The organism is Haloechinothrix salitolerans (genome assembly GCF_042662605.1).
GTDB classification, from domain to species: Bacteria; Actinomycetota; Actinomycetes; order Mycobacteriales; family Pseudonocardiaceae; genus Haloechinothrix_A; species Haloechinothrix_A salitolerans.
Genome location: NZ_JBHSXX010000001.1, coordinates 5,756,409 through 5,986,084, shown reverse-complemented (window position 1 = coordinate 5,986,084; position 229,676 = coordinate 5,756,409). Strand labels below are relative to the sequence as shown.

Annotated in this window: 212 protein-coding genes, 1 tRNA gene, 3 rRNA genes, 1 other RNA gene and 7 pseudogenes (2 of these 224 cut by a window edge); 122 read left to right on the top strand and 102 right to left on the bottom strand. The window is 66.5% G+C overall.

Translation table 11 applies throughout. The features are described from left to right. The 9 genes from ACFQGD_RS28535 to ACFQGD_RS28495 all read left to right on the top strand — a co-directional run. On the top strand, positions 1–472 hold the 3' portion of the coding sequence (locus ACFQGD_RS28535; RefSeq protein WP_345406610.1) for a slipin family protein. It extends 422 nt beyond the left edge of the window; only the last 472 of its 894 coding nucleotides appear in the window; the start codon falls outside the window, past its left edge; it ends in the stop codon at positions 470–472. A gap of 63 nt (positions 473–535) precedes the next feature. Continuing rightward, positions 536–718 carry a hypothetical protein gene (locus ACFQGD_RS28530; RefSeq protein ID WP_345406360.1) on the top strand — a complete coding sequence of 61 codons (183 nt, stop codon included), beginning with the start codon at positions 536–538 and terminating at the stop codon, positions 716–718. Positions 719–877: 159 nt separating this feature from the next. After that, on the top strand, positions 878–2,074 hold the full coding sequence (locus ACFQGD_RS28525; RefSeq protein WP_345406363.1) for an acyl-CoA dehydrogenase family protein: 1,197 nt from the start codon (positions 878–880) through the stop codon (positions 2,072–2,074). Positions 2,075–2,167: 93 nt separating this feature from the next. Further along, positions 2,168–2,692, top strand: coding sequence for a YflT domain-containing protein (locus ACFQGD_RS28520; protein ID WP_390221118.1), 525 nt, complete (start codon positions 2,168–2,170; stop codon positions 2,690–2,692). A gap of 118 nt (positions 2,693–2,810) precedes the next feature. Then, positions 2,811–3,920, top strand: a complete 1,110-nt coding sequence (locus ACFQGD_RS28515) for an ABC transporter ATP-binding protein (RefSeq protein ID WP_345406366.1) — start codon at positions 2,811–2,813, stop codon at positions 3,918–3,920. Between the two features lie 80 nt (positions 3,921–4,000). Then, complete coding sequence (locus ACFQGD_RS28510; RefSeq protein WP_345406369.1) at positions 4,001–5,299, top strand: ABC transporter substrate-binding protein; 1,299 nt, start codon at positions 4,001–4,003, stop codon at positions 5,297–5,299. A gap of 75 nt (positions 5,300–5,374) precedes the next feature. Further along, complete coding sequence (locus ACFQGD_RS28505) at positions 5,375–6,355, top strand: carbohydrate ABC transporter permease (RefSeq protein ID WP_345406372.1); 981 nt, start codon at positions 5,375–5,377, stop codon at positions 6,353–6,355. Next, positions 6,352–7,269 (top strand): carbohydrate ABC transporter permease, encoded by a 918-nt coding sequence (locus ACFQGD_RS28500; RefSeq protein ID WP_345406375.1) that lies wholly within the window; start codon positions 6,352–6,354, stop codon positions 7,267–7,269. Before ACFQGD_RS28505 ends, ACFQGD_RS28500 begins: the two co-directional genes overlap by 4 nt. A 285-nt stretch (positions 7,270–7,554) precedes the next feature. Beyond that, the gene (locus tag ACFQGD_RS28495; RefSeq protein ID WP_345406378.1) at positions 7,555–8,937 is read left to right on the top strand and encodes an ATP-binding protein; all 1,383 of its coding nucleotides are present in this window, start codon (positions 7,555–7,557) and stop codon (positions 8,935–8,937) included. 1 nt (position 8,938) lies between these two features. Here ACFQGD_RS28495 and corA read toward each other — a convergent pair whose 3' ends face one another. After that, the gene (gene corA, locus ACFQGD_RS28490) at positions 8,939–10,027 is read right to left on the bottom strand and encodes a magnesium/cobalt transporter CorA (RefSeq protein ID WP_345406381.1); all 1,089 of its coding nucleotides are present in this window, start codon (positions 10,025–10,027) and stop codon (positions 8,939–8,941) included. 248 nt (positions 10,028–10,275) lie between these two features. Here corA and ACFQGD_RS28485 point away from each other — a divergent pair, with 248 nt between their 5' ends. Continuing rightward, positions 10,276–10,779 (top strand): MaoC family dehydratase, encoded by a 504-nt coding sequence (locus ACFQGD_RS28485; protein ID WP_345406384.1) that lies wholly within the window; start codon positions 10,276–10,278, stop codon positions 10,777–10,779. Continuing rightward, positions 10,772–11,872, top strand: a complete 1,101-nt coding sequence (locus tag ACFQGD_RS28480) for a DUF2332 domain-containing protein (protein WP_345406387.1) — start codon at positions 10,772–10,774, stop codon at positions 11,870–11,872. Before ACFQGD_RS28485 ends, ACFQGD_RS28480 begins: the two co-directional genes overlap by 8 nt. A gap of 146 nt (positions 11,873–12,018) precedes the next feature. Here the strand turns inward: ACFQGD_RS28480 and ACFQGD_RS28475 are convergent, their stop codons facing one another. Further along, entirely contained in the window at positions 12,019–12,441 is a 423-nt protein-coding gene (locus ACFQGD_RS28475; RefSeq protein WP_345406390.1) for an NUDIX hydrolase, read from the bottom strand. A gap of 147 nt (positions 12,442–12,588) precedes the next feature. Here ACFQGD_RS28475 and ACFQGD_RS28470 point away from each other — a divergent pair, with 147 nt between their 5' ends. The 5 genes from ACFQGD_RS28470 (at position 12,589) to ACFQGD_RS28450 (ending at position 15,295) form a co-directional block, all read left to right on the top strand. Next, the gene (locus tag ACFQGD_RS28470) at positions 12,589–12,747 is read left to right on the top strand and encodes a hypothetical protein (RefSeq protein WP_345406622.1); all 159 of its coding nucleotides are present in this window, start codon (positions 12,589–12,591) and stop codon (positions 12,745–12,747) included. 10 nt (positions 12,748–12,757) lie between these two features. Further along, positions 12,758–13,324, top strand: coding sequence for a PH domain-containing protein (locus ACFQGD_RS28465; RefSeq protein ID WP_345406393.1), 567 nt, complete (start codon positions 12,758–12,760; stop codon positions 13,322–13,324). Positions 13,325–13,346: 22 nt separating this feature from the next. Then, on the top strand, positions 13,347–14,228 hold the full coding sequence (locus tag ACFQGD_RS28460) for a PHP domain-containing protein (RefSeq protein ID WP_390221156.1): 882 nt from the start codon (positions 13,347–13,349) through the stop codon (positions 14,226–14,228). Further along, positions 14,225–14,845 (top strand): MarC family protein, encoded by a 621-nt coding sequence (locus ACFQGD_RS28455; protein WP_345406399.1) that lies wholly within the window; start codon positions 14,225–14,227, stop codon positions 14,843–14,845. The genes ACFQGD_RS28460 and ACFQGD_RS28455 overlap by 4 nt, the downstream gene beginning before the upstream one ends. A 117-nt stretch (positions 14,846–14,962) precedes the next feature. Beyond that, the gene (locus tag ACFQGD_RS28450; RefSeq protein WP_345406402.1) at positions 14,963–15,295 is read left to right on the top strand and encodes a hypothetical protein; all 333 of its coding nucleotides are present in this window, start codon (positions 14,963–14,965) and stop codon (positions 15,293–15,295) included. A 14-nt stretch (positions 15,296–15,309) separates the two neighbouring features. Here the strand turns inward: ACFQGD_RS28450 and ACFQGD_RS28445 are convergent, their stop codons facing one another. The 3 genes from ACFQGD_RS28445 to ACFQGD_RS28435 form a co-directional block, all read right to left on the bottom strand. Next, positions 15,310–17,364 (bottom strand): M14 family metallopeptidase, encoded by a 2,055-nt coding sequence (locus tag ACFQGD_RS28445; protein WP_345406405.1) that lies wholly within the window; start codon positions 17,362–17,364, stop codon positions 15,310–15,312. A 279-nt stretch (positions 17,365–17,643) separates the two neighbouring features. After that, on the bottom strand, positions 17,644–18,954 hold the full coding sequence (locus ACFQGD_RS28440; RefSeq protein ID WP_345406408.1) for an Rv3212 family protein: 1,311 nt from the start codon (positions 18,952–18,954) through the stop codon (positions 17,644–17,646). A gap of 40 nt (positions 18,955–18,994) precedes the next feature. After that, positions 18,995–20,656 (bottom strand): DEAD/DEAH box helicase, encoded by a 1,662-nt coding sequence (locus tag ACFQGD_RS28435; protein WP_345406411.1) that lies wholly within the window; start codon positions 20,654–20,656, stop codon positions 18,995–18,997. Between the two features lie 353 nt (positions 20,657–21,009). Here ACFQGD_RS28435 and ACFQGD_RS28430 point away from each other — a divergent pair, with 353 nt between their 5' ends. Both ACFQGD_RS28430 and ACFQGD_RS28425 read left to right on the top strand, forming a co-directional pair. Continuing rightward, positions 21,010–21,672, top strand: coding sequence for a ferritin-like fold-containing protein (locus tag ACFQGD_RS28430; protein ID WP_345406414.1), 663 nt, complete (start codon positions 21,010–21,012; stop codon positions 21,670–21,672). Positions 21,673–21,766: 94 nt separating this feature from the next. After that, entirely contained in the window at positions 21,767–21,991 is a 225-nt protein-coding gene (locus ACFQGD_RS28425) for a DUF3107 domain-containing protein (RefSeq protein ID WP_345406417.1), read from the top strand. A 46-nt stretch (positions 21,992–22,037) separates the two neighbouring features. Here the strand turns inward: ACFQGD_RS28425 and ACFQGD_RS28420 are convergent, their stop codons facing one another. Continuing rightward, positions 22,038–22,805 (bottom strand): TetR/AcrR family transcriptional regulator, encoded by a 768-nt coding sequence (locus tag ACFQGD_RS28420; protein ID WP_345406420.1) that lies wholly within the window; start codon positions 22,803–22,805, stop codon positions 22,038–22,040. 120 nt (positions 22,806–22,925) lie between these two features. Between ACFQGD_RS28420 and ACFQGD_RS28415 the strand changes: the two genes are divergently transcribed. From ACFQGD_RS28415 to ACFQGD_RS28400, 4 genes are all read left to right on the top strand, one after another. Continuing rightward, positions 22,926–23,828: an alpha/beta fold hydrolase gene (locus tag ACFQGD_RS28415; protein ID WP_345406616.1), complete on the top strand. Its 903-nt coding sequence runs from the start codon at positions 22,926–22,928 to the stop codon at positions 23,826–23,828. A 95-nt stretch (positions 23,829–23,923) separates the two neighbouring features. Then, the gene (locus ACFQGD_RS28410; protein WP_345406423.1) at positions 23,924–24,343 is read left to right on the top strand and encodes a cupredoxin domain-containing protein; all 420 of its coding nucleotides are present in this window, start codon (positions 23,924–23,926) and stop codon (positions 24,341–24,343) included. Next, positions 24,340–25,686 (top strand): hypothetical protein, encoded by a 1,347-nt coding sequence (locus ACFQGD_RS28405; protein WP_345406426.1) that lies wholly within the window; start codon positions 24,340–24,342, stop codon positions 25,684–25,686. The genes ACFQGD_RS28410 and ACFQGD_RS28405 overlap by 4 nt, the downstream gene beginning before the upstream one ends. A gap of 5 nt (positions 25,687–25,691) precedes the next feature. After that, complete coding sequence (locus ACFQGD_RS28400; protein WP_345406429.1) at positions 25,692–25,868, top strand: hypothetical protein; 177 nt, start codon at positions 25,692–25,694, stop codon at positions 25,866–25,868. A gap of 20 nt (positions 25,869–25,888) precedes the next feature. Here ACFQGD_RS28400 and ACFQGD_RS28395 read toward each other — a convergent pair whose 3' ends face one another. Next, positions 25,889–26,536, bottom strand: coding sequence for a TetR/AcrR family transcriptional regulator (locus ACFQGD_RS28395; RefSeq protein WP_345406432.1), 648 nt, complete (start codon positions 26,534–26,536; stop codon positions 25,889–25,891). Between the two features lie 198 nt (positions 26,537–26,734). On the opposite strand from ACFQGD_RS28395, the gene ACFQGD_RS28390 reads away from it, so the two are divergent. The 15 genes from ACFQGD_RS28390 (at position 26,735) to ACFQGD_RS28320 (ending at position 44,770) form a co-directional block, all read left to right on the top strand. Beyond that, positions 26,735–27,733, top strand: coding sequence for an alpha/beta fold hydrolase (locus tag ACFQGD_RS28390; protein WP_345406435.1), 999 nt, complete (start codon positions 26,735–26,737; stop codon positions 27,731–27,733). A gap of 257 nt (positions 27,734–27,990) precedes the next feature. Further along, positions 27,991–28,938 carry a DUF3152 domain-containing protein gene (locus tag ACFQGD_RS28385; protein WP_345406438.1) on the top strand — a complete coding sequence of 316 codons (948 nt, stop codon included), beginning with the start codon at positions 27,991–27,993 and terminating at the stop codon, positions 28,936–28,938. 145 nt (positions 28,939–29,083) lie between these two features. Then, entirely contained in the window at positions 29,084–30,274 is a 1,191-nt protein-coding gene (moeZ, locus tag ACFQGD_RS28380) for an adenylyltransferase/sulfurtransferase MoeZ (protein WP_345406441.1), read from the top strand. A 108-nt stretch (positions 30,275–30,382) separates the two neighbouring features. Continuing rightward, positions 30,383–31,189 (top strand): TIGR02569 family protein, encoded by an 807-nt coding sequence (locus ACFQGD_RS28375; protein ID WP_345406443.1) that lies wholly within the window; start codon positions 30,383–30,385, stop codon positions 31,187–31,189. 141 nt (positions 31,190–31,330) lie between these two features. Beyond that, positions 31,331–33,460 (top strand): molybdopterin oxidoreductase family protein, encoded by a 2,130-nt coding sequence (locus ACFQGD_RS28370; RefSeq protein WP_345406446.1) that lies wholly within the window; start codon positions 31,331–31,333, stop codon positions 33,458–33,460. Beyond that, the gene (locus tag ACFQGD_RS28365) at positions 33,447–34,910 is read left to right on the top strand and encodes an FAD-dependent oxidoreductase (protein WP_345406449.1); all 1,464 of its coding nucleotides are present in this window, start codon (positions 33,447–33,449) and stop codon (positions 34,908–34,910) included. The genes ACFQGD_RS28370 and ACFQGD_RS28365 overlap by 14 nt, the downstream gene beginning before the upstream one ends. A 157-nt stretch (positions 34,911–35,067) precedes the next feature. Beyond that, on the top strand, positions 35,068–35,526 hold the full coding sequence (locus tag ACFQGD_RS28360) for a hypothetical protein (protein WP_345406452.1): 459 nt from the start codon (positions 35,068–35,070) through the stop codon (positions 35,524–35,526). A 32-nt stretch (positions 35,527–35,558) separates the two neighbouring features. Then, on the top strand, positions 35,559–36,161 hold the full coding sequence (locus tag ACFQGD_RS28355) for a DUF3558 domain-containing protein (RefSeq protein WP_345406455.1): 603 nt from the start codon (positions 35,559–35,561) through the stop codon (positions 36,159–36,161). Between the two features lie 3 nt (positions 36,162–36,164). Continuing rightward, positions 36,165–37,460: a hypothetical protein gene (locus tag ACFQGD_RS28350; RefSeq protein ID WP_345406458.1), complete on the top strand. Its 1,296-nt coding sequence runs from the start codon at positions 36,165–36,167 to the stop codon at positions 37,458–37,460. A gap of 6 nt (positions 37,461–37,466) precedes the next feature. Further along, positions 37,467–38,234 carry an ESX secretion-associated protein EspG gene (locus tag ACFQGD_RS28345; protein ID WP_345406461.1) on the top strand — a complete coding sequence of 256 codons (768 nt, stop codon included), beginning with the start codon at positions 37,467–37,469 and terminating at the stop codon, positions 38,232–38,234. A 119-nt stretch (positions 38,235–38,353) separates the two neighbouring features. After that, positions 38,354–39,760: a nitrate/nitrite transporter gene (locus ACFQGD_RS28340; protein ID WP_345406464.1), complete on the top strand. Its 1,407-nt coding sequence runs from the start codon at positions 38,354–38,356 to the stop codon at positions 39,758–39,760. A gap of 297 nt (positions 39,761–40,057) precedes the next feature. Beyond that, positions 40,058–42,610 (top strand): nitrite reductase large subunit NirB, encoded by a 2,553-nt coding sequence (nirB, locus tag ACFQGD_RS28335; RefSeq protein ID WP_345406467.1) that lies wholly within the window; start codon positions 40,058–40,060, stop codon positions 42,608–42,610. Further along, complete coding sequence (gene nirD, locus ACFQGD_RS28330; protein ID WP_345406470.1) at positions 42,610–42,951, top strand: nitrite reductase small subunit NirD; 342 nt, start codon at positions 42,610–42,612, stop codon at positions 42,949–42,951. Before nirB ends, nirD begins: the two co-directional genes overlap by 1 nt. After that, positions 42,948–44,084, top strand: coding sequence for a uroporphyrinogen-III synthase (locus ACFQGD_RS28325; protein ID WP_345406473.1), 1,137 nt, complete (start codon positions 42,948–42,950; stop codon positions 44,082–44,084). Before nirD ends, ACFQGD_RS28325 begins: the two co-directional genes overlap by 4 nt. Continuing rightward, positions 44,081–44,770: a sirohydrochlorin chelatase gene (locus ACFQGD_RS28320; RefSeq protein ID WP_345406476.1), complete on the top strand. Its 690-nt coding sequence runs from the start codon at positions 44,081–44,083 to the stop codon at positions 44,768–44,770. The genes ACFQGD_RS28325 and ACFQGD_RS28320 overlap by 4 nt, the downstream gene beginning before the upstream one ends. A 57-nt stretch (positions 44,771–44,827) precedes the next feature. On the opposite strand, the gene ACFQGD_RS28315 is transcribed toward ACFQGD_RS28320, so the two are convergent. Together ACFQGD_RS28315 and ACFQGD_RS28310 are read right to left on the bottom strand one after the other, a co-directional pair. Continuing rightward, positions 44,828–45,964 carry a winged helix DNA-binding domain-containing protein gene (locus ACFQGD_RS28315; protein WP_345406479.1) on the bottom strand — a complete coding sequence of 379 codons (1,137 nt, stop codon included), beginning with the start codon at positions 45,962–45,964 and terminating at the stop codon, positions 44,828–44,830. Positions 45,965–45,971: 7 nt separating this feature from the next. Then, on the bottom strand, positions 45,972–46,376 hold the full coding sequence (locus ACFQGD_RS28310) for a DUF3224 domain-containing protein (protein ID WP_345406482.1): 405 nt from the start codon (positions 46,374–46,376) through the stop codon (positions 45,972–45,974). A 60-nt stretch (positions 46,377–46,436) separates the two neighbouring features. On the opposite strand from ACFQGD_RS28310, the gene ACFQGD_RS28305 reads away from it, so the two are divergent. From ACFQGD_RS28305 to ACFQGD_RS28295, 3 genes are all read left to right on the top strand, one after another. Beyond that, on the top strand, positions 46,437–47,408 hold the full coding sequence (locus ACFQGD_RS28305) for a helix-turn-helix transcriptional regulator (RefSeq protein WP_345406485.1): 972 nt from the start codon (positions 46,437–46,439) through the stop codon (positions 47,406–47,408). Beyond that, on the top strand, positions 47,401–48,234 hold the full coding sequence (locus ACFQGD_RS28300) for a uroporphyrinogen-III synthase (protein WP_345406488.1): 834 nt from the start codon (positions 47,401–47,403) through the stop codon (positions 48,232–48,234). The genes ACFQGD_RS28305 and ACFQGD_RS28300 overlap by 8 nt, the downstream gene beginning before the upstream one ends. Positions 48,235–48,389: 155 nt before the next feature. Continuing rightward, a complete protein-coding gene (locus ACFQGD_RS28295) occupies positions 48,390–49,667 on the top strand; it encodes an alkaline phosphatase family protein (RefSeq protein ID WP_345406491.1) in 1,278 nt (425 codons plus the stop codon). Here ACFQGD_RS28295 and ACFQGD_RS28290 read toward each other — a convergent pair. Next, complete coding sequence (locus ACFQGD_RS28290; RefSeq protein WP_345406494.1) at positions 49,633–49,929, bottom strand: MGMT family protein; 297 nt, start codon at positions 49,927–49,929, stop codon at positions 49,633–49,635. The two genes, ACFQGD_RS28295 and ACFQGD_RS28290, sit on opposite strands and share 35 nt — an antisense overlap. Positions 49,930–50,010: 81 nt before the next feature. Here ACFQGD_RS28290 and ACFQGD_RS28285 point away from each other — a divergent pair, with 81 nt between their 5' ends. From ACFQGD_RS28285 to ACFQGD_RS28275, 3 genes are all read left to right on the top strand, one after another. Then, a complete protein-coding gene (locus ACFQGD_RS28285) occupies positions 50,011–53,205 on the top strand; it encodes an ATP-dependent helicase (RefSeq protein WP_345406497.1) in 3,195 nt (1,064 codons plus the stop codon). Next, a complete protein-coding gene (locus ACFQGD_RS28280; protein WP_345406500.1) occupies positions 53,202–56,459 on the top strand; it encodes an ATP-dependent helicase in 3,258 nt (1,085 codons plus the stop codon). The genes ACFQGD_RS28285 and ACFQGD_RS28280 overlap by 4 nt, the downstream gene beginning before the upstream one ends. A 63-nt stretch (positions 56,460–56,522) precedes the next feature. Further along, positions 56,523–56,984, top strand: coding sequence for a hypothetical protein (locus ACFQGD_RS28275; RefSeq protein ID WP_345406503.1), 462 nt, complete (start codon positions 56,523–56,525; stop codon positions 56,982–56,984). A 26-nt stretch (positions 56,985–57,010) separates the two neighbouring features. Here the strand turns inward: ACFQGD_RS28275 and ACFQGD_RS28270 are convergent. Continuing rightward, positions 57,011–57,172 (bottom strand): annotated as a pseudogene (locus tag ACFQGD_RS28270) (DUF433 domain-containing protein); the annotation flags it as partial. A 141-nt stretch (positions 57,173–57,313) separates the two neighbouring features. Beyond that, positions 57,314–58,318, bottom strand: coding sequence for a neutral zinc metallopeptidase (locus tag ACFQGD_RS28265; RefSeq protein ID WP_345406506.1), 1,005 nt, complete (start codon positions 58,316–58,318; stop codon positions 57,314–57,316). 212 nt (positions 58,319–58,530) lie between these two features. Between ACFQGD_RS28265 and ACFQGD_RS28260 the strand changes: the two genes are divergently transcribed. From ACFQGD_RS28260 to nudC, 3 genes are read left to right on the top strand one after another with little or no spacing between them, the layout of a single operon-like run. Next, positions 58,531–59,823 (top strand): M16 family metallopeptidase, encoded by a 1,293-nt coding sequence (locus ACFQGD_RS28260; protein ID WP_345406509.1) that lies wholly within the window; start codon positions 58,531–58,533, stop codon positions 59,821–59,823. Next, positions 59,820–61,193, top strand: a complete 1,374-nt coding sequence (locus ACFQGD_RS28255) for a M16 family metallopeptidase (RefSeq protein WP_345406512.1) — start codon at positions 59,820–59,822, stop codon at positions 61,191–61,193. The genes ACFQGD_RS28260 and ACFQGD_RS28255 overlap by 4 nt, the downstream gene beginning before the upstream one ends. Beyond that, positions 61,190–62,197: an NAD(+) diphosphatase gene (gene nudC, locus ACFQGD_RS28250; RefSeq protein WP_345406515.1), complete on the top strand. Its 1,008-nt coding sequence runs from the start codon at positions 61,190–61,192 to the stop codon at positions 62,195–62,197. The genes ACFQGD_RS28255 and nudC overlap by 4 nt, the downstream gene beginning before the upstream one ends. 52 nt (positions 62,198–62,249) lie before the next feature. On the opposite strand, the gene ACFQGD_RS28245 is transcribed toward nudC, so the two are convergent. From ACFQGD_RS28245 to ACFQGD_RS28235, 3 genes are read right to left on the bottom strand one after another with little or no spacing between them, the layout of a single operon-like run. Further along, on the bottom strand, positions 62,250–63,146 hold the full coding sequence (locus ACFQGD_RS28245) for an SURF1 family cytochrome oxidase biogenesis protein (RefSeq protein WP_345406518.1): 897 nt from the start codon (positions 63,144–63,146) through the stop codon (positions 62,250–62,252). A gap of 46 nt (positions 63,147–63,192) precedes the next feature. Then, on the bottom strand, positions 63,193–64,044 hold the full coding sequence (locus ACFQGD_RS28240) for a fructosamine kinase family protein (protein WP_345406521.1): 852 nt from the start codon (positions 64,042–64,044) through the stop codon (positions 63,193–63,195). Beyond that, a complete protein-coding gene (locus tag ACFQGD_RS28235) occupies positions 64,041–64,499 on the bottom strand; it encodes a low molecular weight protein-tyrosine-phosphatase (protein WP_345406524.1) in 459 nt (152 codons plus the stop codon). Before ACFQGD_RS28235 ends, ACFQGD_RS28240 begins: the two co-directional genes overlap by 4 nt. 71 nt (positions 64,500–64,570) lie before the next feature. Here ACFQGD_RS28235 and ACFQGD_RS28230 point away from each other — a divergent pair, with 71 nt between their 5' ends. The 14 genes from ACFQGD_RS28230 (at position 64,571) to ACFQGD_RS28165 (ending at position 79,032) form a co-directional block, all read left to right on the top strand. Beyond that, on the top strand, positions 64,571–65,419 hold the full coding sequence (locus ACFQGD_RS28230; protein WP_345406527.1) for a Nif3-like dinuclear metal center hexameric protein: 849 nt from the start codon (positions 64,571–64,573) through the stop codon (positions 65,417–65,419). Beyond that, positions 65,416–66,153 (top strand): zinc ribbon domain-containing protein, encoded by a 738-nt coding sequence (locus ACFQGD_RS28225; RefSeq protein ID WP_345406530.1) that lies wholly within the window; start codon positions 65,416–65,418, stop codon positions 66,151–66,153. The genes ACFQGD_RS28230 and ACFQGD_RS28225 overlap by 4 nt, the downstream gene beginning before the upstream one ends. A 76-nt stretch (positions 66,154–66,229) precedes the next feature. Further along, positions 66,230–67,453 carry a bifunctional RNase H/acid phosphatase gene (locus ACFQGD_RS28220; RefSeq protein WP_345406533.1) on the top strand — a complete coding sequence of 408 codons (1,224 nt, stop codon included), beginning with the start codon at positions 66,230–66,232 and terminating at the stop codon, positions 67,451–67,453. Positions 67,454–67,545: 92 nt separating this feature from the next. After that, an RNA gene (rnpB, locus tag ACFQGD_RS28215) (RNase P RNA component class A) lies at positions 67,546–67,932 on the top strand. A 398-nt stretch (positions 67,933–68,330) separates the two neighbouring features. Then, positions 68,331–68,603 (top strand): hypothetical protein, encoded by a 273-nt coding sequence (locus tag ACFQGD_RS28210; protein WP_345406536.1) that lies wholly within the window; start codon positions 68,331–68,333, stop codon positions 68,601–68,603. A gap of 15 nt (positions 68,604–68,618) precedes the next feature. After that, positions 68,619–69,098, top strand: a complete 480-nt coding sequence (locus ACFQGD_RS28205) for a hypothetical protein (protein WP_345406539.1) — start codon at positions 68,619–68,621, stop codon at positions 69,096–69,098. Between the two features lie 3 nt (positions 69,099–69,101). Further along, on the top strand, positions 69,102–72,032 hold the full coding sequence (locus ACFQGD_RS28200; protein WP_390221117.1) for an ATP-binding protein: 2,931 nt from the start codon (positions 69,102–69,104) through the stop codon (positions 72,030–72,032). Then, positions 72,029–74,098, top strand: a complete 2,070-nt coding sequence (locus tag ACFQGD_RS28195) for a magnesium transporter (protein ID WP_345406542.1) — start codon at positions 72,029–72,031, stop codon at positions 74,096–74,098. The genes ACFQGD_RS28200 and ACFQGD_RS28195 overlap by 4 nt, the downstream gene beginning before the upstream one ends. 7 nt (positions 74,099–74,105) lie before the next feature. Continuing rightward, positions 74,106–74,705: a hypothetical protein gene (locus ACFQGD_RS28190; protein WP_345406545.1), complete on the top strand. Its 600-nt coding sequence runs from the start codon at positions 74,106–74,108 to the stop codon at positions 74,703–74,705. A 3-nt stretch (positions 74,706–74,708) separates the two neighbouring features. Then, positions 74,709–75,707, top strand: a complete 999-nt coding sequence (locus ACFQGD_RS28185) for a C40 family peptidase (RefSeq protein WP_345406548.1) — start codon at positions 74,709–74,711, stop codon at positions 75,705–75,707. A 15-nt stretch (positions 75,708–75,722) separates the two neighbouring features. Continuing rightward, complete coding sequence (locus ACFQGD_RS28180) at positions 75,723–76,541, top strand: hypothetical protein (protein WP_345406551.1); 819 nt, start codon at positions 75,723–75,725, stop codon at positions 76,539–76,541. A 58-nt stretch (positions 76,542–76,599) separates the two neighbouring features. Then, complete coding sequence (locus tag ACFQGD_RS28175; RefSeq protein ID WP_345406554.1) at positions 76,600–76,821, top strand: hypothetical protein; 222 nt, start codon at positions 76,600–76,602, stop codon at positions 76,819–76,821. After that, positions 76,814–78,241 (top strand): RNB domain-containing ribonuclease, encoded by a 1,428-nt coding sequence (locus ACFQGD_RS28170; RefSeq protein WP_345406557.1) that lies wholly within the window; start codon positions 76,814–76,816, stop codon positions 78,239–78,241. Before ACFQGD_RS28175 ends, ACFQGD_RS28170 begins: the two co-directional genes overlap by 8 nt. A gap of 5 nt (positions 78,242–78,246) precedes the next feature. Then, a complete protein-coding gene (locus tag ACFQGD_RS28165; protein WP_345406560.1) occupies positions 78,247–79,032 on the top strand; it encodes a helical backbone metal receptor in 786 nt (261 codons plus the stop codon). A gap of 94 nt (positions 79,033–79,126) precedes the next feature. Here ACFQGD_RS28165 and panB read toward each other — a convergent pair whose 3' ends face one another. The 3 genes from panB to secA2 form a co-directional block, all read right to left on the bottom strand. Beyond that, positions 79,127–79,996: a 3-methyl-2-oxobutanoate hydroxymethyltransferase gene (gene panB / locus ACFQGD_RS28160; protein ID WP_345406563.1), complete on the bottom strand. Its 870-nt coding sequence runs from the start codon at positions 79,994–79,996 to the stop codon at positions 79,127–79,129. A gap of 216 nt (positions 79,997–80,212) precedes the next feature. Further along, the gene (locus tag ACFQGD_RS28155) at positions 80,213–81,931 is read right to left on the bottom strand and encodes an NAD+ synthase (protein WP_345406566.1); all 1,719 of its coding nucleotides are present in this window, start codon (positions 81,929–81,931) and stop codon (positions 80,213–80,215) included. A gap of 159 nt (positions 81,932–82,090) precedes the next feature. Beyond that, positions 82,091–84,412: an accessory Sec system translocase SecA2 gene (secA2, locus tag ACFQGD_RS28150; RefSeq protein ID WP_390221116.1), complete on the bottom strand. Its 2,322-nt coding sequence runs from the start codon at positions 84,410–84,412 to the stop codon at positions 82,091–82,093. A gap of 236 nt (positions 84,413–84,648) precedes the next feature. On the opposite strand from secA2, the gene ACFQGD_RS28145 reads away from it, so the two are divergent. Continuing rightward, on the top strand, positions 84,649–86,220 hold the full coding sequence (locus ACFQGD_RS28145) for an alpha/beta hydrolase (RefSeq protein ID WP_345406572.1): 1,572 nt from the start codon (positions 84,649–84,651) through the stop codon (positions 86,218–86,220). A 3-nt stretch (positions 86,221–86,223) separates the two neighbouring features. Here the strand turns inward: ACFQGD_RS28145 and ACFQGD_RS28140 are convergent, their stop codons facing one another. Next, on the bottom strand, positions 86,224–87,183 hold the full coding sequence (locus ACFQGD_RS28140; protein WP_345406576.1) for a GlxA family transcriptional regulator: 960 nt from the start codon (positions 87,181–87,183) through the stop codon (positions 86,224–86,226). Here ACFQGD_RS28140 and ACFQGD_RS28135 point away from each other — a divergent pair. The 9 genes from ACFQGD_RS28135 to ACFQGD_RS28095 all read left to right on the top strand — a co-directional run bounded on the left by ACFQGD_RS28135 (position 87,182) and on the right by ACFQGD_RS28095 (position 100,776). Then, entirely contained in the window at positions 87,182–88,576 is a 1,395-nt protein-coding gene (locus ACFQGD_RS28135) for an MFS transporter (RefSeq protein WP_390221115.1), read from the top strand. The two genes, ACFQGD_RS28140 and ACFQGD_RS28135, sit on opposite strands and share 2 nt — an antisense overlap. A gap of 46 nt (positions 88,577–88,622) precedes the next feature. Further along, positions 88,623–89,966, top strand: a complete 1,344-nt coding sequence (glnA, locus tag ACFQGD_RS28130; protein WP_345406582.1) for a type I glutamate--ammonia ligase — start codon at positions 88,623–88,625, stop codon at positions 89,964–89,966. A gap of 235 nt (positions 89,967–90,201) precedes the next feature. Further along, complete coding sequence (locus ACFQGD_RS28125; protein ID WP_345406584.1) at positions 90,202–91,071, top strand: HalD/BesD family halogenase; 870 nt, start codon at positions 90,202–90,204, stop codon at positions 91,069–91,071. Positions 91,072–91,086: 15 nt separating this feature from the next. After that, positions 91,087–91,926 carry a class I SAM-dependent methyltransferase gene (locus tag ACFQGD_RS28120; RefSeq protein WP_345406587.1) on the top strand — a complete coding sequence of 280 codons (840 nt, stop codon included), beginning with the start codon at positions 91,087–91,089 and terminating at the stop codon, positions 91,924–91,926. Positions 91,927–91,940: 14 nt separating this feature from the next. After that, complete coding sequence (locus ACFQGD_RS28115; RefSeq protein WP_390221114.1) at positions 91,941–93,758, top strand: choline/carnitine O-acyltransferase; 1,818 nt, start codon at positions 91,941–91,943, stop codon at positions 93,756–93,758. A 475-nt stretch (positions 93,759–94,233) separates the two neighbouring features. Next, a 16S ribosomal RNA gene (locus ACFQGD_RS28110) occupies positions 94,234–95,764 on the top strand. 399 nt (positions 95,765–96,163) lie between these two features. After that, positions 96,164–99,281: ribosomal RNA gene (locus ACFQGD_RS28105) — 23S ribosomal RNA — on the top strand. Between the two features lie 212 nt (positions 99,282–99,493). After that, a 5S ribosomal RNA gene (gene rrf, locus ACFQGD_RS28100) occupies positions 99,494–99,610 on the top strand. The 16S, 23S and 5S rRNA genes sit together here, the layout of an rRNA operon. A 323-nt stretch (positions 99,611–99,933) precedes the next feature. Further along, complete coding sequence (locus ACFQGD_RS28095; protein ID WP_345399691.1) at positions 99,934–100,776, top strand: GNAT family N-acetyltransferase; 843 nt, start codon at positions 99,934–99,936, stop codon at positions 100,774–100,776. Between the two features lie 5 nt (positions 100,777–100,781). Here ACFQGD_RS28095 and ACFQGD_RS28090 read toward each other — a convergent pair whose 3' ends face one another. After that, a complete protein-coding gene (locus ACFQGD_RS28090) occupies positions 100,782–101,051 on the bottom strand; it encodes a hypothetical protein (protein WP_345399694.1) in 270 nt (89 codons plus the stop codon). A 174-nt stretch (positions 101,052–101,225) separates the two neighbouring features. Here ACFQGD_RS28090 and ACFQGD_RS28085 point away from each other — a divergent pair, with 174 nt between their 5' ends. Both ACFQGD_RS28085 and ACFQGD_RS28080 read left to right on the top strand, forming a co-directional pair. Beyond that, entirely contained in the window at positions 101,226–104,189 is a 2,964-nt protein-coding gene (locus ACFQGD_RS28085) for a bifunctional [glutamine synthetase] adenylyltransferase/[glutamine synthetase]-adenylyl-L-tyrosine phosphorylase (RefSeq protein WP_345399697.1), read from the top strand. Positions 104,190–104,256: 67 nt separating this feature from the next. Then, on the top strand, positions 104,257–104,670 hold the full coding sequence (locus tag ACFQGD_RS28080; RefSeq protein ID WP_345399700.1) for an acyl-CoA thioesterase: 414 nt from the start codon (positions 104,257–104,259) through the stop codon (positions 104,668–104,670). Positions 104,671–104,755: 85 nt separating this feature from the next. Here the strand turns inward: ACFQGD_RS28080 and glnA (ACFQGD_RS28075) are convergent, their stop codons facing one another. Continuing rightward, complete coding sequence (glnA, locus tag ACFQGD_RS28075; RefSeq protein WP_345399703.1) at positions 104,756–106,180, bottom strand: type I glutamate--ammonia ligase; 1,425 nt, start codon at positions 106,178–106,180, stop codon at positions 104,756–104,758. A 261-nt stretch (positions 106,181–106,441) separates the two neighbouring features. Between glnA (ACFQGD_RS28075) and ACFQGD_RS28070 the strand changes: the two genes are divergently transcribed. After that, positions 106,442–106,945 (top strand): RDD family protein, encoded by a 504-nt coding sequence (locus ACFQGD_RS28070; protein WP_345399706.1) that lies wholly within the window; start codon positions 106,442–106,444, stop codon positions 106,943–106,945. 59 nt (positions 106,946–107,004) lie between these two features. On the opposite strand, the gene ACFQGD_RS28065 is transcribed toward ACFQGD_RS28070, so the two are convergent. Next, positions 107,005–107,733 (bottom strand): DUF4191 domain-containing protein, encoded by a 729-nt coding sequence (locus tag ACFQGD_RS28065; RefSeq protein ID WP_345399709.1) that lies wholly within the window; start codon positions 107,731–107,733, stop codon positions 107,005–107,007. Positions 107,734–107,784: 51 nt separating this feature from the next. Between ACFQGD_RS28065 and ACFQGD_RS28060 the strand changes: the two genes are divergently transcribed. Together ACFQGD_RS28060 and ACFQGD_RS28055 are read left to right on the top strand one after the other, a co-directional pair. Further along, positions 107,785–109,863, top strand: a complete 2,079-nt coding sequence (locus tag ACFQGD_RS28060; RefSeq protein ID WP_345399711.1) for an ATP-dependent DNA helicase UvrD2 — start codon at positions 107,785–107,787, stop codon at positions 109,861–109,863. Between the two features lie 471 nt (positions 109,864–110,334). After that, the gene (locus ACFQGD_RS28055; protein WP_345399714.1) at positions 110,335–110,670 is read left to right on the top strand and encodes a WhiB family transcriptional regulator; all 336 of its coding nucleotides are present in this window, start codon (positions 110,335–110,337) and stop codon (positions 110,668–110,670) included. Positions 110,671–110,974: 304 nt separating this feature from the next. On the opposite strand, the gene ACFQGD_RS28050 is transcribed toward ACFQGD_RS28055, so the two are convergent. The 3 genes from ACFQGD_RS28050 to ACFQGD_RS28040 form a co-directional block, all read right to left on the bottom strand. Further along, entirely contained in the window at positions 110,975–111,946 is a 972-nt protein-coding gene (locus ACFQGD_RS28050; RefSeq protein WP_345399717.1) for a hypothetical protein, read from the bottom strand. A 119-nt stretch (positions 111,947–112,065) separates the two neighbouring features. After that, positions 112,066–113,397, bottom strand: a complete 1,332-nt coding sequence (locus ACFQGD_RS28045; protein WP_345399720.1) for an ABC1 kinase family protein — start codon at positions 113,395–113,397, stop codon at positions 112,066–112,068. Positions 113,398–113,466: 69 nt separating this feature from the next. Then, complete coding sequence (locus ACFQGD_RS28040) at positions 113,467–114,510, bottom strand: TOMM precursor leader peptide-binding protein (protein ID WP_345399723.1); 1,044 nt, start codon at positions 114,508–114,510, stop codon at positions 113,467–113,469. A 179-nt stretch (positions 114,511–114,689) separates the two neighbouring features. On the opposite strand from ACFQGD_RS28040, the gene ACFQGD_RS28035 reads away from it, so the two are divergent. Continuing rightward, positions 114,690–115,265 carry a M48 metallopeptidase family protein gene (locus ACFQGD_RS28035; protein WP_345399759.1) on the top strand — a complete coding sequence of 192 codons (576 nt, stop codon included), beginning with the start codon at positions 114,690–114,692 and terminating at the stop codon, positions 115,263–115,265. A 23-nt stretch (positions 115,266–115,288) separates the two neighbouring features. Here ACFQGD_RS28035 and ACFQGD_RS28030 read toward each other — a convergent pair whose 3' ends face one another. Then, the gene (locus ACFQGD_RS28030) at positions 115,289–116,683 is read right to left on the bottom strand and encodes a zinc-dependent metalloprotease (protein WP_345399726.1); all 1,395 of its coding nucleotides are present in this window, start codon (positions 116,681–116,683) and stop codon (positions 115,289–115,291) included. A 129-nt stretch (positions 116,684–116,812) separates the two neighbouring features. Between ACFQGD_RS28030 and ACFQGD_RS28025 the strand changes: the two genes are divergently transcribed. Continuing rightward, a complete protein-coding gene (locus ACFQGD_RS28025) occupies positions 116,813–117,946 on the top strand; it encodes a YlbL family protein (protein ID WP_345399729.1) in 1,134 nt (377 codons plus the stop codon). Positions 117,947–117,953: 7 nt separating this feature from the next. Here the strand turns inward: ACFQGD_RS28025 and ACFQGD_RS28020 are convergent, their stop codons facing one another. After that, on the bottom strand, positions 117,954–118,547 hold the full coding sequence (locus ACFQGD_RS28020) for a PPA1309 family protein (RefSeq protein ID WP_345399732.1): 594 nt from the start codon (positions 118,545–118,547) through the stop codon (positions 117,954–117,956). A gap of 208 nt (positions 118,548–118,755) precedes the next feature. On the opposite strand from ACFQGD_RS28020, the gene ACFQGD_RS28015 reads away from it, so the two are divergent. Together ACFQGD_RS28015 and ACFQGD_RS28010 are read left to right on the top strand one after the other, a co-directional pair. Continuing rightward, the gene (locus tag ACFQGD_RS28015; protein WP_345399735.1) at positions 118,756–121,692 is read left to right on the top strand and encodes a UPF0182 family protein; all 2,937 of its coding nucleotides are present in this window, start codon (positions 118,756–118,758) and stop codon (positions 121,690–121,692) included. Positions 121,693–121,780: 88 nt separating this feature from the next. Beyond that, positions 121,781–121,857: transfer RNA gene (locus ACFQGD_RS28010), tRNA-Met, on the top strand. Between the two features lie 248 nt (positions 121,858–122,105). On the opposite strand, the gene ACFQGD_RS28005 is transcribed toward ACFQGD_RS28010, so the two are convergent. The 4 genes from ACFQGD_RS28005 to ACFQGD_RS27990 all read right to left on the bottom strand — a co-directional run bounded on the left by ACFQGD_RS28005 (position 122,106) and on the right by ACFQGD_RS27990 (position 126,146). Continuing rightward, complete coding sequence (locus ACFQGD_RS28005; protein WP_345399738.1) at positions 122,106–122,249, bottom strand: hypothetical protein; 144 nt, start codon at positions 122,247–122,249, stop codon at positions 122,106–122,108. Between the two features lie 303 nt (positions 122,250–122,552). Further along, positions 122,553–124,637, bottom strand: coding sequence for an ATP-binding protein (locus tag ACFQGD_RS28000; protein ID WP_345399741.1), 2,085 nt, complete (start codon positions 124,635–124,637; stop codon positions 122,553–122,555). Beyond that, entirely contained in the window at positions 124,600–125,079 is a 480-nt protein-coding gene (locus ACFQGD_RS27995; RefSeq protein WP_390221155.1) for an ABC-three component system middle component 2, read from the bottom strand. The genes ACFQGD_RS28000 and ACFQGD_RS27995 overlap by 38 nt, the downstream gene beginning before the upstream one ends. Positions 125,080–125,231: 152 nt before the next feature. After that, positions 125,232–126,146, bottom strand: coding sequence for a hypothetical protein (locus tag ACFQGD_RS27990; protein ID WP_345399747.1), 915 nt, complete (start codon positions 126,144–126,146; stop codon positions 125,232–125,234). A gap of 410 nt (positions 126,147–126,556) precedes the next feature. Here ACFQGD_RS27990 and ACFQGD_RS27985 point away from each other — a divergent pair, with 410 nt between their 5' ends. The 7 genes from ACFQGD_RS27985 (at position 126,557) to ACFQGD_RS27955 (ending at position 132,027) form a co-directional block, all read left to right on the top strand. Further along, on the top strand, positions 126,557–127,354 hold the full coding sequence (locus ACFQGD_RS27985) for a DUF7662 domain-containing protein (RefSeq protein WP_345399750.1): 798 nt from the start codon (positions 126,557–126,559) through the stop codon (positions 127,352–127,354). 51 nt (positions 127,355–127,405) lie between these two features. Further along, positions 127,406–128,272: a hypothetical protein gene (locus ACFQGD_RS27980; RefSeq protein ID WP_345399753.1), complete on the top strand. Its 867-nt coding sequence runs from the start codon at positions 127,406–127,408 to the stop codon at positions 128,270–128,272. After that, entirely contained in the window at positions 128,272–128,985 is a 714-nt protein-coding gene (locus tag ACFQGD_RS27975) for a hypothetical protein (RefSeq protein ID WP_345399756.1), read from the top strand. Before ACFQGD_RS27980 ends, ACFQGD_RS27975 begins: the two co-directional genes overlap by 1 nt. An 84-nt stretch (positions 128,986–129,069) precedes the next feature. Next, a complete protein-coding gene (locus tag ACFQGD_RS27970; protein WP_390221086.1) occupies positions 129,070–129,420 on the top strand; it encodes a hypothetical protein in 351 nt (116 codons plus the stop codon). Next, complete coding sequence (locus tag ACFQGD_RS27965) at positions 129,386–130,480, top strand: integrase core domain-containing protein (protein ID WP_345398882.1); 1,095 nt, start codon at positions 129,386–129,388, stop codon at positions 130,478–130,480. The genes ACFQGD_RS27970 and ACFQGD_RS27965 overlap by 35 nt, the downstream gene beginning before the upstream one ends. A gap of 353 nt (positions 130,481–130,833) precedes the next feature. Next, positions 130,834–131,595, top strand: coding sequence for an HAD family hydrolase (locus ACFQGD_RS27960; RefSeq protein WP_345399016.1), 762 nt, complete (start codon positions 130,834–130,836; stop codon positions 131,593–131,595). Between the two features lie 222 nt (positions 131,596–131,817). Continuing rightward, positions 131,818–132,027, top strand: a complete 210-nt coding sequence (locus tag ACFQGD_RS27955) for a response regulator transcription factor (RefSeq protein WP_345399013.1) — start codon at positions 131,818–131,820, stop codon at positions 132,025–132,027. A 107-nt stretch (positions 132,028–132,134) separates the two neighbouring features. Here ACFQGD_RS27955 and ACFQGD_RS27950 read toward each other — a convergent pair whose 3' ends face one another. From ACFQGD_RS27950 to ACFQGD_RS27940, 3 genes are all read right to left on the bottom strand, one after another. Next, positions 132,135–135,488 (bottom strand): Swt1 family HEPN domain-containing protein, encoded by a 3,354-nt coding sequence (locus ACFQGD_RS27950; protein WP_345399010.1) that lies wholly within the window; start codon positions 135,486–135,488, stop codon positions 132,135–132,137. Between the two features lie 82 nt (positions 135,489–135,570). Continuing rightward, a complete protein-coding gene (locus ACFQGD_RS27945; RefSeq protein WP_345399007.1) occupies positions 135,571–136,854 on the bottom strand; it encodes a hypothetical protein in 1,284 nt (427 codons plus the stop codon). Continuing rightward, positions 136,851–138,143 (bottom strand): hypothetical protein, encoded by a 1,293-nt coding sequence (locus ACFQGD_RS27940; protein ID WP_390221113.1) that lies wholly within the window; start codon positions 138,141–138,143, stop codon positions 136,851–136,853. Before ACFQGD_RS27940 ends, ACFQGD_RS27945 begins: the two co-directional genes overlap by 4 nt. Here ACFQGD_RS27940 and ACFQGD_RS27935 point away from each other — a divergent pair. After that, positions 138,121–138,979, top strand: a pseudogene (locus ACFQGD_RS27935) (IS5 family transposase). The gene ACFQGD_RS27940 and the pseudogene ACFQGD_RS27935 overlap by 23 nt on opposite strands. Here the strand turns inward: ACFQGD_RS27935 and ACFQGD_RS27930 are convergent. The 9 genes from ACFQGD_RS27930 to ACFQGD_RS27890 all read right to left on the bottom strand — a co-directional run bounded on the left by ACFQGD_RS27930 (position 138,963) and on the right by ACFQGD_RS27890 (position 148,192). Then, the gene (locus ACFQGD_RS27930; protein WP_345401477.1) at positions 138,963–139,259 is read right to left on the bottom strand and encodes a DUF1156 domain-containing protein; all 297 of its coding nucleotides are present in this window, start codon (positions 139,257–139,259) and stop codon (positions 138,963–138,965) included. The pseudogene ACFQGD_RS27935 and the gene ACFQGD_RS27930 sit on opposite strands and share 17 nt — an antisense overlap. A gap of 202 nt (positions 139,260–139,461) precedes the next feature. Next, positions 139,462–142,890: a helicase-related protein gene (locus ACFQGD_RS27925; protein WP_345401480.1), complete on the bottom strand. Its 3,429-nt coding sequence runs from the start codon at positions 142,888–142,890 to the stop codon at positions 139,462–139,464. A gap of 181 nt (positions 142,891–143,071) precedes the next feature. After that, positions 143,072–143,422 (bottom strand): bacterial transcriptional activator domain-containing protein, encoded by a 351-nt coding sequence (locus ACFQGD_RS27920; RefSeq protein WP_390183687.1) that lies wholly within the window; start codon positions 143,420–143,422, stop codon positions 143,072–143,074. After that, entirely contained in the window at positions 143,370–143,870 is a 501-nt protein-coding gene (locus ACFQGD_RS27915; protein ID WP_345401483.1) for an AfsR/SARP family transcriptional regulator, read from the bottom strand. The genes ACFQGD_RS27920 and ACFQGD_RS27915 overlap by 53 nt, the downstream gene beginning before the upstream one ends. Before the next feature lie 592 nt (positions 143,871–144,462). Next, on the bottom strand, positions 144,463–145,413 hold the full coding sequence (locus ACFQGD_RS27910) for an S-4TM family putative pore-forming effector (protein ID WP_345401485.1): 951 nt from the start codon (positions 145,411–145,413) through the stop codon (positions 144,463–144,465). After that, on the bottom strand, positions 145,410–146,276 hold the full coding sequence (locus tag ACFQGD_RS27905; RefSeq protein ID WP_345401488.1) for a CBASS oligonucleotide cyclase: 867 nt from the start codon (positions 146,274–146,276) through the stop codon (positions 145,410–145,412). The genes ACFQGD_RS27910 and ACFQGD_RS27905 overlap by 4 nt, the downstream gene beginning before the upstream one ends. 20 nt (positions 146,277–146,296) lie before the next feature. After that, complete coding sequence (locus ACFQGD_RS27900) at positions 146,297–146,800, bottom strand: hypothetical protein (RefSeq protein ID WP_345401491.1); 504 nt, start codon at positions 146,798–146,800, stop codon at positions 146,297–146,299. Next, complete coding sequence (locus tag ACFQGD_RS27895; protein ID WP_345401494.1) at positions 146,797–147,276, bottom strand: hypothetical protein; 480 nt, start codon at positions 147,274–147,276, stop codon at positions 146,797–146,799. The genes ACFQGD_RS27900 and ACFQGD_RS27895 overlap by 4 nt, the downstream gene beginning before the upstream one ends. Further along, positions 147,263–148,192 (bottom strand): AAA family ATPase, encoded by a 930-nt coding sequence (locus ACFQGD_RS27890; RefSeq protein ID WP_345401497.1) that lies wholly within the window; start codon positions 148,190–148,192, stop codon positions 147,263–147,265. The genes ACFQGD_RS27895 and ACFQGD_RS27890 overlap by 14 nt, the downstream gene beginning before the upstream one ends. A gap of 228 nt (positions 148,193–148,420) precedes the next feature. Between ACFQGD_RS27890 and ACFQGD_RS27885 the strand changes: the two genes are divergently transcribed. Beyond that, entirely contained in the window at positions 148,421–149,530 is a 1,110-nt protein-coding gene (locus tag ACFQGD_RS27885; protein ID WP_345401500.1) for a helix-turn-helix domain-containing protein, read from the top strand. Between the two features lie 116 nt (positions 149,531–149,646). On the opposite strand, the pseudogene ACFQGD_RS27880 reads toward ACFQGD_RS27885, so the two are convergent. From ACFQGD_RS27880 to ACFQGD_RS27845, 8 genes and pseudogenes are all read right to left on the bottom strand, one after another. Then, positions 149,647–149,967 (bottom strand): annotated as a pseudogene (locus tag ACFQGD_RS27880) (transposase); the annotation flags it as partial. 664 nt (positions 149,968–150,631) lie between these two features. Next, entirely contained in the window at positions 150,632–152,056 is a 1,425-nt protein-coding gene (locus ACFQGD_RS27875; protein WP_345401503.1) for a tyrosine-type recombinase/integrase, read from the bottom strand. Next, positions 152,053–152,268, bottom strand: a complete 216-nt coding sequence (locus ACFQGD_RS27870) for a helix-turn-helix domain-containing protein (RefSeq protein ID WP_345401506.1) — start codon at positions 152,266–152,268, stop codon at positions 152,053–152,055. Before ACFQGD_RS27870 ends, ACFQGD_RS27875 begins: the two co-directional genes overlap by 4 nt. A gap of 116 nt (positions 152,269–152,384) precedes the next feature. Then, positions 152,385–153,353: a DNA-methyltransferase gene (locus ACFQGD_RS27865; RefSeq protein WP_345401509.1), complete on the bottom strand. Its 969-nt coding sequence runs from the start codon at positions 153,351–153,353 to the stop codon at positions 152,385–152,387. Then, positions 153,350–153,670, bottom strand: a complete 321-nt coding sequence (locus ACFQGD_RS27860; RefSeq protein ID WP_345401512.1) for a hypothetical protein — start codon at positions 153,668–153,670, stop codon at positions 153,350–153,352. Before ACFQGD_RS27860 ends, ACFQGD_RS27865 begins: the two co-directional genes overlap by 4 nt. Beyond that, a complete protein-coding gene (locus ACFQGD_RS27855) occupies positions 153,670–154,863 on the bottom strand; it encodes a DNA-methyltransferase (protein ID WP_390183684.1) in 1,194 nt (397 codons plus the stop codon). The genes ACFQGD_RS27860 and ACFQGD_RS27855 overlap by 1 nt, the downstream gene beginning before the upstream one ends. 38 nt (positions 154,864–154,901) lie before the next feature. Then, positions 154,902–155,768, bottom strand: a complete 867-nt coding sequence (locus tag ACFQGD_RS27850) for a DNA methyltransferase (RefSeq protein WP_345401518.1) — start codon at positions 155,766–155,768, stop codon at positions 154,902–154,904. A 22-nt stretch (positions 155,769–155,790) separates the two neighbouring features. Then, complete coding sequence (locus tag ACFQGD_RS27845) at positions 155,791–156,705, bottom strand: hypothetical protein (RefSeq protein WP_345401521.1); 915 nt, start codon at positions 156,703–156,705, stop codon at positions 155,791–155,793. A 442-nt stretch (positions 156,706–157,147) separates the two neighbouring features. Between ACFQGD_RS27845 and ACFQGD_RS27840 the strand changes: the two genes are divergently transcribed. The 8 genes from ACFQGD_RS27840 to ACFQGD_RS27805 are packed head-to-tail and all read left to right on the top strand — an operon-like array spanning position 157,148 to position 167,603. After that, positions 157,148–158,191: a hypothetical protein gene (locus tag ACFQGD_RS27840; RefSeq protein WP_345401524.1), complete on the top strand. Its 1,044-nt coding sequence runs from the start codon at positions 157,148–157,150 to the stop codon at positions 158,189–158,191. After that, positions 158,191–158,577, top strand: coding sequence for a pilin (locus ACFQGD_RS27835; RefSeq protein ID WP_345401527.1), 387 nt, complete (start codon positions 158,191–158,193; stop codon positions 158,575–158,577). Before ACFQGD_RS27840 ends, ACFQGD_RS27835 begins: the two co-directional genes overlap by 1 nt. Positions 158,578–158,581: 4 nt before the next feature. Continuing rightward, positions 158,582–160,180 carry a hypothetical protein gene (locus ACFQGD_RS27830; RefSeq protein ID WP_345401530.1) on the top strand — a complete coding sequence of 533 codons (1,599 nt, stop codon included), beginning with the start codon at positions 158,582–158,584 and terminating at the stop codon, positions 160,178–160,180. Further along, on the top strand, positions 160,177–161,256 hold the full coding sequence (locus ACFQGD_RS27825) for a PrgI family protein (protein WP_345401533.1): 1,080 nt from the start codon (positions 160,177–160,179) through the stop codon (positions 161,254–161,256). Before ACFQGD_RS27830 ends, ACFQGD_RS27825 begins: the two co-directional genes overlap by 4 nt. Next, the gene (locus tag ACFQGD_RS27820; protein WP_446685152.1) at positions 161,253–163,100 is read left to right on the top strand and encodes a VirB4 family type IV secretion system protein; all 1,848 of its coding nucleotides are present in this window, start codon (positions 161,253–161,255) and stop codon (positions 163,098–163,100) included. Before ACFQGD_RS27825 ends, ACFQGD_RS27820 begins: the two co-directional genes overlap by 4 nt. After that, positions 163,097–165,559: a type IV secretory system conjugative DNA transfer family protein gene (locus ACFQGD_RS27815; protein WP_345401536.1), complete on the top strand. Its 2,463-nt coding sequence runs from the start codon at positions 163,097–163,099 to the stop codon at positions 165,557–165,559. The genes ACFQGD_RS27820 and ACFQGD_RS27815 overlap by 4 nt, the downstream gene beginning before the upstream one ends. A gap of 17 nt (positions 165,560–165,576) precedes the next feature. After that, a complete protein-coding gene (locus ACFQGD_RS27810) occupies positions 165,577–166,620 on the top strand; it encodes a replication-relaxation family protein (RefSeq protein ID WP_345401539.1) in 1,044 nt (347 codons plus the stop codon). Continuing rightward, on the top strand, positions 166,620–167,603 hold the full coding sequence (locus ACFQGD_RS27805; RefSeq protein ID WP_345401542.1) for a C40 family peptidase: 984 nt from the start codon (positions 166,620–166,622) through the stop codon (positions 167,601–167,603). Before ACFQGD_RS27810 ends, ACFQGD_RS27805 begins: the two co-directional genes overlap by 1 nt. A gap of 312 nt (positions 167,604–167,915) precedes the next feature. Here the strand turns inward: ACFQGD_RS27805 and ACFQGD_RS27800 are convergent, their stop codons facing one another. The 15 genes from ACFQGD_RS27800 to ACFQGD_RS27730 all read right to left on the bottom strand — a co-directional run bounded on the left by ACFQGD_RS27800 (position 167,916) and on the right by ACFQGD_RS27730 (position 177,628). Continuing rightward, positions 167,916–168,182: a hypothetical protein gene (locus ACFQGD_RS27800; RefSeq protein ID WP_345401545.1), complete on the bottom strand. Its 267-nt coding sequence runs from the start codon at positions 168,180–168,182 to the stop codon at positions 167,916–167,918. A 374-nt stretch (positions 168,183–168,556) separates the two neighbouring features. Next, complete coding sequence (locus tag ACFQGD_RS27795; RefSeq protein WP_345401548.1) at positions 168,557–169,444, bottom strand: N-6 DNA methylase; 888 nt, start codon at positions 169,442–169,444, stop codon at positions 168,557–168,559. 621 nt (positions 169,445–170,065) lie between these two features. Further along, positions 170,066–170,278, bottom strand: a complete 213-nt coding sequence (locus ACFQGD_RS27790) for a hypothetical protein (RefSeq protein ID WP_345401551.1) — start codon at positions 170,276–170,278, stop codon at positions 170,066–170,068. A gap of 186 nt (positions 170,279–170,464) precedes the next feature. Continuing rightward, a complete protein-coding gene (locus tag ACFQGD_RS27785; RefSeq protein ID WP_345401554.1) occupies positions 170,465–171,487 on the bottom strand; it encodes a DUF932 domain-containing protein in 1,023 nt (340 codons plus the stop codon). 149 nt (positions 171,488–171,636) lie between these two features. Further along, positions 171,637–172,851: a DNA polymerase III subunit beta gene (locus ACFQGD_RS27780; protein ID WP_345401557.1), complete on the bottom strand. Its 1,215-nt coding sequence runs from the start codon at positions 172,849–172,851 to the stop codon at positions 171,637–171,639. Positions 172,852–172,854: 3 nt separating this feature from the next. Continuing rightward, the gene (locus ACFQGD_RS27775) at positions 172,855–173,406 is read right to left on the bottom strand and encodes a DUF4192 domain-containing protein (protein ID WP_345401559.1); all 552 of its coding nucleotides are present in this window, start codon (positions 173,404–173,406) and stop codon (positions 172,855–172,857) included. A gap of 89 nt (positions 173,407–173,495) precedes the next feature. After that, positions 173,496–173,726 carry a hypothetical protein gene (locus ACFQGD_RS27770; protein ID WP_345401562.1) on the bottom strand — a complete coding sequence of 77 codons (231 nt, stop codon included), beginning with the start codon at positions 173,724–173,726 and terminating at the stop codon, positions 173,496–173,498. Continuing rightward, positions 173,723–173,914 (bottom strand): hypothetical protein, encoded by a 192-nt coding sequence (locus ACFQGD_RS27765; RefSeq protein ID WP_345401565.1) that lies wholly within the window; start codon positions 173,912–173,914, stop codon positions 173,723–173,725. Before ACFQGD_RS27765 ends, ACFQGD_RS27770 begins: the two co-directional genes overlap by 4 nt. A gap of 198 nt (positions 173,915–174,112) precedes the next feature. Next, positions 174,113–174,649, bottom strand: coding sequence for a hypothetical protein (locus ACFQGD_RS27760; RefSeq protein ID WP_345401568.1), 537 nt, complete (start codon positions 174,647–174,649; stop codon positions 174,113–174,115). Positions 174,650–174,670: 21 nt separating this feature from the next. Further along, positions 174,671–175,378: a hypothetical protein gene (locus ACFQGD_RS27755; RefSeq protein WP_345401571.1), complete on the bottom strand. Its 708-nt coding sequence runs from the start codon at positions 175,376–175,378 to the stop codon at positions 174,671–174,673. After that, a complete protein-coding gene (locus ACFQGD_RS27750; RefSeq protein WP_345401573.1) occupies positions 175,365–175,667 on the bottom strand; it encodes a hypothetical protein in 303 nt (100 codons plus the stop codon). The genes ACFQGD_RS27755 and ACFQGD_RS27750 overlap by 14 nt, the downstream gene beginning before the upstream one ends. A 75-nt stretch (positions 175,668–175,742) precedes the next feature. Further along, positions 175,743–176,393 (bottom strand): hypothetical protein, encoded by a 651-nt coding sequence (locus ACFQGD_RS27745; protein WP_345401576.1) that lies wholly within the window; start codon positions 176,391–176,393, stop codon positions 175,743–175,745. A gap of 98 nt (positions 176,394–176,491) precedes the next feature. Beyond that, a complete protein-coding gene (locus ACFQGD_RS27740) occupies positions 176,492–176,872 on the bottom strand; it encodes a DUF8033 domain-containing protein (protein WP_345401579.1) in 381 nt (126 codons plus the stop codon). Positions 176,873–176,907: 35 nt separating this feature from the next. Beyond that, positions 176,908–177,309 (bottom strand): hypothetical protein, encoded by a 402-nt coding sequence (locus ACFQGD_RS27735; RefSeq protein ID WP_345401582.1) that lies wholly within the window; start codon positions 177,307–177,309, stop codon positions 176,908–176,910. Between the two features lie 97 nt (positions 177,310–177,406). Next, complete coding sequence (locus ACFQGD_RS27730; protein ID WP_390221112.1) at positions 177,407–177,628, bottom strand: hypothetical protein; 222 nt, start codon at positions 177,626–177,628, stop codon at positions 177,407–177,409. 1,457 nt (positions 177,629–179,085) lie between these two features. On the opposite strand from ACFQGD_RS27730, the gene ACFQGD_RS27725 reads away from it, so the two are divergent. The 8 genes from ACFQGD_RS27725 to ACFQGD_RS27690 all read left to right on the top strand — a co-directional run bounded on the left by ACFQGD_RS27725 (position 179,086) and on the right by ACFQGD_RS27690 (position 183,340). Beyond that, positions 179,086–179,427 (top strand): hypothetical protein, encoded by a 342-nt coding sequence (locus tag ACFQGD_RS27725; RefSeq protein WP_345401587.1) that lies wholly within the window; start codon positions 179,086–179,088, stop codon positions 179,425–179,427. Next, positions 179,427–179,984 carry a DUF6879 family protein gene (locus tag ACFQGD_RS27720; protein WP_345401590.1) on the top strand — a complete coding sequence of 186 codons (558 nt, stop codon included), beginning with the start codon at positions 179,427–179,429 and terminating at the stop codon, positions 179,982–179,984. Before ACFQGD_RS27725 ends, ACFQGD_RS27720 begins: the two co-directional genes overlap by 1 nt. Before the next feature lie 11 nt (positions 179,985–179,995). Further along, the gene (locus ACFQGD_RS27715; protein WP_345401592.1) at positions 179,996–180,808 is read left to right on the top strand and encodes a helix-turn-helix domain-containing protein; all 813 of its coding nucleotides are present in this window, start codon (positions 179,996–179,998) and stop codon (positions 180,806–180,808) included. Between the two features lie 106 nt (positions 180,809–180,914). Beyond that, positions 180,915–181,238 (top strand): hypothetical protein, encoded by a 324-nt coding sequence (locus ACFQGD_RS27710; protein ID WP_345401595.1) that lies wholly within the window; start codon positions 180,915–180,917, stop codon positions 181,236–181,238. Continuing rightward, positions 181,235–181,465 (top strand): hypothetical protein, encoded by a 231-nt coding sequence (locus ACFQGD_RS27705; RefSeq protein WP_390183682.1) that lies wholly within the window; start codon positions 181,235–181,237, stop codon positions 181,463–181,465. The genes ACFQGD_RS27710 and ACFQGD_RS27705 overlap by 4 nt, the downstream gene beginning before the upstream one ends. A 101-nt stretch (positions 181,466–181,566) precedes the next feature. Then, complete coding sequence (locus ACFQGD_RS27700) at positions 181,567–181,701, top strand: hypothetical protein (protein ID WP_345401601.1); 135 nt, start codon at positions 181,567–181,569, stop codon at positions 181,699–181,701. Beyond that, positions 181,698–182,828: a methyltransferase domain-containing protein gene (locus ACFQGD_RS27695; protein WP_345401604.1), complete on the top strand. Its 1,131-nt coding sequence runs from the start codon at positions 181,698–181,700 to the stop codon at positions 182,826–182,828. The genes ACFQGD_RS27700 and ACFQGD_RS27695 overlap by 4 nt, the downstream gene beginning before the upstream one ends. A gap of 164 nt (positions 182,829–182,992) precedes the next feature. Continuing rightward, positions 182,993–183,340 (top strand): hypothetical protein, encoded by a 348-nt coding sequence (locus ACFQGD_RS27690; protein WP_345401607.1) that lies wholly within the window; start codon positions 182,993–182,995, stop codon positions 183,338–183,340. Between the two features lie 833 nt (positions 183,341–184,173). Here the strand turns inward: ACFQGD_RS27690 and ACFQGD_RS27685 are convergent. From ACFQGD_RS27685 to ACFQGD_RS27625, 13 genes are all read right to left on the bottom strand, one after another. Continuing rightward, positions 184,174–187,125, bottom strand: a complete 2,952-nt coding sequence (locus tag ACFQGD_RS27685) for a LysM peptidoglycan-binding domain-containing protein (RefSeq protein WP_345401610.1) — start codon at positions 187,123–187,125, stop codon at positions 184,174–184,176. Next, a complete protein-coding gene (locus tag ACFQGD_RS27680) occupies positions 187,122–187,529 on the bottom strand; it encodes a pilus assembly protein TadG-related protein (RefSeq protein ID WP_345401613.1) in 408 nt (135 codons plus the stop codon). The genes ACFQGD_RS27685 and ACFQGD_RS27680 overlap by 4 nt, the downstream gene beginning before the upstream one ends. Next, on the bottom strand, positions 187,529–187,960 hold the full coding sequence (locus ACFQGD_RS27675) for a TadE/TadG family type IV pilus assembly protein (protein ID WP_345401668.1): 432 nt from the start codon (positions 187,958–187,960) through the stop codon (positions 187,529–187,531). Before ACFQGD_RS27675 ends, ACFQGD_RS27680 begins: the two co-directional genes overlap by 1 nt. Further along, a complete protein-coding gene (locus ACFQGD_RS27670) occupies positions 187,960–188,376 on the bottom strand; it encodes a TadE family protein (protein WP_345401616.1) in 417 nt (138 codons plus the stop codon). The genes ACFQGD_RS27675 and ACFQGD_RS27670 overlap by 1 nt, the downstream gene beginning before the upstream one ends. After that, positions 188,357–188,602 carry a hypothetical protein gene (locus ACFQGD_RS27665; protein WP_345401619.1) on the bottom strand — a complete coding sequence of 82 codons (246 nt, stop codon included), beginning with the start codon at positions 188,600–188,602 and terminating at the stop codon, positions 188,357–188,359. The genes ACFQGD_RS27670 and ACFQGD_RS27665 overlap by 20 nt, the downstream gene beginning before the upstream one ends. A 25-nt stretch (positions 188,603–188,627) precedes the next feature. Next, complete coding sequence (locus tag ACFQGD_RS27660) at positions 188,628–189,527, bottom strand: pilus assembly protein TadB (RefSeq protein WP_345401622.1); 900 nt, start codon at positions 189,525–189,527, stop codon at positions 188,628–188,630. After that, a complete protein-coding gene (locus tag ACFQGD_RS27655) occupies positions 189,527–190,399 on the bottom strand; it encodes a type II secretion system F family protein (protein WP_345401625.1) in 873 nt (290 codons plus the stop codon). Before ACFQGD_RS27655 ends, ACFQGD_RS27660 begins: the two co-directional genes overlap by 1 nt. 2 nt (positions 190,400–190,401) lie before the next feature. After that, positions 190,402–191,832, bottom strand: a complete 1,431-nt coding sequence (locus tag ACFQGD_RS27650; RefSeq protein ID WP_345401628.1) for a CpaF family protein — start codon at positions 191,830–191,832, stop codon at positions 190,402–190,404. After that, entirely contained in the window at positions 191,829–192,671 is an 843-nt protein-coding gene (locus ACFQGD_RS27645; protein WP_345401631.1) for a hypothetical protein, read from the bottom strand. Before ACFQGD_RS27645 ends, ACFQGD_RS27650 begins: the two co-directional genes overlap by 4 nt. 10 nt (positions 192,672–192,681) lie before the next feature. After that, the gene (locus ACFQGD_RS27640; RefSeq protein WP_345401634.1) at positions 192,682–193,359 is read right to left on the bottom strand and encodes an SAF domain-containing protein; all 678 of its coding nucleotides are present in this window, start codon (positions 193,357–193,359) and stop codon (positions 192,682–192,684) included. Positions 193,360–193,443: 84 nt separating this feature from the next. Further along, a complete protein-coding gene (locus tag ACFQGD_RS27635) occupies positions 193,444–194,418 on the bottom strand; it encodes a hypothetical protein (protein ID WP_345401637.1) in 975 nt (324 codons plus the stop codon). Then, positions 194,418–194,792, bottom strand: a complete 375-nt coding sequence (locus tag ACFQGD_RS27630) for a hypothetical protein (protein WP_345401639.1) — start codon at positions 194,790–194,792, stop codon at positions 194,418–194,420. Before ACFQGD_RS27630 ends, ACFQGD_RS27635 begins: the two co-directional genes overlap by 1 nt. Before the next feature lie 333 nt (positions 194,793–195,125). Next, complete coding sequence (locus ACFQGD_RS27625; protein WP_345401641.1) at positions 195,126–195,632, bottom strand: prepilin peptidase; 507 nt, start codon at positions 195,630–195,632, stop codon at positions 195,126–195,128. A gap of 422 nt (positions 195,633–196,054) precedes the next feature. On the opposite strand from ACFQGD_RS27625, the gene ACFQGD_RS27620 reads away from it, so the two are divergent. From ACFQGD_RS27620 to ACFQGD_RS27610, 3 genes and pseudogenes are all read left to right on the top strand, one after another. Then, a complete protein-coding gene (locus tag ACFQGD_RS27620) occupies positions 196,055–196,417 on the top strand; it encodes a winged helix-turn-helix transcriptional regulator (protein WP_345401644.1) in 363 nt (120 codons plus the stop codon). Between the two features lie 1,098 nt (positions 196,418–197,515). After that, positions 197,516–197,743: pseudogene (locus ACFQGD_RS27615) on the top strand (winged helix-turn-helix transcriptional regulator); the annotation flags it as partial. Next, on the top strand, positions 197,737–198,138 hold the full coding sequence (locus ACFQGD_RS27610; RefSeq protein ID WP_390183686.1) for an SCP2 sterol-binding domain-containing protein: 402 nt from the start codon (positions 197,737–197,739) through the stop codon (positions 198,136–198,138). The pseudogene ACFQGD_RS27615 and the gene ACFQGD_RS27610, both read left to right, overlap by 7 nt. Before the next feature lie 611 nt (positions 198,139–198,749). On the opposite strand, the pseudogene ACFQGD_RS27605 reads toward ACFQGD_RS27610, so the two are convergent. Further along, a pseudogene (locus tag ACFQGD_RS27605) lies at positions 198,750–198,986 on the bottom strand (helix-turn-helix domain-containing protein); the annotation flags it as partial. 159 nt (positions 198,987–199,145) lie between these two features. On the opposite strand from ACFQGD_RS27605, the gene ACFQGD_RS27600 reads away from it, so the two are divergent. From ACFQGD_RS27600 to ACFQGD_RS27590, 3 genes are all read left to right on the top strand, one after another. After that, positions 199,146–199,466 (top strand): hypothetical protein, encoded by a 321-nt coding sequence (locus ACFQGD_RS27600; RefSeq protein ID WP_345401647.1) that lies wholly within the window; start codon positions 199,146–199,148, stop codon positions 199,464–199,466. Positions 199,467–199,946: 480 nt separating this feature from the next. Further along, positions 199,947–200,447 (top strand): helix-turn-helix domain-containing protein, encoded by a 501-nt coding sequence (locus tag ACFQGD_RS27595; protein WP_345401650.1) that lies wholly within the window; start codon positions 199,947–199,949, stop codon positions 200,445–200,447. Then, the gene (locus ACFQGD_RS27590; RefSeq protein WP_345401653.1) at positions 200,444–201,178 is read left to right on the top strand and encodes a hypothetical protein; all 735 of its coding nucleotides are present in this window, start codon (positions 200,444–200,446) and stop codon (positions 201,176–201,178) included. Before ACFQGD_RS27595 ends, ACFQGD_RS27590 begins: the two co-directional genes overlap by 4 nt. A gap of 226 nt (positions 201,179–201,404) precedes the next feature. On the opposite strand, the gene ACFQGD_RS27585 is transcribed toward ACFQGD_RS27590, so the two are convergent. The 21 genes and pseudogenes from ACFQGD_RS27585 to ACFQGD_RS27485 all read right to left on the bottom strand — a co-directional run bounded on the left by ACFQGD_RS27585 (position 201,405) and on the right by ACFQGD_RS27485 (position 219,542). Then, a complete protein-coding gene (locus ACFQGD_RS27585; protein WP_345401656.1) occupies positions 201,405–201,575 on the bottom strand; it encodes a hypothetical protein in 171 nt (56 codons plus the stop codon). A gap of 424 nt (positions 201,576–201,999) precedes the next feature. Beyond that, positions 202,000–202,620, bottom strand: a complete 621-nt coding sequence (locus ACFQGD_RS27580; RefSeq protein ID WP_345401659.1) for a GNAT family N-acetyltransferase — start codon at positions 202,618–202,620, stop codon at positions 202,000–202,002. Between the two features lie 31 nt (positions 202,621–202,651). Continuing rightward, positions 202,652–203,506: pseudogene (locus ACFQGD_RS27575) on the bottom strand (DDE-type integrase/transposase/recombinase); the annotation flags it as partial. A gap of 405 nt (positions 203,507–203,911) precedes the next feature. Beyond that, positions 203,912–204,709 carry an aldo/keto reductase gene (locus ACFQGD_RS27570; RefSeq protein WP_345401662.1) on the bottom strand — a complete coding sequence of 266 codons (798 nt, stop codon included), beginning with the start codon at positions 204,707–204,709 and terminating at the stop codon, positions 203,912–203,914. Next, entirely contained in the window at positions 204,706–205,800 is a 1,095-nt protein-coding gene (locus ACFQGD_RS27565) for an integrase core domain-containing protein (RefSeq protein WP_345398882.1), read from the bottom strand. The genes ACFQGD_RS27570 and ACFQGD_RS27565 overlap by 4 nt, the downstream gene beginning before the upstream one ends. Beyond that, on the bottom strand, positions 205,766–206,116 hold the full coding sequence (locus ACFQGD_RS27560) for a hypothetical protein (protein WP_390221086.1): 351 nt from the start codon (positions 206,114–206,116) through the stop codon (positions 205,766–205,768). The genes ACFQGD_RS27565 and ACFQGD_RS27560 overlap by 35 nt, the downstream gene beginning before the upstream one ends. Before the next feature lie 89 nt (positions 206,117–206,205). Next, positions 206,206–206,625, bottom strand: a complete 420-nt coding sequence (locus tag ACFQGD_RS27555; RefSeq protein ID WP_390183574.1) for a hypothetical protein — start codon at positions 206,623–206,625, stop codon at positions 206,206–206,208. 223 nt (positions 206,626–206,848) lie between these two features. After that, positions 206,849–207,316 (bottom strand): 3'-5' exonuclease, encoded by a 468-nt coding sequence (locus tag ACFQGD_RS27550; RefSeq protein WP_390183575.1) that lies wholly within the window; start codon positions 207,314–207,316, stop codon positions 206,849–206,851. A 139-nt stretch (positions 207,317–207,455) separates the two neighbouring features. Then, entirely contained in the window at positions 207,456–208,424 is a 969-nt protein-coding gene (locus ACFQGD_RS27545) for a radical SAM protein (RefSeq protein WP_390221111.1), read from the bottom strand. A gap of 199 nt (positions 208,425–208,623) precedes the next feature. Continuing rightward, positions 208,624–209,085, bottom strand: a complete 462-nt coding sequence (locus ACFQGD_RS27540) for a hypothetical protein (RefSeq protein WP_345390893.1) — start codon at positions 209,083–209,085, stop codon at positions 208,624–208,626. Between the two features lie 3 nt (positions 209,086–209,088). After that, a complete protein-coding gene (locus tag ACFQGD_RS27535; protein ID WP_345390890.1) occupies positions 209,089–209,514 on the bottom strand; it encodes a hypothetical protein in 426 nt (141 codons plus the stop codon). A 104-nt stretch (positions 209,515–209,618) separates the two neighbouring features. Then, positions 209,619–210,956, bottom strand: a complete 1,338-nt coding sequence (locus tag ACFQGD_RS27530) for a site-specific integrase (RefSeq protein WP_345390887.1) — start codon at positions 210,954–210,956, stop codon at positions 209,619–209,621. Between the two features lie 148 nt (positions 210,957–211,104). Then, the gene (locus ACFQGD_RS27525; RefSeq protein WP_345390884.1) at positions 211,105–211,785 is read right to left on the bottom strand and encodes a hypothetical protein; all 681 of its coding nucleotides are present in this window, start codon (positions 211,783–211,785) and stop codon (positions 211,105–211,107) included. 230 nt (positions 211,786–212,015) lie between these two features. Beyond that, positions 212,016–213,476: a tyrosine-type recombinase/integrase gene (locus ACFQGD_RS27520; protein WP_345390881.1), complete on the bottom strand. Its 1,461-nt coding sequence runs from the start codon at positions 213,474–213,476 to the stop codon at positions 212,016–212,018. A 102-nt stretch (positions 213,477–213,578) separates the two neighbouring features. After that, entirely contained in the window at positions 213,579–213,710 is a 132-nt protein-coding gene (locus ACFQGD_RS27515) for a hypothetical protein (RefSeq protein WP_345390878.1), read from the bottom strand. Positions 213,711–214,073: 363 nt separating this feature from the next. Further along, positions 214,074–214,982 carry a hypothetical protein gene (locus ACFQGD_RS27510; protein WP_390221041.1) on the bottom strand — a complete coding sequence of 303 codons (909 nt, stop codon included), beginning with the start codon at positions 214,980–214,982 and terminating at the stop codon, positions 214,074–214,076. 517 nt (positions 214,983–215,499) lie between these two features. Beyond that, the gene (locus ACFQGD_RS27505) at positions 215,500–216,474 is read right to left on the bottom strand and encodes a hypothetical protein (protein WP_390221072.1); all 975 of its coding nucleotides are present in this window, start codon (positions 216,472–216,474) and stop codon (positions 215,500–215,502) included. A 3-nt stretch (positions 216,475–216,477) separates the two neighbouring features. After that, entirely contained in the window at positions 216,478–216,810 is a 333-nt protein-coding gene (locus ACFQGD_RS27500) for a helix-turn-helix domain-containing protein (RefSeq protein WP_345390872.1), read from the bottom strand. After that, on the bottom strand, positions 216,811–217,926 hold the full coding sequence (locus ACFQGD_RS27495) for a tyrosine-type recombinase/integrase (protein ID WP_390183717.1): 1,116 nt from the start codon (positions 217,924–217,926) through the stop codon (positions 216,811–216,813). It abuts the gene before it with no gap. Positions 217,927–218,055: 129 nt separating this feature from the next. Beyond that, positions 218,056–219,048, bottom strand: a complete 993-nt coding sequence (locus ACFQGD_RS27490; RefSeq protein ID WP_345399019.1) for a tyrosine-type recombinase/integrase — start codon at positions 219,046–219,048, stop codon at positions 218,056–218,058. Between the two features lie 35 nt (positions 219,049–219,083). Further along, positions 219,084–219,542, bottom strand: coding sequence for a site-specific integrase (locus tag ACFQGD_RS27485; RefSeq protein WP_345399022.1), 459 nt, complete (start codon positions 219,540–219,542; stop codon positions 219,084–219,086). Here ACFQGD_RS27485 and ACFQGD_RS27480 point away from each other — a divergent pair. From ACFQGD_RS27480 to ACFQGD_RS27425, 12 genes and pseudogenes are all read left to right on the top strand, one after another. Further along, positions 219,531–220,280 (top strand): IS3 family transposase, encoded by a 750-nt coding sequence (locus ACFQGD_RS27480; RefSeq protein WP_345399025.1) that lies wholly within the window; start codon positions 219,531–219,533, stop codon positions 220,278–220,280. The two genes, ACFQGD_RS27485 and ACFQGD_RS27480, sit on opposite strands and share 12 nt — an antisense overlap. Before the next feature lie 114 nt (positions 220,281–220,394). Further along, a pseudogene (locus tag ACFQGD_RS27475) lies at positions 220,395–220,610 on the top strand (IS3 family transposase); the annotation flags it as partial. A 134-nt stretch (positions 220,611–220,744) separates the two neighbouring features. After that, positions 220,745–221,773, top strand: a complete 1,029-nt coding sequence (locus ACFQGD_RS27470; protein ID WP_345399028.1) for a hypothetical protein — start codon at positions 220,745–220,747, stop codon at positions 221,771–221,773. 51 nt (positions 221,774–221,824) lie between these two features. Further along, a complete protein-coding gene (locus ACFQGD_RS27465; RefSeq protein ID WP_345399031.1) occupies positions 221,825–222,412 on the top strand; it encodes a group II intron maturase-specific domain-containing protein in 588 nt (195 codons plus the stop codon). Positions 222,413–222,636: 224 nt separating this feature from the next. After that, positions 222,637–223,848 (top strand): IS256 family transposase, encoded by a 1,212-nt coding sequence (locus ACFQGD_RS27460; protein ID WP_417368041.1) that lies wholly within the window; start codon positions 222,637–222,639, stop codon positions 223,846–223,848. A gap of 1,182 nt (positions 223,849–225,030) precedes the next feature. Beyond that, positions 225,031–225,444, top strand: coding sequence for a hypothetical protein (locus tag ACFQGD_RS27455; protein WP_345399036.1), 414 nt, complete (start codon positions 225,031–225,033; stop codon positions 225,442–225,444). Between the two features lie 298 nt (positions 225,445–225,742). Beyond that, positions 225,743–226,204 carry a hypothetical protein gene (locus ACFQGD_RS27450; protein ID WP_345399039.1) on the top strand — a complete coding sequence of 154 codons (462 nt, stop codon included), beginning with the start codon at positions 225,743–225,745 and terminating at the stop codon, positions 226,202–226,204. 486 nt (positions 226,205–226,690) lie between these two features. After that, complete coding sequence (locus ACFQGD_RS27445; protein ID WP_345399042.1) at positions 226,691–226,975, top strand: hypothetical protein; 285 nt, start codon at positions 226,691–226,693, stop codon at positions 226,973–226,975. Between the two features lie 40 nt (positions 226,976–227,015). Next, positions 227,016–227,540 carry a hypothetical protein gene (locus ACFQGD_RS27440; protein WP_345399045.1) on the top strand — a complete coding sequence of 175 codons (525 nt, stop codon included), beginning with the start codon at positions 227,016–227,018 and terminating at the stop codon, positions 227,538–227,540. Positions 227,541–227,604: 64 nt separating this feature from the next. Continuing rightward, positions 227,605–228,192: a hypothetical protein gene (locus ACFQGD_RS27435; RefSeq protein ID WP_345399048.1), complete on the top strand. Its 588-nt coding sequence runs from the start codon at positions 227,605–227,607 to the stop codon at positions 228,190–228,192. Continuing rightward, positions 228,192–228,827 carry a hypothetical protein gene (locus ACFQGD_RS27430; protein ID WP_345399051.1) on the top strand — a complete coding sequence of 212 codons (636 nt, stop codon included), beginning with the start codon at positions 228,192–228,194 and terminating at the stop codon, positions 228,825–228,827. Before ACFQGD_RS27435 ends, ACFQGD_RS27430 begins: the two co-directional genes overlap by 1 nt. A gap of 75 nt (positions 228,828–228,902) precedes the next feature. After that, on the top strand, positions 228,903–229,391 hold the full coding sequence (locus ACFQGD_RS27425; RefSeq protein WP_345399054.1) for a hypothetical protein: 489 nt from the start codon (positions 228,903–228,905) through the stop codon (positions 229,389–229,391). Between the two features lie 258 nt (positions 229,392–229,649). Here the strand turns inward: ACFQGD_RS27425 and ACFQGD_RS27420 are convergent. Beyond that, positions 229,650–229,676 (bottom strand): IS3 family transposase gene (locus ACFQGD_RS27420; protein ID WP_345398863.1); it runs 1,172 nt beyond the window's last position. Within the gene, positions 229,650–229,676 belong to an annotated coding region that runs on past the window's edge; the region does not span the whole gene.

The following is a 229,676-nucleotide window of genomic DNA, read 5'->3' as shown; positions in this document are numbered from 1 at the left end:
CCTGGAGATCATGATCGACAGCCCTGCCGTCGGCTGGGGTATCCACATCGATCGGGTGGAGATCAAGGACGTCGCGCTGCCGGAGGCGATGAAGCGCGCGATGTCCCGCCAAGCCGAGGCCGAGCGGGAACGCAGGGGGAGGGTGATTTCCGCGGAGGGGGAACTACAGGCGTCGGAGAAGCTGGCGCAAGCGGCCGAGCGAATGGCGAATACCCCCGCGGCACTGCAATTGCGGTTGCTTGAAACCGTGGTAGAAGTCGCCGCGGAGAAGAACTCGACCCTCGTGTTGCCGTTCCCGGTCGAGCTGTTGCGTTTCCTCGAAGCCAGCACGGTGACGCATAAAGGGATGCAGTCGAAATCTCAGAGTGAGGGCGAGCACAAAACTGAAACGCCCGAAATAGAATCGCAAGATGGGCAACCACCTGCGCGAACGACGGCGAAAGATGATCAAGCCTCGGAAACACCACGGTGAAGTAACACACAGATAACGAACAGAACTTGCGCTGGGCCTACCCGGTCGAGTGATGCTGGGGCCATGCGAAAGCGTTTTGCCAACCTGCAAGATCGAGTTCGGGAGATCTGGTTCGGCGATGACAGCGGTCCCGACTCGTTGCTCGCACGCAGTTTCCGGGCGTGTGATGACTGTGGTGAGAACGTCTACGTTCTCGCGACGAGTTGCCGGGAGTGTGGCGCGGAACTCGAGTTGCTCGCCAGCTGACGACGTCCGAACCGACCAAAAGATCATGCCGACGGTGTAGCGGCAACGCGAAGGAGCGAGTCGAGTAGAAGGCGTTGCCGCCGTCACACTGGCAAGGCGGGTGGCATCCGTTGGATACTGCGGGGTAACCACCCGCCCGCGAGCTCAAGAGGAGCGCCGATGGCCCGCCTTGCCCAGACCGCCGGATTGACCGATGTGCAGTCGGAGATCCTGGCGACCGTTCGTGACTTCGTGGACAAGGAGATCATTCCGCACGCGCAGGAGCTTGAGCACGCGGACACCTACCCGGCGGAGATCGTCGAGGGCATGAAGGAGATGGGGCTGTTCGGCCTCACCATCGGTGAGGAGTACGGCGGTCTCGGCGAGTCACTGCTGACGTACGCGCTTGTCGTGGAACAGATCGCGCGCGGCTGGATGAGCGTCTCCGGTGTGATCAACACCCACTTCATCGTGGCGCACATGATCCGCCAGCACGGCACCGAGGCGCAGAAGCGGTACTACCTGCCGAAGATGGCCACCGGTGAGATCCGGGGCTCCTTTTCCATGTCCGAACCCGACCTCGGCAGTGACGTCGCCGCCATCAAGACACGGGCCAAGGCCGATGGGGACGACTACATCATCGATGGCAGCAAGATGTGGCTGACCAACGGTGGGACGTCAAATCTCATCGCGCTGCTGGTCAAGACGGACGAGGGCGCCGAGAAGGCGCACAAGAACCTGACCACCTTCCTCGTCGAGAAGCCGGAGGGCTACGGCGAGGTGGCGCCGGGCCTGACCATCCCCGGCAAGCTGGACAAGATGGGCTACAAAGGTGTGGACACCACTGAGGCGGTGTTCGACGGCTACCGCATCAGCGGCGACGCGGTGCTCGGCGGGGAGACCGGTAAGGGCTTCGCGCAGATGATGGACGGCGTCGAGGTCGGCAGGGTCAATGTCGCCGCGCGGGCGTGTGGCATCGCGATCAGAGCGTTCGAGCTGGCCGCCGAGTACGCGCAGCAGCGCAAGACGTTCGGCAAACCGATCGCCGAGCACCAGGCCATCGCGTTCAAGCTGGCCGAGATGGGCACCAAGGTGGAGGCCGCGCACCTGATGATGGTCAACGCCGCCCGGCTGAAGGACTCCGGCGCGCGCAACGACGTCGAGGCGGGCATGGCGAAGCTGATCGCGTCCGAGTACTGCGCGGAGGTCACCCAGGAGTCGTTCCGCATCCACGGCGGCTACGGCTACTCCAAGGAGTACGAGATCGAGCGGCTGATGCGCGAGGCGCCGTTCCTGCTCATTGGTGAGGGCACCAGCGAGATCCAGAAGACGATCATCAGCAGAGGACTGCTGCGCGACTACCGTTCGAAGGGCTGATCACCCGCTGGAACGCGGCGTGGCAAGCTACAGCGCCATTGATGCCCGAATTTGGCAGGATGGTGCTGTGGCCTGTTCACGAGAGGTGATCACGTGACGAGTCCGTTTTCGATGTCCGCGCGCCAAGGGGGACAGCCGAAGCTGCCGACCCCGCCGAGCGGCTGGCCGATCGGCTGTTACCCCACCTACGAAGAGGCACAACGCGCCGTCGACTACCTAGCTGGTGACGATTTCCCGGTTTCCGACGTCACGATCGTTGGTGTCGACCTGATGCTGGTCGAGCGCGTGATGGGCAAGCTCAGCTGGGGCAAGGTGCTGGTCGCGGGCGCCGTTCCTGGTGCGTGGTTTGGCCTGCTCATCGGCCTGTTGCTTGGCTTGTTCAGCCAGGGGGAGGGCCTGGTGTACGGGCCGGTCGTTGTCGGCATCGCCGCTGGGACGGCCTTCGGCGTCGTGCTCGCCGCGGCGAACTTCGGGATGAACAAGGGCAAGCGGTCCTTCACGTCGACGAGCCAGCTCGTGGCTGGTCGCTACGACGTTTTGTGTCTGCCGCGCAACGCCGAGCGCGGCAGGGACCTGCTCGCGAAACTCGCTCTGGGGCAGCCGCCTTCTACTCCGTAAGGAGCACGAAGGTTACGAGTCTTAATCGTTCAGGCTTGGGTCCGTCCTCAAGTCTTGCGGGCAGGAGTATGTTCCGCCTCACTATTTGTTGGCAACCTCAACGAAGAGGAGGCGGGCGATGGCGCCGGTGACCTATGACAAGGCGTCGTGCGTGTACGCGGGAGGCGTACGCGCGGTGGACGCGCTCGACCTGTCGATCGACGACGGTGAGTTCCTAGTCCTCGTTGGCCCGTCCGGTTGCGGCAAATCGACGTCGCTGCGCATGCTCGCGGGGCTGGAGGAGGTTAGCGAGGGCGCCATCCGCATCGGTGATCGCGACGTGAGTGGACTCTCCCCAAAGGACCGCGATATCGCGATGGTGTTCCAGAGCTACGCCCTCTACCCCCACATGACCGTCGCGGACAACATGGGGTTCGCGCTCAAGATCGCGGGGGAGAAGAAGCCAGAGATCCGGCGGCGGGTCGCCGAGGCGGCGAAGTTGCTCGACCTTGAGCAGTACCTGGACCGCAAACCCAAGGCGCTCTCCGGTGGGCAGCGGCAACGTGTCGCCATGGGGCGGGCGATCGTGCGGGAGCCACGGGTGTTCCTCATGGACGAGCCGTTGTCCAACCTGGATGCCAAGCTGCGGGTGTCGACGCGCACGCAGATCGCGGCGTTGCAGCGGCGACTTGGCGTGACGACGGTGTATGTCACTCACGACCAGGTCGAGGCCATGACCATGGGTGACCGGGTGTGCGTGCTCGACAAGGGCAAGCTCATGCAGGTTGATACCCCGCGTGAGCTGTACGAACACCCCGAGAACGTCTTTGTCGCCGGGTTCATCGGCTCGCCAGCGATGAACATCGGGGACCTGCCGATCGTGGATGGCGGCGCCCGGATCGGTCAGGCGACGGTCCCACTGCCGCGGGTCACGCTCGATGCCGTCGCCAGCGAAGGCAGCGCCGACCGGGTCACCGTCGGCTTCCGGCCGGAGTCACTCGATGTGGTGCCCGCTGGCACCGACCAGTCATTCGAGGTGGTCGTTAACGTTATCGAGGAGCTGGGCGCTGAGGCTTTCGTCTACGGCGCGCTGACCGATCCGAACGGCGCGGAGATGTCATCGCCGGACATCATCGCGCGGGTGGAGCCACGTGAGGTGCCAGCGAAAGGCGACACGATCAACCTCAGAATCCGACCCGACCAGCGGCATGTCTTCTCCGTGGCGACCGGTAACCGGTTGCCGGCGTAACACGACGGCTAGGTCACCAGCCCAGTCACGACGCACCCGCATTTCGGAGACCGCGGGTTCAAGCAAGAGAAGGAGCGCGTATGCGATCACGAAACACACTGAGGATCGGCGCACTGGTGTTCGCCGGCTCCCTCGTGCTGAGCGGGTGCCTCGGCGCGGAACAAGGGGGAGACGGCGAGAACCAGCCGGTTGAGATCTTCGGTGGCATCACCGGCACCGAAGAAGCCAGGCTCGTCGAGGAGGCGGTCGCGGAGATCGAGGAAGCCACTGGGGTCGACGTCCAGTACCAGCCCTCCCGTGACTTCACCACGATCATTCGCAGCAGGGTCCGTGGTGGCGATGCCCCGGACATCGCGCTGTACCCGCAGCCGGGGCTGCTGTTGGACATGTCCAGCGACATCACGCCGCTCGACGACGTCGACGTCGGTCTCGACCAGGTCAGGGAGACGCTGATTCCCGGCTTCCTCGACTCGGCCACCAAGGACGGCAAGGTCTACGGCGCGCCGATCGATCAGGCGCCGAAGAGCCTCGTCTGGTACCCGAAGAAACCGTTCGAGCAGGCCGGCTACCAGGTGCCGACCACGCATCAGGAATTGCTCGACCTCACCGAGCGGATCAAGGACGACGGCGAGACGCCATGGTGCATCGGCATCGAGTCCGGGCCGGACACCGGCTGGCCAGCCACCGACTGGCTGGAGGACTACGTGCTGCGCACCGCGGGCCCTGAGGCCTACGACCAGTGGGTCAACGGTGAGCTGAAGTTCAATAGCCCGGAGATCACCGAGGCCGCCGAGACCGTTGGTGAGATCATGCTGACCGAGGGCAACGTTCAGGGCGGTGGCAAGGCCATCGTCAACACCCCGTTCGGTGAGTCGTCGGAGCGGCTGTTCGAGGACCCGCCCGGCTGTTACCTCCACCGGCAGGCGAGCTTCATCACCAGCTTCTTCCCGGACAAGGTGCAGGAAAACCTGGACGAGGAGGCTGGGGTGTTCGTGCTGCCGCCGGTTGAGGACGGCTACGACGGCACGCCGATTCTCGGCAGCGGCAACTTCGCCGCGCTGCTGAACTCGGAGAACGAGAACGCGATCAAGGTCATGGAGTACTTGATCTCGGACAAGTTCGGCACGCCGCGCTACGAGGCAGGCGGCATCCTCTCGCCGCACACCACGTTCGACACGTCGAAGTACCCGGACGAGGTCACTCAGCAGATCGCGGATCAGGTCAACGAGGCGGACGTGTTCCGGTTCGATGGCTCTGACCTGATGCCCGCTGAGGTGGGCACCGGCAGCTTCTGGACCGGCATGGTCGACTGGATCGGCGGTCGGAAGGACCTCGACGCCGTGTTGTCCGACATCGACGAGAGCTGGCCGAGCAGCTGACCAGAGCGGCTGCGAGTGCGGGGCGCCTGGTGACCCGGCCGGCCCCCCGTCACTCGCGGAAAGGGTGGCGAGAAGATGCTCAAGGCGATCAACGCGCTGCTGGCGGTCCTCGCTGGTGTCGGCGGCGGGTTCGCGCTGTATCTGATTCTGAACTGGCTAGTTGAGCGGTTACCCGGCCGGTGGGAAGACCGGATCAAGCCGTACATCTTCATCGGGCCCGCGATCGTGTTCGTCACGATCTTTCTCGTCTACCCGGCGTTGCGGACGGCGTATCTGAGCTTCTTCGACGACGACGGCGAGGAGTTCGTCGGCTTGGCGAACTACGTCGACCTGCTCGGCGAGTCGTCGTTCCTCAACGCGCTGTTCAACAACGTGCTGTGGCTGATCGTGGTGCCAGCGGGCGTAGTGATCGCCGGGCTGATCGTCGCGGTGTTGGCCGACCAGTTGTCCACACGCGGCGAGAACACGGTCAAGTCGTTCATCTTCTTGCCGATGGCGATCAGTTTCGTCGGCGCGAGCACGATCTGGCGGTTCGTCTATGCGTTCGAGCCGGAGGGCAGGCCGCAGATCGGGCTGCTCAACGCGGTGTGGACGTTCTTCGGCGGCGATCCGGTCGCCTGGATCCAGAACGACTCATTCCGGTTGAACTCGTTCCTGCTCATGGTCATCATGATCTGGTTGCAGACCGGGTTCGCCATGGTGCTGCTTTCAGCGGCGATCAAGAACGTGCCGACGGAGACGGTCGAGGCGGCGAGGATCGACGGCGCCTCCGAGATCCAGATCTTCTTCCAGGTCGTTGTGCCGCAGATCTGGTCGACCGTGGTCACGGTCTTCGTCACGGTGCTGATCCTGACGTTGAAGATCTTCGACATCATCTACGTCATGACCGGTGGTCGGTTCAACACCGATGTCATCGGTAACCGCTTCATCACCGAGCTGATCAACTTCGGCAGGGACGGCAGGGCATCGGCCATCGTGGTGATGCTGCTGGTGGCCGTGATCCCCGTGATGATCTACCAGGTGCGCCAGTTCCGGCAGATGGAGGCGACGCGATGACAACGACGACACCACCGCTCGCACCGGAGGCCGAGGTTTCGGAACCGGCCAAGCCCAGCGGGGGCAAGCCCCGTCGCGGCATCGGCACGATCATTGTCCGGGTCGCGTTGCTCGCGATGGTGCTGGCGTGGACGATCCCCACCATCGGGCTGCTCGTGACATCGGGGCGGGAGCCGGACGTCGTCTCGAACTCGGGTTGGTGGACCGTGTTGTCCTCGCCGCTCGACTTCACCCAGTGGACGGCGCAGAACTACGACGAGGTGCTGACGGCGCAGGGCATGGGCAATGCCTTCCTGAACAGCCTCGTCGTGACCATCCCAGCCACGGTCATCCCCATCCTGGTCGCGGCGTTCGCGGCTTACGCCTTCACGTTCATGAAGTTCCCCGGTCGGGACTTCTTCTTCATCATGCTTGTTGGGTTGCTCGTGGTCCCGTTGCAGGTCGCGTTCATCCCGTTGCTGCAGATTTTCGGGGAGATCGGCATCGTCGGGACGTTTCCCGCGGTGTGGCTTGCGCACGCCGCGTTCGGGATGCCGCTCGCGGTGTATCTACTGCGGAACTACATGGAAGGGCTGCCTGGCGAGGTCATCGAATCCGCGAAGGTCGATGGCGCCAGTCATTTCGTCACGTTCTGGCGGCTGATCATACCGATGTCCACACCCGCGCTCGCGGCGTACGCGATCTTTCAGTTCCTGTGGGTGTGGAACGACCTCCTAGTGGCGCTGATCTTTCTCGGACCGGGCGAGAACGAGGTCGTGACGGTCAATCTGAGCACGTTGGTCGGCACCCTCGGCTCGGACTGGCACCTGCTCACGGCGGCGGCGTTCATCACGATGATCGTGCCGATGGTCGTGTTCCTGACGCTGCAACGCTACTTCGTCCGAGGCCTTACGGCGGGCTCGGTGAAGGGATAGACGTCTCCTCGACGGCGCGCCTGTCGGCGGCTGGTCGGGCGATCCCCGCCAGCCGCCGACAGGTGTGGTTCGGCGCGCCGCGCAGCCAGCCCGCGCCTGCGCATCCACCCGCGCCGCTTCGCCAGGTTTGTTGCGTCGCGAATCGGACATTCGACGTCTAACCGGGTGCGGATCGCGCAACACCCCTGGCGAAGCAGTGTCACAGCTTGGTATGACGTGGGACACTGCAAACTGTTTGTGGTACAAAGAGATTGTACTACAAACAGTTTGTGCTATCGTCGGCATGTGGAACTGATCGGGCGCCACCGCGAACGACGGGCGCTGGCTGCCGCCTGGGAGCGGTCGCAAGCGGGAGATCCCCAGCTTGCCGTTGTGTGGGGGCGACGGCGGGTCGGCAAGACCTATCTCTTGACGGATCTTGCTGAGGGAACGCGGTCGGTGTACTTCACCGCCACGCGCCAGGACAGCGAAGAACGCCAGCTCCAGCGGTTCACTGACCGGCTGCGTGAACAGCTCGGTGAGACGGTGACGGACCTGATGACAGGTCCGTTTCCAGATTGGGAAGCTGCGCTGCGGTTTGTCGCACGTCTCGCCGAGCACGAGCCGCTGCTTGTCGTCATCGATGAAGCCCCGCGTCTGAACTCCGCCGCTGGTGACTTCGGCGATCTGGTGTCAGCGGTGTGGGAGAACCACATCCGTGATCAGTCGCTGATGCTGGTGCTGTCCGGCTCGGCGGTTGCCGTGATGGAGGAAATGCTTGGCCCGCACGGCGGACTTCACCGGCGGCCCAGTGTTGAGCTGCGAATGGATCCATTCTCATTCGCGGATGCGGCGGCGTTCTTGCCTGAGTTGAACGGCGAGGAGTTCGTGCAGGCTTACGCCGCGTGCGGTGGCTATCCGCTGCACCTCCGTCGATGGTCTACTGGCTTGACGGTCGAGGAGAATCTGGCGGAGATGGCGTTCAGCCCTGGCGGCTTGTTGCTCCGGGACGCGCCGGACATTCTCAGTGAGGATCTTGACTGGCGCGGCGGTTATGAGCGGGTGCTCGTTGCGATGTCCGGTGGCGCGCGGCGGCGTTCGCGGATCGCGGGACGGGCGCAGCAACGTATTGACTACACGTTGGATCGGCTGCGCAAGGCAGGGTACGTGCGGCAGGTGCGCCCGATTGGCGCCCACGCAAGTGCTGATCCGATGTACGAGATCGGTGACGACTATCTGGCCTTCTGGTTCGCGGTACTGCGCGATGACGCCGACTTGATCGAGGGCGACCAAGGTCAGGCCGTACGGCATCGGACGACAGGAACCTGGCACAAACACATCGGACGGGTGCTGGAATCGGCTGCCCGCGACCATGTGCGGCGCATGGTCGCGGATGGCGACCTGTCGCCGGATGCCGTCGTCGGACGCTGGTGGCAAGACGAGGTCGCGGAGGTCGACGTCTGCGCCATCGGTGCCGACGAGAACCCGGTGTTGATCGGTGAGTGCAAGTGGCAGACGAGTGCGTTCTCGCGCAGGGACCTCGTTGACCTGCGGCGTAAAGCTGCGCTGATCGGTGGTCCTGACGCTGCTCCGCTGTTCGCGTTCTGGAGCCGTGGTGGTGCGGACGACCTCGCTGCGGCCAACGACGACGTCCGCAGCTACACCTGCGACGACCTCGTCGCTCGCTGATCTACAACCAGTGGTTGCGCCGGAAGATGCGGAACAGCATCACGCAGATCAGCAGGATGCCGATCAGCACCGCCGGGTAACCGTATCGCCACTGCAACTCGGGCATGTACTGGAAGTTCATTCCGTAGATCCCCGCGATCGCGGTGGGCACGGCGAACATCGCGGCCCATGCGGTGATCTTGCGCATGTCGACGTTCTGCTGCAGCGAAATCTTCGCGACCGTGGCGTCGACCAGGGTCGTCAGCAGCTCGTTGGCGCTGCCGATGCGTTCGGACACCGTGGTGAGGTGGTCGTCGACGTCGCGGAAGTACGACCGCACGTCGTCCGGTACCAGCCTGCTGTAGCCCTCCGCGAGCCGTCGCAGCGGCGTCGCCAGTGGCAGCACCGCCCGCCGCAGCTCAAGCACCTCGCGCTTCATCAGGTAGATCTGCTCCGCCGACACCAGTGACCTCGGCGCGAATACCTCGTCTTCCAGTTCGTCGACGTCGTGCTCGATACGTTCGGAGACGTCGAGGTAGTGGTCGACGACCGTGTCGGCGATGGCGTGTAGCACCGAGGACGGCCCCTGCCGCAGGCGTTCGGGGTCGTTGTCCAGCTCGCGGCGGAGTCGCGCGAGTCCGGAGTGCTGACCGTGACGCACCGTGACGATGAAGTCCTTGCCGAGGAAGGCCATCAGCTCGCCGGTCTCGACGATCTCGTTGGCGGTCGTCGGGGACTCGTGCGCGATGTAGCGCACGGTCTTGAGCACCATGAACAGGCTGTCTTCATAGCGATCCAGCTTGGGCCGCTGGTGCGCGTGCACCGCGTCCTCGACGGCGAGCTCGTGCAGGCCGAAGGTGTCCGCTACGCCCTGGATCTGTTCGGAGTTCGGTTCATGCAGTCCGATCCATACGAACGCGTTGTCGCGGGCGCGGGCCTCCGCGATGGCGTCGCCATGTGCCCACTTGCCGGGCAGGCGCTCGCCGTCGACGTAGACCCCGCAGTCGACGACGGACGCCGAGAGCGGAACGGGATCCGGCTGCCGCGCGGGTGTTCGTGACCGGCCGTAACCGCGACCGCGCAGGCCGCTGAACGGACGAATCGCCGCCATGATCCCTCCAACCGTGCTCCTCGTTTAGTGTGTCGGCAACGCCGCTTAGGTCGAGAGACCGACGGGGAGGTCAACGACGATATCCCGGCAGCCCCTTTCGATCCGCGTGACAACTGATAGACACCGATCATCGAGCCTACTCCAGCGACAGGGCATGATGTCTGGCAGAGACAGGCGGGTGCCGATTGCGGGTTACCCCGTGTGATCTTCGCACGGGCCTGCTCGCGCGACACAAGGAGGAACAAAGAGTGCAGTTCGGCCGCTATTTCGAGGAGTTCGAGGTCGGCGCGGTGTATAAGCACTGGCCGGGCAAGACGGTGACCGAGTACGACGACCACCTGTTTTGCCTGCTCACCATGAACCACCATCCGCTGCACATGGACAGCCACTACGCGGCCGAGACCACCGACTTCGGCAAGAACGTCGTCGTCGGCAACTACATCTACTCGCTGCTGCTCGGCATGTCCGTCGCCGACGTCTCCGGCAAGGCGATCGCCAACCTCGAGGTGGAGTCGCTCAAACACGTCAAGCCGACGTTCCACGGCGACACCATCTACGGCGAGACCGAGGTCCTGGACAAAACGCCGTCGAAGTCCAAGGACGACCGAGGCGTCGTCTACGTCGAGACCCGCGGCTATAACCAGGACGGCACGATCGTCTGCGTGTTCCGCCGCAAGGTCATGGTCCCCAAGCAGTCCTACGGCGAAGCGCGCGGCGGCGAGCAACCTGGGCGCCCGGTGCCGCATGAGTAGCGCGAACGACGTTGGGGCGGCCCGGCGCGGTCTGACGGCATTCGCCGACCGCGCCGAGGCGTCCTCACCGCTGTATGCCCACCTCGCCAGCAAAGCCGCCGAGGACGACGATGTCGCCGGTCTGCTCGCCGCCGCCCCCGACCCGGACGGCGAGCTGCTGCTCGCGGTGGCGCACCGGCTGCTGCAAGCCGACCCGATTCACCCGTTGACCAGGTACTACCCGACACCGGGCGGGTTCGATGGCGTGGACGCCGAGACGTGGCCGATGTTTCGCACCTTCCTGCTGGAACGCGCCGAGAAGGCACGCGAGCTGCTGGTGTCGCGCACCGTCCGCAACAACGACGTCCAGCGCGCGACGCTGCTGTATCCGGCGTTGAGCGCGGTGTCCAAGCAGGCCAAGGGCACGCTCGTGCTCATCGAGGTCGGCGCGTGCGCCGGGCTGCTGCTCGGGCTGGACAAGTTCGGCTACCGCTACCACGGCGACGGCGGCGAGCAGTTCACGGCGGGGCCGACCAAGACCCCCGTCGGCCTGCACTGTGCGGTCGAGGGCCCGGGCTTCAGCGGACCCAAGAAGAAGCTGCCGCTCGGCGAGCGGGTCGGGATCGACCCCGCGCCGGTCGACGTCTCCGACGAGGACGAGCTGGCTTGGTTGGATGCCTGCATCTGGGCTGACCAGCCGGAACGCGTCCGGCTGCTGCGTACCGCCGCCGCTGCCCAGGCCAAGAACCCGCCGGACGTCGTCGCTGGGGACGGTGCGGCTGACCTCGCCTCGGTGACGGAGCGGCTGCCGTCCGACGCGCCGCTGGTGGTCATGAACAGCAACACCATGGCGCACATGGGCGAGCAGGGGCGCACGGAGTACGTCGCGGCGCTGGCGGCGTTGGCCGAGCAGCGACCACTCTGGTGGGTGAGTCACGAGCCGTATGAGCAGGGGATCGCCGAGGTGCTGCCCGGCAGGGACGACCTGTCGCCGGGCGGGGGCGAGCCGCTGTTCGGGGTGCTGAGCATCGCGCGTTGGTCCGACGGTGAACCTGACGTCACGGTGCTGGCCACCACCGATCTCCATGGCGGCCGGATGACGTGGCTCGGCTGAGCGACGTCTAGCTTCAGGCGAGTGGCTGACCGCGCGTGTCCTGATAGTCATGCCGCGCCGAACTCGCCTTCTCGTACGAATCGGTGTCCCCCATCCGCGTGAGAGACACCACAGTGTCGCGATCGCGGCATGATCCACGGCGTCTTCTAGGTCCGTCGTGGCCCAGTTGGCAGCGCGTGCCAGCTACGTAGAGTCGCGGTAAGCCCGTCGACGAGGTCGCCGTTTCGGTCGAGAGCGTCGTACTCATCCCGGTCAAACCACCGGGCGTCCTCGGCGTCATCACCGGCTCGCAGCGCACCCGCGACGACCGTGCAGAAGTAGTCATGTATCTCGTACCTGCCCCGCGTGACGATTCCGGCGAGCGAGGCGGGGTTGACCGTCAATCCGGTTTCTTCTCGCAGCTCACGGGCCACGGCGTCGGTCATGAGCTCGCCACTGAGTAGCCTGCCTCCTGGCAATGACCACTTTCCCGCCGAGGGTTCCCGCCCCCGCCGTACGAGTAGCAGCCTCCCACTGGCATCGTGAACGACGCCACCGGCACAGCGGATAATGGATTGCCCGCGAGGCATAGCCACAGAGAGTAGTTGTTCGGTAGCATAATCGTCGAGCGCTGCCCCGAGCGCGCGACTTTGCTCGGATATCAGCGCTCAGTGCGGTACAACGAGAAGTGGTTAGCCACAGGTACTACTGAAAGACGGGGTCTGATCGTCGTGGACGTGAAGAAGTTGGCCATCGTGGCCGGAACCCTACTCGTGCTGTTCTTCGTCATCACACAGCCAGGAAGCTCGGCTGCCCTCGTGCACAACATTCTCGGCATGCTCAGAGATGCCGCCGAGTCATTGATCACCTTCGTCAGCAACGTGTTCCAAGCCTAACGGTGTCGCATTGAGTCTCTTCGCGCCTCGCGATCCGGACGAGTACCTACTCGACACCGAGCGCCGCGTGATCAGGATCAGGCGGCACTGGGCCACGCTGCTGTGGGACAGCTTCGAGTCGGCTGCCCTGCTGGCCATCGCGGTGATGGTGTCGTACCTGCTCCCGCCGTCGCTGTGGGTGCTGCAGAACGTGCTGTGGTACGCGGCGTTGCTTGTCATCCTGCGGTTCATCTGGATCGTGATGGAGTGGTGGGTCGAGACCCTCGTCGTCACCGACAAACGATTCATCATGACCAAGGGCATCTTCACGACGAAGGTCTTGATGATGCCCATCAGCAAGGTCACCGACCTCACCTACAAGCGGACAGCGGCCGGCAGGATGCTGGGCTACGGCACCGTCATCGTCGAGTCGGCCGGTCAGATCCAAGCCCTCAACCACATCGACTACCTGCCCAAACCGGAAGAGTTCTACGACACCATCTCGGAACTGGTCTTCGGCGACAAGAAGGCGCAGGCCGAGCGGTTTTCCATGATCAAGGCGCAGCGGGCGGCACGGGGTAAGCGTGCCGTGAAGTGACGCGGAATCGGGATCAGCGACACTGGTCGTCGTGAGTCCTCGCATCGACCTGCATACGCACTCCACCGCGTCCGACGGCACCGACACCCCTGCCGGCCTCGCCGCCGCCGCGGCCGCCGGCCTTGATGTCATCGCGATCACCGATCACGACACGACGGCTGGCTGGCGAGAGGCCAGTGCCGCACTGCCACCTGGGCTGACACTTGTCCCTGGTGCCGAGCTGTCGTGTGTGTCGGACGACGGCAGGGGCAGGCCGATCAGCGTGCACGTCCTCGCCTACCTGTTCAACCCTGACGCGCCGAGCATTGTGGGCGAGCAGCGCAGACTCCGCGCGGAGCGGCGGAGCAGACTGCGCGCCATGGCGGAGCGGATGGCCGCCGACGGCGTTCCCATCGACCCCGACGAACTTCTCGGCGCGCTCCCGGCCGACGCGCCAGCGGGACGCCCCCACTTGGCGCGGGCACTTGTCGACGCGGGGCTGGTGAACAGCGTCGACGAGGCGTTCGCGAGCTACCTCGGCAGCGGCAGGGGCTACTACGTCCCACGCAGCGACACGCCGGTGTTGCGGGCGATCGACATGATCAACGACGCGGGCGGCGTCACCGTCCTCGCTCATCCGCTCGCGCACTCGCGTGGGCCGACGGTGAGCCTGGAGACCATCGCGGAGATGGCCGCGCACGGGCTCACCGGCATCGAGGTCGACCACCCCAACCACGACCAGCCAACCCGCGAGAAGCTGCGGGCGCTCGCCGCCGAACTGGACTTACTGCCCACTGGGTCGAGCGACTACCACGGCACGAACAAGGACATTCCCATTGGCGCGGAGACAACCGACCCGCATGCGTTCGTCGACCTCGTCTCCCGGGCGACCGGCTGCGAGATCGTGGCGGGGGTGGCCGAATGAGCGAGTACTTCGACGTCGGCGTCTTCGTGACGGCGACGGTCACGCTGCTGGTCATCACGGACCCAACCGGCACCGTGCCGGTCTTCCTCAGCCTCACTGGACGTCGGTCCCCATCGGCACGCGCGAAGGCCGCAAGGCAGGCCGTGTTGGTGTCGCTGCTTGTCATCACGGTCTTCGCGGTGGCGGGCCAAGCGATCCTGACTTACCTCGGCATCGGCATCCCCGCGCTGCAGGGCGCTGGCGGGCTGTTGCTGCTCCTGGTCGCGCTTGACTTGCTCACCGGTCGCGGGAGCGCGACACCGGAGGCGGCGGAGGACGTCAATGTCGCGCTGGTCCCGCTTGGGACACCGCTGCTCGCCGGGCCGGGCGCGATCGCGGCGACCATCGTGTTCGTCCGGGAGGCCAGTGGCGACATCGGCGCGTATCTCGCCATCGCCGCGGCGATTCTGCTGGTGCACGTGGCGCTGTTCCTGTCGCTGCGCTATGCGGGCGTGGTGATCCGGTTGATCAAGGAAAGCGGCATCACGTTGGTGGCGAAGGTCGCGGGGCTGCTGCTCGCCGCGATCGCGGTGCAACTCGTCGCCGATTCGGTGCGCGGATTCATCGCGGGCGGCTAACGTCGGTGGCACGGCCGTGTCGGGGGACGTCCCGGCGTCGTCGGCGTGCCCGTTCCCGCGCCGTCAAGGGGGCCGTTACCCTTGCGTGCCGACACCAGACGGGGGACGGAGCGGGGAATGCGTGCGATGACGGTCAAGCGGGAGTGGCCGATGTATGAGCAGCCGCAGGGCGATAGCCGCGCGGGCGGGTTCTGGCGCGGCATGGCGGGCGCGGCTGCCGCGGGACTCCTGCTGCTCGCTCTGGCGCTGTTCGGGGTGACGATGTTCGCGCCGGAGCTTGGCGTGCGCGGCCCGGGCGCGGAGGTCCTGGCTGGCCACACCGTCGCCGCCGTGTTCGCCGTCGCCGGGGCGGTCCTTGCCGACCGGACGCGGGGGCTGCTGGCGTTCATCGGGATGGTCGGTGCGCTCGCCATCCCCACGATCACGCTCTGGTGGTTCTGGCTGAGCTGAGGACGCCGCGGTCGTCACCAGTTGGAGAAGCAGCGACGCAGCTTCGCCTTCACCTGCTCGCCCCGGTCGACGACGACCGGGATCCGCTCCAAGACCTCGCCGTCCTTCTCGCAGCTCAGTGTGTAGTTCTCGATCAACTGCCTCGGCACGGTCTTCGACTCCGTCGCGTAGAGCGAGCCGGTCACCGTGTAGCTCGGTGCCACCGAGGCGTAGTTGATCACGCGGAACACGTAGGTGCCCTGCTCCGGATGCTGCACCAGCGCCCGCTCTTTCTCACCGATGAACTGCCCGGACGAGGCGACCTGCCGCGAGCTCCCATCGGCTTCGCGGTAGTAGACCTCGAGGTCCATGTCGTCCGGCGTCGGCCAGTCCAGCGTGACCTCGAGCAGGTCCACGTCGGACTCCGTCACGGTGAACTCGTGGTCGACATGCTCGGTCGGCGCCGGGGTGGTGCCCTCGAAACTCTCCGAGTGCAGCGGCTCATCGGCGAGCACGTCGTACTGGCGGTCCATCACGATCGGCCGCGTCGATGGGTTGACGTGCCAGGAGAACTTGCCCTTCTCACCGACCCGCATCGTCGTCTCGATGGTGTCCGCGATGGACGACTCCCAGGTCGGCGTCGCGAACGACTTCGTAAGCCGCAGGGTCGCACCAGCGGGCGCCCTACCGGCTATCACTGAGTGGTTCTCGGTGTTGACGGCGTTCTCCAGCGCGATCAGGAACGCTTCCCGGTTGCCCTTGCCCTCGTACTCGCCAGCGCCAAGGTACTCATCGATGACCTCGGGATAGGGCGGGTGGAACTCGCTCTCCCCGATCTCGAAGGTGTAACCGAAGCCGCCGGTGGTGTTGTACGACCAGTCCTCCGTGGTGCCGGTGGTGTCGTAGAGCTCCCAGCCGTGGATGTTGCGGTAGCCATTCTGCGCGGCCATCTCCGCGCCGAGCGCCTTCAGCTCCTCCTCATCGTGCGGCTGACCGACCGGGTGTCCGTCGGGGCCGATGGTGTCCGGCTTGACGCCGTTGGGACGCAGCACCAGGTTCGAGAACGTGTGGTTGGTGATCAGCGTGGTCACCTGCCTGCTGCTCACCAGCTCGCGGATGTTCTGGGTCTCCGGCTCGGAGAACGGGCCAGCGCCCCGGTAGGTCGGGTCGAAGAACTCGGGCGACGCGCCTGGCCCGCCCCACAGCCCGCCGTAGTTGCGGTTGGTGTCGATACCGACGCCGAAGCCACCGTTGCTCGACGCGAGCGCGCACTCGCCCGCGAGCGGCTCCTGTCCGTCGACCATGCGGCAGTTCTTGCGCTTGTAGGCGTTGCCCGGCGTGCCGAGGATGGAGACCAGCCCGCCGTCGTCCAGCTCCCGCAGGTCGAGCAGCAGGCCGTCGTTGATCGACTTCTCGAAGCCGTCCGGGTTGGTTACCGGGATTACCAGTATGCGGGCTTTGTCCAGCAGATTCGTGATTCGCTCGTCGCTGCCGTCGTTGGTGACGAGGTCGTAGGCGAACTCCATCGTCAGCTCGCCGGACGGCCACTCGCGCGCGTGGTGCAGGCCCATGATGGCGAACACCGGCCTGCCGTCCTCGGCCTCGTGGACGTCGTGGCCGATTTCGATGCCGTGAACCGTCTTGCCCTCAAGAGACTTGTGCGGCAGCTCGAACGGCTTGACGATGTCCGGCCGCATGTCCGCCAGGTCGGCCATGTCGGCGTTGTAGTCGGCCAGCGTGCGGTACGTCGTCCGGCCGCTTGGCAGCGGTGACTCCGCCGTCGACGCCGCGTACTCATCGTTGATCTGGTTGACCTGCGCGGTGCGTAGGGCCATGTCCGGGACGCGGACGTCCCACGTGAAGCCAGCGGCGCTCAGCGCGTCGACGTCTTCGACGCTGTGCAGCACGACCTCGACGTAGTCGTGCCCGGCGTGTTCGGTGAGATCGAGTCCGAGGCGCTGGAGTCGTTCCTTGTCGGCTCGGGTCGGTGTGTCGACGGTGACGAGCTGCACCGCGAAGTCCGACGTCGAGGCGTGCGCTGGTGGCTGTCCGGTGTCGATCGCGCCCACGACGACGGCGGCCGCTGCCATCGTTGTGAGGGCAACACGAACTGGTCGGGATCGTCGGCCCATGGGGTCCCCTTTTTTCTTCGCAGGTCATGCGGAGGCGTTGTGGACCCAACGACGCGAACGTGAATTCGGTTACGGAATTCGGCGATCGTCGTTGTGGGCGCCCGGCTCGCCTGACCCTCGGCTGCAGGGAATGGTGCGAGGTGGCGAGCCGGACGCAGCGTGAACACTGTCAGCTCCGCCGCTCGCGCGAAGTCGGGAAACTACGCAAGCCGGTACGTATTTCTGGGGTGGGGACTTCTACCGCAGCGCCACCAGCGTGCCGCCGCGCTGTTCAAACAGCACCGGGCCCGCGGCGGCGAGGCGGATGGGGCCGGCGAGGCTGCCCTCGTCGCCGTTCTCGGCGCCGCCGTCGTTCCCCCGATCGACCGAGATGGTGCGCTCCACCTCGCCGGAGGGCTCGTCGATCACGGCGAGCCCGCCCCTGATCGGCAGCACCAACTCGCCGGCGAACAGCGTGCCGGTGCCGGTGGTGCCGTGCAGTGTCCAGCGCGGCCGCAGGTTCTTCGTGTCGAGCGCGATGGTGCTGGCACCGGCGGACCAGTACACGCCGCTACCGGTGCGCGCGACCGGTTCGACACGGCCCTCCGGGTCGCTGGTCAGCGCGGCGGCTGGCAGGTCGAGTGAGTACTGCGCGGTTTTGTTGCCGTTGCCGTCGTAGATGGCGAGCTTCTTGGCATCGCCGAACGCGACCGCGACCAGGTAGTCGTTCTCGTCGGACTCGTGCCGGTCAACGAGCGCGACGACCCTCGCGTTCTCGCTGTCCAGCAGCGTCGTGAAGAACACGTTGGGCTCGTCGCTCTTGGTTTCGCCGTCGACGGTGTTTGTGGTGCCGAACACGGTGAGCCGGTCGGTGGCGTCGTCGTCGCAGCGCTCGATCACACCGATCTTGCCTGACGCGACCGCCACCGAGCCGTAGTCGCACCCGGGGCGCGGCTGTCGACCTGGTTCGACCGGGGCGGGCACCTGGCCGTACTCCATGGTGCGGACCAGGTTCTGCGACCAGACGTTGAGCAGATTCTCGCCGGTTGTGACGGCATGCGAGCCGTCGTCGATCAGTCGCGTGCCCAGCTCGGCGTTGCCGTTGCGCTGTGCGGTGCGCTCGCCGGTGGCCATATCGAGCTGGGTGACCTCGCTGCACCAGTCCCCGGCAGGGCTGTGCCGCTCGTAGAGCGCCATCGCCGTCGACCAGGCGTCGGACACCGTGCACAGCTCACGGTCGCGCTCGTAGCGCCAGCGCTCCTGCCCGCTCAGCGGGTCGCGCCCAGTGACCGTGCCGCCGTCGCCGGTGACGACGGACGCTCCGTCGGTGACCGGTCTCGGCGTCGCCGCGCTCGGCGCCCGCCACGCTTCGGCGAAGCGTTCCGGCACATCGTCCGGCATGGCCAGCGGGCGCGGCTCGCCATCGGTCGTCTCCGCGTGGGTGGCTCTGCTGTCGCTGGTCAGCCACACCAGCACACCGGCGGTGACCACGGCGAGTGTGAGCAGGACGGCGACGACCCTGTTACGGATGCTCGTCCATGGTGAGCGGCGAGCCGGGTCGCTGCTCACCGTGGATGTTTTGTCCCTGCCAGCCGAACCCACAGGGTGCTCACTGGCTGCTGTCGCCGGCCTTGGCGTTGCCCGCGCCGTTGGTACTGCGACCGCGTCCTCGGCCGCCGCGCGTCCTGCGCCGCTTGGGACGCTGACCGTCGGCCGAGCCCTGAGCGGGGCCCTCCTGCTTCGGGCCCGCGTTGTTCTGCGCGCTCGTCGACGTCGAATCGCCGGACGACGCCGAGCGTGCCCCGCCGCGCGTGCGCTTGCGCGGCGTGCGCTGCCGAGTGGTCCGAGCCTGCTGCGAGGATCGGGACCGCGACGCGCTCGGTTTGCGCTTCCCGCCGAAGTCTTCCTCCTCCTCGGCGGCCAGCCCGGCCCGCGTGCGTTGCGACGCGGGCAGCCTGCCCGTCGCGTTCTCGGGGATGCCGAGATCCGCGAACAGGTGTGCCGACGTCGAGTATGTCTCGACCGGCACGTCAACGCCGAGGTTGAGCGCGTCCGAGATCAGCTTCCAGCGAGGCGTTTCATCCCAGTCGACCAGCGTGATCGCGACGCCCGTCTTGCCAGCGCGCCCCGTGCGGCCGATCCGATGCACGTAGGTCTTCTCGTCGTCCGGCGTCTGGTAGTTGATGACGTGCGTGACGTCGGTGACGTCGATGCCGCGCGCGGCGACGTCCGTCGCGACGAGAACGTCGATCTTGGCGGACCGGAATGCCCGCAGCGCCTGCTCGCGCGCGCCTTGGCCGAGGTCGCCGTGCACCGCGCCCGCGGCGAAACCGCGCTCGGTCAGGTCGTCGGCGACTTTCTGCGCGGTGCGCTTGGTGCGGGTGAAGATCATCGTCCTGCCCCTGCCCTCGGCCTGCAATGTCCGCGCGAGGAGTTCGGGCTTGTCCATGGCGTGGGCGCGGTAGACGAACTGTTCGGTGCGCTCGTGGATCGCGGTGTCGTCGACCTGCTCGGCACGGATGTGCGTCGGCTGGTGCAGGAACGTCCTCGCCAGCGTGAGGATCGGGCCCGGCATGGTCGCTGAGAACAGCATGGTTTGCCGCTTTTCGGGCACCATCCGCAGGATCCGCTCGATATCCGGCAAGAAGCCGAGGTCCAGCATCTCGTCGGCCTCGTCGAGCACCAGCGTGCCGACCTTGCCGAGCACGAGATGGCGCTGCTCGGCGAGATCGAGCAGCCTGCCGGGCGTGCCTATCACCAGGTCGACGCCCTGACGCAGCGCTTCGATCTGCGGCTCGTATGGCCGACCGCCGTAAATGGACAGGGTGCGCACGCCCAGGTACTTGCCCGCGTCGTGCAGGTCGTGGGTGACCTGGAGGCACAGCTCGCGGGTCGGCACGACGACCAGCGCCTGCGGCGTTCCGTCGCCCGGAAGAGTGAGACGCTGCAGCATCGGGACGCCGAAGCCCAGCGTCTTGCCGGTGCCGGTCCGCGCCTGGCCGATGATGTCCTCGCCCTTGAGCGCGAGCGGCAGTGTCATCTCCTGGATCGCGAAGGTGCGTTCGATGCCCGCCTCGGTGAGCGAGCGCACGATCTCGGGCCGGACGTCGAAGTCCGCGAACAGCGGCGCCTCCGGCTTGACGGGCGCGCCTGCCTGCAGTGGGTGGGACGGGTCGGTGTCGGGTACTCCTGCTTCGCTGTGTTCAAGTGTGACCGGGTCTAGCTCACGGTCATGGTTGGTCTCGGTTGTCAGCGTGATCGCCTCTCTCATCCAGCGCGCACAGTCGATGTCGTGGGGAACCGCACTGGGATCCAGAGTGTGCGCGCACACTTCCTCGCACCCGCCTCCACGCGGAGCGCGCCCGTGCATACACGGTCAGCCGGGCGAAAAGTCCTCAGGTGCGTGATTCGGTTCCCGGCCGGGTGCGATCGCTGCCGCCGTTCGCGGTCGACACGCACCCTGCGACCATCTCGCGGAGGCGATGCGATGGTCATCACTACGTAGTCTACCTGGTGCGGTGCGGCTGTCAGCGATTTGGTGAGATAACGCATCATCTTCTGAACTCTCGTGCGGGCCACGCACACGATGACGGGCGACACCCTAAAGTGGGAGGAGTGGGTGACGTGCGCGAAGTCAGCAGCCAGGAATCGGTGAGCGCGGGGGTCGTTGATCTGCTCGGGGTGCTCGCCTACGGCGAGTTGTCGGCGTTCGACCGGATGGCGGAGGATGCGCGCACCGCGCCGACGTTGGCGGGCAGAGCCGCGCTCGCGTCGATGGCCGCCGCCGAGATCGGCCACTACACGATGCTGGAGCGTCACCTCGCCGAACGCGGCGTCGACGTCGAGGAGGCGATGGCGCCGTTCATCGGCCACATCGACGACTTCCACATGTCCACCGCGCCGAAGTCGTGGCTGGAGTCGCTGGTCAAGGCGTACGTGGGGGATGGGCTCGCCGCCGACCTCTACCGGGAGGTCGCCACGTGGCTGGACGAGCCGACCAAGGAACTGGTGCTCGCGGTGCTGTCGGACACCGGACACTCGGCGTTCGCGGAGCGCGAAGTGGCGCAAGCTATCGCGGCGGACTCGACGGTGCGAGACCGGCTCGCGTTGTGGGGCCGCAGGTTGCTGGGCGAGGCACTCACCCAGGCGCAGTACGTCGTCGCCGAGCGGGATGGCCTCGCGGAGCTGATCGTGACCGGGACTGGCGATCTCTCGGGAATCGCGGGCCTGCTGCGACGGTTGCAGCAGAAACACCACAAGCGGATGCAGTCGCTCGGGCTGGGGTAGCCATCGGGCTGACCCGCCCGCCAGCACACCGTGAGGGCTGGAGTGGGATAGCCTTGCGGCGAGACGCAACCAAACGTGAACCAGGAGGACGCGCGTGGAGATCAAGATCGGCATTCAGGAGACTCCCCGCGAGCTCGTCGTGTCGAGCAGCCAGACGCCGGACGAGGTGGATGCGTTGATCTCCGAAGCGCTTGATTCGGACGACGGCCTGCTCCGGCTCACCGACGACAAGGGTCGCAAGTACATCGTGCCGAGCGGTCGGATCGCCTACGTCGAGATCGCGCCGTCCGATGTGCGCAAAGTCGGCTTCGCCAGCTAATTCTCGTGGCTCGGGCGCACGTGGCTGAGCCGGTGCGCCCGTCGCCCTAGGCGCCGCCGGTCGCCTTGCGCTCCGCCTCGCTCCAGACGTTGCGCATCCGCACTACCTTGTTGATCTCGAGCGGCTTGTTCGGCTCGATGACGACGCCCTTCTGCTGCATAATGCCATCGATCGCGCCCCAGATGATCTCGGTGGTGTACTCGACGATGCTGTCGCGGCCCATGGAGCGGCGATCCAACCACCACGTGCCGATGTTTTGCACTAGGCCGACTACGCCGTGCGCCCACGGCTCCGCCGCGCCTGAGTCAAGGCCGAACGCCCGCATGTAGTCGCCGAGGACGGCGGTGACCGACGTCGCGATCATCTCCTTGTCCTCGTGCACGATGTCCGAGTCGGGCAGCCGGTCGCCGGAGTGGCTCGGATGCACCAGCAGCCGGTAGAGGTTCGGGTACTCGTCGATCGTGGTGAAGAAGGCGTTGATGACGCTACGGATCCTCGGCACCGGGGCCAGTTCGTCGTTCAGCGCGGGCATGAGTCGGTTGAACAGGATCTTGGTGCCGTGCTGGCCGAGCGCGAGGTGCAGGTCAGCCTTATCGGTGAAGTGGCGGTAGAGCACCGGCTTGGTGACGCCCGCCTCGGCAGCGACGTCCTCCATGCCGAAGTCCGTCCCGTGTTTGTCCAGCGCACGCAGCGCGGCCTCGACGAACTCGGCGCGGCGCGCGATGCGGTGCTGCTTCCACCTGTCACGACGTGCGTCGCCGGTGCTTGCAGGCTGCTTGCTGCTGCTCTTGACACGATCGGGCATGGGGGTCATGCTACCAATTGGTAACCGTTACTATCGGTTACAGGTTGAGGTTCGACGAAGACGGTGGTGCACGTGAGCATCATTGAGCAGCGCGGCTCGATGGGATCGACGGTATCGGAACGACTGGACATGGCTGCTAGCGATACTGGCAGTGGCGACCGGTTCGTGACAAGTGACGGCACTGTCCTGCACGTCAGGGACACCGGCCCGGCCGACGCCCCCGCCACCGTGTTGTTCGTGCACGGCTGGACGCAGGACAACACGTGCTGGGACATCGCGGCCGCTGAGATGCCGGACGACGTTCGCGTGGTTCGTTACGACCACCGAGGTCACGGCGGCTCGGCACCGGCGCGACCCGGCACCCGGACGCTGGAGCAGCTCGCGGACGACCTCGCTGAGGTCATCGATGGCGTCGTGCCGACGGGTCCGATCGTGCTCGTCGGGCACTCCATGGGCGGCATGACGATTATGGCACTCGCCGAGCGGCACCCGACGCTGGTCGAGTCGCGCGTCGCGGGCCTCGCGTTCGTCGCGACGTCCTCCGGGAACATGCACCGCATCAGCCTCGGTCTCAAGGGCGCGCTCGGCCGCTCTGTGCCACGCGTCGAGCCAGTGTTGCGGTCGCTGCTGGAACGCCGCAAGAAGGGCACCCTCCCCGGCAGCCCCCGGCTGCTCAGCCCCGCCGCGCGCTGGCTGGTCTTCGGCAAGAAAGCAAAGCAGGAGTATGTGATCGAAACCGTGCGGCAGTCGCTCGGCGCGCACCCGGCCAGCATCGGCGGGTTCATGGACGCGATCTTCGCCCACGACCGGCGCGTCGCCCTCGGCGCGCTGCGGGACAAGCCGAGCGTGGTGCTCACCGGCGATCGGGACCGGCTCTGCCCGGTTGACCACGCCAAGGTGATCGCGGACGAGCTGCCCGACACCGACTTCGTGCTCTTCCCCGGCGCGGGCCACATGTTGATGTACGAACGCCCTGTCGAGGTCAACGCGAGGATACTTTCGTTGCTACGTAGGGCGGTTCCCACGCGCTGACGCGTTGGCCACGGCTACCCTCGGTGCTCATCCGGTACCGGGGGTCCGCCTCGTGGTGCCGCGGCCCTGACGAACAGCCCAACTGAGGGGACACCATGCTCAAACACACCCTTGCCATTGTCGCTGCCCTGACGCTGGCCCTTGCCGGTTGCGGCACCGACGCCGACACCGCGGGCACCAATGGCCCCGCCGGCACCGACTCCGGGACAACGACGTCGAGCGCACCGACCGGCACGACCGACTCCGCCAGCGCCGTCGCTGTGAGCTTCACCGTCGAGGGCGGCGAGCGGGTGAGTGGCCCCGAGCAGCTTGAGGTCGCCGTCGGCGAGCGGGTCGCTATCGAGGTCACCTCGGACACGGCCGATGAACTGCACGTTCACGGCTACAACAAGACCGTCGCACTGACGCCGGGAGAGCCGGCCACGCTGGAGTTCGAGGCCACGATCGCCGGCGTGTGGGAGATCGAGCTGCACGACAGCGGCAACCTGCTCACCGAGCTGCGGGTGACGCCGTGACCGGCGAGCAGATCCTCGCGCACGGTCTTGGCTCGAGGGCTGACCTGCCCGTGCCGACGTGGCTGGCGCTGTTCGCCGGTGTCCTCGCGGTGCTGGTGTCGTTCTTCGCGCTGGCCGCGCTCTGGACCGAGCCGAGGCTCCGCGGCGCGCGGGCTGGCACGCCACTACCAGCCGGGCTCGCCCGTATCGTTGACGCGCTGGCCACGCGGGTTGCGCTGCGGGTCGTTGGCGTGCTGCTGCTCGCGTTGTTGCTAGCTACCGCGTGGTTCGGCACCGACAGCTCGGCCACCAACCCGGCCGCGACCTGGTTCTACGTGTGGTTCTGGGTCGCGCTGGTGCCGCTGTCCATCGCGCTCGGCCCGATCTGGCGGCGGCTCAACCCGCTGCGCACCCTCGCGGTGGCACTGCGGATGCTGCCCCCGCTGCGGTACGGCGGACGCTGGCGCCGCACGTTGCCCGAGCGAGTCGGCTACTGGCCAGCCACGGTTGGGTTGCTGGCGTTCCTGTGGCTGGAGCTGGTCTACGGCGAGTCGGACTCGCCGCGCGCCATCGCCGTGTTCGTCACCGCCTATGTACTGGTGCACGTCGTGGCTGGTGCGGTGTTCGGGCGCGGGTGGTTCGACCATGGCGAGTCGTTCGAGGTCTATTTCGGGTTGATCGCGGCGCTGTCGCCGTTCGGGCGACGCGATGATGGCGTGCTTGTCGTGCGCAACCCGCTCGATGGACTGCTCACCATCCAGCGTTCGGAAGGCCTGACGCCGGTGGTGCTGGTCATCCTCGGCTCGACGGCGTTCGACGGGCTTACCCGGCTACCGCTGTGGGGCGATGTCACAGAAGGTTCGCGAGGTGTCATGCTCGCGCTGCTCGCCACGGCGGGGCTGGCCGCGGCGATCATCGCGATCGCGGGCATCTACACCGGCGGGATCTGGCTGACGAGGCCGTACTTGCGGAAGAACACCGACGGGCAGCCGTTCGAGCCGTACAGCGCGTTCGCGCACTCGCTTGTGCCGATCATGATCGGCTACACCGTCGCGCACTACTTCTCGTTCGCGGTGTTCCAGGGGCAGGCGGGGCTGCTGCTCGCGTCCGATCCGTTCGGGCTCGGCTGGAACCTGTTCGGCACGGCGGACGCCACGATCGACTACACCGTCATCGGCACGACCACGATCGCGTTCGTGCAGGTCGCGGGCATTGTCGTCGGGCATATCCTCGGGGTCACGTCGGCGCACGACAAGGCGATCGGCGTCCTCAGACCGAAGTATGTGAAGGTGGGGCAGTACCCGATGCTCGCGGTGATGGTCGCCTACACCGCGACGGGCATCGCCCTCGTCGCGGGAGTGTGAGCGGAGTGGCACCGGCAGAGACGACGCGGACGCTGGCAGAGCGCGTCATCCTGATGCATCAGGGCGGCTGGGACGAGATCCTGCTGGTCGTCGGCCCGCTGGTCGTCATCGCCGTGCTGATCATCGTCGCGCGGAAGCAGGCGCCAGCCGAGGACGACGAGGGCGACGGCGGTGATGACTAGCCGTCACCGCCGCGCGGTCGTCACTGCTGCAGCGGGAACCCCGCGCCGATGCCGCGCCACGCCAGCGTCGCGATGAGCGAGACGGCGTCGTCGCGGCTGATCGAGTTGTGATTGTCCAGCCAGAAGCGTGCGCTGACCTGACTCAGCCCGACCAGGCCGGACGCGAGAAGCCGCGCCTTGTCCTCGCTCAGGCCCGCGTCCGAGGTGATGGTCTTCGTGATGGCGTCGACAGGAGCCTCGGTCGCACGGTCGACAGCGGCCTGCACGGCGGGCTCGCCACGCAAGTCGGACTCGAACACCATCCGGTACGCGCCGGTCTCGCTGTTGACGAAGTCGTAGAACGCGCCGACGGCGTTCTTCACCCGCTGCTTGTTGTCCGTTGTCGATGAGAGGGCTTCCTTGACCGCGGCGATCAGCTCGTCGACGTGGACGTCGAGCAGCGCACTGTAGAGGTCGAGCTTGCCGGGGAAGTGCTGGTAGAGCACGGGTTTGGAGACACCGGCGCGCTCGGCGATCTCGTCCATCGCCGTGGCGTGGTAGCCGTTGGCGGCGAAGACGTCCTGCGCGACGGCGAGCAGTTGCTCGCGGCGCTTGCGCTTGGGCAACCGGACGCCCCGCCCCAGTTGCCGGAGCCTGCTCGTCGTTGGCAGCCTCGCCGCTTCGGTCATGCTTCCTCCCGTGTGACTGTTGCGGGCCCTGTAGGAACCCACCGCTCGCGCGGGCGCGTAATGTGCGCGATCGCGTGTGGTTGAGACTACCCGCCGGTAATACCGGGTTGGCAAGCCTTGGGTGTCGCCAGCCCGTTCGCGAGCGTGCGGCCGAGCCCGGCATGGGCATCGCGGGGCGCGGTGGGTCATGCTGGATAGGTGACTTCAGCACGTTCCCACTCAACCGAGCCAGGCGGCGACGACGTCGGCACGTCCAGCGTCGAGTTGCCGCCGTTGGACCGCACACTACCGCCGTGGCCGGGCGGCCATGAAGAGGCCAGCGGGGTGCGGCTGCATGTCCGCCGTACCGAGCCCGCGCTGTCGCCCGACGACGCGGACACCGCCGTCTACGTCCATGGTCTCGGTGGGTCGTCGACGAACTGGACCGACCTCGGTGTGCTGCTCGCGCCCTGGGGAAGAGGTGTCGCCATCGACTTGCCGGGGTTCGGCTTCTCCGAGCCAGACCCCGCCTTCGATTTCACGCTCGCGGGGCACACCGAGCAACTCGCCCGGTTCATTGCGGGGCTGGGTAAGGGTCCGGTGCACCTGCTCGGCAACTCCATGGGTGGCGCGATCGCGGCGCTACTGGCTGGCGGCAGGCCGGACCTGGTCAAGACGCTCACGCTGATCTCGCCCGCGGTGCCCGACCTGCGCCCGTTGCCGTCGCGGCTGTCCGATCCCAGGATGGCGCTGGCGTATCTGCCGGTTGTCGGGCGTTCGGCGCGCAGACAACTCGCCGCGATGACGCCGAGGGAACGGGCGCGGCGGGTGATCGAGCTGTGCTTCGCCGACCCGTCGTCGTTCCCGGAGTCGCGGCTGGCCGAGCTTGCCGAGGAGCACGGTGAGCGGCTGGAGCTGCCATGGGCGATGACCGCGCTCAGCCGCAGCACGTCGGACATCTTCCGGGTCTGGCTGGCGCGCGGACCCAGCTCGATCTGGTCGGTGTTGCGTGCGGTGGCCGCGCCGTCGCTCGTGGTGTGGGGCGACAAGGACAAGGTCATCTCGGCCCGCAAGGCCCACCGCACCGCGCGGCTGTTGCGCGACAGTAGGTTGCTGATGCTGCCCAATGTGGGACACGTAGCTCAGATGGAGCACCCCACGGCGGTCGCGCGGGCGGTCCTGGAGTTGTGGCAGGCCGAGGGTACCGGCGATTCGTAGTGGTATTAGGCCACCTGAGTGGTGCGCCCTTCCTGTTCGGCGCAGCCTGTCGGTGACCAGTGTGAGAGCGGATATGGCACGCTGGACGCGTGGAACGGCGGACAGGACAAGCACGACGCGAGCGAGTGCGCCGACCTGCCCGTGCTGTCGCCGCTGGCTCGGGCCGGGACCGCGGATCTGGGCCGGCCCCGCCGAGGGAGTACCCACGGCCGCCGCGGCCTCATGCGCCGCCCCCTCCCAGGCGAAGCGCCGAGCCGTTGCGAGCGTCCTGGCGGCCGGAGACCGGCGAACATCCCGCCGCACCGCCCCCGCCGAAAGCGAAGTCATTGCCGCGCCGGATCATCGGCACCTACGGCTGGCGGATCTACGCCTTACCCGTGTTGCTCGCGCTGACCGTGCTCACCGTTTTCGATCTCAGCGGTGGCGATCCCGCCGACGAAGGGGTCAGGGCGTCCGCCACCGTGCCGAGGGACCCGGATGTCCACGGCAAGGCGATGGAGACCCCCATCGTTACCGAGAACCCGGCCGAGCCGATCAAGCTGGACATCCCGACCGCGAAGCTGCCCAAGGGCGGTGACTTCACACGGGGTGGTAAGGGCACCTGGCACGTCGTCCCAGGGAAGAGCAAGCGTGTCGGCTCCGGTGGCAGGCTGTATAAGTACGTCGTAGAGGTTGAGGACGGCATCGACCCCGGCAGCTACGGCGGCGACCAGGCGTACGCGAAGACCGTGGAGGCGACGCTGGCGGACCCGCGTAGCTGGACCTACGACGGCACGGTGTCGTTCCAGCGGATCAACGATCCCGCCGCCGCCGACTTCGCCGTGAGCCTCACCACCCCGGAGACCAACCACCGGCCAGACGTCTGCGGCTACACCATCAAGTTCGAGGCGTCGTGTTGGCGCAGCGACATCGGCAAGGTCGTCATCAACCTGGCGCGCTGGGTACGTGGGGCTAAGGCGTTCAGCGGCGACCTGGGGTTGTATCGGCAGTACGCGATCAATCACGAGGTCGGGCACGCGCTCGGCATCGGCCACGTCGGCTGCGCCAAGGATGGCGCACTCGCTCCGGTGATGATGCAGCAGACGTTCGGGGTGGCGAATAACTATGTCGCCAAGCTGAACCGGGTGAACCCGAGCGAGCATCACACGGTGCCGAAGGACGGCAAAGTCTGCAAGCCGAACGCCTGGCCGAACCCCCGGCCATAGTTGTCCAACATGTGGACATGGCCACCATGATGTGGACGACGCGGGGTCGACGTAGAACGATGGAAGAGACCGAGCCGCACCTGCGTTGACACCAGTCGTGACGGGTTCGAACGTCGCCCACGGTGCGTAGATGGAGGAACGCCACATGTCAGACACACGAGGCGGGGCACTACCGCCCCTCGTTGAGCCCGCCGACGAACTCACCAAGGATGAGGTCGCTCGGTACAGCAGGCACTTGATCATCCCGGACGTCGGGGTCGAGGGGCAGAAGCGGCTGAAGAACGCCAAGGTCCTCGTGATCGGTGCGGGCGGCCTCGGTAGCCCCGCGCTGCTCTACCTCGCCGCGGCGGGCGTCGGCACGCTCGGCACCATCGACTTCGACGTCGTCGACGAGTCCAACCTCCAGCGGCAGATCATTCACGGCCAGTCCGACATCGGCAAGCCGAAGTCGCAGTCCGCCAAGGAGTCCATCGCCGAGGTCAACCCGTTCGTCAACGTCGTCGTGCACTCCGAACACCTCAGTAACGACAACGCGTTGGACATCTTCCGCGACTACGACCTGATCCTGGACGGCACGGACAACTTCGCCACCCGCTACTTGGTCAACGACGCGGCGGTCATCCTCGGCAAGCCCTACGTGTGGGGCTCGATCTTCCGGTTCGAGGGCCAGGTCAGCGTGTTCTGGGAGGACGCGCCAGACGGTCGCGGCCTGAACTACCGTGACCTCTACCCGGAGCCGCCGCCACCCGGCATGGTGCCGTCGTGCGCCGAGGGTGGCGTGCTCGGCGTGCTGTGCGCGTCGATCGGCTCGATCATGGTCAATGAGGCGATCAAGCTCATCACCGGCATCGGCGAGCCGCTGCTCGGACGTCTGATCAGCTACGACGCGCTGGAGATGCGCTACCGCGAGGTCAAGATCCGCAAGGATCCGGAAACGCCGAAGATCACCGAGCTGATCGACTACGACTCGTTCTGCGGCGTGGTCAGCGACGAGGCTTCCGCGGCCGCGGCCGACGCGACGATCACCCCGGACGAGCTGAAGGCGATGTTCGACGCTGGTAAGGACTTCCAGCTCATCGACGTCCGCGAGCCGCACGAGTACGAGATCGTCAAGATCGAGGGCGCGAAGCTGATCCCGAAGGACCGGATTCTCTCCGGTGAGGCGCTGTCGGAGCTGCCGCAGGACAAGCCGATCGTGCTGCACTGCAAGTCCGGTGCGCGCTCCGCTGAGGCTCTCGCCGCGCTGCACCAGGCCGGGTTCTCCGATGCCACCCACCTCGGCGGCGGCGTTCTCGCCTGGGCCAACCAAGTGGACCCGAGCCTGCCTACGTATTGATGGTGGTGTTGTGCCGTGAAGGGCATCTTACAGGCGTGTGGTGCCAGTAAGATGCCCTTCACGGCGCACCCCATTCCGACGTCACCGTTTCGGCGGTAATCTCCCCGTGTGTCCACTATCGTGGAGTGTCCGCCCGGCAGGGTGTGTGCGGCGTTCGGAGTTGACGAGGGCGAACTGGAGCCGTTCGGCGAACTGGGGTGGCGTACGGGCAGGCTCACCCTGCTGCCCGTCGCGGACTCCGAGCAAGCGTTGTGGCTCGCCAGGTCGCTGAACGACGTCCACCTGCCTGACTTGCGAATCGCGCGACCGGCGCGTGCCACCGACGGGCGCCAGGTCGTCGGTGGCTGGATGGCGTTGCGCGCGATTGACGGCGAGCCCGCCGACCCCGAGAAGTCCACAGTCGACGACCTTGTCCTGGTGTCCGTCAAGCTGCATCAGGCGCTGGCACACATGTCCCGGCCGGACTTCATCGACAAGCGGGACGATGCCCTCGCCCGCGCGGACCGGATGGCATGGGGCGAGGACGAAGCTGATCTCGACGACTCCAGCTGTGCCCGCTGGTTCGATCTACTACTCGGCGCGACCAAGCCGGTTCCGCTGAAGGACCAGGTGGTGCACGCCAACCTGTACCGCGGTGTGCTGTTCTTCACCGACGCCGCACCCGCCATCGTGGACTTTCGCCCGTTCTTCCGGCCACCGGAGTGGTCCGCCGCGCTGGTCGTCGTGGACGCCATCGCTGACGGCAAGGCAGACGTCGACGTCATGGCGCGGTGGGAGCACATTCCCGCCTGGCGGCAGATGCTGCTGCGCGCGGTGCTGTTCCGGCTCGCGGCAGGGGTGCTGGATTCGGACACCGGCGAGGACGCCCGGGAGCGGTTGCGGCACGCGGCGAGCACGGTGAGCCGTTACGTCTGACGGTGGCGCTCCTCACTCGGCGGGCCGCTCACCTCGGCGGACGTCCGTCGTGTGCGCACAATGTCAAACGCCTGAAACATCGCTGCACCTGCCGGTAACAACGGCTTCCTACCGTCGATGGACGGCGAACGGAGGTGACCGGTGACAGTGACAGCCGCAGCGACCACGGCGACGAGCACTGGCGCGGCGACGCACTGCCCGTACTGCGCGTTGCAGTGCGGCATGCGGGTCACGCCCGCCGGCGGCAGCGCAACCGTCGAGCCGCGGCAGTTCCCGACCAACGGGGGCGGCATGTGCCAGAAGGGCTGGACGTCAGCCGCACTACTGACGTCGCCCGCGCGGCTGACGACCCCGCTCGTCCGCGTTGATGGCGAGCTGACCCCCGCGACGTGGGACGACGCGCTCGATGTCGTCGCCACTCGACTGCATGACATCCGTGAGCGGCGCGGTGCGGACGCAGTCGGTCTGTTCGGTGGCGGTGGGCTCACCAACGAGAAGTGCTACGCGCTCGGCAAGTTCGCACGGGTGGCGCTTGGCACGTCGCAAATCGACTACAACGGCCGATTCTGCATGTCGTCGGCCGCCGCGGCGGGCAGCAAGGCGTTCGGCATGGATCGGGGGATGCCGTTTCCGGTTACCGACCTCGCGGAAGCCGACGCGGTGCTGCTGGTCGGATCCAACCCGGCGGAGACGATGCCGCCGTTCGTGCAGCACTTGCCGTCCGATGGGTTGGTCGTTGTTGACCCACGCCGCACGCCCACGGCCGAACGTGCCGAGCTGCACCTGCAACCCGCGCCTGGCACCGATATGGCGCTGGCGTTGGGCATCCTGCACGCCGTCGTCGCCGATGGTCACCTCGATCAGGCATACGTCGACAGCCGCACCGTTGGGTTCGTCGAGATGTGGCGTGTGGTCGCGAGCTGGTGGCCCGAACGGGCGGAGCGCATCACCGGTGTCGCCGCCGCCGATCAGCGCAAGGTCGCCGCGACCCTAGCCGCCGCGAACAACGCGTATGTGCTCACGGCGCGCGGCACCGAGCAACACGCCAACGGTGTCGACACCGTCAGTGCCTGGATCAACCTGGCGCTCGCGCTGGGCCTGCCTGGTCGTCCCGGCTCCGGGTACGGCTGTCTTACCGGCCAGGGCAACGGCCAAGGTGGACGCGAGCACGGCCAGAAGGCCGATCAACTGCCCGGCTACCGCAAGCTCGATGACCCTGCCGCGCGCGAGTACGTCGCTGGGGTGTGGGGTGTTGATCCAGACTCGTTGCCGAGGCCAGGACGATCAGCGTACGAACTGCTCGATGTCCTCGGTACTGAAACCGGCCCCCAAGCGTTGTTGGTATTCGGCAGTAACCCTGTGGTGTCCGCCCCTCGAGCGGGTCATGTCGCCGAACGACTGGAGTCACTGGATTTCCTTGTTGTCGCCGACATCGTGTTGTCGGAGACCGCGGCCATGGCGGACGTCGTGCTGCCGGTGACGCAGTGGGCGGAGGAAACCGGCACGATGACGAACCTCGAGGGTCGAATCCTGTTGCGTACGAAGGCCATCGACCCGCCGGATGGCGTGCGGAGTGACCTCGACGTCCTGCACGGCCTCGCCGTCCGGCTCGGTCAGCCGTCCGAACGATTCCCGACTGACCCGGAAGAAGTATTCACCGAGCTGCGGGAGGCTTCGCGTGGCGGTGTCGCGGACTATTCCGGTGTCACCTACCAGCGGCTCCGTGACGGCGAGGCCCTGCATTGGCCCGTGCCGAGCGGGCCAGGCCCGCACTCAGACGAAGCTCACCCCGGCACGCCCCGGCCGTTTCTAGAGCGCTTCCATCACCCGGACGGCCGGGCGCGGTTCACCTCAGTGACGTACAACGGACCCGCGGAGCCAGTCGACGTCGATTACCCGCTGATCGCCACGACAGGGCGGCTGCTCGCGCAGTACCAGTCCGGCGCACAGACCCGCGCCATCGACGAACTGCGCGCGGCAGCGCCGGAGGCGTTCGTCGAGATGCACCCGGACACCGCCGAACGGTACGGCCTTACGGTAGGCGACATCGTCCGGGTCGTTTCCCGCCGAGGTGAGGTGGAAGCACCTGTCCGGCTGACGTCGGCGTCGCGACAGGACACAGTGTTCCTCCCCTTCCACTTCCCCGGCGCGCAGCGCGCCAACCTGCTGACCAATCCCGCTCTTGACCCCGTGAGCCGCATGCCCGAGTTCAAGGTGTGCGCCGTGCGGCTCGAACTCGCCGAGAGGAGCGGTGTACATGTCGACAGGTGATCAGGCAGGTCCACGGCGAATCGTCATCGTGGGCTACGGCATGGCAGGTGCCCGGCTGGCCGAGGACCTGCGCGCTCGTGACCCGCGGGGTGAGCGAGTGAGCGTGACCGTTGTCGGTGGTGAGCCACATCAGGCTTACAACCGGATCCTGCTGTCGAATGTCGTCGCGGGCACGATGTCGGAGCGCAGCGTCCACTTGCACGATGAGTCGTGGGCCGAGGCCAACGACATCGACCTACGGGTCGGTACCGCTGTGACGGCCATCGACCGGGACGCCCGCATGATCTCGTTCGATGATGGTGGTCAGGTGGCGTACGACGCGCTGGTGCTTGCTACCGGTAGCCGCGCGTGGATTCCCCCGACAGAGGGTCTGCTGGACGACGACGGCGAGCTGGCCGACGGTGTCGTTCCGTTTCGGACCCTGGATGACTGCGAGCGAATCCTCGCGCACGCGCGGGCGGGCGCGCCAGTGGTGGTGATCGGTGGCGGTGTGCTCGGACTAGAGGCCGCACGTGGCCTCGCGGGTCGAGGGAGCAACGTGACGGTGGTGCATCCGGTCGGTCACCTCATGGAGCGGCAGCTCGACGCCGGTGCGGGTGGAGTACTCGCCGCGACGCTCGCGGAGCACGGCATCGAGTTCGCGCTCGGCAAGCTGGCCACGCGGTATGTTCCTGGCGACGGGCTCAAACTGGACGATGGCAGTCACTTGCCCGCTGATCTGGTCGTCGTCTCGGCAGGTGTGCGGCCGGAGACCGGGCTGGCCGAGGCCGCCGGGCTAACGGTGGACCGTGGCATCGTCGTCGACGATTCGCTGCGTACCAATGACCAGCGCATTTTCGCGATCGGTGATGTCGCACAGCACCCTGGCGCGCCGTCCGGGCTGGTCCAGCCCGCGTGGGAGCAGGCGAGCGTGGTCGCCGACCTGCTCACCGGAACCGACACGTCGTCACGCTACCGGGGGACGTCGGTTGTCACCCGCCTGAAGGCACGCGGCGTCGATCTCTCCGCGCTCGGCGACGTCCACGCTGAGGCGGATTCGGCCGACGACGAGGTCGTGTGCCTGACCGATCCAAGACGGGGACGCTACGCCAAGCTAGTGCTACGTGACGACCGAGTGCGTGGGGCGATCTTGCTCGGATTCCCGGACGCGGCGGCTTCGGTGGCGCACCACTTTGACAACGGCACGCCCGCGCCGAGTGACCGACTAGCGTTTCTGCTGGGCAGAGCATTACCGGGGGAGGCGGCGCCCGCCGAGAATCCGGCGACCATGCCCGGCTCGGTGACGGTCTGCAAGTGCAACAACGTCACGAAATCTTCGCTGGTCGACGCGTGGCGCTCGGGCGCACGCAGTACGGCCGATCTCGCCAGCGCCACGCGGGCGACAACAGGGTGCGGCGGATGCCGTGACGTCGTCGAGGGCATCGCGACCTGGCTTGCCAGCACGGATTAGCCCGCCAGTCGAACCACTCGTATGACACTGATGACTGACTGAGCGGTCAGCGTGGTGGCGCGTGAACGAAGTTCGTTGGATCACGCCCGTGACACACGGGTGTCGGTTACCGTAGTCAGTTGGAGGCAGCCGGTAGCGAACTGGAGGGCTAAGGGCGATGGCGAGCTCCTTCTCGGGCGGCTGGGGCGACAGCGACGATGACACCGTTGACTTCATCGAGGGCCTCACCGACTGGGGCGAACGGACTGTCTACGGGGGCTCGAACTGGTTCGAGGAGCTGACCAGCTCTGGCAAGGGGTTCCGTTTCCCCAGCGTCGAGGACGCGGACAAGCTCATCAACAACTTCAAGGACCGTCGGGACAGCATCAAGGGTTGCCAGGGCCGTATCGATCGGGCCAGAGACGCACTGCGTCTGCCATTCGCATCAGACCACGCGAGTCAAGGTTATGTGAGCCAAGCACTTGATTCGCTTGAGCGGCTTGCTGAACTCAATGAGTCGGCTTTGGCGTATGCCAATCATTACATCGAAAAACTTGAAAAAGCGAAGAAAGCAAAACATGATCAAGACGATGAATTGGCGTCTAGTTTCGTGAGTTCGGAACGGAACGTCGGCTGATGTGTATTCGGCAAGTGAATATATTTCTGGCCATGCTGGTAGTTGCTTTGGTCGCCGGTTCATGTTCGGAGGCTACTGAGGGGGCGCCATCAGGAGCCGGTGCGATTCCTTCACCATCGAGCGAATCGTCAGAGAGTGTTCCGAAGGTGGATGATCCGCTTGATGTCGAGCCGTTCCTTGATAGGCCGTGTGAGCTTGTTGATCCGGCGGCGCTGTCGAAAGTCGGAAATTTCAAGCCAGGTTCGGCGGATGTGGATAGCAAAGCTGCCAAGAAGCTCACTGGCCCGAGTTGTAGTTGGCATGCGAAGGGCTCGGGTCCTGATGCTGGTCTGGCGATAGGTACGGTTCACCGGGATAATGGGACTGGTGGAATAAAAGGTGTATATGCTGGAAAGGAACAAGGGTTCATAGAACGACTTGAGCCCGTTGAGATTCCTGGCCACCCAGGTTACCCGGCGGCCTACGCGGGAGGCGAGGATGAATTTTCTCGCGGCCGGTGCCCATTGGCGGTGGGAATAACAAATGATCTTTCCATTATGGTAAGCATCACGGATAGAGCTCATCCTGAGCGAGCGTGCTCCGCCGTTTTAAAGGTGGCCGCTTCTGCGTTGGAAGCCCTTAAGAAGGGAAGCTGAGTCGTGTCTTCCGGTGCCGAGATCTACCGAATGTTCCAGGCTGGGAAAGTCGATCTTCTTGAGGTTGCCTTCGATATCGTCGAACAGCTCTACAAAGAGTTTGGGAACGAGGCTGAGGAGCTCAAGGGTGCTCACGACCAGATGATGCGGTACTGGGAGGGCGACTCGGCTGACGCGGCGGGCAAGGGCATTGAGCCGCTCATCGAGGCGTATAACCAGAGTGCGCCGTTGATCAGGAATGCCAGCCACTCGATGACGACGCAGGCGGCTGTGTTCTCGGCGTCGAAAAGCGCCGTCGTCCCGGTCCCGGACGAGCCCGCCGAACCGAGTACGTTCGCGAAGTTCGCGGGCACAATCGCACCCGGTACGGACTACGGCGAGGAGTATCGCTCCTATCGCGATGGCATGGCCGCTCATGAGCAGGCCAACGCGAACAACGTGCGGGTCATGCAGCAGTACGCCGCCAGTACGGACGGCACGCGCGGTGAGCTGCCATCGGACTTCGGCATCATCGAGGACGATGGTGCCGTGATCAACGTCGAGACCCGTGCGGCTAACGCCATCGGTAGTCCGAGCGCGGCCGGACCGAGCCTTGGGGGTGCGCCCGGCATCTCCGCGGGTGGAGTGCCCATCGCCGGGGGCGGATACACCGGCGCACCCAACGTCGGCGCGCCGGGCGGCGGACTTTCCGGCGGTACGACGTCTGGGGTGCAGCAGCCCAGTGCCGCCCCGCCGGGGACTCCGGGAAGCACCACGCCGCCGCGCCCGGTGCCCGGCACGCCCGTCGCGGGTGGCCCGATCGGAACGCCGGTCAGCGGCGGCAATGACACCACCCGGAGTACGCGCGGCCGTGGCACTACCGCCGCGCGGCCCCCTGCCGGAACATCCCGTGCGGGCTCGCGCATGACCGCGGGTGGTCCCCCGAAGTCGGACAGTGCCGCGGGGCGGATCCAGCGTGGCGCCGGCGCGGCGGCCAAGTACAGCGGCGGGACCCCTCAGCCCGGCAAGAGCGCGGGAGTCGCGAGCCCTGCCGGTGGTGGATCGGCGGTGACCGCGGCGAAGAGCCCCACTAGCGTCGGCCGCGGCGCGCCGGGCGCCATGGCGGGCACCGGCTCCGGACGTGGCCAGAACAGCGACGACGACAAAGAACACACGGACAAGTACGCCATCAAGGAGCAGCTGGACGCGGGGCTGGTCACCGAGGTCGACGAGCTCGGTGAGAAGGTCGTCGACGAGCAGACCGGCACGACGGTGGTGCCGCCCGTCATCGGCGACACCGACGACGGCGCGAAGGGCTAACCGCTGGTGTACGGGCCGATCCTGGCGGCGTCGCCGCGTGCCCTCGAACTGGCGGCGGAGTGGGAGAAGGCAGGACCGCTCAACCCGGTGCTGCGCGCCATCGACGTCTACTACGGCCCAGACGACGAGGCGCCCGACCCCGCCGCCGAGCTGATCGACGCGGAGCTCGCCGAACGGGAGAGGCGGGTCAGCGATACCTTGCTCGATCTGTTGCCGCCGCTGTGCGCGGCGTCGCTGGAGTACGTGGCCGATTTCCGCGTCGAGAACCGGAAGTACACGGCGCTGTCCGCATCGACCGGCACCGCGGCGGCCTTCGCCGTGCGCGAGCGGGATCTCGACGCCGACACCGACATTGTCCGGTTCCGGGAAATCGGCGTCGACGAACTCCTTGATGCCCTTCTCGACCTGCTGAACCTCCGACCTGGCGCGGGTAAGCTGATCAGCGTCGCCGTCACCGAGGCCCGCCTGCAGCGTGACGGCTCAACCGACCAGCCGCCGAGCGAGGAGCTCACCCAGCTTCGCGCCCTGCTCGCTAGACCGGTCGTCGGCCCGGCCGTCGAGATCGCGGTCGGCGCCCGCGACGGCATGGGCAAACACCACTACACCCACCAGCCGTTGCATATCGCTGCTCTGGACTGGGGCCACTTCATCACCTATACCACCGGTGACGGCCGCGACGAACGCTTCTATGGCGGCCCAGCGACGCGCGAGTACGTCCGGGACGCACTCGCCACTCTGCGAGAGGGGCTGGCAGTGGGTAACCCTCACAGGTGAGGATGCGGGTTGTGCGCGGACGTTAGCACTACCGCGATCGAGTGACAGCTCCACCGAAACGGTGGCTTCCTACGGTTCCTCCAGCACGCCGACACCGTGCCGGAAAGCAGGAGGTAGGAATGACTGCCGTAGCCGAGAAAACGACCGGAGAACCGCCAGCGCGGAAAGGCCGTTGGATCGACCACTGGGAGCCTGAGGACCCGGCGTTCTGGGAACGCACGGGCAAGCGCATCGCCTGGAAGAACCTGGCGTTCTCCGTGTTCGCCGAACACCTCGGGTTCAACGTCTGGATCCTGAACAGCATGATCGTCGCCTTCCTCGGTGACGTTGGCTTCAATTTCAGTATTGGGCAGACGTTCTGGCTGCTGATCCTGCCGAACCTGGTTGGGTCGACGCTGCGGATCCCGTACACGTTCGCGATCCCGAGGTTCGGCGGTAGGGCCTGGACGACTATCAGCGCATCCCTCCTGGCGATTCCGTGCGTGATGCTTATCTTCGCGGTGAGCAACGCGCCGACTGCGACCAGCGCGGGGACGCCGTACTGGTTCTTCCTGCTCACCGCCGCCGCGCTCGGCTTCGGCGGCGGGAACTTCTCGTCGTCGATGACCAACATCTCGTTTTTCTTTCCCGAAGGGAAGAAGGGCCTCGCGCTCGGACTGAACGCGGCGGGCGGCAACATCGGTGTCGCGGTGACCCAACTGCTCGTGCCGATCGTTATTTCCCTCGGCACCGGAATCAACCTCGCCTATGCGGGCATCATGTGGCTGCCCGTCATCGTGATTTCCGGGCTTTGTTCGTGGTTTTTCATGGACAGTCTGACGTCAGCCAAACCGGACGGCGAGTCGTACGGAGTCGCGCTGCGTAACAACCAGACCTGGGTGATGGCTTTCCTCTACATCGGCACGTTTGGGTCGTTCATCGGGTTTTCGTTCGCTTTCCCGACGCTAATCAAGGAAACGTTCGTCGACTTCAAGGGCTTCGTCGCGCTGGCATTCCTCGGCGCGCTGATCGGCTCGATCTCGCGGCCGTTCGGCGGCTGGCTGGCGGACAAGATCGGCGGTGCGAAGATCACGATGTGGAACTTCATCGCGCAGGCGGTGTTCACCGTCAGCGTGCTCGTCGCGGTGGACATCGACAGCTTCGCGTTGTTTTTCATGTCGTTCATCGCGCTGTTCGTGCTCACCGGCATCGGCAACGGTTCGACGTACCGGATGATCCCGATGATCTTCGCCGCGCAGACCAGGGCGAAGGTGTTCAAGGACGGCGGTGACCTCGAGCTCGCGTTGAAGGCGGCTAAGCGACAGGCGGGCGCGGTGCTCGGCATCGTGGGTGCTTGTGGCGCGTTCGGTGGCGTGCTGATCAACCTGTCGTTCAAGTTCTCGCTGGAAAGCACCGGCACGCTGACGGCTGGTCTCGCGGTCATCGCGGCCTACTTCGTAGCCTGCACGGCGGTCACCTGGTGGTGCTACCTACGCAAGAGCTTCGCGATCCAGCGTGCGCCGAGCCTGGCCTACGCCGACGTGTAACCCCTCACCCGCGTCGCGCGTGCGGAACCGGCGACCCCATGGCGAACAACGCCGTGGGGTCGTCGGCATGGTCAGCGCACTGTCATCAGGTTCACACCGAGGCGTTACGGCGGGCGTAATCCGCGTCCGCCGTCGCGAAACCGCCCGTCAGCGCGGTGTCCGCACGCCGCGGGCAGTCCATATCGGGTGCGGCTGACCTGCGCGGAGAGCGTTTGGTAACGCCCGCGAAACACGAGGGAAGCGGCCGTGACATTGCGGGTGCCCAGCATGGACTCGTCCGCGTCACGGAGGTAGTTGATGAGTCGCACGCTGGTAGTCGTCGGAAACGGGATGGTGAGCCACCGCCTCGTTGAGGCCGTCCGCGCCGAAGACGTCGACGGCGCGTGGCGGGTCGTCGTGCTCGCCGAGGAACCCCGCCCTGCCTACGACAGGGTCGGGCTGTCGTCCTACGTCGGCAGTTGGGACGCCGCGGCGCTGGAACTCGCCGGATCGCGGTATGACGGCGATGACCTGGTCGAGCTACGCCTCGGTGACCCGGTCGCGCGTATCGATCGCGAGGCCAAGGTCGTCACCACCGAGGCAGGGTTCGAACAGGCCTACGACGCGCTGGTGCTGGCCACCGGCTCGTACCCGTTCGTGCCGCCAGTACCGGGCCGCGACCTGCCCGGCTGTTTCGTCTACCGCACCGTCGAGGATCTCGACGCCATCCGGACGGCAGCCGACGACGCGCGATCGCATCGGGGCCGCGCCGCTGGCGCCGTGATCGGTGGGGGACTGCTTGGGTTGGAAGCCGCCAAGGCGCTACGGGACATGGGGATGTCGCCGCACGTCATCGAGATGGCGCCCCGGCTGATGCCGATCCAGGTCGATGAGGGTGGCGGCGCGCTGCTCAAGCGGCTTGTTGAGGGCCTCGACGTCACCGTCCACACCGGGACGTCCACCAGCGAGATCGTGGCGGATCGCGGCAGGCTGCTCGCCAAGCTCGGCAACGGCACTGAGCTGGACCTCGACCTGATCGTGTTCTCCGCGGGCATCCGTCCGCGTGATCAGCTCGCGCGCGAGGCGGGACTGGACATCGGGGAGCGCGGTGGTGTGATCGTGGACGACCGCTGCCGCACCAGCGATCCCGCCATCTATGCCGTTGGCGAGGTCGCCGCCGTCGAGGGCACCTGCTACGGGCTTGTCGCTCCCGGCTACACCATGGCCGAGATCGTCGCCGCACAGCTCGCGGCGGGCAACGACGAAGCGACCTTCCCCGGTGCGGACCTTTCCACCAAGCTCAAGCTGCTCGGCGTCGACGTCGCCAGCTTCGGTGATGCCCACGCGACAACCGAAGGCTCGCTTGAGGTCGTCGTCAACGACGCCGTGGCGGGCACCTACAAGAAGCTCGTCGTCTCGGACGACACGAAGACGCTGCTCGGCGGCATCCTGGTCGGCGACGCCAGCGAGTACAACACGTTGCGGCCGATGGTCGGCAGCGAACTGCCCGGCGACCCGGCATCGATCATCGCGCCCGCCGGGGGCGACGGCGGTGGGATCGGCGTTGACGCGCTACCGGACGAGGCGCAGATCTGCTCCTGCAACAACGTCACCAAGGGCCAGATCAAGGGCGCCATCACCGAGCAGGGTTGCGACACGGTGCCGAAGGTCAAGGCATGCACCAACGCGGGTACCGGTTGTGGCTCGTGCGTGACGATGCTGCCGAAACTGCTGGCGTCGTGTGGCGTCGAGGTGTCGAAGTCGCTGTGCGAGCACTTCACCCAATCGCGTGCCGAACTGTTCGAGATCGTCGCGGCCACGCGCATCACGACGTTCAGCGAGCTGATCGCCAAGCACGGCACCGGTTCCGGCTGCGCGATCTGCAAGCCGGCGGTCGCCTCGATCCTGGCGTCGATGGCCCCCGTGATCGGCGCGGACGGGCACATCTTGTCCGGTGACCAAGCCGGGTTGCAGGACACCAACGACCGGTTCCTCGCGAACATGCAGCGTAATGGCACCTACTCGGTGGTGCCGCGCGTGCCGGGCGGGGAGATCACGCCGGACAAGCTGATCGTGCTCGGCGAGGTCGCAAAGGACTTCGGGCTCTACACCAAGATCACCGGCGGGCAGCGAGTCGACCTCTTCGGCGCGACCGTCGACCAGCTACCGCACATCTGGAAACGCCTCGTCGAAGCGGGATTCGAGTCCGGACACGCCTACGGCAAGGCGTTGCGCACCGTGAAGTCGTGCGTCGGGTCGACATGGTGCCGCTACGGCGTGCAGGACTCCGTCGGTATGGCGGTAGCGCTCGAACTGCGCTACCGGGGGCTGCGTTCGCCGCACAAGCTCAAGTCGGCCGTGTCCGGCTGCGCGCGTGAGTGCGCCGAGGCACGCAGCAAGGACTTCGGCATCATCGCCACCGACAAGGGCTGGAACCTCTACGTCTGCGGCAACGGTGGCATGACACCGCGCCATGCCGATCTGATCGCGTCCGATGTGGACGATGAGACGCTCATCAAGCTCATCGACCGGTTTCTGATGTTCTACATCCGAACCGCGGACCGGTTGCAGCGCACCGCGTCCTGGTTGGAGGAGCTGGAGGGCGGGCTTGATCACCTACGCGAGGTGATCGTCGATGACAAGCTCGGCATCTGCGCCGAGCTTGAGGACGCCATGGCCGCGCACGTCGCGAACTATGCCGACGAGTGGAAGGGCGTGCTGGACGACCCGGACAAGCTGGCACGGTTCACGTCGTTCGTCAATGCGCCCGGCACGCCGGACCCGACGATCACCTTCCGCGAGGAACGCGAGCAGAAGGTGCCGGTGTCGCTGGGGATCCCCGCTGTCGCTGGCACTGAAGGGAGGGCCTGATGACGGTGACCGACGCGCGGACCTGGACCGCCGTGTGTGAGCTGGCACGGATTCCGGTAGCGGCTGGGGTCGCCGCACTCCTGCCAGGCGGTGAGCAGGTGGCGGTGTTCCGTACCGAGGCCGATGACGTGTACGCCATCGGCAACATCGACCCGATCGGCGGCGCGGCCGTGCTCTCGCGTGGCATCGTCGGGGACGCCGACGGCGTGCCGGTCGTCGCGTCGCCGCTGTACAAGGAGCGGTTCGACCTGCGAACCGGTGAGTGCCTCGACGGGGACGCGAGCGTGCCCACGTATCCGGTGCGGATCACCGAGGGCGTCGTTCACGTCGGGTCGGTGTGAACGTGCTGCCGCTGGCGGGATACGCCATCGGTGTGACGGCGGCGCGGCGCGCCGACGAGCTGGGCGCGCTGTTCGTTCGCAAGGGCGCGACCGTCCGGTATGGACCATCGATCCGCATCGTGCCGCTCGCTGACGACACCGAACTGCACGCGGCCACGCGACGGCTGCTCGACGCGCCACTTGACGTCGCCGTGCTCACCACCGGCATCGGATTCCGGGGCTGGCTCGAGGCAGCCGAAGGGTGGGGGCTCGGTGCGGACTTGCTGGCGACGTTGGCCTCGGCGCGGCTGCTCGCGCGAGGCCCGAAAGCCAAGGGAGCGGTGCGGGCGGCCGGGCTGGCGGAAGCGTTCTCACCGCGATCTGAGTCGAATGCGGAGGTGCTGGACCATCTGCTCAGCGCTGGTGTCGACGGCCTGCGGATCGCGGTGCAACTGCACGGTGAGCCGCTGCCGTACTTCGTGGAGTCGCTGCGGCACGGGGGTGCCGAGGTTATCGAGGTGCCGGTGTATCGGTGGGTCGGTCCCGCCGATCCGGGACCACTCGATCGACTGATCGACGCGGTACTCGATGGCGGTATCGACGCGCTGCCGTTCACCAGCGCGCCCGCCGCCGCGAGCATGCTGACGATGGCAAAGCGCACCGGGCGTCACGACGCGCTGGTCCAGGCGATGCGGGAACGGGTGATCGTCGCGGCGGTCGGGCCGATCACGGCGGGCCCGCTGGCCGCGGTGGGGGTGCCGACCGTGCGGCCGGAGCGGGCGCGGATCGGTGCACTCGCGCGGGTGGTCGCGGAGGCGCTGGAGCAGCGCACACCCCGGCTGCGCGCGGTCGGGCACCGCGTGGAGCTGCGTGGGCAGGCGGTGCTCGTCGACGGCGAGTTGCGCGAGCTGGCGCCCGCTCCGATGGCGGTGCTGCGCGCGTTGGCACACCGGCCCGGCGTAGTCGTCTCCCGCAAGGAGCTGACCGGGTGCCTGCCCAGCGGCGGGGAGGAACACGCGGTGGAGACGGCGGTAGGGCGGCTGCGGTCCGCGCTTGGCGACAGCAAGTTGGTCCAGACCGTCGTCAAGCGTGGGTACCGTTTGCCGGTCGAGGACGCTGAGGTCGTGCCGTTCCCCCGGGCAGGTGCGTCGTGATCGTTCTCGCGGCGCATGGCACACGTGATCCCGCCGGTCCCGTGGTGATCGAGGCTCTGGCGGACGGAGTTCGGAGCGCGTTGCCGGGCGAGACCGTGTGCGTCGCGTACGCCGACGTCCGCTCGCCCAGCGTGGCCGACGTCCTCTCGCGACACCCCGGTGAGCGTGTCGTCGTTGTGCCCGCGTTCCTCTCCGCCGGCTACCACGTCAGGACGGACATTCCGCGGCAAATCGTCGCGAGCGGGCATCCCCGCACGGTGCTCGCCGATGCGTTCGGTCCCGCGCCGGAGCTGATCGCGGTGCTCATCGAACGTCTTGTCGCGAACGGATACCGGCATGGGGACGGTGTGATCCTCGCGGCGGCGGGTTCCAGCGACCACCGTGCGCTCATCGACGTCCATGACGTGGCCTATGCCCTCGGCGTCCGGCTTGGCGCACCGGTGCGGGTCGGCTACGCCGCGACGGCGCGACCGTCCGTGCCTGACGCGGTGGCCGCGCTGCGCGCGACGCGGCCGGACGCGCGGGTCGCGGTGGCGTCCTGGCTGCTGGCGCCCGGACTGTTCCAACGCAGACTCGACGACGCGGGGGCCGATGTCGCCGCCAACCCGCTCGGCGCGCATCCCCGCGTCGTCGACCTCATCGTCCGCAGATACCAGGCGGCGGTCGGTGCACTAGCAGCCGCGTGACCCGCGGCTCCGCGCCTTGTCCTGCGTTCTCGACACTGTGTCTTGCACTCCCGACACTCAGGACACCGATACCCGCACGTTCGGGAACCCACGTGCGGCGGCCACTCGCGCTGCCTCATCCTCGACGGCGGCGTGGTCGGCGGGGTGCAGCGGCAGCAACGGCTCGATCGTCACGTCGAGACGGGTGCGACCAGCGGTTTTCGCCCGCCAGGTCGCCACGATCTCCCCGTTAGCGAGCAGCACGCCCGGATTGCCGAGCACCCGCCACACCTGCTTGTGGTGCCCGTCGTCCGGCACCAGCGTGCGGCGGTCGCGCGCCTGTAACAGCGGATCAGACGGTGGCAGCAGTCGCACGACATCCGGCTCCGGTGGATTCTCCAGCGCGCCGACGTCCTCTGGTGTGAGCCATGCCTGTCTGCCCGCGAAATCCACCTCGACCAATTCCTCCGGCCACATCGCGCCCGCGACCCGCTTCGTGGTGCCGAGGAACCCCGCCGTTTCCGCCGCCGTCGCCGGCCCGTGCAGGCGCAAGTACCGCCTTGCGACCTCGGTGCACGCGGCGGTATCAGGCTCCTGTGCCAGCAGCCCGCCACTCAGCGGTGTGAGCGTCGCCGGGAAGACGTCTGGTTCCAAACGCACGCCCGCGCGCAACGTCGTCAGCCGCATGACCTGTTCGTGGATGTGCGTCGCCTGGCACGGGCGACACCAGCGCACCAGCCCCTCGGGGAGCCGTGGGGTCACTCGCTCGCTCGCCGCGCCCTTGGTCATCGTCGCGTCGACGACGTCGTGCAGCGCCACCGCGGCCGTGCGCAGTGCCTCCGTTGGGGGCATGCCCGCCTTGGCGACGTCGCCGCGTTGCCATGCGAGCCGAGCCTGCGCGTCGACGTCATTTACAGGCACCAGCGAAGCGGCCATGGCGGGCAACTCGGCAGCGCGATGCAGATGCGGCGCGCCCCGGTGCGTCCACGCCAACGTCACGTCCGCCCCGTGGAGCGTGTCTCGGAACCGCTCGCCGCTCAGCACCGCAGGGTCGACGTCCAACCGTGCCGTAAGCGCCAGCCGTGCCGACCCGCGCTGGGCGTCCTGTACGCCGAGGTCGAGTACGGCCAGCGACGCGACGTCGCCGTGCGGCCGGTGCAGTTCTTGTGCGGCGATCCGGTACGCCATCACCTGCGCGCGGTCGACGCTCAGCATGCCCGCATCACTGCCCCGCCAGCTTGTAGTCGAACGTGTACGCCATGGTTTCCGACGCGCCATAAATCGTGCCGTTCCCGGACAAACCGGCCAATTCGCTGGTGCCGGACCCGGGCAACACCTGCCAGATTCCGGTGACGCCGTGCTCACCGAACCCGACGTCATGCTTGATCATGAACGTCCCGCTGCGGCCGTCGACGCTGCCCTCGATCCGCTCCAGCCCCGGCGACGTCGCCCCGGCACCGTCCGTTTGCCCGCCGGGGTAGTACAGCAGGTAGTCACACGTCGAGCTGCCCTCGATCACACCGGAATAGGTGAACGTCGCGTGCGCATGGGTGTAGTGGGGCTCGTCCTCGCCGCCGCTGACGACGTCTTCCTGCCACGACCGCATAGTGAAGGTGTTCTCGCTCATGCCGCCATCTTTGGCGCATTACCTGACAGCTTCTGGCATATTTTCTGCGAGAATCACGCTATGCGCGCAAGCAGGCTCCTGTCGGTGTTGCTGCTGTTGCAGAACCGGGGCCGGATGACGGCCGGGCAGTTGGCGGCCGAGTTAGAGGTGTCGGCGCGCACCGTCTACCGGGACATCGACGCGCTGTCGGCGGCGGGCATTCCTGTGTACGCCGATCGCGGGCGTGCGGGCGGCTACCAGCTTGTCGACGGCTTCCGAACCCGACTCACCGGACTGACCGAACCTGAGGCGCAGGCACTCGCGCTGGCCGGGCTACCCGAGGCCGCCGCCGAACTCGGATTCGGGGCAGTGCTCGCCGCCGCGCGGCAGAAGGTGACCGCAGCGCTGCCCGCTGAGCTGCGCGAACGCGCGGACGCGGTGGCGCAGCGGTTCCACCTCGACGTGCCCGGTTGGTTTCGCGACATCGAACGCCCCGATCACCTCCCGGCGTTGGCCGACGCGGTGTGGCGGGACAGAACGATCGTCGTCCGCTACCGGAAATGGGGCGACGAGGACGTCGATCGCACGCTCGAGCCGCTTGGCCTGATCTTCAAGGCGGGTCGGTGGTACCTCGCGGGTAGGCGTCCTTCCGGCCGTGTGGCGACCTACCGCATCGCCCGGATCAGTGACCTCACCGATACGGGGGAGCACTTCGCACGACCGAACGACTTCGACATCGCGACGTACTGGCGCGACTGGTCACGGGACTTCGAGCGCCGGATGTACCCGCGAGTCGCGAGGGTGCGGATGTCACCATTCGCGCGCACCGTCGCGCCGTTCTACCTCGGCGCGGTCGGTGCGGCCGCCGTGCGGGACGCGGCCGCACCGGTGGACACCGATGGCTGGCAGATCGTGGAGCTGCCGGTGGAGGCGGGCGCGCCAGCGCTGGGGGAGTTGTTGCGGTTCGGGCCGAACGTGGAAGTCTTGGAGCCCGCCGACTTGCGGCACGAGGTCGCCGACGCGATCAACACGATGGGTGCGATCTATGACTGACCAGCCTGGCCCGCTCGCGGGTTTCACCGTTGGGGTGACGGCGGAACGGCGCGCGGACGACTTCATCACTGCCCTGGAACGTCGGGGCGCGACCGTACGGCACGCACCGACGATCCGTATCGTGCCGCTCGTCGACGACGATCAGCTCCGTGCCGCCACCGACGCCGTACTCGCCGATCCGATCGACCTCGCCGTGATGACCACCGGTCAGGGCTTTCGGGGGTGGATCACCGCGGCCCGCGAGTGGGGTGTCGGCGACGCGCTGCTGCGCCGATTCGGTGCGGCACGACTCGTTGTGCGCGGCCCGAAGGCGAAGGGTGCGGTGCGAGGCGAGGAGCTGACCGAGGAATGGTCAGCGCCCGAGGAAACCAACGCTGAGGTGCTGGACTACCTGCTGGAACGCGGCGTCGCCGGGCTACGGGTCGCGGTACAGCTGCACGGCGCGCCGCTGCCGGAGTTCGTCGGCGCGCTGACCGAGGCCGGGGCGTCGGTGGTCGAGGCGCAGCCGTACCGGTGGCTGCCGCCGGTCGATGTCGACGCCGTCATCCGGCTGGTCGACGGTGCTATCGCAGGGGACGTCGACGCGCTGGCTTTCACCAGCGCACCCGCCGCGGCGAACTTGCTCACCCTTGCGCGTGAACACGACCGGCAGGGCCCGCTGCTGGCCGCGATGCGGGCGCACGTGGTGTGCGCGTGCGTCGGTCCGGTGACCGCCGCGCCGCTGGTCGAGCAGAACGTGCCGGTGATCCAGCCAGAGCGGCAGCGACTCGGTGCGCTGGTCAAGTTGATCGCGACCGAGCTGCCTACGCGCAAACGAGTTGGCTGACCGCGCCAAGTCGCCGCGGGCAGCGGTTGACGCCGAACCGCCGATACCGGGCATACCGCTGACTCCTACCCGTAAGTAACGCCTCGCTCGAACGTCTCCCGACCGTCACCGGTACGGGGTAAGGTCACCACGACCGGTGAAAGTGAGGATGTTTCATGAGTGTGGATCGGCGGACGTTCCTGCGCGCCACGGTCACGGGCGGCACAGTGCTGCTGTCCGCCGCGATGGGCACCGGCTTCGCTCAAGGAGGGGAGCGACGACGGCGGGTGTACGTCGTCGTGCTCGACGGCCTGCGCCCCGACGAGGTGTCGCCGACCCTCACACCAAATCTCACCGCGCTCAAGGCAGCGGGCACCTGGTTCGGCAACGCGCGGTCGCTGCCGATCATGGAGACCATCCCGAACCACGTCATGATGATGAGCGGGGTGCGGCCCGACCGCTCCGGGGTGCCGGCCAATGCCGTCTATGACCGCGACAAGCGAGTCATCCGTGACTTGGATCGGGCGTCCGACCTGCGCGGATCTACCATGCTCGACCGGGTCCGCGAGCGCGGTCTGCGTTCAGGAACCGTGCTGTCGAAGGAGTACTTGTACGGCATTTTCGGTGAGCGCGCGACCTACCGGTGGGAGCCGGGGCCGATCGTGCCGATCAGTGGGCACGCCCCTGACGCCTTCACCGCCGACGCCGCTATCGCGATGATTGATGAGGCCGATCCTGACCTGCTGTTCTGCAATCTCGGCGACTGCGACCGCGTCGGCCACGCCGACCTCACCGGCACCACGCTCGCGCTCGCCCGCACCGCTGCCGTGCGCACGTCTGATGACCGGCTCGGCGCGATCGTCTCCCACCTCAAGGACACCGGACGCTGGCAGCACTCGGTGCTGTTCGTGCTCGCCGATCACTCGATGGACTGGTCAGTGGCGTGGCAGCTCGTTTCACTCCAGCCGGTGGTCGACGCCGACCCGATGCTGGCGGGCAACGTCGTCATCGCGCAGAACGGCGGCGCCGACCTGCTCTATTGGACCGGCCCCATCCGCGACCGCGAGGCGGCCACTCGACGCATGCTGGACGTCGTCACCGACGTTCCCGGCGTGTTGTCGGCTCACCGACCGGGACAACTCGGGCTCGGCAGGGAGGCGGGCGACGTCGTCGTCTACTGCGAGGCAGGCTGGCGGTTCAGCGACCCGAAGCCGTGGTCCAACCCGATCCCCGGCAATCACGGCCACCCCGCGACAGAGCCGATCCCGTTCCTCATCTCGGGTGGGGATCCGGTCATTCGCGGCGGGCACGCCAGTTCGGCGCAGGCATACACCATCGACGTCGCTCCGACGGTCGGCGCGCTGTTCGGGCTGAGCGAACCGTCAGGCGGGTACGACGGGGAGGTCCGCGCCGAGGCGTTCACCCGCGCTCCGGTCGCCACCGATATCGCGTGAGATCCACGCGGCCGTTCCGCGACATCACCCCCTCTTCCAGCAGGCGCGCGCACTGCTCCTCCCGCAGGTGCTTGGCCGGGGTGCCGTCCGCGCGTAGCACCCGGTGCCATGGCAGGTCGTGGCCGTCCTCGCCAAGCACCCTGCCCACCAGCCTCGGTGTCGACGCCCCCGCTAGTGCCGCGATATCGCCGTAGGTCGCCACCGTGCCCTCGGGAATCGCCGCTACCGTGTCCCGCACCCGCTCGTGCAGCTCCTCGTCCACGCCGACACCGTAGCGGGGAGCACCGACATACGGGTGAGGCTGCGACGCGCCGTGTCGGGGTGGCGTGATTGCATAAAAGTCATGAGCCGGAGCGCGGAACGCAGCGGGCCGAAGCTGGTCCGCGACCCCATCACGTCCGGCGAACCACGACGGTGGCCGCGGGTGGTGCGGCCGGTGCTCGACGGCGACGCGGGGTTCGTGCGAGTGCTTGGTGGGCCCGGCACCGGTAAGACGACGTTGCTCGCCGAAGCGGCGGCCCGGCGCATCCTTAGCGGCGCCGACCCCGAGCAGGTGCTGGTGCTGACGGCGTCCAGGCACGCCGCCGATGCGTTGCGCACCGAGATTACGCGGCTGCTCACTGGCGGTCCCGTGACCGACGTGCCGCGCACCGTCCGCGAACCGCTCGTGCGCACGGTCCACTCATATGCGTTCGGGGTGCTGCGGGTGCAGGCCACCGACCAGGGCTTACCGCCGCCTCGGCTGCTGTCCGGGCCGGAACAGGACGCCGTAGTTCGTGAACTCCTCGTGGGCGACGTCGAAGAGATCGACGCCGCGTACTGGCCAGAAGCACTGCGGCCAGCGCTGATGGTGCCCGGGTTCGCGGAGGAACTGCGGGACCTGCTACTGCGGGCGGCCGAACGCGGGCTCGGCCCTGAGGACCTGACCCGGCTCGGCAGGCAGCGCGGGCGGCCGGAATGGGTGGCGGCCGGGACGTTCTGGAAGCAGTACGAGCAGGTCACGCTGTTGCAGGGCGCGGGAGGCGGCGCACTGGCCACGCCCGCTGCCGAGGCACTGGACGCCGCCGAGTTGGTGTCTTCGGCGTTGCTCTCCCTGCATGGCGACGAGGACCTGTTGAAACGGGAACGCGGCCGCATCCGGCATCTGCTCGTTGACGACGGCCAGCACCTCGACCCGCTGCAGTGGCGGTTGTTGCGCCTCATCGGCGATGGCGCTGAGCAGTTCGTGCTGGCGGGTGACCCCGAGCAGGCGGTGTTCTCCTTCCGGGGCGCCGACCCGCGCGTGTTGAACGAAGCCGACGCCGATGGCGAGCACACCGTCGTGCTGGACATCGGGCACCGCATGGGCGCGGACGTCGCACTAGCCGCGTCGCGGGTGGCGGCGGGGATGCCTGGCCCGAGGCAGGCCGACGTCAGCCCGGCGGGTGACGGGACCGTCGTGGTGCGCAAGTTCGCCACGGCGGCGGTCGAGGCGGGCTGGATCGCCGACCGACTGCGGCGTGCCCACCTCATTGACGGCGTGCCGTGGTCGGAGATGGCGATTGTGGTGCGGTCGGCGGGGCGCACGTTCCCGGTGCTGCAGCGAGCCATGCGCGCGGCGGGTGTGCCCATCGCTTCGGCGGCCGACGAGTTGCCGCTCGCGCGCAACCCCGCGGTGCGGCCGCTGCTCACGGCGTTGCGCGTCGCCGCCAACTCGGACTTGCTGGACGCGCGACTCGCTGAGGAGCTGCTGTCCTCGCCGCTTGGCGGCGCCGATCCGCTCGCGTTGCGGCGGCTGCGGCGTGGATTGCGCAGGCTGGAGCAGGCGAGTGGTGGTCAGCGGCAAAGTGATGAACTGCTGGTTGAGGCGCTGCGCACCGGTGATCCGCTCACCGGGCTCGCGGATTCCGAAGCCGCCTCGCTGCGCCGCGTCACTGACGTGCTCGCCGCGGGCAGAAAGGCCATCGCGCGTGGCGCCGGGGTGGAGCAGGTGCTGTGGGAGCTGTGGCGTGCCAGCGGGCTGCAACGCCGCTGGCTTACGTTATCCGAACGCGGCGGTTCGCTCGGCAGACAGGCGGACGCCGACCTGGACGCCGTTGTCGGCCTCTTCCATGCCGCAGGGTCCTATGTCGACAGACTGCCGCAAGCCGGGGTCGGTGGGTTCGCGGAATATCTGCTGTCGCAACGGATCGTGGGAGACAGCCTCGCTCCGACCGCCGCGCGCTCGGACGGTGTCGAACTGGTGACAGCGCACGGTGCCGCTGGTCGTGAGTGGACGGTCGTGGCGATCGCCAGCGTGCAGGAGGGCAGTTGGCCCGACCTGCGGCCCCGCGGCTCGCTGCTTGGCGTGGAACGGCTGGTCGACATCGTGTCCGGGGTCGAGGCAAACGAGGTCTCCGCGATCGCGCCGCTGCTTGCTGAAGAACGGCGACTGTTCTATCTCGCGGTCAGTCGTGCGCGCGGCACGCTACTGGTCAGCTCCATCGAGGGGGAGGACGAGCAGCCGTCCCGGTTCATTGAAGAGCTTGCCGAGGTCGCGGGCGAGGACACCGACGAGGCCCGGCGTATTCCCACGCGACAGGAGCCGGAACGCCCGCTGGTGTTGTCGCGGCTGGTCGGTGACCTGCGCGCCGCCGTATGCGATGCCACCACCGACCCGGAACGCCGCCGCCGTGCCGCACGGCAGCTCGCACGGCTGGCCGAGGCGGGTGTGCCCGGTGCGCATCCCGATACGTGGTACGGGCTGGTCGACGTTTCGAGCGACGCGCCGCTGCTCGGCGACGACGACCCGATCTCGGTGTCACCATCCACAGTGGATCTGCTGCGTCGGTGCCCGCTGCGGTGGCTGTTGGAACGCAACGGTGGTACCGATCCGCCGCAGCTCGCCGCCATCGCGGGGACGGTCATCCACGCGCTCGCGCAGTCGGCTGCGGAGGGGGCGACCAAGGACGAGCTGGTCGAGGCGCTCGACGTCGCGTTGAAGCAGATCGACGTCGGCGCGCCCTGGTACACCCGCAGCGAACGTCGTCGGATGAGCGCGATGGCGGAGTCCTTCCTGACGTGGCTGACCACCAGCAGGGACGAGCTGACCGAGGTGGGCGTCGAGCGCGACATCGACGTCGAACTCCCGCTCGGCGAGCGGCGAGTCCGGTTGCGCGGCCGGATCGACCGGCTGGAAGCCGATCGCGACGGCAGGCTGGTGATCGTCGACGTCAAGACCAGCAAGAAGGCCGTGACCAAGGCGGAGGCCGCTGAACATCCGCAGCTCGCTACGTATCAGCTCGCCGTGTGGCTCGGAGCGGCGGGCACAGGCGCGCAGCCAGGAGGCGGCAGGCTGGTCTATGTCGCCGATGCGGTGAAGAAGACCGGCGCCGCCAAGGAGCTGCGGCAGGACCCGCTCGACGACGACGCCAAGCAGGAGTGGCTGGCCGAGGTGCGAACCGCCGCGCTGGACAGCCTCGGTCCCGGCTACCTCGCGCGGGAGTCCGCCGACTGCGGCCGGTGTCCCGCGCGGACGTGCTGCCCGCTGCAACTGGAGGGTAGGCAGGTGACGTCGTGACCACCATCGCAACGCCAGCCCGTATCGCCGAAGCGCTTGGGCTGCATCCACCGACGCCGGAGCAGGCCGCCGTCATCGCGGCGCCGGTAGAACCGGCGCTGGTCGTCGCCGGCGCTGGAGCGGGCAAGACCGAGACGATGGCCGCGCGCGTCGTCTGGCTGGTCGCCAACGGCATCGTCGCCCCGGAACGCGTGTTGGGCCTGACCTTTACCCGCAAGGCGGCGCGCCAGCTCGCGGAGCGAGTACGTGCCCGGCTGCGAGTGCTGGCCGGGTCGCGGCTGCTCGACGAGCTGGATCCCAGTGGGCAGCGCAGAGCCAGCATCGCGGCGGGTGAGCCGACGGTGCTGACCTATCACGCCTACGCGGGCAGGCTACTGTCCGAGCACGGCCTCCGGCTGCCAGTGCAACCGGGTGCGCGGTTACTGTCCGAGACCGCGTCCTGGCAGCTTGCCCACCGAGTGGTGTCCACATGGGACGAAGACATCGAGACGGACTACGTTCCCATGACGATCACCGAGTCGGTACTGAAACTGGCGGGCGAACTCGGTGAGCATCTGCTCTCGCCGGAGCGGCTCGAGTCCTATACCGAAGAACTGACCAGCCTCATCGAGAACGCGCCCCGCGCGAAAGGCGGTAGGCAGGAGCTCCAGCAGGACCTGGTCAAGGTCATCGAAGCCCAGCGGTTCCGAGTACGGCTGTTGCCGCTGGTGGCCGAGTACCAACGCCGGAAACGCGCCGAGGGTGCGCTGGACTTCGCCGACCAGATGGCGCTCGCCGCCCGGCTTGGCGCGGAGCACCCCGAGGTCGTGGACATCGAGCGTGAGCGCTATGGCGCGGTGTTGTTGGACGAGTACCAGGACACGGGGCACGCGCAGCGAGTACTGCTGCGCTCGCTCTTCGGCACCGGAGAACGTCCACCGATGCCGGTGACGTCGGTGGGGGACCCGGTGCAGGCCATCTACGGCTGGCGGGGCGCGAGCGCGGCCAACTTGCCCCGGTTCACCACCGACTTCCCACGTGCCAGGGACGGAAAGGCCGCGCCTGCCCGTGACTACGGGTTGCTGACCAGCTTCCGCAACCCATCCGAGGTGCTGACGCTCGCCAACGCTGTGTCGGAACCGCTCCGGGGCAATACTCCCGAGCTGCGGCCCCGCGACGGCGCGCCGGCCGGGGACGTGCGGTGCGCGTTGCACACCGATGTCGGCGCGGAGCGGGAGTGGGTCGCGGACGAGATCGCCGCGCGATGGTTCGCGGACGACGATAACGGCCCGCCGACGACCGCGGTGCTGGTACGTCGCCGCGCCGACATGGCCCCCATCGCGAGCGCGCTGCGGGAGCGCGGAGTGCCGGTTGAGGTCGTCGGACTCGGCGGGCTGCTCGCGGAGCCGGAGGTCGCTGACCTGGTCGCCACGCTGCGGGTGCTGGCCGATCCGATGTCCGGTTCGGCCGCGGCACGTCTGCTGACCGGCGCGCGCTGGCGTATCGGCGCCGCCGATATCGCCGCGTTGTGGCGACGGGCGAGGGAGCTCTCCGCCGAGGATAAGGGCGGCAGCCACGACGATCCCACCGCGATCGTCGTGCCCGAACGCGCCGAGCTGGCCGGTCTGGTCGACGCGCTCGACGATCCCGGTGACGCTGAGAACTACTCCGCGGAAGGCTACCGGCGGATCCGTGCCTTCGGTGCGGAACTGGCGGCGCTGCGCCGCCGCATCGACCAGTCGTTGCCTGAGCTCATAGCCGACATCGAGCGCACTATGCTGCTCGATGTCGAGGCCACCGCTCGTCAAGGGGCGACGGGGAGGGTGCAGCTCGACGCCTTCGCCGACGTCGTCACCGAGTTCGCGGAAAGCTCCGCCAACCCGACGTTGCTGTCGTTCGTGGACTACCTCGCCACCGCTGAGCACGCTGAGGACGGCCTGGAACCCGGTGAGGTCGAGGTCGCCGCCGACCGGGTGCAGGTGCTGACCGTGCACGCCGCGAAAGGGCTCGAATGGCAGGTCGTCGCGGTGCCGCATCTGGTTCGCTCGGTCTTCCCCGGGGAGCGGCGTGGTGGCTGCTGGCTCACCGCGTTGACCGAGCTGCCCGCCGCGCTGCGCGGTGACGCTGAGGACTTGCCTGAGCTGCGGGTGAGCGCGGGGATGGATCGCAAGGAAATCCTCGACACGGTCAAGGAGCACAAGGAGGCGTTCACCGAGCGGCACGCCGCCGAGGAACGCAGGCTCTGCTACGTCGCGCTGACACGCGCCGAGGAGACGCTGCTGGTGTCCGGGCACTGGTGGCGCGAGACCGGCGCTAAGCCCGCGGGGCCATCGGAATTCTTGGCCGAGTTGGCCGAGTTACTCGAATCCGACGCCGGACTGGGCAGGGTGGTGCACTGGGCGGAGGAGCCGGACGGCGACAACCCGTACCTCGCTACCGCCCGGGAGGCACACTGGCCCGCCGATCCGCTTGGTGGGCGGCGGCAGGACGTCGCCGAAGGTGCGGAGCTGGTGCGTGCTGCCCTCGCAGCGGGTACGAGCGCGGCCGACCCGGCGTTCGAGGAAGATCTGTCCGTCGAGGAAGACCCGGACGGGTGGGTCGAGGACACCGACGTCCTGCTCGCGGAGCGGGCGCGAGCGCGCTCCGCGCCGGAGCAGGTCGCGCTGCCCCCACAACTGTCGGTGAGCCAGTTGGTCGAGCTGGCCGCCGATCCGAGCGCGCTGGCGCGCAAGCTGCGCAGGCCGTTGCCACAACCGCCGAACACGGTCGCTCGCAGGGGTACGGCGTTCCACGCTTGGTTGGAGCGCCGATTCGGGAGCGCCCGGCTGCTGGAGTTCGATGACCTGCCCGGCGCGGCCGACACCAACGCCGAGCACGACTCCGACGCCGAGGAGCTGCGCCGGAAGTTCGAGGCGAGCGAGTGGGCCGAGCGCACTCCGTTCGACGTTGAGGTTCCGTTCGTCTGCGAACTGGACGGCATGACGCTGCGGGGGCGGATGGACGCGGTCTTCGCTGACAAAGACGGCGGCTGGACCGTCGTCGACTGGAAGACCGGGGCCGTGCCGAGCGAGGACGCCATGACGTCGGTGTCGGTGCAGCTCGCCGCGTACCGGGTGGCCTGGGCCGCGCTCCGCGACGTTCCGCTGGAGCGGGTGCGGGCGGCGTTCCATTACGTCCGCCACGACTACACCGCGCGCCCCGCCGACCTCCTCGATGCTGATGGCTTGCGGAAGCTGCTCCGTTCGGTGGAACCGCGCGAGGCATCCGGTGGTTGACGCCACCAGGCTTACGCCGCGGCGGGACGTGTATTCGTCGGCTGGATCTGCGACGATCACAACGTGGACCGGCTCCTCGCACAGCTGACTCCGCGCGTGCGCGCGATCCTCGTCGCATGCGTGGTCGGGTTTATCGTGCTGCTGTTCGCCTGGTGGGTCGGCCCCGGCCTGTTCTCCGGTACCGACGAACCGGCGCGCGTCGTGACCGCCTCGGTCGTCGAGCCCGCCGACTGTACCGCGGCCACGCCGGTCGAAACGGTTACTTTCATCGACGGGGAAGGCAAGCGCGAAGCGCGACTGCGCGCCTGCGGTCACGACAAGGGTGAGCAACTCCAGGTCGTACTTCCTCAGGAACCGGGCGCTGGTGAACTGACCGTGCGTAGCGCGGACACCGAGACAGGGCATAGCAACTTGCGGCAGTCCATAGGGCTGCTGCTGGTCGCATTGTCCTGCGCGGGTGGCGCGACATACGCATTGCTCGTTACGCGCGGCGACTCCGGCCGACGAGGCTTGTTGCCGGTGTAAGAGTCGCCGCGCGTACCGTATGCGTCTCACGTCGTGAGCAAGCCGTCGCGTTGGGCGACATCGGTGACCTGATCCACCGGGAGATTGAACTCGTCGGCTACATCATCGATGGTTTCGCCTGCTCTCAACCAGCCCTTGACGACCTCGAGCGGCGTGCCGGTGCGCGCGAAGTACGGGCGGCCGAGGTTGGTGTCCGTATCCGTCGCAGGCGCAGAAGAAGTGGCTCATTGCCACAACCAGCGTGATAGAACAAGTGTACGATAAGCGGCGCTGACTAGCAAGACGGGTCACCGTATCGGTGCGCAAGAAGGCCATGCCGGAAGCTGCCGTTAGCGCACGGATTCGGCGCTCGCCTTGAAGGTGTTGCAATCGGAGATGCGGTTGTCCAGCGCACCGACCCGCCACCACATCGCGTAGTTCTGGTTGGTGCCGTGCTTGTGGCCGCCCGACGTGTCGTCTCCCCTTGTTTCCTGGTCGTGCCACGCCTGGTCGTACATCTCGCGAGTGATGGAGCCGCCCCTGTCGACGTGTGAGCCCAGGAACATCCCGGAGAAGCACTGCGCTTGCAGCTCCTTGCGGCGCGACATCTCCTGGCCGGTAGGGGAGTCCTCGCCAGCTTCGTAGATCTCGCGCCATGCCGCGTCCATGATCCCGGACAGCTCCTGCACGTGGTGGCCGTATTCGTGCGCGATCAGGGCGAGATATACGCCGGGACTGTCTTCGTACTGCTCCACCTGCAAGCCGTTGAACGGCAGGAAGAGCTCACCCTCGCAGTAGTACGCCGCCGTGGCGAGGCCAACCTCGATGCGGCCACAGTCACTGTCGAAGCTCTCGCCGGTTGGGAAGTAGAGCCGTGGTGGGGTGAACGGCAGGTTGTGCGACCGAAGCAGGGGCGCCCACGCCTCGTTGAGGCACTTTGTCGCGGAGCGGAAGAATTTCCGCGCCGCCTTCTCGGTGTTGTCCCACGGCGGCAGCTGGCAGGCGCGGTTGGGCAGACCGACGTCGCTGGACTGGAACAACGGGTGGTTGGCGAGTTCAAGCACCTTGCCCGGAAAGACGTTCGGTGTCGTCTCCGAGGAGGGCGGCCGCGCGCCAGCCGCCGATCCTTCGCCATTGGGTCGCGTCTGCGCGGTCTGTTCCCGTGCCGCCGTATCAGTGTCGTCGTCATTGGCGAGCGCGGCGATGAGCACGGCTACACCGGTCGCTAGCAGGGTGATCACCGCGGCGCAGGTAATGACCACGGCGATGAGATGTGTGCGGTGCGACTTGCCCGCAGGGACTGACTCGGGGTGCGCCGGAGAATCCGGCCGCTGCTCGTGCGGCGATGGTGTCATCGAAGTCGTCGTCCCTGGAAACAAAACGGCTGGGTCTTTAGCATAGCGATCTTCGCGGTCGGCTCTGTTGTCACCTGCTGAAGTGGGACGTGTGGGGTCTGTGAGGGTGACGGCGGCTCTCCTCCACCCGGCCCCGTCGCGGGGAGTCCGCACGGTGGTGTTGGGGGCTTGCGGGGGCGAAGCCGCCCGCGAGTACGGATACAGTGGCTGACATGGCCGCACCGGAAATCCATCGCTACGTCACAGACAATGGTCTGCGCGTGGTGCTCGCCCCGGACACGACGTCTCCCGTCGTCGGCGTGAGCGTGCACTACGACGTGGGCTTTCGCTCCGAGCCGGAAGGGCGCACCGGGTTCGCTCACCTTTTCGAGCATCTGATGTTCCAGGGCAGCGAGAGCTTGGAGAAGCTCGCGCACTTCCGGCACATCCAGGGCAGCGGCGGCACGTTCAACGGTTCGACCCACCCCGACTACACCGACTACTTCGAGGTGCTGCCGTCGGCGGCGCTTGAGCGCGCGTTGTTCCTGGAAGCCGACCGGATGCGGGCTCCCAAGCTCACCGAGGAGAACCTCGCGAACCAGATCGACGTCGTCAAGGAAGAGATCCGGCTCAACGTGTTGAACCGGCCGTACGGCGGGTTCCCGTGGATCTTGCTGCCGCCGGTTCTTTACGACACGTTCCCGAACGCCCACAACGGTTACGGCGACTTCGTCGACCTTGAGCAGGCCAGTATCGAAGACTGTGCCGAGTTCTTCGACACCTACTACGCCCCGGCCAACGCGGTGCTCACCGTCGCGGGGGATCTCGATATCGACTACACCAAGAAGCTCATCGACAAGCACTTCGGTGACGTGCCCGCGCGCCCCGCCCCGCGGCGGCGGTCGTTCGCGGAGCCGCTGCCGACCGAGGACCGCCACGGCACCCATCAGGATCCGCACGCCCCGCTGCCCGCGCTCGCGGTCGGCTACCGGATGCCGGATCCGATCAACGAGATTGACGGCTACCTCGCGAACTTGGTGCTGGCCAGCGTGCTCGCCGACGGCGATGGCTCCCGGTTGCAGCAGCGGCTGGTCCACTCGGACGCGCTGGTGAGCGACATTAGCGCGGGCGCTGGCCTGTTCGGTCCGTTCGAGGCGCGTGATCCGGACACCTTCGCCGTCACCGCCATCCACCCAGCCGAGGTCAACACGCAGCAGGTACTCGACGCACTCGACGACGAACTGGACATTCTCACCACCACCCCGCCGGACGATGAGGAGTTGGCGAAGGTCACCGCACGCTGGACCGCGAACCTGCACGCCGAGCACGACCGGCTGGTGTCCCGCACGTTGGGCTACGGATCGCTCGAGCTGCTTTACGGCCAGCCGGAACTGCTCTTCAAGCTTCCCGAGCGCATCGGCACCGTCACCGCCGACGACGTCTCCGCCGCGGCCAAGGCGTTGCGGGAAGGAGCGCGGGCGGTACTGACCGTCGAGCCGAGCACGCAGGAGGGAGCGCCGCAGTGACCGTCAACGCAGGACACCGCAGTGCCGAGGAGATCGGCAGGACACCGAGGGGCCCACGGCCGCTGCCTGAGCTTGGCGAGCAGCGCAAGGTCGCCGACCTCGCCGTGGCGGACACCGAGCTGAGCAACGGGCTGCGAGTGCTCGCGGTGCGCAAGGCGTCCGTGCCGACGGTCGAGCTGCGGCTACGCGTCCCGTTCGGCGGCACCGACCCGATGCACAGTGCACGCGCCGAAGTACTGGCCGAGACACTGCTGACCGGTACGGCCAGCCGCGACCGTGTCGCCATCGACACCGAACTCGCGCTGATCGGCGGCGAACTGGCCACTGTCGTCGACCCGGAACGGCTGTCGATATCGGGTAGCGCGCTGTCGAGCGGGTTGCCGACACTGCTTGACGTCCTCACGGACGCCCTGACCGGCGCGACCTACGCTGACGCCGAGGTCGCCCGCGAGCGGGAGCGCCTCGTGGAGCGGCTGGCCGTCGCCAGGACTCAGCCGGGCGTGATCGCGCGGGAGGCGTTGCAGCGCAGGCGCTACGGCGACCACCCCACCACCCGCGAGGTGCCGCAGGCGGAAGACGTCGCCCAAGTGACGCCGGAGGACGTCCGCGCGCTGCATCAGGCGTCGGTGTTGCCGCGTGGCTCCGTGCTGGTACTTGTCGGCGACATTGACCCTGATGCCGTGGTCGGCGATGTCGAGCGCGCGTTGCGTGGCTGGTCCGCCGAGGCGTCGGCGACGCCGCTGGCCGAGGTGCCCGACGTCGAGGGCGGCGACCTGCACCTGATCGCGCGGCCTGGTTCGGTGCAGTCGCAGTTGCGCCTGTCCGCGCAGGCCATTGGTCGTACCGACCCGCGCTACGCCGCGTTGCAGCTGGCCAACCTCGCATACGGGGGCTACTTCTCGTCCCGGCTGGTGGAGAACATCCGCGAGGACAAGGGCTACACCTACGGTGCCCAGTCCAGCTTCGACTTCACCGGTGAGTCGGCGACGCTGGTCGTCCAGGCCGACACCGCGAGCGAGGTCACCGCGGCAGCGCTGTTGGAGACCCGCTATGAGCTCGCCCGGCTCGGTCTCGTGCCGCCGACCGACGCCGAGCTGGAGTCGGTGCGGCAGTACGCCATCGGGTCGCTGCTGATCTCGACGTCCTCGCAGGGTGGGCTCGCGAGTCAGCTCGCCGCGCTCGCCAGCACCGGGCTCGACGCCGACTGGCTTGCCAAACACCCCGCCCGGCTCGCCGACGTCACCGCGACACAGGTCGCGGATGCCGCGCTGGAGTTCTTCGCGCCGCCGAAGTTCACCGGCGTCGTCGTGGGCGATCCCGACGTCGTCGGCAAGGGGCTCGCGGCGCTCGGCGGTGTCGTGACACCGTGACGGAACCGTTCCAGCTCGGCAGCGTGCCCGCGCTGTCCCGGTCGGACGTCGACCGCGCGGAAGAACTGCGTGTCGACACCGAACGGCTGCGTACCCGTTGGCCCAAGGCGCGCGTCGTCGTAGTGGATGTCCAGGGTCGCACGCCCGTCCCGTATGACGGTGAGCGGACGTCGCCGTCCCTCGCGGTGCGGGACGCGGCGACGTTCGGCGAGGAACCGCCCGACGGCGCGGTGTTCCTCGGCAGCACCGACGACGGCGACTACTGGGCGATCCTGGACGTCGATGTCGCCGAGGGCGAGACGCTGCGCCTGCCCGGGCGGTTCGGTGCCGTCGTGGAGGCGATCGTCTCCGGTGGCGAGATGTGGGTCGGGCTGCGCGAGCATGGTGACCGGATCGACGACGCGGGCGCCGGGCTGTTCACCACGGCGCTCGCGCTGCGCAATTGGCATCGCCGCGCGCGGTTCTGCGCCAAGTGCGGTGGCGAGAGCCGTATCGCGCAGTACGGCTGGGTGTCGCGCTGCTCGTCCTGCCAGCGTGAGGAGTATCCACGCACCGATCCGGCCGTGATCTGCCTCGTGCACGACGATGTCGGCGTCAACGGCGAGCACGTGCTGCTGGCGCGGGGAGCGACCTGGCCGGAGGGCGCGCGGTCGGTGCTCGCCGGGTTCGTCGAGGCGGGCGAGTCGCTGGAGGCGTGCGCGCGGCGGGAGATTCTCGAGGAGGTCGGCGTCGACGTCGATAACGTGCGGTATCTCGGCAGCCAGCCGTGGCCGTTCCCGCGTTCGATCATGCTGGGGTTCGCGGCGCGCGCCAGCAGAGATCAGCCGTTGCGACTCGCCGACGGCGAGATCGCGGAGGCGCATTGGTACTCCCGGGAGGAGATCAGGGCCGCGTTCGCGCGCGGGGAGCGGCGGGGTGAGCCGGAGCCAGGGGCGCTGCGGTTGCCGGGCAACTCGTCCATCGCGCGGGTGATGTTGCGGGCCTGGGCGCAGGCCTCTCCATGAGGTCGGCGGCGGCTTGTCGCGTGCGGGTCTCTGATGGTGCGTCTCAGCGGCATTAGCCGTCGTCGCGCCGCTGCTCTGCCACACGTCCCGGCACGGGCAGCGGCTGCTCAGCGGCTTCGTCCTCGGCGAGTTGCTCCGCGACCGACTTGCGGCGTGGTTTCTTCGCGCGCCGCCCGCCGTCGCCGCTCGCGCGCTGCGCGCTGCCGCGCAACGCCCCGCCTGGTTTCGACTCTCGCACCGTGAAATACAGCCAGCCGGCGAGTGCCATGATGCCGAACGCGATCCACTGCATGCTGTATGACAGGAACGGTCCCGCGTTGACACGCGGCAGGGGAAGGGGGTTCAGCACGCCCGGCTGGTGAGGGGTGAGCTGGAAGTAGCCAGGCCGCAGGTCCAGACCGGTCTCGTCGGCCACGACAGTGGAGTCGATCGCGTAGACGTGCGGGGTATCGGCGTCACTCGGTGTGAACGCCGCGCGGCCTTTCGGGTCGGCCTCGTCGGTCCGAACGCGCGCGATCACCGTGACCTCGCCGTCCGGCGGCGGTGCGTAGTCCGGCACACCGACCTGGTCGTTCGGCGCGATGTAGCCGCGGTCGATCAGCACGGTGTCGCCGGACGGCGTACGCAGCGGCGTCAAGACCTCATACGCCGGTTCGCCGTGGACGCTGCGCAGTCGGGCGATGACCTCGGCGTCCGGTAGGTAAGTCCCGGTCACTTCCACCCGTGACCACACGGTGTCGGCTGAGGGCGCCGTGCCGTCCGGCAGCACCTGCTCGATGGGGCGTGGCGGCGACGACAGTGACCGTTCAATGGCCTCGTTGCGGGCGTCGCGTTCGTTATGGCGGCCCCACTGCCACGGTGAGAGCAGCAAGAAGCACGCGGTGGCGAACAGGAACACCACCAGCGTCAACACGACCCAGTTTGGCCGCAGCAGAAACCTCAACCGCACGCCTTCAACGGTAGCCGTTGCGCTCGCCGACTATCGCTAGTGGCCACTAAGCGAGTGTGAGCGCGGACCGGGCGGCCGCGACCGCCTGCCGCGCGTACCCGCCGCCGAACAACACCGTGTGGACCAGCAGCGGAAACAGTTGATGCAGACCGGTTCGCTCCCGCCAGCCATCGGCGAGTGGTGCTCCGGCATCGGCGGCGGCCTCGGTGTAGGCGTCGAGAATCACATCGAGCAGTGGCGCGCCGAACAGTCGCATCATGGCGAGATCGGTCTCCCGATGCCCGCCGTGCGAGGCCGGGTCGATCAGCCATAGCCCGTCGGACGACCAGTGTAGGTTGCCGCTCCAGGCGTCGCCGTGCAGCCGCGCTGGCGGCTCGGGCGGTCCGGCGATGGCGTCGATGCGTTCACACACCTGGCTGATGACCGCGGATTCCCGTGCGTCGAGTAGGCCCTGGTCGACGGCGTCCCGCAGGTACGGCTCGACTCGGTGGGCGGCATAGAACGTCGCCCAGTCGGGTTCCTCGATGTTGTGCATGGGCGCGAGGCCGATCCATGCGTCGCGCGGACCGTCCGGTGGGGGAGCGCCGAACGCGGGCGCGCCGCGCAGGTGCAGTGCCGCGAGGCCATGCCCGAACGCCCGCGCGGCTTCCGGCGTCGGCTGCGCGGACGGCACGTACTGCATCAGCAGCCAGGTTTCGTCGTGCGCGTAGACGTCGGGGACACCGACGTCGCCGGTCGTCAGCCAGCGCAGCCCAGCGGCCTCCGCCGCGTTCGCGCGCGGACCAGCGCCACGCTTGGCGATCACCCGCCTGCCGTCGTCGAGGGTGACGACGTTGCTGCCGACCGACGTCGGTTCGGCACCGAGCAGGTGCCGTACGGCATCTCGCGCGTCTGTCACAGCCGCTCGCGCACCCACTCGACGAGCCGGGGCATCGCGGCTTCGATCATCGCGAGGACCTCGTCGAAACCGTTGTCCGCGCCGTAGTACGGATCGGGAACCTCGGCGTCGAGGGGAGCGTCCGGGTCGAACGACCGCAGCAGCCGTGCCCGCTCTGGTGGCACGCCGAGTCCCACGAGGACCTCGAGGTGGCCCGCGTCGGCCGCGAGCAGCAGGTCGGCGTTCAGATGCTCGTCGTTGATCCGGTTCGCAACGTGGTCGACGTCGTAATCGTTGGCGCGTAGCACCTCGGCCGCGCGCGGGTCACAGGGCTCACCGATGTGCCAACTGCCCGTTCCCGCGCTGGTGACCTTGACCTTGTCGGCGATACCCGCGTCCTCGACATGGCTGCGGAACACCGCTGCCGCGATCGGCGAGCGACAGATATTGCCGGTACAGATGAACGAGACATGCACGGGCACTAGCCTAAATGGGCGACGACCACGTCTCGACGTCCGGGCGGTGACGTTGTGCGAGGATCACCGCCATGTCCCCCGCTACAGTTGGCGATGTCATCGCGGCACTTGACGCGGCCTATCCGCGCGAGCTCGCCGAGTCTTGGGATGCCGTTGGGCTGGTGTGCGGCGACCCGGCCGACCCGGTCGAGCGCGCGCTCGTGTGTGTTGACGTCGTGGACGAGACGGTCACCGAGGCGCTGGAACTGGGCGCGCAGCTGATCGTGGCGCACCATCCGTTGCTGCTGCGCGGGGTGCATGGCGTGCCTGCCGACTCCACCAAGGGCAGCGTGGTGCATCGGCTCATCCGATCCGGCGTCGCGCTGTTCTGCGCGCACACCAACGCGGACTCCGCGAACCCTGGCGTGTCCGACGCGCTCGCCGCCATCGGGGTAACGGTTGAGCGGCCGCTCGCGCCGCACGCCGACAACCCGGACACGGGACTCGGGCGTATCGGCGTGCTACCCGAGCCGGAGACGTTCACCGCGTTCGTCGACCGAGTAGGTAAAGCACTGCTGGCGACGGTGCCCGGGGTGTCCGGTGCTGGCGATCCTGAGCGGCTGATCTCACGGGTCGCGGTCTCCGGTGGGGCGGGCGACAGCTTCCTGTCAGCAGCGGTCGCCGCTGGGGTGGACGCCTACGTCACCGCGGATCTGCGGCACCATCCCGCCAGCGAGCATCTGGAAACGGGCACCGTCGCCGCGAACCCGCCACCCGCACTTGTGAGTGTCACCCATTGGGCTAGTGAATGGCCGTGGTGTGAGCAGGCGGCGGGCGTCATGGGCGCGGTGGACGCGGGTACGGTCGAAGTTCACGTATCCCATCGGTGCACCGACCCGTGGAACGTCCCCAGCCGCACATACGAAGGAAGTCCCCAGTGAACGTCGACCCCGAGGTACAACGGCAACTTCTCGAACTGGCCGACGTCGACGCGGAGCTTGCCCGCATCGAGTATCGGCGCAAGAAGCTGCCCGAGCTGGATGAGATCGCGACCATCGAGAAGGACCTGCGCGCGAGCCGGGACGCGCTCGTCAAGGTGCAGACCACGGCGTCCGACCTGGACCGCGAGGTTACCCGGCAAGAGAAGGAGATCGAGTCGGTTCGGGCGCGGGAGGACAAAGACCGTTCGCTCATGTCGTCCGGATCGGTGTCGGCCAAGCAGCTGACCGACCTCGAGCACGAGTTGGAGACGCTGAAGCGGCGGCAGAGCGCTCTCGAGGACGACCTGCTTGAGCTGATGGAACGCAGAGAGGCCGTCGCGACCGACGAGCAGCGGACGACGGCTGAGGTGGAGGAAGCCGAGCGTAAGCTCGCCGACGCGGAGCGACGCCGCGACGAAGCGCTGGCGGATCTCGAGGCCCAGCAGGCGCGCAAGCAGGACGAGCGGACGACGCTGGTTGCTCCGCTGCCCGCCGACCTGCTGGCCCAGTACGAGAGGGTGCGCGCGGCACGGGGGCGCGGCGCGGGACTGTTACGGGCGCGCCGCTGCGGCACCTGTCAGTTGGAACTGGACAGCACCGCGATGTCGGATATCAAGAACGCCGCCCCGGAAGCCGTCATGACCTGCGAGAACTGCGGCGCGATCCTGGTGCGGACGGCGGAGTCGGGCCTATGAGTCATAGTGCGCTGAATGACGCTTTCGCCGCGTTGGATACGGAGGAAGCGTCATTCACCGGGACGGAAGGAGCGGCGTGGGGCCGCGGGTGATCATCGAAGCGGACGGCGGTTCGCGGGGCAATCCGGGGCCCGCCGGGTATGGCGCGCTCGTGCGGGACGCTGGCACGGGCGAGCTGCTGGCCGAGCGCAAGCGCGGCCTCGGAATCGCGACCAACAACGTCGCTGAGTACACCGGTCTGATCGAGGGCCTTCGCGCCGCTGTCGAGCTGGGCGCGAGCACCGCCGAGGTGCGGATGGACTCGAAACTCGTCGTCGAGCAGATGAGCGGGCGGTGGAAGATCAAGAACGCCGCGCTACAGCCATTGGCGCGACAGGCGCGTGACCTGGCGATGCAACTCGACCGGGTGAGCTATACCTGGATTCCCCGCGCGCGGAACACCCACGCCGACCGGCTCGCCAATGAGGCGATGGACGCCGATGGGGAGGAGTCCGAGGACCCCGAACCGGCGCGTCAGGATGACGCGACGGCTTCCGCGGACACCTTGGACGGCTCGCGGCCGGAAACCGCCGCGACCCGCGCTGGCGCCCCTACCGGTGCCCCGGGTGGCGAACAGCGGGCCGACCGGGGCGTTCCCGCGTCATGGACCGGCGCTCAGGGGGCCCCAACCCGTCTGCTCCTGGTGCGGCACGGCCAGACATCCATGTCGATCGACCGGCGGTACTCCGGTCGGGGTGACGTCGAACTCACCGACCACGGCAGGTGGCAAGCGGCGGCCGTCGCCAAACGGGTGGCGGCGTTCGCGGGCGCGCGCCAGGACGCGTCGAGTCCGTTGCCGGTGGTGTCCTCGCCGCTGCGCCGCGCCGTCGACACCGCACGGGAGGTCGCGACGCTACTCGGGAGTGAGGTGCGTACCCACACCGGGCTGACCGAGACCGACTTCGGCGAGTGGGAGGGTCTGACCTTCGTCGAAGCGTCTCGCCGCCACCCGGATGTGCACCGCGCCTGGCTTGGCGACACATCAGTCGTACCGCCCGGTGGGGAGAGCTTCGACGCGGTGCACCAGCGGGTTCGGCGAGCGCGGGACAACATCCTTAGCGAATACGGCGGCCAGGATGTCGTCGTGGTTTCGCACGTAACGCCGATCAAGACGTTGCTGCGCATGGGACTCGCGGCCGGTCCCGAACTGCTGTTCCGGCTGCACCTGGACCTGGCGTCGCTGTCTATCGTCGAGTTCTATCCCGACGGCAACGCATCGGTTCGCCTGGTCAACGACACCGCGCACCTCGACGTGCCATGAGGGGCATCTCGCTGGCATGAGGCGCCAGCGAGATGCCCCTCATGGCACCCGCCACGGCCGTTACGCCGCCCGGTACCCTGTATAGACGCGGACGAGTTGGCGGGGCGGCCGCGAGCGGTGCCTGGCATCGTTCGAGGAAAGTCCGGACTCCACAGGGCAGGGTGGTTGCTAACGGCAACCCGGGGCGACCCGCGGGAAAGTGCCACAGAAAACAGACCGCCGCGGCGACGCGGTAAGGGTGAAACGGTGGTGTAAGAGACCACCAGCACCTCGGGTGACCGGGGTGGCTCGGTAAACCCCACCCGGAGCAAGGCCAAGAGGGCGCCAAACGCGCCTGCGCGAGCGAGAGGGCGGCCCGTCCTGCTCGCGGGTAGGCCGCATGAGCCCGTCGGCAACGGCGGGCCTAGATGGATGGTCGCCGCCCGGCAGGCCGCAAGGCGTGTCGGGCACAGAATCCGGCTTACACGCCAACTCGTCCGTGTCCGTCGGTCGCCATGCCTGGCAACGGTAACTTTGGGTGAATTCTTCGTGACGTATCGTCGTCAGGCTGGCCGACGCCGTCACGCTGCTCGTGTTCGCCACGCGCGAGTAGCGCGTGGCTTCTTACCGCAAGTAAACAGTGTGAGTGGTCCACTCGTAGGGAATGATGCTGCTCCGTTTCGGTGGTTTCCCAGGGCGGTGCTGGGCGACGGCGCCCTTACCCGCATGATGGGTTCTGGCCCCTGTCGGCTTGCGACATGGTCGGCACGGGCCGTGACCATACTTAACAGAACGGGTTGAGAACGCTACCTTTAGTGACGGTGCAGATGACCTGGACCAACGACGGAGTACGTGCGATGCTCCGATCGGCCACGCTCCTCGCACTCGGGAGTACACGATGAGCACGATGATGACCCTCGCCTCCCTGGCGCAGCAGGAAGGGGAGATCACAACAGGAGGGTTGCAGACCTGGCTGCAGAACAACGTCATTCCGCTGTTGTTGCTGACAGTCGCGGTGCTGCTGTTGTGGCTCGGCGGCGGCAGAGGTGACAACGCGGGTGTGATGCGCCGCCTCGGTGGCGTCGTCATCGCGCTCGCCGTCATCGGGCTCGCGGTCAGTGGTGCCGGGGTCGATGTCGGCACCTGGATTTCCAGCTTGTTCACGGGCTGAGGTTCGGGGACCGTCTTGCGCATCCGCACTGACGACGACGTCTACCGCGTCGACGCCGTGTGGCTCGGCCCGCCCAAGGCTACGTTCCCTTGGCGTGCCCGCTACGTGGCGTGGGGCGTCGGTTTCGTCGTTTTTCTCCTCGTGCTCACGATCGAGCGGCAGCTCGGCATCTCGTTCGGCTTTTTCAGTACGGCGTGGGCGTTCGTCATCACCATCGCCGTGACCCGGTTGATCACCGCACGGATCAACCATGAACGTCCGCTCGGCTCAGTGCTCGCCATGTGGTTCCGCGAGCTGACCGCGCCGAGGGAACAGATGACCGGTGACGGCGGGGCGGTGAGCGCGGCCAAGATACGGGTGCGTACGGAACGGCCACGACCGAAACAGACACATCACGCGAGAACGCGCACTGCCGGACAGCGGCGACCCGCTGGCGACGGGCCGCCGCAGGCAACAGCACCAGCACGTCAGCGCGTCATGCAGGCCAGGAGGTAGTCGTTGTTCGGTCGCGGCGCAAGCCACAGCAAGCCGGAGCGGGTGAGCTCCGGTGCGCGAGCGGAGCGCTCCGGGGGTGTGACGAGGAGGGGACGACGCCTGCCCGGTGAACAGTCGGTGCCCTCCTACACTCCGTCGATCGCCGCCCGCAGCATCGACGGCCACCTCCTGCGCACCGGACAGGAAATCTACGCCTGGTACCGGCTCTCGCCGCAGCGCTGGTCGTTCCGCTCCGACTCGCAGCGCAGGGACCTGATCGCCGCGATCGCGGGCCAGTACGCCGAACTGCAGGGCCGCTGGTTGCACCTGCGGGTCACGAGCCGCCCGTACCCGATCCGGATGTGGGCCGAGGCGCACGTCCACAACGCGCACAATCGGCTGCCAGACGCACAGGGCGCGTTGTCCTTCGACGACTACCTGATCGGCGAACAGCAGCAGCTCATGGGGCGCTCGATGGCGGAGAAGGAGGTCTACCTCGGCGTCCAGGTGCAGACCCGCAACGCGATGGACCGCGCCGTCGAGCGCGCCGCCCCGTTGTTACGCAAGGTGCTGCCAGAGGCCGTCGATGCCGAGCTGATCGCGCTCGACTCCGAGGTCGAGCACTTGGATCAGATCATGTCCGCCGCCGGTCTCGATGGCAGGCCCGCCGAGGCGTCCGAGATGTCATGGCTGATGCACCGTTCGTGCGCGCTCGGCCTGCCAGCGCCGCGCACCATGCCCGCCGTGCCCGGCGCCACCTGGGAACCGGAGGACCTGGCCAGCTTCACCGACGCCGCCGACTTTCACGCCGAGCCATATGCCCCGACCGTGACCGTGCGGGGCCGAACCGGTTCGAACGCGGGCATCACCAGCCACGTCGCGGTGCTGACGATGGGGCAGATGCACGGCCTGCAGATCCCCGAGGTGGACGACCCGTGGATGCAGCACGCCGACCGGCTGCCAGGCGCCGTCGAATGGTCCGCCCGGATCTACGTCCGCCGCCCTGAAGAGGTGGCTGGCGAGCTGAGTAGGCAGATGAACAAGGTCCGCTCGCAGGTCAAGCACTATACCGACGAGCACGATCTTGAGCCGCCGCAGTCATTGGCGCGGCAGGCGTCGCGGGTGTTGGAGATCGACGACGAGATGACCACCGGCTTCACCGCGCTGGCCACTCGCGTCTACTCCTGGTGGCGCATGGCGGTGTCCGGCCCGACCGAGCGGGAGGCCTTGCGGTCGGCGCAGCAACTACTCGAGCTGTACAAACCCAAGATCGCGATTGAACACCCCGAGGCCCAGTACGCGCTGGCCAGGGAGTTCATCCCCGGCGAGCCGGTCGCGTCCGGCGCATACAAACGTCGTGGCTCCGTTGTGTGGGCGGCGTCCGCCGTGCCGACCGCGACCGCCGACGTGGGTGACCGCAGAGGCATCCTGCTCGGCGAGACGTGTACCGCCACTCGGCGTCCTGTCGCGTGGGACCCGTGGATGGCGCAGGAGATCCGCGACGGGTCCGGCCTCACCGCGATGGTCGCCGGGCTCGGCGGCGGGAAGTCGTTCCTCGGTGGCGGCATCGTCTACAAGACACTTCGATCGGGCGCGAGCTGGACCATCCTTGACCCGTCCGGTCCCTTGTCGCGGCTGTGTGACCTACCGGAACTGCGGCCTTATGCCCGGCCGATCAATCTGCTCAACGCCCAGCCCGGCATCCTCAACCCGTACCGCGTTGTCGCCGAGCCGCAACTGGAGCACTTCCTCGACGAGGACGACCCGGAACGCGCGTGGCGCAGGGAGTCCGCGCTGGCTGGGGCGACCCGCCGACGGCTGGTGCTCGACGTGCTGTCCGGCATCCTGCCGTACGAGGTGTCCCGGCTGCCGCAGACGAGGATCGTGCTGCTGCGTGCGGTCCGTGCCGTCGGTGGCCGGTACGACGCCGATCCCGGCCAGGTCATCGACGCGCTGCGTCGTGACGCCAGCGAGCACCACGAGCACGCCGTCGTCGTCGCCGACTTCCTCGACGAGATGCGCGAACGGATGTCACTGCTGATTCCGGAGGCCGACGCCGATCCGTACCGCGACACCCGCGACGACCGGCTCACCGTGCTGACCATGGCCGGGCTGACGCTGCCGAAGGACGGCGTCAGCCGGGAGCACTGGACCGATGCCGAAGCGCTCGGCGTTGAGATGCTGAACCTCGCCGCGTGGCTGACGCAGCGTTCGGTGTACGAGCGGCCCAAGGAGGAACGCAAGGGCGTCTGGATCGACGAGGCGTTCTTCCTCTCCGAGGTGCCGACCGGTCGAGTGCTGATGAACCGGTTCGCCCGTGACTCCCGTAAGTGGAACGTCCGGGTGTTGCTTTCTTCGCAGATCCCCGCCGACTTCCTGCGCATCCAGGGTTTCGTCTCGCTGCTCGACTCGGTCTTCGTCGGCCGCCTCGACGACGAGGACGCGCAGGCGGACGCGCTGCGGCTGCTGAAAGTGCCGGTCGGGGTCGGTTATGAACAGGTGGTCGCCGCACTCGGCAGGCGGCCTGGTGCCGAGCGAGACGCCGAACGCGACCGCGACCCGAGGCAGTTCATCTTCGCCGACGGCGCGGGCGGCGTGGAACGTATTCGCGTCGACTTTTCCGGCGATCACCTCGCCCATCTGCGCGACGTGCTGGACACGACGCCTGGCGCGGCTGGCGCCAGTGGAGCGGAGAAGCAGGGCGCGGACGAGCGGGAACCGGACGAGACCGGTCTCGATCAGCGGGCCAGAACACCGCAGCGTGCGCCAAGTCCGCCACCGGCCGCCGACACGTCAGCGGAGCACACGCCGCTTGACGAGCCGATGTTGCCGGACGATGACATCGATTTCGAGCTCGCCGCGGATCAGGAACTTGGGCTCAGTGAGGAGGCTCAACCAGAGCCGGAGCGTGCGGGATCCGGCCGTAAGCGCGGCACGGGGCGGGACGCGGCATGAACGCGCTGCTTATCGTCGCGATGATCATCGCAGCGATTGGTCTCGGCAAGGCCGTGCGCCACCGACTGCGACGCCCCGGCACGACCAGATCTCGTGTTGTACTGGCCGTCGCCGCCATCCTCGGGGCCCAACTGCTTATTGGTGCTCCCTTGGCGTCGGCGGCCGACTGCGGTGAGGCGCCGAATCCGGAACGGCCCGGCACCGGCATGGTCGGCGCACTCGACGCGGCGGATGACCGAGGAGAGCCCGGTACGCCTTACAGCGACTACGGCTACGCGGGCATGGTGTGGCACACCTACACCCCTGAGTCCGAGTGCAACGGGTTGTCCGGCGTCACGGATGCCAACACCACACTGGACACCTGGGCAGGCAACCAGCTGTTCAACATCGGCAAGGCCATCACCGGCGCGACGAACGCGCTGCACTACACGGTCCTGGAAGGCGGGCTGTTCGCCCCACTCCACTCCGCCATCGAGACCGGCACCGAGAAGGTCTACAACAACATCTACGCCCAGCTATTCGGGCTGGTGGCATTGCTGCTCGCGATCCTGATGTTCCGCCACATCTGGCGCGGCGATCTGCCTGCGGTCAGCAAACGCGCGCTGTTCGCGCTCGCCGCGGTGTGGCTGGCGGCGTCGTCGTTCGCGCTGCTGCGCTACTTCGACACCATCGATCGCGCCATCGTTGACACCACGACCAACATCCAGGCTGGCTTCGTCGACGTCGCGGAGAGTAGGAACGTCGAAGACATCCTGCCGACGAACCTCCACGACGAGATCATCTACAAGAACTGGCTCCGCGGTGAGTTCGGCTCCGCCGACGCCACCGAGGCCGAGGAGCACGGCAGGGATCTGCTAGACGCGCAGGCGTTCACGTGGGAAGAGATGGCCAATGGCGATGATGGCGACGAGAAGGTGATTCAGGAGAAGAAGGCCGAGTACAAACGCATCGCGGCCGAACTCGGCCCATCGTCCGGCTACTTCACTGGCGAGGACGGCAGCCGCACCGGCGCCGGGTTCATCGCCACGTTGCAATCGCTCGTGTACTCCCTGTTCCAACTGCTTGCCAAGACCGCGGTATTGCTCGCGCAGGTGCTCGTCCGGCTGCTCGCGCTCACCGCACCGCTGATTGGCCTGGTCGCATTGCTGCATCACGACGTGTTGCGCAGGGTCGCCAAGGTGGCGGGCACCGTCGGGTTCAACCTCATCGTGCTGTCCGTGCTGGCTGGCGTGCACGCGCTGCTGCTCAACGCCATCTTCGCCGCGTCCGGTGCGTTGTCCATGCTGACCCAGATGGCGATGGCCGCGTTGGTGACGATCCTGATGTTCGTGGTCGGCAGGCCAGTACGCAGGCTGTGGCAGATGGTCGACATGTCGACCCGAACGGTGGGTGCCGCCCTGCCGTCCGCGCCGGGGCTGTTCTCCCGTTTCCGCCGCAAGCCGCGGGAGGACACCCAGCAGGATCAGTTCTGGCGCAACGTCGCGAACAGCGACAGCGGCGCCGACGCCGAACCTGGCCAGTTGGGCACCGCCACCATGTCCGACCGCAGGGTCCGTCCTGAAGCTCGGACGATCGCGGCGTCGGCGCAGCGGCTCGATCGGCAGTCGCCACAGGTTATCGGCGCGGCCGGCGGGCAACGGCGGGCGCTGCCAGCGTCCGGAACGCCGAACCCGGCCCACCTCGGCTTCAACCCGGCGGGCGGCATCGGCGGGACGTCGGCACCGGACCGGGCCTACCAGCGGCGGGACGAGCGCCGGTCCGCCACCACAACGCACCGGAGCTACGCCATGCCTCCCACATCGCGCGGTGGCGGTGCGGGATACGGCGACGGCGCGGAGTCCCCCTATGTCGTGCCGTCTCGCATGTCAGGGCCCACGCCGGACCAGAGCTCCGCGCGCTCGACCGTCGACCCCTCGCCGTACTGGCGTTCCGAGTCCCAGGGGCCACGGCGCGCGGAAACGGAAGTGATCAACGGCAAGCCGGTGTTCGTGCTGTATCGGCCGTCGCGCGGCCTTGAAGTGCGTCAGGACACCGCCATCCGCGACACCGACTCCATGGTGAGGTGACGCGGGTATGCCGATTCGAACCCATCGTGGCCGCGCGGCCGTTTACCGGCGTATCTGGGGGGCACCGCTGCGCTCCCCGAAGCACCTGATCGTCGCTGTGATGATCCTCGTGGCGATCGTGACTGGCATCGGTTTCCTGGTACCGAAGATCCTGCCCGGCGCCGACCAAGGCAGCATCTCCACCGCCGCGTCCCGTGCCACCCAGACGGACGCCGAGGGCTCCGCCGCAGCCACCGATCCAACCGAACTCACCGAGACCCGGCTGACCGAGCCGCCGATGACCCGTACCTCGGCGCCTCCTGACCCCGCCGCCGTGGCCATCGCCCGTAAATGGGCTCGGGCCTGGGCTACCCACCCAGACGGTATCTCGAACAAGAAGTGGCTGCGTGGCCTCGCCCCCTTCACCACGGAGGAGTACCTACCCGTGATGAAGACTGTCGAACCGGACAACATCCCGGCTACTAAAGTTACCGGGGCGCCGAAGGTCGTTGAGTCATATACCGCGTCGGTTGTCGCCGAGGTGCCCACCAACGGCCCAACGCTGCGCATCACCGTGGTGAAGACCGACGCTGGCTGGCGCGTCTCCAATTACGGCAAGGCGGCCTGAGCCATGCGGCTTGGCATCGTGGTGAGCTTCGCGCTGGCCAGCGTCTTTGGGCTGGTGGTGGCAGCGACGACGGTGGTCAACGTGATTAACGCCGGCGAGCGCGCGCAGCTGATGGACGTTGAGCGTGTCAGCTGCGAGGCGATGATCGGGCCAAGCCAGCCGGGAGCTCCTCGGGTCGGCGCCACCGACACCGCCAACTTGACCAAGGAACAGCTCGACACCGTTCGGTTGATCATCTCCATCGGCAAGAAACGCAAGATGCCGCCGCGCGCGTGGCAGGTCGCGATCCAGGCGGGCATGACAGAGTCGGGCCTGCGCAACCTCTACTACGGCGACAGGGACTCGCTCGGCATCTTCCAGATGCGACCGTCGATGGGCTGGGGCACGGTTTCGCAGGTGACCGACCCGCCGTACCAGGTCAACAAGTTCTATGACGTCCTCGACGCGATCCCGAACTGGCGGAGTATGCGGCCAGGTGACGCGGCACAGGCCGTCGAGCGCTCTGCCTTTCCCGACCGTTACCACCGGTGGGAGGCGATGGCCGTCCACCTGGTGGAGAACATCGGCGACATCAGTGACGCGGCAGGCTGCGGTGAGGGCGTCGGGCTAGCGCTGCCGCCGAGTAAGGCCGCCGCCAAGGCCATTGAGTTCGCCATGGGTGAGCGCGGCAAGCCGTACGTATGGGGCGCGGAGGGGCCGGACGCCTACGACTGTTCCGGCTTGATGCTGCGGGCGTTCGAGTCCGCTGGGATCATATTGCCGCGGGTGTCTCGCGACCAGTACCACGCGGGAGCGATGCTGCCCGTGGAGAAGGCGAAACCGGGAGACCTGCTGTTCTGGGCCTACGACGAGTCGGACCCGAGCACGATCCACCACGTGGCGATGTACATCGGCAACGGGAAGATCGTCGAGGCGCAGCAGTCCGGTGTACCGGTGCACACCAGGGACGTCACTTTCGGCGAGCCAGAGATGTTGCCGGTCGCCGTCCGGCCAGGGGTGTGAGGAAGGAGCGGTGTCGTGAAACGCCTTGGCAAACGGGGCAAGCAAACGCCCGAGGAACCGCAGTCTGACCCGCGCAGCTCGTTCGCGGCGGCCCCGTTACCCCGGCACGCCGGCCCGCCAGCGTCGAGTACACCGTTGGCCGATCAGCTCGCCAGGGGCGGCCCTGGTGTCACCGACGCCTACGTCGTGTTGCCCCGCTCTATCGCCGAGGACATGCCGCTGCCGTGGCAGCGGCAGATGGCGAGCGTGCTCGGGCAGTTCCACCACATGCACCGGGAGCTGTCGTGGCCGAAATATCGGGTGCTGCCTTCCCGCGAGGAAAAGCTCACCGACCTGGATGAGGAACAGCTCGCGGAAGCGGGCTACACCGTCGAGATGGACGACAATGGCGACCTGGTCTATCGGGAACGCAGCGGCCGTAGGGTCGAGGACCCCGAGGCGACCACGGTGTTGGTGACCTGTCTCGACCCGGTGTTGTCCGAGTCGAGCCTCCGGCGGCAGCAGACGTCCGACGAACCAGATCCCGACAGGCAGGAGCAGCCGCAGGAACCAGCAGCGCAACGCGCGGCTCCGATGAACATCGGCCCGCAACCGGTGTGGCAACCGGTGCCCGGTGCGGAGCATCCCGGCGGTCAGGCTGTGCCACCGCAGCAGCGCCCGCAGGCGCAGCCCACGCCAGCGGCCGACCCGGAAACTCCGGCACGTGGCACGCCGGTGGTCGACCCTGTGGATGGCGCCGCGATGGACTGGCCCGAGCCAACCGGAGGCGCGTCTACCGGTGACTTCGGCCCGACCGGCGATCCGATCGAGCGCCCCTACCGGTACGGCGGCTAACCGGCGGTGCGCCCGCTGAAAGATGACCTCGCGGCCGTTCCTGCGTCAGACTGGGGGCATGGCACTGTGGCGTAAGAAGGACCCGAACCCGGACAAGGGCTGGTACTACAACACCAAGACCGGTGAGGTCGAGCATCTCGAGGTGTCCCGGGCGATAGACCGCCTCGGGCCGTATCCCGACGAGGCCACCGCACGGCGCGCCCTCGAAATCGCCCGGCAACGCACCGAGGAGGCTGACAGGGCCGACCGGGAATGGGGCAATCGGGATTCGGATGGTTAGCGACCCGCTGCTACCACCGGCGCGGACGCCGGGGCAACGATGGGACTTCGCTGCCGTCCGCGCCGAGTTCGACTTGCCGATCGGTTTCGCGCCCGACGCCCTCGCCGAAGCGGAGGACGCCGTGGCCCGCGAGTTGGACGGTGATCGTGTCGACGCGACCGACATCCCCGTCGTCACCATCGACCCGCCCGGCGCGCGCGATCTCGACCAGGCGATGTGTGTCGAGCGGCTGTCGCGCGGGTATCGGGTGCGCTACGCCATCGCCGATCTCGGCGCGTTCGTCACACCGTCCGGTGCGCTCGACCGGGAAGCCACCGCGCGCGGTCAGACGCTGTATCTCCCGGACGGCACCGTGCCGCTTCATCCACCTGTGCTCTCCGAACAAGCCGCGAGCTTGCTGCCCGGCGAAATCCGTCCCGCGGTGCTGTGGACCATCGACACCGACGACGACGGCCATCCGGTCGACGTCGACGTTCGCAGAGCGGTTGTCCGCTCCGCTTGCCGGTTTGACTACCAGGGCGTCGTCGATGACCTGGCGCGTGGCGAGATGCACCCCTCGCTGGCCGCGTTACCCGAGTTCGGGACGCTTCGACGCCGCCTCGCTGCCCAGCGTGGCGCCATCGAACTGCAACTGCCGGAACAGGAGGTAACCTCCGACGGCAACGGTGGTTGGCGGCTCGCGCTGCGACTGCGCACCGACATCGATGCCTTCAACGCCGAGATCTCGCTGCTTACCGGTATGTGTGCGGCGGAGCTCATGCTCGAAGCCGGTGTCGGCATCCTCCGGACTGTTGTCGAGGCGGGTGAGGACGCGCTCGGGTGGCTGCGGCAATCCGCGTGTGCGCTCGGCATCGATTGGCCGGGTGGTACCGGCATCGCCGACGTGCTCAGCGGCCTCGACCCGGATCAGCCCGAATCGCTGGCGTTCTATGCCGACAGCACCCGGTTGCTGCGCGGTGCCGGCTACACCACGTTCGACGGCGAATTGCCCGGCGCGTCGTCGCACGCAGGGATCGGCGGCCCGTACACGCACGTCACCGCGCCAATCCGGCGACTCGTCGACCGCTACGCCACCGAAGTGTGCCTCGCCGTCTGCGCTGGCAGGGAGGTCCCGGAGTGGATCCGCGCCAGACTGGCCGAACTGCCATCGGTAATGGGCACGTCCGACGCACTCGCCGCCAAGGTGGAGCGCGCCTGCCTCGACCAGGTGGAGTCGTGGGTGCTGGCGGATCGAGTCGGTGAGACGTTCGACGCGGTGGTGCTGCGTGGCGGTGGTGAGCAGGCCGAGGTGCTGATCTCCGATCCGCCAGTCTTGGCGCGCTGTGACGGCACCGACCTCGCCGAAGGGCAGCGCGTCACCGTCCGGCTCACGGCGGTCGACACGACGGCGCGGACGGTGACGTTGGAGCCGGTACCGTGAACCGGATGCACTTGATCGACGATCTCGGTGAAGAGGTACCGCTTCGGGGGACACCGGAGCGGGTGGTTTCGCTGGTGCCCTGTTTGACTGAAGCCGTCGAGGTCAGCCTCGACGGCGCTATCGTCGGGGCCACCGACTACTGCACCCATCCGGTGGAGCTCGACGTCACCCGGGTCGGTGGATCGAAGTACCCAAAGGTCGACGAGGTTCTCGCGTTGCGGCCCGACCTGGTGCTGGCCAACTCCGAGGAGAACCGCAAGGAAGACGTCGAGCGGATGCGCGCCGATGGCATCCCGGTGTGGGTGATGGCCGCGCCCGCGACCGTGCCCGACGCGCTTGGCTCGCTACGTAGGCTGCTTACCCAGGCGTTCGACCTAGACGAGCCACGATGGCTGGTCGAGGCCGAACACGCCTGGTCTGACACGTTGCCGGAGCGGACACGCGCGGTGGTGCCCGTGTGGCGGAAGCCTTGGGTGGTGATCGGCCGGGACACCTTCGGCGGGGACGTGCTGCACCGGCTCGGCGTGGCCAACATCTACGCTGACCACGCCGAGCGGTACCCGAGGCCGAAGCGGGACGAGATCGCCGCGCGCTTTGGCCGGAGTGAGGCCGACCTGCTGGTGCTGCCAGACGAGCCGTGGGAGTTCACCGAGAACGACGGGCCGGACGCCTTCCCTGGGGTGCCGTACGTGCTGGTCTCCGGCCGCTACCTGACCTGGTACGGCCCATCCCTGGTCGATGCACGCCGCGAACTGACCGCGGCGCTCAGCGAGCCGCGAGTCGCACCTTGATCGCCGCGAGGCCCAGGTTGTGGTGCCGCGAGTTCCACCTTGTCGGCCCTGAGTTGCACGCTCTGGTGCCGCGAGTTCCGCGTTCCGGCCTGTCTCAGTGGAACGCGTGCTCCGGAGCCGGGAACTCCCCTCCCCGTACCTCGGCCGCGAAGGTCGATGCTGCCTCGGACAACACCCCGGCCATGTCCGCGTAGCGCTTGACGAACCGTGGTGCCTTGCCGCGCCGCAGTCCGGCCATGTCCTGCCAGACCAGTACCTGCGCGTCGCAGTCCGGTCCAGCGCCGATGCCCACGGTTGGGATCGTCAGCTCGTGCGTGATCTGCTTCGCGACCTCGGCGGGAACCATCTCCATCACCACGGAGAACGCCCCGGCCTCCTGAAGTGCCAGCGCGTCCGCGAGAAGTTCGTGCCCTGCCTCGCCACGGCCCTGCACTCGGTAGCCACCGAGGTTGTGCTCACTCTGAGGTGTGAAGCCGATGTGTCCCATCACCGGAATCCCGGCCGATGTCAGCGCCTCGACGTGCGGCGCGAACTTCCGTCCGCCCTCCAGCTTGACGGCGTGTGCGAGGCCTTCCTTCATGAACCGTACGGACGTCTCCAGCGCCTGCTCTGGCGAGAGCTGATACGACCCGAACGGTAGATCGGCGACCACAAGCGACCGGCTGACCGACCGGGTGACCGCGCGGACAAGCGGCAACAGATCCTCGACCGTCACCGGGATGGACGTCTCGTAGCCGTAGACGCTGTTCGCCGCGGAGTCACCAACAAGCAGCACCGGGATGCCCGCCTCGTCGAAGATCTGCGCGGTGTACATGTCGTACGCGGTGAGCATGGGCCACGCCTCGCCGCGTTCCTTCATTTCACGGAGGTGGTGGACCCGGACCTTCTTGGGCGGCTTCACCTGCGGTGCGCTGCCGGAGCCGTACGGAGCGGTTTCTTCCGCGCCGGGAGTGTCTGCTGACATGGTCGACCGTCCTTCCTCGGGGCCCGATCCGGGTCCCCGGGCAGTGGGTATTGCCCGTGCTCGGACCGTGCACCTCGCGTGCGCTCGTCGCCGCTGTGCGGTCGACGGCGCGAGTGGACGGCCAAAGTCGCGGGTTGTCCATGTCAAGCGTGGCACCAGACCCCGTGCGGTGCAGCAATCGTGCGACGAGGGTCACACTGGGAGCCTGTGGCGGGGTTAATGCGTCTCGCGCCAGCGGTTCGTCAGTGGCAGCCTGCGGTCCCGGCCGAACGCCTTGAATGTGATCTTCGTCCCCGGTGGGTACTGCCGCCGCTTGTACTCCGCGACGTCGACCATCCGCACGACCCGGTCGATCAACGCCGGGTCGAAGCCCTGCGCCAGCAGGTCCGCGAAGCCGCGGTCGCCTTCGACGTAGTCGTCCAGGATGTCGTCCAACAGGGCGTAGTCCGGCAGCGAGTCGGTGTCGAGTTGGTCCGGCCGCAGCTCCGCCGACGGCGGTTTCGTGATCGAGTTCTCCGGTATAGGTGGGGTTTCGCCGCGCTGCTGGGCGGCGTCGTTGCGCCACCGCGCCAGCTCCCACACGTGCGTCTTGAAGACGTCCTTGATCGGGGCGAACGCGCCGACCGCGTCGCCGTACATGGTCGAGTAGCCGACAGCGATCTCGGTCTTGTTCCCGGTGGCCAGTACCAGGTGGCCTTCCTTATTGGACAGCGCCATGAGCAGCACGCCACGCACCCTGGCCTGCACGTTCTCCTCGGCTAGCCCGGACAACTCCAGTTGGCCGACGTAGGACTGCACCATGTCCGCGACCGGCTCCACCCGGAAGTGGCACCCCAGTCGACGCGCCAGCTCGGCGGCATCCGACTGCGAGTGCTCCGAGGAGTACTTCGACGGCATGGACACCCCGTACACCGCGTCCGGGCCGAGCGCGTCGACGGCGATCGCGGCCGACACCGCGGAGTCGATGCCACCGGAGAACCCGAAGATCACCGATCGGAAGCCGTTTTTTCGTACGTAGTCGCGCAGGCCCATGACCAGCGCCGACCACACCTCGGCCGGGTCGGACAGCGGTTCGGCCAGCGGCGGCGACGGTCGCGGCTGGTACGCGGGCAGCGGCTCGTCCGAGATCACCGTGCGGCGGACGTCGAGCCCCGCGAAGACACCCGCGGCATGCGACGTGCCGGTTGGCAGGTCCAGGTCAACGACGAGCAGGTGCTCGGTGAACTGCGGCGCGCGGGCCAGCACGGTCCCGTCGGCGTCGACCACGAACGAGTCACCGTCGAAGACGAGGTCATCTTGTCCGCCGACTTGGTTGCAGTACGCCAGCGGCGCCCCGGCCTCGCGGGCGCGGCGCGCGGCCAGGGGCAGGCGTTGCTCGTCCTTAGATCGTTCGTACGGTGATGCGTTCGGCGCGACCACGAGATCGACGCCCGCCTCGCCCAACGCGCTGATCGGTCCGCCGTCCTGCCAGATGTCCTCGCAGATCACCATGCCGATGTCGATGCCGTGCAAGCGCACGACGTCAAGCGTCTGGCCCGGCTTGAAGTACCGGTACTCGTCGAACACACCGTAGTTCGGCAGGTGGTGCTTGTACTGCCGCGCGACGACCTCGCCCCGGTACAGCGCGGCGGCGGCATCGCGCGGGCCGACGTCGTCGGCGTCGAGGTAGCTGACGTAGGTGAGGACGTCGCCGCAGCCCGCCTCGTGCAGCCGCGCCGCCAGCGAGTCCAGCGCTGCCGCCGATGCCCGCACGAAGGTGTCGCGCAGTACGAGGTCCTCGACGGGATAGCCGGTAAGCGCCATCTCGCTGGTGACGACGACGTGCGCGCCCGCGTCGGCGGCCTTCCTGGTCGCCTCGATGATCAGTTCGGCGTTTCCGGTCAGGTCACCGACGATCGGGTTGAGCTGAGCCAGCGCCATGCGCAGTTGAACCATGCGCCCATTCTGCACGGTGCCGTACTTGACGGTCGGGCTATTCACCTCAGCGCTTGCGGTCGATCACGATCCTCACCCGTAGTGAGCTGGCGCGACCCACCCTTCGGGCGGGCCTCGCCAGCTCACTTGTGAATAGCCCTCCCGGGCCGCGCGCAGTCCCTACCGCCGCTTCTTCCGCAACGTCCCTCGGATCTTCTTTAACGCCTGCTCCGCGTCGGAGTCGAACGGGTTGTCGTGCACCAGGTACGTCCAGGTTGACGTCGGCCGTTTCACACCGGCCCCGGCCAGGTCGACGCCGTCGTCGGTGATTTCGGTGTCGGCGAAGGTCTTCACCGTGCGCTTCTTCGCCTCGTCGATGATCTTGTGGAACTCGGGGATCGCGGCGCGGTGGAACTCGTCGATCGGGGTCTCCTTGCCCAGCGCACGCAGATGGATGCTCTCTCGCACGTCCGCGAGGAACGCTAGGTGGTCCGCCCACATCTGGTCGAGGTGGAACAACTGGATCTCCCGGCAGATCTGCGCCAGTGTCTCCTCGGGCAGCCGCTCGGCGAGCTGGTCGTAGCGCTCCCGCGCTTCAGCCTGCAGCAGTTCGGAGGCGGAATCGGTGAGTAGTACCTCGTCGCGGAATGCCAGCAGATCGTTGCGTTGCCGCTCGATCAGTCGGGTGTAGCGCCAGGTGTTGCGGTGGATCTCCTGGTTGGCGCCCTCCACGACCCGCTGTGCGTGGTTGAGGTGACGCGACGCGGCGGGGTCGGTGATCTCGCCGTCGTCGTCCGCGACGAGACCTTCCGGGACGTCGGGCGAACCGGCCTGCACGAGATCGTCTTCCAGACTCGCGAAGAACACCGAACCACCAGGGTCGCCCTGCCGTCCGGCGCGACCGCGCAGCTGATCGTCGAGCCTGCTGCTTGGATAGCGCGCCGTGCCGATGACGTACAGCCCGCCAAGCGAGATGGCTTTCTCCCGCTCGGCGGCGTCCGACGCGCTGCCGCCGAGCTTGATATCGGTGCCGCGTCCCGCCATCTGCGTGGACACCGTGATCGTGCCCGGTTTTCCCGCCTCAGCGATGATCTCGGCCTCTTCGGCGTCGTTGCGTGCGTTGAGGACCGTGCAGGTCAGTCCCGCCTTGGTCAGCTTCTCCGCGAGCTCCTCCGACTCGGCGACGTCCTGGGTGCCGACCAGGATCGGCCTGCCCTCCTCGTGTACCCGAGTGATCTTGGCGACGATCGCGCGCAGTTTCTGCGATGGCGACGCGAAGATCCGGTCCGGCTCGTCGACGCGGATGTTTGGGGTGTTCGGCGGGATGACCGCTACCTCAAGCTTGTAGAACTCCCGCAGCGTCTCCGCGACGGCTACCGCGGTGCCGGTCATACCAGCCACGACGGGGTACCGCGCGATGAGCGCCTGCACCGTGATCGAGTCTAGTACCTCGCCGCGGTCGGACGGCGGCAGTTGCTCCTTCGCTTCGACGGCTGCCTGTAATCCGTCGGGCCAGCGCTGCAGTTCGGCGACTCGGCCTCGCGACGTGTTGATGAGCTGCACCTTGCCGTCGCGAACCAGGTAGTCGACGTCGCGGGTGAGCAGCGCGTGGGCGTGTAGCGCCACATTGACCGCGGCCAACCGCTCCGACCCGGACTCGTCGTAGAGATCGATGCCGCCGAGCGCCTTCTCCACCACGGAGGCGCCCGCCGGGGTCAGCCAGGCGTTCTTACCGTCGGCATCGGTCTCGTAGTGCAGGCCAAGTCGGAGTCGGGGGACGATCTTGGCGACTTCCTCGTCGACGACTCCCGTGTCCACCGAGCCCGCCATCACGAGCGGCACCCGTGCCTCGTCGACGAGCACTGAGTCGGCCTCGTCGACGATCGCCACCTCGGGTTGGGCGAGCACTCGCTCGTTGGCCTTCGTCACGAGCCGGTCACGCAACACGTCGAAGCCGATCTCGCTCACCGCGCCGTAGGTGACGTCGCAGGCGTAGGCGTCCTTGCGTTCGGCGTGCGTCGTCGCGGGCTCCACCCATCCGACCGATACCCCGAGCAGGTCGAACACCGGCCGCATCCATTCGGCGTCGCGCCGCGCGAGGTAGTCGTTGACCGAGATGACGTGCACCCGCTTGCCCTGCAACGCGTGCCCGCACGCGGCGAGCGCGCCGACCAGCGTCTTGCCCTCACCGGTCGCCATCTGCACGACGTGCTGCGAGAGCAGCCCCATGACGCCGAGCAGTTGGACGTCGAAGGCACGTTCCCCGAGCGTGCGCCTGCTCACCTCGCGGCCGAGCGCGCAGAACTCGACCAGTTGCTCGATGCTGAACTCACCGTCGGTGCGTAGCTCGCGTGCCGCGCGGCTGAGGTCGTCGTCGGACCGATCCCGCAGGTCGTCTTCGCGCTCTCCGATGGCCGGCAGCAGCTTCTCGTACTTGGTCAGCTCCACGCTGGCAGGTCGTTCGATGATTCTGCGCAGCCGTTTGCCGACACGCGTCCGCATGGGGACTCGTCCGAGCGTCATTCAACCGTCTCCTCGTCGTCTGCGCCTGATGCCTGCCATCATCCTCGAACCGACGTATGCTCAGCGTGACCGACGGGACCGGATCGTGCCCGGTGCCCCCACTTGGCCACAAGCGGGCACCGGCCAATCGCTAGCACTGCCCGGTCCAACGGCATGTAGTTCGTTCGGGTTCCGGCGTTTCATGGCACGATCGCAGCGTGTCACCTTCTTCTCGCATGTTTATCGCCCTGGTCGGCATCGCTCTGATGGTCACGACCGCGTGCACCGCTGCCAACGACGCCGGCCCGACGAGCGATGAGCGTGCTCCAACTGGGCCGGTTGGTCCTGTGCCTGACGGTCTCGACGACTTCTACGGGCAGCGGCTCGACTGGGGCGACTGCGCGCCCTATGCGACGACGGGCATCGCCGAACAGACCTTCGCCGCGCCCGAGGTGGAGTGCGCGCTGCTCGAGGTGCCGTTGTCGTACGAAGACCCGGACGACGAGACCATCGAGATCGGCGTACTGCGCACTCGCGCGCAGGGTGATCGCATCGGCTCGCTACTGGTCAATCCCGGCGGTCCTGGTGTGTCCGGCATGGAGGCCGCCGCCAGCCTGCGGTTCTCGCCGACCATCAACAAGCTGGGGAGGCGGTTCGACATCGTTGGCTTCGATCCGCGTGGCGTCGGCGCGAGCAAGCCCACCGTCGAGTGCCTCACCGACGAGGAGCGCGACGCCGACCGCGCGGACGACGGCGAGGTCGACGGCACACCGCGGGGGGTCAAGGAACAGGAGGCCGAGGAGCGGGCGTTCGCGCGTAAGTGCGAGAAGAGGACCAAATACGGCGAGGAGATGCTTGCGAATATCGGCACTCGGGATGTCGTCAAGGACATGGACGTCTTACGTTCGGTGCTTGGTGACCGCAAGCTCACCTACCTGGGCTATTCCTACGGCACCCGGATCGGGTACACCTACGCCGAGCAGTTTCCGGGGAACGTGCGCGCGATGGTGCTCGACGGTGCGCTCGATCCGGAGCAGAACATCGTCGACTCGTTGGTCGCGCAAGGTCAAGGCTTCGGCGATGCCTTCGCGGAGTTCGCCAAGTGGTGCGCCCAGCGGCAAGATTGTGCTCTTGGCAAGGATCCCGCCAAGGCTACCGAGCGCTACCAGGACCTCGTCCAACCACTGGTCGACGACCCGGTCACCGTCGCCGACGGCAGGAAGCTGTCGTTCGAGGATGCCACCACCGCCACCGTGCAGGCGCTGTATTCGGAGCAGTTGTGGGAGAAGCTCAATACTGGGCTCAACGAGCTGCAACGGCGTCGCGGCGAGACGCTCATCGGGCTGGCCGATCAGTACAACGAGCGCGGTCCCGACGGCGAGTATTCCGGTACGCAGGATGCTTTCGCCGCCATTCGCTGCGTCGATGATCCTAGGGTCACCGATCGCGACAAGATCCTCGCGGCGCAACGCCGCTATGCGGAGGTCGCGCCGTTCCTGGACAGCGGGAACCCGATCAGCGACGCGCGTGACGCTTGCGCGTTCTGGCCGGTTCCGAACACCTCGAAGCCACATCTGCCTGACGTCGATGGTGTGCCGCCGGTGCTGGTCATCTCCACGACGAACGATCCGGCGACGCCTTACAAGGCGGGTGTGCAGCTCGCGAAGGCGATGGGCGGCAGGCTGCTGACGTACGAAGGCACGCAGCACACAGTGTTCGCGCAGGGCAATCAGTGCGTCGACCAGCCAGTCATCGAGTACCTCATCGACCGCACGCTGCCGAAGAAAGGGTTGCGCTGCGGTGAGTGATGCTCACACGCTAGTCGCGAAAGTTCGCCGATACGCCAGCGGCGGTACGCCGAGAACGGCGCTGAAATGCTTGCGTAGCGAGGCAGCGCTACCCAGTCCGGACTCCGCGGCTACCTGATCCACCGGTAGGTCGGTCGTCTCAAGCAACCTGCGGGCGTGGTCCACCCGCTGCCTGGTCAGCCAGGCATGTGGTGGCAGTCCAGTCTCCGCGCGGAATCGCCTGCTGAACGTGCGTTCGCTCATCATGGCGTGCGCCGCGAGCATCCCCAGGGTGAGCGGTTCGCCGAGTCGTCCCAGCGCCCAGGCCCGTGTCGCCGCCGTGCTGCCGACGCCCTGCTGCGGCAGCGGGGCCTCGATGAACTGTGACTGGCCACCGTCCCGCCACGGTGGGACGACGCAGTAGCGGGCGGCGTGGTTGGCCACCTCACTGCCGTGGTCGGACCGCAACACGTGTAGGCACAGATCCACGCCCGCGGCGAGCCCTGCCGAGGTGAGCACATCCCCCTCGTCAACGAACAAGACGTCCTCGTGCAGATCGACCAGCGGATACAGTCGTCGGAAGTCATCGGCGTATGCCCAGTGGGTCGTAGCCTCGCGGCCGTCGAGTAGTCCCGCGGCGCCGAGCACGAACGCCCCGGTACAGATCGACATCACGCGTGCGCCCGGCCGGATCAGCGCGAGCGCCGCCGCGATGTCGTCGGTCAGCACACCGTGGTGTCTCGGTCCCGGCGTGCGGGTACCGGGGATGATCACCGTGTCGGCATCGGCCAGAATTTCCGGCCCGTGATCGAGCCGCGCCTCGTACCCCGCGCTCACTCGCACTGGACGGTCGTCGACGCCGCAAAGCTTGACGTCATACAGCGGGACGCCGTCCTGGTGTGCCTCAGCCAGGATTTGCGGCGGGATGTGCATGTCGTAGCCGACGACCTCTCCGATCGCTAGCACCGCGACGCTATGAACCATGGCAAGATTTTCGCACATAGTGGCACTCTTGCCACTGGTGTGCGCGGGACCGCCTGGCGAAGCTGGACGAGTGACTCTCGTTGATCTCTCGCGGCAGCCGCGCGCCCCACGACGTCGACGCCCGCACTGGGCCTGGTTCGTAGCCTTCGCCGGCTTCATCGCGCTGGTCGGGGCGGCCGGGTTCCGGGCGGCTCCCAGCGTTCTCATCGACCCGCTGCATGCCGAGTACGGCTGGTCGCGCGGCACGATCTCGGCCGCTGTCTCGATCAACCTCGTGCTCTACGGCCTGATCTCGCCGTTCGCCGCCGCGTTGATGGAGCGCTTCGGTATGCGTCGCGTCGTCGCCTGCGCACTGATGCTCGTCGGGGTCGGCAGTGGCCTCACGGTGTTCATGACGTCGAGCTGGCAGTTGCTGCTGTTGTGGGGCGTGCTGGTCGGAACGGGGACGGGCGCGATGGCGCTGACCTTGGTCGCCACGCTGACCAGCCGCTGGTTCGTCGCGCGCAGAGGCCTGATCAGCGGCCTGCTCACGGCGGGCAGCGCGGCTGGGCAACTGGTCTTCCTGCCTCTGGTGGCGATGCTGGCGACCCGCTTCGGCTGGCGCGAAGCCTCGCTCGCGGTGGCGCTGGCCGCGCTTGGTGTCGTCCCGCTCGTGCTCGCCTTCCTGCGCGACCACCCTCGCGACGTCGGCACGACGGCTTACGGCGCCAGGCCGGACGACGAGCCCGAAGCCGTGCCACAACCCGGCGGCAGCGCGGCGCGAGCGGTGCGGGTGCTTGCCGACGTGATCCGTAACCGCACGTTCCTGCTGCTCGCCGGCGGCTTCGCGATCTGCGGCGCGTCCACCAACGGGCTGATCGGCACCCACTTCGTCCCTGCCGCCCACGATCACGGCATGCCGTACACCACGGCGGCGAGCCTGCTGGCGCTGGTCGGCATCTTTGACGTCATTGGCACGGTCGCCTCTGGCTGGCTCACTGATCGGGTGGATCCGCGGGTGCTGCTCGGTGTCTACTACACGCTGCGTGGTGTGGCGTTGGTGCTGTTGCCGCAATTGTTCGGCCCGACGACGGAGCCACCCATGTGGGCGTTCGTGATCTTTTACGGTCTGGACTGGGTTGCGACGGTGCCGCCGACCGTCGCGCTGTGTCGGCAGTGGTTCGGCCGTGCGGCCGGTCCGATCGTGTTCGGCTGGGTGTTCGCATCGCACCAGGTAGGTGCGGCTATCGCCGCCTTCGCCGCTGGTGCGGCACGTGACCAGCTCGGCAGTTACGACATCGCTTGGTACGGCGCGGGCGGGCTGTGCGTCGCTGCCACGGCGATGTCGCTGCGCATCCGCCGCGCACCACGGGAGGAACCGTCGGATGTCGGGCGGGAGACGGCGTCACGGTAGGGCATGTCACATGCGGCCATGGCCGCCTTGCCGTTAGTCTCCCTGCATGGATCGCCAGCAGGAGTTCGTGCTGCGCACGCTTGAAGAACGCGATATTCGCTTTGTCCGCCTGTGGTTCACCGACGTCCTCGGGTTCCTGAAATCGGTGGCCGTCGCGCCCGCCGAGCTGGAGGGGGCGTTCACCGAGGGCATCGGGTTCGATGGGTCCGCCATCGAGGGTTTCGCCCGGGTCTACGAGTCGGACATGGTCGCCAAACCGGACCCCGCGACGTTCCAGGTGCTGCCGTGGGAGACGCCGGAAGGCGGGCACTACTCGGCCCGGATGTTTTGCGACATCGCCATGCCGGACGGCTCGCCGTCCTGGGCAGATCCGCGCCACGTGCTGCGCAGGCAGCTCTCCAAGGCGGGCGAGGCGGGTTTTACCTGCTACGTGCACCCGGAAATTGAGTTCTTCCTGCTCGCCGACGCTCCCGAGGACGGCGCGCCCCCCATCCCCGCCGACAACGGTGGCTACTTCGACCAGGCCAGCCACGCGACGGCGGCCCATTTCCGCAGACATGCCATCGAAACGCTGGAAGCGATGGGCATCTCGGTGGAGTTCAGTCACCACGAGGGCGCGCCAGGCCAGCAGGAGATCGACCTGCGCTACGCCGACGCGCTGACCATGGCCGACAACGTGATGACGTTCCGCTACGTCGTCAAGGAGGTCGCGCTGACCCAGGGTGTACGGGCCACCTTCATGCCCAAGCCGTTCTCCGACCAGCCCGGCTCCGGTATGCACACACACTTGAGCTTGTTCGAGGGCGACCAGAACGCCTTCTACGATCCCGAGGACCCTGACGAGCTGTCGAAGACCGGCAAGGCGTTCGTCGCCGGGCTGCTCGCGCACGCGCGCGAGATCTCGGCGGTCACTAACCAATGGGTGAATTCTTACAAGCGTCTGATCGTTGGTGGGGAGGCGCCGACGACGGTGTCGTGGGGCAGGGCCAACCGCTCCGCGCTGGTGCGGGTACCGATGTACTCGCCTGGCAAGGCGTCGTCTCGACGGGTCGAGCTGCGGTCCCTCGACTCAGCGTGCAACCCCTACCTGGCGTACTCGGTAATCCTGGCCGCCGGGCTGAAGGGCATCAGCGAGGGCTACGAGCTACCGCCCGCCGCTGAGGACAACATCTGGTCGCTGAGCGAGACGGAGCGCAGGGCGGCTGGTTACAAGCAGCTGCCGCAGAACCTTGGGGAGGCGCTGACGGAGATGGAGCGCTCCGAGCTCCTGCCGGACGCGCTTGGCGAGCACGTCTACGACTTCTTCCTGCGCAACAAGCGGGTCGAATGGGACAACTACCGCAGCGAGGTCACCCCGTACGAGCTCCGAACGCTGCTGCCCGTCGTCTGATGGTTAGCCGCCGGTACGCGAACAACGCGGACTTTCGCGGTTCACGTTGTTCGCGTGCCATGAATTCGCGTATTCCTCTAGTGTCGTCCGGGCTTGGTAGGTACGCTATTCGCCCGCCTTTTCGAACGAATGTGTCCGTCCTCACAGCTCAAATCGAAGCGCTGATTTCGCCACGCTTATTCTGCTAATGTAGTGCGAGCTTCCTGGTGAATTCGCTCCACGGAAAGGGCTGTGAATGGACGCCTCGGGAACTCAGGTGGTTGAACAATTGGTCGACACCGAGAGCTACCCGTTATCGGAACCAGGAAGCGATCGGTGGCGCGAGGTCGTCGCCACCATCCGTGGCGAGCTACTCGACGACGGCTGCAGCGTACTGTCCGAGTTCGTTCGCCCGGAACTGCGGGACGTGTTGCGACGCGAGGGCGCCGGGATGGCGCCGGATGCGTACTACGACGCCGAGACCGTCAACGCCTACAATGTCGACACCGGCGCCGACCTGCCGGACGACCACCCCGGCAGGACGCCGATGCGGCGCGGCAACGCCTTCGTGCCCCGGGACGCGATTCCGCCCGACGCGATCATCCATCGGCTCTACACCAACGCGCTGTTCCAGCGGTTCCTCGCCGACTGCTTTGAGTTGACCGAGATCCACCCGCTCGCCGACCCGCTCGCCGGGCTGGTGCTCAACGTCGTGTCGCCGGGCAAGGAGCACCCGTGGCACTTCGACACCAACGAGTTCACCGTCACGATGCTCACCCAGGAGGCAGAAGCCGGCGGGGTCTTCGAGTACTGCCCCAACATCCGCTCGGCGGAGTCCGAGAACTTCGACGACGTCAACGCGGTCCTCGCTGGCGACGGCGAACACCTCATCCGCAGGCTCGAGCTGCGGCCGGGTGACCTCCAGTTGTTCAAGGGGCGCTACGCCCTGCACCGGGTAAGCGCTGTACGGGGCGAACGCGCGCGACACACGGCGATCTTCGCCTACAGCGAGCGCGACGGCGTCATCGGAACTCCGGCTCGCACCAAGCAGCTTTTTGGCAGGGTGCTGCCGGAACATCATGCCGCCGCCGCGCAGGCGGTGCGCGTCGATCAACTTCTCGACTAAAAGGAGGCCCGGTCCGTGGGTTTCGACGCCACTGGAAAAGTGTCGCTCGATCACATTTACTCACAGCCCGACCCGCGCGCGTACTTTCGCGAACTGCGGGAACTCGACTACCGCATTCCACAACTGGCGAAACCGTATTTCGCGAAACTCGTCGACGACTATCGGCAGGCGCGTCAGGTGACGACGTGTCAGATTGTTGATATCGGTTGTTCGTACGGCATAAACGCCGCGCTGTTGAATTGCGATCTGACGATGGACGAGCTGTACGACCGGTACCGCGACAACGCGGTGACGCCGCTGTCGCGCGCCGAGCTGTTGCGGCAGGACCGGGAACTGGTGCGAGCACGAGGCGGGCTGGACCGGCATCGCTTTATCGGGCTGGACGCCTCGCGACCCGCGCTCGCGTACGCGCGGGAGGCAGGGTTCCTCGACGCCGATGTCCACGCCGACCTGGAGTCGCACCCGCCCACCGAGCGGCAGCGGACGGTGTTCGACGGCACAGACCTTGTGATCTCCACCGGCTGTCTGGGCTATGTCACCGGTACGACGCTGGAGCGGGTCATCACGGCATCGGGGGAGCGCCTGCCGTGGCTGGCGCACTTCGTACTGCGGATGTTCCCGTTCGATCCGGTCGCCGACATGCTCATGCGGCTGGGTTACGACACCATTCCGGTCGATGGCGTGTTCAAGCAGCGGCGGTTCGCCGACGAGCAGGAGCAGGCGCGAATGCTCAACACCCTCGCCGCGCGCGGCGTCGACCCCGATGGCTTGGAAACCGACGGCTGGCTGTATGCCCAGCTCTACATCTCCCTGCCTCGCGGGGAGCGCAGCACCATCGATGTAGCAGAGCAGTGACGTGAGGATTGAGCGTGAGCGGTAGCGAGAACCTGTCCACCCGCACCTTCGGCAACGACGACAGCCTGCCCCGGGTGCCGTTGCCCACCGTCGAGGAAAGCTGCGACCGGTTCCTCGAATGGTGCGGCCCGCTGTTGACCGAGGACGAACTGGCCGAGACGAAGGCGGCGGTCGAGGAGTTCCGGCGCGAGGGCAGCCCCGCGCACACGCTGCACGCCGCGTTGGCCGAGTACGACGCCACCGAGGGCGTGCACAGCTGGCTCGACACCTTTTGGCCGTACCGCTACCTTGGCCGCCGCGACCGCATCGCCCTCAACGCGAACTTCTTCTTCCTGTTCAACGACGTCGACGCCAGCCAGGCCGAGCGGGCGGCGGGCCTGATCGCGTCCGCGCTGCACTACAAGTCGTTGCTCGATGAGGAGCGCGTCCCGCCGATCGTCCAACGCGGTGTGCCGCAGTCCATGGACCAGAACAAATTCCTGTTCTCCACTACGCGCATTCCCGGCGCGGTGCGGGACACGGTCCGCGCGCCGTACAGCGGCGAATGGCCAGGACCGTCGACCGAGCGGCACATCCTGGTGTTCTACCGGGGCAACCTCTTCCGGATGGACGTCTATGGCGAGCAGGGCAAGCCGCACACACTGGACGAACTCGCCGACGGCATCCGCGCGGTGATGGATGTGGGTGCTACCCCGGCCGCACCGGGGGCGTCGGTGGGACACCTCACCACCAAGGCGCGCGCCGAGTGGGCGGCCAGCAGGCAGGAGCTCATCGACGCAGGTCCGGACAACCCCGCGCTGCTCGACGAGGTGGAGCGGGCGCTGTTCTGCGTTTGCCTCGACGACCTGGTGCCGGAGGACGCCCACACGGCCTGCGACCAGTTGCTGCACGGCGACAGTGCGAACCGCTGGTTCGACAAGGCGGTGTCGTTCATCGTGTTCGGCGACGGTACGGCCGGCATTAACGTCGAGCACTGCGAGCTGGACGGCACCACTGTCTTGCGGTTCGTGGACGCACTGTTCGAAGACACCGCCGATGCCCACTCGACCGAGTCGGGCGCGGTGTCGCAGGGCAAACCCGCCGTCGCGCCGATCGAGTTCAGCCTCACCGACGCCCTGCGCGCCGACATCACCTCAGCGGCGGAGTCGTTCGCCGCGCAGGCCGCCGACACCGCGACGTCATTGCTGTCCTTCGATGACTTCGGCGCGAACACCGCGAAGAAGCTGGGGATCTCGCCGGACGCGTTCATGCAATGCGCGTACCAGCTGGCGCACTTTCGGGCGAAGGGCTTGCAAGGCGCGACGTATGAGTCGATCGCGACCCGGCAGTACCGCAGGGGCAGGACCGAGGCGATGCGGGTGGTCACGCCCGAGCTGCAACGGTTCGTCGCCGCGATGACCGACGATGACGTAGACGAGACCGCGCGTCGCGACGCGTTTCGGGCCGCGGCGGACAAGCATGTCGCGCGCGCGAAGGAATGCCAGACCGGGCAGGCGCCTGAGCAACACCTGTGGGAGCTGCAACTGATCCAGCAGCGACGCGGGGAGGAACTGGGCGCGACCGAGCCGCTCGCGCTGTACGAGTCGCCGGGGTGGCTGCGGATGCGTGACGACTACCTCAGCACGAGTTCCGCACCGTCGGTCAACATCCGGTACTTCGGGTTCGGGTCGACGAGTGGCAAGTGCATCGGTGTCGGTTACGTGTTGCTGCCGGAGCGGCTGGCGATCTATCTCAGTACGCCGCGCCCCGTCGCGGAGCCGATGTACACGTTCGCGAGCGAGCTTCGTCGGGCCGTCGGCGAACTCTCCGCGTTGCTCGCATCGGGGGCCTGAACGAGCCGCTCTTGTGGCGCACGGCTCTGACCTGCGGTTTCATAGAAGGGGACCCCCCTGTTTTTGGCGATCATGGGGACGTGTAATGTTCTCCATGTCGCCAGGAACGCCGGGCCGACGGGGAGAAAACACCCCTGAAGGACCGGTAGGGAGACGGCTGGTAAGGTAGAACTTGTCAGCAAGAACCCACCCGGGCCGAGCGGTTGACACCGCGAGACGGACCGGGTAACGTACTGCGACGGCCCGAAGTTGGGCCGAGACCCCAGACCGAGTCGATTCGACTAACTGTCCGGGGTTGAGGCTTCGCTGAGGGAAGCAACTACCAAGAATTCTCTAAACTTAGAGTGATTCGCGGTGCGTGTTGTTTGAGAACTCAACAGTGTGCTTTGTTTACTAAGCCAGTAGATTTTTTTGGAACCTTTGTTGGTTCTGTTTGAGTTTTTTGAGAGTCGATTTTTCTCTCTGATTTTGTTCATTGTTGGAGAGTTTGATCCTGGCTCAGGACGAACGCTGGCGGCGTGCTTAACACATGCAAGTCGAACGCTGAAGCCATCTTCGGGTGGTGGATGAGTGGCGAACGGGTGAGTAACACGTGGGTAACCTGTCCTGTACTTTGGGATAAGCCCTGGAAACGGGGTCTAATACCGGATACGCATCATTGCCTGCATGGGTGGTGGTGGAAAGCTCCGGCGGTATGGGGTGGGCCCGCGGCCTATCAGCTTGTTGGTGGGGTGATGGCCTACCAAGGCGACGACGGGTAGCCGGCCTGAGAGGGCGACCGGCCACACTGGGACTGAGACACGGCCCAGACTCCTACGGGAGGCAGCAGTGGGGAATATTGCACAATGGGCGCAAGCCTGATGCAGCGACGCCGCGTGAGGGATGACGGCCTTCGGGTTGTAAACCTCTTTCGCCAGGGACGAAGCCTTTTGGGGTGACGGTACCTGGAGAAGAAGCACCGGCTAACTACGTGCCAGCAGCCGCGGTAATACGTAGGGTGCGAGCGTTGTCCGGAATTATTGGGCGTAAAGAGCTCGTAGGCGGTTTGTCGCGTCGGCCGTGGAAACTGGAGGCTTAACCTTCAGCGTGCGGTCGATACGGGCAGACTTGAGTTCGGTAGGGGAGTCTGGAATTCCTGGTGTAGCGGTGAAATGCGCAGATATCAGGAGGAACACCGGTGGCGAAGGCGGGACTCTGGGCCGATACTGACGCTGAGGAGCGAAAGCGTGGGGAGCGAACAGGATTAGATACCCTGGTAGTCCACGCTGTAAACGTTGGGCGCTAGGTGTGGGTGACATTCCACGTTGTCCGTGCCGTAGCTAACGCATTAAGCGCCCCGCCTGGGGAGTACGGCCGCAAGGCTAAAACTCAAAGGAATTGACGGGGGCCCGCACAAGCGGCGGAGCATGTGGATTAATTCGATGCAACGCGAAGAACCTTACCTGGGCTTGACATGCACAGGATTCCGGCAGAGATGTCGGTTCCCTTGTGGCCTGTGTGCAGGTGGTGCATGGCTGTCGTCAGCTCGTGTCGTGAGATGTTGGGTTAAGTCCCGCAACGAGCGCAACCCTTGTCCTATGTTGCCAGCACGTAATGGTGGGGACTCGTGGGAGACTGCCGGGGTCAACTCGGAGGAAGGTGGGGATGACGTCAAGTCATCATGCCCCTTATGTCCAGGGCTTCACACATGCTACAATGGCCGGTACAGTGGGTTGCGATACCGTGAGGTGGAGCGAATCCCTGAAAGCTGGTCTCAGTTCGGATCGCAGTCTGCAACTCGACTGCGTGAAGTCGGAGTCGCTAGTAATCGCAGATCAGCAACGCTGCGGTGAATACGTTCCCGGGCCTTGTACACACCGCCCGTCACGTCACGAAAGTCGGTAACACCCGAAGCCCATGGCCTAACCCCTTTTGTGGGGAGGGAGTGGTCGAAGGTGGGACTGGCGATTGGGACGAAGTCGTAACAAGGTAGCCGTACCGGAAGGTGCGGCTGGATCACCTCCTTTCTAAGGAGCACATCACTTCCATCAAACATGCTGTGTGTGGTTGGTGGGGTGGCCACTGGATGCCAACGGGTGTTTGGCTGGTGGTTGCTCGAGGATTTGTGGAACTACTGGTGATGGCCACCGCGGGTGGATGGTCAGTGTTTAGTACTGCCGGTCTTTTCGGAGGCGGGTGTGGAACGGGCTGGGCTGTCGGTCGGTGGTGGTTGTGGGCAAGGCATGCTGTTGGGTCCTGAGACAACACGCGAGTGTTGCTCTGGATCGAAACCCGGCCCCGGGTTCTGCTGGGAAGCGTTGACATTCGTTGTCACCGTGCCCAGCGGGATTGGGGGGTGTGCGGGGGGTTTGCCCCCCGCAAGGTGTGGTGTTTGAGAATTGTAGAGTGGATGCGAGCATCTTTGTGGTCAAGTTGTTAAGAGCACATGGTGGATGCCTGGGCATCAGGAGCCGATGAAGGACGTGGGAGGCTGCGATAAGCCTCGGGGAGCTGTCAACCGAGCTGAGATCCGAGGATGTCCGAATGGGGTAACCCAGCACTCGTGATGGAGTGTTACCCGCACCTGAATGTATAGGGTGTGTGGAGGGAACGCGGGGAAGTGAAACATCTCAGTACCCGTAGGAAGAGAAAACAAGTGTGATTCCGTGAGTAGTGGCGAGCGAAAGCGGAGGAGGCTAAACCGCATGCATGTGATACCTGGCAGGGGTTGTGTGTGTGGTGTTGTGGGACCCAGCGTCGAAGGACTGCCATTCTTCGGGATGCCGCGTGTGGTTAGTGGAAACGTCTGGGATGGCGTGCCGTAGTGGGTGAGAGTCCCGTACGCGAAAATCATGCGTTGGTGTTTTGTTGGTGTTCCCGAGTAGCAGCGAGCTCGTGGAATTTGCTGTGAATCTGCCGGGACCACCCGGTAAGCCTAAATACTTCCTGGTGACCGATAGCGGACGAGTACCGTGAGGGAAAGGTGAAAAGTACCCCGGGAGGGGAGTGAAAGAGTACCTGAAACCGTGTGCTTACAAGCCGTCAGAGCTGAATCTTTGGTTTGGTGATGGCGTGCCTTTTGAAGAATGAGCCTGCGAGTTAGTGCTGCGTGGCGAGGTTAACCCGTGTGGGGTAGCCGTAGCGAAAGCGAGTCTGAAGAGGGCGTTGGAGTCGCGTGGTCTAGACCCGAAGCGGAGTGATCTACCCATGGCCAGGGTGAAGCGCCGGTAAGACGGTGTGGAGGCCCGAACCCACTTAGGTTGAAAACTGAGGGGATGAGCTGTGGGTAGGGGTGAAAGGCCAATCAAACTCCGTGATAGCTGGTTCTCCCCGAAATGCATTTAGGTGCAGCGTCGTATGTTTCACACCTGGGGTAGAGCTACTGGATGGCCTAGGGGCCTTACCGGGTTACCGAAGTCAACCAAACTCCGAATACGGGTGTGTGAGAGTGCGGCAGTGAGACGGCGGGGGAAAAGCTTCGTCGTCGAGAGGGAAACAGCCCAGAGCGCCAGCTAAGGCCCCTAAGTGTGTGCTCAGTGGAAAAGGATGTGGGATTGCCCAGACAACCAGGAGGTTGGCTTAGAAGCAGCCATCCTTGAAAGAGTGCGTAATAGCTCACTGGTCAAGTGGTCCTGCGCCGATAATGTAGCGGGGCTTAAGCACACCGCCGAAGCTGTGTCATTGACACATGTGATCCGCCATCATCTTCGGGTGGTGGTGCAGTCGTGTTGATGGGTAGGGGAGCGTCGATCATCCGGTGAAGCCGTGGCGGAAGCTAGCGGTGGAGGGTGGTCGAGTGAGAATGCAGGCATGAGTAGCGAAAGCAGAGTGAGAACCTCTGCCGCCGGATGACCAAGGGTTCCTGGGCCAGGCTAATCCGCCCAGGGTAAGTCGGGACCTAAGGCGAGGCCGACAGGCGTAGTCGATGGATAACGGGTTGATATTCCCGTACCCGCGTGTGTGCGTCCCTGATGAGGCAGGTGAGACTAACCACCCGAAGCCGACCATATGCCCTTCGGGGTGGTGGTTGGTGGAGCGTGGGACCTGATCCTGTAGTAGTCAAGCGATGGGGTGACGCAGGAAGGTAGCTCCGCCAGTAAGTGGTATGACTGGTGTAAGCGTGTAGGGCGATCGGTAGGCAAATCCGCCGGTCATGGGCCTGAGACGTGATGCGTACCCGTATGAGGGGAAGTGAGTGATCCTATGCTGCCGAGAAAAGCCTCTAGCGAGTGCATGTGCGGCCCGTACCCCAAACCGACACAGGTGGTCAGGTAGAGAATACCAAGGCGATCGGGTGAACTGTGGTTAAGGAACTCGGCAAAATGCCCCCGTAACTTCGGGAGAAGGGGGGCCAGTGCACGTGAACACCCGTGCGGTGGGAGCGTGTGGTGGCCGCAGAGACCAGCGGAAAGCGACTGTTTACTAAAAACACAGGTCCGTGCGAAGAAGCAATTCGAGGTATACGGACTGACGCCTGCCCGGTGCTGGAACGTTAAGAGGACCGGTTAGCCTTTCGGGGCGAAGCTGAGAATTTAAGCGCCAGTAAACGGCGGTGGTAACTATAACCATCCTAAGGTAGCGAAATTCCTTGTCGGGTAAGTTCCGACCTGCACGAATGGCGTAACGACTTTCCGGCTGTCTCAACCACAGGCCCGGCGAAATTGCAGTACGAGTAAAGATGCTCGTTACGCGCGGCAGGACGGAAAGACCCCGGGACCTTTACTATAGCTTGGTATTGGTTTTCGGTTCGGCTTGTGTAGGATAGGTGGGAGACTGGGAAGTCCACACGCTAGTGTGGGTGGAGTCATCGTTGAAATACCACTCTGGTCGAATGGGAAATCTAACCTCGGACCGTGATCCGGTTCAGGGACAGTGCCTGGTGGGTAGTTTAACTGGGGCGGTTGCCTCCCAAAGAGTAACGGAGGCGCCCAAAGGTTCCCTCAGCCTGGTTGGCAATCAGGTGTTGAGTGTAAGTGCACAAGGGAGCTTGACTGTGAGACTGACGGGTCGAGCAGGGACGAAAGTCGGGACTAGTGATCCGGCACCACCTGGTGGAAGGGGTGTCGCTCAACGGATAAAAGGTACCCCGGGGATAACAGGCTGATCTTGCCCAAGAGTCCATATCGACGGCATGGTTTGGCACCTCGATGTCGGCTCGTCGCATCCTGGGGCTGGAGTCGGTCCCAAGGGTTGGGCTGTTCGCCCATTAAAGCGGCACGCGAGCTGGGTTTAGAACGTCGTGAGACAGTTCGGTCCCTATCCGCCGCGCGCGTAGGAGACTTGCGGAAGGCTGTCCCTAGTACGAGAGGACCGGGACGGACGAACCTCTGGTATGCCAGTTGTCCCACCAGGGGCACGGCTGGTTAGCTACGTTCGGAAGGGATAACCGCTGAAAGCATCTAAGCGGGAAGCCTGTTCCTAGATGAGGTCTCCCACCCCGTTGTGGGTTAAGGCCCCCACCAGACCAGTGGGTTGATAGGCCAGAAATGGAAGCGCAGTAATGTGTGAAGTTGACTGGTACTAATAGGCCGAGGACTTGCCCACAAACATGCTACGCATCCACTCTACAACTCTGAAACACCATCCTGCGGGGGGGCACACCCCCACAGGGGGCTGGGTGAACAACACAACGGAACCGTTGTGACACGAACACATAACTGAATACACAGAAATTGTCGTCAGGCTTACACCCTCCACCGGCCAGCATGGCTCTGGAGGGTGCCCAAAAACCCCAGGAGGGTTTTTGTGGATAAGGTTACGGCGGTTATAGCGGCAGGGAAACGCCCGGTCCCATTCCGAACCCGGAAGCTAAGCCTGCCAGCGCCGATGGTACTGCACTCGCGAGGGTGTGGGAGAGTAGGACACCGCCGGACACCACCTAACTGAGGCCCCGGTCGAGAACGAACACCCGTTCTCCCGGGGCCTCAGCCATCTCCAAGAGAAGTCAGGCGGGTCATACTGCCGTTGCGCTAGTCAAGTCGGCACATCGTGCCCATTGCGCTAGCTCGCCTAATGTTTTGATCTTCTTCGCTCCCTGAGGGGCCAAAATTCATTCTGATCGTTCGGTTCAGTAGGTAACTCAGGGAGGAAAGAAGATCAACTCCTCCATGCGCGAGGGTCCGAAGTCGAGGGTCGTCAGGATCACGCCTCCGAAATTCGGTGGACTAGTGCGTTCCCACAGGCGGATTATGCCGAGATGGAGTTCGCGACGTACGACGGTGTCGCCGACTTCCTGGACGTCGCCGGGAACCTGTACGAGTCGGATCCGGTGCGGCACACGATCGCGCTGACCGTGCTGCGACAGCTCGAGACGGCGGCGCCGTCAGACAGTCGGAAACCGCTGCTCATCACAATTCACAACGGTGACACGACGATCGGTGCGGCATTCCGAACGTCGCGGTGGCCGATCGGCGTGAGCGGCGTGCCAGAGCACGCCATAGCCGACCTGGTCGAGTTCTTGGTCGATGGCGGACACGGGATCGTTGGCGTCAACGGTCCACAGCCGGAAGCGGACCGCTTCGCGGAACTGTGGATGTCGGCCACGGGGCAGACGTCGACGCTGGGGATGGCGCAGCGGCTCTACCGACTCGACTCCCTTAAGCCGCCATCGGTGGCGGGCGAGTGGCGGAGCGCCACCGAGGACGACGTCCCGCTGCTGGTGCGGTGGCGGCACGGCTTCATAGAGGACGCCCACATGCCGACGGCGGACCCGGACTGGGCGGAGGGACAGCTGCGCCGGGATCTCGCGGCGGGTGGTATGCACGGCATCTGGAGCGTGTCGGGCGAACCGGTGTCCTACGCGTCGGCGTCCCTGCCCAGCAGCGGAATGTCGCGGGTCAGTTCGGTCTACACCCCGAGAGAACGCCGGGGCCACGGCTACGGGTCGGCGGTGACCGCGACGGTCAGTCAGTGGGCGTTGGACAATGGCGCGAGTGACGTCGTGTTATTCACCGATCTGTCGAATCCGACGTCGAACGCGATTTATCAGAAGATCGGGTACGTGCCGGTGCTCGACGCGGTCGACTACCGCTTCCAGTAGCACGCTCAGGCGGCGTCCGCGACGTCCAGCACGCTGAGCCCACGCGAGGTGATGGTGACGGTGCGGTCGAACGGTCCGCGTCGGGCCTCGATAGCGATGAGGCCCAGATCGTAGAGTCGGTCGAGCTCTTCCTCTTGCCACGGTGGAACGGTGCCCGCCTCGGCACCGTCGGGGCCACGCCAGCGATATCCGGCGGGTCCGCCCCAGCGGCCGGTGTGGAACAGCAGGTTTCCCTCGGCGACGTCATGCAGTCGTTGTAGCTCTCGGTCGGTCATGGCTGCACCTCTTCTTGCTTGTGCGATACCCAGCATGCGCCGCGACAAACGCCATCTCATCGGGGAAGTTACCCACACCGCTACGCATCACTAGGGGATACGTAGGCGCGTATCGGGGGGTGATACCGCCTGGTGAGCCGGGTGCGACCGCGCTGACCAACTAGGCTGGCGCAGGTGACATCGCGGGATCGTGCAGCACCGAAGCCCGGCCGCTTCGGGCTCACCGGAGACAGGGCACACGAACAGCTCATCGCGGCGGGCTGGTGGAACGCGACCGGGCCGGTCGAGGAGAGTGTGCCGGTACTGCTCGCCCTGTCACGCGTGCCTGACCCGGACGCCGCCTTGCTCGGCGTCGAACGCATGCGGGAAGCGGACGAGGCGAGTTGGGGTGAACTGAACGCCACGCTGCACACCGACGCGGGCTTGCGTGCGCGCCTGCTCGCCACGCTCGGTGGCTCCACCACACTCACGGACTACCTGGTCAGCAACCCCGGCGCGTGGCGCCGGCTATCGGAACCCGCGCGTGCCGACGTCGACGGCTACACCGCGCGGCTGCGTGAGGCGCTGCGTGACGACGGGTCGTTGCTGCAGGGCAAAGACGCGGTGCGGGCCTTGCGGCAGGGCTACCGCGGACTGCTACTCGAGATCGCGGCGGCCGACCTGGCGTTCCTCGTTGAGCCTGACCTCGGCCAGCCCAGCTACACGGAGGTCACCACCTGGCTGACCGAACTCGCCGAGGCCGTGCTGCGGGTCGCTCTCGACGTCGCCTGGTTGGAATGCGGCGGTGGCGACGAGGCCACCAGGCTGGCGGTCATCGCGATGGGCAAGACCGGCGGACGGGAGCTCAACTACGTCAGCGATGTCGACGTCATCTTCGTCGGCGAGGGCGACAACGCGCTCGCGACGCGGGTCGCTAGCGGGATGATGCGGTTGGTCGGTGCGTCGTGCTTCGAGGTGGACGCCGCGCTGCGGCCCGAGGGCAAGGCGGGCGCGCTGGTGCGCACCATCGACGGCCACGCCGCCTACTACAAGAAGTGGGCGCGGACATGGGAGTTCCAGGCGCTGCTCAAGGCTCGGCCCGTGGCGGGCGACGCGGAGCTTGGCGCCCAGTATGCCGAGATCGTCACGCCGCTGGTGTGGTCGGCGGCCGAGCGGGAGAACTTCGTCGCCGACGTGCAGAGCATGCGGCGCAAGGTCGAGAGCCACGTGCCTGCCGACATCGCGGATCGGGAACTCAAACTTGGCCGCGGTGGCCTGCGGGACGTCGAGTTCGCCGTCCAGTTGCTGCAGCTCGTGCATGGCAGGGCTGACCCTGAGCTGCGGTCGGCGTCGACCATGGAGGCGCTGGAGGCGCTGGGCGACGGAGGCTATGTCGGCAGGTCCGACGTCGCGGAACTGGAGTCGGCGTACCGGTTCTTGCGCACCATCGAGCACCGGCTGCAGCTGCACCGGCTGCGTCGCACCCACTTGTTCCCCGATGCCGAGGACGTCGACGAGCTGCGCTGGCTCGCACGCTCGATCGGGTTGAAACCGCAGCGCGGTCGGTCGGCGGGCGAGGTGCTGCTCGGCGAGTTCCGCAAGAAGATTAAAGCCGTGCGGCGGCTGCATGAGAAGCTGTTCTACCGCCCGCTGCTGGAATCCGTCGCGCGGGTTCCGACCGAGGCATTGCGCCTGACCACCGACGAGGCGAAACGCAGGCTCGCCGCGCTCGGCTACGCGGCACCGGACGGCGCGCTGAACCACATCAAGGCGTTGACCTCGGGAATGTCGCGGCGAGCCTCGATCCAGCAGACGCTGCTCCCGGTGCTGCTCGACCGCTTCGCCGACACTCCCGATCCTGACGGTGGTCTGCTGGCCTACCGCAAGGTGTCCGAAGCGCTGGCCGAAACCCCTTGGTACCTGCGGGTACTGCGGGACGAGGGCGCCGTCGTCGACAACCTGGCCACGGTGCTCGGGACGTCGAAGCTGATCCCTGAGTTGCTCATGCGCGCGCCTGAAGTGCTGCGGTTGCTCGGCAAGCCGGACGAGCTGACCGGCAAAGACCCGGATGAGGTCGCGGTGTCGTTGCGGAAGGCAGTCGCGCGGCACACATTCGTGCACAGCGCTGTCCCCACGGCACGCTCGCTGCGCAGGCACGAGATGCTGCGGGTGGCGTGTGCGGATCTGCTCGGCTTGATGCCGGTGCCCAAGGTGTGTGCGGCGCTGTCGAGCGTGTGGGCCGCCGTGCTGCAGGCCACCCTCGACGTCGCGCAGCGTCGTAAGGGGGACGACATCGCCACGCTGGCGGTGATCGGCATGGGCAGGCTCGGCGGCGGCGAACTGGGCTACGGTTCCGATGCTGACGTGCTGTTCGTGTGTGAGCCGTGCGAGGGAGTGAGCGAGGCAGAGGCTGTCCGCTATGCCACCGAGGTGGCGAGCATGGTCAGCAGGCTACTCGGCTCGCCAAGCCAGGACCCGCCGCTCACGGTGGATGCCGACCTGCGCCCCGAAGGCCGTCAAGGGCCGTTGGTGCGGACGCTGGAGTCGTATCGGGCGTACTACCAGCGGTGGGGTGAGGTATGGGAGGCGCAGGCGCTGCTGCGGGCACGGCCGATCGCGGGAGATCTCGACCTGTGTGAGCGGTTCGTCGAGATGATCGATCCGGTGCGCTATCCCGAGGGCGGGATTTCGGCGACGCAAGCGCGCGAAGTACGGCGCATCAAGGCGCGGGTGGACACCGAGCGGCTGCCGAAAGGCACCGACCCGCGCACCAACACCAAGCTCGGCACCGGTGGGCTCGGCGACGTCGAGTGGACGGCGCAGCTCATGCAGTTGCTGCACGCGCACGAGGTATCCGCGCTACGGACGACGTCCACCCTCGACGCGCTCGCCGCGCTGGCGGAGTCGGGCCTTGCCGCGCAGGCCGACGTCGACGCGCTCACCGAGGCATGGCTGCTGGCGACCAAGGTGCGCAACGCGGCGACGCTGGTGCGTGGCAAGCCGGTGGACCAGGTTCCGACGTCGGGCAAGGAACTGGTGGCGGTGGCTCGCATCCTCGGATACGAGGCCGACGAGGACCCCGGCGAGTTCCTGGACGCTTATCGGCGCACCACGCGTAGGGCGCGCGCCGTCGTCGACCGGCTGTTCTACGACGGCTGAACGGTGCCTTGTGTGGCGCGTCACGGGTGCACTCCGGGCGGCGGGAGTGCGGGGTTAAGGTGACCGAGTGAGCGAACCTGAGCAGTTTTCGGTCCGGATCAAGGTGCGGCACTACGAGCTGGACACCCTGGGACATCTCAACCACGCCGTCTATCACCAGTACGGCGAGGTCGCCAGGCTGGAATGGTTCCATGCGGCGAAGGGCGAGGGCAACGGGTTCGCGGACCGCGACATCGCGCCCGTGCTGCTGGAGACGCGGGTGAGGTTCCGTCGCGAGCTGCGCGAGGGCGACACCGTCGACGTCACCTGCGACGTGCGTTTCGGCGAGGGCAAGACGTTCGAGATGTACTCGGAGATCCGCAAGCTCGACGGCACCGTCGCCGCCGAGATCGAATGCGTCCTCGGCCTGATGGACTTGGAGCTGCGCAAGCTGGTCGGGGAGCCGAAGGAGCAGTTCGTCAGCGCCGGGTTCGCGATCTGAGCGGCCCGAGAGAGCGCACTGAGGCCATACGACAACTGGGCGGGAGCCACATCGTGACTCCCGCCCAGCTCAGCGTCTTTACGACTCAGCAGTCGTAGTAGAGCGCGAACTCGTACGGGTGCGGACGCAGCCGCATCGGGTCGATCTCGTGCTCGCGCTTGAAGTCGATCCAGGTCTCGATGACGTCGGAGGTGAACACGCCGCCCTCAAGGAGGAAGTCGTGGTCGCGCTCCAGGTTGTCGAGCACCGCGCCGAGGTCGGCCGGGACCTGATCCACGTTCGCCAACTCCTCCGGCGGCAGCTCGTAGAGGTCCTTGTCGATCGGGTCGGCGGGTTCGATCTTGTTCTTGATGCCGTCGAGGCCTGCCATGACCATCGCGGCGAACGCGAGGTACGGGTTACCCGAGGAGTCAGGGCACCGGAACTCGATGCGCTTGGCCTTGGCGTTGTTGCCGGTGATCGGGATACGGACACAGGCCGACCGGTTCCGCTGCGAGTACACCAGGCTGACCGGCGCCTCGAATCCCGGCACGAGCCGGTGGTACGAGTTGATGGTCGGGTTGGTGAACGCCAGCAAGCTCGGCGCGTGCGCCAGGATGCCGCCGATGTAGTGGCGGGCGGTGTCGGACAGACCCGCGTAGCCGGACTCGTCGAAGAACAGCGGCTGGCCGTCCTTCCACAGCGACTGGTGGCAGTGCATGCCAGAGCCGTTGTCGCCGAAGAGCGGCTTCGGCATGAACGTCGCGGTCTTGCCTGCCTGCCAGGCCGTGTTCTTCACGATGTACTTGAACAGCTGCAGGTCGTCACCAGCGTGCAGCAGCGTGTTGAACTTGTAGTTGATCTCGGCCTGGCCCGCGGTGCCGACCTCGTGGTGGGCACGCTCGACGGAGAACCCGGCGTCGGCCAGGTTCAGCGAGATCGCATCGCGCAGGTCGGCGTAGTGGTCGACCGGCGGGACGGGGAAGTAACCGCCCTTGTACCGGGTCTTGTAGCCCCGGTTGCCGCCCTCCTCGTCGCGGCCGGTGTTCCACCAGCCCTCGACCGAGTCGATCTCGTGGAAGCTGCCGCGCTCCGAGCTGTCGAAGCGCACCGAGTCGAAGATATAGAACTCGGCCTCGGGGCCGAAGAACGCGGTGTCTGCGATGCCGGACTCGGTCAGGTACTCCTCAGCCTTGCGCGCGATGTTGCGCGGGTCGCGGCTGTAGGGCTCGCGCGTGAACGGGTCGTGCACGAAGAAGTTCATGATCAGCGTCTTTTCGATCCGGAACGGGTCGAGACGCGCTGTGTAGGGGTCAGGCAGCAACAGCATGTCCGACTCGTGGATCTCCTGGAACCCACGCACCGACGATCCGTCGAACGCGAGCCCGTCGGTGAACGAGTCCTCGTCGAAGGACGACGCGGGCACGTTGAAGTGCTGCATGATGCCGGGCAGGTCACAGAAACGCACGTCCACGAACTTCACTCCCTCATCGGAAATGAAGCGCAGGACCTCTTGTGGGGAGTTGAACACGCTTGTTTGCTCCTTATGTTGCGGTCGCTTGCGAGGCACTGAAGCCCTGCGGTCAGGCAGGATCGCCGCCGCCCCGTTGTCGCGGTTCTGCGTCACGCTAAGAGCGAGGTGTTGCCCCACCGTCACCCGTATGTTTCGCCGATGTTAACGGACTCGCGCGTGCTGGACCCGTTGTTACGCCTCAACGGGTGAAAACGGGCGTGACCTGCTAATTGTGGGGCATCTGGCGGTGTTATTTCGAGGGCCACATACCCTGAGAGTGTGGCGAGATGGACAGAGACGTGGCTCACGGGTACCGGCGCGGACAGTTCCGAGACACCGCCCCGGTGGCCGGGTGAGAAGCTCGGGCTGCCGGAAACGGGGCCGGGCAGCGTCGCGGGCGGTGGCAGGCGGCTGATCGCGCTGCTGGTGGACTGGCTGTTCGCTGCTTTGGTCGCGTCGTTGTTCATTCCCATGCCCGCGGCGGTGGTCGCCGCGGGCGGCGATCCGGTCAGCTCGGGGGAGGCGCTGCAGTATCAGGTCGCCGCATTGGTGGCATGGTTCGTGCTAACGGTGCCCGCTGCGGCGTTCTTCGGGTTCACCCCGGGTATGGGGCTGATCGGCATCCGAGTAGCCAGACTTGATGGCGCCACCATGGTCGGCGTGTGGCGTGCGGTTGTCCGCTGGGTTTTAACGGTGCTGCTCATCCCCGCGGCCGTCCGCAACATCGATGGCAGGGGCTGGCACGACCGTGTGACCGGCACCGTCGTCGTCCGGATGCGCTGAAACGGCGCGTTCCCGATGTTGGCTGCGCTGAACGCGGCGTTCGCCGCGGCCGCAGCGGCCTATTTCCGGCGGATGGTCCGCTGGACGTTGCGCATCTTGGCGCCCTGCGGCATCGGTCCCTTCGGCATGGCGGCGCCCTTGTTGCCCAGCGCCGACAGTTTCGCCTCCAGCGCGTCGACCTGCTTGGCCTTGAGGTTGCGCGGCAGCTTCATCAGGTGACGCTGCAGTTTGCGAAGCGGCACCTGACCCTCGTCGTTGCCGATGACGATGTCGTAGATCGGCACGTCACCGATGAGCCGTGCGATCCGCTTCTTCTCCTGCGCGAGCAGGCCCTTGATGCGGTGCGGTGCACCCTCCGCGACGAGGATGACGCCTGGGCCGCCGAGTACCCGGTGCACCGCGTCGAGCTGCGTCGTCGCGGCGACCGTTTGCGTGACCCGCCACTTGCCACGCAGGTTGTCCAGCGCCCACGCGGCGGCCCCGGGCTGGCCTTCGGCCTTGGCGTAGACGGTGCGCTGCACCCTGCGGCCGAACGTGATCATGGCGCCGAGCGCGCCCGCGAGAAGGCCGAGTGGCAGCAGGAGCCAAGGCAGGCCGATGACGAAGCCGAGGCCGAAAATCACGCCAGCCGTGACCAGGAAGACGGCGAGCATCCACGGGATGAGCGCCTTGTCCTCCTTGCGCTGCATGGAGAATGCTTGGAAGAGCTGCGTGCGCTTGGCTTTGCGCTCGGATTTCTTCGCCAGCTTCGCGGCCTTCTTGGCCTCTTTGTCTTGGGGTGCCGCCATACCGTCCAGGATACGTGCGGCGGTGTCGGCGCTGTCTGCGAGGATGCCATCGTGGGTAGCGACACGTCGACAGCCGATCTCCTTGCCGGGCTCGACCCAGAGCAACGCGCCGCCGCGACGGCGCCGAGAGGTCCGGTGTGCGTGCTCGCCGGGGCGGGCACGGGAAAGACGCGCACCATCACGCACCGCATCGCGTACCTGGTCAGGGCCGGTCACGTCGCGCCTACTCAGGTCCTCGCGGTCACGTTCACCAACCGTGCCGCCGGTGAGATGCGCTCCCGGTTGCGGTCGCTCGGCGTCGAGGGGGCGCAGGCCCGCACCTTCCACGCCGCCGCGTTGCGGCAGTTGCAGTACTTCTGGCCGCGCGTCGTCGGCGGTAGGCCATGGCCGCTTGCCGAGAGCGCGTTCCGGCTCGCGGGCAGGGCGGCGCAACGCGCCGGTGCGAGCACCGAGATCGAAGTAGTCCGCGATCTGCTCAGCGAGATCGAGTGGGCGAAGTCGTCGCTGATCGGTATAGACGACTACCCGGCCGCCGCGGCCCGGCTGCACCGGGACACCAGCGAGCCCGCCGAGAAGGTCCGTGACGTCTACCGCGCCTACGAGGCACTCAAGAACGACCAGGAGGTGCTCGACTTCGCTGACCTCCTGCTGCACACCGCGGCCGCGATTGAGGGGGACCGCTCGGTCGCCGAGGAGTTTCGCGACCGGTATCGCTGCTTCGTCGTCGACGAGTACCAAGACGTCACCCCGCTGCAGCACCGGCTGCTCGACGCCTGGCTGGGTGAGCGCGACGATCTCACCGTCGTCGGCGATGCCAACCAGACCATCTACTCGTTCGGCGGAGCGTCGCCCGCGCCGCTGCTCGACTTCACGCGGCGGTTCCCTGAGGCAACCGTGGTGCGGTTGGAACGGGACTATCGCTCGACGCCGCAGGTGGTCTCGCTGGCCAACCGGGTGATCGGGGCCGCTCGCTCGCGGCCGGCTGGGTCGCGGCTGCGACTCGTCGGGCAACGTCCGGATGGCCCGGAGCCTCGTTTCGGCGAGTACGACGACGAGCACGAGGAGGCCGCCGCCGTCGCGAGGCGGACGCGGGAACTGCTGGATGCGGGCACGCCCGCGAGTGAGGTCGCCGTGCTGTATCGCGTCAACGCGCAGTCAGAGGCATACGAGCAGGCGCTCACGGATGCGGGCATTCCGTACCTGGTTCGTGGCGGGGAACGGTTCTTCGCCCGGCGCGAGGTACGCGAGGCGATGGCAGCGTTGCGCACGGCCGCCGCCGATCCGCCTCCAGGCGAGTTGCCCGCCGTGGTGCGTGGGCTGCTTGGTCGGGTCGGGTTGAGTGACAAGCCGCCGTCCGGCGGTGCGGCCAAGGAGCGCTGGGACGCGCTGAACTCACTGGTTGACCTGGCAGGGGAGTTCGCGGCCGAGGCCAGCGAGGTATCGCTGCCCCGTTTCGTGGGTGAGTTGGAACAGCGGGCAGCGGCGCAGCATCCGCCTACGGTCGAGGGCGTCACGCTGGCCTCGCTGCACTCAGCCAAGGGACTTGAGTGGGATGCGGTGTTCCTGGTGGGACTCGCCGAGGGCACCATGCCGATCCAGCACGCCGACGGGGACGACGCCGCGATCGAGGAGGAACGCAGGCTGTTCTACGTCGGCGTCACGCGCGCACGGGAGCACCTGTGGCTGTCGTGGGCGCTGGCGCGTAACCCGGGAGGCAGGCGCGGCAGGCGTCGCAGCCGGTTCCTCTACGGTCTCGTGCCGGAAGACCACCCCGCCGCGCGCGTGGTCAAGTCCGCGCAGCAGAAGAACCGATCGGTGTCGAAATGTCGGACCTGCGGTGCCCGACTGACCGGCGCGCTCGAAGTCAAACTCGCCCGGTGCGCGAACTGCCCGTCTGACATCGACGAGGATCTGCTCGCTCGGCTCAAGGAGTGGCGAGTACGGCGTTCGCGGGAGCTGGGTGTCCCCGCGTTCGTCGTCTTCACCGACGCCACGCTCATCGCGATCGCCGAGCAACGTCCGATTGACGACACCGCGCTGGTGTCGATCTCCGGGATCGGCGCGACGAAGCTGGAGCGCTTCGGTGCTGACGTCCTCGCCGTTGTGCGCGAAAGCGCAGGTCAGCGGTAATTTGACGAGATCAGCGAAAAATACGTTGCGCCCATGTGGTGAAGGCGAATAACCTGCAGGTAACAGGTTGAACGCCCGTACCAGAACCCGAGCAGTGAGGAGGTGGCCAGCGATGAGGTTGATGACGACCTATGCGGCCCCCGGTTCCCCACTTCGCGGGGGTTTTGGCATGTCCAACCTCGGTGAGCGTGGCGTCCCGGCCACGCCGTCGGCGCGTCGTCATGACGTTTTCTGGGGAATCGACCAGGACATCCGCCGTGCGCGTGTCGTCAAGCCGACCAATGCCAAGCAGGCGTGCCTTCCGCAGTCTTTCGTTAGAGCTCGATATCTGACTTAGTCAGATGATCAGCCCCTTCGAGGCCGCGGAACCGCACTTGGGTCCGCGGCCTCGCTGTTGTGAGTGGCAGGTTTCGCGGACCAACGGTCCGAGCGGAAACACCAACAACATCGCAACGAGATAGGGGAGATCGAATGTCAACGGCAACCGCCTCAACGCCAGAGGCGGCGTTGGTGTCGTCAATGGAATCGGCCGACGCGCAGGACAGCGCGTGCGTCCTGCCATGCCACCGGGGGAACCCTGACTTGTGGTTCGCGGAGTCGCCCGCTGACCTGGAACGCGCCAAGCAGTTGTGCGCACCTTGCCCGATCCGGGAAGCCTGCCTTGCCGGAGCGCTGGAGCGGGGTGAGCCGTGGGGTGTCTGGGGCGGCGAGATCTTCGACCGGGGCGCTGTCATCGCGCGCAAGCGGCCTCGGGGTCGGCCGCGCAAGAACGCGACGGTGCCACAGCAGCGGAGCAGTGCCGCCTGAGTTCGGCCCGTCGTCCATTCCACTCGTCACCACTTCGACGTGAACGACGTGCACTTCAAGGAGTATTCGCAATGCAAGGTTTATCGGAGCAGCTCGCCAGGTCCCGAATACGGGACTTTGAGCTGCGATCGGCGGCCCATCGGCCGGAGATCGCAGCCGCTCGCAGAAGCTATCGACGTCGCAAAAGAGCACTCGCCTGGGAGCGGTTGTCCCGATGGGCGGCCACCCGGGCGGAGCACGCGCGGCGCTGAGTATGGCCGGGGCAGGTCCCAGCACGGGGCCTGCCCCGGTTTTTGGTCCGCGGTCATGCCGCGTTCGGCACGGCCTCACTCGTCGCGTGCACGGTGGGGCGGCCGCCGCACCGAGCGGCGGTGAGAAACGCGGAAGCGAGCGCACGAATGATCCGTCCCTTGACCTCGGTGTCGTTCTCGGCGGCGAGCACCTGCTCGGAGCTCGTACACACGACGGTCACACCCGCTGCCGTCAACGCCAGGTGTCGATGTGCCGCGCGGCACTCCGCCGCTCCGCCCCGTTCGATTTGCCAGGCCAGGCCGACTTCGTCCCACCATGCGTCCGCGTAGCCGAGTACGTGTTCCTTGGTGTCCGTGATCGTGACCTGCCAGCGCGGCCGTGGCAGTGGAGCCGAACGCAGCACCTGGTTGGCCTGCGCGTGCAGGAACATGGTCGCCAGGAGATCGGAGTCGCGAAGCGCTGCACGGACGGCGGCAGAGCCACGCTGGTTGCCCGCGTCCAGCTCATCGGACAGCTCTGTGGGCGAGCACAAACCGTTGTGCAGCACCATGGCTAGCACGGAGCGCAACGCCATCACGTCAGAGGCGACGCGGGCTACGTCGATCGCCGCCCGAGCTGGCGGTGCGAAGGGAAGCTCGTCGACGAACACCGGTCGTGGCAGCCGAGTGCTGCGTTCGGGCACGACGAAATCCCGCGGTGACAGCCGTTTACTCGTGGGGACAAGCAACCGTACGGGATCTCGCGGCTCTACGCTGACCCCGTGGGCCGCCAGTGCGTCCTCGCCGGTGATCACCGAGTTCTGCCCCGCGTACTCGACGGCCGCCCGCAGCTTCTGCCGTCGTGTCGGAGTTCCCGTCGCGAGCATCACCACACCCGGCAGTAGCCGTTGCCACGGCCCACCGGGGCGACATCGTGTACTGATCATCCCTCTGCTCAGCCCGGCGTCGCGGAGCGCGGCCGTGGTCGCGATGCCGTCCCGCACGGTGCCGGGGGTGATCCGGAGAGTGCGATGTGGGTTCGTCATGGTTCTCAGCATCGTGACGGGTGCCGACGCATGGTGCGGATCACGGAATCTGTGGATAACTCCGTGCGTGGCTGGCGCTACGCGCACGGTCTCCGTCCGAGGTTGTGGATAACTTGCCGCTAGTCGGCGAAGCCGGGAATCCACTTCTCCGCGATATCACGCACCGCGACCGTGGCACCGAGTTGGCAGAGAATACCGGTGTTGCCCGCCGTGGTGCGGTGTATCAAGAGGTATTCGGCGGGCAGGTTCAGCAGTCGTCCGGTGCGGAAGTCCTTGCTGCCGATGTCACCGACCCTGGCGGCCTGGCCTTGCAGCCAGTCACGGCTGAACGTGAAGGTTCTGTCGGCGAGCGGTTCGGTGAACGGTGCGAGATAGGCCAATACGTCCTCGGCCTTGACACTCGTGGTCGCCGTGATGAACCGATGCTCGCGCAGCACCGTCATCAGTTCCTCTTGCTTGCCGTCCAGCGCGAGCCTCGTGATCTCACCGAGCCCGCGTGGTATGCCCCGTGGTAGCCGGGCGACGGCACCGAAGTCGATCACACACAGCCTGCCGTCGTCGCGCAGCAGGAAATTGCCGGGGTGTGGGTCGGAGTGCAACAACCGAACCCGCTCCGGTGACGAGTAGTGGAACTCCAGCAACAATTGACCGGCCTTGTCGCGTGTCGCGGTGTCGCCGTCGGCGATGATCGACGCGAGTGGTGTCCCAGTCACCCACTCCGTCACGACGACCTTGGGTGCACTCGCCACAACCTTCGGCACGACGAACTGGGGGTCGCCGTCGAACTCAGCGGCGAACGCGCGTTGGTAGTCGGCCTCACCCCGGTAGTCGAGTTCCTCGTTCATGCGGTCGGAGAGCTCGGCGAGCAGGGGTTTGACCTCGGTACCTGGCGCCAGTGTCTGGAAGAGCCTGCTGAACCGCATCAACTGGCGGAGATCGCTGCGCAGTGCTTCGTCGGCACCGGGGTATTGCACCTTGACGGCGACCTCGCGGCCGTCATGCCAGATCGCGCGGTGCACCTGCCCGATGCTGGCGGATGCGGCTGGTTCGTCGTCGAACGCGCTGAACCGCGTGCGCCACGCCGAGCCAAGCTGTTCATCGAGGACCCGATGGGTCTGCTTGGCGGGCATGGGCGGAGCGGCCGACTGCAGTTTCGTCAGCGCCTCGCGGTACGGAGCGGCGTACTCGTCCGGCACGGCTGCCTCGAAAACGCTCAACGCCTGCCCGAACTTCATCGCGCCGCCCTTGAGCGTGCCGAGCACCTGAAATAGCTGTTCAGCGGCCTTGGCGGACATCTCGGCGTTGACCTCGTCCGCGCCCTGCCCGGTGAGTCGCCTGCCCCAACCCGACATGGCGCGGCCCGCGAAGCCGAGTGGGAGGCTCGCCAGCTTGGCGGTTCGGGCCGCCGTGCCGCTCGGTAGGCCGCGATCGTCGGCAGCGGTGTCGGTCATGGCCTCGATTCTGCCTGACACCAGCCGGTAAGTGGAGATCACGCGGCGACCATGCCACCTCCGGTGTGGCTACGCTGGCGGCGCGCCGCAGGTGCAGCGGGGGTGCGGCAGCCATGTGCGTCGTGTCACGTCGCCGGTCACCAGGTCCAGCTCAAGTGTCGCGTTCCATAGCGGCGGGTGTGTGCCGCCGTCTTGCACAGCGCGCATGATCTGCCCCACCGCCAGAGCCGCAGTGGCGTGCGTACTCGCGGGATCAGCCCGACCGGTGCGTCCGATCAACTGATGTGCTAACCGTGGCCATGCCGAGTCAAGGTCGGTTCGATGCAGATCAGCACAGCGCATGCAGCTCGTTCTACCCGGGAAAACCAGCGGCCCGACCACACCGACCCCGTCCCGGAACCGCACCGGCAGGTGTGGCTGTCGCTCGCCCATCAGCTGATCGACCCGGTGCGGTGGCTGCACCATGGTGTCAGCGAGAACGAGCAGGTCAGGGCCACGATCGATCGGCACGGGAGTGGTGGCCGCCGTGGGGTTGGCGGTGCTGACGGCCGTGGCGATGGCATCGCGCTTTCGTCTTCCGACGTCGTCCCACCGGTAGCTTATGCCGATCTCGGACGGGGTGACCTTGCCCGCTGACTCAGCTGCGACGTGTCCCACCCCGCACGCCGCGAGGAGTTGTGCCATCGCCACCGTTATCGGGCCCGCGCCACTGACCACGATCGATGCCTGGGCGAGGCGCTGGGCGAAGGCGTCGTGTGCCACTCCGCTGCGCAGCGCCCACAGCGCGGCCTCGTGCCTGGCGGCGTTCGGCCGATCCGGGATGGTTCTGGCGTCAGTGAGCAGACCGCGCCTGGTCAGCGCGTCGAGCACGCTACGTAGCACGGGTGCGTGCCTTCCCGCGCGTTTGGTCAGGGCGGCCACGGTGGCCGTGCCGTCCAGGGATCGCAGGAGCCGCGCGACGACTGGCGGTAGGTTGCCAATCACGACCGCGTGCCGCGGGTCGAGGCCGATCTGTACTTCCGTGTTGCCGCGTCGCAGTGCGCTGACGCCCGCGATCAAACGGGGAGACCTGGGTTGCGCCGTTGTCGTGGTAGCGGTGGTGTCGACGGTCATGCGGGCAGCATCGCTCGTGCCAGAGCAGCTGGGTGCATCTCGGACGAGATGTGGACAACCGTGTGCGCGGGTGGTGCCATTGGTGGTTACGTTCCCTTAGCGGGGTCCCTTCTGTCGGCCACTGCCTCTACGGTGGGTCCGTGCCGCAACGGAAGAACCGCGCAACCGATCAACTGGCCATGCTCGAATTCGGCGAGCGGGCCCCAGCCAGGCGTGTCGAGGTACGGCGTAGCAAGCGCCGCACCCGTACCGTCTCGGCGTATCTCGATGGGGACACTATGGTCGTGCTGCTTCCCGCGCGAATGAGTGCCGCGGAGGAGCGCAAGTGGGTGGCGGAAATGGAGCGCAGGCTCCATCGCAGCGAGGTGAGGAAGAAGTCGCCCGCGCGCCGCTCTGACGAGGCGTTGCTCGCACGCTGCGCCGACCTGTCCGCGCGGTACCTGGATGGGAAGGCCAACCCGGTGAGTGTGCGCTGGGTTCCGCCGATGCGCACCCGGTGGGCCTCGGCGACCCCCACACAGCGGACCATCCGGGTCAGTGACCGGCTCCGGGACGTCCCGTCCTGGGTGCTCGACTATGTCCTGGTGCACGAACTCACTCACTTACTCGTGCCCAGCCACAACGCGGACTTCTGGGCCCTGTGCCGCCGCTATGAGAAGACCGAGCGCGCCATCGGTTACCTCGAAGGGCTCTCGGCCGCCGCTGGCCTTGGCATCACGGGAGTCGATGACGAATCGGGCGAACCCGAAGGCTGATCAGGAGAGCTCCGGGGAGCTACCTATTTGCGCTCATCGTTGCCGCGATTGTCTTGATCGTCGCCGTCATCTGACTCGGCCTTGTCGGGGTCCGTCGCCTCGCTGGCGCCGTCCGTACGTTCACGCTCCTCGGCGCGCTTGATCTCGGCGATCGGGTCCATGTCGTCCATCTCGCCCGCATGACCGAGGCGCTCGGCGAACTCGAGTGGATCGTCCAGGTCCGCCGCGGTCGGCACGAAGTCCGGATGCGACCACAGTTCATCGCGCTTCTCGACACCGTGGCGATCGCCGACGAGTTTCCACAGCGAGGAAGCGGCCCGAAGCCTGCGAGGACGCAGTTCGAGGCCCACCAGCGTGGCGAACGTCTGCTCGGCGGGCCCACCGGTCGCGCGCCGCCTGCGCAGTGTCTCGCGGAGCGCGTCGGCGCCGGGAAGCCGCTCGCCGACGGCATCGGCGACGACGACGTCGACCCAGCCCTCGACCAGCGCGAGCAGTGTCTCCAGCCGGGTGAGCGCGGCTTGCTGCTCTTCGGTCTGCCTCGGTTCAAGCAGGCCCGACGACATGGCTTCTTCGATGCTGGCTGGGTTGGACGGATCGATCTTGGTGGCGATGTCCTCGATCGCACTGGTGTCGACGGAGATGCCGTGAGCGAACTCCTCCACGGTGTCCAGCAGCCGCTGCCGCAGCCACGGCACGTGGGCGAACAGGCGCTGGTGTGCTGCCTCGCGCGCCGCGATGAAAACCAGGACCTCGCTGCTTGGCCGCTCAAGCCCCTCGGTGAACTTCTCGATATTGGCCGGCAGCAATGCTGACGTGGCGGCTGGGCCGAGGGGCAACCCGATGTCGGTCGAGGTGAGCACTTCGGAGCCGAGCTGGGCCAGAGCGTTGCCCAACTGCGAGCCGAACATCATGCCGCCCATCTGTCCGACCATCGACAGCAACGGGCCGGCCGCCTGCTTCGCCTCATCGGGCAGCGCGTCGGTCCATGCCGACGACACTCGGGTGGCGACAGGGTCACAGAGGCGTTGCCAGGTCGGCAGTGTCTTCTCTACCCAGTCACGGGCGGTCCACGCCACGGACGTCGTCGCGCCCGCGGGGAGGATGGTCGCGGTGTCCAGCCACAGCTCGGCGAGGTGTGCGGCATCCCGCACGGCGGTGTCGCCGGACTCGTCCTGCGAGCCGAAGCCGATCCGCTTGCCGCCTTCGTTACCGAGTTGCTGCAGTGCGATCTGCTTGGCGAGGTCGTAGTTCACCGGGCCGGCCGAACTTCCCGCCTGGCTGAGCATTTGGCCGAGCTGGGTCAGCATCTGGCCGAGCTGATTGAACGCGTCCGCCCCGCCCTGTTGCTTGTCGTTCGGCTCGCCCTCGCCGCGGCGGTCAGGATCAGGCGGGCCGAATCCGAACGGAAAGTCGCTCATGCCTCTACGGTACGCGGGTGAACCGACTGGGTGACGGGGTGAGGCGGCACCAGCGCCATGACACGGTGCCCGTAACCTAGGTCTAGCCGTCTGAACAGCGATCCATCCGACGTAGTAGGGCATTTAGCTGTGAGTGAACCGGACAATTCCCGCGCGGGGGCAGTTCCCGAGCGAGCGCAGACCGACGCCGACGTATGGCAGTCTGGCCAGCGCGACACCACCATGGGCCTGACTCGACGAGGCTGGACGATCACGCTCAGCGTCATCATGGCGGCGGTGTTCGTCGCCGTCGGCATGCTTGTCCGGGTGCCGTACGTGGCGCTGGGGCCCGGCCCTACCTACGACACGCTTGGCGTTACGGCCGATGGGCCCGTCATCAAGATCGACGGCACCAAGTCGTACGAAACCAGTGGCGAACTGCGGTTGACGACGGTGTCGTTGTCAGATGACGTCCAGCTGATCAAGGGCCTTGGTATGTGGATCAGCGGTCGCTACGCGCTTGCCCCTCGGGAGCTGTACTTCCCGCCGGGCGAGACGGAGCAGGAAGTCGAAGAGCAGAACGCGCGACAGTTCCAGAACTCGCAGAGCAGCGCGGAGGTCGCGGCGTTGAGCTACCTCGACTACCCCACGAAGGTCATCGCCCAAGAAGTCGTCTCGGATGGTCCGTCGTCGGACGTGCTGCGGTCAGGCGACGTGCTGGTCGCCGTGGACGGCACCAAGGTCAGCAGTACCGAGGACGTGCATAAGGTTCTCAATGACACTCGCCCGGGTGATGTCATCACGGTGAGCTACCGGCGAGATGGCACGTTGACGCGTGACAAGAAGGTCACCCTCGGTGACGCGGGAGACGGTCGCGAGCAGGGCTACATGGGCTTGCTGCTCACCGATAGGGCGAAGGTCGACTTCGAGATCGATATCGAGCTTGCCGATATCGGCGGCCCTTCGGCGGGTTTGATGTTCGCGGTCGCGATCGTAGACCGGCTCACTCCGGGAAAGCTCACCGGTGGCGAGCGCGTCGCGGGCACCGGGGAGATCGCCGACAACGGCAAGGTCGGCCCGATCGGTGGCATCCAGTTCAAGCTGGTCGCGGCCAAGGAAGACGGCGCGACCACCTTCCTCGTACCCAAGGACAACTGCGCGGAGGCGGTGCGCACCGCGCCGGACGGAATGCGCTTGGTGCGAGTGGACACCCTCGACGACGCTGTTAGCGCGCTTGAGACGATCGCGGACGGTGGTAAGGCACGCACCTGCGCCGCGAGCTGACGGCGGATTAGGGCTCCAGCGTCGTGGCGAGCGCGTCGAGCAAGTTCGGCGCTAGATCCGGGTGTTCGATGACCTCATCCACCGGTTCGCTCGCGGCGTTCTCGGCCTTGCCGCGAAGCCGCATCACGCAGGCCCGCGCCCCGTCTCGAGAGACAGCGGCGACGAGTCGCGCCTCGGTGCGCTCCGGGTGGTTGGCCGCCGCGCGCTGGAGGCGTTCCACATCGCCCGACTCGCCAGCGGCTTCCTCCAGTTCTGGCTCCGCTCCAGGGGGAAGCACGACGATCTCGTGTGCGAGCGCGCAGCCCGCGACGGTGTCGGGCCACGCGATCTTGGCCAGTGCGTCGCCGAGGTCCGATTCCGGTAGCGATTCCTGGGCGACTGGCGTCAACGGCGACTCGACGTCGAGCCGGTCGGCGAGTTCTGGTTGCTTCGCGAGCAGATCCGCTGTCGGTACCAGCGCGAACAGTTGCGGTGGCTGGTCCCAGCCCGCGGTGGCGACGAACTCGTCCACCTCGCGGGCGACGGCGGCGATGTTCGTCGTGGCGGTGTTCGTGCCGTCGTGTGCGGCGGGCTCGGTCGCACCGGAATCGGGTTCATCCATGTCCTCATGGTGCCAGGCAAGGGACCTCACACCGCCATGGCTCCATGTGTGGTTCCGGCAGGCACGGACTACGCCGCGGCGAACTCGCGGCCCAGATCGGGAACTTCGGACCCTATCCGTAGAGTTGTGTTGAACAGGGGCGGTGTTTGCGGTATGCAGGCCGTCACACCGCTAGGCCAACGAAACTGCGAACTCAGGAGCGTGTGTAGTGGCCACTCGGCCTCCAGTCGGCATGCCAAAGCTGACACGGCGTAGTCGAATCCTGCTGATCGTCGGCGGTCTCGCGCTGCTCGCGTTACTACTAGGCAGTAGGTTGGTCGGTACTTACGTCAACTGGTTGTGGTATCGCGAGGTCGATGCCAGCAACGTCTACAGCACGATGGTGCTGACCCGGATCGCCCTCTTCTTCATCGTCGGCATCGTCGTCGCTGGTGCTGTCGCCGGCAGCCTGGCGGTCGCCTACCGCAACCGCCCGGTGTTCGTGCCGGTCGCCAGCGAGGACGACCCGCTCGCGCGATACCGTTCCACGGTCGTCGCGCGCGTCAGGCTTTTCGGCATCGGCATCCCGGCGCTCATCGGCTTGATCGCTGGTGCTACCGCGCAGGCTGACTGGCGTATCGTGCAGTTGTTCCTCAACGGTGGGGATTTCGGCCGCGCTGATCCCGAGTTCGGTAACGACGCCGGGTTCTACGTGTTCGACCTGCCGTTCTACAACTGGCTTATCGGCTGGGGCTTCGTCATTCTCGGCCTGTCGTTCGTGGCAGCGGCGGTAACGCACTACCTGTTCGGTGGGATCCGGGTAGCTGGCCGAGGAGGTCAGTTCACCACCGCCGCGCGGGTGCAGCTCGCGGCGACCGCGGGCGTTTTCATCCTGGTCAAGGCGGTCGACTACTTCTTCGATCGCTACAACGTGTTGCTCGACGGCCGCAATGACCTGTTCACCGGCGCGAGCTACACCGATCTGAACGCCGTCATGCCCGCGAAGCTCATCTTGATGAGCATCGCGGTGTTCTGCGCGATCGCGTTCTTCGCCGCTATCGTGCTGCGCAACCTGCTGCTCCCCGCGATCGCGCTCGTGCTGCTGATCGTTTCCGGCATCTTGGTCGGCTCGGCGTGGCCCGCGCTCCTTGAGCGGTTCTCAGTCGCTCCGAACGCCATTCAGAAGGAAGCACTGTCCATCGAGCGCAATATGGCCGAGACCAAGTACGCGTACGGCTTGACCGAGAAAGACGTCACGTACATCGACTACGAGGGCTCCGCCGAGGTTACCGCCGAGGAAGCCGCTAACGACAAAGCCACCATGCCGAACGTGCGACTGCTCGATCCCACCGTGCTGAACCGCACCTTCACCCAACAGCAGCAACGTAGGAACTTCTACGGCTTCCCCGAGCAGCTCGACATCGACCGGTACACCGTTGACGGTAAGAAGCAGGACTACATCGTCGCGCTGCGTGAGATCAATACCGCCGCGCTCGCCGAGAACCAGCAGAACTGGATCTCGAAGCATCTCGTCTTCACCCACGGCAACGGTTTCGTCGCGGCGCCGGCGAACACCGTGCAGGCAGCCGCGGAGCAAGCGGGTGGTCAGGGTGGTTACCCGCGCTACACCGTTAGCGACACGACTACGCAGGGCGAGATCGAGGTCGACCAGCCCAGGGTGTACTACGGCGAGTTGGTGACCGAGTACGCGATCGTAGGCAGCCCCTCGAGTGGAAACAGCGAATATAACGGCGAGTACGACACGGCCACCGAAACCCACCGCTACCAGGGCGAAGGTGGTGTGCCGGTCGACAACCTCTTCAATCGAGTCGCCTTCGGCCTGCACCATGGCGAGGAGAACTTCGTCTTCTCGGATGTCATCGGTGAGGGTTCCAAGATCATGTACAACCGGAACCCGACGGAGCGTGTCGAGAAGAAGGCGCCGTGGCTGACGGTCGACGGTGACCCGTATCCCGCCGTGATCGACGGTCGGATCAAGTGGATCGTGGACGGCTACACCACGACGAAGAATTTCCCGTACGCGCAGAAGACGCAACTCGGTGAGGCGATCGAGACCACCCGGTCGGGTCTGCCTCGCATCGCGGACACGCAGATCAGCTACATCAGGAACTCGGTGAAGGCGACCGTCGATGCCTATGACGGCACGGTCGACCTGTACACGTTCGACGAGCAGGATCCGATGCTCAAGGCGTGGAAGAGCATCTTCCCCGGCACGGTGAAGCCGAAGTCGGAGATCAGCGATGAGTTGGCGGAGCACTTCCGCTACCCAGAGGACATGTTCAAGGTGCAGCGTGAGCTGCTGGCGAAGTACCACGTCACCGACCCGGGCACGTTCTTCTCCAATGAGGACCGCTGGAGCGTGCCGTCCGACCCGACGGTGCAGGGCGCTGGTGGTGACGCGAACCAGCCGCCGTACTACATCCTCGCCGCGGATCCGCGGAACCCGGACTCCGCTGAGCCGCAGTTCCAGCTGACCAGTGTGCTGACGCCGTTCCGCAGGCAGTTCATGTCGGCGTTCGTCTCGGCGAGCTCCGACCCAGAGAACTACGGCACGATCACGGTGCGGCGACTGCCAGGTGAGACGCAGACGCGGGGCCCGCAGTTGGTGCAGAACGACTTCCTGTCGTCGTCCGAGGTCAGTAGGGAAATCAACATCCTGACCCAGCAGAACACCCGGGTGATCTACGGCAACCTGCTGACCCTGCCGGTCGCGGAAGGCTTGATCTACGTCGAGCCGGTCTACATCGAGCGAACCGGACAGGAGTCGTCGTTCCCGCAGCTCAACCGAGTGCTCGTGTACCACGGCGGTAAGGTCGGTTACGACTCGACGCTCAAGGGCGCGCTGGAGCAGGTGCTTGGTGAGGGCGCTGGCGAGTCCGCGGCGGAGCAGGTCGAGGGTGACCCGAGCATCGACGAGAGTGATGGTCAGCCCGACCAGCAGGAACCCGAGCAGCAGCCCGAGGAACCCGCTGAGCCGAGTGGCGACGCCAACGCGCAGATGCGGGAGGCCGCGGACGAGATGCAGGCGGCCGCTGAAAAGCTGTTCCAGGCCCGTCGTGAGGGTGACTATCAGGCCGAGGCGGAGGCCTTGCAGGAGCTTGAGGCGGCGCGCGACAAGTACAACAACGCCAAGGACTCCGGCTGAGACGATCGCACCCGGGGGCGGTGAGAAGATCCGACCCCCGGGTGCGACCCGGTTCAGGCCGGGGTGTAGAGTTGTAGATACAACACAACGCGGGGTGGAGCAGCTCGGTAGCTCGCTGGGCTCATAACCCAGAGGTCGCAGGTTCGAATCCTGTCCCCGCTACCACGTTTAACCAGGCAAAACGGCCCCGGAGAGATCCTTTCCGGGGCCGTTTCCTTGGCTTCTGTAGCAAAATCTGTAGCATAAATGCGCCGAGCAGAAGCATTGGGCTCCTTGAACCGGTCGAATCTACCCGGCGACGCGATCGTCCGGTCCACTGTTGAACGTCGTCGCTGACCATCGCGCGGCCGAGCGTGACCGCTCGCGGGTTCGATTCCCGATTGGTCGACCTAACGTGGCACAACCCGAACACCCTAATGGCCCAAGGTCCAGAGATCAGGATCAAGCCGGTCGGCACTCGGCAACTGGCTGCCGATGTTGCCGAGTGAGCCCTTGACCTGCGACTTCTCGGCATCGATGTGATGCCGGAGCGCCGGAGTGGCGGCCAGCACGAACATGACCAGGTGTCGTGGGCCAGCGATGTGATCGACCGCCGATCTGCACTGCCTCCGTGCCGGGCAAGTCCCAACACCCCGCATATGGTTGACCACCGCTATTGGGGTCGTGGGGATACCGCGAAGCGCGTCCTCAATGACCTGGAAGTTCAGGCTGCAACTGCAGTTTCCGTGGGTCGATCGGATTGACACCGCCCGCTCCGCGGTGGCCGTCGGGCAACGAACCTGCCGGGTCAGGGCGCTTGCCGACCGAGCCAAGCAAAGTGCCTGATCGAGCGCTTGGCACAGCTGCGCACGGTTCTTTTGTCAGTCGATTGCGTCCTCAATAAGGCCGTATGGTGGCGTGGCAGGGTCGCGGGTGTAACGCACCACAACGTCGGCCGCGACCGAGTCAGGAGGACTGTTGTCTACGACTACCAACTGCGCACCTTGCCCTGGACCCGCAAGCCAGTTCTTGGCGTGTCGGTAGAAGTTCTCAACCAGGCGTACATCAGCAAAGTCGGGGTCGTCAGCCTGCGCAGCGTGTCCGAGGTTCTTTTGCGGGCTGTCGATCATGAGTAGCCCTGGAGCGCGAGCACCTTGCTCATGCGCAATCTCCCACAGGGCTAGGTACCAGGCCAAACTGATCAAAACCAGGCCGCCGCTGCTAGCCGCCGTGTACGTCAGCCCACGAACAGACGGCACAAGCCGCTCGTTCAGGGAAGGAGCGCTGAGTTTTGGGTAGCCAATGTCGGACAGGACGTCCCCGAAGCGATCCGACAGTAGCCGTACGACCGCAGCGCGGTCCGGTCGCGTGGCAGCTTCCCGACGCTCGGCACGCAACCGTGCGGCTTGTCCGGCCAGGCGTTCGGCGACTTCTTCTGCTTCGCGAACTCGATCCCACAGTCGTAATCCAGCTTCCGCCTGTTGCTCACGAAGACGGGCATCCGCTCGTCTTCTCGCGATTTCATCTCGGGCGGCAAGGTAGGGCGCCGGTACCGTTACAACGCGGTTGAGTGCGGCAGCCGTGTTCTCCACAGCAAGATTTGCTTCCGCTTGAGCCGCGCGAAGGACGCCAAGGTCATCATCTAGGCGGACCCAATAGTCATTGAGCTCGTCTAGTCGTCGCGCAGTAGCCCTCAGTTCCGCTTCGAGGATCCCGGTACCTGCAGCAGAGTTGGATCCCTTGTCCTTGCGGGGGTCCTTGCTGCTAGCCGATCCGTCCGGGTCCGCCAGCAGCCCTGTGACGGCAACGCCAGATTCCTCTAATAAGCGATGGCCGCACAGAGTGCACTCGCCATTCAGCACGGCCGGGCTGGTATCCAACGTAGACAGACATGCGGGGCAAACCGTGACATGGAGGGGATCAAAGAGGCGCTCTGCCTCCTTGAGGAACGTGAGCTTTTTCTTGTCGTCCGCGTATTGGCCGCGCAACGCAGCCAATCTCTCAACCAAACTTTCGCGGTTTCGGACCCGCACCGCTGCCGCGCGGGCTTCCTCCTGAGCAGCAACCAACGCCTGCCGTAGACCGCCGACGCCAACGTCTCTGGATGCCCGGTCGGCGTCGAGACGAGCAAGTTCATCGCGCAAAGCCACAGCTTCAGACCTGGCTCGGTCTCGATCGGTCTCCAGTACAAGCGGGCCGAGTGCGTGCTCGGCCTCGACGACTGCGCGCAGCGCTTTCGCAGTTCGGGCCGCTTCGCGCGCGGCGTCGCTGGCGCGCTTCAGCCGCGCCGCGATATCACTGCCGTCGGCATCGTGGACATCGAACATCACATCGATGGTCTGCCGGAGCTTCTGGCCGACCATGAAGCTCGAATGCTCGAAAACGAGGTTCTTGTTGTCCAGGCGCTCGTTCGGCAACCACATCACGCGAAAGAGGTCGCGGATGCTGAGCATCTGCGTGGAGGACTCTGTTTGTGTCGGCGCCTCGGGCAGCTCAATGTTGTCCAAACCGCAGGCGGCGAGAAGGCGTTGAGACAGCCCACTCGGCTCGGATGTTGGCTCGACGGGCAGACGCAGCTCGGTCGCTCCTTGAAGCTCGTCCAGCGCTGCCTCCCAGAGGGATGCGAATTTCGATGCGGGACCGGTGGCCGCGCGTTCGATTGTCGCTGATTCTCCGGAGAGCACGGCTTCCAGCAGAGCTGCACGGACTGAGGCGAGCACCTCGGGGTGTTGGGGATGCTCGCTTCCACCCATGCAGTAGCGGATGAAGTCGATGACGGACGTCTTTCCTGTCTGGCTCGGACCTGCGATCACCGACAACGGCCGCCATGGCCCTCGGTCGGGCATCCGGAAGTCAACGCGGTACGACCGGGATCTCGCGGCAAGCCCGCCGAGCCTGAGCTCAACCAGTCGAATGCCGCGTGTTGTGTCAGTGCCTGCCACGTTGTCTTCCTCGTCCTCTACCACTGGCAAGCTCTGGTGTCGTTTCAGCCACATCGTCCAGCACATCGATGAGCAGCCACGACCGTCCCAGCCACTCCTGTGCACACTCGGTCAGCTTGCTGTCCGATAACCGTTTCAATCGCCGCAGGACCACGCGCGCAGCATCGCGATACGCGTCCGCGTAGACAGAAGTCAATGCGGCGGCTAACTCGCGACCTGAGGGAGTGAGTCGATATCCGCGGTTGTCGACCGCGACCAACCCATATGCGACCAGAAGGGCCAGGTCGTGCTGCAGTCGCCGTCGCCTGCTCGCAAACCTCTGCCCTGTGGAAACGTAAGACAACTGGCGATCGCTGAAGCCCGCTAGGCGCAGGCTAAGTCTGTCCGCAGCGTCACGCTCCCCCTCGCCGGATGTAACAACGAAGGGATTCGCCGAGAAGAAATCGTAGAAGCCAAGGCGATCCACTGTGCGCACTGGCACGCCCTCTCCAACAGCGATATCGAGTAGCAACGTCAGCTGGGCTAATCGAAACACCTGTCGATCCTCAGGACTGTCGGGTATGGCAGATGACAGCCTGGGCGTGCCTCCGTACAGAGTTCCGGTGCCCTCTGATGTCGTCACGACGCTGCCTCGCCCTCACCGGTCGGAAGGTGCTCCGCGACGACCTCTCGTGCCGACCTTCCCTTGTGCGTAACGACGATGTCACGCCAATGGCGAACCCATCCAGCGCGTGCATCTTCCACCAAACGATGAGCAATCCCCGTGCGATGCGCAGGCCGCAACCGGAGGCCGTCGGGACCAGGACAGCGCGCCGCGCCGCGCAGTACATCTTCGATGAACCCGGTCATCCTTCCGTCTGCAGATGCTCCAGACACGCGAGCGTTGAACTGCGTCTCCCATAGGGACTGCACATCCAAGTGCAGCTCCGCAAATGCTGCGGTTCCTGCTCGATTACCGCCCGTGGCCAGGTCCCGCGCCAGCGCCTCCGCCGCGAAAAACAGCCCGCGAGCAGCGTCCGTCTCAACTTGACCAGCTTCCTCAAGTTGACGGACGAACAGGGCGTCACCCAAACAGCTGACATCGTCGATCATCCGAACTGGCTGCGCCGCGAGCTGTGCACCGTCAGTAAGAAAGAAGACTCGATAGACGTCCTGAGCGTCCGGCTGCATGAGCTGCCGCCGCAGCTCAACGCCGTTCCACAACGTCAGAGCCGCGCCGCTTTCTCGGCGCTGCCGTGCGGCCCAGCCATCGAACCATCGCTGCTCTTCAGGGCTTAGCACGCACGGCACGCACAACGTCCAAGCGTCAACGCGAAAGCCTTCCGCGTATGCCTTCTCTCGCACCTGCCTGAATGAGTCCCGAACCTGTTTCCGCTGGTCCTCGCCAGTCCAACGCAGGAAGAACTTCGACTGCCACACAGCAACAGACTCATCCAGCCGGCCGACGAAAGTGTCGATGCCCCAGTCCCCACCTCCAGGCCCGGCAACCTCGTTCGCCGTCGGATATCGAATGGCAACCAGTTCGGTGACCAACGACTGGAACACCTCCCGTGCGCCCGCCTCCGTGCCAGCTGCGAACTCCAACTGCCTGAACAAGACCGGAACCGTTGGCAACATGGCCAAGAGAACCACCCCTGCGTGCAGTCGGTCAGGTGATCACCCGGGTCGGGTACATGTGCGCCGAAGCCGACCTCTGTCACTCAGCGTGCCAGCACCTTGTGCACATATCGGACGTGTTTGCCAGAATGTTTCATAGGTTCACCTAGTCGGACGCTCGGTTCAGGACGTCGCCGGCAACGAGTCGGCGAAGCAACGTAAGGGTGGCGGCTCACACCATCGCGCAGCGCGCCGTTTCCGCTATGTGGACTCTTTGTCGGTGATCGGGACGACAATAGGCTGCACAGGTAAACCGTGCGATCAGAACACAAGGTGGCGGATACGTGATGGCTGGCAAGTACCAGCCCCTGACGGAGCACCTCGCGTCCTTGGCAAGCAACGGACGCCAGCGCGTCGTGATGGAGTTCGCTGAGGTCTCAGCTCTTGTCGGTGGGCTGCCGCCGTCGGCGTATCACGCTCGTCAGTGGTGGGCGAACAGCAGCCTGACGCAGGCGGTCGCGTGGCGTGAGGCCGACTGGCACGTCGACCAGGTGGACTTCGCGCGCGAGCGGGTGCGCTACGCACGCGGCAAGGTCGGCGGCAGCCGCACGAGCCGCACCCGTGAACACGTATCCAGCTCCCCGCCGAACGACCGTGAACACGTATCCAGCTCCCCGCCGAACGAATCGACTGCCGAACCGAATGATCCGGATGTCGATGTGCGGGTGCGCCTGACGTGGCACAGGGCCGGCCCGGTGACCAACGATCAAGGCAAGCTGGTGTTCCCGCCGCTGACCCGGTCTCCCGGGATCTACCGGCTGACGTTCTCCCGGCTGACCGGTCAGCCACGGGTGTACATCGGCGAGTCCGATGACCTGCGCAGACGCACGGGCAACTACCGCAACCCGGGGCCCACGCAACAGACCAGCCAGCGCATCCACCAGGAGTTGATCAGCCACCTCGCGGCTGGCGGCACGGTCACCATGTCGGTGGCGACCAGCGCCGTGATCGAGGCCGGCGGAGAGACCACGCAACTGCCGCTCACTCGTAAGACCGCAAGGGTGCTCGCCGAGCATGCGGCGCTCGGCCTTGCCTACCTCGGCAGTGAAGCCGCCATCGTCAACCGGGACCGAGGCGCAGAATGAGCACCGCCCGCCACCCGGCTCGATCAGCTCACCGACGGGCAGGTCGCCGACGTGGTCGCAGATTGTGCCGCCTACTTCCAGCGCAACCCATATCGGCGGTGGTTCGATCCGCTCGACGCCCTGCTCCGCGCGAGCACCAGGTGCAGCTACTACGACGGGTCCGCATGCCACCTCGATCTGGTGCAATGGGCCACCGACCCGGCCTGGAACGGAATCACGGACCCGAACATGCGGCAGATGTTGCTCGACGACGGCGTTCATCACCTGCGCGCTCAGCTCACCAGCGACAACGTCCGCATCGTCCTGCTCAACGGCAGACAGGTGATCAACCAGGTACTCGCCACCGACCTGACGACGCTGGACGAGGTCGGTTCGATCCCGCGACGCCGTGACACCTGCCGCCTTTACACCGGGAATGGGGGCGGGGTGCGCTGGATCGGCTGGTCTACCAACCTGCAAAGCAGCTTCGGCGTCAACGCCGCCTTCAAAGACGAGCTTGCCGAGCGCATCGCGGAGCTCAGCCAGCAGGCGTCGGCCGCCGGTGACGCCGACAAGCACGTCGCAGCCGGGTACCTGCCATTAGGGACCCGGGTCAGTAGCAAGCGCGAGCTCGTCGAACTCCTCGCGGTGTGGCTGCGCCGATCTCAGATGCCCACGATCGGTGACGTGGGATCGTTCGGCGGCCGGCCATGGCTGCACATCGATCTCGGAGCGCACGAGATCGTGCTCAACGCCGACACCAAACGCGCCGCGGTCGAGGAGTTCGTCCACACCAGCAAAACCAGCCCCGACCAGCCGTGGCGGGCAGTGGCCAACCGCCGCCGCGTCAACAAGGTGCTCCCGCACTCCGATCCGCGGACACTGCCCGGCTGGTACGCCTACCTGTCCCTCTCGCTCGCGGAAGAAGAATCAATCTGATGGACGAGCAGGCCGCCACCGTCGTGCAGTTCCCGCACCCAGGCGCGGAACACAACCCGCGGGCCGACGACGTGCCATGGAACGTCGACGCGCACCGCCGTAAGTTCCTTCGCTGCCCCGGGCGATATGTCGACGCCGACAACGAACTGCACGACGCCGAAGTGGTGTTCTGGGGCGAATGGGAGGCACCCTCTCGTGTCGAGCGTCGCTGGCCCGCCTGCGGCCAACTGCCCCGCGCGCTGCACTGGCCCCACTGGATCCGGCCCACCGCGGACGGCTTCCGGCAGAACACCGACCCATGGGTGTTCGGCGACCACATGTTCTACAGCAACTGCAAGCAGATCGTCGGCCCCGACCGCCTGCGCACCTCGATGCAAGACCTGCCCATCGGCTCGTTCCTGTGCTTCGGATCCACCATCGATCACGAGTTCTGCCTCGACACCGTGTTCGTCGTCGCCTCCTCGCAGCCGTGGACGCCCGCCGAGATCGACGACCTCGACGTCGACGACGCGTTCGCCGTCTGCACCGCCGCCTCGATCATCGCAGGCGGCACCGACGCGCACGCAAGATTTGCGCTCTACCGGGGCGCCAGCATCGGCAACCCTGTACACGGGACGTACAGTTTCGTTCCCGCACTACCCGCAGGCGAGAACGGCCCGCGGTTTGCGCGTCCAGCGATCCGGCTGCCCAGGCTCGTCTTGCGTCTGAGTTAGATGACCATTTGATCTTTGAAATACCCAGCCACGAAGCGGTGTGTCTGACCGTTCCGGAGGCTGATGATGACGTCCAATACGCCCATGAAGGCACGCAAGCAGCGACGGCTGCTCTCGCCGAGCCAGAAGTACGAGATGTATGTGTCGGTGCTGACTGGGCAGTGCACGCAGCGGGAGGCCGCGCAGAAGTGGAAGGTCGACCGCACCACGGTGACCACGATCTGCCGTACCGCCAAGCAGGGCGCGCTGACCGCGCTGTCGGCTCGGCCGGGCCGGCCGGGCAAGACAGTCGAGCAGCTGGAGTTGGAGGAGGCGCGGGCGGAGGCCGAGCGGCTGCGCGCCACGGTGACCGAGCAGGCGGTGGCGCTGCATCTGCACGAGGAAAACCCGCCTGGGGCTGATGGCCGGCCCGGTCCCGGCGCGGGTGCACGCTGACGTGAAGGCCGGCCTACTCGAGTTGATCGAGCACGCCGTCGAGCGTGGCTGGTCGGCGCGGCGGGCATGTGACCGGCTGGGCCTGGAACACGGTCGCTACCAGGCGTGGCTGGCCCGCCAGGCCGCCGGGCGGCTGGACGACCTACCGCCGGGCGGGCATCCCCTGCACGGGATCCTGCCGGGCGAGCGGGCCGCGGTCGTGGAGCTGTTCGAGACCTGGGGCGAGACCGACCGTAGTCATCGCAAGCTCGCCCACCGCGGCTCGCGGATCGGACTGGTGCATGTCTCCGAGTCCACGGTGCGGCGGATCCTGGCCGCCGAACGGCTCGTTCTTCCTGGTCAGCCGCCCCGCGAGCCGATCGGTCGGGCGGAGTGGCCGCCCTGGCTGGAGTGGAAGCCCAACCGGGTGTGGGGTTACGACTTCACGCACTTCACCCGCGCCCGGGTCGCCGCGATCGCGATCCTCGACATCGTCTCCCGCAAGTGGATCACCACCCTGGTGTCGGCCGAGGAGTCTTCCACCCAGGTCGAGGTCGCCTTCACCGACGCGCTGGAGGCCGAGAACCTGTGGGCGGCCGCCGACGCCCGCGCGACCGACGCGCTGGTGGCCGCGCTGGCCTCCGGCGACCGCGACGCCGTCGGCACCGCGATCGGTGACGGGCAGCTGCCGTTGCTGCTGGCCATCAGCGACAACGGGCCGCAGATGCGCAGCCACACCACCCGCGAGTTCCTCGCCGGTGTGGCCATCGCCCGCCAGTTCGGACGGCCCGGCACACCGACCGATCAGGCGTGGATCGAGACGCTGTTCGGGCACGTGAAGGGCGAGTGGCCGCACCTGGAAAAGATCCGCGACCCCGGCGAGCTCGAAGCCGAACTCGAGCTCGTACGGGCCCAATACAACGGGGTCAGGCTGCACGCCGCCATCGGGTATGTCACGCCCGACGACGAACACGAAGGACGAGGTGACGCCATCCGCAAGAACCGACGCGACGGACTCGCCCAAGCACGCGAGAACCGCCTGGCATACCGTCGAAGCAGAGCACCTGAGGAGAACCAATGACCACGCACCGGCCGTGGCTGGGTATTTCAACCCGCGATTGGTCAATTAACTCAGACACACCTCAAGGCTGATCAACCCGGCCAGCAAACAGAGCACGTGGGGATCTAAACGGCCACTACCGATCTCGGCCGTCCGTGACGCGTGGGAAGCCATCTGCCACCAGGTACTCGCCGCAGATCTCGTGCTCGCCATCCACCTCGACACCCCACCCGAACTGACCGACGAGCGCGCCGTTCCTGTGGCCAGGAGGGCGCGATGCTGATGAGGACGCCGCACACGATGGGCCTGATGGCCAGGCAGCAAGCAAGCACATCCTCGACTTGTCTGGTCGCTGACGTGGAACGCATGCTGAAATGACGAATGATCAATTGGCGGAAATCGCTCGCTTACTTCGCGATCGGAACAGGATCGACGGACAGATCGCCGAGATCATCCATCGACCGATGACATCCGGCCACCTCGGCGAATGGATCGCATCGCAGGCCTTCGGGATCGAACTGGAACAGTCCGCGAGCGCCAAGGCCTTCGACGGGCGGTTCCGAACCGGACCACTTAGCGGCAAGACCGTGAACGTGAAGTGGTACCTCAAGCGCGAAGGCATCCTGGACATGACCGACGCCGAAACCCTCGACTACTACCTCGTCATGACGGGATCAACAACCGGGGCCGCATCCTCGGCAGGCAGCACACGGCCATGGTGTATCGAGCACGTCTACCTGTTCGACGCGCGACGGCTGCTGGCAGAGCAGCGCGCCCGTGGGGTCAGGATCGGAGTCGCCTCCAGCGTGCCCAACCGATACTGGGCAGAAGCCGAGATCTACTGTCGTCGACATCTACCCGGCCGCCAACCCGCTCCTGCCCCTCTCGTCCGAGCAAGCAGAGCTACTGAGGCTGTTCCAGACCGACATGCCGAGGTCGTAGCAGAAATCTCGAGGGTTGACCGGCATTATTGCCCGAGCAACGCCACCATGGGCACTGCCGTTCGACGGGTGCAACATCGTCCATTCACCCGAGCCGGCCGGGTGGGGCGAGCAGTCCAAAATCAGCGAACCCCCAGCCAGGGCCGGGGTTCACGCGACGTCACTGACGCACCTTCGGGCTGGCGGGCTCTTTGAGGTTCTTGGCTGGCGAAGGTCGGAGTGGCTTCGCCTCATACTGGAACTCGCTTCTCATGCGAGACGACGCCAGACGTGTTCGATCCCGCTTCTGCTGGGATCCAAGCAAGTCATGAGTATGTTCGTCTCCGCCTCTACTTCTGGACCTCGGGGTGCAGCCAGCTCGTGGTCCACACCCCGGGCAGGATGGTCAACTGCAGGTAGGCGCGATCGGCGTCGTAGTTGACCCTGTCTGCCTCGCTCACCGATCGAGAACGCGAAGTCGCCACCGCGATCGCCGAGGGCAAGCAGAACTCCGCCATCGCCAAAGAGCTTTACATGAGCGAGGCAACCGTCAAGACCCACATCACCCGAACCTTCGCCAAACTCGGCGTAAGCAACCGGGTCCAACTCGCCATCTTCGCCTACCAAGCCGGACTTCTAGCGTCGTGAAGGCGCGGGCCATGGCTCATACGTCGATCTGACTGATCTCGTGCTGGAAGGTAGCGCTCATTCTGGAGTATCCGCTTCGCAATGGTGGCCACGTCAGTGACTCCCCATCAGATCTCCTCGAAGCCTGATTGATCGAACTTGAGGGTCTTGGCGTTCTCCGACACCGTGCGAACCTTGGCCTCGTCGAAGCCTTGTGCGCTGGTGGCTTCGATATCGACGCGGACGGTGAGGTTGACTCCTGGTGCAGCGGACAGGTGCGCGAGCACCTCATCGGCAACCTTCTTGAAGTCGAGGGCGTACCGCTCGGGGTTCAGCTCCTTACTCCCGAAGAACCTGGTCGTTTTCGGCTTCTCTGGGGTGGCTGGAGCCAGGCCGCCGAGCCCTTCCTTCGTCGCTCCTTCGTGCTCCGAAGGTTCATCCTCGGGCTTGTGTGGCGAGTTCTCATCCAGCTCCGCAGCGCGCTGTGCCGTGGCGACGGACGGCTGCACGATCAACAGTGCGTCCGTGACGGCAACGTTCACATTGTCCGTCGGCTGAACCAGACCCTGGTATCGCCCGGAGGCATCGTCATACCTCTCGGCGAGCGCGAAGCCATCCTGCTCCCAGAGCAGCGGCTGGTCTACCAGCCCGTTCTTCAAGACCGACTGGTCCTTGAGCCGGGGCATGTAGGCATATGCGGCGTATACCTTCCACAGCTCGCCGACGCTGATGTGACCAGACGACCACACTGTTGGGATTCGATTCAGCGCCAGGCGAATGGTCGCACCGGCCTGCTGCACATTGAGCGAACCATCGTTGCCGAGCCGTTTGGAGACTCGCTCAGCCAGATACGGCGCCTGCCCGTCAGCCTTGGTTGTGGTGATGATGAACGGTTCACCGGGATTGGGCGCTGACGGCACAAGCGCCCATTGGTAGGCCCCGACGAGACGCGCATTCACCGTGTCGTTCGCCTGCGAGCACTTGTCCTTGGCCTGGTTGGTCTGATTCTCCGTGAGGTCGAGGTCGGCCGAGTGGTCAAGGACGTGAGACCAACCGAGAAAGTCCCGCACGGCCCGGTCAAGCTCGTCCATGCGATCTTCATCTGCGGCCAAGTAGACCAGCATGTTTCGGTTGACTCGGTTCGCTGTGCCACGGTTCTCGGTCGCGTGATGAGCGAACTTCATTGCGGATGAATCAGCGACGTTGCGCTTGTGGGTCAGCCGCGGATGCAGGATTACCAGACGGGCTTCGTCGGTGTCGGGGATGTCGCCGGTGTCTTCTGGGCATACATGCACGCCGGCGAAGTCACCGCGGTGGCTGCCCTGGCTATTCAGCCGCTTGGCGATCTCGGCCCAGACGTCTTCCTTGTGCAGCCGATCGGCCTGGTCCTTGGCTCTACGGGAGATGTTGGCTTGCAGGTCGTACCAGTACTTCCCTGACCCGGAGTAGAAGTAGGTCGCCCGGTCTCCTAACTGGGTCAGGGCCGAATGGAAGTTGCCCGGGACGTCCCCGGGCACGGCGGTCCCGAGGAACACTCGCTGCGTCTCCAAACCCTTGTGCGCGGACCCGACTGTGGGTGCCGCACCGAAGAATACGGTGCGCGCCAGCCGCTTGGTCAGCGAGCGTTGGCCGAAGAGCGGCTTGGCAGCATCGATCTTCGCCGGCTCGGAGTTCGGCCCGTCGACGTCAGCATCGATGATCGCCTTCCACGAGTCCTGTAGGTACTGCGTGAGCTCGGAGTTCACGGCCGCCGTAGCGAGCGGAATCGACCCCGGCATGATCAGCGGGGATGCGTCCTCGCCGACCCACAGCGCGTGGATCACGGTGTTCATCAGCCGCAGGACACCGCGAGTCCGCTGGAAGCGTTCCAGAGTCGACCAGTCTTCGTACAGCCGATCGAACAGTTCGGGATGGATGGGGTAGGTCTGCTTGATGCGCTCTTCGAAAGCGGTATCGCGAGCCTCTCTCGGGAAGTCGTCGGAGTGCTTGCGGTACATGTCCACAAAGCCTTTGGCGGTAGCCCCGATGGCGGCGAGCGCCTTGGCATCTGCCGAAGTGAATAGCCGCTGCCGCACGATGTGGTACGCCTCGTTCGCAGAGGCCGGACGCCACTGGTCAGCTACGCGCCGAACAACGTTCTGCAGGCGTTTCAGTGCTTCCAGGCCGTGCGCGCCGCCGACTTCCTCGGCACTTCCGGCCGCTATCTGCTTGTCGTCCCCGCTCTCCGACGCTGGGATCGAGATCGCCAACAAGACCCCAGAGGTTCCTTTCACAGCCTCGGTGAGGGACTGGGCGAAGGTGAACTGGTCGTCGAAGGTGCCGCCGGCGAGATCGTCGCGGGTGAAGAGGCTGCGCGCGTAGGCCACCCATTCGTCAATGAGGATTACCGCGGGCGCGTACGTTTCGAGCAGCGTGTGCAGAGCCTTACCGGGCGGGGTGCGATCCTGATCGGCCTTCGCGACGAGTGCGTAGCCCTCAGCGCCACCGAGTTGTTGAGCCAACTCGCCCCACAGCGTATTCACTACAGTTCCGTCGGTTTTCGTCGAACCCGACGGCGAGGTGTGGTTACCAACGATGGCGACCCGGCGTACGTCAGAGGGAATCTGGTCGTAGCCACAGGACACGAGCAGTTCCTGGGTCTCCTGCGGGAACTCTCCGCGGGGCGTACCTGCCGCAAGGTGCCACAGCGACAGCATGGAGTGTGTCTTTCCGCCGCCGAAGTTGGTCTGCAAGTTGATGACGGGAGACGCGTTGTCGTCACCTGCCATCCGCCGTACCGCTCGCCCGATCAGATCGCGCAACCCCTCAGTCAAGTACGTCCTTGCGAAGAATTCCCTCGGATCGGAGTAGTCTCTGCCCGTCTCGGGTGAGCGAGTGGCCACCTTGAAGAGATCGGCGGCGAACTCGGACGCCTGGAAGTTGCCAGTGGCGACGTCGTCGTGTGGTGGTAGAACTTCACGCCACGGCCGGAGGCCAGCAGATTCGGTCGTGACAACCGCAGACTTCAGCACACGCTTGTCGTCCTTCTCGGCGGTCACGCGTCGAAGGTTCAGCCGGATCTGACCCACCTTGTCGGCGGCGTCCCCGGCGCCGATGGACACGAGCAAGCGCTCCGCGGTGTCGAGCGCGCGATAGGCGTCGTCGTCGGTGAAGGAACCGCCGTGCGCCCAGGTGTTCCGGGTGTCTCGCAGCTCACTCGCGAACGACTTTTGCAACGGGTTGAGCAGGCCGTCGAAGGGATACCAACCCGGCTTCACCTGGTGCGGGATGTTCTCCGTCAGCATGCGCAGCTGTACGTGGGGATCGTTCGACGAGTAGTTCTTGCTCGGCCCGCCCTTCTTGGCGTCTTTCAATGCCACCAACTGCGCCCAGTCAGTGTCCTGGGGGAGGTGTGGCGTCAGCACCCCGTCGATGAACTCCCGCAAGGCGGGAGCCATCACGTCGAACATCTGCCCGATCCGGTCGCGGTTGGACAGCGCCATGTCATTCCTCCCTAGAGGGACCATTCATCGATCAGGGCTTTGGTTAGCGCGCGCTGTGGCAGTTCCCCTGCGCCGAGTTGCTTCACGACACGTCGACCTCCTCGAAGTCGAAGGAGCCCTGGCGGCTGGTGGTCGGAGCAGGGACCGCCCGGGCAGCATCAAGGATCTCTTGCCAGCTCGTCACAAGGGTGTTGAACGACAGGGCATCCTTGGTCCACCGGTTGCCCTCGGCCACACGGAATAGCAAGTGGGCGAGCTCCTTGACCAAGTCGACGTCGACTGCGTTGTCATCGCGGCTCAGGGCCGCGCGCAGGAACTCCCCGGCGGGAGCGATACCGGCACCTTCCAAGATCTTGATCAAGTGGTGCAGCGCTTCCCAAGAGCTGATGTGCAGGTCAGTGAGCACGTCGTAGTCCGCCGACAACTCCGCTGGCTTAATTAGCTGCACCTTGCCAGCCCGGCTGGTGAGGACACCGTCGCGATCAAGAGCTTGCACCACCACGTTGCGGCCCTGGGCGAGCTGTTCAGCCTCTCCATAAGGACCGACGCCATAGCCTCGCTGGCGATACCACGCGATCGCGAACCGCGTCGTCGCGTCGAAGTCGCCCTCCTGCTCGTTGAGCACCTGGTCTACGACCTCCCCAATACGCGCAATTGCACTCCCGACGGTCATTGGTGACCCGTCCGCCTCAAGAACCGTTGAGAACCTGGAGAACACTGCGATGCCAGGACCGAGCGCGGCCTGGTCTAGGTCGACTGCCGCGATCTGGCCGTGCACCAGCGCCTTCAGCGCAGCGGGGAGGTCGTTCTGTAGGGCTGCGATGAATCCCCTTCGGTCGACAGTTGCCGCCGACCTTGGTCGCGCACGGAGCGCGAGCACGACAGACGAGGCCAGAGCGTTGGTCCCGATGCTGATGCGTCTGGATCCGCGTTCAGAACGAACTGGCCACGTGGCTGTGATCTGCCAACCTGCACGAATCATAGCGTCGAGCAGAGTCTGCCAACCGGTCGACTTGAGTCCATCTTCGTTGGTTTCGGCCTGCTTGTAGGCATACCAAACTGTAACTGGGTAATCGAGCGCCGAAGATTCCCGGGCTTTGGTGAACACCGATCGAAACCCATCCTCGAAGAACCGCTTGGCGCCGTCCTTTCCATCGTGTCGGTATGGGTTTGCGACCATTTCATCCGCCTTCGGCACGAGCATCGTCGCAAGAAGATCGGGATGAACATCCCGGAGTGAGCGTCTGAGCCAGACGTAGAAGAAGTCTGACAGATCTGAGTAGCCAACGTTGTCGTAGTAGGGCGGATCTGTAGAGATAAGGCTGCCAGCAGAGAACTCGACCTGGGTGGCCGACGCTTGCATCACCTGTCCGACGGATCCGTGTCCCAGACCTTCAAATGCCTCAGAAACAATTCTGACACTTGTTTCGAACGTCCCCCTATGCTGGCGAACGGATTCGTCTCCGGAAAGTCCCATACCATCGGGATGGCTTGAGCTGCGAAGAGATTCTTCGGACGATCCTCATTTGGATACCAAACGGCGAGACTGCAGCAATAATCGGCAGTTTTTGAGACCGCCATTCCGAGGTACGTCACAATGGCGTTGGCGTAGTCGATCGTGCCGCCGTCATCGAGGATCCGTCTCCGCGCATCGGTGACGACGTCGCTGAATGTGGTCAGCGCGACAAGTTGGCGGTTGGTGAAGAGATCCGTGAACTCCGTCAGGCCATAGGCAGGGGGCGAGAACCACCTGGGGTTCGATGCGATCTCGCCCGATATCGAGTCCACGGGTGCCACGACCTGAGCCGCCGCCTCTTGCACATCATCAGGGGCAAGATAGGTCCGCCGCCGGGACCCCTCGGTGACAACGGCGAGCATTCGCTCACCGCCGCGGCCTGCCGTCCATTCACTGCGGATATGGGTCATCGGCACGCTGGCCTGACACGCCACACAAACGCCACCTGTGCGACCCGACATCGTTCCATCGCGATCCTTGGTGGGCGCCTTAGTGGCGTCATGCCCGATGTCGAACTTCACCCGCTGGCCACTCGTGTGCGTCGGGTCGGGCACGACCGACGGGATGACGTAGGCCTCGTTGCCCTTCTTCTTGCCCAGCCACCACGAGCGGACCAGTGGCATCTCGATGCCACAGGCGGGGTTGGGGCAGGTGACGGTACGGGCCCAGATCCAGGCGATGATGGTCTTGCCGTCGGACTTCGGGTACAGGTGGCCGACGCGCTTTTCCGCTTCATCGCGCATCCAGGCGCCGTAGGCGCGGACGTCTGCGGCAAGACCCTCGGCACGCTTCCATTGCCGAATTTGGGAGTCGGCCAGGCCCGGGAAGACCGGCGGTTGGTCGCGAAACTTCGGCGGGATCTCGATCAGCGCCTTGTTGATGAGCACGGCGACCGGGTTGAGGTCAGAGGCGTGTGCTTCCAAGCCAAGCCGCTGCGCCTCGAGGGGGATGGTGCCTCCGCCGGCGAAGGGGTCGTGGATCGGCGGCGGCTTGCCATCGGTGGAGGCGAGGATTTCAGCGTGGGCCTCAGCGAGCAGCTTCTCGTCGCGGATGTTCTCCCAGACGACTAGGGCGTGTCTCCCGAATATCGGCCGGTGGTTCGCTGATGATCGGTGAATGATCAGAACTGGTGTGATCACGGACGAGTTGTGGGAGTCGATCGAGCCGGTGTTGCCGTCTGATGTTGGGCGGCGTGGTGCGCGCTGGCGTGATCACCGTCAGGTGCTGGAAGCGATCGCGTGGCGCTTTCGCACCGGATCGCCGTGGCGTGATGTGCCCGCTGAGTTCGGCCCCTGGCAGACCTTGTGGAAGCGGCATCGCCGCTGGTCAAGCGACGGCACGTACGAGCGGATCTTCGAGCATGTGCTGTCCGACCACGCCGATACGGGCAAGCTGGACTGGTTGCTGTCGGTGGACTCCACCGTCGTGCGGGCGCACCAGCATGCCGCCGGCGCGCCCTCCGCGGACCACACAGGGGGCCAGGTCGAATGACAAGATTTCCGAGCCGGACGACCACGCGATCGGTCGTTCGCGCGGCGGATTGACCACCAAGGTCCACGCCCTGGTCACCTCCGGTGTCCGCCCGGTGGCCATGCTGCTGTCCGCCGGGCAAGCCGGGGACAATCCGCGCCTGGCGCCGTTGCTCGAGGCCCTGGCCGCGACCGGGCACCGGCCGGATCGCCTGCTGGCGGACAAGGCCTACTCACACCCGTCGACTCGCCGCGAACTGCGGCGGCGACGCCTCCGGCACACCATCCCCGAGCGCTCCGACCAGGCCAAACGCCGTAAGGACAAGGGGTCCGCCGGTGGTCGGCCACCGGGTTTCGACCCCGAGCTCTACAAGCAGCGCAACACCGTCGAGCGCGGTTTCGGCCGGTTCAAGCAGTGGCGCGGAATCGCGACCCGCTACGACAAGTACGCGCGGACCTACTTCGGCGGCGTACTCCTCGCCGCCACCGTCATGCTCGCCCGATGAATCGGGAGACACGCTCTAGTCGCTCGATGATGCCGTGCAGCCGATCACGCTCCTTGCGCTGCAGCTCCTCGGTCGGGAACCTGTCCGGGTGCGACGACGGGTCATCGACCAACTGCGCGAACAGCACCGCACGGGCCGCGGCCAGTGGCCGCTGAGCCCACCACTTGTGAATGGACGACGGATTACGCTTGTAGATGTAGTTCTCGCGCGCGGACTCTCGGTTGATTGCCTCTAGGGGCAACGCCACCTCGATCAACTTCCGCTTCTGCACCGCGGACATTGCTCTCCTACCTCATGCACCGAGCCTGGCCGCCTATGGCGGACTCACTCGGCCCTTCTTGTGACGTGACCGTCACAGCTCGCCACTTTAGTGGGACTGACCGACACCATGGGGGCACAACTCGGTCAGATGGATCGAATCGGACTATCGATGCCTGACCGTTACGTCCCCACATGATCGCTTGGCCTACCGCGAACTCGACTCAGAACGGCGACCTGCCCTTCGCCCAGTTCTTGTTCCAGTCGCTGCGGACCCCGGTGACGTTGAAGTCGCCCAGCTCGACCGTCCTGAACGGGTCCTCCAGGTAGCGGACCTCGTCGTGCTCAGCACCGTGCGGATCTACTTGGACGAGAGCCAGGCGATAGCGAGGTACCGAGTTCTTGCCGATGATGACCTCGTTGTGGGTGACGAAGAAGTCCTTGGCACCGGCAAGTCGGGCCTTCACCTCGATGCGGATGCGGTCGCCGTCAGCCGTCTCGGACAGCACATCGAAACCGGGGTTGTTGAACGCCTGCTCCTGCGGCATTCGCCCTAGTTGACGTTCACAGGCGAGCACCAGGTCAACGCCGCGACGCTCGACCTCCTTGGTCTCGACGGCGTGGATGGGTGCTTCAGCGGGGATCTGCTCCTCCACAATGTTCAAGGGCAAGACGAGCGCTGAAGTCATCACGCGCGGCGGTTTGGTCGACATCTGGGCCTGCCGGTCGAGTTCCTGTAGCCGCCGCTCCAGCCGGGCTTCCAGATCGGCGGCCTTGCGGCTCAGGCTGTCGGCGGTCTCCTTCGGCTGCTGTCCTGCCGCTTGCTTCTCGGCGGCGGCCATCGCCTCACCGGCGAGCCGGTTGATCTCCTGGTTGAGTCGCTGGGTGACCTGCTCGCGAATGCGCTGGATCTCCCGGCTGCGGCGCGACTGTACCTCGGCGAGGTACTCCGGAAGCTGGTGCGCGATGATCCAGCTGGTCGCCTTGGCCTCCGCGTCCCCCATCCACGGCAACTGGCGGGCCTGCTGCGTAACCGGCCCCTCGGGGGCAGGGACACAGTCGAGGTACGGCGCGGGCCCAGCAGGCGACACCTCCCCAGTGTCGTCGACGAAGGCGTAACCAAAGCGTCGTGCCACCGATCTACCCGCCGCGTCCACGACTTCTTCGACCACCCCGACGAGCAGCACCGGCTTCTCCACGGTGGCCGATACCAGGACCGTTCCGCGGTCCAACGTCTGTGTGAGCCGTTCGATCGTCTGATCGGCGACCGCGTCGTGCAGCGGGTGCCCAGGTGCGAGGAGGTCGGCGCGCGGTCCGCCGTCGATCTCTGCGTGGGCGAGATCAAAGGTGACCCGCTCGTAGCGAGTTGCGACCGGTCCTCGCTTGGCTGCGTTCCTGATCGCCGCGGGGACGTTGCTGATCTCGTAGCGGCCCTTCTCCCGACGCGCCAACCGCCCACCAAGCCGCTTGAACGCGTTGCGGAACGTCCACTCGATGTAGTGCGGCTGTAACCGGCGCGCCCGAGCCTCGTCCATCTGTCGCCGTAGTTCGGCCATGTCGGCCTCGGCGAGCGAGTCTTGCGCGAGCGCGCGTTCGGCCAGCAGTTCCTTGAGTCCCTCGGCGACCCGGTCGTCGATGATCTGGTGCATCCGCGCCCGAACCTCGGGCTGCTCGCCGTATCGGATGGCTTCGATCAAGAGGTCACGAAGTGGCGTCTCGTCGAAGGCCGCGCCGAGAACGTCGAAGACCTTGCCGCCGTACGCCTTGCGCTGTTCTTCGACCTTGTCTAGCAGCCGGGTGAACACCGCGCCTTCGCGTGTGTTGCTCGCTACCAGGTTCCAGAGCCGGCAGACCTCGGTCTGCCCGATGCGGTGGACGCGGCCGAACCGCTGCTCGATCCGGTTCGGGTTCCACGGCAGATCATAGTTGACCATCAGGTGCGCGATCTGCAGGTTGAGACCCTCACCCGCGGCATCGGTGGCCAGCAGAATCTGGCAGTCGGGGTTCTTGGTGAACTCCTCGGTGATCTGCCTGCGGTCACCGCGCCGAACGCCGCCATGGATCGACTGCACGGCGTGCGGCTTGCCCAGCAACGTTCGGATCCGGTTCATCAGGTAGCTCAGGGTGTCACGGTGCTCGGTGAAGACGATCAGCTTGCGTGGCTTTCCCTCGGCGTCGTGCACGAGGGCGTTGTCCTCGAGGATCGTGCGCAGCTCCACCCACTTCCTGTCCATGCCGCTGTCACGAACCCGTTTGGCAACGCCGATCAGCTCCTGCAGCTCCAGGAGTTCGAGTCGCAGTTCGCCGACAGTGCGAGCGGCCGTCGCGGCATCGAGTAGTTCCTCCTCGAGCTGCTCGATCTCTTCAGCGTTGTACTCATCGGGGTCGTCGGGAACGTCGAGCTCGGCGGCAGGGTCACGGTCTTCGACGTATGTCCCGGCGAGGATTTCCTTTCTGCGGCGCTCCAGCCGCTCGGCACGTCGCAACAGTGATCGGTAGATCGCTTCCGGGCTGGACGCCAGCCGTCGTTGCAGCACGGTCAAAGCGAACCCGACGGTGTTGCGGCGCTTTCCATCCAGCTTGGCGGCCCGATTCATCCCGTGGCGCACGTAGTTCGTGACCCGTTCGTAGAGGTCCTTCTCCAAGTCGGTCAGGTCATACGGGACGGTCTGCGCGACACGCTCCGGGAACAGGCGCCTTCCCTCGAACGTGAGCAGGTCTTCCTTCACCATGCGGCGCATCACTCCGGAGGTGTCCGCTCCGTGTACGCCTTGCTTGAATTTGCCCGCGAACCGATCCCGGTCCAGCAGGGTCAAGAACAGCTGGAAGTCCTCCTCCTTGCCGGAGTGCGGTGTCGCCGTCATCAGGAGCAGGTGACGAGTCCGTTGGCCGAGCAGCTCGCCCAGCTGGAACCGCTTGGTCTTTTCCAGCTTCCCGCCGAAGTAATGAGCACCCATTCGGTGAGCCTCGTCGACGACCACCAGGTCCCACTCCGATTCGCGGACCTGCGCCTGCAGGTCGTCACTGCGGGCCAGCTGGTCCATCCGTGCGATCAGCAGCGGGTGATGATCGAACACGGACTGACCGATGTTGGCGTCAACCGTTTGACTGGTGAGGATGTCGAAGCGAAGACCGAACTTGAAGAACAGCTCGTCCTGCCACTGCTCCACCAGGCCACCAGGAGCCACGATCAGGCACCGCTTAACGTCGTCGCGAAGCAGCAGCTCCTTGGTATAGAGGCCGGCCATGATCGTCTTGCCGGCTCCGGGGTCGTCGGCCAGTAGGAACCTGAGCGGGGTTCGGGGCAGAAGCTCCCCGTACACGGCGCGGATTTGGTGCGGCAATGGCTGCACATCGCTGGTCGCTACCGCGAGCATCGGGTCGAACAGGCCGGCGAGCTTGATGCGCTGGGCTTCGGCGACCAGCTTGAAGTCGCTCGCGTCGGCATCGAACGGGCGCGCACCACTCTCGGCCAGGGCAAGGCCGGGTTCGTCATCGCGATACAGCACCTGCTGAGACAGCGCGCCATCGAGCCGCTTGTAGGTCAGCTCCAGGGCGCTCGTGCCGTGCCAGGCGACAGCAACGATCGCCACCGGCTCGCCTGGCACGATGCCGCTGATGCGTACTCCAGCCTTGATCTCCTCAAGCTGCACGGCTCCTCCTGGGTCGACCTGCTGCGTAACCTTGCGACTCTAGCCTGCACCCCCGACAGGAGTCGGCCCGGATTTGGGTCGGGTACGCGATACACGAATGTAGGTAGCCAGGTCGATGTTGCGCGTCGGTAACCAGTTGTCGAGCGTCAGGTCGATGGTGTGTTAGTGCCGACCAGCCTTGTCATCGTTCGTATTGCTGACTGCGAAGCGAGCGTGCCAGTTGGAGGATCTCGCTGGATGGCCGTTCGTCGAGCTTGTCGAGTTCGCGTTTGAGCAGGTCGAGGGTGTCGTCGATGGCGTCGTGGCGTCCGAGCCGTGCTTGGGTGCGGATGATCTCCCGGTACAGGGCTTCGTTGGTCGGATCGAGCGCGCGGATGGCATCCAGGGTGGCGAGCTTGCGCTCTTCGTACTCGTCGTGACACGACATGAGCGCGCGCATGGCGCCGATGACCTGCTGGTGCAGGTGCTCGCGTTCGGCTTCAAGCCAGGCTTCGTCGAGGTCGGGCGCGAGCTTCGCGTGGTAGTCCCGCAGGAGTGCGTCCAGCGCTTGGGCAGCTTCGATGTCGCCCGCTGGCGTGTCGGCGGATGGTCTCGTTGATCGCCCACAGGTCGACAGTGATCAGGTCGGGGTTGAGGCTATAGTGCTTGTCGTCGCGGACGACAAGGTCGCGGCAGGACTCACCGATGGCTGGCCGGAGACGGTCGCGGAGCCGGGACAGGTGGCCGTGGAAGCGTCGGTGGCCAGCGTGGACGGTTGAGTCGGGCCACAGGGTCGTGACGAGCGTGTCGCGGCGGATGCCGTCGGGGTGCAGTGCCAGCAGCGTCATGATCTCGCGCTTCTTCGGCTCAATGCCGCTGATGAGGTCGTGGCCGCCCCGGTCGCGCAGGCGCATCCTGCCGAGCACCGTGAGCGACAGGGGCGGGTCGGACGGTTTCCGTCTCGCTGGAAGCCTGGCCGGGCACTTCGAACGGCTCCGCATTCGAGGGATAGTTGGGTGCCGCCTGTGGTGGGATGTCGACGCGGGGTCGCGGTGGCGGGGTTCGTCCACCGCCCTGAGGTCGCTGGGGGCATGGTCGGCGGCTCATCCGAGGCGGCGATCTCGGCTGCGGTGGCTGCCGGGTCGGTCGTCGCGTCGGCTTGCCCGAGAACGTTGAGCAGCTGGTTGGCGTCGTCGGCAGGCAGTGAGAACAGCCGGGCGGACGTCAGATCCGGTGCGGCTCCTCCGGTGGTTTCCTCGACGCTGCCGTCCGGGCCGACGCGGATCGTGATGCCGCCGTCCCATTCTCCGAGCAGGATGGCGGCGAGTCCGGCGGTGGCGCCGGCGTGGAGGGTCCCCTGCAGCCGGCGATGCTGATCCGGCGCGCTGGTGCAGACCAGGACAAGGGGTGAGGCTCTCCGGTCGCGGACTGGGTGCGTGTCCGGGTGAGCAGTTCGGCTTCGAGCCAGTCCAGCGCGGCCTGCGCGCTGATGGTCGACCGAGCTTCGCACCCAAATTTGCCTAATTGCCGGTTGCTCCGGCAGGCCGTGCCCGCAAATTAGGAAGCTCGCGTAGTCCGCACACGGCGTCGGACTCACTCTGCGAGACGTTGGCGGTGGCCCTCTGCCGTGTCCGCGAAATCGCGTTCGTCTGCTGTTCTGAATTTACGGTAGAACCATTCAGGGACTCGGGTCGGGTCGAGGCGGGTGCGTAGGATTCCGCCCTGGATATCCCGTGCGACGGATTGCAGTCGCTGGTATTCGGTGTCAGTGATCGGTCCTGGCCGGGCGCGGCGGAGTTCTGTGGTGACGGTTTTGATGAGTTGTTCACGTTCAGTGGCGACGCGTTGTTGGCCGATCCAGACGTCATGGGCCATCTGGTAGGCAGCCAGGGAGGGGACGAAGAATCCGAGCAGGACCTCGGCGATGGAGGCGTTTGCGACGGTCATGCCGATGGTCAGTCCGAGCACACTCCATACGACGGCTGCGCTGACGACTGCGCCGCTGTATCGGCGTCGTAGGCGGGTGTCCCAGGCGAGGTTTTGTTCCTGGGCGATGAGCACGTCGTAGGGGTGGTGGACACCACCGGTGGGGTCGTACCAGCCGTTGACGATGCGTTGGTCCTTGGCGCTACCCGGCTGGAGTTTGCGCACGAGTCGGTGGATGTCTGGGGCGGGAACTGGGTCGCCCGCGATCGTGGGGTGCCAGGGGAGGTGGAACAGGGCTGTGTCGAACATTTCTTGGAGGAGCGCACCTTGGCGCGCTGTGGATGCCGCCCAGTTCCGGAGGAGGAAGACGGCGACGAGGAACCAGGCCAGGCCGACGATGGCCAGGACGGGGCGCCCGAAGCCGGTGAGGGTGGCGGCGACGCCGGCGAGGGCGAGCAGGACCGCCATCGAGGTCCGGACCGCCTCGATGAGTTGTCCACGCTGGTGGCTCGCGGCAGCGGCTCGCTGGAGACGGAGCATGTCCTCGCCCAGTTGCCGCTCGTGGATCGGACGGGCGGGCACTCCACGTGGCGGATTCGGGGTGGTGGGGCAGGTCATGGCCGCGTCATCCGGTCGCCGAAGAGCTTCTTCCACCCGTCGTAGGCGGCCCGTTCCTGGCCGTTGTCTTCGAGGTCCACGGCGTGCTCGGCGATAGCCTGGGCGGACCGCAGCGCGTCGGCCGCGACCTGCTTCTGGGTAGTGGTCATGACCGTGTTGACGTCCCCGCCGAGGCCGGCCGGGTCGTCCCAGGCGTTGTCGAGTCGCTCCGCAGCGGTGGCGAGGAAGAGCACGATCTCGTCCTGGTACCGACCGAACGGTGTCTTGATTAGGTCCATGGCCATGACCTCGAGCAGGAAGGAGGGCGAGACGGGCTCGCCGAGTTCCCGGTTAATCCCCTTGATCATCTTGACGAAGGGGACGTACTTGCCGCCGCAGTCGGTGTTCTTGGCGGTGCTGAGCTCGTGGTGGCGCTTGGGGTTGGTGGCGAGCCAGTCTCCGGCGTCAGGGTTGGGAATGAAGTAGCCGCCGCTGGCGCGTTTGAACGCAGGGACGACGTCGAGCGACATCACCTCGTCGTCGGAGCCGTAGGGGATGACGATGGCCATGCCATCGCGGTAGGCGTCGCTCCACCGTTGCTGCAGCAGGTCGAGGAGCGCGTTGAGGACCTGGATGGGGGCCTGCTGGCGGTAGGCGGCTTGGGGACCGTCGGCGGCGATGACGACGAAGATGTCGACGTCCTTGAGCTTCTTGGTCTTGGTTTCCCGGCGATAGCTGCCGGTAAGGAAGTCGTCCTCGAGTTCCCAATGCTTCCGGACGTAGTCGCGGATGGCGTGGTGGCGGTTGGCGGCGAGGTTTTGCTCGGTCTGGGTGATCTCAAGGTTGGACTTGAGATTGGCGAAGGCGTCGTCGATGTAGCCCATGGTGTTGTCCTTGCTAGAGGTTAGCCGTGGAGGTAACGCATGCCTGCGGAGGCGTGCGGGCCGCCGGCGAGGGTGCCGAACGTGATGCCGCGCAGCCCCGTGGTGCTGGCCCGGGTACCCGGTTTCCAGCCTGGTTGTGGACTGTGCGAGCCGTTGAAGGTGCAGAACAGGCGGTAGGTGGTGCCGACCGGCACGCGGTCGAGCTTGGCAAGAAAGCGGGCGAGTCGTGCGCGGGAGGCGGTGAACTCGACGTTCCCGGCGCCTGTGGTGGTGTAGTTGACCGGCAACTCGATGACGGGGTCAACGGCACCCGAAGGGCGGTGGCATTCCAGCACCACCGTCGCGAGCGAGCCCTCTTCGATCCAAGCCTTGATCGCGTTCTCGTTCGTCTCCCAGTTCTGGTGGAACCGATTCATGGTGATGCCGAGGTCGGCGAGGATGTCGCCGATTGACCCGAGAATCACCTCGGTGAGGTGCGTGGCGGTGTGCGTGCGGGTGTAGGCGTAGGTGGACGTCGAGGTCATCGCCTGGTCACCACCTTGCGGAGCGCATCGGTGTCGATCAGTGCTCCGGCCGACGCCGACCGTGACAGTTCTGCGGGTGGCGCGGCGTCAGACAGGTTGTGGTGGTCGGCGACGACCTCGCTGATCACAGCCTGCAGCGGCGGAGGACTCGGCAGGTAGATCGTGAAGTTCTCGGCCTTGGCGGCGCCTGGGATGGGGTTGAGGTTCTCCTCGTGGGTCAACGCTGGCTTCCCGTAGGTCGTGGTGATCTCGCAGTGTGCGGCACCGGCGATCAGGGTCAGCGGGTGGCGGTCAAGGTGCCCACCGGCGATCAGCATGCGTCCGGCCGACGCGGCGGCCTGCATGGCCGCTTCGGCCTCGTCGCGCGCGAGAGCCGACGAGGTGGCGATGGTGTCGGCGACCAGTTGGGTGACGACTGTCCAGGTCTCGCTCGCGCCGCGCAGTGGGGACGCGGCGATCTGCCTACGCCGCAACATCGGAATCCTCCTCCGCATCCTCGACACTCGATCGGGACTCGCGAGTGGCCTGGACGGCGGCACGTGCGGCGGCGGTCAGGTCGAACTCGGTGAGCTGGCCGGGGTCGAGCACGGCCTCCAGCCGCTGGCACAGGGCCTCGAAAACGACCTTTCGCGCCCGGCGGCCGTCCAACCCCTCGGCATGCGCAGCGACCTCCGCGAGGCGGGGTGAGGCCGCGAGGTCACGCAGGGCTGGTGTGAGTTCCCCGAGTGCCTCGAGGGTCTGGCGGATGATGAGCTGGAGCGCGTCGGCCCCGGGGAGCGGCACGTGGATCGCGGCATCCGTCCGCGACAGGAAGGCCTCATCGAGCGCGCTAGTGAAGTTGCTCGTGGCTACGAACAACAGGTGCGGGTAGCGCACCGCGTTGTGGTCAAGGGCGGTTAGGACCGCGTCAGTGGCCCGGTGGACATCAGCCGGGTTGGCGGCGAGCGACGCGGCCGACCGGGCGACCGCCATCGATTCGACCTCGTCGAGCACGACCACGGTCGGCGTACCGTCGGACGCGAGTGCCGGCACATGGTCGGCGAGTAGTTCGTGCACGCGCTGCTGGGACTGACCGTGCTCGGCACTCATCAGCCCGTGCGGGTTGACCTCGATGCGCCGAACCCGGCGCCCGCCGATGAAGGGGGCCAGTTCGGCTGGCAGGCCCATGGCGAGTGTGGTCTTTCCGGTGCCAGGCGGACCGTAGAGCGTGCACAAGCCGTGCAACGCAGTCGCCGCGAACGGCAACACCGGACGCACCCGCAGGGCGAGTAGGCTGTGATGCAGCAGCCGCTCCTTCACGTCGCTCGGCACCACAATCCCGTCCCACAGGCTCGGATCGTCACCGTCTGCCGAGACCACCTTGTCAGAGACCACGCACTCCTGGACTTTCATCTGTAGCATCCCTCCACGAAAACTACCTCAAATTTCGACATATATTTCTCTAGTTCTGGTAGAATACACGACGTCTACGCCACCGAACTGCAACACATCCGAGTGAGCTTCTCGACACACCTAGCTCCAGCCGGCGCCTCGACAACCAAGGCACACCTAAGATGCGACCGGGTACCAGGATTAGGGGCTGTTCCTCCTGCTCAGAGTGGGGTGACGAAGGTGAGCGACGTGAGCCACGTTGAGCTGGATGCCGCCGACATTGCGGCCTTGTTCGACCGAAACCGGTTGCGCATAGCGCGGGAACTTCGAGGACTCACCCAGGTGGAACTCGCACGTGAGACCGGCTCGGTAACGTCGGCATCCGTCAGCCAGTTCGAGAACGGACACACGAGACCGTCTGGTGCCACTTTGCGTCGACTGTCCGTAGCACTTCGGGTACCCCTGAGCTTCTTCGCGGCTCCCGCACGACCTCCCCAGCCCGGAGGAGCCACTGGGTTCTTCCGCAGCTTGCGTTCGACTTCCCCCCGGGATCGACACCAGGCGCTGGCCTACGTACAGCTGGCCAGAGAACTTGCCCTCGAAGTTGAGAAGTTCGTTGCTCTCCCCGAACTGGACCTGCCTCGAGTCCAGCCGCCTGTCACAGAAGAGACGGACAGCGCTGAAATCGAGACCCTTGCTCAAGAAACACGCAAGCATTGGGGAATTCCCCCGGGGCCGATCAACGACGTTATCCGCACCGTGGAACGGCACGGAATCATCACGGTCCGCTTCCTCGTGGGCCTCGAGAAGGTTGATGCATTTAGCGTAAACTTTCCCGACCGACCAATCATCGCGCTCAGTGCAGATAAGAATTCGCGTGACAGGTCCCGATTCGATGCTGCGCATGAGCTTGGACATCTGGTTATGCACGGCAACGAGCAAGCGGGAACTAAACAGACTGAAGACCAAGCACACGCTTTTGCCTCTGCATTTCTTATGCCAGCTGATGACATTAGAGATGAACTGCCCTCGCGCGCCGACTGGCCGACGCTTCTCTACCTAAAGGAAAAGTGGCATGCGTCGATCGCGTCTCTCATTGTTCGCGCAAGACGCCTGAACGTGATGGATGAAAAAGCCTACACCCAAGCCTGGAAGGCACTGTCAGCACGCGGGTGGAGGAAGAAGGAACCAGGAAACCTTGGCAAGCCCGAAGCCCCGGTCCTACTGCGACGAGCACTTGACGTCGCCGAAGAATACGGCATTCTCTTCACAAAGATCCTTGAGCAGGGCGGGCTGCCCGAGAACGACATCCGAATAATTCTTGACCGACCGGAAGATCGACCTCGAGTCGAAATATAAGTCGTCTAGCGTGGAGTTCTCTTAGCGAGGTTTTCCGTGAAGTGAGAGTTTGTCCCAGCGACTCATACGCGCCCGTCCCCGGAAAGGCGTTCGTAATACCGGGTCCAAGATGAGACAAGGATGCTGGTCGGGTGCGGCACCGCCCCGTCCAGCCCGATCCGGCAGAATCGTCTCCACGTGATCGAATCGCTGACCTCGCGGCACAGCGACTCGTAGCCCAGCCGGTAGCGGAACTTCAGAAACATCAACCGCAGATACATCTCCATCGGCGTCGACGGCCGCCCGATCCGCGGATCGAAGTACGGTACGAACGGAGCGAAGAACGCCGGATCGTCCAGAAGTTCATCGACACGTTCCAGCTCGGCCGGCAGTCGGAGACACGCCTCCGGCAGCACCGACTCCCACAACGCTGGCTGATCACCTACAGTGCGAAACACGATGGCCTCGATCCCTTCTCGCCCAAGGGGTCGAGGCCATCCTCTCGCTCAACGCGCCCCATCCGGCGCACCGCCACGCGGCGACTTTTTCAGGTCGAAGTAGCTAAGCTGCGGTTTTTCAGATAGGTGGTCTGCAAAACATTCTCGATGAGCAACGGGCTATTACGAGCGTGCGCTGCGCTGCCTGCTGCCTGTCGGATGTTCGCCGACCCGGCGCTGCTCGTGATCGCCGCCGCGCAACCATTAGGAGCACAAGCTACTTGCCGGGGCCGACGAACAAGATCAACCCCCACCATCCGCCGAACGAACCATCGGCACCCTCAACAGTGCTCAAGTTCGAGCAGGCGGACTTTGAGAACTGACTGCAGCTCTCACTGTGATGCGACGCTTACAACATACCGTTGCATTCGACATGAGCTGCGCGAAATTCTGACTCGGAGCATGCCTGGCGCGTTTCGCGTTGGCAAACCGTGCAACCAATTCCACCGCATCGACTGCTGCGAATGGGAATGCCGAAGCCGGTGAGCCCATCGTAAGTGATCACTATTGCGCGGATCAGCGTGAATCGGCGTGGCCAGATCGCCCATTCTCTCGCAAAGAGGGATGCGGGAGGCTGCGTTGCTGAGGCGCGACGCGCCAGAAGGTCCTTCGATGCCTGAGATTTTCAGCTGCTGCCGGATCGTTCGGTGACGCCGTTCACTCCGGCTCGCGCGGTGTTTTCCTCGGCGCGTCGCCGGGCGGCGGTTGTCATCGCCGTTTGGATGAGGTTAGCGACTAGTTCGGCCGCTGGGCGGTCGTGGCCGGTGGAGGGGTGGGTGTAGATCTGGTAGGTGACATTGGGATTGGCGTGGCCGACGCGGTCGCTGAGGATCTTGACGTCGACGCCGGAGTCGAGCGCTAGCGTGGAGTATGAGTGCCTGACGTCGTGCAGCCGGATGCGGCGCACGCCGGCCTTGTCGACGAGTCGGTTGAACGTGTCGGTGATGGTGGCGGGATGCAGGGGTCGTCCGTCTGGCCAGCACATGAGCTTGCCGCTGTCGACGTAATCGTCGCCGAAGCTTTCGCGTTCGGTGTCGAGCATCTCGAGGTGCATGGTCAGGGCTGCGACGGTGAAGGAGTCGAGGGAGATTTCCCGCTCGCCGGCATCTGACTTGCCGTCCTCCTCTTCAACTGCGCCATCAACGACGACGCGGGTGTCGTCGATGACCAAGATTTTGCGGGTGAGGTCGAGTCCGGCACGGTCGGCTCCAGCGAGCTCGGAGCGACGCATGCCGGTGGTGGCGGCCAGCACCCACATGCCGGCGAAGCGGTCTTGCAAGGCGACGTCGAGCCAGCTGGCGACTTCGTCTACGGTCCAAGGCTGGGGACGGTTCCTGCGTCGCGAGGTACGCGGCACCTTGGCGTGCTCGGTCGGGTTGAAGTCCAGGTACTGCCAGGCCATCGCATCAGCCAGGGCTCGGTGCAGCATCCGGTGAATGTTTTTGACGGACTTCGGGGACAGGCCGGGTGAGTGCTGGGTCGGGACGCGTCCGCGGCGGTAGCGCGTCACGGCGGAGCGTGCCGCATGGATCGACGTTCCGCAGTGTGCGCTGATCTCTTTCGGGGTGGGACCCAGGCCGTTGCGGAGGTGTTGGTGCTCGCTCCAGTACTCGTACATCGCGGTGTTGTTGTCCGCTTTGATACGTCCGGATTCGAGCAGGCGGAGATAGAAGGCGTTGAGCAGTGGAACCGAAACGTCGCGCAGCTTGCGGCCACCGAACGTCGGCCGGATGTAGGCCTCGACGTTGGTTCGATAGTTGGAGTACGTGCTGGGTTTGAGGCTGTGCTTGACCGAGCTGAGCCATTCGGTGAGGAACTCGTGGACGGTTCGGCCGGACGGCTTGACGCAGCGGCCGCTGTTGAACTGGGCCTGCCTGGCGAGGGCGGACTCCCACGCCTCATCGTCGGTGTCGAATCCGCCCTGGTAGAAGCAGCGCTCGCGTTTGCCGGTCACGATATCGGGCTCGGTGGATATGACATAGGCCCACTTCCGGCCCCGGGGGTATACCGAGATGCCGGGCACCTGGCGGCGTTTCGCCCTGGTCATCATGCCGCCACGTCTTCGGGACCTTCGACGATGTCGCGCAGCCGTGCAGTGACGACGTACACCCGCCCACCCAGCCGCCGGGTGGGCAGGTCTCCGGCAGCTGCGTAGCGATAGGCCGAGGCTCGGCCGATGCCCAGGAACCGGGCTGCGCGCTCAACAGAGATGAGCGGCGGTAGCTCATCGAGTCGCTCTTGTTTCTGGTGGTGGGGAGTCATCGTGTCCTGCCCTCCTCGTGGTGACGTCGGGCCCCGGCCCCAAGTTGCGGGCCCGGAAGAATAGCGCCGGCAGGGCGGATACGGAGGCCCCAAACGGGTGATTCGGACGCGGATGGTCATGCCGTATCCGCTTCCTGTCCGATCCGACGAATTGCGATCTCGTGATAGTCGGGGTTGATGTCGATGCCGGTGAACGTGCGCCCCAGGTGGCGGGCGGCCACGCCGGTGGTGCCTGCGCCGCTGAATGGGTCGAGCACATGCCCTCCAGGTGGACAGCCGGCGGCGATGCACCGCTTCGGGATTTCCAGCGGTGAGGGTGCCGGATGGCCGGTGCGGCTGCGATCGGGTGGGATGGTCCAGACGTTGCCGGGGTTACGCCCGCGACCACTGTCGGCTCCGGCGCGGGACCACCTTCCTGTGGCGGTGTTTGGTTTGTTGCCGCCGCGGTGGGCTCGTCGGGACAGTGCCCGGTCGCCCCTATAGGGCTGGCGGATCGTGTCGAGGTTGAAGTAGTAGTCAGACTGCGTGACGAACAGGAAAATCGTTTCGTGGCAGCATGCCAGGCGGTCCCGTACCGAGGTCGGTGAGGCGTTCGGCTTGTGCCAGACAATCGCGGAGCGAAGGATCCATCCGCCTTCTTGAAGAACGAGTCCCACACGCCAGGGCATCCCGAGAAGGTTCTTGTGCGGGACATCGGCACGCGGGCGATACCGGGGTTGCCCTGGTAGTCCGGGCGTTGTGCACCGGTAGCCGTCGGAGTTGGTGGAGTAGCTGTCGCTGAGGTTGAGCCAGACTGTGGCGCGCGGGGTCAACACCCGGCGCGCGCCGGCCAAGACTCGCCGCAACCCTTCGACGTACAGCTCGGCGGTCTCTTCTTGGCCGATCTGCTCGGAGACATCGGTGTCGGTGGCGCTCGCGCTGTAGTTGCGCAGGCGCCAGTAGGGCGGGCTAGTCACGAGGCAGTCCACTGAGGCGTCCGGGAGTTCAGCGATGCTCGCTTCCGCGTGGCCGGTGTAGAGCGTGGCACCATCGCCGTGGTAGTACAGCACCGTGCGCGAGGTCAGACCGGTAATGGATAAGCTCATGCCGCCCTCCCCCAGACAGCTCTTGTGGCCACACGAGCGCGGGCGAGGTAGGTGGGTGAGATGTCGATGCCGACGAAGCGGCGCGCGAGAACTCGCGCGGCGACGCCCGAGTTGCCACCGAGTGCTGGCGGTGTCTGACGGTAGGCAGCCTTGTCGAAGATCGGGGCGCGTGTGGTCGCGAGGTGGATGATGTATTCGAGCGCGCGGTCGGCGCGGGAGTTGTGGGGTTCGCAGGCGCCGGACCGAATGGCACGATCCAGCGATGCCTCCTGCCTGCATGGCCTGGTGTCTAAAAGATCATCCAACGATCGAGACATTACGCAGCTTCACCTTGTGCAGCGTTGGAGTATCGGACATCGACGGTTCTTTGGCTGTGTTGTAACAGCCGCCGTTTACCGATGTCGTTGAACTGTGGGTTGAGGTCGATGCCGATATAGGAGTGGCCGAGTTGCAGCGCGGCGAGTCCGGTGGTGGCGGCGCCCGAGAATGGGTCGAGCACGGTTCCGTTCGGGGGGCATCCGGCGGCGATACAGCGTAGCGGGATGTCGACGGGGTACGGGGCGAAGTGAGCGGCTTTCAGCGGGCGCGTCGGGATGTTCCATACGTCGCCGGGATTCTTCCCGCGTGGATGGAAGGAGTCATGTCGTCGGCCGGTCGGGCGTACGGAGTCACCGTGTCGTCGCGTGATGGCGTCCGTGTGGGTGTACTTGGCTCCGTAGCGAGACTGGCCGCGGCGGCGCGCGGTGGAGTCGACGCCGGCGTGGCGGCCTTTGACACCGCCGATGACGATGTTCTCGTCGAGCGCTTCGGGGCGGGTCAAGGGTTCTCGGAGCGCGTCCAGGTCGAAGTAGTATTTCTGCTGCTGTACCAGCAGGAAGATCATCTCGTAGCGAGTGGACAACCGGTCGCGCACCGACTCGGGCATGGCGTTGGGCTTGGCCCAGATGATGCAGTTGCGGAGGATCCAGCCGTCGCGTTGCAGCGCGAACGCCACCCGCCAGGGCATGCCGACGAGGTTCTTGCGAGGAAGAGACCGAGTACGGTCAATGTCGGCCTTGTGGACGGATTCGCGTAACGGTCCGGCCGCGCCCCGACCGGAGAGGCTGCTTGCCCGCATCGGGTTCTGAGTGCGGCCGGGCGGCTCGGCCGAGTAGCAGTCGCCGATGTTGAGCCAGACGGTCCCGGTGGCCGCCACGGTACGGCGGAGTTGGCCGAAGACTGCGCGCAGACTGGCGATGTAGCTGTCCGGGTCGGGTTCGAGCCCGATTTGCTGATCGTGTCGCCGCGCACCACACCGGCGGCACTGCGGTGGGTGTCCGCTGCGATGCGCGGCCTCGATCACCGTGTGCGGGCAGTTGGGATCGCCTCCTCTCCAGGTTGCTGTCCCATAGTCACGAAGTCGCCAATACGGCGGCGAGGTGACTACGCAGTCAGCAGACGCCGCAGGAAGCTGCGACAGCACCTCGACAGCGTCACCGGTATAGAGCGCGAGTCGGTCTGCGACGTGCACCGGCTCAGTTGTGGCTGATCCGTGGCTGGTTCGGGGTGTCACGCTGCCCACCTCGGCTCGTCGGTGGATTGCATGGGAAACCGCTGTGTGTTGGCAACTGCCGCCGTGGTCGGAACCGTGAACATGGCGATGTCGACGTGGGCGGGCCAGATGAGCGGTCGACGGTGATATTTGCGCTGGGCTATTGCTGCCGTTGCCAGCGGCGCCTGTGCGTGGCTGATGATCTCGCCATGGTCGAGGCGACCGGTCAGCGCGACGCAGCGCTCGGTGGGGAGCAGCCCGACTGAGGCCCCGGCGTCGAGAGTCAGGCGGAGGAGACCTGCGGGCGTACCGTCGGTTCGCGCGGCCGGGACGACGATTGCGATTCGCGCTCCGGGGCGCATCAGCGGTCGGGTGTTCTCCAGGAGCGCGCGCAGCTTCGCGCCGGCGGTGGTCAGGGTGTTGTCCGGCGGGTGGGTGCGTACTGAGGTGAGCGCGAGGTCGATCTGGCCCGTCAGTCCGGCCGCTCGTGAGGCGCGCAGGGCATGGTCGCCGGCTGCTGCCACGAACGCCATCCCGCCGACACCAGCCGCGTAGCGGACGGCGTTGATGTTGGCGGTCGCCAGTGTCCGCCAACGTCGGTGTTCTGTGACGCCGATCGCGCTGCGACCGTCGCGCAATGCCTCGGCGAGGACCGTGCCGGCGCCGCAGTCCGGGTCGAGGACGATGCCGCGCGGCGGGCAGTAGGCTTCGATCGCGCGCTCGGCGACCGCTGGTGGTACGCGGTCGGTGTCGGCGGCGGTGTCGATGTGATAGCCGCGGTCGATCAAGTCGGTGGCGGGTTCGTGCTGGCCGGTGGCCCAGACCGACTGCGGCCCACAGGGGGTCTTGTGCTGGCTGGCGTGGCGGTTGTGGCGCGTGCCCATCGGTGGCTTCCTCTCGCTGCCGTTACGGCCGTCGTTCGAAGATCAAGAGGTCGTGGTGGGAGCGGATGTGGCGCGTGGCGCGCCACTCCACGTCCGGCGGGCGGGGTGGTATTCCCCTGTCGGGATCACGGTCAAGCAGGACGATGTGGTCTACCCACACGAGACCACGGTTGCGGATGGTGAGCACGATGTGCGCTGAGGGGTCGCGCAGCTCTCCTCGGTCGATGTCACTGTGCGTGATGATGGCGAGGATGCCGCTTCCGCGCAGCAGTGCCGACCAGTCACGTGCGGCGAGCCAGGCGTGGTCGTGGGGGTTGGCTACCGTCACGATCAGATCGAAGGATCCTGTGACCGCCTGATCGTCGTGTGTGAGGCTGAGAGCCGGATCCGGAGGCCGGCCACGGTGGGGTTGGACGTCGCGTGGCCGCTGGCCGACACGTGGGTCGCCGGGGGAGCCGTGCGGGCCGGTGGGATGGGCGGCGAGCGTTGTCTGCGCGCTGCGGCCGAGCCGGGAGATGGCCCAGTTGGTGTCGAGCACGTCGAGGTATGGATCGGGTCGGTCCCGGCGGTCGCTGGTCGTCCAGCGCGGTGGGCGCCGAGTCCGCGGGGGCGGCGGCGCGATTAGCAGGACCCGGTGCCCCGGCTCGGTGTAGCTGGTGACGAGTCGCAAAACCGCACGTTCGAGCCACTCGGGCCCCGCCTGGGCGGCCTCCGCCGTGGCCTGGCAATCTCGGCTGCCGCACGGCCAGACGCTGGCCACCCGTGGGTGCCGTCGTCTCCGGCGCCACCCCGAGACACCGCGTGGGGCGCGCCGGGCGGGCGCGCGCCGCCACCCGTCTTCCCGCGTACGGTCGGTGTCACCGTCGGCGGGGTGGCTCGCTTCGGCACGTGGCCGCGCCTTCGCTGCTGGGTGTCGGTACCGCTGTCGTCGCGACATGCCGGTCTCCTCGGGCTTCCTCGGCAACACTGCCTTCACCGCAAGAGACCGGATCCGTGGGCTGTTTCTCTCACCGACGCCGCAAAAATTGCGCTCACACAAAACATGGTGTCGCTCACCGGTGAATGAGCGAGTGCTAGGTGGAGTCGGTCTTTTCCGCCTGGGGTTGTCGACGTTCAATACCGGGCCGGTGGCACTGCGGCGCGCCGTTTCCTGCGCGGGTGCGGGCGACAACGTCGCGACAACGTGGCGCCAACGGGGTGACAACATCGCTGGTTGCGGACGCCTGACCCGAGGCGATCGGGTCGCCGAGGAAGCTGAGGCTCTGCAGCGGCTCCATGTTGAGAGGTCATGGAGAAACAAAACTCCACCGTCGATTTTGTCGTCGTTTTCTCGTCGATGTGTCGTCGTTTCCTTGTCGATGGACTGCTCCCGTGGGTTCATGACCGAGAAAACACCTCACGAGACACGACGAATACGTGGCGTCGCCGGTTCTCCGCTCGATGTCGTGGCGGACGAGTTCGCGGCGCTGACAACGGGGCCAAGCCCGGTGACGATCGACGGGCACCATGTGCCCGGTTTCCCGAACCGCCTCTTAACCTTGAGCGAGGTCCGGTCGCGGCTGCTGGCGAAGACCTGCCCGGCTCGCACGAGGGACACGGTGTGGTCGCTCGTGGTCCGGCGGGCGCAGGACGGACGAGCTGACTGGGAGCTCGCCGCTGCCGGGCTGGCGTTGCCCTCCCTCGCGGCGAGCGCCCGCACCCTCGGCACGTGGTACCGGGGGGACCGCGCGGACCTGCACGCAGCCATCCTCGCCGGCTTCCTGCAGGCGTTGTCGTCGGCGGATCCGGCCCGCAAGCGACTCTTCGACACTCTGCGGTGGGCCGCGTACCGCGCTGGGCACGCCGCCGTCATGGACGCTGCGCAAGCACCGCTGCCCATCGATCCGGATGAGTCCAGCGACGTCCTCGAGATCTTCTGGTCACGGTTCCGCTCCGCCGTGCCACGACCGCCGTGGGGACATCCCGACCTCGTCCTTGCCCGCGCGGTCGCGGACGGGATCGTCACACCGGTCGAGGCCGATCTCATCGGCCGCACCCGGCTCGAAGACGACACGCTCGCCGCCTGGGCGCAGGCCCACCATGTGCCCTACTCGACGGCCAACAATGCGCGCTGGCGGGCGGAGCGCCGCCTGGTCACCTACCTCCTTCACGACGACCAAGGCGACGGCGATCCCGCGGACGACGTACTGCCTGCCGCCACCACCTCACTGGCGCTGCGCGCCGCCGCCCAGCGGCCGGGCTCGCCACGACCGCCGTCACGCGCCGTAAGCGGTCGCGCCCGCAATGGACGGACGCCGCGCCGGAGAAGATCGTCACGCTCGGTGAGAGATCGGGGCCGGAAATCCGGTCTTTTGAGGTGTAGGGGCTCTGCGCCCGCCGGACGCCCTTCGTCGCGGGAAGGGCCGGACTCGGAGGTTCGCTGATGGGCCTAAAGCGCCGCATTTCGGATCACCGCCCGCGCCGTGAGCGCGACCGGACCCGCACCTGGCGGGTGCTCGCGCTCGCGGTGCAGGCTGCGCTGCTGCTGTCCGTGCTGGCCTCCGACTCCGCGAGCGCGGATCTGGTTGTGGCGCAGGCCCGGTCGGTCTCCGAGGTGCTGGGCAACATCCGCAACTGGCTGATGGGGATTCTGACGATGTTGGCGGTGGTGTTCGCCACGATCGGCGGCGTCCGCTACACCATGGCCGGCGGCGATCCCGGTGAGGTCGAACGCGCGAAAGCGGCGTTCAAGGCGGCGGGCATCGGGTTCGCCCTGGCGGCGTTGGCGCCGCTGTTCGTGACAGTGTTGCAAGGCATCGTCGGGCTGTGACGCCATGACCATCGTGCCCGAGCCGCCCCCGCCGGAGCCGTGTGCCGACGAGGACTGCATCCCCGATCCCACGCCACCACCGGATGGCGAGTTCGTGGATCCGGGCAGCGACGGCGGCGGTCCCGCCGACATGGGTGAGGCCGACTGCGGCTTATTCGACCTCGGCTGCCACCTTGAGGCGCTGTTTCGCGGGATCGTGGAGTCCGCGTTGAACCCGTTGCTGCGGTTGATGTCGGACACGCTGTTGATGACCCCGACCCTGCAGGACCTGCCGCAGGTCGGGCCGCTCTGGCGCAACTCATGGGAACTCGGGCTCGCCGTCTACAGCACGCTGATCCTCCTCGCCGGCATCCTGGTGATGAGCTACGAGAGCGTGCAGACCCGCTACACGATCAAGGAACTTCTGCCGCGGCTGGTCGTCGGGTTCCTGGCCGCGTTCGTGTCGCTGTTTGTCGCCGAGAAGGCCATCCGGGTGGCCAACGCCTTATCGTCGGCGCTGCTCGCCGACGGCCTCGACACCGACTCGGCGGGCGACGCACTGGGCGACATGGTCAGCGGCGCACTCTCCGGTGGTGGCCTGTTCTTGTTGCTGCTCGGGCTTGCACTGGCGGTGCTGCTGGTCGCGCTGCTGATCACCTACATCCTGCGCGTCGCCATCACCGTGATCCTGGTGATCGGCGCGCCACTGGCCCTGGTGTGCCACGCTCTGCCGCAGACCGAGGGTGTGGCCCGCTGGTGGTGGCGCGCCTTCGCCGCTGTGCTGGCGATCCAAATAGTCCAGTCGCTGACGCTGCTGGTCGCTCTGCGCGTGTTCTTTGACCCGAGCGGCTGGAACCCTTGGGGGCCGACCCCGTCCGGGCTGATCAACCTGCTCGTGGCGATCACGCTGGTCTACATCCTGCTCAAAATCCCATTCTGGATCCTGTCCGCGACTCGGCTCTCCGGGGGCCGACGTTCCTTGATGGGTTCAGTGGTGCGCGGCTGGATCGCCTACAAAACCTTCGGCGTGCTCACCGGTCGCGCCGCCAATAGCGGAGATCTCGGGCACACAGCGCGGGTGGCCCAAGTCCACCGTCCCGGGGCACCCGCGACGTCGGCACCGGGGGTGCGGCCAGGCGCGGCACCCGCGTCACCGGCACGATCGACGACGCCAACCCCGGTGCGGCCGACCGGGCCCTACACCGCGGTGCCGACCCAGCCCGCACCGCCGATCGAAGCCACACCACAGGGGCAGGGCCGGCCCGTCGAACACACCTCGGAGCGCGAGAGCCGTCGCAGCGGCCAGGACCGTCGCCGTACTGGGCTCCACAACAATTCCACTGTCGGGGTAGCGGGCTCGCGTCAGCCCCGCCTACCGGACCGAGCCGAGCGGGCGCGGGCAGCTGGACGGCAGGCATGGCGACCGCTCGCGAACTCCGCGAGCGCCACGCCCCAGCGGAACCAGCAGCAGCCTGACCTGCCATCGCATTCAGTGCCGGCGGTCGGCCGTGCCGCGGACCGGCTTGCCCAGCGCGCACCCCAGCCACCGCTGTTCCGAGCGGTCCCACCCGCGCCCCGCGATTCGCGGAGGAACCACCCTCGACGAGGAGGACGCACGTCATGACCCGGCCGACCGTCACCATCCCCGCCGACGTCGAGCGCGACGACCGACTGGTCGCGAACCTCACCGCCCGACAGCTCGCGATTCTGGCTAGCGGCGCCGTCGCGCTCTACGGGGTGTGGGCGGCGACCCGCAGCGTGCTGCCCCTGCCGCTGTTCCTCACCCTTGCCGTGCCGGTAGGGGTGACAGCCGTCGTCGTCGCGCTGGGGGAGCGCGACGGGATCAGCCTCGACCGGTTTCTGCTCGCCGCGATCCGCCACTGGCTGACTCCGCGCCGCCGTGTCGACGCACCGGAGGGCGTCATCACGCCACCACGGTGGCTTACCCGCCACGCCCGCCACGATGGGTCCCAAAGTGGACGGGCGCCGGTGGTGCCGCTGGAGTTGCCCGCCACCGGGGTGGGCGAGGCCGGGATCATCGATCTCGGGCGCGACGGGTGTGCCGCCGTGGCGCGTTGCTCGCCGGTGAACTTCGCGCTGCGCACCGCGGAGGAACACGACGCGCTGATGGCCGCGTTCGGCCGCTACCTGAACAGCCTCACCGCGGCCGCCCAAATCCTGGTCCGGGTCGAACGCCTCGACCTCACGGAGCACATTGCCCGATTGCGCGAGGACGCGCCCGCCCTGCCACACCCCGCCTTGGAGCGCGCCGCCCGCTCGCACGCCGACTTCCTCGGCGACCTCGGCCGTGACACCGATCTGCTGGACCGCGACATCCTGCTCGTCCTACGCGAACCACCGACAGCCACACCCGCGCCCGGCCGCAGGCCACGGCGCGCACGATCCGGGACCGACACGCACCGGCATGTCGTCGACGCGCGCCTTGCCCGACGGCTGTCCGAGGCGGCCAGCCTCCTGGCGCCCGCAGGTATCACCGTTACCCCGCTCGATACCACCCAGGCCACGGAGTTGCTGGCCGCCGCCTGCAACCCCCACAACGTGTGGCGCCCCGCCGCACCACTGGCTGGGCCAGACGAGGTCATCACCGCGGCGTCGACCACCGACGCCCCACCCGAGCAGGACGACGACGCCAGCGTCGACCCACGGATCGCCGAGTTCCACAGGAGGTACGGCTCATGATGGGCCGACGACGCAGCCGCACCGCACACGGGGCACCGAAGGGCGCGGGCTCTGCTGGTTTCGCGCCCGAGGCGTTGACGATCGGAGCGCGGCACCTCGACCTCGGCGACGAACACGTCGCGTCGCTCGCTGTCATTGGCTATCCCCGCGAGGTCGGCAGCGGCTGGCTGACGCCGTTGCTGACCTACCCTGGCCGGGTCGATGTTTCCGTGCACGTCGAGCCGATCGACCCGACCGCGGCGGCGACACGGCTGCAACGGCAGCTCGCGAAGCTGGAAAGCGGACGTCGACACATCGCCGAGCACGGTCGACTCACCGACCCGCAGGCGGAGGTCGCCACCGAGGACGCCTACGAGCTGTCGGCACGTCTGGCCCGGGGCGACGGGAAACTGTTCCGGATTGGCCTTGGGCTGACGGTGCACGGACGCGACGCCGACCATCTCGCGAGCGAGGTCGCGGCGGTGCGCGCCTTGTGTGCCAGCCTGCTGCTGGACGCCCGGCCGACCACCTACCGGGCACTCCAAGGTTGGATTAGCTGCTTGCCGCTCGGTTTGGACCTGATCCGGTTGCGCCGCACCGTCGACACCCAGGCGATCGCCGCCGCCTTCCCGTTCGCCTCCGCGGACCTTCCCAGCGGAGTGTCCGGTGTGCTCTATGGGCGCAACCTCGGCTCCCAGGGACTGGTGCACCATGACCGGTTCGCCTGTGACAACCACAACTCGGTGGTACTGGGTCGGTCCGGCGGGGGTAAGTCCTATTTGGTCAAGTTGGAAGCGCTTCGGTCGCTGTATCGGGGTGTGGAAGTCGCGGTCATCGATCCGGAAGGTGAGTACGCCCGGCTGGCCGATACGGTCGGCGGCACCCGCATCGACCTCGGCGCCGAAGGCGTCACGCTCAACCCGCTTGACCTGCCGATCACCATCGGACCGGACGGTCGGCGCCACGCGGCACCCGACACGCTCACCCGCCACAGCCTCACCCTGCACACGGTGCTGGACACCGTGCTCGGTGCCGAGCTGTCCGCCGACGAGCGCGCCGTCGCCGACACTGCGATCGCCACGGCCTATCAGCGTGCCGGGATCACCCAGGATTCCCGTACCTGGACCCGGCCCGCACCGTTGCTCGCTGATTTCGCCGCCGCGCTGGCCGAGCATCGCGGGACCGGGGCAGACCTGGCGGCTCGGCTCCGCCCGTTCACCGAGGGCGCCTTCTCCGGCCTCTTCGCCGCGCCCACCAGCACCCGCCCCGGGGGCCACTTCGTGGTGTTCACCCTGCGGGATCTGCCCGACGAGCTCAAACCCATCGGCACGCTGCTGACGCTGGAGACGATCTGGCGGCGGATCACCCATCCCGCCGTCCGCCGGCCCCGACTGATCATCGTGGACGAGGCCTGGTTGCTCATGGCCCAACCCTCGGGGGCGAAATTCCTGTGGCGGCTCGCGAAGGCCGCCCGCAAACACTGGGCCGGATTGACGTTCGTGTCCCAGGACGTCGGCGACGTGCTCGGTTCCGAACTCGGCCAGGCCGTCGCCAATAACAGTGCCACCCAGGTCCTGCTGCGCCAGGCCACACAAGCGATCGACGCGGTCGCCGCCGCCTTCCGGCTCTCCGATGGTGAACGCCACTATCTGCTGGCGGCCGAGCAGGGTCAGGGCCTGCTCACCATTGGCGCCGCGCACCGGGTCGCCTTTCAGGCGGTCGCCTCCGCTGAGGAGGACATTCTCTGTCAGACGAGCCCCGCCCTACTCGGCGGCATGCCCAACGACGGAGCCGAACCCCGGGGGCTCATTGACCTCGATGACCCGTCAGACACCCTCGCCGGCCACGACGGAGCCACCCGATGATCAGCGTGCTCCGATCTCCCGAGATCCCGGTTCCGGACGGCCCGCTTGTCGACGTCCTCGTTGATCCCTGGGCGGTCGTCGGCCGCATCATCGACGTAGCGATCCATCAGGTCAGCGCACGTGGTCCGCAGATCGCACTACTGTTCGGCGCCGCGGTGCTGTCGGCGATGCTGGCCCGTCGGTGGTGGATGTCCCTCCGGCAGCGTGCCCTGCACCCCGGCGCTCGGTGCGTGACGATTCTCGCGCCGCCTGCCGTCGAGGCCGGTGGGGCGCACACGTTGTGGCGCACCCTGGCAGATCAGCTCCTGCGTCCCCGATGGAAGCGCGCGCTGCTCGGACAGCCGCACGTCGCGTTCGAGTACCTGTTCAGTCGCGACACGGTGCGGATTCGGCTGTGGGTCCCTGGCACCACCCCGCCGGGTATCGTCGAGGACGCGGTCGAGGCTGCCTGGCCCGGCGCACTTACGCAGGCGACCGATGCCGACAGCCCGATCCAGGCCACCCGCTCGGGGACGGCCGTTGGTGGGCAACTGCGGCTGGCCCGCCCCGAAGCGTTGCCCATCCGCATTGAGCATCCCGCTGATGCGATTCGGACACTGCTCACCGCGCCCGCCAGCCTCGCCGCTGAGGAACGGGCTTGCGTCCAGATCCTCGCCCGCCCCGCCACCGGTGGTCGACTGTGCCGCACGCGCCGCGCGGCGCAGCGGTTGCGTCGCGGCACAGCACTCCACCTGGCGGGGCGGCTGCTGGACGCCATCACGCCCGGGTCCGCTGCGACCGGTGGGCGCGGCCAGCAGCCGCACCCCGATCCGCACGCCGCGCTGGCTGCGCGGGCCCAGGACCGAGCGATCGTCGAGAAGGACCTCGCCGCCGGGTTCGACACGCTCATCCGCTATGCCACCTACGATCCGACCGGAGATCGGCGCCGGTTGCGTGGCCGGGCGCATGCGCTGGCCAGTGCGTTCGGCGTCTTCAAATACCACAACTTCTATCGCCGCACTCGCCTGTCGCGCCCACTGTCCGCGCTCGCGGGGCGCCGTTTCACCCGGGGCGACCTGCTGTCGGTTCCCGAGCTCGCCGCGATCGCGCACCTGCCCACCGACCAGATGATCCCTGGGGTGCAGCGCGCGGGAGCCCGGGCCGTGGGTCCACCGCCTGGCATCGTCGAACCCGGGCCCACGGCGAAACCACTCGGTGTCACCAATACTGGCCACCCCCGCCCCGTCGGCCTGCGCGTGCCGGACGCCCGGCACCACCTTCACGTGCTGGGCAGCACCGGGTCGGGCAAATCCACGCTGCTGGCGACCCTGGTGCTCGCCGACGCGGACGCTGGACGCGGTGCTGTCGTCATCGATCCCCGGGGCGATCTTGTCAGCGACATCCTGCAGCGGCTGCCCGCCCGGGTGGGGGAGCGGGTCGTGCTGTTCGATGCCGACGATCCGCGCCACGCGCCGTGCCTGAATCCGCTCGAGGGCGATCGGCACCAGGCTGCGGAGAACATCGTGTCCGTCTTCGCCCGCGTGTTCTCCTCTGCCTGGGGACCGCGCACCGACGACATCCTCCGCGCTGGATGCCTCAGCCTGCACGGCCTCGATCCCCGCATCACCGGCGGCACGCCCGCCACCCTCGCGCACCTGCCCAGGCTGCTCACCGACGAGAGTTTCCGCGCCAAGGTCGTTGTCACCATTGACGAACCCATCCTCAAGGGATTCTGGTCGTGGTACGAGCAGGCCAGCGACGCCTACCGTGCCCACCTGATCGCGCCGGTGATGAACAAGGTCAGGGCATTCTTGCTGCGGCCGTTCGTCAAACATGCCATCACCGGCGGCGCCTCCACCTTCGGAATGAGCGACGTCCTTGACGGCGGGTTGCTGCTGGCCAGATTGCCCAAAGGAACTCTGGGAGTAGACGCCATGCGGCTTGTCGGCTCCCTGCTTGTCGCCGCTACCTGGCAGGCCACCACTGCGCGAACGACTCGACCGGAACGTGAGCGCGCCGACGCGTCCCTCGTGATCGACGAAGCGCACAACTTCCTGCACCTGCCCTTCCCTTTGGAAGACCTGTTGGCGGAAGCGCGCGCCTACCACCTCTCGCTCGTGCTGGCCCACCAACATCTCAACCAACTCACTCGCGATCTCGCCGACGGCATCGCCGCCAACGCGCGCAGCAAGTTGTACTTCACCGTTTCGCCGGGCGACGCACACCAACTCGCGCGGCACACCGAGCCCCGCCTGTCCGAGCACGACCTGTGCCACCTCGGGGGCTTCCATGCCGCCGCCCGGCTCGTGCTGCACGGCGAGGAATCCCCACCGTTCACGTTATGTACCCAGCCACTTGCGCCGGCCGTGCCCGGGCGTGCCCGCTGCATCCGCCGGGCTGCCAGCCGCCATGCCGCTCGCGTCGCAAGCGGAGAGCGCGAGCAGCGGCGCCCGTACATCGACCCCCGCACCCTTCCCTAAAACCCCTGGAGCCCGTGATGATCACCAATCCCACACCCCAGCGCGCCCTGCGAAGCCCCCGCCACCCGCGCCCAGCAGACCGCGCCGCAGCCGGTGCCGAACACCACGCCGCGCTCGCGCGGCGACTCACCGCGCGCGACATGTGGCTGATCCGCATGCTGCACGAGCATCGCGTGCTCACCTCCATACAAATCGCTGAACTCGCCTTTCCGCGGCTCTGGGCCGCGAACAAACGGCTACTGCGCCTGTACCAATGGCGGGTCGTTGACCGGTTCCAGCCCCACGCTCTGGCTGGCACCGGCACGGCGCCCATGCATTACGTCCTCGACGTCGCTGGCGCCCACGTGCTCGCGCACGAGGGGGGCATCTCCGTCGCTGAACTCGGCTATCGCCGCGACCGGGCCGTCGGTATCGCTTACTCCCTCACTCTCGCCCACGCGGTCACGGTCAACGGGTTCTTCACCGCCCTCGCTGCTGCCTCCCGCCAACCGGAACCTGCCGGGACGCTCACCGCGTGGTGGTCCGAACGGCGTTGCGCCCGCTACTACGGCGGCATCGCCCGCCCCGACGCCTACGGCCGGTGGCGCACGAGCGCAGGCGGTGAGCTCGAGTTCTTTCTGGAACTGGACTGGGGAACCGAACCGCCCGGCGACATGACCGGCAAACTCACCAGCTATCACCGGCTCGCCGAGACCACCGCGATCACCACTCCCGTGCTGTTCGTGTTCCCACACCGCGCCCGTGAAACCGCCGCCCGCGCCACCCTGCAACGCGCGCACCGCACCCTCGCCACGCCCGCGGCCGTCCCCGTGGCAACCGCCAGCTTCGATATCGACCCACCCGAATATCACTACGACCCCGACGCGGCCCGCTGGCTGACGCTGCACGGCAGCGGCCGGTGCGGCTTCACCGACCTCGCCCGCACCTGGCCCCGACATTCGCGACATTCACTAGCGGCCGTCTCCAGCACGGCTGCGGCAGCAACGCCCGGCCCGGTACCAGCGTGCCCCTTGCCGCTGCCGCCGCCGGGCAGCGCCCAGCCCTGGCGGGACACCCTCTGATGCTCAAGATCGCGGGCGCAGCCGTCGCCGGAAGCGTGGTATTTCTTCTCGTTCTCGGGGCTGCTCTCATCGGGGGCGCGACGCTCACCTCGAATGCGTGTGGTACCACGCCAGGTCCGGGCGAGGTGCCCAACAGACCGCTTACCCACGAGCAGATCGCGATCGCTCGCATTATCGTGGACACCACCGCCGCTCGGGGATTGCCGAGGCGCGCCGCCGTGCTCGCCGTCGCCACCGCGCTGGTCGAATCCGACCTGCGTAACCTCGACGGCGGCGACCGCGACTCGGTCGGCGTCTATCAGCAGCGCCCCAGCCAAGGCTGGGGGAGTCCCTCGCAGCTACGCGACCCGATCTACGCCACGAACGCCTTCCTCGACGCCCTCACCGCCATACCCGGATGGCAGCACCTGCCGGACGGCGTCGCCGAACAACACGTCCAGAGATCCGCCTTCCCCGACCGATACGCACCCCGCCACCCGGCCGCCGAAGCCCTTGTCGGGCGTGTAGGTTCCGGGAATTGGCAGGCAATTCCGGAAGATCATGAGCAGTTCGTGAGCACTTGCTTGCAGACGGGGAGCGGACATTGTGTAGATATCCCGGCCCCTTCCCGGGCGGCGATGAACGCGATCAACTATGCCTGTGGCCAGTTGGGGCTGCCGTATGTTTGGGGCGGCGACGGCCCAGCCGGCGGGGACGCCGGATTCGACTGTTCGGGCCTCACCAACGCCGCCTACGAAGCCGCCGGTGTTTCCCTGCCTCGCACAGCACAGACGCAATACGACGCCGGGCCTCTCGTGCCTGCCGGTCAGCCGATCCGTCCGGGCGATCTCGTCTTCTTCGGCTCCAGCCCAGACGCGGTGACCCACGTGGGGATCGCGGTCTCGTCCGAGAAGATGATTGATGCGCCCCATGCGGGTTCGGTGGTGCGAATCGAGCGAATCTGGCAGTCGAACTTCGTCGGCGCCACGCGGCCAGCCAAATGACTGACTCCGTTTTCGTCGCCATCCCGCCGCGTCCACGAACCCAAGCAGACACCCACCCGGCGCAAACGCCCGCGCACCACGGGGGCCGTCCCGGCGGGGCTGATGATTCGACGCGCCCGACCACGGGGTCGGGCCAAGGTCGGGCCAGTTCGATGGCCTCGAATGAGTTGACGTTTCCGCGACCACGATCAGCGGGCCGTCGCCGCAGCCTGGATCAGCGCATGCCGAGCGTGTCGGCCAGTGCGACGACAGTCATTTCGCTGAGGCCGTGCGGCAGGATCCGACGCCCGCCGCACTGAGAGGGTACCGATGTTAGTCGTTGTCTTCGATGAACGTATAGAGCGCGGGGCGGCTCACCTGCGCCGCGTCAGCAATCTCGGTCTTGGATAGCTCGCCCTGGGCAACGGCTTCTCGCACGAGGGTCCGGAGTTCAGCACGAAGACGCTTCGTTTGTCGAAACGCGGTACGTTTGCGTGTCTCGAGATCCTTGATCTGTTTCGTGAGCGCCTGATGGTCCGCCTCAGCTTTCTGAACCTGCTCGCTGGCCGCACGCAGCTTCTGCAGCATGTCGTCAGACATCGCAAGCCTCCCTCACGTCAGTGTAAACACGCTATCGCACATTGATGTAAATATTGACGGGAGGGTTAACACACCGCGTGTCTGACGTGGCGCAGCCGAAGAGCACGCGCGTTCGGGAACTCCTGGCCTGGTAAACCCGGTCTAGCGATTCGTGCCGCAGCGGGCGCCAGCCGTCTTCTCGGTGGCTACTCGGTGGCCCGCAGTCGGCACGTTCCCCGGTCGCGGGATGGGCAGTGTTGAGCCTCTCGCCGTTCATCAGCAAGTGCCCGGCGCGGTGCAGCAGGACCGGAGTGGTCAGCGGGGGCAGGGGCGCGGTCATCGCAAGTGCAGTTCTCGGTTCAGCAGCTGGCCGGCCAGCTCGCGCTGCTCGGCGGTCAGCTTGGCCGGGCGTCGGCGTGGGTGCCTGCCTCGCCGCAGGCCAGCAGGTACTGCGCGGTATTGATGGCCGCGCGCAGGTGTGTGACTAGGCTGATGGTGTCGGCAATGTGAATGAGTTCCTCGCGTTGGCGACGAGCATGCTCCAGTACGTCACCGGCCAGTGAGTCACCCACAGCGAGCAGCACGCGGGGGCCGAGCCCCCAGACGAGGGTGTTGACGGCCGCGCAGGCGATGGCCAGCGCGTCGATGTCGCAGCCGACCCAGGTCACGGTCGATGGGTCACGCCCACGCTGGCGCATGGCTTGGGCGGTAGCGCGAAACAGGCCACCGGTTCCGAGCGCGGGGTTATACACCGATTCCCCCTCGTGAGGCACCCCGAGCAGCGCGGCCATGGTGTCGGCGAGGGCGAGTGGTGTGTAGAACTGTTCACGGGCCCGGGTGGCGCGATCGGCGCGTAGCACGGTGAGGACAGCGCCGAGCAGGTCGGCGGCGTCGCTCTGGCCGGTTGCGGTGAACTCGATGTGACCGGCGTCGAGCGCGGCATCAGCGACGTGCTTGGCATGGGTGAGCAACTCGGGCGCGGGATCGGTGTGGAGCCATTCGATGATCGGGAAGACGAGGTGAGTGAGGTCCGGGCGAACACGGATGATGGTGCGCCACACCGACCGGCAGAAGGCTGCGAATCCGTCGGCGTCGAGGCGGCGGATCTGTGTAGTGAGGCCAGGTCCTTCGGGGTCGTGCTCTCTCAGGAGTGAGAGTGTCGCGGACACACCAAGCGGCACTTCGACGTGCCCAGCACCGTGTACCGTGTACCAGCGATTGGCGATGGCGTCGGCGATACGGATCGCGTGTGCGTCCGGATCGCACTGCGGTTTGGTATTCATGAGCGACACCCGTCCGGACGCGGCGGACGGCGCCGTGTCCACTGTGGCGATTGAGCGGTCGTCGCCGCATCGTCGGCGTCCTGAGACAGGTCCACATACACGGAACTGCCGTTGCGGAATACTTCGACTACGGGGCCGTCGGATTCCTTGATGTGGTTCCACGTTGACTCTGCTGCTTCGCGCGGTGAGTCAGCGGTCACGTTCCAGGTGATCTCGCATGTGTACTCTTCTGGCATTTGTGAATCTCCTCATGCATCGGTGGCGTGGTTCGTTGTCGTCTGAGTTGGCGTGGTGGACAGGGGGCGCGAGCGGATGCGGTTGAGCGGTATCGGCGTCCGATGCGTCTATCGCGGTGTCGACGAATGCCCGCCATGCCGACGAGTTCGTCCCGTCGATACATGCGACGCTCGGTCTCGTGACGGTTGTGCGCGTTCAGCTCAGGATCGTCGGGACGAGGGGTGTAGACATCGACGAAAACCCACTCGTCTGATGTCGAGACGTCCACGGTGTCTTGGCCGTCGTCGGTGCTCATTCCCTCGTTGAGTTCGGTAGCGGGGAGAAGATAGAACACGGGGTGAGCGGAAGGCTCAGCGTCGTGGTGGCTTCCTTCGTTCACGGGTATCACAGCCCCGGCTCTCGGCGGTGGCGGGAGATCGTCCAGACACGGGGCGGATCCAAGCCGGCCCGCATGCGGGCATCGAGATCGGCGACCGCATTGGCTAGTTCGGCCGCCAGTCGGCGGACGTGCCATTCCGAGGCTTCTTCGGGGAGTCGGCGTAGCGCTCCGGCGGCGGTGATCATGGTTTGGTAGGGACGCTCACAGGTGGTTTTCATTGCTTCCTCCTCAGTGGACAGATGCGGGAAGTTCGCAGGGAAGGGGTCTGGATGCGAACGGCGATGCGCCGGACACCCGGGGCGGAGCCGCACAGTCGTCGCTGTGGGCTCCGCCTCCGGGCTCGGCTGCCGATTCGGTGTCGCGGGCGAGGCCGGACAGGGCGGCGGTGACGCGGTCGCCGGGGGTTACTGCGCGTCGAGGACGGTGCTGAGGGTTGCCAGCGTGTCGTGGTCGAGGGCGTCGATGCCGCCGGTGATGGCGCGGGAGATGTTGCGTTCCGGCCGTGAGGTGCCGCGCACGGTTGACTCGTGGTGGGTGTAGGTGTTGACGGCGGCGAGCACGCCGTAGGCGGTGTTGCGCCACGGCGCGACCCGCTCGTCGGTGTTCCACAGCCGGGTCAGGGCCTCGCGTTGCCGCTCTGCGAAGGTGCGGGCGCGGCCGGGCTGCTCGGGCAGGGGTGTGTGCGCGTCGAGGAAAGCCGACCAGGTCCGGTCGGTGACGGTGGTGTCGCACAGCGCCGTGACCTCGGCGGCGAACTCGTCGGCCGCGGTGTGGATCACGGCGAGTGCATCGCGGGCTTCGGTGATCCGGAACTTGCTGTAGCGACTGTGTTTCACCTTGAACTGTTGGCCGTGCTCGCCCAACCCGGCGGCAAGGGTGTTGTCGCAGATTACGGCGGTGACTGTCCGCTTATACGTGGTGGCCAGTGACCCGTCGAGCGAGGTGCAGGCGATCAGCGAGGGGCGGAACTCGACGCCTTCCGGGGTGCGGATGTTGTCGGGCACCTCGACTTGAACCCAGGCCTGGGCGCCGTTCTTCAGCAGCCCGGCGGAGCCGATGCCGAGCTCGCGGTCGCTGTCGAGGATGTTGGCGATGTTGGTGACCAGCCAGTCGCGGTACTGGTGGATCTCATAGCCGTCGGCGAAGTAGCCGAACACCGCGCCGGTGTCGGCGCGGCCGACGGGGAACCGCTTGGTGTCCTCGACGGTGGTCACGCCCTCATTCGCGACGAACGTGGCGGTCGCGGTGCCCTTGACCGCGTCCCAGTAGAAGAGGCGGCGGAGCACGTCGTCGACCGGGATCGGACCGGGATAGTGGTTGGGTTCGACGCCCTGACCGGAGGCCCGGTAGTGCCAGGCGCGGCCACGCTTGTCGGTGAAACCAACCAGGACGTTGGTGTTGAGCCAGGCCAGTGTTTCCTTGGACATGAGCGTTTTCCTTTCGGTCGAATGGAAGCTGCCCGTGTGGGCACGGCAGCCGCACGCCATGCAGGCGGTGCGGCGCCGACCCCGCGCGGGGGCTTGTTCTCGACCTCGTCCAGGACGACGAGAGCCCGGCGGTGGCCGGTGAGTGTCGGCTATGCCGGGGGCCGATGTGGCATCAGCAGATGTCGGTAGGCACATCGGTCGACGCCGGTGAGCAGGATCGGTCGCGTGGGGCTGGCGATGTCGACGGTCACGGTGTCGCCGTCGAGCGTGGTCAGCGCGTCGCGCAGATACTGCGCGCGGAACAGGACGCGCACGATGTCGTGGGTGCCGTCGACCTCGGCCGGGTAGGCGGGCGCGGTCACCGCGTCGGTGTCCTGGTCGAGCACGGGTGTGATGGATATGGACCCGCAGGGGTCGACGGCGACCATCACGCGGCCGTCCGTCGGAAGCCTGTGGCTGGCGCGGGGCGTCGGTTTCTTGGCCGCCAGTATGGCCGTGGCCCGGGTCGTGGCCTGTGAGAGCGCGTTCCGGTCGGTCCGTGCGGTGATGGTCGCGTTCGGGAACAGCTGCTCGTAGTCGGGGAACTCTGCGGTAACGGGACGCGCAACCACGGTGAGGTCACCGCAGGTCAGCGATACCCAGTTCCCGGAGCTGGTGTGCCCGTGTCCCAGCCGCACACGCGGCGCGGTGCAGTGCCGCAGCGTGGAGGAGAGCAGGCGGGCGGGAAAGAGAGCGGTGTGTTCGCTGGACGTCGTGTTCGCGGCGAGTGTGGCGACGGCGAGGCGGTAGCGGTCGGTGCCCGCGAGTGTGAGCGCGCCCGACGTGCTCCGCAGATGTATCCCGGTGAGCATGGGAAATCTCTTGTCGGTGCCGGTGGCGACCAGTACCCGTCGGGCGCTGGTCGTCAGCCGTTCGCGGTCCACCTCCGCGATTATCGGTGGGCTCTGTGGTGGTGCGGGGAAGTCGTTGGCCGGGTATGTCGTGATCGGCACGGTGAAGCCGCCGATCTCCAGCACGGCCGTGTCACCCCGGCGACGCACGGCGGCCGCGAGGTTGTCGGCCTCGCGTTTGCGGGCGCCTTTCGTCACCGCTGCGAGCATCTTAGTGGCCTCGCCGTGGTGGATCAGCAGTCGACCCGAACGGCGGGCGCCGCCGGGCACACGCACCGAGACGTACGCGCCCTGGTCGGTGGTGGTGAGTGCCAGGTCACCGTCGTGGCCGTCCAGCAGCACGCCGCCCAAGTGAGGAGCGGCCGGTCGGCGCGCGATGCCCACGCCGGCGACGGCCAGGACGCGCGCCAGCGTGGCGCGGCCGAGACAGCATTCCAATGACGGGACCGTTGTGCGGGTGTCGGTGCCTGGCATGGGTCACCTCCCGCCGCCCGGTTGGAGCGCGTGGCAAAGTCCGATCACGTCGTGGCTGGCGACCCGATGGAGGTCCTCGGGCGAGATGCCGTGCGCGATGGCCTGGAGCAGCAACCGCGAGAGGCGGTGCTCGGGGTCGGCGTCCAGGGCTGTGCGCAGCGCAATCTGCACGGTCGCGCCGTCGCCTCGCACATATGCGGTCCACGCGGCGAGGACCGCTGGCTCGGCGCGTTCCGGGGCGGGCAGCGCTCGGGTGAGTCCACACCACAGGTGGAACGCGGCCGCTGCGAGCGGCGAATCCGTGGGGATCGCGGTGGCGAGGCATGCGTCGCGCACCACCGGGTCGCTCAGCGCCACGGCCAGCTCGGCGACCTCACTGTCTGCCAACGCTGCGAGATCACCGTCGAGTGACCTGCGCAGTGCCTGCCGGACGACGCGCGTGCCGCGCTCGGTCGACCCGGTGCCGCGCAGCGTGTCGATCAGTGATTCCCGCTGCGCGATCCGGTCGGCGTCGTCGGAGCGGAACAGCGCGTGGATGGTGGGGTTCGTGTTCATGGCGTTCTCCAGAAAAAGCGTTGTCTCCTTGTGGTTTCGTGGGCATGAAAAAAAGACCCCACAGTCGGGGTCGGATTACCGATGGTCGGTCAGGCTGAGTGGACGACGGTGTAGCTATCGTGACGAATCAGGTCATCCGCAAAGGTGGCGATCTCCCAGGCGATGGACCTGGTGCGCCAGACAGATGGACGTACACCGTCCTTGGACAGATAGTCGCCGGTCTCGATGTGCTGCAGCGCGAAACCTCGTCCCGCGTATGTGGTGCGCTGACCGGACTCAGTCCACGCAACGTGGTTGATGTTGACCGGTACCCAGCTCATGCGCGTCCCGGCTCTTCCAGTTCGACGCGAGCGTCGGACTCGTCGAGGATGTAATTGCTTTGCAGTGTTGTGAGCACATGTTGGCGTACATCGTCGGGCACCTCCGCTAGGTCGATGCCGTTGTACTCGGTCCACTTGTCAGTATCGATGCTGATTGATAGTGCGACTGGCACTGTTGCTCGGTTCACCTCTCGCCTCCCTTCTCGTTTGGGCGCAAGGTCTTGATGCGGGTACGCCTGCCCGGCGGAGTCGTCGAACGCGCGGATCGCCCTCCGCCGCAGCAGGCGTGACGTGGTTTAGGTCGAAGTCGCGGTTATCCCACCGCTGCGCGACATTCCGGCGCCGCTGCCCGGGTTGATCTCTGCGACAGCCGAAGAGCCCGCGCGCTAGTTGACGTGATTGAGTGCGCGCCAGGCGTCGCACCAGGCGGCCAGCCGGGTGGCGTCGTAGAGGACGTGTCGGTGTCCGTCGGTGCCGTGCATGGCGAAGCGGAACGCGGCCTGCTGTTCGTCCAGGCTGGGCGCGGTGAGGCCGGTTTCGGTGTAGAAGTAGCGGCGCGCTTCGGCGTAGCTGAGCCGGTGCGGCACCGCTCGTGTGGTGGCGATGTCACCGTCGTCGGTGAGCAGCGCGCCGCATTCGCACACGAGGACGGTCTTCTCGCGCAGCGCGGGCGGATCGTGGTGGCACCAGTCGTCGGGGCGGCACGCGGTCCACGGCCGGGACAGGCAGGCACCGCCGCACAGGGCGCCGTCGAGCGCGTCGAACGTGACGCTCGTGGTGTGAGCAGCGTCGGCGAGGCAGCGTGCGGCGTAGTGTTCCGCGTCGTTCGATCGGCGATCGCTGAGCCAGGTGTAGGCGCGGGCTGCAGCTGCGAGCCGCGCGACAGCCGCACGCAGTTGGTCGAGTGTCCGTGTCGTGTACATGCCTGCCCTCCTCCCTTCCGGTCATGATCGAGGTGCCGCTTCGTTGGTGGTGTCGTAGAGGTGGTCGTCGTTGAGCGTCACCAGCAGCCTGAGCGGCCCGACGCTGGGATCGTCGGGAAGGTCGGCGTCGGCGGTCTCGATCAACACGGACAGGTGCTGATCGTCGCCCGCGCGGAACAGGCTCACCGTCACACCGTCGCGCGCGGCGGTGACGGGCTGGGCGTTAACCTCGGTGGCCAGGTCGTTGGCGACGTCGTACAAGTACAGGAATCCAGGGTTGTCGTCGTAGCAGCCCCACAGGGAGGCCTCGCGGCCGTCCGAGGCGGTCACGATCACCCCGTACACGCGGCCCTCAGCCCAATCCCGGTAGGTGTCCAGTTCGGCCCGTAGGGTGGCCGACGGATCCGCGAGGTGTTCGCGGGCGGCGTCGATGTCGGTGATGATGCCGAGCACGCGGCTGCCCGATGCGGGGTCGTCGCGGGTGTCGATGACGACCGCGCCGAGGTAGGCGCGGGCGTAGCGCTCGAGGCGGTCGAGGTCGCCGAAGTATCGCCAGGCCCGCAGCAGCGCATCGCCGAGCGCGTCGGGCTCGTCCGGGTGGGCATGACGCTCGGAGAGCTGCACCAAGGTGGCGACGTTGTGCCAGTCGCGGGGTGATTCGGCATGCTCGTCGACGACGAGTCGCGCGGTCAGCCCACCGTCCAGCGTCCAGGTGTCAACGGTGTGCACGGTGCTCACCTCCCGGGTGGTCGGTGGGTGGCCAGCCATTCCAGGTGTGGACGCTGTGGTGGACGTCGCCATAGCGGTCACCGCTGCCCGGGTCGTAGGCGATCAGCCACACCAGCGTGCGGGTGACGTCGGTTCGCCCGTCTCCGGCGATGTGGTGCGCCGCCTGCAGGGCGTCGGTGGCCTCGGGTGCGTCGATGTAGAAGGTGGGTAGGTCGACGCCGCTGGAATACCAGCCCCGAGAGTCGGGACGGTCGTTGATCCGGCGGGCATCGACGGCATAGAGAGTCATGATTCGGTGTCCCTTCAGGACAGTGGCGTGGTGCGGACGGTGTCGGCGAGCCCGGACGGGAGCCGTGCGGAATGGTTACTCCAGGTCGGTGCCCTCTGCCTCGTCCCAGTCGCCGACGATGTGGAACGCGATCCCGGTGCGGGCGGCGAGGTAGTCGACGGCGTCGGCCACGGTCGGGAACCGTCGCCGGTACGCCGACACGGCCAAGGTGTGGCCGTAGTCGCTGACATCGATGGCCCAGCCGCCGCGCGGCGCGCGCGTGACGGCGACCACGCAGGTGCCGTCAACGGTGAACGCCGCGGCGCTGTCCGCCTCAGCCTCCCCACACCAGTCATCGACCATGGCGAACCCGTCCTCGCAGTAGCTGATCCGCACGGCCACGGAGGGTGCCGCGGGCTTATCGGAGCACCACGCACCGGCGGGCAGCGCGTCGGCGTTGCGGCCGTATTCGTAGGCGACGAACTTGGCCACGGCGGGATCGTTGGCGGTCGCGACGCTGGAGCCGGAACAGGCTTCGACGGTCAAGTAACCGGTGACGGTGCGCCCGAACACGGTGACGGCACAGGGCACGGAGAAAAACGCGTCCGCCGTGTCGGCGATGCGCTTGACCGTGCGCACGCGGCCGTCGGCACACATCACCCGGGCGGTGACGTAGGTGCCGAACGGAGAGGCCGAGGTGATGCTGGTGCCGTCGGCGTAGTCGCGGGTCGTCGTGGTGTCGGACATGGGTTGACCTCCCAACAATGGGCGGGCTGCGGATGGGGATGGCCTTAAGCGGCCACGGCGTCGGCACGCCGACCGGGCGCGTGCCGCACCGTCGCGGCTCACGCGGCGAGGCTGGTGCGAGCGAGCGCGGGCGGGTTAGCGAGCGCGACACGCACGAGGGACTGGTGGCGGCTCGTGGTGACCGAGTAGGTCACGTCCGGGAGGGTCCAGCCCGCGCCGTGGGCGTGCCAGGCGATCGGCGTGGCGTAGGAGTAGATGATCACGTCGATGCCGGGGCGGGTGCTGTCCGCGCGCAGCCGTGCCGCATGCGCGGCTGGGAGTTGGCCGAACGACGTCGGCCACCGTTCGCGCTCGCCGCGCAGGCTCGCGGTTGTACTGGTGAACGGGCGACCGGTCGCGATGATCTCGGCCAGCCGCCACCATCCGTCCCGCTGGGGGCGGAACCGCGCGACCGATCGGGGTCCGGTTGTGCTGGTCATGGCGAAGCCCTTCCTGTCTTACGGGTATGCGGGTCCTAGGCGGCGGCGGGCAGCCCGGCCGCGTCGGTGCTGATCGAGGTCAAGGCGGCGAAGTCGAATACGGCCAGTTGTCCGTGCGCGCGTGCGAGCGCCAGCGCGGTCGGTAGGTCGCGGGTGGTCACGGAGACGTCCAGGAACGCCGCGCCCGATGCCGGATCACGCCAGCCGCCGAACACGCGGCCGGGCAGGGTGAGCGCGTCGGCGTGCTCGCGCAGATAGTCGGCCAGATCCTCGCCAGTCACGCCGCCGGTGATAATCCGTTCGCGCTCCGGATAAATCGACACGGCATAGCCGCTGGTGACGTATTCGCCCGTCGCGGCGACGATCGAAAATCCCCCGTCCGGAACCGACAAGGCGTCCGCGAGCGCGGACAATTTGGGATCAATTTGTGTCAGCATGTGGGCACACCTCTCCCGTGGCTTGAATTCAGGTGAATTGATGTTGACCTAGCGGCCACGGCGAACACGCGGAATCATTCGCGCGCCACCGAAACAGCTAGGGCAACGGTTCTGGGCGATCAATCGTGATGGTTTGTGGGGCGGCGAACGTGTCGCGGTGACCGTCCGCGAAATACACCAGCGCGCCAATACCCGGCTGGTCGCCATAGGTCACGGGCACCGAACGGACGGCCCGCACGGTCGGATTAGGGACCATGTCGTCAATACCCTGGATCACATCACCCGGGCTCAACTCGAAGACGTCAATCGCCATGATCATTCCGTGTCACTCCCTGCTCTGTGTCGTCGGTACGGGTTACGTGACACGCCAGGTTGCGAGCCTGTACCGGCGCGTGCGGCTGTCCCGCGCGCGCCGGTAGCACGCATGCACGTGTCCGGACTGTGTGGCGCCTGCCCGCGAACGTCTCTCACCCGTTCGCGCGGCGCCGTCGCTTATCTCGTCTGTTTACGGGCGATAAGACACCCGCGCGCCATGCCGTTCCCTTGACCCGACGTCGCATCTTTTCGCGACGGTATGCGTGGTCGACTCCATTACCCTTGAAGTCGCACGGTTCTAGGGCCGTTGGCCTACGCGGGCATGCGGGCAATAATCCCGCGTAGCACGGTATCTTCTGGCGATCTCCACTATTGTCATGATCAACTTTTTCTGGACAGGGGTCACCCTGTGGGAATTCCAAAAAATCGATCATGCGAATTATCTCGCGTGTGGAGTAGGCGTGCCGGGAGAATTACCCATAGCTCCCCATAACTGGGGCTACGTCCGGAACTCCGCGCCCACTGGCGACTGCACTAATCGCGACCCACTTCACCGCCTCGCGAGAGGCGTGCCCAGCTCCCGCCGGGACTTCACGTCTGGTGCCGGTTTGCTCGTCGGTGGCGTCCGCGCCGCTGCGCGTGATCTTCAGTTCGCTCCCGGTCGCTCCCGGGCCCAACCTCCTCTGCCTTGTGTAAATCAATCTGTCTATCTTTACTGTAAAGTAGACACAGCGACTTTACAACCCTAGTTATCGTTCTGTGATGTTTCGAGTTCACGTCGCTCGGTCGCCGTTGTCCCAGCTGTCGCGCACCGGAGGACGCGCGGGAGTCGGGATCGTTGGCGGGAGACTGTGGCGACGGGAGCCAACTCCAGCGGAGGACTCGGCGGGGAGTGGTTTGGATGTGGCGCGGCACGGGAAGCGCGCCGGTCGGGACTCGGGCGCGGGTTGGGGTCCGGCACACGACCCGAACGTCTCTCACACCGCGCACCGCCGACGCCAGCCCACCGTCCACGGTGCGCCGCGCCAGTCCAGTCGCGCCCCTGTCCTCCTCCATTCCCCTCTTCACGCCACCTACGCCACTCGACTCGCTTACCACTCCGTGTTTGGTGGTGGCGAGTTTCGTCGGGCTATGCGTTGATCTCGCCGGGCTGACCTGCGCGTACGCGCGCCGCAGGGGCACCGGCTTAAGAGTGGCCGCTGTTGGTGCCCGTGTTGGTGCCCCTGTTGTGGCCCCTATTGGGCGGCGTCGTCTGGGGTCTGACGTCACGGTGTCGTTGATCCGCCGGAGCGTCGACTGTGGTCGGCTCATCCGCTCCGCGGGAGTGACGCCGGACGGTCGGGCAGCGAGTCTGCTCGGCGGCGATAGCCGGACTGATCACTCGTGATTCACTGTGGCATTGACTCACTGCGATGTCTACTGGATACTGCTGACGACGTCGGAGCGGGAAGGGTTGGCGCTGTGCGAATCGTTGCGAGACTACGAGGGACCTGCCCGGACACGAACACGTGTCCGACCATTCACCTCTCCGACCGCGGGACGCTGGTCATCCAGGGATACGTCATCGAGCCGGGGACGCCACTTCGGTCGGGCGAGGCCGCCGTGGAAATCCCGGCGGTGCTGCTTCCCGAGCTTGTCGCCGCGGACGCGCCCGACGGTGTACACCTCACGGATCGCGACACCGTCGTCGTTGCGGGGCGCGCTGTTGTCGATGCCGGCGCCCTTGCGCAGTTGCGGCTGCCGGAGGGCGAGGCTGCGGTGGAGATCGATCTGACTACGGTGCCCGAATTGGAGGGAGCCTGATGTTGGGGCTGGAGGAGTTGAACGCCTACATCGAACGGCACTTCACGCGGACGCTCTTCCGGCTTGAGACGCTCGATCAGTACGAGGTCGCCAGTGATGGGAGTGACTTCGCCCGGTATCTGGCTGGTGAGCCCGAGCCCACCTGGGAGCGGAAGCAGCCGTGGCTTGATCATCTGCGCCGGGAGGCCGACGGGGGGCGTTATCGGCATCGAGTCCATGTCCTGCGCGGGCCGCTGGGTGGCTACCTCAGGTATGAGTGCGAGTGGGGCTACGTCTACAACGCGCGTGCCGGTGAGGACATCCGGATCCTCGATCTGTCGGAGCTGCCGGAGCCGGAGGGCCTGGTCGACCACGACTTCTGGCTGATCGACGACAGTCGGGTCCTGCGCATGCACTACGGCGAGACGGGCCAGTTCTTCGGTGCTGAAGAACTCGATCCGCCGGAGGTGGCCCGCTACCGTGCGGCACGCGATGCGGCCTGGCATGGCGCCGTGCCCTTCGAGCGATACTGGCACTCGCATCCGCAGTACTGGCGAGATCCTGCCCGTGCTGTCTAGGAGGACGCCGCTTGGTCAGACCTGACGACCTCTCGGCCGAGTTGGTCCGGCTGCGCGAGCAGGCGGGCCTGTCCGGTAGAGCGGCAGCGGCCAAGGCTGGATTGTCGCAGTCCCGGCTGTCTCGGATCGAGCGCGGCGAGTTCATGCCGGACATCGACGAGGTTCGCCAGCTGTGCCGGTTGTACCGAGCGCCCGCCGAGGTTCGGCGAACGCTGACCCGGATCGCTGAGGGCATTCGCGAGGAGCGCGCGGCGGCGCGCGTGGTGCTGCAACGCGGTTCCTGGCGGATGCAGCAGCGGATCGGACGCATCGAGCAGGCATCCGCCCACGTTCGCAGCTTTCAGCCAGCGTTCGTGGTCGGGCTGCTGCAGACCCCGGAGTACATGCGCGGCGCGCCAGGCACACACGAACCCGACGAGACGCTACGAGCACGCATCGCACGTCAAGAGATCCTGTCGACCGACCGCAGCTTCACGTTCGTGATGACCGAAGGCGCGCTCTGCCTGAATGTGGGCGGGCCGGACGTGATGATTCCCCAACTCGAACGCCTCGCGGACATGGCCACCGGCGGCCGTCACCGGCTGGGTGTCATCCCGAAATCGGTGGCGGTGCCCACGCCGGAGCTACCGATGCACGCATTCCACCTGTACGACTCTCGCGCCGTGATTGTCGGGACCCTGACCGCCACCGCGATCATCACCGACTCTCGCGATGTCGCCGACTACGAGCAGGCGTTCGCCCAGTGGGAGCACACGGCCGTGTTCGGCGAGAAGGCCCGTGACGTCATCGATCGAATCGCCGGGGACTACCGCAGCCTGGGCTGACCGAAGTCCGCGCTACTCCATACGGTGAGTCAGCCTTGCGTGAGTCACAGTCGAGTGATTCACTGAGTCAGTCTTTAAGTGACTCACCCGAGGCGAGGAACTGACGATGGCTTTTGACCTACCCGCCGGGCTGACGCATCCCTACGACGCCGGCCGTGAGGCCGGGTTCACCTACCGGCACGGACTCACGTTCATCTGGGTGCGCGGCGACTCATACGTCAGCGTGCAGCGCGGGCGCGTCGCGAACGCCCGGCACGTGAAGGTGTTCACCGATGCCCACCCGGGCCACGACGTTCTCACCGACCGCCGACCGGTCGTCGACGTCATACCGGCGCCCAGCACGGATCAGTGGCGCGACAGTGGGGTCCTGGTCGAGCTTGCCGACCGCTGGCTCGCATCGCAGCGCGCGCAGCCGCGACGGTCGGCATGAACTCGCGCGATTGCTACGTGCTCACGGCTCTCCGCAAGGTCAACGGGGACATGGGCACGATCGTGCTCCGGCTCATGCGCGACATGCCCAACGGCGCGCTGCCCGCCGACAAGCTGCGCGAGCTGGCCGCGATCTTCGATGATCTGGCACGTCTGCTCGCGAACCGAGCGAGCGAGGTCGACCCCGCCGACGGGCAGCCGCTCGTCGTCGAGGGCGGCACCGAGTAGCCCCGGCCGGTGCGCACGCCCCGACCCTGCGCACCGGCCGGGGTTCCGCGCATCCGCACACAACCAATGCCTACAGTGAACCGAGCGAGGAGAAACACGAGATGGCCAAGGACAAGCCCGGTAGGCACGACGCCGATCGCGACGTGCACGGCAAACCCCAGCCGGACAAGTGGTCGAATGCCGGCGACAAGGACGACGGCAACAAGCACGGCACGAGTGGCAGCGACAAGAAATGACCGCACCGCACGCCACCGGCTGGCGCGAGCTGCTCGCCGACGTTCCCCGCGAGCCGTTTCTGCCCGACGTCGTCTGGATCGACGGACCCGACCGCACTTTCCTACCCGTCTCGCGGCAGCGCGACCCGCAGCGGTGGGCTGACGCGACCTGCGGCGACCAACCCGTGATCACTCAAGTCGATGACGGCGCGCCCCCACCGGGTCAGCCGGGCGTGGTCCCGACCAGTTCGGCGAGCATGCCGACCGTGGTCGCCGGAATGCTCGACGCGCTCGGCGCCGAGGCCGGCCATGCCGTCCTCGAAGTCGGCACCGGAACCGGATGGAACGCCGCACTCCTGGCGCGCCGTGTCGGGCCTACCGGGCGTGTCGTCAGCGTCGAGGTCGATCCCGCGCTCGCGGACACCGCCCGAAGCGTCCTCGCCACGGCCGGCGCGAACGTCGACGTGATCACCGGAGACGGCGAGCGCGGCTACCCCGACGGCGCGCCCTATGACCGGATCATCGCGACCGCGTCCGTTCGCGCGATCCCCTTCGCCTGGGTGCAGCAGGCACGGACAGGTGGTGTCATTGTGACGCCGTGGGGCACCGACTACTGCAACAGCACGCTCGCGCGCCTCGTTGTCGGCCCGGCAGGCGTCGCGTTCGGCCGTTTCCGCGACGGCTACTCGTTCATGCGTCTGCGATCACAACGCCGCTACCTCGTCAACCCCGACGGCACCGATCTCGACACCGCCAGCGCCGAGCACTCGATCACCGATCTCGACGGACGCGATGTCTATCGGATGATCACTGCCTCCGAGGCGGCATTCGCGATCGGTCTGCGGCTGCCGGACTGCCGAATGCTGTTCGAGGAAGACCGGCGCGGGCAGCGTCACCATACTGTCGAGTTGCACCACAGCTCGAGCGGGTCGTGGGCGCTTGTCGATGTCGACGTCGACCGGGGCAGGGGGTTCGACGTGTATCAGGCCGGGGCCCGCCGTCTTTGGGATGAGGCCGTCGACGCCTACCGATGGTGGCTCGCGCACGACACGCCAGGCGTCGAGCGGTTCGGTATCACGATCACCGCCGCGTCGCAGGTCGTCTGGCTGAACGATCCCGCCAGCGAGCACCACTGGATCGTTGGGTGACGGGTTTCGCGGCCGCCGCCATGTGGCGCTCGATCCGTGCGCACGGCGCAATCGAGAGGCAAACGGCTGATGGCCACCGCCTTCCTCTGGACCACTCAATCGGGGGTGTAGAAAGCGACAACCCAACACTCACGGGGGCCACAGCGGAGTGATTCTGTTCCATAGTGGACTGTCCACACGGCGTCAAGGGCTATGAAGGCGTGGTTGGGGATTTCGGTGGCGGGCTGGTGCCGAGCTTGGAGAGTTCCCCGGGTGAGCAGGTCGAGGGTGGTGGCGATCGCGTCGTGGTGGCCGAGGTCGGACAGCGTGGACCGCGGATGGATCTCGCGGTGCGGGCCATCGTTGGTGGGGTCCAGTCGGCGCATGGCATCGAGGGCGGCGCGCTTGCGGTCGGGGTTGATCTCATGGCAGCGGAGGAGGCCGCGCATGGCGCCGACGACCTGTTGGTACGCGTGTTCGCGTACAGGTTCGAGCCAGGCCGCGTCGAACTCGGGGCGAGCCGCGCATGGTAGTCGCGTAACAGCGTCGCGGTGTGGAGACGACGTCAATGTCGGCCGAGTGCTGCGGCGCGGACGAGACGATCTCGCGACTGTGGGCGGCTCCGTCGAGAAATTCGCTGCGGTGGGCCGCGAGCATGAGCATCGACGAGATGAGGCTGCTGATCAAATCGTCCGGCGCTTGTGCTTGCCGCCGTTTGTGGCCGCACCGTCGAGTGCCGGGACCATTGCAGCCCGAGTTGATCGCCCGCGGACTGGTGGTACGTCATTGCTCACGACGTCGCGCCGATGTCGGCTGTGGCCGTCGGCGGAGGTTCGCGTGAGGCGGGGTCCAGGCGATCACGCGAGCCTCCACTCCGTATTCGCTACGGCGGAGGCGGCAGTTTCCGCATCATGACGCCGAGGGGCGATAAGCAGATGAAGCCCGCAGTGTTGCGCCGGTGTCAAGGCTAGCGGTTCGTGAAGATGTCCCCGCTCGCGGAATGAGCGGGGACGTGGGGTGCGGGGAGCGCGGCTTTCAGAAGAACTGGGCCCCGAACATCGGCCAGGGGGTTTGATACCGGTGTTCGGGGCCCGACCACCGGGGGTGGGTGGTCCTGCGTCAAGCCAATCGGTAGTCATCGTGCCTGAGCGCTCCTCATGACGCCAGTCCCTTCACTCAATTAGCGGCACAGATGTTTCACTTGACAAAACTACCTGCCCTCCGGTCCGGTGCGCTCATCAGTGGCACGGCGAGGTCGTACGGCACCGTACGCTCACTTCTCGCCGCGATCGCCGTCGATCCACGGCGACATCTTTGGGATATCCCGCGGTTCTACGCGCGTGGGAGGTGCTGGTCATGTGCATGGTTATCGTTCGGGCTGGCGGGCACGGAGCTCTCGGGCGAGGTCGATGATCTCGGCGGAGGGGTGCTCGCCGAACTTGCCGAGTTCGCGGGTGAGCGCGGCGATGGTGGTGTCGATCTCTTCGTGTTGGCCGAGTTCTGCGTGGATGCGGATGATTTCGCGGTGCAGCCCTTCGTTGGTGGGGTCGAGTCGGCGCATCGCGTCGAGGGCGGCGAGCTTGCGGTGAGGGTCGTTGTTGTGGCAGCGGAGGAGGCCGCGCATGACGCCGACGATCTGCTGGTGGAGGTGTTCGCGTTCGGTTTCGAGCCACACTGCGTCGAGGTCGGGGGCGAGCTGCGCGTGGTAGTCGTGGAGCAGGGTATCGAGCGTTTGGGCGGGCTCCAGTTGCCCGGTTGTGTGGCGGCGCAGGGTGGTGTTGATTGTCCAGAGGTCGACGGTGATCAGGCGCGGGTTGAGGCTGTAGTGCTTGTCGTCGCGGGAAATGAGCTCGCGGCATGCGTCACCGATCGCGGGACGTAGTTGCTCGCGGAGCCGGGAGAGGTGGCCGTGAAGACGTCGACGTCCGGTGTCGGTGCTGATGTCGGGCCACAGGGTGGCGAGGAGCGTATCGCGGCGGATGCCGTCGGGGTGCAGAGCGAGGAGGGTGAGGATCTCGCGCTTCTTGGGCTCGATGTTGGCGATGAGGTCGCCGTGCTCGCGGTGGTGGAGGTGCATTCTGCCGAGCACCGTCAGCGCGAGTGGTGCGTGAACGGGTGGTGCTGTCGCCGCGTGGCCATCGCTCGCCGCAGTCTGTTGCTCGGTGGGCGAGTCAGGGTTCGGATCCGGCGGGATGGTGACGCGGGGATGCGGTGGTGGCGGTTCGTCGAGCGGGCGTAGCGGCGCGGGCTCGGGCGTGGGCCGTTCCTCCGCGTCGGCGATCGCGGCGTCGGCGGCGGTGGGATCGGTGGTGGCGTCGGCCTGTCCGAGGATGTCGAGCAACTCGCGGGTGTCGTCAGTCGGCAGCGCGAACAGCCGTGTGCCGCGCAGATCGACGTCGATATCGGTGGTCCCGACGCTGTGTTCGACGTGGCCGTCGGGACCGACGCGGACGGTGACGCCGCTGGGCCAGTCGCCGAGAATGATGGCGGAGATTCCGGCGGTGGCGCCAGCCTGCAGGATGCCGCGCAGCCGCCGCTGCTGGTCGGTGGGGTTGGTGCAGACGAGAACGAGCGGAGCCCGCTCGTCCTCCTGCGTGCGCCCGCGGGTCAGCAGTTCGGCCTCGACCCAGTCCAGCGCGGCCTGCGCGGTCTCGGTGGCGTGCAGCCGCGCGGGCGTGTTGGTGAGCTCGCTGATGTCTCCGAGTAGGTGGTCGGCATCGGCTCGGGGCAGGATCAGCCCCGGGGGAGTGGCGCCGTGCGGGTGGTCGACACCGGCAAGGAGGTCGGCGATGAGGGCGCGGGCGGCGGCCGCGGCTCCGGGCCCGGTGAGCCCGAGACCGCCGGTGCGGGCGAGATCCACGGCGACGGTCCGCCCGTCGGCGATGCCGATCGTGGTGCGCTCGTCGCCGGACGCGACGGCGGCTGCGGTGGCCAGCGCTCTATCCCTGACACCGAGGGCGCCCGGCCGCGCTGTGTCGTGGAGCGCGGCGATCAGGTCCCCGTGGCGGTCGCGAGGCAGGGCGGCCATGTCGTGGGCGAGGCGCATGGCCCGCACGATGGGGGTGTTGGTGAGCTCGTCGCGACGCAGACTGCCGGGTGGCCAGATGCGTTGTCGCCAGAGCCGGACCGTGATCGCGGCGGCGGTGATCAGGGCGGCGAGCCCGAGCCCGAGAAAGGCACCGGTCGGCAGGCTGATGCCGGTGCCCGACTGCGGTTCGGCTGCCAGCGGTGAGTCCGAGGGGTCGGGGGGTTCCGGTGGCTGGTCGGCAGCCGGGGTTGGTGGTGCTGGCGGTGCCGTTGAGGCTGGTGGGTCCGGCCGCTTCGTTGTGGGATCGGACGGCCCGGGAGCGGTGGCCCGGCCGCGCTGCGGCTCGGCTTCTGTTCCTGTGGCCGGAAGCGCGCTGGCAGGGATGCGGAGCCTCCAGCCGGGCAAGATCAGGTCCGGGCGGCGCAGCGCGCGACCGTCCGGTTGCGGTTGCCGGAAGTTGGCCTGGAAAATGGCGGGCCACTTGGTCGGATCACGGAATTCGCGGGCGGCGATGGTCCACAATGTATCGCCAGCCTCGACCTCAACATGGCGATCATCTGGGCATGGTCGTGTCTTGTCGGGTTCGGGTAGCCCGGTGGCGTCGGGTGGCAGGAGCAGTGACCATCCGATCTCGAGGTAGTCGGGACCCCGACGCAGTAGGTCGCGGTTGAGCGCCATGATTTCGGTGAATCGTCGGCTGTCGCCAAGGTGGTGTTCGGCGAGGTCTTCGAGGGTGTCGCCGGCGACCGTTGTAATCGTGGGACAGCGTGTGGTGGGGGTGTCGGGTTCGGCCATGTCGATGCCGCCGGGCGTGGCGCGTTCGAGGGTGTGGGAGGCGAACTCCACGTCGGTTGGGTGCTGCGGCGCGGAGGAGACGATCTCGGCGAGGGCGGGCGGTTCCGTCCCGGGCTCAGCCGCGCTGCCCAGCAGGAGTATCGAGGACACGAGGCTGCTGATCCAGTAGCGGGGACCGAGGCCGGCCGCTCGACGTCGTGCGTACGCTACCCCGTAGCGGAGCTGGATGACGAGTTCGAACGCGATCAGTCCAACCAGGGTGAGCCAGGCCAGCCAGCCGATGAGCAGCAGCCCATCGAAGACCAATGCGCCGGTGTTCCACGCGTCGCGGAGCCGATACCAGGCCCAGGGGGCGACCCTGTCGGCGGCGGGCCAGTCGTGCGGCAGCAGATCGCGCGGGTCGCCGCCCAGCACGAGCAGCGCGGTGGGCAGGCCGAAGGTGATCAGTGCGAGCGCGATCAGGGCGCCGATGCCAGTCAGAATGCGTCGTGTCATGGCTGACCCCGTGGTGGTGAGGTACCGATGGTGAGTTGGGCGGTGGCGGTGCCGGTCGCGGTGTAGCTGGCTCCGCCGAGCCCGAAGATCGCTGGCCTGCTGACGGTGACGGTGACCCGGACGCGGTGGGGTCCGATGATGGCGACGGTGCCGCGATACCCGGCTTGGTCGAGGTAGGAGCGTGCGGCGGCGACCGCGGCAGGAGTGTCCACTGTGATGGTCGCGCCCCGGGTGTCGACGGCGGTCTGCGCCGCCCGCGCGGCCTCCGCGGCCAGTGCATCGGCATCGCTGTGCGTGCGTAGCTGGCCTGCTCTGTCCACGACGAGAGCAACGACCAGCAGGAGCGCCGGGATCAGCACCGCGGCGAAGACGGTGATGGACCCTGCGTCGCCGTACCTTTTCATCACGGGGTCCTTGCGCGGAACGGATCGATGGGGCTGGCGAAGGTCGACGAGACCGTCACGCTGCCCGGCAGGCCAGGAAGCGCCGCGAGATCGGACAGCGAGATGCCGCAGCTGAGGCTAACCCGCGCCACCCCGAACTCACCGGGGCGCGCGGCGAACCCGCCGGTGTGTACGCTCACGTCCGGGCGGCAGGTCAACCCACGCTGAACGAGGACATCGGCGGCGGCGTCGCGGGCGGCGACCGTCGCGGCAGCCGGAGTGCGAGCCAGCGACGCGTCGCGGGCAGCGACCGCGGCGGCGTGATCAACCGCCTCTTGAGCGGAGTAGATCCGCCCACCCGCCGCCATGAGTAACCCGACGAGTAGAAACGCCATCGCCAGCACGGCCAGTTCGACGGTGACCGACCCGGCGTCATCGCAGCGGTGGGGCATCACGGGCTGCTCCCCGCTATCGAGAACCGCTCCACCGGAGCCGAGGAACCGACCCGGATCCGCAGCTCAATCCCGGGGATGGGCAGTAGCTTCTGCGCGGTACCGGTCGTCGTGACCATGATCGTGTCGACCCCCCGATGCGCGGATACGCCGGGCGCGGTGACGTCGTCGCTGGCCGCCCGGTTCAGGTAGGACAGCGCCGCCTCTTCGGCGTCGGCGCTGGTGCCGTGGACAACGCGGCCTGCGGTGACACCGGCTTGGGCGGCTTCCAACAGCGCATTGCGGGCATCCCAGAGCAACCCGCCCTGCACGATCCCCAGAACCACAGCGAGCGCGACGGGAAAAACGACCGCCATGCTGACCGTCTCGGACCCGGAGTCGTGCGGGTGCGGCCGATTACGGGCTGATTCGGCCACGGTAGGAGTCGACGACGGCCGCGATAGCGGCGGCGAGCCCGACCGCGAGGCCGAGCACGACGGCAACGATGACGGCTTTCTCCACGGTCTCGGACCCGGCGTCGCGGCGCGCGCAGGCTTGCCGCCACCGATCCTCGACCCACCCTGTCGCGGTGAACCACAGCAGTGTGAGGGCCGTGATGGCGCGTAGGATACCGACTGAGCACCGATTGTGTGGTGTGGACACGATTACCTCCTTCTCGTCGCCCTGATTACATGCCGAGGAGCTGGCTAAAGGCGGGATAGATCACGAGTAACAGCAACCCGATCAGCAGCAGCGTCACTGGCAGGGCGAGCCGCTGACTGCGACTGTTGGCGTCGGCCTTGTCCGCCGCCATGATGGCGCGGCGCAGACTGCGGGCTTTGGTCGTCAGCGTGGTATACACAGCCGCGCCGTCGGCGGCGGTCGCGGCGATGTCGGCGACGTCACCCGCCTCAGCTACCCCCATGCGGGCGCCCAGCCGGGTCAGCGCGTCCCACGGGGTATCGCCAGTGTGCTGAGCGCGCACGAGCGCGGCGTGCAAGCGCTGGAACGGCCACGAATCCGCGGCACGGGCGGCCTCGAGCAGCGCCGGCCCGGCGGCGGCGCCTGAGGCGCGTTCCTGCGCCACGAGCTTCAGCCAGGCGGCGATCGCGCGACGGAACTCGTGACGCCGGGTGCGAGTAGTCTCGGCCAGGTCGAGGACGGGAACCGCCGATCCCGCCGCCGCGCCGCCGCAGATCGCCAGCACGAGCAGGCCGGGCGGGACGCTGACCTGGGCGGCCACCAGCAGCAGCCAGAGCACGAGAGTCAGCGCGATACCGGCCCCTGTCCACGCGGCGCGGCGGGCGAGGTATCGGGTGGGGGTGAGCTCGCAGGCATCAAGGTCGCGGCTGGGGATGCCCCACCAACGATTGGTCGACCGTGCGGCCCGCACAGCCACCGGCAGCAGCAACCGCTCGCAGCGCCCGAGCCGGGCTTCGTCGCTGTCGGTGAGGTGCCCCCGGGCCTCAAGGCGCGCCACTGCTGCGGCCAGCCGGATGGGCGCGGGCCGCGCGAAGGCCGCCACGACGCAGGCGAGCGCGAGCCCGATCGCGACACCGGGCGCGGCGAACCAGACGGATCCGGGCATCACATCACCGCCCGCCGATCGAGTGCCGTGAACAGACGGGGGTTTCGACGCGGGCGCGACAGGACATGCATCCACCAGCAGGCCGCACCCATCAGCACCACGATCGCCGCCATCACCAACTGCCCGAGCAGCGTGCCGAACGGCGCCAAGAACTGGTCGGCGAACAGCATCAGCCCGGCAAGCACCACCGCGGTGATGGTGATGACCAGCCGGGTGTCGGTGCGTGGCTTGGCGCGATCGGCCTCAACGTCTCGCCGCGTGGTGACCTCCGCGGCCAGTTCGTCCGCCGTGGCCTCCAGCACGTCGACCAGGCCACGGCCACCTGCCCGGTGGCGCAGCAGCAGCGCGGCCACGACCTCATCGGCGGCCGGGTCGGCCAGCTCGTCGGCGAACATCCGCAGCGCGCGCTCCAGACCGCGGGTGCGCATGCGCACCGCCAGCGCACTTAGCTGGGCAGCAATCGGCTCCGGTGGCGTGCGCGCGGCACTGGTGATCGCCGACTCCAAGCCGCCCGCCCCGGACGCCAGCACGTCGGCAAGGCGGCGGGACCAGGAGCCCAGGGCGTCCAGCCGCTCGATCACCGCCTGCGCATCATGGCGAGCCACCAGCACCGGAACGACAACGACGCCTGCGCCGGTCGCCACGGCGGCTACCGGCCACCCGGTCACGAACAGCACGCCGAGCCCCGCTGCGGTCGCGATGACCGTACGTGTGCTGACTGCGTGTCGGCGCGCGAGGGTCCACCAGCGCGCGAGCCACAGCCGCATCGGGATCGGTGGCACGGTCGGTGCGTGGAGTGCCGCTACCGCACTCACCGCAGCCAGCGACAGCAGCACTCCCGGTGCGGCGAGCAGCAGCGGATTCGTCGTCATGGTCACTGTGCCTCCCAAACCGTTGCGAGCCGCGTCGGTTCGAAACCCGCTGCGGCTACCCGAGCGGCTAGCTCGCTGGTCGGCGCGAACACCGGGGCCGCGCCGGTGCCCGGAAGTGGCCGCGAATAGAGGCGGGTCGCGTCGGGACGTCCCGCGTCGCCGACCGGGCCGACCTCCAGCACTTCGGTCACGAAGCGCCGCCGATGGGGCCGACCGGCAGCGTCGGTGTCGTCGACCTTGACGACATGCACGATCAGGTCGATGGCCGATGCTGTCCACGCGGACGCCGCCTCGACCGACAGCGGGGGAGTGCCGAGCATGCCCAAGCTGGCGATGCGATCGAACGCCACACCCGCAGAGCGGGCGTGCAGCGTGCACATCCCGCCCGCCGCGCCGTTCCCCAACCCGCGCAGCATGGCCGTGATCTCGCCTCCGCGCACCTCCCCGACGATCACGCGGTGCGGGCTCTGGCGCAGCGCCTGCTTGAGCAGGTCATCCAACGTGATCTCACCGACGCCTTCGGCGTTGGCCAGTCGCGCCTCCATCGGCGTCACCAAGTCGAGGTCGGTGTCGATGTGTAGGCCGAGCTCGTAGTCGTCTTCGACAGTGATGACATGCTGTGTTGCCGGGATGGCGTGGCACAGCGCCCGTAGCGTGGTCGTCTTGCCGGCCGACGGGCCTCCGGTGACCAGGATGTTGCAGCCCGCCCGGACCGCAGCCGCGAGAAACTGGGCCAGCGTCTCGTCGAGGGTTCTGTGTTCGACTAGGTCGTCCAGCGTGGTGTGGGACAGTCGGTGTCTGCGGATCGCCACTCGCGGCCGATCCACCACCTCGATCAGCGCGCCCAGCCGCGCACCGAGCGGGCCGCCGCCGGGCAGTCGCAGGTTGCCGAGCGGGTGCGCGCGGGAGAACTCACGAGACGTTTGCCCCTGGTGGGCGAACACCGACGTGAGCATCTCGACCAGCGCCTCGTCGGATTCCGCCACCGGATGCGGCCAGCGCTGCAGCAGACCGTCGGCCAGTTCGAGGAAGACCCGGTCGCAGCCGTGAATGTGGATGTTCTCGACATCATCGCGGGCCAACAGCTGCTCAAGGGGCCCGAGCCCGGACAGGCCCGCCATGACCGCGCGGGTGAGTGCCCTCTCGGTCTCCACGGTCGGGGGCGGGACGCCCCGTTCGGCCTGCCGCCGAACCCATCCCGACACCTCGTCTTCGACATGGCGGGCGGCGCGCGCCCTGCCCTGCGGCGAGTTGGCGAACGCTGTGAACGGTCCGTCATGCTCGAGACGCTCAGCGACCCGGCCGCGGATCTCAGCAACGGTACCGGCATCGATCGCCGCCCATCCGGCAGCGACCCGCCGCCCGGCGCCGTTGGCGGCGACGGCGGCGGGCGTGTCGGGAACGAAGTCACCGGTCTCCCACGGGTGGCTCATGACTGGCCACCTCCGATCGCCGACTGTGCCCGCTCGGTTGTCGCCGGGTCCGGCTGCCGCAGCGGGGGTGGGGGTGGCCGCAGGTTCAATGCGTGATGCAGTCGTGTCCCCGCCGTAGTGGCCGCACGAACGAGCGAGGACCGCAGCGTGAACGGTTCGCCCGCGTTGACGCCATCGGAGAACACCCGCGCCGTCCGGGGATCGTCGGGCAGCTCGAGATTGACCCGGTGGCCGAGCGCCTTGCGGATGTCCCGTGTTCCGGCCGTCGTGGTGGCCAGCGCGGCGATCCCCAGCCGGTCGGGTTCCACGCAGCGTCCCAGCTCCGCCAGCGCAGGAGCGGCCGCCAGCACGTGCCGAGCGAGTGGTCGAACCGCGAGCAGCGTCAGGTCGGCGACGTTCAGCAGCGGGCGCGGGGTCCACCCACCGAAGCGGCCGGCATCGATCAGCACATCGCTGTGATCGGTGGCGCCTCGCTCGCGCACGGCGTGCGCGAGACGCTGCCAGCTTGCCGCGTCGAGGGCCGTGCGCTGCGCCTGACCATCCAGGCCACGCAACAGCCGGGCACGAGGAGCCACCGGCACCACCTGAAGGTGCGGCTCCAAGGCGTCCGCCGCGCCGGCTCGTGTGTGCCGGGTCGCCGTCGCGTAGCTGAGCACCCCTCGATCCGTCGTGAGGTGGCCGTCCACCAGCCACTGGCCCAGCCAGCCCGCAGCCAGATCACCGCCACCGGGATCGCAGTCGGCGAGCAAGACCGGACACGGCCACGCGTAGGCCAGCACAGCGGACGCCGTCGACACGCCGGGCGCGCACTTCGGCGACAACAGAACGATCACGGCCATCGCGATCACCTCACCGCCCCGGCCCCAGTACCAACAGCACCACGTGGCCGGCGGCCGCCGAGCTCGCCCGCTCAGCAACGGCCGCGCTCACCAGCAGCTCGACGGTGACCGCACCCTGAGGATCCGGCGCGCCCACCCCGAGCACCGTGGCGTCGAACTCCCCACCCGCCGGGTCGTCGATGCCGGTCTGCGGGTCGGCGACGGGAACGACGCGAACCATCCCGCCGGGACGGAGGCCCCGGGCAGGCAAGGTGCCCGGTTCCGTGCGCACCGCGACCACCACTTCGCCTGCGGCTGGGACACTCTGCTGCCGCACCTGACCGGGAGTGATCACGGTGCCCGCCGGGATCGTCGCGACGGCTGTGCGCCCCACGATGCTGCCGCGCTTGGTAGCCGCGACCGTCCGCGCGGGCCCGTCGGCCGCGACCAGGGCCGTGGTCAGGTCGGCACCAGTGACGACGGCGCCGAACGGAATGTCACGCGCGGCCACCAGCGTCTCCACCCGCTGATCAACCGCCGAGAACAACGCGTAGCTACCCGCCCCCGACGTCACCACCAGCGCGACCGTCACGGCCAGCAGCCACCAGCGTCGGCGGCGCGGAACCCGCGGCACGCGCAGTGTCCTATCGGCCTGACCGGTCTCTCCAGTAGCCAGGCCGGGCCGGGAAAAGAGCGCAAGAAACTCCACAGAGGTCACCTACCTCGTGTGCTTTGAATCGCTTACCGATATGAGCCCGCCCGTACGGATGGGACGGGCCGGTTGTCCGCCGGGTCAGTTCCGCAACGACTGGGCCTCGGCCACTGCGAACGACTCGGTGGTACGGGAGATCATGTCCGGCAGCTCACCTCCCTCATCGGTCGCGCCGGTCGAGCCGCGCCAGCTCACCGACCAGCTGATCGCATACTCCGCCGTGGTCTGCTCATCGGGCATGCCATACGTCGAGCGGCGGAAAACCAGTCCACAGTCCGGGCTTGGGGCGTGCAGCCCGTACGAGCGGTCGTACGGGGTACCCGGCCCCTCGCAGGCGATCCGGTGCCCCATGCCCGAGTCGAACCGGATCCGGGTCGGACGCGCGGTGACCTCCGCCCACACCGGACCCACCTGCACACGCTGTGACTGCGTCGTCCAGTCATCCGGATCAGTCCAAATCCAGGTGTGCTCGTTAACCAGCGTCGCCGCCCGCCCATCCGCGAGCGTTAGCCGTGGTGATATGCGCGGCGTCGGCATGGGTAACACCAACCTCTGCCGGGCACGCTCCGCCAGCTCAGCAGGATCCGGCAACACCGCCACGGGATTACCGCCGGCCGCGCCAGTACCGACTACCCAGCCACCGCTCGCGTCCGCGCACCGCACCGCGAACGCCTGCGACTCGTCCCCGCCGCGGGACCCGAGGTATAGGTCGGGCATCATCGCCTTCAGCGCTTCGACGGTCTTCTCGCCCGTCACCCCGCCGACGCTGGGGATAGGTTCGAACGTGCACACCGGCGCTGACCGCGACGACGCGGCGGCCGGCGTGCCGCTACCAGCGCGACTCGCATCGCTCTCAGACTCTCGCAGCCCGTACTGAGCAGTCATCCGCACGCTGGGGGATTCGGCAATCCTGAAGTGGTCACCAGGAACCACGGTGACCTGCCCGGACTCGTCACTGTCGTGATCAGCTAACGCGGAACCACCGGTGGGGAGCATCAACACCGCGACGAGCATGGCCGTCACGCTGGCGAATCCGAATCGCGGGAGTGGTTGCATCAGCACTCGCCGCCCGGGTAGTTGATGTCGGCGACTTTCCAAGTCCCATCGTGGCGCTTCAATCGGGCTTCGACCGGGTTGCGGGCGATACCGACGGTCTTGTGCTCGCCAGTCTTCGCGTCGGCAACGCCGGAGTGCGATGCGTCCTGGCAATCCGTGACCTTTGCTGTGGCGCCGTCGATCTCGACACCTGAGATACGGGCCCGCACTTCGCCGTAGGTCCTTTCCCCATTCAATGATTGGAAGCGGGCCGCTTGGAGCGAGATCTTCAGCTGTGGGTTGACTGCGACCTCGGCGAGTTGTTCGTCCCACCGTGTTTCGGACTTCTCGTCGAGCGATTGCAGCACAACCCAGAACTGCTTGTATGCGATCACGATGGCGTCTCGATCACTAGTCCGAGTCGCCGTGTTCGTGGGGGCGGTCAGTGTGCTGGTATCAGCAGGCGTCTTCGGTGCGGATTCGGCGTCACACGCGGTGATACCCAGTAACATGGTGGTCCCGAGCAGCAGAACACGCCGTCCGCCGCTGTGCCTGCGGGCGGTCTGTCGGGAATTCCACCTACGAACCACCACGACTTCCGATCAGATGACCCACTGACGCAATGACATCACATTGTGTATTCATTTGCTTACCATGGCGTGTCGGCTGCGTTCAAACGAAGCCGACGATTCAGGGTTCAAAACGAGGTCCCGTGCGAGAACCTCGGCTCAGTGGAGCAAGACCTCGAGCACGGTACCTGCGATCAGGGTGGGGCCCGCGGGGATGGTGGTAGACCTCCGTCGGCGCAGACACCAAACAGTAATGGCAACCAGCGAGGTAAAGCCGGTGGCCAGCAACATGCCTCTGGCCAGACCCGACACTCCGAACCAGCCGAGATACAACGCGAGTGTCCCGTACAACAGGGTGTCGCCGCCGCCTGTGTGGCCTGGCCACAGTAGCTGTACCGCTGCCGCGATGGCCAGTACCAAAGCCGCGGACAGGATGGCAGCCAGGAAGGAAGTCCAGCGGTTCTCGATCATCGCAGCACCAGCAAGCGACACGGCTCCACCGAGCGCCATAGCTACCGTTTCGCGGTAGGGGAGGCGCCGGTGCTGAATATCGATGACCGCTAAGACCACGCCGGTCGCCACCAGCCACGACCACGCCAGCCAGGTTGCGGTACCTGCGTATCGCAGAGCAACGAGTCCGAGCAGCACGCCGGTGACCATCGACATCACGGCCACGATCCGCGTCGAGGCCCCTCCACCGCGCCACCAAGGCAGGGTGGAGGAACAAGCCGATAGCGATGCCCGCTCTGCCCATGCCGACAACGCAGGTCCGAGCAGGGCTCCAAGACAGGCTGCGAGTGCCGCGGGCCAGAGCGGCGCATTCATGACGGTCAGGCCCTGCGCTGAGGTCACACCCGTATCGAACGCGGCTTACGTCATCTGCGCATGCGTGCGACGCGATCACATCACTCGATAGTGGTATCGGAACGTCACGGATGGCGCCTCACCCAGTCTCACGGGAAACAGGCACCTGCCTACGCGCACCGAGAAGGAGTGGGAAGCAAGCCAGGTGTACACGATTAATCCAATGAACCGGGCTGTGATCTCCTCCAGCTTCGTTGAAGACAAACCGTGGAGAGTGCGTCTTGATGCTCATGCAGCCGAGCAGTGACGAGCCAACTGTCACAGTGCTAGAAGGCCTGCAACGTCAACTCAACCACAAGTGGGCACCGCACGTGCTCGCGGCTCTTTCATACCACCCACACCGTTTCGGGGAACTACGTGACGCCATTGCGCGTATGTCCGACGGAAAGCTCGTTGGTGAGAGCGTGCTTGCGAAGACCTTGCAGGACCTGCAAAGGAACGGGCTAGTCAAGAACACGCAGGACGAGTCCACGTGGCCGATCATCGTATCGACGTACGCCTTGACGGAACATGCACGTCGCAGACTGCCCGAACTGCTGGCGACCGCACGTCAGTTTCTTTCCGTACCTGAAGATCACGCCGGTTGAGACGCTGTCGCACGGCGCCTCAATGCATCGTCCGCTGTTCGCGCGCCGTGGGCTGAATGAACCACGTCGCACGTTCGAGCTCCCGGAGGGGCACCACGCAGATGGATGGCCGTCTGGCCAGGGAGTTTCGACTGGCCGCTTGGTGATCGAGGGCAGTTTCCCGGTCGATCGGCCCGGCGGCAGTACTTGATGGCCACACGGACGCTGGACTTTCTGTCGGACGCCAGCCTGTCGACACTGCCCTCATCGGGGCGGAGCACTGCCGACCCATCAGCGTACTTGGGGCTGGGCCCAGCGCATTAGCAGGGGCCGTCAGCACGTCCGTGTAGACTCTGCGCAGGGCGACCAAGCACCCACTCGGTCCTGTGCGTTCGACCGCGCAACTCACTGGTCGAACGCACCACGCGGGCACTGCACACCACCCCGAATGCCCGGCGTGCCTTGAACGCCGCCCTAGCGATGGCGGGATAGCTGTCGTTTCAATCTTGAGCGGCATCGTTCCGAGTATCCCGGGCCGAGCCGAATACTATCGCGGCGACACCACTCCGCCGTGATCAGCGCCGCAGCCGCAAGTACCCGGAGCGTGGCGGTGGCAGCGCCGGGTGTTACGTACACCTCCACACCCCACGCACCGCGATCATCCTGTCCATCCCCGCGTGGGACGCGGCCATCCAGGCGTCGATGCGCGCAGCCGACGCGATCGCCGGCTCCTCAGCAGACGACACGGCTCGAGCTTCTTCGTATGCGCCACCTCAAGAGGCATTGTGACCACCCCGATTAGCTACGCTGCCGTAGCAATCGTCCAGCATACGTTTCCTTCTGAACTACGCCTGGCGACGGGACTGCGCCGCGACTATCGATCAGGCACCGAAAGTGCAGGTAGAGGCCATGCTGGCCTCCACTTCACTATGCGTGTGCGTTCTCCGTGCTCTCTGCAGTTGGAATGCCACCACGCCCAGCTTGAGAGCACAGCAATGGCAATGGCGCGCCGAAAGTCGCCACTCTCGAAGTGGCTGGCGTGCCAGCCGGGCGAGTTCGCCGATCGTCCTCGTCGCTGACGCCTACCGCCAGCCAGGCTGACCGTGCGACCGCTGGACCTTGCTGATCGTGCGCGAACTCGTGCCGGGGCCACGGCGCTTCGCCGACCTGATCGACGGTCTTCCGGGGGTAAGACGCAACCTCCTTACCGTGCGGCTGCGTAACCTCGAACGCGACGGCGTCATCGCCCGCCACGAGCTTTCACCTCCCGCTGCCCGTCAGGTGTATGCGCTGACCGATGACGGTCGCGATCTGGCCGACGCGAGGACTCCGCTGATCGGCTGGGGCGCTCGACGGCTCACCGAGCCCAAATCCGGAGAGAGCTTCCGCGCGCGCTCGGCGGCCGTAGCGATGGCAAGCTTCGTCGACTGGAGGCCACCAAGGGGATCCGGGAGACCTACCAGTACCGCGTCGGAGTCTCGGCCTTCTACTTCGCCATCGACGACGGCTCGATCCAGTTTTACGATGGCTGTGCCGAGGATCCCGCCGTCGTCGTGACCACCGACGAGGAGACCTGGAGGGATATCGCTTCGGGCAAGACGACTACGTCAGCGGCGGCCGCCAGCGGCGCTCTCACAATCAGCGGCGACCGGCAGACCACCAAGTGCCTAGGCAGGATCTTCTCCCGCAAGGAAGTGCGCGCGGCGGCGAAAGCGGCTATCACCGCCGCACATCAACACTGATGAGAACAGAGACCACCCGAGGCGAGACGGATCCGCGATGGAAGGCTCTGGCGCAGTTATCGGCGCAGTCGGCGCCGCGCATTCGTACCGCAAAAACCACGAACAGGCCGTCCCGCCGGAGGCGAAGACCGCCTGCCATCGGCTCTGTCCCCGCTGTATCACGAGCGTTCTCACCAACCGGTCGAACAGTCGCTGACACCAACGCGGGTGACGCCGTTTGGCCCCACGTCGGCCGTGCTTGGTGTCGAAATCAACGCCGTTTGATCATGAGGGAGGCTGGCCGCTAACAGGAGCGAGCACCGCAACGACATGGTAGTACCGCGCGGAACCCCCGGTCCGCGCGGGAAGAGGGAGGTCGACGTGGACGCGCGAGCGGGCGAGCCGGAATTTCCGAGTTCCTGGCCGGCCGAACCGGCCCGTCCTTCGACGGTGCGTGAGCAGCGCAGGGCCACCATCGGTCATCGCGCCGTCATCCGTTCGGCCAGCAGTCGAGGTGTTCCGTCCGGGGGTGTGTGATTGAAATCGGCCCAGCGCCGATGTCATCGCCGAAGGCGTCGACGACCGCTCCGTTCATCTGCCACGGGGGGTGCTGGACGCGGGTTGGCCAGGTGTCAGCGCTCGACTCGACGTCCGGTCCCGAGCCGGTCGGCTGGGGGTGTGTCTGGCTTGAGCTGGCTAACCAGTTCGCCGGGATCAACCTGGAGCACGTAGGCGAGGTCGAGCAAGGTCGTGAGGCTGGGCAGCATACGGCCGTTTTCGTAGTTGCTGATCGCGGCGACCGTGCTGGCTGCCTGGTAGGCGAGCTCGAGTTGAGTGAACCTCGCCGCTTTACGGTGCTGCCGTAGGCGGCGGCCGAGCTCGGCTGCGGCGAGTTATAGAAAACAACAACTTGTTATCTAGTTATTTATAAACGTATAGCGTATCTCTGGTGCTTCTATCAAGGTTTCGACGTGCCGAAACCGCCGCCGCCCATGTCCGCCGAGAGGGGCGAGATGGGGTGTTGCATCGTGCGCACGACGGCCACAGTGAGCGCGATGTCGTTGTGTGCCTTGGCGCGAGCCCGGATCCCACAGGGGTGTGAGTGCGCGCTGGCGTTCGCACTGGCGGTGCGCGCCGGGCGGGAAATCGGTCCGGATACCGACGCGATGTGTCGCGAGTGCGGCACCTGGTGGTCGATGGCCCCTCCCTGGCAGACGTGGCTGCGGTCGTGGGACGGCGAGCCGCTGTGTGCCGACTGCGCGGGCGATCTCGAACTAGACGCCGAACTCAGGGGATTCGCCCAGCTGACGGCGGATCTGGAGTCGTCAGAAGTGAGGGAGTTCGGGTGAAGAAGGCTGATCTCAAGGCGGGCGCGAGCTGTGGGTGTGCAACCCCCAGCCAATCCCCAGCCGCCGGTTCCGCCGCGCCAGGCACGAGATCCGGCCCCGTCAGGCGGACCATCCCGGCGGCTCCACCGTCGGCTACCTGGTTGTCCTGCTTCGCGTCGACGCGGCCCGCCGTGCCGTCCACCCGAGCAACTTGCCGCGCTGAAGATACCGACAAGGCTGACCGGGCGGAGCCTAGCCATCTGGGACGCGGAACTGCGCAAACGCGGGGCAGAACTGGTCCTCATCAACAACGCCCACCTGGTGGGCGAGTATCACGCCGCCAACGCCGAAGAGCAGGAACGCGATGACCGGGAACCGTCCACACGGGTGTACTGAGCGACGTGTGTCACTGTCGCGCGATCCGCTCGCCCCTTATTCGGGGCATCCGTACTCTGTAAGTCACGCTAGCGGGGATATCGCACGACGATCGGGTGAATCGACGTGCTGATACCGGATACCGAGCGGTACCAGATCGCGCTCGGCAACGAGCTGCGAAGAATGCGGAAGGCTCGGGGCTGGACCCGCCGCGACGTCCAGTCGCACCTGTCGATGTCAATCTCAACGCAAACCCTGGCCGCATGGGAACACAGCACACGGGCCATCAACGTGACTCGGTTCGCCGAGCTGTGCCTGACCCTCGGCGATCGCCCCCACGCTGTGCTGGAGCGCGTCGACCACGCCGTCATCGGAGGCCACGACACCGCGATCACTATGGACCTGGCGAGTGTCGTCGAGATCGCCCACCCCGAGCTGCGGCCACTACGCCGGTGGGCGGCGGCACGGCTCAACGAAGGCGGCGCAACGGCGATCACGCTCCCACCCGCCGCCGTGGATCGCCTGGCGCAGCTATGCGACATCCCATCCGACCAGCTCAGGGTGGAATTGGCACACGCCGGCGGTGTTGGCGGTCAGGACAGCGACGTCGGTCAGTTGGCGTCATGAACGCCAAGCTGCGGCGGTGCACCGCGCTGGCTGTGCTGAGCGAACTCGACTGGGAGGTGCTGCGCGCGGTCCCGCAGCCCACCGTCATCAAGGAGCTCGACCCGTGGCTGCGCTGCGAGCTCTCTCACCGTCACCGCGGGCAGCACCACGCGCTGGCCCAAGGTGACGCCAAGCGCCGCGACTGGTGGCTGCGCTGGACCGATGACGCCACGATCCGCGATCGCGATCTGGCGATCCTGCTGCCCTGCGCGGCCGACGCGGCCAATGAGGCGAGCGCCGAGACAGATCCCTGTCTGCTGTTCGCCGGGCACGCGGGACCACACTCGTTCCAGATCGACCGCCACGACCTGCAGCCCTACACGAAACCCCCTTGTGAGGGCGGTGAGGCCGGTGCAACCACTACGGTGGCGCGTGTTCTCGCCGTGCATCGGCTCACGCAGCCTATGGCCGACTACATGCGCGAGCTGGGCACGCTGGAGCAGGTGTGCGGAACCCGCTCGAAGGCGCATCGTGGCCTAACCACGGCGACGCTGGCGCCCCAGCTCGTCCGCGTCGACGTGCACACCCCCGGACTCGCGACTTCGCTCATCGACGACATGGTGCGGGTGCCCGTCCCGATGCCGTACGCACCATGGCTTGGCTCCCTGACACTCAAGACCAGTGTGCCGATCACGCTGACACCAAACGGCCGCTGCGTGCTCGCCGAACTAGCGCCGTTCTGGCACTCCTAACCGACTCGGCCACCACCGGCCTGCTCGTCCGCTTCTGTCGGTTCGGGGTTGAGTATCTGGGCGCCGCGATCGGCACGTGGTTCAGCGGCGCAGCCAGCGGCGGCGTGATACCGCTGGACGGTCCCTGGATGGGTCGATTCCGTGACTCTCCAGGTCGGGGTTCCTGGTGGTCGTGGTCGTTCTCGTCGCGGTCACGAACTGGGTCGGCGCTCGGGTGCGTGAGTGGTCAGTCGAGCCCGTTGGTGCTATCGCGGTAGAGATCGCCGGTGCTGGCGCCGGGGACGACGGCAGGTGGACCGGAATCCACCCAGACCTGGTAGCCGTCGCCGGCCAGGATGGTTTGCGCCGGTGTTCCAGTCCGCTGCCAGGTGAGCACCGGGTGTGGGCTGGTGGTCATTCAGTGGGTCGCCATCGTCGATCACCGGGTGAGTTCGCGCGAGACGCGCACGCATCCGGCCGCCACGCATGCGACCCGGCCGTTCGGGTCGGTCAGTTCGACGTCGTAGATCCCGTCCGCCCACGTCCAGGAGCTGGAGGTGGTGGGCTACACCGACAGAACGACCTCGCTGTCTCGCGCATCCGCGTTGCCGAGCGCACTTGACCACTCCTGCAGCACCTCGGTCACATCGAGGTGCTCGCGGACGTGAGCGCGCATGCTTCAGCCGGTGACGTCGGCGGGTCGGTCTTTCTCGTCGCGAATGGGCCAGGAGGTGGCCCAGATGGGTGCCCTGTTCGATGACGAGATCGGTGTCCGCGGTCACGTGTCCTCCCACCGATGCCGTGCCGTGCTGGCGTCGGTAATCGCGGTCAGGCGGGGCTCATCACTCGGCTATGCCAGCTGCGGTTCGCATGTCCGAGCAGTACTCGGGCGTGCCGAGGGTGCTGGGGGCCGGGAAGGGGATGCGGGACCAGAACGCCAGTACCTCCGGATCGTTGTTCACAGGTGTGGTGGACCATCGGTACCGGTCGCTGGGCGCGCGCATTACCGATGCGGCAACAAGGAGTCTGCCGAGTCCCCGCCGCCGACATCCCGGGTCGACCCGGATCTGCTCAAGTACGGCTCGGCGGCAGGGCGCACAGATCATCAGATCAGCATCGGCGACACTGCGGGGGCCGAGGTACACGGCGATCTGGCCTAGCCCGCCTCGCACCGACGGGGGTGTCACCACGAGCGCCAACCCGCGTCCGGGAGGTTCGGCAGTGTGCGTGAACGGATCGATCAGAGCCCAAGTCGAGTGCTCATGGCCCAGTTCGCGACACACCTCGCAGGTCACTGTGGTGGCGTCGTAGAGATGGGAGTGCCCGAGGCTGACCCGCGCGATCCGGAAGTCATGTCCCCGCGGGCAGCTACCGCCCAGGGTGGTGTCGGTTGTCGGTAGAACCGGCACCAGGCTCCCGTAATCGCCTGAACTCACGATCGCCCGCAACGCATCATCGATCACACGTTCGATAATACAGCGCTGGATCTGGTCTGTGGTCGAACGCGTCGACCTGCGTCTGCAGCTCGGCCAGGCTGCTAGCGAGTGGCTGCTTGTCGAGGTAGCGGAACAGTGTCTGGTGGAAGCGTTCGTTCTTGCCCTGGGTGGTCGGCTTGTAGGGCTTGCCGGTGATCGGCTCCACGCCCAGGCCCGTCACGTGCACGACGAACTGGCCCAGGGATCCGCGCCGCGACGGGTTGAGCGCGACCCCGTTGTCCGACAGCAGCCGCTGGGGAACACCGTGCGCGGCGACGGCCTTGTCGAAGACCGAGATGGCGGCCTCTGCCGTTTCACTCGAAGCGACGTGGGAGGCGACCGCGTAACGGGAGTGGTCGTCGATGAGCTGGAGGATCACGCACTTTCGTCCGCCAGTCAGCACGTATTCGGTCGCGTCCAGCTGCCAGCACGCGTTCGGTGCCGGATACACGAACCGGCGCCACGCCGAGCGTGGCTTCTTCTTCGGCTCGAGCCGAGCGACGCCTGCCTGGCGGAAGATCCGGGCCAGCGACGCAACCGAGGGCACCACCTCCAGTCCCATCGCGTGCATCTTGTCGTGCACGCTGATCGGCCCGTGGTCCAGGCCGGAAGCCTCCAGCGCCGCGCGCACCTCCACGGCTTGGGCTCTGACCTCGTCGGTCAGCTTTGACGGGCTCGACCTCGGGCGCCTGGGTCTGGGCTCGAGCACCGCGGCCGGCCCATCGTCCTTCGCGCGCTTGCGCAGCTCGTAGAACGACTTGCGCGAGATGCCGTGCTCGGCACAGAAAGACGAGACCGCGCCACGAGGAGCGTCCTCGGGCCACTGCGAGATCGCGAGACGGACACGGGGATCGATGGATTCATTGGCAGCCACCGCCACAGCCTCGCGGCCAAAGCGTCACCACCAAGACCACCAGAACTGTCACCGATGTCCTGATACAGAACCGTCACCGAAGTCCTGCGACATGACATCTGGTCTAACATCTGGTCTAACATCCCTGTTCTTGGGGGAGTGCCAAATCTTCCGCTAGCGGCTACCGCATGGGGCGACGCTCGGCTGTCATCGGCGGTCTCGCAGTCGTTTGCGTCCGTGGTGTCGCTACGGGCCCGGATGGCTGCTGTTCTACAGCAGTTCGGCGGAGGCGGTTTCGAAGCCCAGCGCTTGTCCGATGTGGGCAATGGCCTGGCGCGGAAGGTCACGCGGCGTGTCGTCCGACAGGATCCAACCGATACCGCCGTCGAGTGATGCCAGTGTCGCCTCTCGCGGGTCTCGCCTTGGTCAGGCGTCTGTCCCGGCCGCAGTTCGGATGTTGGCCTCCAGGTGTTCAGTGGATGTGGTGCCCGGGATCGGCAAGACAGCCGCTTCCTGCGTGAGCAACCAACGAAGGGCCGAGGCAGGGGAGGCGGGTTCGGTACCGCTGCTGTCGCGGCGGTGTTGGGTGGCCAGCGGCGCGTAGGGCACGAACGCGGTGTGGGTCTGGGTGCAGTATTCGAGCACCGAGCGGTCGCCCTCGGCGATGTTGAACTTGTTCTGGACGGCGGCGATTGCCGTGATCTCGCGCGCGGCGATCAGCTGGTCGACGGTGACCTTGGACAGGCCGATGTGGCGGATCTTGCCTTCGTCGCGGAGCGCGGCGAGTTCGCTGAGTTGGTCGGCGAGCGGGACGTGCGGGTCGATGCGGTGCAGGTAGTAGAGGTCGATGCGCTCGAGCGCGAGGCGGCGCAGGCTCATCTCGACGCACTGGCGCAGGTATTCGGGGCGGCCGACCGGTGCCCAGCGGTTCGGGCCCTGGCGGGTCATGCCGCCCTTGGTGGCGATCACGAGTTCGGCGGGGTAGGGGTGCAGTGCCTTGCGGATGAGGTGTTCGCTGGTGTCGGGGCCGTAGGCGTCGGCGGTGTCGATGTGGTTGATGCCGAGGTCGACGGCGCGGCGGAGGACGGCGTGGGCGGTGTCGATGTCGGCTGGGTGATACCAGTGGCCGGGGCCGGTGAGTTGCATGGCGCCGTAGTGAGGTGTGTCTGAGTTAATTGACCAATCGCGGGTTGAAATACCCAGCCACGGCCGGTGCGTGGTCATTGGTTCTCCTCAGGTGCTCTGCTTCGACGGTATGCCAGGCGGTTCTCGCGTGCTTGGGCGAGTCCGTCGCGTCGGTTCTTGCGGATGGCGTCACCTCGTCCTTCGTGTTCGTCGTCGGGCGTGACATACCCGATGGCGGCGTGCAGCCTGACCCCGTTGTATTGGGCCCGTACGAGCTCGAGTTCGGCTTCGAGCTCGCCGGGGTCGCGGATCTTTTCCAGGTGCGGCCACTCGCCCTTCACGTGCCCGAACAGCGTCTCGATCCACGCCTGATCGGTCGGTGTGCCGGGCCGTCCGAACTGGCGGGCGATGGCCACACCGGCGAGGAACTCGCGGGTGGTGTGGCTGCGCATCTGCGGCCCGTTGTCGCTGATGGCCAGCAGCAACGGCAGCTGCCCGTCACCGATCGCGGTGCCGACGGCGTCGCGGTCGCCGGAGGCCAGCGCGGCCACCAGCGCGTCGGTCGCGCGGGCGTCGGCGGCCGCCCACAGGTTCTCGGCCTCCAGCGCGTCGGTGAAGGCGACCTCGACCTGGGTGGAAGACTCCTCGGCCGACACCAGGGTGGTGATCCACTTGCGGGAGACGATGTCGAGGATCGCGATCGCGGCGACCCGGGCGCGGGTGAAGTGCGTGAAGTCGTAACCCCACACCCGGTTGGGCTTCCACTCCAGCCAGGGCGGCCACTCCGCCCGACCGATCGGCTCGCGGGGCGGCTGACCAGGAAGAACGAGCCGTTCGGCGGCCAGGATCCGCCGCACCGTGGACTCGGAGACATGCACCAGTCCGATCCGCGAGCCGCGGTGGGCGAGCTTGCGATGACTACGGTCGGTCTCGCCCCAGGTCTCGAACAGCTCCACGACCGCGGCCCGCTCGCCCGGCAGGATCCCGTGCAGGGGATGCCCGCCCGGCGGTAGGTCGTCCAGCCGCCCGGCGGCCTGGCGGGCCAGCCACGCCTGGTAGCGACCGTGTTCCAGGCCCAGCCGGTCACATGCCCGCCGCGCCGACCAGCCACGCTCGACGGCGTGCTCGATCAACTCGAGTAGGCCGGCCTTCACGTCAGCGTGCACCCGCGCCGGGACCGGGCCGGCCATCAGCCCCAGGCGGGTTTTCCTCGTGCAGATGCAGCGCCACCGCCTGCTCGGTCACCGTGGCGCGCAGCCGCTCGGCCTCCGCCCGCGCCTCCTCCAACTCCAGCTGCTCGACTGTCTTGCCCGGCCGGCCCGGCCGAGCCGACAGCGCGGTCAGCGCGCCCTGCTTGGCGGTACGGCAGATCGTGGTCACCGTGGTGCGGTCGACCTTCCACTTCTGCGCGGCCTCCCGCTGCGTGCACTGCCCAGTCAGCACCGACACATACATCTCGTACTTCTGGCTCGGCGAGAGCAGCCGTCGCTGCTTGCGTGCCTTCATGGGCGTATTGGACGTCATCATCAGCCTCCGGAACGGTCAGACACACCGCTTCGTGGCTGGGTATTTCAAAGATCAAATGGTCATCTAACTCAGACGCAAGACGGTAGCCGATGCGGTGCACGGGCTTGTCGCCACCGATGCGGAAGGTGCCGCTGCGCGCGGCGGATAGGTCGGTACGGGTCATAGTGTCTCCAGAGCGCGGTTCGGAACACGTTCGACGATGTGATTGAGTGCGGCCGCGGCGACGCGTTCCGAGGCGAGGTGGGTTGTGTCGATGCGCACGACGGTCCCGCCCAGCTGTTCGAGGTGGGTCGGGACTCGTCGTAGCAGCGCAGTTCCTCGGCGATCGAGCCAGGCCGGTGTTGATAGCGGTTGTGGGCGCCGCGTTGTGTCAGTCGGGCGCAAACGGTGGCGGGATCGGCGCTGAGGATGAACGAGATGTCGGGGAGCTCCGCCTGAGCGTTGACTGCCTGCAGGTAGGCGAGCGCGATGCCGTCGAGGCGCTGCATGACCAGGCCGGATGCGAGGTAGCGGTCGGAGACGACCGTGTGGCCTGCGGCGAGCCGCGTGTGATCTCCTCATCGAGATGCTGGTGACGGTCGGCGGCATAGAGGCAGGCCAGGACGATTCCCGATGCGGTGTCGGTGAGTGCGCGGGCGAGGGTGCTCTTGCCGACGCCGCTGGGACCGTCGATCGCGATGAAGAGGCCACGCTGCTCGCTCGGAGTGGTCATCAGTCGAACAGCCGCAGCTCGGCCTCGGGCTCGGCGGGAGCCAGGGTGATTCCGCCGGTGTCGCGTAGCGCGGCCACGGTCAGCGGCGACGGTTCGGTGGCCAGGGCGATGAACAGCCGCGCGGTCACGAGCGCGTCGTAGGTGGCCCGGTGCGGCTGCAACCCGGACGGCAGGTTCTCCGCGAGGTTGCGGTGCTCGACCAGTGCGCCGAGCCGGTAGGACGGCAGGGTCCAGGTCTTGCGCGCTAGCCGGAGGGTGTCGAACGCCTCGGTGGGTGTCCAGTTGGGGAGTGTTCGGGTGAGCACGTCGAGGTCGATGCGTACGTTGTGCCCGACCGGGATGGCGTCGCCGAGCGCGGCGCTCACCGCGTCGGCGATCTCGCCGAACGTGGGTTGGTCGGCGACGTCGGCGGTGGAGATGCCGTGCACTTTGCGGGCCTGCCAGGTGATCGGCGAAGGTGGCCGCACGAGCCAGGAGCGGGGTTGGCCGATCTGGCCGCCGCTGAATGGGCACGACGGCGAGTTCGACCAGCGCAGGGGGTCGAGCCCCCGTTGCCTTCGACGTCGATGACGACGTAGTCCAGACTGGTCCAGAGGGCATCGGTGCTCATGCGGTTGCCTCACGCTGCCAGCCGATGTCGGCGCGTCCGTGACGCCGCCGCCGATGGGGATGGCGTTGATCGTGGATTTGGAACCCCAGTCCGTGTTGCAGGAAGTAGCGCGGTTGTTCATCCAGTCCCGCGGTGGTCGCGGCGCGTTCGCTGATCTGCACGATCTCGAGGTCCTCCTTATCAGGCAGGCGGGCGGCGAGCTCACGCACCTGGGCTTCGGTGGGGGGCCGATGAGCGTCAGCGCAGAGCCCGAGTTGGCTGAGCGGGCAGATGTCGCACAGCTCGCGTACACCGTAGTGTCCGTTGCAGTCGGGCACGCCGTGGGCGAACGACACGCCGCAACTGGTCTTACGGAACAGCGGCCCGCCAGTCGCGCTGTCGAAGGCCTCGAGCACCCGCCGCTCCAAGGTCTCGGGAACGATCTTGCGTCGGGCGGTGTGGTCGTAGGGCTCAGGGAGTCCGTTGGCGCGGTAGTAGTCGGCGATCTCGCCGCGATAGAACAGACCGGTGAAGACCGTGGCGTGCGCGTGCCGGCTCAGCTCCACCGCTCGCGCGAGGTGCTCGGGGCTGTCGTTAAGGCGCGGAACGAGGGGCCGCCAGTACAACACGACTCGATAGCGCTGGGCATGCTGATACGCAACCTGCAGGGAGCGCGCCGCGATGGCGCTGTCGACGGGTTCGATCCGCTGGTCGGCGATGCCGGAGTAGGTCACCAGCAGGGTGAGCTTCAGGTGACGCAACCGGTTGAGGCGCGCGCAATCTTCGGGGTCGATTCGGTACCGGGTGACGACGAGAACATGGTTCGTCAAACCTCGGCGATCGAGGTCGTCAAGCACGTCGAACAGGTGCGTCTTGACGCGCGGCAGGAACGGGTCGGTAGCGCGGTTAAAGATCTGGATGGGGGTGCGGTGCGGCTGGAAGTAGCGGTGGTTGACCAGCGCCCGCACAGCGTCGGCGTCGCTCATCAGGGCGCGCGGTTGGCGCATGTCCCATACGCCGTAGGTGTGGCTTCTTTCCGCACTCGGCGTGTTCGGTGGGGTTCGTGTGGCGATTGAGCATGGTGAGGTTTGACAGCTCGTTTGGCATGCGGTTGACGGCGTGTGTTGCGTTTCGGCCGGTCGTGAGCCTCGCGGAGACCACTCGGTCGTGTGCATGGTGATCACGTCAGTTGCAGGGCCCGACGAGTGCTGCTGATCGTCGGAGCGGGGTGACGTGGCTGGCTGCGGCAGCACCGGCGCGGAGCCGCGTGATCTCGTCGTGTTGGGCGGCCAGTTGGGCGAGCGCCTGTTCGCGGAAGGCGGTGAGCTCGTCGACCTGGCCGGTGGTCTGTTCGAGGCGGCGCTTGAGCGTGGTGATCTCGGTTTTGAGGCGGTCGATCTGGCTGTCGCGCGGGTCGAGGCGCTGGCCGGTGTCGCGCTGGAGCGTGGCGAGGCGTTGTTCGAACTCGACGCGCAGGTGCGCGTAGGGACGCGTGCCGTAGAAGGCGGTGCGGTCCACTCCGGCTTCGCGGGCGAGGGTTTTGACGTCGCAGCCGCCGTCGGCGGGGATCTGGCCGCGCAGGAGCCGGTCGATGGTGGCGCGGATGCGGTTTTCGTTGGCCTGCCTCTGGGATGCGGTGATCCGCACGGGCTACTCCTTCTCGTGGATGGTGTCGTTGTCGATGGCGTCGAGGACACGCTGCGCCCGGTCGAGGTCGGCCTGCAGCCGCGCCTTCTCGATCTTGCCGGTGGGTCCGAGGTCACCGAGGAACGTCGTGGTTTGCTGGGCGTGTTCGGCCCAGACGGGCCGGTGACAGGGGTGGTGGGTGGCCTGCGGGCAGCGGGCCGAGTCACACATCCCGGCCAGCGGTTTCTCGGCGTCCGGGGTGCCGGCCAGCTTGAGGCAGAGCGCTCGAGAGGGGTCGGTGAACCAGCAGTAGTTCGCCGTCCCGAGGTGCAGGGTGCGGGCGCGTTTGGTGAGTAGGTTGAGCACTTCCCGGTTGTTGCGCTGCACCTTCGGCGACCCGGCATCGTTCGGGGCGAGTTTGCCGTCGATGTGGGCGAAGAACTCGGTCAACTCCCGGGCGCCGGGGCCGGCGGGCAGGATGCCGTGCTGGTAGTTGCGGAACTCTGCCCAGAGCAGGTCGAGGTTGCGGTCTGCCTCGTGCTTGTTGACCTCGGCTAGCAGTTCGGCCTGCGCACCACCCGGGCGGGAGGCGTAGTCCTCGTGGTGGCCGCGATGTGTTTGAGGTGCAGCTTCGCGGCAAGGACGCCACCGGGCCGGTAGGCCAGTTCCAGCGCGAGTGTGCGACGCAGCGACCTGAGGCTGACCGGGAACTCGGGTATCGGGTCGAGACCGAGGCGTTGGCCGTCTGGACCGTTGACCCAGTTGCGGAACCACTGGTAGCGGATCCTGAACGCGAGTTGGCCGAACAGGGGTGCGTCTTCTTGAGGGTCGGTGTGCAGCTGTTCGGCGAGCTCGATGGCCTGGTAGGCCGGTTCGATCACGACCCATTCCTCGGGTGTGCCGCCCAGCGGCTGTCCTTTGACGACGGTGCTGGCCACGCGGTAGCGGACGAGGCCGTCACCGTAGCGCTCGGGCGGGCGGCGACAGCCGACCTTGAGTTCCATGAGCTCGCTGGCCCTCATCCCGGAGACCGCCGCCGTGAGGATGATCGTGGCGGTGCGGACGATTCCGACCAGTGCGGTGGCCTGAAGCCGATGGAGTGGCGGTGTCCACGGCAGCACGCCGTCACCGCGGGCGTGGTCGACGAGGGCGGCGTTGCGAGCGAACGGTTTCTCGGCGCCGACGAGCCCGAGTGTCGTTTCCAGCCGTTGGCGCAGGTGTGGCAGCCAGCGGCTGCGGAACTGAGTGAACCCTGCTTGGCAGGCGAGCGGGTTCAACGCGATCGGAGTCAGCGGATCGTCGGGAGACCATTGCCCGGTTTCCAGCCGACGACGGATATAGGGGTCAGGCAGCAACGGCAGCGGCTCGTCGGCGGTTTCGTGGTCGGCCAGCAGCGCGCTGAACGCCTCGGTGGGGGCATCCTGGGGAGCGGTGTGCAGCACCCTGTGGTCGATGTCGCGCATCTGCCGGTTCAGCTCGACGGCGTGCGGGCCGCAGGTGATGGCCAGGTAGGCCGCCGCCGCGAGCATTGGCTGCAGCACCTCGATGATCTGCGCGGCCGAGCGCCGTGTTGCCGGTCCACGCTCCCCAACCACGACACCGTCGGCATCACGCACGTGGCGTCGGTAGTCCAGATAGGGCGCGCAGCAGTCGTCGTCGATGTCGGCGAGGCTGGCGACACCGCGATCGGTGAGCCAGTTCAACAACCGGACCAGTTCGCCCAGCCGCAAGGGGGCAGTGGCGAGGTGGGCCGGGTTGCGGTAGGCGCGGGGAAGCACCGCGACGGCATCATGCCGCGGCGCGAGCAACGCCAGGACCAGTTCCCTGGCGAGGATCCGCCACCGCGGGTCGATGATCGCGGAAAAGTCGAACCGCCGGGCGTGACGCGCCATCTGCACCGGGAGGCCGACCACCTGGCCGAAGTCCCGTCCTCGAACACCGGGCGGGCGGCGCCCTCCGGGAGGTCGAGCCCTGCCTCCCGGCAGACGTCGACCCCGGCGAAGGGTGACCGAGCGGGACCGGTGACGGCGAATGCGGTGCTCATCGGGTTGACTCCTCGGGACGCACAGGCAACTCGTTGTCGGCATCGGCGACCCGCTGACCCGCAGTGGCCAGCAGGGCGGGGTCGAAACGGTCCAGCACGTGGTCGATGCGCTGGGCGTAGTGGCCGAACACGGCCATGAACTGGCCGGCGGGCATTTGCTGCCACTGGCGGGAGAAGAACGCCTTGAGTCGCAGCAGGTTGGTCGCGTGGCGGGGCGCGAACACCGCCAGTGGGCAGAGCAGACACACCCACGGCCGGGCGGGGCAGGGCTTGCCCTTGGGGCCGTGCAGCCCAGACAGTTGATCGGCGCAGGCAGCGACGAACACGTCGCGGGCACCGCCGACGAGTTCGGTAAGGACCGCGTCGTCGAGGCCGAGATCGGTGACCAGCTGTGGATACTCGTGGGCCAGCGTGGCAGCGTCCTCGTCGGTCACCACGGCCGGGGGTTGGGCGCGGCGTAGCAAGTCGTGTTGGGCGTCTTCGATGATGGCGTCCGCCGCCCGTCGCTGTGTGTCAGTGCTGGCGGTTAGGTAGTGGTCGCCTTCCACCGCTGGGCTGTGATTGGGGTCGATGGTCGCGCGGCCGCCGGTCCACCGGCTCTTGTCGCGCATCGCGTGGTGGGTGGTACGAATCCGCGCTCGGTGGATCTTCAAGGGTTCGCCGTCGTCGTTCGTCACGTCGTGGCGCACCACCCAGCGTTGCACGGCGGTTCGATCCGCCGAGCTGGTCGTTGTCGAGATCTCGCTGCCGCCGGGTGTGATCAGCCGAAGCCATAGCCGGTTGCGGTCGGACGGGTCGACGTGACCGCGGAGCAGGGCTGAGTGGGACAGCCACGGGATCGCCTAGCAAATCGTGCCGGTCAGACGGCGTGTCGATCCAGCCGAGCGAGCCCATTGCGGAACCCCAATCAGCAGGCGACCTGCGGTTTCGCGCCCGCCTGATGCAATTCCTGAGGGTTCGTGTAGTGCTGCGTGGTGTTTGGGCTGCGGTGACCGAGCCAGGCCTGCAGCTCGAACAGCGTCATCGGTTCCTTGGCGTTGTAGAGCTGGCTGGCGATGGTCGACCGCGCCCGGTGACTGGTGATGTTGCCGCGGACGTCCGCGGTGGGAACACCGGCTTTGGCGCAGAGCGCGGGGATGATCGAGCGGTTGATGTAGGTCTTGCCGACCGGGTGCGCGCGGACGGAGAACAGCAGGTCAACATGCTCGTTGGTTTTTCGGTCCAGCCGTTTGGGCTGCTCGGGGCGCACGGCCTGCCATGCCTCGATGGCTTGACCGACGATCGCGTCGACCGGCTTGGTGAACGCGGTGCCGGTCTTGTGCACCGGGACATCGAGTAAGCAGACCGCGTCCTCGGCGAGGACATCGCGAGCGTCGCCGGCGATGGGCTTGCCGTGGTGCTGCCAGCGGATGCAGCCGACCCGAAGGCGGGAGAGTTCGTCGCTGCGTAGCCCGCCGAACAACCAGGTCAACACCAGCGCACGGAGCAGTTCGATCGGGTGCTTGCGGCCGACTGGGTTGGCGTAGACGTCGCTGTGCTCGAGATTGAGGCCTGTCCATAACAGCTTGGCCCAGATGTCGTCAGCGATCACACGAGGATTCGGGCCGATGAGGGCACGGATACTGCGGGGAGTGGCCAGCGCGCGAGCCGGGTCGAAGCGCCGCAGAATCCACTCCCATTCCTGGCAGTCCCGGAAGAACTGGCGTGCCCCAGCGAGCAGACCGCTCTTGGTGCGCGGCATGAGTGGTTCGCCGATGCGTTCCTGAAGAGAGGCGTTGTGCTGGATGTAGTCACCGATGTGGAGGCGATCCACGGCGGCGACCCAGGCGGCGCACAGCTCTCGCGTCCATTGCTCGGGTTCCTGTACTTCGGGATGCTCGGCAGCCAGCCAGCGTCCCATTCGGAGCATCTGATTGCGTCGGTCCTTGCGACTGCGGGCTGGGAGCGTGGACGTGTCGTGCCAGCGCTGCACCCAGCGGGCCCACGGCTCGGCCACACCCTCCACCGGCGGTGGGGCCAGGCGGGCCGGGGGTCGCGGAGAGCTGGTCAACCCGAGTGCCGCCAGCGCCCGGTGCAGGCTGTGGACATTCTGGCGCAGCGAGTACGGGATCGTCAGGTTTGTGCGCAGCCCCTGAATCACCTCCGCCGACAGATCCGCCAGGCACGGGCTGCGGTTGAGCAACATCGCGTGGCAGACCAGACTCGCTGTTCGTGCGGTGACCTGCGGGGACCGCTGGCCCCAGCCATGCAACACCGAGGTGACCTGCGCGACCGCGTGGTCGACAAGAGCCTCGCCGAATACCTTCCGCGCGCCGCGGCCGAGGTTGCCCAGCAGCTGCAGATCAGTGAACCCGAATAGGTAGGCCAAGGCGATTGCGTAGGACCGTGCGGACGTGTCGGCCCATCGCGGATACGTTCTCTGGTAGTCCTTTCGACTCGGTCCCAGGACAGTGGCCCAGGTTGCCGCATCTCAGCTCCAGAAGCTCGTGCGGTGGGCGGCGCAGCCGCGCAGCACCAACGCGACCGCGTCGATCGCCGAGCGTCGGTGGAACCAGTCGTCTGGCACGTCAAGGTAGTCCTTCGACGCGACAAGCGGCAGCACGAGCCTGTGCAGCGCCCTCCACTCAGCCTGAGCAGGATCGCGCCATCGTTCCGGCCAGTTGCGGACGTCCCAGCCCAGAGCGTCGAGTGCGACTTGCTCGGAGACTGCCAGCCCTGAGGAACGATCGTACTGCGTAGGGTCGATCGGCCAGGACCACGCAGGATCTAGGGATGTCGTGGAAAGCCGCAGATGGCAGTGCGGTCACGGTTCGATCGCCCCCGGCACCTGCTCGCCGAGGCCAGCCAGCATCCTCACCCGCCGCCCGTGGATCTGTTGCATGCCACGGCTGAGCTTGTCGGCCAAATCCCGGCCAGACAGATGCTCTGGCGGACTCAGGTATCAGAACTGTCCGAATTCCTGGCTTCATCGGCTGCTTCGGCGGCTGATTTCGGCGGCGTAGTTGGTCCAGTCGCCGCTGCTGGCGCGTTGCCAGGCGACGGCGACGGTGATGTGGATGCCGAGCAGTCGGGCCAGGACGGCAGCAGGCAGTTCGGTGCTGAGCTGAAACAGCGCTGCGGATCGGGATCGGGCCGAGTTGATGCCGAGCTTGCGGAGACGTTCGGCGAGGCCGAATGCGCTGATGGGCCGGCCGGGCTGACCGCCGGGGAACAGCCAGGGGGAGGTTCCCTGGTCGCCGACGACGGCCTTGCCGTGGCGGGCGGCGACAACCTGGAGAACGAGCTCAGCGAGGGGTTCGGGCAGCTCGATCGGCTCGCGTCCGAGCCGCAGGCGTACTTGGTTGTCGTGGTGTTCGACGTGGTCGATGGTGAGGCGGCTGAGGGCGGCGGGCCACTGGGCGTAGAGCAGCACGAGCAGCCCGGCGACGCGGTCCTCGGGTTTGAGCGTGTCGTCGTGCAGCAGCCAGCGAGCCTGTGTCCAGCGGGTTTCGGTGTCGATGAGGCCGGAGGGTCCGTCCCACCTCGTGGCTGGGAAGTCGAGCTGGGTCAGTTTCTGTTTCTTGGCCCAGCGGACAAAGTTGCCGGCCTCGGTGCGGTAGCTGCGTTTCGTGGTGGCCAGCCAGGCATCCAGGTCGCCTTGCCGCGCCGTGGCCAGCGTGAGCCTGTGATCGGTGAGCCAATCGAGCAGGGTGATGGCGGCCTTGATAACCCGCTGCGCAGCGACGACCTGCTCGTGGGTGGTGTCGGCGCCCTTGACTCGGCCACGCAGCCGCCGCATGACATGCCAGACGGCGTAGCGGTGCAGCATCTGCCGCTCGTCGGGGTCAGCACGGTCGGCGACGATGTCGGTGATCCACCGTTCCAGCCGCGCCATCTGCTCATCCCGTGGCGGCAGCGTTCCGATGGCGACCAGGACGCTGCGCAGGTGTTCGACCGTCTTTCCTCGGGCAGCGCGTCCAGGGACGCGTGGGTGAGCGATTGCCCGGTCAGATCGCGCAGGATCGCCGGGGCGGCGCTCTTGTTGAGCCAGTTCGCGACCGTGGTGGGTCGTTTTGCCTCGGCAAGGGTGTCGTAGAGGCCTTGCAGTTCGGGGCGAATCTCGCCGCTGTCGTTGCTGAGCAGGTCGCGCAGCCGCTGCTGGACGGCGCAGCGGGCGCACCGTCCAGCGTGAATGCGGTCGGGTTGACCGCAGTTGGGGCAACTGCGCCAGAAGCCAGGGTCGGGACGGGCGCAGCTCGCGCAGAGCGGTTCATCGAGGGTGCCGCCACGGATCGGTGCGTCTTCGCCGCAGCCGACGCAACGAATCCACCGCTGTCTGCAGGCCCGGCACCAGGGCGTGCCGGTCGCCTGGGAGATCACGCAGGGTGCGTCCTTCCCGCAGATCTGGCACGTCAGGGTCTTGTATGGCACGCAGCTGCCGCAGAGCGGCCCTCGGCGGTGCGAACGTTGACGGGACGGCGTCGGCCGCAGTCGAGGCAGGTTTCCTGGTTGGCGGGGTCGGTGATCATGCAGTTCGGACACAGCGGTTGGCCGTGCTCGTCGCGGGTGGCCGCCTCGCGGACCACGCCGCAGCGCGAGCAGGGTTGGGCGCGGGATTTGGCCACACAGTTGCGACACAGCCACTGTCCGTCGATCCGGCGGTGCAAATGGATGACTCGGTCACAGCCGGGACAGGACGGGCGCACGATGGCCTGCGCTCCGGCGTCGCGGAGCTTGTCGACCAGCCGCAGCACTGCGAGAACGGGTGCCTCAGCGCCAGCCCCGGTGAGCAGTTCGGGCCGATCTTGCACCGCCCATGCGAGCTGATAGCGGCGTCCGGCGCCGGGCACTGTCGCACGAACTGCGGCGGCCACGACGTCCGCCGACAGTGTCGAATCCACGCCGGTCACCACGCCCACGACGATGTCGACGGGATCCCGACCCGCATCGGGCGGGCAGTGGGCGCATCGCGGATTCCCGTCCCGGTCTCGGCAGTTCACCGGCCGGACCTTGCCGCAGGCCGCGCAGGCGTCTCGCCGGGGACCGCAAACGCCGCAGTACCAGTCCTGGCCGCGGCGCTGCAGGGTGCGCAGGGGTTTACCGCATTCAGCGCAGACCGGCGGCGAAACTTCCATCGCGCCGGCCTCGCGCAGCGCGATGAGCAGATCCCCGACACCCCTGGGTGCTGGGGAGCGACCGTCGGCCAGCAGCACTGGCTTCTCAAGCAGCGCTTGGGCCATGCCGCGGCGCTTGGCCCGGCCCCCGGCAACACCGGTCACCGTGGCTTCGATCACCGTGCGGTCCAAGTTGGGCTCGCGTGCGGCGACAAGGTCGACGATGACGCCGATAGGGTTGGCGAGCACCTCCGGTGCCAGCGGGACTGGCATGGTCTACCCGTCGACGCGGGTGATGCGGGCCCGCTTGGGGCGCAGACCGCCGACCCCGGCCTCGGTATCGCCGACAGCCTTGGACCGGCGAAGCGGGGTGGCCCCGGCGATCGGCTCGATCAACTCGTCCATCGTGCAGTCGAGGATGTCCAGCAACGCCATCAGCACGTTCAGGCTCAACCGTTCAGGCCGCTCGGCGACCAGCCGGTAGACCTGGCTGGACGACAGGTGGATGCCGCGCTGGGCCAGTGGTTCGATCAGGTCGGTGGTGGCGAACAGGCCCCGGTCGGCCATGACGTTTCGCAGCCGCCACCGGTAGTCGAGTTTGCGGGTCATTCACGATTCCTTCCGACATTGCGGGTCGAAGGCCGGGTTCAACGCCTTGCGCAGCGCGGTGTTCATGAAGTCACCGGACACATGGGTGTAGATCGCCGTCGACGTGTCACACCGATGCCCCACGGCCTCCTGGATGAACCGACGATCCACGCCTTGCTCTGTCAGATGGGTGACCCACGAGTGCCTCAGCGAGTGGGGCGTCAGCTGTTTCGGCAGGCCGAGGGCGTCGCGGTAGGCGACGAACCGGGCATTGACCTCCGCCGGTTTGACCCTTCCGCCGCGTTCGGTGACCCACATCGCCGGGTGCTCGTCGCAGCCGAACCTCGGACGGATGTTGTCCACGTAGTCGGCCACCGCCTCGACCGCCCACCCCATCACCGAGGGCACGTTCCGCCGCCGCGGTGGCTGCCCGCGCACCGCCTTGCCATAGCGGACGTGCAGCATCCCGTACCGGCCGAACTCCGGCGCCGCCGGATTCCGGCCCCAATCGGCGATGTCCAGTTTGGACGTCTCGGTGCGGCGCAACCCCCACGCATAGGCGACTTTGAACAGCGTGGCATCACGATAGGCAGCCAGTGCGCCCTTGCGTTTCGCCCGCACCGCGCGGTCGACCTGGTCGTCGGCGTAGTCGAGGAACCGCTGCAACTCCTCGCGGGTGAACGGCCGCGCCTCGGCATCACCCTCGTACTCGTTGAGGTGGGCGATGGTGTTCCACTCGTGGCAGATCGGCACCGGATGCACCCCCGGCCCGAACTCGCCCTCGCACGCGGCCGCCCAGCCATACCGGGCGTCGCACAGGTACTCGCTGAACAACCGCAGATCCGTCTGATAGTTCCGGATCGTCGCCGGGGTCAGATGCTTTTCGCTGGTCAGCCACTGCGTCCACTCGTCCACATGGGCCGGTCCCCAGCTCCACGGGTACTCATTGGTGAACGAGATGAACTGAAGCACCAATCGCACCCGCGGGGCCATCGTGGACTCCTGCAGCCCCCGCGCCGTCTGCTGAGCATGCCAGCCGCGCAGCATCGCCTCCACCATGGCGTCCTCCGGCCGCAACTGCACCACACCCGAGACCAGCTCCAGGTGCGCCGCGCCGGCCAGATCACCCCGTCCCACCACGCCTCCAAACCAAGATCACCAGGACCGTTTGGGGCAGGGATCATGCACCTAACGGGATCACTCGGCAAGCGACGCAGGTCAGACGGCGTGTCGCAGCCGCCCACCACCGGCATTGCCGAAGCGCTCTCAGCAGGCGACCCGCAGTTTCTCGCCCGTTGGATGCAATTCCCGAGGGTTAATATAAGCCAGCGTGGACTCGGTGCTGCGATGCCCGGCGAACGTGGCGATGGCGTGCAGCTCCCATCCCATTCGCGCCAGATCGGTCAGGCACAGGTGCCGCGTTGTGTGGGTGGAGAACCTCGCGACGCCAGCTTCCAGCGCGATCCTGCGCACGACCTTCGACCAGGTCCACAGCGTCAGCGGCTGGGCATGGTTACGGCGTGATTCCGACAGGAACAACGGGCCGCGGGCTCGGCTGATCGTCGCCCTGTGGGCGAGATAACCCGAAAGAAGCGCGCCGGTCGGCGTCGAGTAGGGAACGACACGTTCCAGCCCATTCTTGGTCGTCTCCGCCCGCACCCGCAGCATCCGATGGGCCGGGTCGAGGTTGTCGGTGCGCAGTGAGCACAGCTCTTCCCGGCGCAGCGCAGAGTCATAGGCCAGCGCGAGCATCACGCGGTTGCGGACTGGCTCCTCCGCAGCAACGGCGAGGATCTCCATCCACTGCGAGTCGTTCGGGATCCACGGCAACTTGGTCAGCCGAGGAACGAGGCCGCGTTGGTGTCCGCCACTTCGGCCACGAGGCGTGTAGCGCCCCCGGCCGACCGGGTTGGACTCCCGCACTCCCTCCTCCATGAGGAAGTCGTAAAACAACCGCACGGGTACCAAGCGCTGTTGCAGCGTGGCGTTCGCCAGCCCGGCGCCCGAGTCGATCGACACCACGTTCGCGCCCCGCCGACTGGGACGCTCGGTCAGCTCGCGAACAAAGTACGCGACATGAGCTCGGTTGGCCGTGAGCGGATCGACGCCCTCCCGGTCGCACATCACCAGATACTCGGTCAGCCCGCGCGCATACGCGTCGATCGTCCGCGGCGCCCGCCCCAGATCGGTCCAGATCCGCAGCCACTCCGCCGCGCGCTCGTGCCGACCCAAGACCGGCCACTTCTCCGTGATGATCACGATGTGTCAACGGCACCCGTCGACTCACCCTGAAGTCACACGCCGAAAGTCCACTCAGGAGCGTGATTCCACGTAACTAATACGCTGTGCGCCCGCACCGACGCCGCATATGTGCCTCCGTCCCGGCTGGACCGCAGCCACCGGCTGAAATCCCGGGCCTCGATCCGCGACGCCTGGTTCCACGGCACCTTGATTGCCCACAAGAAGCGGAACCAGCGCAGTAGATCCATCCCATACGAGCGGACCGTCGCCTCCGCCCGCCCGGCCGCGAGCAGGTCTCGGAACAACGCGGTCACCGGGCCCACGCCGACCTCGTCGGGGCCGAGCATCCGGTAAGGCTCGTACCGCTCACTCGTGGCGAGCAACCGCCCCACCAGTGGCACCACCAACGCCGACAGGTCCCTATCGCACGATTTGCCGTCTTTGATCACAATCCAAGACCGTACTGGCCAGAGGCAGCTGACCTGCACGAACACGCCAGGATGTTCAGTCAACAGGTGAGATCCTCAAGCGGGCGGCCGCGTATTTCGCGAAGGAAAACGTCCTCCCAAACTGACGTATCGGCTGGTCCACGAGCTGACCGAGGACGGAATCGACGTCGCGGTGGCTGCCGAGTACTCAACGTGTCCAGATCGGGATACTACGACTGGCGCGGCCGCCCACCGTCGGTTCGCGCCGAGGAGAATACGTTGTTGCTGAAGCAAATCCGGAAGATCCACGAACAGTCCCGCGGTGCCGACGGTTGGCCACGGGTGCACGCCGAGTTGCGGCTCGGCCTCGGGATCGAGATCAACCACAAGCAGGTGCGTCGGCTCATGCGTGAGGCCGGGCTGCAGGGGCTGTATCGGCGCCGGCGCCGCGGCCGCACGATCTGCAACCCCGCCGACGAACCGGCAACCGACCTGGTGAACCGTCAGTTCACGGCCGACGGGCCGGATCAGCTGTGGCTGACCGACATCACCGAACATCCCACCGTCGAGGGCAAGCTGTACTGCGCAGCGGTGATGGACGTCTACTCGCGGCGCATCATCGGCTGGTCCATCGCCAGCCACATGCGCACTGAGCTGGTCATCGACGCACTCGGCATGGCCACCCTGCGCGGACCCCCGAAAAAAGAGCCGACAACCTGCATTCGGACCACGGAATCGCAATATACTGTGTGGGCCTTTGGGCAACGACTCCGCACCGCCGGAATTCTTCCCTCAATGGGCACCATTGGTGATCCCCGTTAACCGGCTAATCTCGACGATCGTGGCACCACAACATGTAGTGTCTCGATTGGCCGGTTAACACCGATTCTCCGGGCCGGAGGCGTTCCTAATCATCTTCGATTAGCCGGAGAATGCTACGACAATTCCATGATGGAATCCTTCTGGGGCACTATGCAACTCGAACTACTCGACACGAAAGCATGGGAAACCCGGGAAGAACTTGCCAGCGCGATCTTCGAATGGATAGAATGCTGGCACAATTCACACTGGCGTTCCCGCCTCGGAATGCTCAGCCCACGCGAATTCGAAACACACCACCCCGAGCGACCGTCGCCCCACGACGATCGCTGACACCCAACCCAAGGTGTCCGTCCAACGGGGCCAAGCTCATCAGGACGCGACGTGCCGTCACGTATGACGTGCCGTCACGTATCAGGGATGGCACCGTTGTTCTAGGTAGATCGATGAGCGGAGGGAGCCGTCCCATGAGGCGACTGTGGCGGTTGACATCGGCAGTGGCAGCGGTGGCCGCGGGTTCGGCGTTGCTGGTCATGCCGGGTGCGGCTGCGGACACGGCGCTCGCCCCTGTGGTGCCAGAGGTCGGTTCGTCTGTCTCGGAGACCGCGCCGCTGGCGAGGATCGTCGACCGAAAGCAGCTGGCGAACGGGGCGACGGAAACGACGGTGCGGATGGGGCCGATCGTGGCACAGCCGCATTCCGGCGACGGCGGCGGCGAACATAGTCACGGTACGCACACAACGGTAGCCGGACCGTGGTTTCCGCCGTGCGCGAATTGCTACGTCACCAGCGTCAAGCCTGATTTGACCTATGCGGATGGTTCCTCCGCGAACTACGACACCGGGGTCATGCTGCACCATGCCGTGTTGTTCGACCGCTCCAAGCAGGATGTGACCTGCGGTGACAGCGACTCCTTCTACGAGCTCACCGGTAGGCGTATCTTCGCGAGCGGCAATGAGCGGACCGGCGGGAAACTGCCGGACGGCTACGGGGTCAAGCTGGACGCGGTCCCGATGACCTGGGGTGTCGTCGAGTTGATGAACATGAAGCCTGAGCCGCAGGCAGTGTTCGTCGAGGCAACGGTCACCCACGTTCCCGCTGACACCAAGGGAATGGAAGAGGTCACCCCGATCTGGTTGGACGCGGCCAACTGCACCGGCGATTCGCAGCACAGCGTGCCCGCTGGCGAGTCGACGACCACGTGGCGGTGGCAGTCGACGATCTCCGGCACGATCATGGCGGCCGGTGGCCACCTGCATGATGGTGGCCGGTCGCTCGCATTGTCGAACGTTAGTACCGGCCAGCATATGTGCACGTCAGAGGCCGGTTACGGTACCGATCCCAGTTACATGGGCCACATTGAGTCAATGACCCTGTGCAGCGGCCGGCTCGGCACTGTGCGGCGGGGCGAAGTGCTCCAACTCGACAGCGTCTACCAGATGGATCACGCCGCCGACGACGTGATGACCATCATGATCGCCTATGTCGATGAATGAGGGATCGGAGAATGAGGGATCGGATTCAGGATACGATCGTCGCTGTCGCCTTTGATGGCCAACGTGGTGTTGCACCGGTTGGACCGGCAATGGCGGCAACGGTACCGGCGCTTGGGCGTGCTCATCCGCTATGCCGACGATGAAGTGATCTGTTGCCCGACCAGGGAACGCGCGGAGGCTGCGTTGGCGGCCTTGCGGGACCTGCTGGGCGAGCTGGGGCTGAAGCTGTCCAGTTCCAAGACGCGGATCGTGGGCGTGGCCAGCGGCGAGTACGGCTACGACTTCCTGGGATTCCACCATCGCATGGTGCAATCCAGGCGGTATCCGTCTCATCTCTATCCGGCGTGTTGGCCGAGTGACAAGGCGATGGACTGCTCCCGGTCCCGGATACGGGACATGACCGGACGCAGCCGGCGCCATATCCCGACCCGCCTGCTGGTATTCGAAATCAACCAGTTCCTGCGGGGATGGCGTCAGTACTTTCGCTACGGCAGCTCGGCACGCTGCTTCGCCAAACTCGACCGTTACGTCGAGGAACGCATGGCGTTGCTATTGTCCAAACGGCACGGCAAACGAGGCCGAGGCTACGCCCGGGTTCCGCGTAATTCAATTGGTCTAGAGGTGGGAATGTGGGTGTGAGCTGCGGAAACGGGTCTGGACAGGGTGGTGTGCCGTGTCTCTAGGCGCGGGTGTTGGGCCTGGGTGGGACTGTGTCGGCAACGGTGTTTTCGGTCCGACACGCCGGGCGGTTGGCCTGGCGGGATTGGTGACCGAGAGTGATGGATTCTGATGCTGTGAACGCATCGAAGAGGGTTAAGAATCAGGGGCGGCGACTGTCGCCTGAGCAGGCCGCTGCGGCGGCAATGGTGGCGCAGGCCCGGGAGCAGGGACTGGAGTTGATTGGCCCTGATGGGTTGTTGAAATTGTTCACCAAGAACGTCCTCGAGACGGCGCTGAACGAGGAAATGTCCGAGCATCTCGGGCACGAGAAGAACCGTGCCGATGCCGATCGTGACACCTCGAATGTTCGGAATGGCAGCAGGTCGAAAACGGTGGTCTCCGACGCGGTTGGTGAGGTCGAGATCGAGGTGCCTCGGGATCGTGAAAGCACGTTCGACCCGCAGATTGTGAAGAAGAGGCAGCGTCGCCTCGGCGAGGTGGACGAGATTGTGTTGTCGTTATACGCGAAAGGCATGACGACCGGTGAGATCTCGGCGCATTTCGCCGAGATCTATGGGGCGTCGGTGTCGAAGGAAACAGTCTCACGGATCACCGACGCTGTCCTTGCCGAGATGCACGAATGGTCGTCCCGGCCACTCGATTCGACGTATGTGGCGTTGTTCGTGGACGCGATCGTCGTCAAAGTTCGTGACGGGCAGGTCGCCAACCGGCCGGTGTATGCGGTCATCGGCGTCACCGTGGACGGCTGCAAGGACGTGCTGGGCTTATGGATGGGCACCGGTGGCGAGGGAGCCAAGTTTTGGATGTCGGTGCTCGTGGACCTGAAAAATCGTGGCATCCGGGACGTGTTCTTTCTCGTCTGCGATGGTCTCAAGGGGCTCCCAGACGTGGTGGAGAACGTATGGCCACTCACCCTTGTCCAGACATGCCTTATCCACCTACTCAGGAATTCATTCCGTCTGGTCTCTAAAAAGCACTGGGACGCGTTGAAGCGTGACCTGAAACCGATCTACACGGCCCCCAACGCTGACGCCGCACTGACGGCGTTGGATGACCTCGACGAGAAATGGGGAAAACAATATGGAGCGATGATCAAATTATGGCGGAACGCGTGGGAAAAGTTCACGCCATTCCTCGCCTACGATGTCGAAATCAGGAAAGTGTTGTGTTCGACAAACGCGATTGAATCACTCAACGCAAGGTATCGACGCGCGGTGCGGGCCCGCGGGCACTTCCCGACCGAGCAAGCGGCAATGAAATGCCTGTATCTTGTGACTCGCAGCCTGGACCCGAGCGGAGCAGGCCGCGCCCGATGGACCATGCGCTGGAAGCCCGTCATCAACGCCATGGCCATCACCTTCAGTGACCGCTGGCCGGCCGCTGAAACCTACTAGACAGCAACGCTGAAAACACCGTTGCTGCTACAGACCCTCGTCAATCGCCCTGTTCCACGTTGAGGAACAAGGTGCGCCCGACGAGTTAACGGACGACACGCTTAAAGCGTGCGTTGAATTACTATAGCTGGAGTTAAGAAGTATGTTGGTGGATCCCGAGGACACCACCCAGTGTCCGCTCTCTGACTGCTGCGAGGGCTGTCGCAGCGTCGAAGATTTGTCTGTGGTAGCGGTGGAAATTCAGTCGGGCACGGGCATGATGTGTGCAACATTATGCGGAACCTGTATCGATGCCGATCGGACACCCGTCATTGTTAGCTGGACAAAGTCCAGTAAGCGTGTAGCTGAACATTGCGGACACCTGTCCATCACGGAAGAGGACATGACGATGGCCATGACCGAGCGGTCGGTCGGTGGCAGGTAGTCGGGAGTTGCCCGAAAGACCTGTCGCATGCAGATGCTCCGTGTGGTCGCCGAACGTCGCGTAGAAATGATCTGCAGTTGCGAACCTGACCTTTTTGTTGATGGACGTGCCTGTTGTGACCAGGCAACCGCGCATGACTTGGTGCACGCGGGACTAATCCGGCCAGCTTGTCCGATGAAAGTTGGCCAGCGAGTACCGGTCGAGGTCACTACGTCGGGGCTCACCGTGATCACCGAAGCGCTGGCGGCCGAATGATGATCATGGAAGTTCTCGCCAGCTGCACTGTAACGACTATTATCTGACGCCAGTCGCAACGCGCGGTAGAGCCTTGGACTCGACGGAGACGATATCTTATCTAGGTCTTTAGGGAACTTCAGTGCGATCAAGGCCAAGGAAGTATCGATCCTGGTGTCGTAACAAGCCGGTGCTTTCACTACTGATACGGCTTACGCTAGCACTGATGCCACGAGTCGGAGGGTTTCGACGTGAAGTGGTTCGAGTCCGCTGAAGCTCATTAACCACGATCGAAGATGACCGGCCGTTGTGTTCCACCTTAAGGAACGTCGATAGGTTTCACGCTAGCTCTGCCCCACACTTCTGTGACATGGCCCACGAGCCGTCGATTCGGGTGTGCGATTGGCGGGCGTGTTGAACCATCGTTCAGGTCCGGGCGATGGACGAGGTCATGCGGGATGAGCGGACGCCATTCGTGCTACCGACAATGTCGCAGCACGAAGCGAACGGAAGGAGCAATAGAGATGGCCGAAAACCTGAAGTTCTTCTCTTCTGAATGGTGCGAGGCCGCCATGAAGGCGTGCAACGCAAGTGATGCGATGTACCAGGGCTTCAAGGATCCGAAGAGCTTCACGAACCGGATGGAATTCGGGGTCGTTGGGCGCGAAGACCTCAAGATGCACCTGGAGTGGAATGAAGCGAGGATCACCGAGGCAGCGCCTGCCAAGTACGACGAAGGTGACCTCTGGCTGAAAATCAACGCTGACATCGACACATGGAAAGAAGCGGCGAGTGGCGAGACCGAAGGGGGCAAGCTGCTGCTGGCGGGCAAGATCAAGTTTGCCAAGGGACCGATGTCAGCGGCCATCGAAAACGCGGGTGCGTTCAACAACTTCCTCAAGGCGTGGGGAGACGTTCCGACGGACTGGAACGTCTGACACTATCGCCGTCGGAATGCGATGAGGGTGACAGGTCGGCGTCTAGTTAGGTTTGTCAACGGGAAAACAGAAATCACTCACTGAGGACAGTCAAGAATATCTTGATTATTTAGCGGGAGTGTTGTCCGTAGATGGTGGTGACGCCGACCTGTGCCTCTCGGTTCAAATTGTTTGTTTACGCACGGCCATTGTCATGTGCGGTATGGAACGTACGGATATATTTGAATGGGTGCACTTTCGTACATTCCTCAGACGTAATCGAAAATCAGAGTTCTATTGTTTTAACAGGATGTGAAGTATGTCGACAAGTATTGAGGTATATAGTACGTCGCTCTACGACGGCGACGAAGCGAACGGAGTCGCAAACATCCTGGCCGTGCTACTAGAGCAGAATTTTGTGAATTTTCCAAATCGGATACGTATTGCCCGACGGATGCCGCGTCCGGTGGCGATCTACAGTACCGATACGGATACGTCGGCCACGATCGTTTTCGCCAAGGATGAGGCTGTCATCTATAACGGGATTGTCGGTAGGCCGAGCGTGCTTGTTAAGGCTACTGTTGATCAGATCACTAATGTTTCTCAACTGAAGATGATCGGTTCCGGTCTGATCCCTGTTGGCTTTTTCACGAAACGGGGAATGGGAGTGCTTGGACAAATCCTGGCGCACAAGCTAGTCGTCAAGGGCCTCCTTACCCATACGGTTACCGCGTTACAGCTAATCGCGCTCCTATCTGTCGTTGGTAAGCAGCCAGGATAAGGAAAAACTGGGTGAGCAGGTAATGATTGTTTTACCTGGGGCGATGGTGAGACGTGTGCGTAGCGCTCGTTCGGCTGATTGTGGGTCGGCGTCACGGATCGCAGGTCGAGTGGGGTAACGAACACATGACGAGAGGATACTACTCAGATGGCTAGTCATTCGACTGCTACCAGATGGCAGCCTGGTCCGCCGCCAGGAGTTGTCTCGCGGCGTGGTCACTGGTCTACTTCTACAACTCCGACGGGTGTTAAGGCAATACGGTTGTTGCTCGTACTTGCGTTGGTTCCGTTGTCATTCTATCTGGCGCCCCGGGTCATCAATTTGGTCGTCACACCGGACCGATTGGACCAAGCCATCGTACACGCGAACGCATATAACCCCGGTCTACATCAACTAGTCGAACACGAGAAAGTGACACTGGCGTCATTGAATCGGCTTGATAGCGTCGATGCTTCCTTGAGGGACGTCCGAGCTACCGTGGCAGATGTGAATGGCGAGTTGGTCGAGCTTATCGACCGGATTCGTAATGACGTCCAGAATGTTCTGGATCTGTCGAATGCTCAAGTCGAAAGGCTACTGGCGAGGTTGGCAACGCTGGAGAGTCGGCTAAGCGGACTCAACGGGCCAGTCGGCGGAGCGGCTGAGGCGGTTAAGGAGAATCGAACGCAGCTGGCTCAGATCATTCGGGAGGGCCGGGCGACGGGGTCCGATGTGGATGCGGCGTCGGATTCGGCGAACAACTCGGCCGACAACGTTGACGGTGGTCGCTAACTCGGTCGGTAGCTTAAGGAAGCTAGAAAGGTTGTGAGTAATGATCTTCGGACGTCGTTCAGGGCCAATGCGGTTCGTATTGGCGATAGTCGTGGTCGGCGTGTTGGCGTTGTTGGCAGTAACGGTGGCACGCCTGAACGAGCGACTCGACAATCAGGAAGCCGCTAATCAGGAAACCTTGCGCGCGTCGCAGGCCATCGTCTCGGTGAACGACAGGGTGACGTACCGGTTGAGGCAGCTGACAGAACTGACGAAGAACGCGGACCAGGCGCTGAAGGAGACGAAAGGACTGGAGCCGCTTCTTGTTGCGCTGCAGGACGCTGTGGCACCGGCTGCTGCGGCGATCGAAAAGGGGCGAGAAGGGGGCGAGGCGAGTGAGGCGCAGCTCGTCAAGATTGAGGCTGTGGTGAACCAAGTTGAGGGACGGACGGGCGCGCTGGTGAAGGACGCGCAAGCGTTCGGCGCTCAGGGTGTGGAATTGTTGAGGATTGTGCGGGCATTGGTCGCTGATATCGAGTCTGCTCTGGCGGCCACGAAGCGTGTGAATGATTCCTTGCCTGGGTGATCAGTAGCATCGAGTGGTCGGTCACGCAGTGATCGACTCGGGTGCTTTTTAATGGAGGATAGATATGGAAAGGCGACGAGATATTCCACCTTCGTCTGTACAGGGTTCAAGCCGGAGCGCCATCGGGCTGGAATGGTTCGCACGGATTGCCGCCGTTGCCGCCGTAGTGCTGCTGGTGCTCGTACTGGGAGCGTTGGAACGAGGTAGGATCGTGCAAGCGAGCGCTAAGGGGATCGTAGACGATTTCCACACAGCGAATGATTTCTTCGCGGAACGGGCGGATTTTGGCTCACCGGCAACAGCCAGGAAGCAGCTACAGGAGTTGCGTAGCGTGCTGGTGAAACTACAGAACCAGACTGAGAAGGACGTGTCGGCGCTCAGCGCGACGGTGCCAGATGTCCAACGGCTGCTGGAGGCCGGGCAAGGCGATGTTCGAATTGCGCACCGGCTGGACAGCACGGCGACGGTGCTGCGTGGGTACGCAGCCGATCTTCGCCAGGTGGCGGTGAACGCGGACGACACGGTGAGTGCGGTGAATGGCGAGGTGGAACGGTCGATCGCCCTCGTTGTCGCTCTGAACAATGAGCTGGCTGAGATAGAACGGAAGCTGGCGGCAGTCCCTGCTCGGCCGGAGTCGGGAGGCGATGGCTGATGTTGCTTGCGAAGAAGACATGGTGGGTAGTGACGCTGGTGCTCACCGGCGCGGTGGCCGGAACGATCGCGGTGACCACGGCGTTTGTTCCGGGTGTCGACGACATCAAGGACCCGCTGGGCCGCCCGTCGGGCTTGGCTAAAGAGGTGATCTTTTCGGCCAGCGAGTTCGATCGGTTGACGGGAATTCTTGTCCCGAAGCACAGCGAGTTGAGTGAGCGTATCGGGGTGTTGAACGGCGTGGCGACGGAGTTGGCCGCGGTCGTCGACGAGGCGGGGACGCTGGCGCCCGTATCGGCGCAAATCAACAGCGACACCGATGACGTGGTGAACATCGCGGACCCGCTACCGAGGCGGATTGGCGACGTGACCGAACGAGCGGAACAGGCCAATGCCACCGTATCGGCGTTGGGGCAATCGGTCGGTTCGGTGACGTATGAGCTCCGACGCGTGTTGGCGGCGCAGAAAGTCGTATACGGCTCCTTACAGACGCTGGGCCCACGGGCAGAAGAGATCAGGAAGACGCTCCAGGAGATCGAGAAATCGTCGGAGCACGTTGCCCCGTTCTCGCCGCTGATTCAACTGCTGTCTGAAGTGGATACGACTGGGCTGTCGGTACTGGGCGGCGGACGATAACGACGCGGGAAACTATAGATCGAAGGGACATCACGTATGTTTCCAATATCATGGGCGGTTGCGTTCGTAGCCGGCGTGGGTGCGCTGGTGGGGGTCCTTGTCGTAACAAACGATCTGGCCGTGACCAATGCTGTGTTCAAGGACGGGGTCGTGCAGGCCAAGATCGTCAATTCGACCACCGACAAGGCCCTGCAGGCCGGTGAGGAGTTACCGGCCGCGCACGAGGCGCTCGAGAGGAGCATGCCCGAAGTTACCGGAACGCTGGGCGAGTTGCATCGGGCGCAAGGTACGCTGGGCGTTTTGGGACAGCAACTGGATGAACTTGGCATTGTCTTGCAGAGCGCGGACAAGCCGCTACGTGAGATCATCGGGTCGGCGGACAAGGCGAGTGGACTGGCTAAGGATGCGACGGTACCCGCGGCGAATATCGTGGCGACGCTGGGGAAAGCTGACAAAAACATTCGCGCCCTGGGTCCGTTGCTTGATGAAACCAAGCAGAGATCTGCACGGATCGAGGCGAAGTTGCGCTGGCTTCGTTTGATCCCTAAGCTGCCAGCCGGTTGAGGAGAGCCCGTCACGGGGGATAAGCCCTGGGCCCGGTGGTGCGTGACCGGGCCCAGGGCTATCTGTGATGACGCGTCGTGTCCGGCGCGGTCCTGAGAACTGTGTACGGCGTGTAGCGCTCGAGATCTGCCGGTTGGCCGGGGGCGGATATACCCGAGTTGGCTCACATTAGTGCCCTACGGCCTGGGTGTGGATGGCGTCGAGAATCTGCTGGACTGGGCTGCCCCGTGTTTTCCGGACTGGTGAGTTTGTGTCCTTTTATGCCGCGAACTGCTGATTCAGGTA

Bases quoted from the DNA above. Each gene is read 5' to 3' on its own strand.
- ACFQGD_RS27470 (WP_345399028.1), top strand. From the start codon at position 220,745: ATGAGGCGACTGTGGCGGTTGACATCGGCAGTGGCAGCGGTGGCCGCG.
- ACFQGD_RS27625 (WP_345401641.1), bottom strand. From the start codon at position 195,632: ATGTCGATGGTCACCGGCGTGCTGCTCGGACTCGTTGCTCTGCGATAC.
- ACFQGD_RS28285 (WP_345406497.1), top strand. From the start codon at position 50,011: ATGAGCCGGAGCGCGGAACGCAGCGGGCCGAAGCTGGTCCGCGACCCC.
- ACFQGD_RS27735 (WP_345401582.1), bottom strand. From the start codon at position 177,309: ATGCTGACACAAATTGATCCCAAATTGTCCGCGCTCGCGGACGCCTTG.
- ACFQGD_RS27785 (WP_345401554.1), bottom strand. From the start codon at position 171,487: ATGTCCAAGGAAACACTGGCCTGGCTCAACACCAACGTCCTGGTTGGT.
- ACFQGD_RS28455 (WP_345406399.1), top strand. From the start codon at position 14,225: ATGAGCGAGTACTTCGACGTCGGCGTCTTCGTGACGGCGACGGTCACG.
- ACFQGD_RS27720 (WP_345401590.1), top strand. From the start codon at position 179,427: ATGTTGGGGCTGGAGGAGTTGAACGCCTACATCGAACGGCACTTCACG.
- ACFQGD_RS28265 (WP_345406506.1), bottom strand. From the start codon at position 58,318: ATGACACCATCGCCGCACGAGCAGCGGCCGGATTCTCCGGCGCACCCC.
- ACFQGD_RS28260 (WP_345406509.1), top strand. From the start codon at position 58,531: ATGGCCGCACCGGAAATCCATCGCTACGTCACAGACAATGGTCTGCGC.
- ACFQGD_RS27815 (WP_345401536.1), top strand. From the start codon at position 163,097: ATGATCAGCGTGCTCCGATCTCCCGAGATCCCGGTTCCGGACGGCCCG.
- ACFQGD_RS27730 (WP_390221112.1), bottom strand. From the start codon at position 177,628: ATGATCATGGCGATTGACGTCTTCGAGTTGAGCCCGGGTGATGTGATC.
- ACFQGD_RS28410 (WP_345406423.1), top strand. From the start codon at position 23,924: ATGCTCAAACACACCCTTGCCATTGTCGCTGCCCTGACGCTGGCCCTT.
- ACFQGD_RS27965 (WP_345398882.1), top strand. From the start codon at position 129,386: ATGGCCGGCCCGGTCCCGGCGCGGGTGCACGCTGACGTGAAGGCCGGC.
- ACFQGD_RS27650 (WP_345401628.1), bottom strand. From the start codon at position 191,832: ATGAGCCACCCGTGGGAGACCGGTGACTTCGTTCCCGACACGCCCGCC.
- ACFQGD_RS27970 (WP_390221086.1), top strand. From the start codon at position 129,070: ATGAAGGCACGCAAGCAGCGACGGCTGCTCTCGCCGAGCCAGAAGTAC.
- ACFQGD_RS28360 (WP_345406452.1), top strand. From the start codon at position 35,068: ATGGCGAGCTCCTTCTCGGGCGGCTGGGGCGACAGCGACGATGACACC.
- ACFQGD_RS28525 (WP_345406363.1), top strand. From the start codon at position 878: ATGGCCCGCCTTGCCCAGACCGCCGGATTGACCGATGTGCAGTCGGAG.
- ACFQGD_RS28420 (WP_345406420.1), bottom strand. From the start codon at position 22,805: ATGACCCCCATGCCCGATCGTGTCAAGAGCAGCAGCAAGCAGCCTGCA.
- ACFQGD_RS28125 (WP_345406584.1), top strand. From the start codon at position 90,202: ATGGACGCCTCGGGAACTCAGGTGGTTGAACAATTGGTCGACACCGAG.
- ACFQGD_RS27750 (WP_345401573.1), bottom strand. From the start codon at position 175,667: ATGACTCTCTATGCCGTCGATGCCCGCCGGATCAACGACCGTCCCGAC.
- ACFQGD_RS27480 (WP_345399025.1), top strand. From the start codon at position 219,531: ATGTTCAGTCAACAGGTGAGATCCTCAAGCGGGCGGCCGCGTATTTCG.
- ACFQGD_RS28035 (WP_345399759.1), top strand. From the start codon at position 114,690: ATGCTCGAATTCGGCGAGCGGGCCCCAGCCAGGCGTGTCGAGGTACGG.
- ACFQGD_RS28435 (WP_345406411.1), bottom strand. From the start codon at position 20,656: ATGAGAGAGGCGATCACGCTGACAACCGAGACCAACCATGACCGTGAG.
- ACFQGD_RS27680 (WP_345401613.1), bottom strand. From the start codon at position 187,529: ATGAAAAGGTACGGCGACGCAGGGTCCATCACCGTCTTCGCCGCGGTG.
- ACFQGD_RS27810 (WP_345401539.1), top strand. From the start codon at position 165,577: ATGATCACCAATCCCACACCCCAGCGCGCCCTGCGAAGCCCCCGCCAC.
- ACFQGD_RS27745 (WP_345401576.1), bottom strand. From the start codon at position 176,393: ATGTCCGACACCACGACGACCCGCGACTACGCCGACGGCACCAGCATC.
- ACFQGD_RS27775 (WP_345401559.1), bottom strand. From the start codon at position 173,406: ATGAACACGAACCCCACCATCCACGCGCTGTTCCGCTCCGACGACGCC.
- ACFQGD_RS27560 (WP_390221086.1), bottom strand. From the start codon at position 206,116: ATGAAGGCACGCAAGCAGCGACGGCTGCTCTCGCCGAGCCAGAAGTAC.
- ACFQGD_RS27460 (WP_417368041.1), top strand. From the start codon at position 222,637: ATGGTGGCGCAGGCCCGGGAGCAGGGACTGGAGTTGATTGGCCCTGAT.
- ACFQGD_RS28165 (WP_345406560.1), top strand. From the start codon at position 78,247: ATGCACTTGATCGACGATCTCGGTGAAGAGGTACCGCTTCGGGGGACA.
- ACFQGD_RS28140 (WP_345406576.1), bottom strand. From the start codon at position 87,183: ATGGTTCATAGCGTCGCGGTGCTAGCGATCGGAGAGGTCGTCGGCTAC.
- ACFQGD_RS27455 (WP_345399036.1), top strand. From the start codon at position 225,031: ATGGCCGAAAACCTGAAGTTCTTCTCTTCTGAATGGTGCGAGGCCGCC.
- ACFQGD_RS27500 (WP_345390872.1), bottom strand. From the start codon at position 216,810: ATGACCCGCAAACTCGACTACCGGTGGCGGCTGCGAAACGTCATGGCC.
- ACFQGD_RS27660 (WP_345401622.1), bottom strand. From the start codon at position 189,527: ATGCCCGGATCCGTCTGGTTCGCCGCGCCCGGTGTCGCGATCGGGCTC.
- ACFQGD_RS27740 (WP_345401579.1), bottom strand. From the start codon at position 176,872: ATGACCAGCACAACCGGACCCCGATCGGTCGCGCGGTTCCGCCCCCAG.
- ACFQGD_RS28155 (WP_345406566.1), bottom strand. From the start codon at position 81,931: ATGGTTCAACTGCGCATGGCGCTGGCTCAGCTCAACCCGATCGTCGGT.
- ACFQGD_RS27530 (WP_345390887.1), bottom strand. From the start codon at position 210,956: ATGGCGCGTCACGCCCGGCGGTTCGACTTTTCCGCGATCATCGACCCG.
- ACFQGD_RS27760 (WP_345401568.1), bottom strand. From the start codon at position 174,649: ATGTACACGACACGGACACTCGACCAACTGCGTGCGGCTGTCGCGCGG.
- ACFQGD_RS27450 (WP_345399039.1), top strand. From the start codon at position 225,743: ATGTCGACAAGTATTGAGGTATATAGTACGTCGCTCTACGACGGCGAC.
- ACFQGD_RS27710 (WP_345401595.1), top strand. From the start codon at position 180,915: ATGGCTTTTGACCTACCCGCCGGGCTGACGCATCCCTACGACGCCGGC.
- ACFQGD_RS27825 (WP_345401533.1), top strand. From the start codon at position 160,177: ATGACCCGGCCGACCGTCACCATCCCCGCCGACGTCGAGCGCGACGAC.
- ACFQGD_RS28030 (WP_345399726.1), bottom strand. From the start codon at position 116,683: ATGAGCGACTTTCCGTTCGGATTCGGCCCGCCTGATCCTGACCGCCGC.
- ACFQGD_RS28305 (WP_345406485.1), top strand. From the start codon at position 46,437: ATGCGCGCAAGCAGGCTCCTGTCGGTGTTGCTGCTGTTGCAGAACCGG.
- nirB (WP_345406467.1), top strand. From the start codon at position 40,058: ATGAGTCGCACGCTGGTAGTCGTCGGAAACGGGATGGTGAGCCACCGC.
- ACFQGD_RS27975 (WP_345399756.1), top strand. From the start codon at position 128,272: ATGGACGAGCAGGCCGCCACCGTCGTGCAGTTCCCGCACCCAGGCGCG.
- ACFQGD_RS27790 (WP_345401551.1), bottom strand. From the start codon at position 170,278: ATGAAAACCACCTGTGAGCGTCCCTACCAAACCATGATCACCGCCGCC.
- ACFQGD_RS27960 (WP_345399016.1), top strand. From the start codon at position 130,834: ATGACGAATGATCAATTGGCGGAAATCGCTCGCTTACTTCGCGATCGG.
- ACFQGD_RS28415 (WP_345406616.1), top strand. From the start codon at position 22,926: ATGGCTGCTAGCGATACTGGCAGTGGCGACCGGTTCGTGACAAGTGAC.
- ACFQGD_RS27545 (WP_390221111.1), bottom strand. From the start codon at position 208,424: ATGAGCGACGCCGACGCTGTGCGGGCGCTGGTCAACCACCGCTACTTC.
- ACFQGD_RS27795 (WP_345401548.1), bottom strand. From the start codon at position 169,444: ATGAATACCAAACCGCAGTGCGATCCGGACGCACACGCGATCCGTATC.
- ACFQGD_RS27930 (WP_345401477.1), bottom strand. From the start codon at position 139,259: ATGTCCGCGGTGCAGAAGCGGAAGTTGATCGAGGTGGCGTTGCCCCTA.
- ACFQGD_RS28445 (WP_345406405.1), bottom strand. From the start codon at position 17,364: ATGGCAGCGGCCGCCGTCGTCGTGGGCGCGATCGACACCGGACAGCCA.
- ACFQGD_RS27620 (WP_345401644.1), top strand. From the start codon at position 196,055: ATGCTCATGCAGCCGAGCAGTGACGAGCCAACTGTCACAGTGCTAGAA.
- ACFQGD_RS27770 (WP_345401562.1), bottom strand. From the start codon at position 173,726: ATGAGCTGGGTACCGGTCAACATCAACCACGTTGCGTGGACTGAGTCC.
- ACFQGD_RS28005 (WP_345399738.1), bottom strand. From the start codon at position 122,249: ATGTTCGTGCTGGCCGCCACTCCGGCGCTCCGGCATCACATCGATGCC.
- ACFQGD_RS27870 (WP_345401506.1), bottom strand. From the start codon at position 152,268: ATGACTCCCCACCACCAGAAACAAGAGCGACTCGATGAGCTACCGCCG.
- ACFQGD_RS28055 (WP_345399714.1), top strand. From the start codon at position 110,335: ATGTCAACGGCAACCGCCTCAACGCCAGAGGCGGCGTTGGTGTCGTCA.
- ACFQGD_RS28145 (WP_345406572.1), top strand. From the start codon at position 84,649: ATGTTTATCGCCCTGGTCGGCATCGCTCTGATGGTCACGACCGCGTGC.
- ACFQGD_RS28395 (WP_345406432.1), bottom strand. From the start codon at position 26,536: ATGACCGAAGCGGCGAGGCTGCCAACGACGAGCAGGCTCCGGCAACTG.
- ACFQGD_RS27510 (WP_390221041.1), bottom strand. From the start codon at position 214,982: ATGGCGCGGCTGGAACGGTGGATCACCGACATCGTCGCCGACCGTGCT.
- moeZ (WP_345406441.1), top strand. From the start codon at position 29,084: ATGTCAGACACACGAGGCGGGGCACTACCGCCCCTCGTTGAGCCCGCC.
- ACFQGD_RS27430 (WP_345399051.1), top strand. From the start codon at position 228,192: ATGTTGCTTGCGAAGAAGACATGGTGGGTAGTGACGCTGGTGCTCACC.
- ACFQGD_RS27805 (WP_345401542.1), top strand. From the start codon at position 166,620: ATGCTCAAGATCGCGGGCGCAGCCGTCGCCGGAAGCGTGGTATTTCTT.
- ACFQGD_RS27585 (WP_345401656.1), bottom strand. From the start codon at position 201,575: ATGACCACCAGCCCACACCCGGTGCTCACCTGGCAGCGGACTGGAACA.
- corA (WP_345406381.1), bottom strand. From the start codon at position 10,027: ATGGCGGCGATTCGTCCGTTCAGCGGCCTGCGCGGTCGCGGTTACGGC.
- secA2 (WP_390221116.1), bottom strand. From the start codon at position 84,412: ATGCGGACGCGTGTCGGCAAACGGCTGCGCAGAATCATCGAACGACCT.
- ACFQGD_RS28230 (WP_345406527.1), top strand. From the start codon at position 64,571: ATGTCCCCCGCTACAGTTGGCGATGTCATCGCGGCACTTGACGCGGCC.
- ACFQGD_RS28210 (WP_345406536.1), top strand. From the start codon at position 68,331: ATGAGCACGATGATGACCCTCGCCTCCCTGGCGCAGCAGGAAGGGGAG.
- ACFQGD_RS27675 (WP_345401668.1), bottom strand. From the start codon at position 187,960: ATGCCCCACCGCTGCGATGACGCCGGGTCGGTCACCGTCGAACTGGCC.
- ACFQGD_RS27840 (WP_345401524.1), top strand. From the start codon at position 157,148: ATGACCGAGAAAACACCTCACGAGACACGACGAATACGTGGCGTCGCC.
- ACFQGD_RS28355 (WP_345406455.1), top strand. From the start codon at position 35,559: ATGCTGGTAGTTGCTTTGGTCGCCGGTTCATGTTCGGAGGCTACTGAG.
- ACFQGD_RS27505 (WP_390221072.1), bottom strand. From the start codon at position 216,474: ATGCCAGTCCCGCTGGCACCGGAGGTGCTCGCCAACCCTATCGGCGTC.
- ACFQGD_RS28175 (WP_345406554.1), top strand. From the start codon at position 76,600: ATGGCACTGTGGCGTAAGAAGGACCCGAACCCGGACAAGGGCTGGTAC.
- ACFQGD_RS27905 (WP_345401488.1), bottom strand. From the start codon at position 146,276: ATGGGCTACATCGACGACGCCTTCGCCAATCTCAAGTCCAACCTTGAG.
- ACFQGD_RS28310 (WP_345406482.1), bottom strand. From the start codon at position 46,376: ATGAGCGAGAACACCTTCACTATGCGGTCGTGGCAGGAAGACGTCGTC.
- ACFQGD_RS28500 (WP_345406375.1), top strand. From the start codon at position 6,352: ATGACAACGACGACACCACCGCTCGCACCGGAGGCCGAGGTTTCGGAA.
- ACFQGD_RS27830 (WP_345401530.1), top strand. From the start codon at position 158,582: ATGACCATCGTGCCCGAGCCGCCCCCGCCGGAGCCGTGTGCCGACGAG.
- ACFQGD_RS27565 (WP_345398882.1), bottom strand. From the start codon at position 205,800: ATGGCCGGCCCGGTCCCGGCGCGGGTGCACGCTGACGTGAAGGCCGGC.
- ACFQGD_RS28135 (WP_390221115.1), top strand. From the start codon at position 87,182: ATGGCAAGATTTTCGCACATAGTGGCACTCTTGCCACTGGTGTGCGCG.
- ACFQGD_RS28050 (WP_345399717.1), bottom strand. From the start codon at position 111,946: ATGACGAACCCACATCGCACTCTCCGGATCACCCCCGGCACCGTGCGG.
- ACFQGD_RS28475 (WP_345406390.1), bottom strand. From the start codon at position 12,441: ATGCCTCGCGGGCAATCCATTATCCGCTGTGCCGGTGGCGTCGTTCAC.
- ACFQGD_RS27860 (WP_345401512.1), bottom strand. From the start codon at position 153,670: ATGTCTCGATCGTTGGATGATCTTTTAGACACCAGGCCATGCAGGCAG.
- ACFQGD_RS28045 (WP_345399720.1), bottom strand. From the start codon at position 113,397: ATGACCGACACCGCTGCCGACGATCGCGGCCTACCGAGCGGCACGGCG.
- nirD (WP_345406470.1), top strand. From the start codon at position 42,610: ATGACGGTGACCGACGCGCGGACCTGGACCGCCGTGTGTGAGCTGGCA.
- ACFQGD_RS28450 (WP_345406402.1), top strand. From the start codon at position 14,963: ATGCGTGCGATGACGGTCAAGCGGGAGTGGCCGATGTATGAGCAGCCG.
- ACFQGD_RS27645 (WP_345401631.1), bottom strand. From the start codon at position 192,671: ATGGCCGTGATCGTTCTGTTGTCGCCGAAGTGCGCGCCCGGCGTGTCG.
- ACFQGD_RS27835 (WP_345401527.1), top strand. From the start codon at position 158,191: ATGGGCCTAAAGCGCCGCATTTCGGATCACCGCCCGCGCCGTGAGCGC.
- ACFQGD_RS28530 (WP_345406360.1), top strand. From the start codon at position 536: ATGCGAAAGCGTTTTGCCAACCTGCAAGATCGAGTTCGGGAGATCTGG.
- ACFQGD_RS27555 (WP_390183574.1), bottom strand. From the start codon at position 206,625: ATGCAGCGCCTCGACGGCATCGCGCTCGCCTACCTGCAGGCAGTCAAC.
- ACFQGD_RS28095 (WP_345399691.1), top strand. From the start codon at position 99,934: ATGGAGTTCGCGACGTACGACGGTGTCGCCGACTTCCTGGACGTCGCC.
- ACFQGD_RS27915 (WP_345401483.1), bottom strand. From the start codon at position 143,870: ATGCGGAGCCGTTCGAAGTGCCCGGCCAGGCTTCCAGCGAGACGGAAA.
- ACFQGD_RS27435 (WP_345399048.1), top strand. From the start codon at position 227,605: ATGGAAAGGCGACGAGATATTCCACCTTCGTCTGTACAGGGTTCAAGC.
- ACFQGD_RS28040 (WP_345399723.1), bottom strand. From the start codon at position 114,510: ATGACCGTCGACACCACCGCTACCACGACAACGGCGCAACCCAGGTCT.
- ACFQGD_RS28510 (WP_345406369.1), top strand. From the start codon at position 4,001: ATGCGATCACGAAACACACTGAGGATCGGCGCACTGGTGTTCGCCGGC.
- ACFQGD_RS28185 (WP_345406548.1), top strand. From the start codon at position 74,709: ATGCGGCTTGGCATCGTGGTGAGCTTCGCGCTGGCCAGCGTCTTTGGG.
- ACFQGD_RS28065 (WP_345399709.1), bottom strand. From the start codon at position 107,733: ATGGCGGCACCCCAAGACAAAGAGGCCAAGAAGGCCGCGAAGCTGGCG.
- ACFQGD_RS27655 (WP_345401625.1), bottom strand. From the start codon at position 190,399: ATGACGACGAATCCGCTGCTGCTCGCCGCACCGGGAGTGCTGCTGTCG.
- ACFQGD_RS27820 (WP_446685152.1), top strand. From the start codon at position 161,253: ATGATGGGCCGACGACGCAGCCGCACCGCACACGGGGCACCGAAGGGC.
- ACFQGD_RS27705 (WP_390183682.1), top strand. From the start codon at position 181,235: ATGAACTCGCGCGATTGCTACGTGCTCACGGCTCTCCGCAAGGTCAAC.
- ACFQGD_RS28020 (WP_345399732.1), bottom strand. From the start codon at position 118,547: ATGGATGAACCCGATTCCGGTGCGACCGAGCCCGCCGCACACGACGGC.
- ACFQGD_RS28195 (WP_345406542.1), top strand. From the start codon at position 72,029: ATGAACGCGCTGCTTATCGTCGCGATGATCATCGCAGCGATTGGTCTC.
- ACFQGD_RS28480 (WP_345406387.1), top strand. From the start codon at position 10,772: ATGAGTAGCGCGAACGACGTTGGGGCGGCCCGGCGCGGTCTGACGGCA.
- ACFQGD_RS28365 (WP_345406449.1), top strand. From the start codon at position 33,447: ATGTCGACAGGTGATCAGGCAGGTCCACGGCGAATCGTCATCGTGGGC.
- ACFQGD_RS27695 (WP_345401604.1), top strand. From the start codon at position 181,698: ATGACCGCACCGCACGCCACCGGCTGGCGCGAGCTGCTCGCCGACGTT.
- ACFQGD_RS27780 (WP_345401557.1), bottom strand. From the start codon at position 172,851: ATGCCAGGCACCGACACCCGCACAACGGTCCCGTCATTGGAATGCTGT.
- ACFQGD_RS27895 (WP_345401494.1), bottom strand. From the start codon at position 147,276: ATGTTGCGGCGTAGGCAGATCGCCGCGTCCCCACTGCGCGGCGCGAGC.
- glnA (WP_345406582.1), top strand. From the start codon at position 88,623: ATGGATCGCCAGCAGGAGTTCGTGCTGCGCACGCTTGAAGAACGCGAT.
- ACFQGD_RS27570 (WP_345401662.1), bottom strand. From the start codon at position 204,709: ATGACCACGCACCGGCCGTGGCTGGGTATTTCAACCCGCGATTGGTCA.
- ACFQGD_RS27850 (WP_345401518.1), bottom strand. From the start codon at position 155,768: ATGGGCACGCGCCACAACCGCCACGCCAGCCAGCACAAGACCCCCTGT.
- ACFQGD_RS27950 (WP_345399010.1), bottom strand. From the start codon at position 135,488: ATGGCGCTGTCCAACCGCGACCGGATCGGGCAGATGTTCGACGTGATG.
- ACFQGD_RS27685 (WP_345401610.1), bottom strand. From the start codon at position 187,125: ATGACACGACGCATTCTGACTGGCATCGGCGCCCTGATCGCGCTCGCA.
- ACFQGD_RS28170 (WP_345406557.1), top strand. From the start codon at position 76,814: ATGGTTAGCGACCCGCTGCTACCACCGGCGCGGACGCCGGGGCAACGA.
- ACFQGD_RS28090 (WP_345399694.1), bottom strand. From the start codon at position 101,051: ATGACCGACCGAGAGCTACAACGACTGCATGACGTCGCCGAGGGAAAC.
- panB (WP_345406563.1), bottom strand. From the start codon at position 79,996: ATGTCAGCAGACACTCCCGGCGCGGAAGAAACCGCTCCGTACGGCTCC.
- ACFQGD_RS28340 (WP_345406464.1), top strand. From the start codon at position 38,354: ATGACTGCCGTAGCCGAGAAAACGACCGGAGAACCGCCAGCGCGGAAA.
- ACFQGD_RS27890 (WP_345401497.1), bottom strand. From the start codon at position 148,192: ATGAAAGTCCAGGAGTGCGTGGTCTCTGACAAGGTGGTCTCGGCAGAC.
- ACFQGD_RS28190 (WP_345406545.1), top strand. From the start codon at position 74,106: ATGCCGATTCGAACCCATCGTGGCCGCGCGGCCGTTTACCGGCGTATC.
- ACFQGD_RS27590 (WP_345401653.1), top strand. From the start codon at position 200,444: ATGAACGCCAAGCTGCGGCGGTGCACCGCGCTGGCTGTGCTGAGCGAA.
- ACFQGD_RS27910 (WP_345401485.1), bottom strand. From the start codon at position 145,413: ATGACCTGCCCCACCACCCCGAATCCGCCACGTGGAGTGCCCGCCCGT.
- ACFQGD_RS28515 (WP_345406366.1), top strand. From the start codon at position 2,811: ATGGCGCCGGTGACCTATGACAAGGCGTCGTGCGTGTACGCGGGAGGC.
- ACFQGD_RS27865 (WP_345401509.1), bottom strand. From the start codon at position 153,353: ATGAGCTTATCCATTACCGGTCTGACCTCGCGCACGGTGCTGTACTAC.
- ACFQGD_RS27845 (WP_345401521.1), bottom strand. From the start codon at position 156,705: ATGTCGCGACGACAGCGGTACCGACACCCAGCAGCGAAGGCGCGGCCA.
- ACFQGD_RS28295 (WP_345406491.1), top strand. From the start codon at position 48,390: ATGAGTGTGGATCGGCGGACGTTCCTGCGCGCCACGGTCACGGGCGGC.
- ACFQGD_RS27875 (WP_345401503.1), bottom strand. From the start codon at position 152,056: ATGATGACCAGGGCGAAACGCCGCCAGGTGCCCGGCATCTCGGTATAC.
- ACFQGD_RS27900 (WP_345401491.1), bottom strand. From the start codon at position 146,800: ATGACCTCGACGTCCACCTACGCCTACACCCGCACGCACACCGCCACG.
- ACFQGD_RS27985 (WP_345399750.1), top strand. From the start codon at position 126,557: ATGGCTGGCAAGTACCAGCCCCTGACGGAGCACCTCGCGTCCTTGGCA.
- ACFQGD_RS28300 (WP_345406488.1), top strand. From the start codon at position 47,401: ATGACTGACCAGCCTGGCCCGCTCGCGGGTTTCACCGTTGGGGTGACG.
- ACFQGD_RS27700 (WP_345401601.1), top strand. From the start codon at position 181,567: ATGGCCAAGGACAAGCCCGGTAGGCACGACGCCGATCGCGACGTGCAC.
- ACFQGD_RS28315 (WP_345406479.1), bottom strand. From the start codon at position 45,964: ATGCTGAGCGTCGACCGCGCGCAGGTGATGGCGTACCGGATCGCCGCA.
- ACFQGD_RS28505 (WP_345406372.1), top strand. From the start codon at position 5,375: ATGCTCAAGGCGATCAACGCGCTGCTGGCGGTCCTCGCTGGTGTCGGC.
- ACFQGD_RS27440 (WP_345399045.1), top strand. From the start codon at position 227,016: ATGATCTTCGGACGTCGTTCAGGGCCAATGCGGTTCGTATTGGCGATA.
- ACFQGD_RS27800 (WP_345401545.1), bottom strand. From the start codon at position 168,182: ATGTCTGACGACATGCTGCAGAAGCTGCGTGCGGCCAGCGAGCAGGTT.
- ACFQGD_RS27635 (WP_345401637.1), bottom strand. From the start codon at position 194,418: ATGCAACCACTCCCGCGATTCGGATTCGCCAGCGTGACGGCCATGCTC.